Here is a 230,686-nt window from a genome sequence, read left to right on the forward strand (position 1 = left end):
TGATAACCCAGGTAAACAACCGGGTAGGCCTTGGCAATGCCATTGTTAACCACACCGATTATCAGGAAGTTTTCGGGTACCTTATTATAAAAAGCATTAGCAAATTTTATGGTTTGAGGCTCCTCAAACATGCTTTCGGCCTTGAACATAAAATCGGTGAGGTACAAGCTGCCCAGGCACAATGCCAACACGGTACCCTTAGTAAGTTTCCCGGCGAATGAATTTTTTGAAAAATACTTTATCAGGTACCAAATTATCAAAACCCCACCTGCAGCACGCAACGGAAGAACAATTTTTTCAAGATAGTAGGATACGGTTATGGCATTCAGTTCCTGGCTGCCCGGAAATGGCATCAGTAGGTAAGCATGTACCAAACCCGGAACAATTAATAAAATAATACTTATCCAGAAAAGCAGCGATTTAGTAGGGGGTTTTATCATACTTCGTTCAAGGTTGCATAACGGTTTGGTGACGGCAAATAGCCACTTGCTTTCAAAATACCTGCCAGTCTGTTATAAAAAGCTGGTTCTGTCGGTGTTACACTTGCCAGTCCGTCAACATATTTATTATATAAGCAAAATAATGAGGCTATTAATACAGTATCATGTATTTCCAGATCGGTAGCTCCGGCCTCTCGTGCTTTACCAACCAGCTCAGCGCTAACCTGCCGGGCATCCGCTTGAACCTTGCGGGCAATTTCGAGCAGATGTTTCATCTTTTCGCTTACCGGGGCATGCTCCGGATCATTCTTTACTTTTTCAGCAGTTTCTTGTTCGCCTAAAAATGCATCGGCTGCGGCTGTATGCGCGGCGGTGCAAAACTTGCACTGGTTACCATGTGACACTACTGTAGCAATCAACTCCCGTTCCCCTTCTGTCAGGGTCGACTCGCCGCGCAGTAGTATTTGGGTAAGCTGCCTTATAGGCAAAGCGGTATCTTGTCGGTAATTTAGCAGACCGGTAATTCCGGGCAGGCTTTCGTCTAACGGTATATGGGGCATAACAGTTCTATATCTTTATTCCTTCGAAAAAGAATTGGTTTAATCCGGTAAAAAAATTAAATAGGCTTATAACAAAGCTAAATCTATTAAAATTTTTAAATGAAAGCAAAAAGATTTACTTATTGTAAAGATTTAAAGAGCTTAATTGTTAGATAATTAGCGTTTGTATATTAAAATTTAATATCTTTATTATGTGTATCTAAAGCTTAATTTGTATAGATCAATTCCCCTGTAAATCATTGAAAAAGCTGGTAGCCGCATTAATACTCTTTTTACACCTGTTTAATATCGGTGGGCAATTTGTATTACATGAATACCTGGTTTACAAAACAGACAAGCTTTTTAATGAGCAGATGAGCAAAGGTTTTTACAATGTTGAAGATTTGACGGAGATAGCTATACCCGTTAATTTGCCGGGTATTAGCAATTGGCAGCATTTTGAAAATATAACAGGTCAAATTCAGTTTGGGGAAAATAGTTATAACTATGTGAAAATGAAGCTCACCAGGAATGCCATGTACCTGATGTGTATCCCTAACTATAAAACTACCCGACTATCTTCAGAAAATATCCTAAATGCCAAAGGGATGAAAGATGTCCCTGTTCCGCAAAGAGATCATGTTCCCTATAGTAAAACTATCATACAGGATAGCATTGATTATTCATTTGTTCATTTTGAGTTTTATTGCCCGGTAAAAAATTTACCTCAAAATACAGAGCGTTCCTTTCAGCAATTAATTCATCCATATAAAGACATTCCAGAACAACCCCCTAAAGCTGTTTGTTAATTCACGTTTTGATTTTGCGGAAGCTGGTCTTGAGTTAGTAACTGCTTCATCGACACATCAAGTACAATAGTATTCACTTGTTACTTAAGGCCTGTGCTATTCAGCTAAGTCTGTCGGCACCTTTCGTTTAACGGAAATTAAAACACCTTTTAGTGAAATAAATCAATTATTGAATGCAGCTGTATCCGGGTTAAACTTTACGATCCGGGTACATTAAATTATATGTGATGATACGGATAAAAAATGCCTTAACATTTGTTTTATTAACGGGATTAACCATGTTGTCATCCCGCAGGTATTCGTCGCACGACGAAATGGTTAGTATCCTGGAAACGATAAAAAATAAAAACAATGATATTTCAAATCCTTTTAACCCCAATGTGCGAATTGACTTTTGCGATTCTGTGCTTAAAAAGGGAGTCACCAGTCAAAATGCATACCTTTTACCCTTAAAAGCATCACTCTTACTCAGAGCCGGCCAGGAAGAAGAATCGGTAAAAACCTACGAATATTTAATTAACCAAATGGATTTTATGTCGATAGATGATGTTTTGCCCAACGTTGGTATAGCATATATGCGCCTGGGCGAACGCAGCAATTGCATGCTTAATCATACAGGCTCTTCCTGCATTTTTCCAATAAAGGACGATGGGGTACATAAAATTAAAACGGGGTCAAGAAAAGCCATCGAAATTTATAAAACCATATTAAGTAGTCACCCCGATGATCTCGAATCAAGGTGGCTGCTCAATATCGCTTATATGACATTGGGTGAATATCCGCAAAAGGTGCCCAAAAAGTTACTTATTCCTCATTTAAATTCAGATACCGCCTATCGGGTAAAGCCTTTTCCCGACGTAGCCGGTGATTTAGGTCTGGATATACATGGACGTGCCGGCGGTGTTATAGTAGACGATTTTAACAATGATGGTTACCTGGATATCATTACATCTGGCTGGGATCTCAGCGACCCGATGCATTATTTTCAAAATAACAAGGATGGATCTTTTAGCAACGTTACTGCGAGCAGTGGTTTAAAAGGGATTAACGGCGGATTGAATATTCAGCAAACTGATTATAACAATGATGGTAACACCGATATTTTTGTTTTGAGAGGGGCTTGGCTTGGCAAAGGCTATGGAAACCAGCCAAGTTCATTGTTGCGAAATAATGGGGATGGTACTTTTACAGATGTCACCACAACCAGCGGCCTGCTGTTTTTTCATCCCACGCAGACAGCTACCTGGGCCGACTTTAATAATGATGGCTGGCTTGACGTATTTGTCGGTACAGAAAGTCCCATTGATATTAATGATGAAAATGCGTCAGTATGTGCATTATATATCAATAATCATGACGGAACCTTTACCAATACTTCAGTTGTATCTCATACTAACATTGTAGGGTTTGTAAAAGGCGTAACCTCTGCCGATTATGATAATGATGGTTGGCCGGATATTTTTATTTCAACCATGAACGGGAAAAAGTATTTGCTGAGGAACACAGGAAAATCCGGGCAGGGGGTTGACTTTGAAGATGTTACCGTGAAGGCGGGGCTCAATGCTAACAAAGAGCGATCATTTACAACCTGGTTTTATGATTATAACAACGATGGCTGGCAGGATATTATGGTTGCTGATTATCAGTTTGACCGTGCCTTAGGGTATTATAGTGCGGCTGAGGCTATAGGTTCGCCTGTACCTGGGGCCGGTAATATTTTTCTGTATAAAAATAACCAGGATGGTACATTTACAGATGTAACTAAAGAAGCAGGATTAAATAAGGTAGTTTACAGCATGGGCGGCAATTTTGGTGATATTGATAATGATGGGTATCCGGATATGTACTTTGGCACGGGCAACCCAGATTTTAAGTCATTAATACCCAACAAGCTATTCCGGAACATTGGCGGTAAAAAATTTGCTGATATCACCACGTCATCGCGTACCGGTAATTTGCAAAAAGGACATGGTGTGGCTTTCGCCGATCTGCGAAACACTGGCATGCAGGATATTTTTATAGAAATGGGAGGGGCCTATATCGGCGATTCCTATACCAGTTCGTTATACATGAACCCTGGTATAAGCAATAATAACTGGATAAGTTTAAAGTTAAACGGAGTTAAATCAAATAAAGCTGCTATAGGAAGCCATATTAAATTAACTTTTACCGAAAACGGTTTTAAAAGATGTGTTTATAAAGATGTAAACTCAGGTGGCAGCTTCGGATCGTCGCCTTTGCAACAGGAAATGGGCATAGGGCAGGCTAAGTTAATAGATGAGATTGAAATAAAATGGGCAGGCAGCAACGCTGTGCAGCGTTTTAAAAACGTAGTGCCAAATCAATTTCTGCATATTACCGAAGGGGATGATCAGTTTAAAGTTATTCCGTTAGCAAAATTAACTTTTAAAAGTAAACAAACAGCTCCCGTTTGTATGCCCATGACCGCTAAAATGAATTAAATATTATACAGGTAAAAAAACTAAGAATATTAACACTTTTATATTATAACAGAATAAGTTATCTTTAACTGAATCACAAAACCCAATAAACTATGAGAAATTTCTTATTAGCATGCTGTATGATCATTGGATTGACGACAGTAAGCCAGGCCCAGACTACCCCTGTTGTAAATAGTCCTGCCGAAAAAGCAAAAGGATTGCAAAAGCAATTAGGCCTAACAGATGCTCAAACAACAAAAATTGCGGCTATATATCAGGAATCGTCTCAAAAATTTGATAAAATTAAAGCAGACGCTCATGGCGACAACACGAAGATGCTGCCGGCCATAAAACCGCTTCGTACCACTACAATATCAAAAATAAAGGCTGTTTTAACCCCTCAACAGGCTGTAAAGTATGATAAGCTGGTAAAAGAATCAAAAAAAGCCGGAGGTAGCGGCTGGGGCGACGGTTGGAGCACTCCCAATTAAAATGAGCTAAACATAGCTACATAGTTAAAACAGAAAACCCGATTTAAAAGTCGGGTTTTCTGTTTTATTGAAAAAAATTTATCCTGCGCTCCTCCAAAGTTGTCACACTTTTTTAAAGCTGCGTCAAAGCATGCAAAAAGGAAAAACAATGACAACTCAATCATTTATCGGAAAAACTGCCTTAGTAATTGGCGGTACCAGCGGAATGGGAAAAGCAACAGCCCAGTTATTATTAATAAACGGTGCTAAAGTAATTATAGCCAGTAAATCGCAGGCGAGCGTTGATGCTGCGATAGGGGAATTAAAGGCATTCGGAAATGTAACCGGGCAACAGGTTAATTTAACTTCGCCGGAAAGCGTTAACGAATTTATAGTATTACTGGAAAAGGAAAACCGGATAGATTACCTGGTTAACTCTTCGGGCATTTTTGCACCCAAACCATTTTTAGAATCTACACCGGAAGATTACGACGCGTTTTTAAACATTAACCGAGGATTTTATTTTATTACCCAGGCCGTAGCAAAAAAAATGAAAGCCAATGGTGGCGGTGCGATTGTTAATGTTGGCTCATATTGGGCTAAGCAAGCTGTTAAAGGTACGCCGACCGCGGCCTACTCAATGGCAAAGGCAGCATTGCATTCATTTACTCAGCATGCCGCTATGGAATTATCTGATGACCATATACGTGTTAATGCCATTGCTCCGGGTGTAGTAGAAACAGGTGTTCTGGACGGAATTGCAGGCGCAAATGCCAAAGACGTATATAAAGGGTTAAACAGTATACATCCATTGGGCAGGAACGGACAGCCTGTGGACGTTGCCAACACCATTGTGTTTTTATTGTCTGATGAAGCCTCATGGGTAACTGGTGCCATCTGGGACATTGACGGCGGAATGGGTGCTGGCAGAAGCTAATTTTATTCTATAACTTTAGGATGGTAATAAGTTATTACCATCCTGCTCAAAAAACGATCCCAATGTATCCGTTTATTGAAAAGTACGACGAAAGCAAGGAGCAGCAATTGGTATTAGAAGCTTGCGAAGGTTCAATTACTGCTATGGAGAAGCTGATCAAGTTTCATCAGCGTTTTATTTACAATGTTGCTTTGAAACTTGTAAAGGATGCGGACGACGCGGCCGACCTTACACAGGAGATCCTTATTAAAATGGTGACCAAGCTGTCACAGTATCAACACAAGAGCAGTTTCAGAACATGGCTTTATCGTATGGTGATGAACCACTTTATCAGCAGTCGCCGGAAAAAGTCTGAAAAGCAGATCTATTACTTTGATGATTTGGGTGTTTATATTGATGAGGTACATAATGATGAGGATATGGACATGGAAGAACAGCTGGAGTATTCAGACTATATTACCAGCGTTCGCGACAATTGTATGTCGAGCATGTTGCTCTGCCTGGATAAACAGCAGCGGGTAATTTTTGTATTGGGCGGGGTATTTAACCTTAAATCTACCGTGGCGGCGCCATTGCTTGACATAACACCCGAAAACTTCCGCAAACAGCTCTCCAGGGCCAAGGCCGATCTGTTTCAGTTTATGGATAATAAATGCGGGTTAATGAACCCGGCAAACCCTTGCCGTTGCTATAAAAAAACAAAGGGTTTTATGAATGAAGGCAAGATTGATGTAAGTACCCATGTTTTTAAGCCAGAATATATCGAATCAATTAAATCGGTTTCGGAAACAAAAAACGAGGAGCTTGATGACTTGATGGAGCATAAGTATATGCAGTTTTTTACCGATCAGGTTTATGAAGATACCCGCGTTGGTGATAAGCTTATTGAAACCTTGCTATTTGATCCTGATATTAAAAAACTATTCCATCTGAATTAGCATTAATGCGGCGCCCTATTCACTCCAATGTATGGGCTTCTTCTGACTCCGTGTAATGGATTATCGCTTTAGGTTAATAATAATTTTTCAAAATAAATTTGCTAAATCGATTTATTTGATATTAATTTACTAAATCAATTTAGCTTAAATAAATAAACTTCTTTTTCAACCTAAATGCGAACCTATTATTATAGCTTTTTACTGTTGTGCGTTTTTATTTTACCCGCAGCAGCTCAAACAATTCAGCCTTTTAAACAGAGGGATAGGGTGGTGTTCACCGGGAACAGTATTACCGATGGCGGGCATTATCACTCTTATATATGGTTGTATTATATAACGCATTTTCCAAAGCGCAGGATAACCGTATTCAACGCCGGTATTGGTGGTGATGTAAGCCGGCAGATGCTGGAACGTTTTGACAGGGATGTATTTGCCAAAAAGCCCAGTGTTGTTACACTTACCTTCGGCATGAACGATACTGGTTATCAAAACCCTAAAGGGAACAAGGCAGATTCTACTTATGCCGCTAAAATAGCAGGATCATTAAAAAGTTTCAGACTGATAGAAGATAAGTTGAAACAACACCCGGAAATAAGAAAAATCATGATAGCGTCGCCACCCTATGATGAAACTGCTAAATTTAACAACACGCCGTTGATTGGCAAAAACACCGCGATGCTCAAAATAGCGGATGACCAGCAAAGCACCGCCATCAAAAATCATTGGGATTTTATTGATCTAAACCGGTCCATGACTGCTATTAATTTAAATCAGCAAAAAACTGATTCAGCTTTCACCATGGAAGGAGGCGATCGTATTCACCCCACCAATGATGGTCAAATGGTGATGGCCTACCTCTTCCTGAAAGCGCAAGGGTTGGCGGGCAAAAAGGTAGCTAACATAGTTATCAATGCAGATGTTAAAAAGGTTACCCTCACCGAAAACTGCGCGATTACTGCTCTGCAAATTAATAACGAGCATATTAAATTCAACTACCTTGCCAACTCACTGCCATATCCATTAGATACCGTTCCCAGTGGTTTTGGTCGCCCGGGCAAATCACAGGCACAGGCACTGAAGCTTATACCATTTACCGAGGAGTTTAACCAGGAGATAGTGCAGGTTAAAGGATTAAAACCAACAGCCCTATATACGCTGAAAATGGATAATCAATTAATAGAGACATGGAGTGGCGATGACTATGCTAAAGGCATCAACATGGCTTTGCTTAATAATACACCTCAATATCAGCAGGCAACGGCTCTTATGCACATTAACGAAGAGCGCTGGACAATAGAGCGCCGCCTGCGCGAGTATTATTGGATGCACTATTCTATTTTAAAACCAAAAGGGATGTTGTTTAATGATAGCCCCGCTACTTTAGATTCTCTGCAGAAATATGCCAAAAAGGATTTTTTTGTGGCGGTAACTTTACCTACCTATCAAAAAGCCCGCATCAAAAGCGTGCGTGATACCTGGCAAAAGGAAATAGATATGCTTACCAACGAACTCTACCGTATTAATAAACCAGTTAACCACGTCATTGAAATAGCGTTAGCCAAAAAGTAGCATGAAATTTAAATTTACCTTGATTGTTTTAATAACGGTGTGCTGGTTTGCGCTTAATGCATCAGCTCAAACCGCCTGGTATATAGATGGTTATCACGGAGGCGTATGGGGGCATTATCCCGACTGGAACACCCGCTTCATGGCTGATATGCTGAAAAAAAATCCCGACTGGAAGATCAATATCGAACTGGAGCCCGAAACCTGGGACAGGGTACAGGTGGTTGACCCTGCTGCGTATGCGGACTTTAAAGCCTTGTTTGCCGATCAAAGTCTGGCCGGTCGTATTGAATATGTTAACCCGGCTTATGCCCAAAGTTACAATTATAATATCTCTGGTGAGAGCATCATTAGGCAGTTTGGTTATGGTATAAAGAAAATCAGGGCACATTTTCCGGAAGCAGTGTTTACCTCCTATTCGTCAGAAGAACCCTGCTTTACCAGCGCCTTGCCACAAATATTAACCTCGTTTGGGTTTAAATATGCTTCGCTTAAAAATCCCAATACCTGTTTTGGCGGCTATACACGTGCACATGGCAGCGGATTGGTTAATTGGATCGGGCCGGATGGTACGGGTATTATTACATCGCCAAGGTATGCCGTTGAAAGGCTGTCCTCAAAATCAACCTGGCAAACGATTGCCTGGGATAATTCCGCCAACTACATCAAAGCTGCTTATGACAATAGCGTGAAACACCCTATTGGTATGACTTTACAGGACGCCGGCTGGAAGGGTGGCCCTTTTATTGGTAATGGCGAAAAGAATGGTATAAAAAGCACTTACACTACCTGGAGAAACTATTTTGCCAACGTTGCTAAAGATGATCCACACCCTGATTGGAAGGTATCGCAGGAAGATATGCTGGTAAACCTGGTTTGGGGATCGCAGGTTACACAACGTATAGCACAGCGCGTACGCGCTACCGAAAATAAGATCATCCAGAGCGAAAAGCTGGCTTCAATGGCAAAAGTATATGCAGGCAGCACCTATCCGCAAGCTGATTTTGACGCTGCTTGGCGAACACTTTTATTATCGCAGCATCACGATTGCTGGATAGTGCCCTACAACGGTAAGCCGGGAAACACCTGGGCCGATAAAGTTAACAACTGGACTACGTTTACCGATAACAAAAGTGATAGTATAATTCGGGCGGCGGGTACATTGTTAAGCAAAAACGATGAAGATTACATAACCGTTTATAATACAACGGGCATTAACCGTACAGAGGTAGTTTATACCAATCTTCCGTCAAAATTCAGTACAAAAAACATTGGTGTTTTTGATAGCGATGGCAGGCCGGTAGCCTCGCAATTAACTGCAGCTCATGATTCTACGCCAGCAAAAATTGCATTTAAGGCAGTAGCACCATCTATGGGATATGCTTTCTATCAGCTTAAGGAAGCTAACAAACCTGGAATATCAGGAGCTCATGTCAAATTACTTGCTAACGGCAATTATCAGTTGGATACTGATCTGTATAGCATTATTATAGATCCGGCTCATGGCGGTATTATTAAAAGCATTATAGCACGAAAGTTAGGTGATAAAGAGTTTGTAGATAAAAATAACGCACGAAGTTTTAACGAGCTGCGCGGAAACTTTTATAATGATGGCGGCTTTAAATCAACCAAAGATAATAGCGCAAAAGTGGACATTGTGGAGAATGGCCCCATCAGTGTAAAAGTAGCAATACGGGGAACCATCAACGGAACTAACTGCACCCAGTTTATAACCCTTAGCCAGGGCGAGCCGCGGATTGATATCCATCTTAACATCAATTGGAAAGAAAATGTCGGAATAGGAGAGGGTACTAAACCCGACACTTATAAATGGGAATTGCCTGCCAAGCCTTTTTATGACGACCGGAACAAGTTATTGACCATGTTCCCGCTTAACCTGAAACACCAGAAAGTTTATAAGAATGCTCCTTTTGATGTTACCGAGAGCAAGCTTGATAACACTTTTTATACCCGCTGGGACAGTATCAAAAATAACGTAATACATACCTGGGTTGATGTAACCGGCGATAACGAAAAGTATGGAATGGCTTTGCTTACCGATCATACAACCAGCTACGCGCACGGTAAAGATTTTCCTTTGGCATTGAATATTCAATATTCGGGCATGGGGTTATGGGGGAAGAATTATACCATTCAGGGCCCAACTGAAATTCATTACGCGCTGATACCGCATTCAGGTAAATGGGATAAAGCCGGAATATGGGCCGATGCTACCAAATGGAATGAGCCGCTGATAGTTAGCCAGGGACATCCGTCTGTTAAAAGTAACTCATTGATCAGTATCAACGACCCGGATATTGAGGTTACATCGGTGCAATTTGATCAGAACGATATGCTGATACGCTTATTTAATGCTGGAGTAACCCGGGAAATTACAACCGTGCTTAACTTTAATGCAGACACAGCTGAACTGGTTGAGCTTGAAGGCAGGGTTAAACAGGTTTTGCAAATCGACAAACAAAATAACGGTATGAATGCGCTCAAATTCAGCATTCCCAGGTTTGGAATACGAACCATCAGACTTATTAACGCGAGAAAATAATTATTGAACTAAATAAAGAATTGATTTTTATATATGATGAAGAAAGTTTTTTTAACAGTATTGAGCTTAGGCATTTTATTACATGCCAGCGCCCAAAAAATCGCCCCGTTCAAGGCCGGCGACAGGATAGCCTTTGTAGGTAACAGCATTACCGATGGAGGGCATTATCACTCGTACATCTGGCTGTATTATATGACGCATTTTCCCAACGCACGTATTACCTGTTTTAACGCAGGTATAGGTGGTGATGCCATTAACCAGATATATGACCGGTTTGATGACGATGTTTTTACCAAAAAACCTAATATTTTAACCCTTACCTGGGGTATGAACGATAGCGGCTATTTTGAATGGTACCGTGCAGATGCACAGGATTTTATGGATAAAAGAATTCAGGGCAGCTACAAATACTATGGTATGTTGGAAGAGAAACTAAATCAAAGACCCGACATTAAAAAGATTTTTATTTTAGGCTCGCCTTATGATATAACATCAAAATTTACAACAAAAAACATTTATCCGAAAAAGGATGTAGCATTTTCTAAAATTATTGATTTCCAGCAGGAGGCTGCAAAAAAGAATGGCTATGGTTATGTAGATTTTTATCACCCTATGGCGGCTATAAACGCGCGTGAACAGGTTAAAGACTCAACCTTTAGCTTAACGCCTAACGATAGGATACACCCCGATAATGACGGGCACTTGGTGATGGCTTACCTGTTTTTAAAAGCCCAGGATCTGGAAAACAAGCCGGTTGCCGAAGTTGACGTAAATGCGCAGAGCAAAAAAGTATTAAAGACAGTAAATTGCCGTATCACTAACATAACCGCCGGTGCCGATTCTTTAAGCTTTATGTATCTGGCCAATTCACTCCCTTATCCGTTAGATACTATTCCGCGTGGCTGGGGTAACCGCAAGAAACAGGCCGATGCGCTGAAGGTGGTTCCGTTTACAAAGGAATTTAACCAGGAAACTTTAAGGGTTAAGGCTTTAAAAGCGGGCGATTACAAAGTGCTTATCGATGGTGAGCAGATTGGCCACTGGTCGGCACAGCAATTAGCCGACGGGATAAATATGGCCGAAATTACAACCACTCCCCAATATCAGCAGGCCATCCAGATCAGGGAACTGAATGAAGAGCGCTGGGATATTGAGCGCCGCACAAGAATGTATGTTTGGATGCATTATGATTTTTTAAAGGGAAAAGGCCTGTTGCATAATGACAGCAACAACGCTATGGACACTGTAAAAAAATATGCGGTGAAAGACGTGTTTGTGAACGGCAACAAAGATAACTATACGCGTGCCCGTTATAAAAGCCTGCGGGATGCCTGGCAAAAGGAAATGGATGTATTAGTCAACCAGATCTACGCTATCAATAAACCGCAAAATCATCGCATAACCATTGTTGCATCAAAATAATACATCCCCGAATTATTGATATGAATACGTATAAAAAATCAGTTCTGTTGTTTATTATCTGTTTAATTGCTTTTATAAAAGCCAATGCGGCTGTCGTTGATACTGTAATAACTCATAGCACATCGATGCATAAGGATATTAAGACTGTAGTTATTAAACCGGCCGGGTACTCTACCGCAAAGAAATTTCCAGTACTGTACTTGCTGCATGGTTTCAGCGGCAACTATAGCGATTGGATTCTTAAAGTACCGGCCATTACCAAACTGGCCGACCAATACCAGGTTATTATTGTTTGTGCCGATGGAAATTTCGCCGGCTGGTATTACGACAGTCCGGTTAATAAGGATTGGCAATATGAAACTTACGTAGGCACCGAACTGGTTAATTATGTAGATAAACATTACTCTACCATAGCCAATAGGAGCGGCCGTGCCATTACCGGCTTAAGTATGGGAGGACATGGCGCTATGTACATTGCCTTTAAACATCAGGACACTTTCGGAGCGGTTGGCAGTATGAGCGGTGCCGTAGATATAAGGCCGTTTTCTGATGCCTTTGGAATAGAGCAGGTGCTGGGTAAATACAGCGAGCACCCCGAAATTTGGGAAAAAAACAGTGTGATCAATATGATATATCTCCTAAAACCAAATTCGCTGGCCATTACATTTGATTGTGGCTATGATGATTTTTTATACCAGGTTAATTTAGCTTTCCATAACGAACTTTTGATGCGTAAAATTCCGCATGATTTTACGGTAAGGCCCGGATCACATACCTGGGAATATTGGGGCAATTCTATAGTTTACCAAATGTTGTTTTTTAGCCGTTACTTTAATAAAATAAAGTAGGGGATAGTGTTTTGAAGGCTTCTTTACCGGGCTTATAATATTAAGCCTGGTTTTTAAGCATTTTTTAAAATTTTGTATAGGTTTTATGCCAAAAAAATAAATTTAAAAAAAAGCTAAAAAAAATTTGCTAAATCGTTTTTATGATTTAAATTAGCAATCAGATTAACATCTGTTATAAACCAATAATATTTATATATATATTTTTTGAGCAAATCTGTTAAAAATTATGGAAATGCGCTAAATCGATTTTTCATTTTTTTGAAAATGACTTGTAGTGTTTTAATATGCTATGTAACTAAACCTATAATATGAAAAAAATTTACTCTCAGATTGTTACTTTTTGGGTATGCGGATTATTGCTTTTGGGGATTGCTTCCTGTAAAAAAGGAGGAGGGTTTCTTGCGCAAACTTCCACAACAGACTTAAACCAAACCTCCGTATTTGCCGATAGTGCGCGTACCGCCGGGTTTCTTGCAAACATATACTCAAACGTAGGTTTTAGCGCGAGCGCAACCAGGTTTGTTTATGATCCCCTGGGTAAAAAGGTTATTTGCGGAGGTCTGGATGCCGCATGTGATGAGTCGGAACCATCCCATGCTTTTTCAACAACAGCGTCAGCATTTGCAACAGGAACCGTTAATGCCGGTATTGTTGATGACGGCCCATATAAAACCTGCTATAGCAACATACGCTCGGTAAACCAGTTTTTAAAAAACCTTCCTTCGTCGCCCATAAAAGCACCCAATAAGGCGCTTATGGTAGCTGAAGCAAGATTTCTCAGGGCCTGGTATTACGCCATTTTATTAAAGCATTATGCTGGTGTACCCCTGGTTGGCGATAGCTTATTTACCTACGAAACACCTATAAATGTTAAACGCAGTACCTATGCACAATGTGTAGACTACATTACCTCTGAATGCGATGCAGCGGCACAGGTATTACCATTGGTACAAACCGGTGCCGACTATGGAAGAGCATCAAAAGGAGCCTGTTTGGCGTTAAAAGCAAGGGTTTTGCTTTATGCGGCAAGTCCGTTATTTAATGGCACAACACTGGTACAAGATGCAGGGGGCAATGCCGATCCAGCTTTGGTAGGCTATCCTGTTCATGATAATGGCCTGTGGAAAAAGGCCGAGGATGCCGCTGCTGTACTTGTAAAAAGTGTATATTCTTTAAATACCCTGCCTCCCAAAAATGTGGATGCATCGGCGCCCGGAGCCGGTTTTCAGGGGTTGTTTCCACAGCGCGAGAACAGCGAGTATATTTTTGAGTTTATGAGACCGGGTAATTCTGATCTTGAAAACCTGTTTCTGCCACCTTCAAGGAATGGAGCGAATGGTGCTTTTCCTTATCAGGGGCTGGTTGATGCATTCCCGATGAGTAATGGTAAGCTCATAACCGACCCAACATCCGGTTACAACTCGAATGATCCGTATGCAAACCGCGATCCACGCTTAAATTATAGCATTACTCATGACCAATCTATTATGCTGGTACGCCTGGGCAATGGTACTGTAGATGGCGTGGGGCCGGTAAACATATTTATAGGCAGCTATAACGGCAATGTTACCGGACAGGACGCGGTGAGGCAGGGAACACCCACCGGCTATTATTGCAATAAAATGCTCGACCCTGCAGCCACCTCATCATCGCTTCAGTTTAATACCTCACGTGTAATACCGTTGATGCGCTATGCCGAAGTTTTACTGAACTATGCTGAGGCTGCCAATGAATATGAAGGGCCTACGAACAATGTGTATGATGTAATAAATAGTATAAGGAAACGCGCGGGTCTGAATCCTTTTCAATTGCCGTCTGGGCTTAGCAAAGATGAAATGCGTAAATATATTCAAAACGAAAGGCGTATTGAGCTGGCTTATGAAGAGCATCGCTTCTGGGATGTGAGGCGGTGGAAAATTGCCGGCGAGACAGAAAATATCCAGGCGCAGGGAATGGAAGTAAGGCGTAACGGCACAAGTGTAACTTATAATAAGTTTAACGTCACCAAGCACAACTTCAGAGCGGCAATGTATTTATGGCCTTTCCCGCTTAGCGAAACCGGTAAATCTCCTTCGCTTGTGCAAAACCCCGGTTACTGAGTGTCGCGAGCAAATCAGAGGTTCGCAGAACCACTGATTGCGAGCTGTATAAAAGATGAGGGACGGCCCCTCGGTATCGGCTTACAGGAGCGGGTACCAAACCGCCGCTAAGCTGCTTTGGTTAAGTGCCTTGGTAGTGAGCGTTAGCGGAAAAGGCATCATTAAAGGTGTCAGGTAAGTGTTAAGAAGGTGAACGCAAGTGAACCACTGATGAGGCATCGAAAGGATTAGACGATGTCAAAACCGGGTAACAGTAGCGACCCAGGGACAAGCAAGGCGGGAACCTGTTTACTGGCTTTGCGGCATCCGGTGTATAAGTGGCACGAGCTTAACACAGGCTTTTGTATGGAACGCGAGAACCTGTCGCCATCATGTTAAGGGAAAACCTCAAGTCGGTGCACCGGCAAGAGGGAAAGTACCGATGGATGGCACGGGGGCGGAACATCCCGTATTAGTAATGAAGTTCCTGTAATGGGAATGGAGCGAAGGGGATGTATTAACAGGCTTTCTATATCCGGCGCAAAACTGAGCGATCAGGAGGTAGCAAAGGATGAAAGCAAAACACGCGGAGTCAAGGACAGACCCCGGTGTATTAGTTAATAAGAGCCGTGTGATGGGAGACTATCAAGCACGGTTCTATGAGGGACTTGGGGTGAAATTCCCCAGGTCTACTCGACAAATTTTAAACGTGTCATTTTTATTGGATAATATGAAAAAGATTTTTAAACAAAAACAGCGCTGCCTGCTCATCGCACTAATAGCATTAATATGGACATCCTGTAAGGTTGATAGAGTGTTACCTGTTAACGAATCTGTTAAAGATATATCAGGTAGCTGGAAAGTGCTTAAGGCCAGCCGCAATGGAACCGACCTAACCCCCTTAGTTGATTTTTCCCAGTTCAGGGTAAAGTTTGATGCCGAGGGCAATTATACCTTGGTTAACGACCTGCCATTTGTGGTTAACAAAAACGGGAAATTTAAGCTTGACGACCCTAATTACCCTTTTAAAATAGTTTTTACGGCTACCGGGGCACAACCGTTAACCACTGCTTTTAATTACCCGGTAGTTGGCGGCGCAAGGCAGCTTAACCTCACGTTTAGCCCGGGCTGCAGCCTCAATACCTACGTTTACACATTAGTGAAAGAATAACAGACCAATACATTAAACCCCATATAAATGAGAACACGTTTACATATTAAAGGAAAATATTTGTGGAGTTCGGGCGCGCTTGTTTTGCTGGCACTTGTGTTTACCTTTTGCCATACCAAAATAACCAGCGTTACCCAGCCGGCAACCGCTGTAGTTGGCGATGTTATCAATATCGACGTAGCTGTTGATATTTCTACCAACTATTTCGACAGTGATGTAAAAAACGGCAATGTTATGGTAGCAGTGCTGATGCCCAAGGGCTGGAAAGGTAAAGATAATATGACTGCCACCTATACCAGTTCAAAGGGTAACGGTAAAATGGTTTTTACCCCGGCAGGCGCTATCGCGGCCAACACAAGCGGTTTAACCTGGGCAGCCGCGCTAAAAAGCAAATTCCAAACCGCAGGCAACCTTATTGATGATGTGGAATGGGTTATTATGCAAACAGATGTACCGCTTAAATGGCAAAATGGCGATAAAATAATTGGCCATTGCAATATAAAATTAAAAGTTGCTGCCGACGATAATCCAACACTTGTTAAGATGGCTTACCTGGTGGCCAACTCTCTTGATGGTTTAAAAGACGATCCGAGTGTGGCAGATGGGGCTCCATACGGGCCTAATGCGGTGTATTACAACGAGTTTATAGGCGATTGTTTTTCGGTAACCGGCGGCACCGGCGATCTGGTTGACTTTTGCAACCCGCAGCTTACAATCATTGATCCGCCAAAATCATTAGATAACGATTTTATAACACTTACCTACAACAATACCGTTATCACAACGGCTTTAAATGGTCAGCCTGCCGTGTATCTGTGTGCAACTGCAGTTACCAGCGACGGCAAAACGATATCTGTTTGCGAACAAACGGATAAAACAAAATTGAGCCAAACAAGCAGTACCAGCGGTTTGTACCAGCTTACCTTTTGGCCCCGCAAATTTTTTGGTGTTACTGATGCACAAACCATTGTAAGCATGACTTATTATATCACCAATCAGGCCGGTAATATAAAGGTTGGATATGGCAACACTGCCGATCCTTTTACTTACAAGTTTAAATGTACATAACTATCGATAAAAACTTATAAGTATTTAAAATGCAGATTGTTATATCTATTTCTTTTAAATGAGAAGACTGATATAGTTGCTCATACTATGTTTATTCTGTTAACAAATTAAACCTGATTCTATGCTTTATTGCTACTCAAAGAAATGCCTAACGGGAATCATTTTATTGCTGCTGATGGCGGCAAAAATTAACCGTGTGGCTGCCCAGGATACAACCGCGGTTAAAGGTCCTGTACATCCTGGTTGGATTAGAGGCGTGGTACTCGACGAATATAGCCAGCCTTTAAAAGGGGCAACCATAATGGTTAAAGGCAAAACCGATATTTTTAAATCTGAAGCAGGAGGCAGGTTCGAGGTGAATGCACCAGCAGGCTCGGTACTTGTTTTTACCTATCCAGATCACCTGGTGAACGAGGTACGCGTTACAGCCGGTAAAAGCCTCGTTGTAAAGCTCGATGAATCATATCTTAAAATGCCAAAACGGCTTGATGTTTTGTATGGCACTGCCGATAGGACCAATGTGTTAGGTTCCATATCAACAATTTATACCAATCAGTTAACCACTACACCGGCGTCGTTATATGTATACGCTTTGCCGGGTCAGTTACCTGGTTTGTATACCCAGCAGGTTAGCGGCTTTACTTCTTTTAATTTAACCCCCCTGTCATCGGCAGCTGTTATTGGTAAAACGCTGGTAAACGAAACGTCAAATAATAACACAAGCTCCGATAACTCTGAATTTAACATAACAGTAAGGGGACAGTCGCCTATCACTGTAATTGATGGAGTACAACGTGAAATTTCTTCTCTCGATCCGGAAAGTATTGAATCGATATCTGTATTAAAAGATGGATTGTCTACCATTTTATTAGGTATTAACAGCTCAAAGCCGGTTGTATTGGTTACCACCAAAAGTGGCGAAGTTGGTAAGCCGCGCATTACTTTTACTGCTGCTACAGGTGTACAACAATCATTAGGTTTACCAAAGCCATTACCAGCCTATCAGTATGCCTTCCTGCTAAACGAAAACCTATTATCTGATGGTAAAGTAGCTTTATATAACGATGCTGATTTTGCTGCCTTTAAAAATCATACCGATCCGTACAGGCATCCTGATGTAAATTGGTTTAAAACTATTTTGAATGATTACTCGCCGATGAGCACCTATAAGCTTAATGTAAACGGCGGTACAAATGTGGCGCGTTATTCGGTATCGCTTGGTTACTTTAACCAGGGTGGTATTTTTAAAACGGCCGACGAGGTTCCTTACAATACTAATACCGATTTGAGCCGCTACATTATCAACTCAGATGTTGGTGTACAGGTTACTAAGAACTTAAATGTTGATCTGCAGTTGTTCGGCAGAATTCAAACCACCAATGAGCCGGGTGCCAGTTACACCAACATTTTATCAGATCTGTACAATACACCCAACTTTGCCTATCCTGTACGCAATCCTAACGGTTCTTTTGGAGGTAATACTGTTTATACCAATAACTTGCTTTCTAAAACAGAATACTCTGGTTATACACAAAATAAAGCCGACGATATACTGGCCAACCTGGATATTAACTATGATCTGAGCAGTGTAACCAAAGGTTTAACAGCCAAATTAAAGGGTAACTTATCTTATCAATCTATATCAGCATTAAACCGCAGCTTAACAAATGCTGTTTATAGCTTTAATGCAGATAGCAGTTACAGCGTATTCGGCGGCGCTTTGGCTCAAAACAATAGTTTCGCTACGGTTTATACCTCAAGGCAATCATACGGTCAGCTCTCTTTAAATTACGACAGGCAATTTGGTAAAAGCAACATAAGCGGTACCGTGCTTTACGATACCAAGTCATTAGTAACCAATTATGACCTTGCCGAAGTGGTTAACAATTTAGCGTTTAAGGCGGCTTACAATTATGATGGTAAATATTTCCTGGAGGCAGCTGTAAACAGAAGTGGTGATAACCGCTATGCGCCTGGCAGGCAATATGGAACTTTTTACGCTGCGGGTGCCGGATGGCAAATGGGGAATGAAGGATTTATTAAAGACAATATTTCGTGGATAAATTCATGGAAATGGCGTGGCACTTATGCAAGAACAGGCAACGGTAATATTGGTTCACAAGCCCAGTTGTATTACACGTACCTGCAAACCTACGGGACCAATGCAGCGGCGCAGGGCAGATTTTTCCCGGTAGGGACCAACTATACTACAAAATACTATTATTTTGATAATACTTTGGCCAATCCGCTTATAACCTGGGAGAGCGCTGATAAAATTGATTTTGGAACAGACATAGCCCTGCTAAAAAATCATGTGATGATAACTGCCGATTATTATCATGATAAGTATTTTAACCAGTTAGGTAACCGCGGCAATACCATTGCACTTTTAGGGATACCTTATACCCTTGAAAATATCCGGAAAACACTTTACCAGGGTGGTGAACTTGCTGTAACCTATAAAAACAACGTTAATAACTTCAACTACTTTGTTACCGGTAATATTAACCTGCAGAAATCCAAAATACTTTTCATGGATGAACTGGCAACTCCTTACCCCTGGAACAGGCGTACGGGTTTACCGGCAAACGGAACTTTTTATGGTTATACAGCGCTTGGTTTTTATCAAACACTACAGGATGCAACCACAAGCGCGCATATTGCTGGCTATACTCCACAACCAGGCGATATCAAGTATAAAGACCTTAACAATGATGGAGTAATAGACCAGTTTGATCAGTCAACCATAGGAGGTACCAAACCGCTTATTTTTTACGGCCTCAATTTCGGATTTAATTATAAGGGCTTTAGCCTCTCCGTTATTTTTCAAGGTGTAAAAAACAGACAGATTAATAGCCAGAACCCAGCGGTTGATCATTTTGGAATTGATGGTTTATTTACCTCGACCAACCAGGTGTTTGAAAACGCAACCGGCCGCTGGACACCGGAAACCGCCAATACCGCTACTTTACCAAGATTGGCGCAAAGTGCATTTAATAACAATTCCCAGTTTTCTACCTTCTGGCTTAAATCGGGTGATTACCTGCGTTTAAAAAATGCCGAGATAGGTTACACTATACCTCATGCCGTTACAAAACGACTGCGCTTGTCGGGCTTAAGGGTGTTTGTTAATGGTGAAAACCTGTTTACCGTAGCCGGCTTTAAGGGACTTGACCCTGAGGTAACACCTTATAACTATCCTATTCAACGTGTGCTTAATGCCGGTATTAGTATTAAACTCTAATTGGTAATTATTAAAGATGAAAAAAATGAAAAATCATATAAGCAAGATATTACTAATAATGATTGCATTTATCGCACTGATCTGCGGGTGCAAAAAATCTGAACAATTTCCTGTTGATAAGGTTACCAGTTACTATGTTTTTAACCCGTTAGATTCGGCCGGGACTTCGGCTCAGGGTTATCTGTACCAGATTTATGCTATCGTAAAAAACGGCCATAACAGGGTGAGTGGTGATTATCTCGACGCGGCTTCTGACGACGCGGTATCATCAAAATCAGGCACTATTCCGGTTACATTGATTTCAACCAACGGTGTTAATTCACTGAGTTTCCCGGCAAATGAGAATTTCTGGGAGGAATCGAATGCCACGGGAATCCCATCCAACAGCGGTACGCCGTCTTCTTATTGGGCCGGTATCCGTGCGGCTAATGAATTTATTACCAAAATAGGCGTGGTGCCGGTAAAAGGGCAATCGCCAACCGGGGTACCAACCAGGTACGTATGGCAAAGTGAAGCCCGGTTTTTACGGGCCTATTTTTATTTTGAACTCGTAAAACGCTATGGCGGCGTGCCATTGCTGGGCGATAAGGTATTTACCTTGAATGATAACGTATCCTTACCCCGCAGTTCATTTGCCGATTGCATTAAATACATTGTTAGTGAATGTAACGCTATAAAGGATAGCCTGTTAACCTACCCGCTGGTTACGCCAGACGCTGATAACTACCGGCCAACTAAAGGTGCTGCTATGGCTCTCAAGGCGCGTGCACTATTATACGCGGCCAGTCCGTTGTTTAATGGTGGTAATATCGATCCGGCAAACCCACTTACCGGTTATACCGATTTTCAGGCCGACCGCTGGGCACAGGCCGCAACTGCCGCGCTGGATGTGATTAACCTTGGCACTTATAAATTAGATGTCGATTATAAGGACATATTTTTAACTCAAAACAACAGCGAAAGGATTTGGATACGCCCCAACTCTATCAGTACAGATGTTGAAGGAACCAATGGCCCGGTGGGTTTTGCAGTTGGTGGTACGGGAAATACCAGCCCTACACAAGAGTTGGTTAACTCCTTTCCTATGCAAAATGGCCTGCCTATTACTGATCCGGCCTCAGGTTATAACCCATCAGATCCGTATGCCACATTTACTACTCCCGCCCGCGACCCGCGCCTTACCGCGAATATTTTTTATAACGGTTCCCCCTGGTTAAATACCACAGTACAAACATATGAGGGCGGCCAGAGTAAACCCAATGCCAATCTGCAGCAAACCCATACGGGATATTACATGCGCAAGTTTATGGGCTTGTCAGAAAAGAGCGCAACGTTGGTAACCCACTCAACAGATTGGGTGGTGTTAAGGTACGCCGAAATACTTTTGAGCTTTGCCGAAGCAAGGAACGAGGTGGAAGGTTCGCCGCAAGCTGATGTGTATAAGCAATTAACCGATATAAGGGCAAGGGCCGGTATTGACCCTGGAGCTTCTGGTAACTATGGTTTAAAGCCAAACATGACGAAAGAAGAAATGCGGGCGGTAATACAAAACGAATGGCGCATTGAGTTTGCGTTTGAAGAGCACCGCTTTTTTGATATCAGGCGCTGGAAGATTGCCGAAGGGGTAATGAACCAGCCGCGTACCGGGGTTTCCATAGTTAAGATAGGCCCCACTTTAACCTTTAACCCTATCACGGTTTTAAGTACCGCCTTTACAAAAAAGCAGTATTTATACCCGATTCCTTATAACGAAGTGGCTAAAAATCCAAATATGAAACAAAATCCGGGTTGGTAATAAACCTATCACTTTAACTAATTAAACAAACAGTTATGAGAAAAATAATACTTTTCTTTCTTGTTACCATTACCATGCTGCCGGTTTTATCATATGGGCAAAGCAAAATTGTAACAGGTATAGTAAGAGACAACGGCGGTATTTTGCCTGGAGCTACAGTAGCGGAAAAGGGAGTAGCCGGCAATGGTGCCATTACAGACAGTAAAGGTAAATTCAGGTTGGTGTTAAAAGGTACATCAAATATACTTATAGTAAAGTTTGTGGGCTACTCAACCATTGAATATATTGTTGGCGGCAAAACTGATAATATTGATATAACGCTCACATCAAACAGCCAGGGTTTGGATGAAATTGTGGTAATCGGTTATGGCAAAACAACGCGTATAACAAGTACAGGTGCTGTAAGCTCGGTTTCGGCTGCCGATATCCGGACGGTTCCTACTGCCAACGTTCAAAATGCGCTCAGTGGTAAATTACCTGGCTTTTTCTCGCAACAAGGCTCGGGGCAGCCAGGTAAGGATGCTTCTGACTTTTTTATCAGGGGCGTAAGCTCGCTAAATTCCGATGGTAATAAACCACTTATAATTGTAGATGATATTGAGTACACCTATGACCAGCTTCAACAAATAAATGTTAACGAAATTGAAACCATTTCCATATTAAAAGATGCCTCAACTACCGCTATTTATGGTATCAAAGGTGCAAACGGTGTATTGGTGGTAACCACCCGCAGGGGTAAAGCCGGAAAGCCGCAGGTGAATTTACGTACCGAAGGCGGCTTACAGTCGCCCACTAAAACGCCTCGTTTTCTTGACTCATACCACTCTGCATTATTGATTAACCAGGCCCAGGCCAATGATGGGTTGGCACAGGACTTTACACCCCAGGATCTTGAGTTATTTAAAAACGGAAGTGATCCTTACGGCCATCCGAATGTTGACTGGTACAACAAAATATTCTCTAAGTACACATATCAGGTAAATACCAACCTTGATATATCAGGCGGTACCGATCAGCTTAAATATTTTATCTCCGGCGGCGCGTTGGATCAGAACGGTTTAGTCCGTGATTTCCCAGATCCCAGGGGGCAGGTAGATAATAACTACAATTTCAAACGCTACAATTTTCGCTCAAACCTTGATTTGAAAGCCAATAAAACATTGAGCATGCGTTTAGATGTTACCACCCGTTTCTCCAATATCAACTCGCCGAATGAAAGCGCGGCAAGCGCCCTGTCAGAGATTTATGATTTTACAAAGGAAACACCTTTTACAGCTCCTTTCCTCAACCCCGACGGAAGCTATGCCTATGCTTATTCTAAATATAACACCAGCCAATTGCCAACATTAAACGCGCGTATTGCAACCGGCGGTTATCAAAATTCAAAAAGAACAGATTATAACGTATTGTTTAACATTACTCAAAAGCTTGATGCGATTACCGAAGGTTTATCATTAACAGGCAGGGTAGCATACGCAAGTACCGAACAATTTACAAGGGGCACAGGTAATTATGATGATATCCCGTCTTACCATTATGATCCGCTCGCAAACACATATACAAAAAATCCTAAGGGTGGTTACGTTTTTCCAAACCAGTATTACTCCGGTAATATTGATATTTATACAACCAACGTAAACACGCAGTTATTTGCAAATTATGACCGCTCATTTGGTAGCAAAAATCACGTTTCGGGTCTCGTTTTATTAACGCAATCATCTCAAACTTTTGATGCCAATGCGTTTTTAGATCCTAAACTGGTGGGGGTTCCTTCAAAGTTCAGGGGGATATCGGTTAAGGGAAGTTATGAATATGCGGGTAAATACTTAATAGATATTAACGCAGCTTATAATGGAACTGACAGGTTTGCTGCTAATCACCGGTATGGGTGGTTCCCGGCCGTGGGTATAGGGTACAACATGACCAAAGAGAAATTTTTTCATGATGCATTCCCTATATTCGGCTTATTTAAACTGCGCGGTTCATTCGGTTTAGTAGGTTCTGATGTGGCGCCGGGTAACAAGTATATATTCGCTCAGGATTATATAAAAGGAGGCGGTTACAATTTCGGATCATCGTTAACGCCAATAGATACCTATTACGAAGGCGCCTTGCCAAATGCCAGTGTAGTTTGGGAAAAACAACGGGAAGCTGATATTGGCCTTGATATAAACATGCTGAAAGACAACAGTCTTTCGCTAACTGTAGACTACTTTCATAACATCCGTTATGACCAGCTGATCACACCAAATAATATCCCGGAAATATTGGGTGTTGACCTGCCGGCAATAAATTTGGGTAAAACCCGAAATCAGGGTTTTGACGGACAGATTGGCTATCACAGTAATATTGGAAATGTACAGTTTGGCACCAACCTGGTTTTCTCCTACGCCAAAAATAAGGTCTTATTCAAAAGCGAGGCTGCGCCGGCATACCCGTGGCTGGCCAGAACAGGGCAGCCTATTAATCAGCCTTTTGGCTACCACAGTTTAGGCTATTACACCGCTGCCGATGTAGCAGCAATTAATGCTTACAAAAATGCTCACGGCAGCAATGCTGGTAATAAAGCAGTAGCGGTGCCAGATAATAACGAGGTCATACAACCCGGCGACCTGAAATATCAGGATTTAAATGGTGATGGTTTTATAAATATATTTGACCAAACGGCCATTGGTAATCCAAACCTTCCAAATACAACATTGGGGTTAAATTTGCAGGCAAGTTATAAGGGCTTTAGCATAAGCGTGTTGTTCCAGGGATCATTTAATTATAGCTTTATAGTGACCGGTACCGGTATTGAACCATTTCAAAGCCAGTTTCAGCCAATTCATGAACAGGCCTGGACACCGGCTAACGCAAATAACGCGCAGTTTCCGCGCTTAACAACCTCAGGGTCATCTGTTAACAGTCCTACCTTTTTCCCATCAGACTATTGGCTGATCAATGCACGGTATGTGCGTTTAAAAACTGTTGATATAGGTTACCAGTTCCCGTCTAAAATGTTGCCGCTGCACTTAAATAACGCGCGTGTTTATTTGAGCGCTTATAATTTATTCACCTGGAACAACTACAATAAATATCAGCAGGATCCCGAAATTACCAGCAATACAGCCGGCGATGCTTACATTAACCAGCGTGTGGTTAACGTAGGTTTACAATTGGGATTTTAGTAATTTTATCTAAGGTATTTCGGGTGGGGGATTTTTGCAGATACCTGACCCGAAATACTTTTTTATAGATTAGGGTATGTTTCCAACTTTGTCGAGCCTTTTTGAGTATCTGTTTCATATTCATATACCTGTTCCCATTCAAACCTTTGGTTTTTTTGTTGCCCTTGCTTTCTTATTTCCATATTATGTGTTCAGGGCCGAGTTTAAACGAAAGGAAGAAGACGGTCTTATTTCAGCATTTACAGAGGAAGAACTTATAGGAACCACAGCTTCATGGCCAGAGCTAATCGTAAATGGCCTGCTTGGGTTTTTATTAGGGTTTAAAGCAATAGGGGCAATAATTGAGTATAAGGTATTTGCCTCCTCTCCAATGACATTTATATTTTCGGGTAATGGTAGTTGGCTTTGCGGAATTATCTGCGCCGCCATATTTGTAGCCTGGATCTATATCGACAGAAAAAAAGATAAATTGCCGCAACCTATTATTCAACAAAAGCTGGTACATCCTTATCAGCTGTGTACCTATCTGGTATTTATGCTGGCTTTTTTTGGGTTTATTGGGGCTAAATTATTTAATACTGTGGAGTATCTGCAGGAGTTTTTCTATCAGCCTGTCAGCGTTTTATTTTCATCAAACGGTTTTTCTTTTTACGGCGGCCTCATTTTTGGCGCGCTCACTTACCTGTACATTGGTCAAAAAAAAGGGATGAAACTGATTACATTGGCCGATATCGGCTCGCCCGGTATGATGCTGGCTTATGGTATCGGCCGCATTGGCTGCCAGCTTGCTGGTGATGGCGATTGGGGAATAGTGAACAATAATGCAAAGCCTGGGGGGATACCCGCGTGGATGTGGTCTTTCAAATACCCGCATAACGCCATTGACGCAGGTATTCCAATACCGGGCTGCATTGGTAATTATTGCCACCAATTGAGCAAAGGGGTTTACCCAACGCCGTTTTATGAGGCTGCTATCTGCATACTGTTTTTTACCCTGATGTGGTTGTTTCGCAAAAAGATCACTACCCCGGGTGTGATGTTTTTTTTATACCTGGTACTTAACGGCGGCGAACGCTTTTTGATTGAACAGATCAGGATTAACCCGCGGTACAACATTTTGGGTATGCAGTTTACCCAAGCAGGTTTCATTGGTTTATTAATGCTGCTGGGCGGAGTAGCTGGCTTTATTTTACTGGCTATTAAACAAAAGAATAAATTGGGAACACTGCACACCGTAGCTTAAATTTGTTTGACCGATTATTGATTTAACCATAAACATGAAAAAAATTGTAGCTATCTGTATAGCGCTTGGTGTTACTGTTTTAAAACTTGCGGCACAAAGTGCTTCAACAGCGGTAAACCTTACCGATCTTAAATTTACCGTTGAGGCAGCGCCGGATTGGAATGCTTTATTAAAGCGCGACCAAGGCTGGTTTGGCGGCGATGGTATTTACACCATACCCCTCAACGGTGTAGAAAACAAACAGGCTAAAGCCAATGATAAAATCCTGTTTATCTTCAGCGATAGCATGATTGGTAAAATAGAAAACGGCAAAATGGCGCCGGGCTACAAAATGCTGCATAACTCGGTGGCGTGGCTTACAGGTAATCAACCTGCCGATGCACAAATGAAGTTTTATTGGGATACCGATAAAAAAAGCCAGCCCGAAACCGTTTTTATCCCGCACACAGCTCAAACCGATAGCAGCGACTATTATTGGTTGGGAGATGGTTTTGTAAACCAGGAAATGAATAATGCCATCTACATTTTTGGCTATCGTGTACGCAACGTAAGTACCGGCGCATTTGGTTTTAAGGAAGTTGGCAATACCCTTATAAAAATTCCTGTGGGAGCGCAACCTCCCTATCGTGACGTAAAGCAGATGGATACGCCGTTTTATCTCACTGATAAAAACGGCGATATCGGTTCTTTTGGCGCAGGTATCTATGTAAATACCAAAAAAGCGGGCGCAGTTAAGCCCGATGGCTACATTTATGTATACGGTGTGCGCGGCATGGCAAAAAATTTGATGGTAGCCCGTGTATTGCCAAAAGATTTTGAAAACTTTGCCAACTGGACATTTTACGACGGACAAAACTGGGTAAAAGATATGAACAAGATAGCTGATGTTACCAACAGCGTATCGAACGAGTTAAGTCTTACTGCCCTGCCCGATGGCCGCTATGCCCTGATTTTTCAGGTAGGAGGTATGTCTGCCAATGTAGGTATGCGCATAGGCGCTACTCCTTATGGTCCGTTTGGACCGGTAATAAAGGTATGGGATTGCCAACCCGATCTGGAGGAAAAAACTTACGTGGTTTATAACGCCAAAGCACATCCCAGCTTATCTGCCCCCGGCGAACTGCTCATTAGCTATAATATTAATTCGGTCGAGTTTATTAAAGATCTGGGTAAGAATCCCAACCTATACAGACCGAGGTTTATACGGATGAAAATTAGTAGCAAGTAGTTAGCGTATAAAGATAAATGGAAAATATACCGCTCAACTTGATATTTATTGTTAAAAATTATACATTAGCTAAATCAATTTAGCAATCTGAAAATTATGAGAAAATTTCTATTGTTTGCAAGCATGATCATGCTATGCAGTTTTCAAACTAAAAAGCTCGTTAAAGTGGTGTTTTTTGGCGATTCAATTACTGAATTTGCAGTACAGCCAAATGGTTTTATCACCCTGATACAGCAACGTCTTAAAGCCGAACAAAAAGATAAGGATTATGAGGTTGTTGGCGCTGGTATTGGCGGTAACAAAATTTATGATCTGTACCTGCGCTATGAGGACGATGTTTTAACTAAAAACCCAGATGTGGTGGTGGTATGGGTAGGGGTGAACGATGTATGGCACAAACGCCTGTTTGGTACCGGTACCGATTGGGATAAGTTTGGTCGTTTTTACAGCGCGTTGATTAAAAAAATGCAGGCAAAAAATATCAAAGTAATAATCTGTACACCGGCCAGTGTGGGTGAGAAAACCGATTATAGTAACGAATTGGATGGCGACCTCAACAAATACTCCAACATCATTCGTGACCTGGCTAAACAGCACAACTGCGATCTGGTAGACTTCAGGACTTTATGTCACGACTATAACGTTAAAAATAACTCTTCAAATAAAAGCGAAGGCATTTTAACCAAAGATGGTGTACATCTAAATGATGAGGGTAATAAATTTGTGGCCGACCTATTTTATAAAACCTTATTTAAATAAAATAAGGTTTTATAAGCTAAATCGATTTATTATTTATATTTGTATATCAATGCCTTTGTCAATTATAGGCGTAAACCACATTATAACACTAAATGAAAACACGGTTATTTACTTGCGTTGCTACGCTTTTATGGGTAAACTGCCTTTTTGCGCAGGACGAAAACCTGGTTAAATATGTAAATACCCGGCAGGGTACCAATACCAAATACGAGTTTAGCTATGGCAATACCTACCCGGCCACAGCATTGCCATTTGGCATGAATACCTGGACTGCCCAAACCGGCAAAAACGGCGATGGCTGGAAATATCAATACTTTGAGCATACTATCCGGGGTTTTCAGCAATCGCATCAATGCAGTTCGTGGGTAAATGATTATGCTGTATTTTCGTTTATGCCCGTTACCGGCAAGCTCGTGGTTAATGAAAATGCCCGTGCCGCGGCCTTTAAGCACGAGAACGAAATAGCGCAACCCAGTTATTATAAGGTAAAACTGGATAACCATATCACCACCGAAATGACCCCCACCGAGCGCGGCGCACATTTGCGGTTTAACTTTCCAAAAAAACAAGGCTCCTATTTGGTATTAGATGGTTACACCAAAATGAGTATGGTGAAGATCATTCCGCAAGAGCGTAAAATTATCGGGTGGGTAAACAATTGTCGCTGGGCGCCGCAAGGTTTTAAAAACTATTTTGTGATCACCTTTGATAAAGCTTTTGCTGATTATGGTATATGGGATAATAAAAAGGACCAGCTATCGCCCAAAAGTTTAATCGGCGAGGGGGACGGCATAGGTGCGTACCTAAAGTTTAAAGACGGCGAAACGGTGCAGGTTAAAGTGGCGTCAAGCTACATCAGCCCGGAACAGGCCGAAACCACCTTACAAAACGAACTGGGCAAATATCGCGGCTTTGATGATACCCGCAAAGCTGCCGATCAGGTTTGGAACACGCTGCTGGGCCGCATGAAAATTGAAGGCGCTACAGAAGATCAAAAAGCTACTTTTTATAGCTGCATGTACCACGCCAACTTGTTTTCGCACCAGTTTTTTGAGTATGGTAAAGATGGCAAGCCTTATTACTACAGCCCTTATGACGGTAAGGTGCATGATGGCTTTATGTATACCGATAATGGTTTCTGGGATACCTTCCGCGCTCAGTTTCCACTTAATACTATCATACACCCCAAAATGCAGGGACAGTATGTGCAGGCGCTGTTAGATGCACAGCAACAATGCGGCTGGCTGCCTGCCTGGTCGTTCCCGGCAGAAACGGGGGGGATGCTGGGTAACCACGCTATTTCACTGCTAACAGATGCCTGGGTTAAGGGAATCCGTACGTTTGATCCTAAACGGGCACTGGCGGCATATTATCATGAGGCTACCAATAAAGGTCCCTGGGGCAGCGCTAATGGTCGCCCGGGTTGGAAAGAATATTTTGCCGATGGTTATGTACCTTATTCGCCCCAAACTTTGGGCTCAACTGCATGGACGCTGGAATTTGCCTATGATGATTTCTGTGGCTATCAATTAGCTAAGCAAACCGGCAACGCCTACTATGAAAATGTTTTTGGCAGGCAAATGTATAACTATAAAAACCTGTTCGATCCCAAAACTCGCTTTATGCGCGCAAAGGATGCTAAAGGCAACTGGATAGAACCCTTTGACCCGATGGACTGGGGCGGACCTTATACCGAGGGCAATGCCTGGCACTGGACCTGGTCGGTATTTCAGGATGTACAGGGCCTAATAAACCTAATGGGAGGCGATAAAAACTTTACCAATAAGATAGACTCTGTTTTCACCGAGCCGGGTACTATAAAAGTTGGCGGTTATGGGCAGGTAATTCATGAGATGACCGAAATGGCAGCTTTTAAAATGGGTCAGTATGCCCAGGGTAATGAGCCTATTCATCACCTGCTATATATGTACAACTATGCCGGTCAGCCCTGGAAAGCCCAGCAGCACCTGCGCGAGGTAATGGATAAGATGTATAACGCCGGTGAAAACGGCTATCCCGGTGACGAGGATGAGGGTCAGATGTCGTCCTGGTATGTGCTGAGCGCTGCGGGTATTTACAGTGTTTGTCCCGGTACCGATGAATATGTGATAGGCAGTCCGGCATTTAAGAAAATGACCATCACTTTAGAGAATGGCAGAAAGTTTATCATTGAAGCCAATAACAACAGCAAACAAAATGTATACATTCAATCGGCAACGTTAAATGGCAAACCATATACCCACAATTTTATCAAGCACAGCGATATTATGGCCGGTGGTATTCTGCACTTTGAGATGGGTGATAAACCCAATCTTACCCGCGGCCTCGCTGCCGATGACAAACCTTTTTCGCTCTCAAAAAATATATCAAACTAAACCTTATCCTATAATGCCTTTAAATTTTTCGTCTGTTTTAAAAAGAACAGTTTTAATGATCTGTGTTGCTGCCTGCAGTAAGGCATCGGCACAGAATATTGTTTACCTGAATAATGCTAACCCCCAAACCAATTGGAAAGTAAAAGCCCAGGCCGAAGTGGGCGCCGATAGTGTCAATACTTATAAATCCGGTTATAATGTCAGCAACTGGGTTAAAGGCATAGTGCCCGGTACGGTTTTTAATGCGTACGTAGTAGCCGGACTGGAAAAGGACCCCAATTTTGGTGACAATATCTACAAAGTTGATAAAGCTAAATACGATCGCAACTTTTGGTATCGTACAGAATTTAATATCCCGGCCAGCTATACCAAAGAAAAAATATGGCTCAACTTTAAAGGTATTAACCGTAAGGCTGATATCTTTCTTAATGGCAAGCAAATAGGTACACTTAATGGCTTTATGCAACGCGGTAATTTTGACGTCACGGGTTTAGTTAGCAAAAGCAGCTCAAACGTTTTAGCAGTGTTGGTATATTGCCCGCACAATCCGCTGGTGAACTATGAAAGTCCTACCTATATACCTGCCGCCAGCTGGGATTGGATGCCTTATGTACCTGGGTTAAACTCCGGCATAACAGATAACGTTTACCTGAGCAATACAGGCAGCATTACCCTGCAGGATCCCTGGATCCGTACCGATTTGCCAACCAATGCAAGGGCCGATGTATCAATTTCAGTTGGCGTGAAAAATAGTACCTCTAAGTTTCAAACAGGTGTTTTAAGTGGCGTTATCCAACCGGGAAACATTGAATTTTCGCAAAAAGTATTTGTAGGAGGGAACAGCACTGCTGAGGTAAGGCTTGATAAGAAAAGATTTGAAGCCTTGGCTATCAATAGCCCTAAACTATGGTGGCCAAACGGATATGGCGAACCTAATTTATACACCTGCAAGCTAAGCCTTAAATTAGGCGATGAGGTTTCAGACAGCCAGACCATCAAATTCGGTATCAAGAAATACAGTTATGATACTGTTGGCAACGTGTTGCATGTGTTTGTGAACGGCACCCGCATCTTTTTAAAAGGCGGTAACTGGGGCATGGCCGAATATATGCTGCGCTGCCGAGGTAACGAGTACGATACCAAACTGAGGTTGCATAAAGAAATGAATTTCAATATTGTACGCAACTGGATAGGGTCGACCACGGATGACGAATTTTACGATGCCTGTGATAAGTACGGTATGATGATATGGGACGATTTCTGGCTTAACTCTATTCCAAACCTGCCCAACGATGTCAATAACTTTAATGTTAACGCGATAGAAAAAATAAAGCGTTTCCGCAACCATCCTGCTATAGCCATTTGGTGCGGGGATAATGAAGGCACGCCCATGCCTCCGCTTAACGGGTGGCTGGCAGAAGATATCAGCAACTATGATGGCGGCGACAGGCGTTATCAGCCTAACTCACACGCCGGCAGCTTAACCGGCAGCGGTCCGTGGACAAACTTCGACCCACGCTGGTACTTCAGCCGGTTCCCAAACGGGTTTGGCGGTACGCCAGGCTGGGGGCTGCGCAGTGAGATAGGCACAGCGGTATTTACCAATTACGATAGTTTTAAAAAGTTTATCCCTAAAGACAAACAATGGCCCCGCAATGAAATGTGGAACCTGCATTTTTTTGGTCCGTCGGCAGGTAATGCTGGTCCCGATAGGTATGATGAAGGGATAAACAAACGATACGGCACAGCAACAGGCATACAGGATTATTGCCGCAAGGCGCAGCTGCTCAACATAGAGACTAATAAGGCTATGTACGAGGGTTGGGAAGATAACATGTGGGAAGATGCCTCGGGTATCATGACCTGGATGAGCCAATCGGCCTACCCGTCACTGGTATGGCAAACCTATGATTATTACTATGACCTCACCGGTGCTTATTGGGGAGCTAAAAAAGCCTGCGAACCGTTGCACATTCAATGGAACCCGGTAAACAATTCGGTTAAAGTAATCAATACCACCGGTAGCAATGTGAACGAGTTAATGGCCGATGCGGAAGTTTATAACAGCAACGGTAAACCAGTACCTGGTTATCATCAAACCAAACAAATAGACGCCATTGCCAACGCCGCTGTAAACTGTTTTACCATTAATTTTAAAGAAGAGCATAGCAATTTAGCGCTGAATAAGCCAACGGTGGCATCATCTTCAGAGAATATGGAGGCTACTTTGGCTACCGATGGTAACAGTGGCAGCCGTTGGGCCAGCAGGCAAAACGATAACGAGTGGATTTATGTGGATCTGGGCAGCGAACAAATAGTGAACGGGGTAAAACTCAACTGGGAAGAAGCCTACGGGAAAGCATTCAGGATACAGGTATCAAATGATGCCAAACAGTGGCGCGATGTTTACGATACCGAAGACGGCCACACAGGTGTACAGCAACTCACTTTTGACGAAACCAAAGCCAGGTATGTAAAGATGCAGGGTATTCACCGCGGCTCGGGCTGGGGCTATTCGCTTTGGGATTTTGAAGTGTACGGCGGTGAGCCCCATAGTAATGGGTTAAGCGATGTTCATTTTATAAAACTAAAGCTCACAGATAAAACCGGTAGGTTGATATCCGACAACTTTTACTGGCGCGGCAACAAGCGCACCGATTTTACCGCGCTAAACAGTTTGCCAAAAGTAAACCTGAAAGTATCTTCAAAGGTAACTAAGGCCGATGGTAAATATTATATCAATGCCACCATCATAAACCCTGCTTCATCGCCGGCAGTTGCTTTTGCAATACGTGCGCAGGCGGTAAGGAAAAGTAATGGCGAGCAAATACTGCCTGCTATAATGAACGATAACTACTTTTCACTCATGAGGGGCGAATCAAAAAATATCAAAATTGAATTTGATGCCGATGTATCAGGTAATGACAGCGCAGTATTGCTGGTTCAACCCTACAACGATCCTATAAAGGCAGAATAAAGCTGGATAATGATCAAAAAATAAATCGATTTACTGCTGTGTGTTTCAAACATTTCAATTATTTTACGGCCACCAACTGAAAATATATTAAACCTGCTTTATGAGTACCAAACCCCAATTTACCGAACGCAAGTATCTTCTTGTATTAATATTTGTAACCTTCTTGTTTTTAATGTGGGGGATATCAATGACATTGGGCGACACACTGAATAAACATTTTCAAAACGTACTGCATATTTCAAAATCACGGTCGGCCTATGTGCAGTTGTCCATATTCGGGGCTTACTTTTTTATGGGAATTCCAGCCGGCTTGTTTATGAAAAAGTTTGGTTACAAGGCCGGCGTTTTAATGGGGTTAGTCTTTTATGCTATTGGCGCTTTCCTGTTCATACCTGCCGCCGATGCCGAGTCGTTCACGTTTTTCAGGATAGCTTTATTTATACTGGCATGTGGAATGGCCACGCTTGAAACCGTAGCACACCCGTTTGTAGCATCATTGGGCGATCAGCGGACCAGCGACCAACGAATTAATTTTGCGCAGGCCTTTAATGGGGTAGGCGGTATTATTGGTCCGGCAGTGGGCAGCTACTTTGTTTTAAAAGCCGGTCAGGAACATTCTAATGATTTGGTATCAGTAAAGCATTTGTATATTATCATAGGTTTTGTAGTGGCCGGGGTGGCGCTGTTATTTTCATTTGTAAAAGTACCCAAGCTTACGGATCCGCATGTTGTAGCCAATGATTCATACGCTGTGGCCGGTGCGGAGGACGCAGATAAGAGCTTATTTAAGCACAAACATTTTGTTTTTGCCGCCATTGCGCAGTTGTTTAATGTAGGTGCGCAGGGCGGTACCTGGGCTTTTTTTATAAATTATGGCCGCGAAATCATGCATTTAACAGATGAACACGCTGGCTATTACTTTTCGTTCAGTATGGTAATGATGATGATAGGAAGGTTTGCGGGCACAGCTTTGATGCGCTATATCAAGCCTTATAAACTGCTCTCTATTTTCGCAGCCTGTAACATTGTGATGTGTATTATTGTGGCGCAGGGCTTCGGCTGGCCGTCGTTTATAGCATTGCTGTTTATAAACTTCTTTTTCAGTATTATGTTCCCTACAATTTTTAGCCTCGGCTTAAAAGATATGGGGGCCAAAACGCAACAGGCTTCCTCATTCATTGTGATGGGTGTTGTAGGTGGCGGGTTATTTCCGCTGGCTATGGGCCTTATCGCCAATTACAATGTGGCCACATCTTATTATTTGCCCATAATATGTTACCTTGTTATATTTAGTTTTGGTTTTAGCTACCCCCGACTAAATAAAAGATCAGCATAAAAAATGACGACTATTTTTCCGAAAACAATTTAGGTTAATCGATTTACCAATAAAATAAATCGATTAACTTAATGTGTTATAAATACAATCAACTATATTGCCTTATAATAAACCATAATATAAACGGGGATGAAGAAGAAATTATCTATTGTTGATATCGCGAATGCTTTAAATGTATCAAAAACTACTATATCATTCATTTTAAATGGCCGTGCCCAGGAAAAACGCATCAGTGCCGAACTGGTAGAAACAGTAATGAAATATGTTGAAGAAGTAGGGTATAAGCCAAATTCGTTGGCCAAAAGTTTACGTACAGGTAAATCAAATACCATCGGATTAATGGTAGAAGATATCTCCAACCCCTTTTTTGCAAGTATCGCACGCTTAATTGAAGAAAGAGCTTATAAGAACGGCTATAAGATCATTTATTGCAGTACTGATAATGATACGCAAAAAACTAAGGAACTGATTGACATGTTTCGGGACAGGCATGTAGATGGTTACATTATATCTCCGCCCGAAGGTATTGAGGAAGATATTGAATCACTTACCAAAGATGGCATGCCGGTAGTGTTATTTGACAGGCACCTGCCCAATGTAGATACCGATTTTATTGAAATAGATAATCTTTTTAGTACTTATAACGCTACGAGGCACCTGATAGACCAGGGTTTTAAAAACGTTGCATTTGTTACCTTCGCCTCAAACCAAACCCAAATGATTGATAGGGTAAAAGGATATCAGAATGCCATTGAAGCCGCAGGCTTGCCGGTGTTGATTAAAGAGATATTATTTAATCAGAAAGAAGAACTTATCATGAATCCGTTGCGTGAATTTATGATACAAAATACCAACATTGATGCCATCCTTTTTGGTACCAACCACATTGGTACCTGCGGACTAAAGATAATGCAGGAAATGGGCAAGAATACGCCTACTGATATTGCTATAATTTCTTTTGATGATTATGAAGTGTTTGAGCTTTATTCGCCTCCTGTAACAGCCATAGCTCAACCAATTGATGAAATAGCCGATAATGTAATTAGTGTTTTGCTGGAGAAACTCGATTACCACTCAGCATCAACCAAGTTGAAGGGAGTTATTTTGAAAACCAACTTGAAAATCCGGAAATCTTCGATTAAGGCCTCTGCTTAAATGATGGAGTAGCCAAAACCAGGATAAATCATATTACAAAATATCTTTATAATAAATGTTTCCGCAGATCGCCAACTATTTGGTTTTTAATCAAGATGATCTATTAGCTAAAACGATTTATTTTTTTACTGTTAATTTATATCGTTACCGGACCTAATTATATACCACAATGAAACCCTTTCTTTTTCGCATTTTGATCGTCTTTGGCTTAGTGCCGATAAAATATGTCTGTGCGCAATCATCAGCTACCAATGCTGTTACTCCCAGTCAATGGAATGCACAGTGGATAGCCGTGCCTTTTGTCAACGGAAATAGTTACGGTGTTTTTTATTTTCGTAAAAGTATTGATCTCGCTACCAAACCCAAGAATTTTATTGTGCATGTATCAGCAGATAACCGTTATAAATTGTATGTCAATAGTAAGCTAATATCTTTAGGGCCAGCGCGTGGCGATACCTATTATTGGAATTACGAAACGGTGGATCTTGCGCCATACCTATCTGCAGGAAAAAACACTATAGCTGCACTTGTTTGGAATGAAGCCCAATACAGTCCCGCAGCGCAGATCAGTGTACGCACGGGGTTTGTTTTACAGGGTAATTCGCCTGCTGAGGAAATATTAAACACCAACAATAGCTGGAAGTGCATTCGTGATGTCGGGCATAAGCCTATTCCTGGTTATTTTTTTGCTGCCAGTAAAGGCGAAATGGTAGATATGAACCAGGCAATTAAAGGCGATTGGACGGCTGCAAATTTTGATGATAGCGCCTGGCTCGGCGCAGCTAAGGTAGCTGACGGGAAACTTAAAGGAACGGCCTGGGGTATAGATTGGGCGCTGGTGCCATCATCGCTGCCTCCAAGAGAAATGACCTATCAGCGCCTTGGTAAATTGCGCACGGCAACTGGTATGAGCGTTTCGCCGACGTTTCCAGAAAAAAAGACTGCATTCACTATCCCTGCAAACACTACAGTTTCTTTATTACTCGATCAAACTTTTGAAACAAACGCTTATGTAACATTAAATTTTAGCGGAGGTAAGGATGCAGGGATCTCACTTGGTTATGCCGAATCACTTTACGAAAAAGGCAGCAATGGTGTTCGCAAAGGTAACCGGAATGAAGTAGAAGGGAAGGAGTTTGTAGGGAGAATAGACAGCCTGATAGCCGATGGCAGTCAGGGACAATCATTTACAACGCTAAACTTTCGTACTTATCGTTATATCAAACTGTTTGTGCAAACAAAAAATGAGCCGCTGGTTATTGACGACCTGTATGGCACTTTTACGGGTTATCCTTTTAAACGGAGCTCGGTGATTAATACAGACAACGCCGAAATAAAGCAAATGCTGGATATTGGCTGGCGTACAGTAAGACTTAACGCCTGGGAAACCTACATGGACTGCCCGTATTATGAGCAACTGCAATACATTGGCGACACCCGCGTACAGGCTATCATATCATACTATAATACCAGTGATAACCGGTTGGCGCGTAATGCACTCAATCAGATTGACCATTCGCGCTTACCCGAAGGCATAACTGCCAGCTGTTACCCGTCAAAGGGTACTCAGGTTATATCACCGTTCTCGTTATGGTATATTGGAATGTTGCATGATTACTGGATGTATCGTGGCGATGATGACTTTATCAGAAATAAACTACTTGGAGAAAGAGGAGTGCTGGATTTTTTCAGCAAATACCAGCAGCCCGATGGCTCATTAAAAGACACCCCATACTGGGCGTTTGTTGACTGGGCCGGCAATTTGTGGGGCGAGGTAAAAGGAAAGGACGGTAGCGCAGCTATTTATGATCTTCAGCTCCTGTGGGCATACCAGTGGGCAGCAGAAATGGAGGCCAAAATTGGTCTGCAGGACTATGCCAAAATATATAATCAAAAAGCCGCACAGCTAAAGGCTACCATACAGCGGAAGTATTGGAATCCTGTTAAAAAACTATATGCCGATACCAAGGAAAAGAACGGTTTCTCACAGCATGTTAATTCGCTGGCCATACTTACCGGAGTGGTGAGTGATGCAGAAATGCCAACCGTAGCTAAGCAAATGCTTAGCGACACAAGTTTAACCCAATGCTCAGTTTACTTTAAATATTATTTGAATCAGGCGCTGGTAAAAGCAGGTTTGGGCAATGATTATATGAACTGGCTTGACAAATGGCGCGAGAACATAAAAATGGGACTAAGCACCTGGGCCGAGTATTCTGATGTCAACACTTCCCGTTCTGATTGCCATGCATGGGGTGCCAGTCCTAATATTGAGTTTTTCAGAACAGTTTTAGGTATCGATAGCTATGCACCTGGTTTTAGCAAAATAAAAGTAGAACCTCATTTAGGAACGTTAACCGCGATTAGTGGTGAAATACCTCATCCAAATGGTAAGGTGGCAGTTGGATATAAATTTGAGAAAGGCAGGTGGCAAATAGATATCAATTTGCCGCGGGCAACTGCAGGCATGCTGATTTGGAAAGCAAAACAATATCCTCTGAAAGCGGGAAATAATTCTTTTAAAATTTAATGGAAAGGGCAAAGAGCTTCTGATTTAAAGCTTGCGCGGATTAGTCCTACATGGTTCTCCTAACTGAAAATCAACTGATACAAATGCAGTCAAAGCAGAATAGTACTATTAAGTGGAGATTTGATATTAACCATATTGCCTGAGAATAGTAAATTAATTTAGTTGCATAACTTCAATTTACAGCTTAAGATACTTTTTTGAAAGTGCTATCTAACTTGATCGCTTCTTTTAAAAGCTTGATTATTGGATTTTCATCAATCTCCTCCAAGGTTTGGTAGATTTTGTAAAAAATTTGTTTGTTAGTTCCATGCGATAGAAAGTAATCGTGATCAATTAATTTGTGGCCATACCAAAAACCTAAAAGAACTCCTTTTTTGATACCTCCCCTCGGAACGGTTGAGGGCCAAATAATACATATACCTTTGTTGCCATAAAAAAATGGAACGTTATATGATATTTTCTCTTTGCAGTATTCAGGAAGAGTTTCATTAATTATCTGTCGCAGCACATCTACAATTACTCTTTCGTCTTCAGGAAGAAGGGTATACAGATCAACAAGGTTTCTAATTTTCATTGGAATTGGTAAATTACAAATCTCAGCAAAAAGACCTTATTTAATTCAAGTATTTTTACTAACGAACTTAAGTCTATTTTTACTTATCGTTTCCCTGGGTTTTATTCCTACCGTAATTATCATTCCGGTGTCAGATAAAAAACTAAATTTTTTTCATTGAACAGTGTTCAATACTTTTGACATGAATTAAATATTAACAAATGAAAAAAGTATTGATCACAGGTGCAAGCGGCGGCATCGGGCTGGAAACAGCCAGGCAACTTGCAGCCCAAGGTTACCGGTTAACACTGGTAGCCCGCAACGAGGACAAATTAAATAAGGCAGTAAAAAGTTTAGCTGGTGCAGGCCACGGCATTTTGGTTGCTGACCTGACCAATAAAGAAGATCTGCAAAAATTGGTAAGTCATTTAAAAACGGAAGAATACGATATCCTGATCAATAATGCAGGTGCAGGTATTTACGGCAAATTTATTGAGGTTCCATTATCAGATCAATTGGCTGGTATGCAGCTTAATATGGATGCTTTGGTGACCCTATCTTATGGCTTTTTACAAAATGCCAAATCGGGAGATGCTTTGGTAAATATAGGCTCCCTGCTTGCTCATTCTTCCCTGCCGGGCGGGGCTGTTTATGCAGCCACCAAGAGTTTTGTTGCCAATTTCTCAGAATCCTTGTGGTACGAGTTTAAGCAGAAAGGTATCTTTGTGATGGGTTTTAACCCCGGTGCTGCGGCTTCAGACTTTCATGCAAATGCAGGCGGACATGTCAATGATTTTCCCAAATTTGTGATGTCCTCCGTTGAGGATGTTGCTGGTGAGCTGGTTAAAGCACTGGAAAAGAGGCGGAAACCAAGAGTTGTGCAAGGTTGGAAGAACAGGTTCATGCTGTTTGGATTGAAGCTATTGAACCGGAAATCTGCTGTAAATATTATGGGACAGATCAGTCCCGGAATGCAAAACTAAACAGCGAAACTGATGGACGACTTGGCCGACAGGCCAGCACTCCTATATTTGTATTTTATATTATTTGAAATGAGCATAGCAGAACGAAAACTGGAAGAGAAACAGGAAATGCATAAACGCATCTTAAATGGTGCACGTAAGGTTTTCCTTGAAAAAGGCTATGAGCAAGCCAGCATGCGCAATATTGCCAATGAGATCAACTACAGCCCCGGCTCGCTTTATTTTTACTTCAAAGATAAAAGCGAGATTTTCCAGGAACTACATAAAGAAGGGTTTCAATTATTGCTTAATCAGTTCAAGGTTTTGGACAAAGTGGGCGACCCTTTTGAGCGTTTGAAAGCCATGGGCCGCATATTTATTCAATTTGCGCAGGAAAACAAAGATTATTATAACCTGATGTTTCTTGTTGAGGAACCGGCAAAATCGTCGGAAGAGGGTGGCTTTAAGATAGCACAGGAAGCCATAGATAGCCTGGCCACCGTGGTAAAAGACTGCCAGCAGAAAGGAAAGTTCAAAGACATGGATACAGAGGATCTCACCTTTATGATCCTTTCGGCCATGCATGGCATCTGTGCACTTTTCTGTAAAGACCGGACTGTAGGTTTTGTCGGCAAAACGAATGAAGAATTAATGGAAAGAGGCTACGAGTGTTTTGTTGCGCTGTTAGAAAAAAGTTAACCCTTTTTTTGATCTATTGTTGAACAGTGTTTAAATTTATAACAATGTATAAAAATGAAAACTAAAAGCAAAAAAATATGTGGTTTTATCCTGGTGGCGGCAGCCTTATTGGCAGCCCCATCAGTAAAAGCCCAGAGCAAACTGGATGACTACATCCGCGAGGGCCTCAGCTCCAGTCAGAGCATTAGACAACAAAATTTTGTGCTCGAAAAAAACATGTATGCCCTCAAGGAAGCGAAAAGCATGTTCGGGCCGAATGTAACTTTTTCAACCACCTACACGAAAGCCGATGGCGGGCGTACCATAGATTTTCCAACCGGCGACCTGTTTAACGGAGTTTATTCCACATTGAATAAATTGACCGGTAGCAATGCCTTTCCGCAGTTGGAAAACCAGCACATCCTGCTCAACCCGGATAATTTTTATGATGCCAAGTTCCGTACAACCTTGCCCATTTTGAATGCAGAGTTGATCTATAATAAGCGGATCAAGGTGCAGCAGGTGGATATGCAAAAAACAGAAGTACTGCTTTATAAACGCGAACTGGTAAAAGAGATCAAAACGGCCTACTACAATTATTCAAAAGCCGTTTATGCGACCGAAATCTATGAATCCTCGCTCAGGCTGGTGGAAGAAGGCCAAAGGATCAATACTAAGCTATTTGACAACAGTAAAGTAAACCGGACTGTGGTGCTAAGAAGTCAGAACGAAGTGTCCAGGATCAACGCTTCGCTCACTGGTGCAAAGAAAACTGCGGAATCGGCACACTACTATTTTAACTTCCTGATCAATCGCCCGCTAACAGACAGCATACTTTTAGATGATATTACCACGCTACCGGTCAGTGAACAAAGCCTGGGGAATAGCATCAACGGTAGGGAGGAATTAACCAAGCTCAAGATAGCAAAAGACATTAACGGTAACCTGACAGGGATGGCTAAATCCTATCTTATCCCCAAGCTGGGCACCTTTATTGACCTGGGCTCGCAGGCGTTCGACTGGAAGTTCAACAGCCAAAGCCGCTATTATTTATTTGGTATTTCCCTGGAATGGAACCTGTTCTCCTCCGGGAAAAACAATTACCGGGTAAAACAAACGATTGCCGACCGCGAGGCCTTAGCATCCCAAACCGACTACGTACAGCAGCAACTGCTTACCGAGCTTAAAGTCCGGCAGGCCGCCATGCAAAGCGCTATTGCGCAATATGAAGCTGCACAATCCCAGTTGAAAACCAGCCAGACCTACTATAATGATATGGTGAAGTTATACAAACAAGGAATGGCTATTTACATCGAACTGCTGGATGCCCAAAACCAGTGGATAGATGCGCAGCTTAACGCCAACATTGCCCTTTACGACACCTGGATCGCTTATACGGCTATCGAACGAGCTAACGCCAGTTTTACTATTCAATAAAAAAATCATGAAAAATCCCGATGTGTTCTTGAATACCTTAAAAAAATATACAATAATGAAAAACTTTCAATTGCTCAGCATCGTCATAGCAGCTATATTCCTGCTGACTTCCTGCAAACAAAAACACCAGGAACAAAACGCAATGGGTGAACCGGATATCATCCCCATTAAAACAGCTTCGGTTTCCGTTTTAGGAGTTCCCGACCACATAAGTGCTACCGGCCTGGTCAGCACCGAAGATGAAGCCAAATATGCTTTCAAGATAGGCGGCGTGATCAATCGCATCTTAGTGCAGGAAGGCCAGTTCTTCAAAAAAGGCCAATTGCTGGCTACGCTCAATTCAACTGAGATTTCAGCAGGGCTGGCACAGTCAAGCCTGGGCGTGGAAAAGGCACAGCGCGATTATAGCCGTGCCGTTAATCTTTACAAAGACAGCGTATATACCCTGGAGCAATTGCAAAACACCAAAACTGCATTGGACGTTGCGCAAAAGGCCCGGGAAGCGGTGGCCTTTAATGATCGCTATTCCAAAATATATGCTGCATCCGACGGCTTTGTTAGCAAGAAGTTAGCCAACGAAGGCGAAGTGATTTCCGAAGGGATGCCGGTGCTGCTCATCAACTCTACCGAGCAGCACAACAGTTATTCGCTAAAGGTTGGGGTAACAGATCGCGAATGGGCCATTATTAAGGCGGGACAAACAGCCAAAGTAACACTTGATGGATACACCGGTCAAAAGTTTGATGCCGTGGTATTTCGTAAGTCGCAGGCGGCGGATCGTGAACTTGGCTCTTTCCAGGTAGAACTGAAGCTGAAATTAAATGAAGTTAAACCTGCGGTCGGCATGTTTGGCAAAGCGGAAATAGCCACCCATCAGGATGAAAGCGTGATGGTGATCCCCTACAGTTCATTAGTAGAGGCCGACGGCAATAAGGGCTTCGTGTTTACCACCATCGGCACCAACAGGGTAAAACGAGTACCGGTTACCATCCTGAAGTTCGATAACGACAATGTTTATCTCCAAGATAAACTGGACGGTATAGACCAGATCGTTGTTTCCAACAGCGCCTACCTCAACGAACAGTCCATTATTAAAATCATCAAGTAAGCTACAGTTATGAAAATCACAAATTTCGCAGTTAAGAACTACCAGTTCACACTGATCATATTTTTGCTTGTCGCTGTAGTCGGCGTATTAACACTGTTTACCATGCCGCGGTCGGAAGATCCGACCACCCATCCGCCGCAATACCTGATCACTGTGATCTATCCGGGCACGAGTCCGAAAGATATGGAAGAGCAAGTGGTGAAACCAATAGAGAACAAAATTTACGGATTGGAGAACATCGAAAAAATCCTTACCACTGTGGAAGATGGTGTTGCGGTTATCCAGCCGAAATTTAAATATGGCGTAGATGTAGATAATAAGTACCAGGAAATATCCACGGAAATCAATGCTTTGAAAAACAGCGAGCTTCCCAAGGATATCTATATGATCAAAACAGAAAAAATATCCTCATCTGATGTAAAGGTACTGCAAGTGGCATTGGTTTCCGATAACGCTTCCGGTAAGTTATTAAGGGATGAAGCAGATATTTTGAAAACGCGCCTGGAGAAGATCACCAACCTGAAGGATGTCAAATATTTTGGAATGCAGGAGCAGGAGATCCGTATCGACGTGCAACTGGATAAACTGGCACAGTTAAAAATACCCCTCAATGTGGTCATAGGCAGTTTGCAAAGCGAGGCAGCCGATATCCCCGGTGGAAGCATCAACCTGGACAGCAAGATCTTCAATGTGAAAACCAGCGGTAAGTTCAAGACCGTTGAAGACGTTGCCAATACCGTTATCTATAATGCTAACGGCAAGATTATTTATCTGAAAGATGTAGCCGATGTGAGCTACAAGGATGGCATTACCGATCACATTACCCGCTTGAACGGGCACCGTTGTATATTGGTTACGGCAGGGATGAAAGACAATGTGAATATAGCCAGCGTGCAGCAGGAGTTTTTACCTGTACTGGAAGAATTTGGTAAAAGCCTGCCGGAGAACATCCGGCTTGTCAAAAACTTTGATCAGGCTAACATGGTTTCCGAACGTTTGGGCCACTTGGGGTTTGATTTTGGATTAGCCATCGTTTTAGTGATCATTACCTTGCTGCCATTAGGATTCAGGGCATCCCTTATCGTGATGATCTCTATACCACTTTCTTTGGCGCTGGGTCTCATTGCCATGAATTTATTGGGGTATTCCTTAAATCAGCTCAGTATCGTAGGGCTTGTGGTAGCCCTGGGACTGCTGGTGGATGACAGTATCGTGGTGGTAGAGAATATTGAGCGCTGGCTTCGTGAGGGGCATTCCCGGAAGGATGCTATCCTGAAAGGCACGCAACAAATCGGCATAGCAGTTATAGGCTGTACGGCTACATTGGTTATTGCCTTCCTGCCGCTTGCCTTTTTGCCCGATATGGCCGGTGAATTCATCCGCAGCCTGCCTATGGCTGTTATGACCAGCGTACTGGCATCTATGATCGTGGCCTTAACGCTTGTTCCCTTCCTGGGGAGCAGGATGCTCAAAACCCATACACATGGCGAGGGTAACTTCTTTTTAAAGCACCTGCAACGTTTTCTGACCAGGTCTTATGCCCGCGTGATGCCGCTTGCCTTAAAGTGGCCCAAAACCACTATCGGGATCTCATTAGCCTTAAGCGGACTTGCTTTTTTCCTGTTTACGCAAACCGGGTTTAAGCTTTTCCCAACTTCTGAAAAGCCGATGTTTTTGATCAATATCAAACTGCCCCTGCAGGCGGATATTCCCGAAAGCGACCGCGTAACTAGGCTGGTAGAAGGTGAACTGAAGAAGCACAAAGAGATTGTTTATTACACGTCTAACGTGGGAAAAGGCAATCCGCAGATCTATTACAACGTGCATCAGCAGGATGTAAAGCCTGATTTTGCCCAGGTATTCGTGCAACTGGACGAAGAGGCAAGTCCAAAATCTAAAACCGATCTGATCAAACAACTCAGAAAAAAATTCAACGATTTTCCCTATGCAAGGATTGAAGTAAAAGATTTTGAACAAGGCACCCCGATTGAAGCCAACATCGTGGTGAGGGTATTTGGCGAAGACCAGGACACCTTACGGAAGCTTTCCTTTAAGGTAGAGGAGATCCTGAAAAAAAATCCGGGCACGTTTTATATCAATAACGAGCTGAATACCTATAAATCGGATGTCAAAATAAAAATTGATAAAGAGAAGGCCCGCACCTTAGGGGTGCTTACCAGCGACGTAGATAAAGTGGTCAGGATGGCTGTGGCGGGACTAAACGTGGGTGACTATATCGACGACAGGGGCGATTCGCGGAATGTTGTGATCACCCTTCCCAGGAATAAGTTCTCTAACCTGGATGCCCTGAAGAACCTGTACGTAAATAACATACAGGGCACGCCGGTACTGGTTAACCAGATTGCCGCCATCTCGTTTGAAACATCGCCTACAGCGATCAACCATTTCAATAAATCGCGATTTGCAAAGGTTACTTCGCTAACTAAAGAACATGTTTTGGCCAACGATGTCCTGAAAGAGGTGGTTCCTGAACTGAATAAATTAAAAATGCCGCCGGGCTATTATTACAAGTTATCCGGAGAAGCGGAATCGGAAGGTGATGCATTAGGCGGCAACTTTCTGTCTGTGATCATCCTGAGCACCTTTCTTTTCGTCGGCGTGCTGCTGTTACAATTCAAAACCTTTAAAGGGATCATTATCGTGCTGTCGATCATACCCCTGGGCATATTGGGCGGAGTGGTGCTGTTACTCATGACCGGCAACCCGATGTCATTGGTATCTATCATTGGTTTCATAGGCTTATCAGGCATACAGGTTAAAAACTCATTGTTGTTGGTTGATTTTACCAACCACCTGCGTGTGGAGGGCCATAGCATAGATGAAGCAATTGCGATGGCGGGCGAAACCCGCTTTCTACCGGTGGTATTGACTTCCATCACGGCAATTTGCGGCTTACTTCCTATCGCGCTTAACCCGAATCCGCTGATAGCACCATTGGCTATCGTTTTGATAGGCGGGCTGATCAGTTCAACCATATTGTCGCGGATTGTTACTCCTGTGATGTATAAATTAATTCCGCCACATTTAGAAAGCGACGAGGAACAGGATAATATATAATGTCAAATAAAATATTATTATGATACAATACCTCAATAAATTGGAAGAAGAAAGGAGGCTATTGCTGGAACGGACGAAAGAGCTGACGGTGGATCAATACAATATTATTCCCCCTGGCTTTAACAACAACATTATCTGGAATATGGGCCATATTCTGGTAGTGAGTGAAAGCCTGCTTTATCAAGATTCTCCTTATCAGCGTCCGGTGTATGAATTTATGAAATATCGTTTTGAAAAGGGTTCGATACCTGATGAAATCGTAGGCGAAGATGACATTTTTATTATCAGGTACTCGCTACAGCAAACGGTTCAATTTTATAAAATGTGTACGGGAATGGAGAGATCTGGACGTCAAATCCCTTCAGTAAGTAACTCCTGTTTGACCATAATCAGTAATAAACGTATGCAATTCCTGCTTTTTCATGAGGACATGCATTACCGCAGGATTGCGAAGTTGATGGAGATAGTAAGGAAGTAATCCGCTTATAGCACAATTAGTGATTGTGTTAATTGATGGGCTAATCAGTTCTGCTATACGATAGAGAATTGTAACGTCCGTAATGTACAAATTGATTCCGCCTACAATTGAAAATATGTAACTAAAGTACCGCGTAAATAAATCAGGCATAAAAAAATGAAAATTCTTTCAATACTGCTTTCGCTCATCGTATTTAACCTTCATTTAATAAAATTTGATAAAATCATGAAACGTAAAATAACATTTAAACGAGATGAGCTGACTCTGACAGGCGATCTTTTTACTCCGGAAAATTTTGATAAAAAGGGACAATACAAGGCTATTATCGTTGAAGGTTCACTCACTTCGGTTAAAGAACAAATGCCCGAAACGTATGCTAAAAAATTTGCAAATGAAGGCTTTGTTGTCCTCGCCTTTGACTATAGCCACTATGGTGAAAGTGACGGAAAGCCCCGCCAATTGGAAGCACCTGATGACAAGTTAAAAGATTTACAAGCAGCAGTTTCTTATCTGACAAGTCTCAGTTACGTAAAATCTGTGGGCATGGTAGGCGTATGTACCTCTGCCGGAAATGCTGCTTATTTAGCGTCGTCAGACCCTCGTATCAAGGCAATGGCCACTGTTGCAGGTTATTTGCCTGATCCATCTTTGTTGGAGAGTTTGTCCGGCAAGGAGAAAATAGCAAGCAGGCGTGAAGCCGCCGCCATAGCTAAAAGCAAATTTGAAAAGACCGGCGAAGAAACTATCATGACAGCCTATAGTGAGACGGACAAATCTGCCGCTAATTTCAACCCTACTGAGGGTTTTTATGATTATTACCTGAACAAAACACGTGGTGGTGTTTCTCAATGGAAAAACGAGCTTGCCGTTATGTCCTGGGAAACCTTTCAAGACTTTGACCCGATTAGTAAAGCATCAGCGATTACAGTTCCAACGATGGTTGTACATTCAGACGGATGTGCCTTTCCTAGCCAGGCTAGAAAATTCTATTCCCAGCTACAGGGAGAGAAAGAGCTTGTATGGGCTGATGGAAATCATTTTGATTATTATGATCAGCCGGCACAGGTAAATAATGCTGTCAAAAGCATTAGCCGTTTTTTTAAAAAACATTTGTGGTAGGTCACAGAACATTGTTGCCATGATCTTAAATACAAATTGCAGTCTCTTGTAATAACTGCTCCGGTCGATTTTAACTCCCATCTGCGTCTTTTGATACACAGCGCTACTTTATGACCACGGATGGGAAAATCCTGAAAGGCTGTCTCCGGTAAAAAACCTTTCGACTCAAGTTGCTGCTTGTCATAACCTGCAGGCGCAAGGTTCTTTTCCTCAAGGTAAATGTTCAATTGTCCGCTCTCACAGGGGCGGACAGCAATAAGTTCAAAGTATTCCAAAAGCCCTTCGGGCAAGATCAGGCGGACAAGAGTTTCGTATGCTGTTGAAAAGCGTTCGTGTATTAGTATTCACCTGCAAAGCAAATACTTTTTATCTTATCCTACAATTATTGGATCAAGCAGAATAATTGTGGGGGAATAAAAAAAATATTTGTTTTGTATACAGATACCAAACACGATACAATTTGTCAACAGCATACGAAACACTTGTCCGCCTGATCTTGCCCGAGGGGCTTTTGGAATACTTTGAACTTACTGATGTCCGCTCCTCTGAAAGCGGCCAATTGAACATTTACCTTGAGGAAAAGAATCTTGCGCCCGCAGGCTATGACAAGCAACAACTGGAGTCAAAAGGTTTCTTACCGGAGACAGCTATCCAGGATTTTCCTATCCGGGGCCACAAAGTAGCTCTTTGCATTAAAAGACGCAGATGGGAAGTTAAAGCAAGTGGTGAGATCATCACAAGGGACTGGAACTTAGTTAGAAAAGGAGCGCGAATGACAACGGAATTCGGCACTTTTTTAAAAGGTATATTTGGATAATAATCCGATTAGCTGTCATTTGTTAGGGCGGCTATATACAGTTGATGGCAAACAGCTACAGCAGCAATACAAAGACTTTCTGAGCGATTTTCATAGCTGGGATCAAAAAGAACATGCAGATGAATGGATGCTGTTTGAACAAAATATCGGGCCATCGCTAAGCATAGATGAAACAGCATTGAGCAATGGCGAGCTCTATACCATTATCACCAATAAAGAAGCTAAAGGTGGCAAGAAAGCAATTGTAGCTATGCTAAGGGGCACACAAACGGAGCAGATCATAAAAGTTATCGAACGCATACCGCTACGTAAAAGGAACAAGGTGAAAGAAGTGACGATGGATATGGCGGCAAACATGATCAAAGCCATCCGCAGGTGTTTTAGCAATGCCAGTCGTGTGATCGACAGATTCCATGTACAAAAGTTAGCCTATGATGCCGTGCAGGAAGCTCGTATAAAATATCGTTGGGAAGCGCTGGATGCAGAAAGCAATGCTATTGAACAAGCCAGGCAAAACAAGCAATCTTATCAGCCCGAAATATTCAGCAATGGCGATACGTTAAAACAATTGCTTGCCAGAAGCCGCTACCTGTTGTTTAAACATGAGTCCAGGTGGACCATCTCACAAAAAGAAAGAGCCGGTCTGCTTTTTCCAAGATACCCGGAACTGCTCAAAGCGTATAAACTGGCCATCGGGCTGGGCAATATATTCACCATCTGCAAAAGCAAGCAGATCGCCTTTAAAAGATTGGCGCTGTGGTATAATCATGTTGAGGAATCTGGGATTGACGCCTTTAAAACCGTGGCAAGGTCCGTTCATCAACATTATGAATCTATCCTGAACTTCTTTGACAATAGAAGCACAAATGCCTCTGCCGAATCTTTTAATGCCAAGATCAAAGCTTTCAGAGCGACTTCCAGAGGCGTTAGAGACACTACTTTCTTCTTATTCAGACTCGCTAAAATCTATGCTTGACTTCTACTCCCCCCAACTTTTCGTCATGATCCCAATTATTCCCCTTGATCCAGTATTTGCTTTGCAGGCCCTGTTTTACCTATGTTGTACCTGTAAAGAAAAATGCCTTGTAAGTATTTGACTTACAAGGCATTATCTTCATTTTTCGTGATCCCGCTGGGACTCGAACCAGTAGAGATAAAGCTCTTATTATCAGTGACTTGCAAAGTCAAATTTTAGTTGTATACCGCGAAGTATACCGAATGTTTTAGTTCAATTTAATGCTGCTTAGAGGCATTAACACCCAAATATACGAATTAATTCCCGAACATAAGGTATTTTATTGAAGAAACCACCTATAAAAGCGGCGACCGTTTTGAGCATTGACCTCCCTTAAATCTTTCGAATGCACAATTTTTCATTAATTTTAGGGATGTTCAAAAAAGGTTAAATATGTACGCGGGTATTAATCAAAAGGCTACGCCAATCAGATATTTTTTCCTGATTCAACCAGAAAGGCAGGATCGGTTTCAACGAGCGGTACAGATAGCTTTTTCTGTGTGGGGTGGCGTGAATGCACCTGTTTTTTCTTACTATGGAGAGTTGCCGCCTGCATATCGGTACGAATTTCAGATTGACCTCCCTACACTGGACTATTACAGAAATACGATTGAGAATTTTGATCCTGATACCATTATATACGATGAAGATATTACCGAAGCGGCGGTAAGCGCGATTGCTGGTGAAAGAAAATGTATCAGCATAGAATCTTATTTATCCGAGCTGGATAATAATCGATTCGAGCAGGCAATATCATTCCTGGAGATTGGTGCTTATTTGAAAGAGAAAGAGTTCAAGTTTGTTCGACACGATGATCTTGTTCTGTCCCTGCCCATTTTTCCGGAAAATGAGCTGCTGCTTCGGACTTTCATGGGTGAACTGCCAGAGTTCGTCCGCTCCGAAATGAAAAAGATCTTCAATGATTCCGATGTATTGGAGGAACCCGAAGTTTTCTGGGAGGTACTTGATGAGTACCGCAAAAAGTTAAACATTGATATCATTCAGCTGAACAATTACCGTCTAAGTTCGTGGGTCAATAAACACTATAAAAGAGGCTCAGCCATTTATATTCTGCGGCCGAACCGTCTTCAGGATATTCAGAACTTTTGGAATTTACGTGCTGCGGGCTGGCAGGTTTTGCCGCTTCCTATCGGGCGAACCGAATTGCCGGTCTTAAAAACAATGGTTCAGGCATACACAGAATGGCAAGCCCGGCAGCACAATGGCGACCACGCGATGGTTACCCTTTTAATCGGCTTTGGGTTGACCAGGGAGGCCGTTGACACGGCATGGGGGCATGTGACTCCGGATACAAATGAAATTGGTAAAAAAGTAATGTACGTCTACCAGAGCTTGTTCCCAAGATACTGGTCCACTTACAGGATACAGGATGCGGACATGATCAAAAGCCATATCCCATTTTTCGAAACAGATTATAAGCATTACGAACCTAACGAAGGGCGCATTGAATTTCAACCTTTGGAAGTCCCCTTTACGTCAAAACGCAATCTGTACAGGGAATCTGCTTACAAAATTATTTTTGAGCTGTCTGCTTATGATGAGCAAAGTAGCTTTGCGGAAGTATTGGACGGTATCACCACCCGACAGTTAAGGAATCTTACAGGTGCCTTGGACTTCCGAACCTGGCGGCTATCCAACGCCGGTATTCATAGGTTAATACGAGATGCCGACGATAAAATCCATATCTCTCTTCCTGAATCATTACCATTTTTCAGGTTTTATTTTGCTAATAAGGGTTTCCAGTTAAAGGAAACGGCTAACAGCAAACTCGCAAAGGAAGTGCTGAAAAATATAGGCGGCTTAACTTACGGCAAGTTCTTATTACAAACCGGGCCGTTAAAGATCATTGAATTGTTTGAGGGGGGCAGGGAAATTACGTATCCGCAATTGGTTGCTGAAATCAAACAGCAACTTGGCTTGAAGAAGAAAGAAGAAATAAAAGAATTTATTGAACGCCTGCTGGAACACCGTATCGTGGAAATGGGCGGTATCGTTCAATGCGCTGTTTGTGAGCAGCACGGTTTCTACTTGCCGGTACATATACGGGAAGAAATCACTTGTCCGATTTGCCGAAACGAATTCCCGCTTCCAATGGCCGAACCCAATTCCATTGCGTGGGCATACAGGGGTATCGGGCCATTCACCCGCACTAACAAAGCTGACGGAGTCATGGCAGTTTTTGCCACGCTGGGATTTTTTCACCGGGAATTTGCAGACACCAGCGGAAAGTTGTCGTCTCTGTTTGGTTTTGAACTTGGCCGGAAAAATGAGCCAGCGCCTGCCAAAGAGGTTGACCTTGCCCTTTTGTTGCGAAACAAATATGATGATGACCGCTCCTCCGATCTGTTGTTTTGCGAATGTAAAACCTACAAGCGCTTTACAGAAAAAGATGCGGAACGTATGAAGCTTTTGGGCCAGCAATTCCCAAACTCGGTACTTGTATTTGCCACCCTGAATAATGAGCTGGACGAGGAAGAACGCGTCCTGATCGCCGGACTCGCAAAATATTTCCAGCAGGGCTACGGTGAACGCCCGGTTAACCCGGTGTTGATCCTAACCGGCAGCGAAGTATTGTCGGAAGATTTTGACCAGCTAGCCGCTTATGATCAGCAGCTGAAGCCCTATAACCGATATAATGACCTGCTTGGTTCGTTGTGCGAATTTTCGGTCGCACGCCACCTGACGATTGAAAACTGGTGGGAAATAAAAGACAGAAAATGGCGGGAAGGTATTTTCAGGCGTGGCATGATCCAAAACATCATCCTCGGCCTGAAGGAAAAGGCTTCCATCAAAGCCGGCGCAACAAAATAAAAAAATCAAAATAGCTGCGCAGACCGGCCACCCTTGATTTAAAATAAGTTGTATACACGAAAAGTACACGGATTAAAAATGAAATTTTTTTTCAGCCAGGAAAATCAGCGTTAGCTGAGAAAGAAAACTATTCATCATATAATGTGAAAAATATACGCTCGAGACTTATATCGTAATTCGTTTTAAGATAGGCCGCCAACTTTAACCTGATCATTCTTTGTTTTTTAAACTGTTCGAAATAATACTTAGTACGGTAAACCTTTAACCAGGCGGGTTCAAAAAGCTCGTAATTGAAGCCCGAAAGGTTGGTAAGCCAGTCATAATAATTGTTTGCTCCCCTAAGCACATCAAATTCACCATTGGAAAGGTCGAATCCTTTTTTGAAACACAAATTGATGAACATATCGGTATAGGTGGAACGGTTTTGATTTTGTCCGAATAGCCCACTCACACGAGGATCGGGAAATTTAGGAACGGCAAGCTGCTTAAACTGCTCATAAAAGTCACCTGCAAAAGGCAGGATGTCCATAATTGCTGCCATATAATAATCCTGTATTACAAATTGTTTTTGCAATGACTTTTCGATGGCAGCCTTTACTTTGCGTTGTTCTGTCGTACTCAGAAATTTATAATAGTAGGTGATTACATTCTCCCTGCTTTGCCGCTGTTGATCTTCCGGTTGGAATGTGTCCGCATATAATTGCTTAAATAGAGGCTTTGGCAGTGTAAACCGCACATTGAACTTTTCTATACAACCTGTAAGCAAATAGATGAGGTCTTCTGATCTTAGATCCGGTATAGTGACCGTCATTTCCAGTAATTTCGAGAAGAAAGCGGCTTCAATCTGTGCGGATTTTCGGTCTATTAAGTATTGCAAAGCAGTTATTCCGTCGAAACCTAAGTGCTGGTCCCCGTCAAGGAACTCGATTACCCACTTCATGATTTGATTGACGTCGGCATCTGATAATTTCAGTTGAGCAGCCAAGACCAGCGCATTATTCTGGTAGCGATGGTATTTACGCGTGAAGTCCTGGATACGTCCGTCAGAGTAATTCTTAAAATCCGCTGGTAGCTGTTGGTTTAGCGTGAATAAATTGCCGAGCATTTGAACGAATGAAGTGGAACCGTCCAATTGCTGATAGTCGATTTCTTTCAGGTGGTAAAAGGAGAATCGCTCCCTGAGCGTTTCGGGTTTGGCGTTAAATAAGAGGCGATGAATCAACCAATCATTGAAATGAATGAGCCTTCCCGGCTGTTCCGAATTCATCGCATAGGAAAGATACATGGCATCAACAAACAGGATCGTAACATCCTCAAATTCCAGAAACTCGTCGTAAATGATATAGTTTCCAAACAGAAAGGTATCCAGTTCCGCGTATATGCTGATCATGTCCCTCGCTTGCTGGTTGCTTTGCCTGCCCCCTGACAGTTGACTATAATAATGGTTCCTGATCTTGTGCGCTACGTTCAGACCTTCTTCCGCTGCATTGGTGAAGAATTTATTTTCAGTTATCCAATTTAGTAAAGCTTGATTTTCCGGATTTTTAAAACGTTCGACCGTTTGTTTAAGGTCGAGTTTTTTGATCTTTTCCAGTATGTCGGTGTGTTCATTACCTTCCCAATAATGTTCTTTTATAAATTTCTTAAGCTTCATCAGGTTGAACACGCAGATAACGGCCGAAATACCTGATTTCTCTTTTAAGGCATCCTCGTAAGCGTCCAGAAAGAATTTTGCAGCATCGAGCATGTTGCGCAACTGATAGCTGAGGTAGCCCATTTTCAGCTTTTCCCGGACATTGGATGCCGGTTCTTTTAATGCTGCGATTGCACCGGATATGTCAAAGCGGCGGTAACGGCACATACAGCAATCGCAAACTTTTGAATGTGTGGCCTTTAACGCTACCTCTTTCCTTCGCGTGCGGATGACGTAAATGTAATTCCCGAATAACTGCTCATAAACCGTCTGGAATTTAATGGCGGCATCGGTTACGCCGGAGACTTTAGCAGGATCATTGAATATTACCGTACCATCTTCTGCTACATCGCCAGCCTGGAATAGTTCGACTAATTCTTCATGGTCAGTTTCGAGGTTAAAAGTATGATAATAGCAAAAATAAGTAGCCTGTTTTTTCAGGGGGTAGTTTTTAATCAGCAGATCAACCGGGTAAAACCTCACTTCCTTAAATAAGATCTGAATTAAGTCATATACCTGGTCCAGTAAGTGCTTGCTGCGGTCAATCACGGGCTGGCCGCTATCTAAGACCGGGTGGCGCAAGAACTGCTGATGGCGGTATTGCTGAACCTGCGTCGACGATTTGAGGTCGGACATAAAGCGGGCAAAGTTGGTTACCGTCAATTGGTTACAGGGATCAATATAAAGCGTGATGGATTTTTTCCCTTCCTTTTCAGCAGCTGCTGCCAGGTCGTCCAATCCATCGTCCAGTTGAACCGAATGCCAAAAAATTGATTTGGAGTTATTTTCGACAACGATCAATAACAAGCCGATGTTGATCTGCCTGCGGTAATACCAAACATGGCGTACCTGTATCGGAAAACTAATGAAGCCTTTATTTGCGGTGCTTACCAACCTTTTTACTTTATTGTCAGTACCCTTATTCTGTGTCTTAAATATAAGCAATGAATCACCAGTCGGGCGGTCTTCTAATTCGTGCTCATAATCTATCCCCTTATCGTCCTGGTCTTCGCCGGGGCGGAACCGCCAATACAGATCAGGATTGCTGCGGCTGATCTCCGAAATCATCTCGCCAAAAATCCTGTTCCCGGTTCTTTGGGCTTCTTTCTTTTTATATTCCTCTGCCGAGGGGGTACCTTTTTTGCTTTTCATGAAATATTGTTATCATTTAATAGTTCGGCAAAAAGCTTTGCCTGGATGACTGCGACTAGATGAGGCTTTTCCTCTAAAGGAGCTGCCATTGATGCGATAGCCATCAGATATCCCGGATCATTCCCGCACACATATAATTCCGCCTGTAAAAAGGTCAGCAGGTCAATAGTAATCATCATTTTTGGCTGTATCTGGTTAAGACGCGAACCAGGCAAATGTTGCACACTATGGTTACTGCTTAAAGGCATGATCAGATGTTCCTTGAAAATATTACCTAAACCGCCATTTAATAAAATCAGCGGGTTATCGCCGATCAATGATTTGCCCTGACCGTTTGCCGACTGACTGATGTGCCAACTACCGGGGTCGAACTTCTCGGCTGCCCGTAGCATATCCATTAACGGGCGTCCCATTCGGTACGCTTCTATAAATGCGGGCTCATTTTTGATCTGTTGACTGACATCAGCTGGCGCTGCTGCCCCGGTGCTTTTATCGCAGATCTTTATCCTTAATTTTTCAAGATCACTGGATTTCACATATTCGGCATTTTCCGCATCGGTATTGGGGACGCGCCAATACAATAGTCCGGTGAACATACCCAACTGTATCATATCTTCCGTCGAGGGGTTCCGAAAACCATCGCCGGAAGTGAGCCTTTGATAAACGGTGGCGAAATTATCATCCACATACTGATAAAGGCCCTCAATGAAGTCCGTCGTATTGCCTTTAATGTCGAAGGTGTTCCGGCCGTATTCAAAGAATACCTGCTTAGTGCTTGCCGGGTTTTTCCAAAGCCGTTTTGTTTTGCGGTCATAAACGGCCAGCTTTCCATCACTATTGGCAAAGCCTTTAAGTATGAATTGGGGAATATAATGATGACGGTTAGATAAAGGCATGGCGAACGTGTAAATCATAAAGGTAATTATAATTTTAGTCAATATTTTAAAGCTGCCTGTCAGAACAGGCTAAGCTGTACCATTCCTACCAATGCCTTATCTATATCACGCAAAGTTGCCAGGATAACAGGCTGTTTATCATTCGTAGTGTCAAGTACTGCCTATCCTAGAAACCATTTTTGCTTTTAAGTCGCTTAGTGCAACTGCAAGGGCATCCATGCGATTTTTGAATTGTTTACCATAAACAGACAGCCCATAGCCGCCACCTGCTACTCCGTAGCTGTAGGATATGGCGTATGTCCAGACACCATTTGAACCTTTCCCTAATTTGATGTTGCTGTAATTACCGTAGCGGCAGGTATCACCAAAAGTCAGTTCTTCCTGATCTAAAAATGCGGGGCGTTGAAACCAGCCGTACCTATCAAAGGCAATCTCCATAAAACCGAATTGTAACCCCATGCGGTAAGCATGAACATTCATGGTGATCGCCCTAAATGAGTCGCCGAAACTGCGGAACCAATCTAATTGCTGTTGATCTTTCGCCTGAATGGCAGCGATCATTTCCTGAAAGATTTCGCTTTCATAATGGACCATGTGATTTTCCTTTATGTATGCGGTGATTTGATTTTTTGATTGAAGATTTAATACCAGGCTTTCCATAACATTACATTTTAGTTTTTTAATGCAAGGGTTATAAAAGCACGGTGCGCAGTTGTCAAGGGCCCGGCCTGCGCTGGGTTTCATAAACCCTTGACGGCGGCGCAGGGGGCTTTACCTTTGCGGTTAAGAAACTGAAATGGTTGGAAAGCCTATTAAACGAAAAATAAAGCCACCGTTTATGAAGGAAAAAAAAGCAAAGGCCAGCCAGCCGGTGGGCGCGTAAAATCGGCTGGTAAAGCGCAGCGATACGGACCGATTTGGGTCGCGGGTGGCTAACCGGCGGGCTGGCGTTTGCTGCGCGGCCTGCGGTTTGGTCGGTAAAAGCAGACCTGACCGCAGGTATGGCCGCATTAGCGATGGCAGTGGCATCCTTTTTTAGGAAAAAAAGATATAGCGGACAGCGCGGGCCGAAGGCAATGCCCGACAATAACGAAATAAGCGAATAAAGATGGAAATGTTATATTTACTCCTTATCAACGACCGTAATAACTTTATCCATTATGTATTTTAAATCTACAACTGTTTCGGGGCTATTTGACAGCACGCAAAGGCATTTTATTATCCCGGTTTACCAGCGCGCTTATTCATGGGAAACAGAACAGCTTGATGTTTTTCTGAACGACTTAAAGGAGCAAATCCAGGGCGGCAATAATTATTTCCTGGGCAATATTCTATTGGAGACAATAATTAAAGATGTGGAATATGAAGTGATCGACGGGCAGCAGCGGTTAACCACTTTAATGATCTTTTTCAGGGCCATGATCAGCGTTTTGGCAAGCCGTCAAAAGACGGAGGAAGTTGATATTGATCTTCAAATAAAGGCTTACATTTATTTAAAGGCAGGTGGAAATATCAAACTGCGGCCTGTTGAGTATGACAGGGCCTGTTTTGATGCAGTAATTATTGATGGTAAAAGCGGCTTCGAACCAGCCACACCATCACAGGTAAGGATAAAAAAGGCAAAAGGCCATTTTATAAAAGAACTGGTCAAACTGCCGACTGATACCTTGTTGAAACTTTTTGATAAACTGGAAAGAACGGATATCACAGCAATAGAATTGCAGAATAAAAAGGATTCTGCATTGATGTTTGAGCTTCAAAATAACCGGGGCAAGGACCTGACGAACATGGAAAGGTTAAAATCTTATTTTATGTACCAGATGTATGTTTACAGTCCCGAGGAAGAGACCAACATCAATATTGAATATGTTTCCAACGTTTTCAAAATGATCTACCTGATCATTAATGACCTGAACACCTTAACCGAGGATAATGTGCTAAACTACCATTGCCAGGCCTATGTAAAGGGTTACAGCTATCGTAAGATTGAAGACATCAAGGAAGTACTGCTTGCCTCAAAAGACAAGATCAAATGGATCAAAGACTTTATCAATGAACTGCATACCTCGTTTACCAATATCAAAAAGATGGAGCGATCAAACCTATCCTATCTGAAAGATCTCCGTAAGCTAACGATACCAGGGTTTGTTTATCCGTTTGTTATCAAGGGGTATAAATACCTGGGTAGCGATGAAGAATCGCTTAATCAACTTTACCACATACTTGAAATTGTTGTTTTCCGCTACCGGCTGATCAATTCACGGGCGGACCTCATCAGCAGGCTCAATGAGATTTTGGGTGCGTTTAAAGGCGACCTGGAAAAATTGAGGATGAACTTTAAAAATAAATTTAACGATGCCTGGTACTGGGGTGATTTCAGAATCAAGCAGTATCTTGACGGCTATATGTATAACAGCCGCGTTTTATCTTATCTGCTGTGGAAATACGAAAACTCCATTCAGAACCGAGGTTATCATATTGGCAGCGTCAAGATAACAGATGAGCAAATTGAACATATTTCGCCGCAGACACCTACCAACGGCGATGCGATAGAGAGCGGTTACGATACCAATGCAGACCGCAAATATGAGCAGCCATTTTTAGACGAATATTTGAATTGCCTGGGCAACCTGATGCTGATCTCGCCATCACATAATGCCTCTATTGGAAACGATCCCTTTTCAGATAAAGTAGAATCATATAACGACAACCCCTTATTAAAACAGCAGGCGGAGATAAAAACTTTTGTTGATCCTTCGACGCCTTTTAAGTGGGATATGGCCGCCATTGATCGTAGACATGTTCGCATTGTAGATGGTTTTGCGGTAAAAAAATGGGATTTTGACAGCATCAATATCGGAGAACCTGTGTTAAATTAAACAATGGAATGGAGCAGGCAACTGATAAAATCAAGCTGTCGGAACTGGATGGCCTTTATGGGAGTATTCGAAAAATCAGGGAAAATGTTTTTAAACATGTCCCTATCAGTCAGCTATTAGGATATAACATTACCAATATTGTTTATTATACGCTAAAGCAATTTAATTTTCGAAAGCCGATTCCCCGGGGCGATGTTCCAGCAATTGAAAAAGCCTGTGTTACCATTCTTACCAAGACCACCTATTATATTAAGGGGAAAATCGATCCTGAATTTGAAAGAGAGGGGCCGCCTTATGACCCTATTCAACATTACTTTAAAGAGATATTGGGGTTTAATAAACTTCCGGGGCGGGTATTTGATGAACTGGATGCCTTAGTCCGTGCTGACCTAAAAGAAGTTATGGCGCTTATTGAACGCTATGAGGCAGAGCCGGTCATCAAAACCTACCTGGAAACCGGAGAAAGAAGAAGTCAGCATGAGGGGAAAATCCGGCTGGACTTTTATGAGCGCTGCCTGGCGGAGCGCGACCGGATCGTTAAATACCTGACGAGTGATCTGGAATATCGTGCGCTTTTCAAAGCCACTGAACAAAGTGACCGGCTTTCGAACTCATTAATGATGTTTGATGGTTTCCGCGACAGGCCTTACCGTTGGAGCCAGCCATATCACCTGGAATATTTTGACTATAAAAAAATAAACACATGTCGGCACCGGCTGGACGAAGTTGTTATCCGAAAAATCCCGGCTTTGGAAAAACTATACCAAATCGGCAAAAAAACAACCTTTTACAGCGAACTGCAAAAGCTTTTTCCGATACCTTACCTGTTTGAACAGATATTTAATTTTTACATTCCCCGGAATCCGAAAGTTGCCGAACGCCTGCCTGTATTTAAAGAATTACGTTTGTTGTTTAAAGCAAGACGCTGGTACGGTTTTACTGCTTTGGCCTTAACACAGGTTGAAGGCGTATTTTCTGATATGACTGCCATTATCAATCCCGAAAAGCCATTGAGTTCCCTTTCAAATAAAGTACTTGCGGTGCGGCCCTATTACGAATATCATGAAAGGGTCTTTGATTACTTTGAGTATATACTTCCGCGGATCAGGAACCGTTTTCTTCATTCTGGCAGTATTGGAGACTGGGATTTTAAGATCATCGCTTATGACCTGATCTATGACCTGCACTATATCCTGCGGGTTTTCCTGGAATTGAAAGACAATCAGGTCAAATTAACCAATATGCTGAATGGCGACCTCGTAGATTCAATTTCCAGCCTCGGTGCATTTAACGATCTTTTTGAAATCTTAAAAGAACTGCGGGCAAGGCAAAAAAGCCATCCAAAAAACATGGAACTTAATGAGTTGATGATGCGTTGGGACGACTTTGAAAAAAACACACTGAAAGATTCGGGTACACTGGAATACTTTGCCGATCAGGTATTAACAACCCTAAATGAGCTAACGACTAAATTCTTTGAGACCGTCTATTTTAATACCGGCTGGACAGAAAAACAGATTGACCTGGCGGGCATGAAATCTAAAGAAGTGAAAGAGCAGCTACCGGAAATAAAGGCTGTACTGACAGAATATAGCTGGCATTTTCAGGAACAGGTTAAACAGATCATGGATATGTATGCGTTTTTAAAAGCTTATAAAACTTATTTACCCAGTTTTCCTGCTACTGCAGCTGCCAAACTTAACGAGTTGATTAAACAAGAGAAGGAAAATGAACATACGCCAAAAATGCACCAGATTGCACCCCTCTTTATTGCCAATGCGAAATAACACCTAATTCTATCCGGCAAATCTTAATTTAAAGTTTTATTAACCGCAGCAAATAATTAACGTCGTTATTGCAAAAAAGCAGGTTTTCCCATTGGATATAGATCAGATATTTATTTTCCGGAAGTGTTTATTGAGTTCCCTGACTACGGTATCGAAATCCGGCAGGTCTTTGATCTGGTTTGCCAAGGAACTATTCCAGCGCCCTTTAAAGGAATTGAGTTTAGATTGAACTTTTGCTACAAAATTAGCCGGATCGTGGCCCTTATTTTTGGCTTTTCGCTCAAATTCCTGCCAGACGGCTTTGATATCCAGCTTTTCATATTCAAAGAGATACCAAAGGTCATATAAGTCCCTGGGCTGTGTTCTGCCCATTAATGCGCACATCTTTTCGATGACCACTTCCTCCAGAGGATAACAAAGTATAGAGAAATCGTCACCATCCGAATAATCGATAAACACCGGTTTTTCCACGGGTTCAAATTCCAATATTTCTTTCCTGGTGATATCGACCTTGACCTGCTTGCTGCCTATGCTGCCTCCCAAAGGGCCGGTGTAAACAATATAAAAATTGATGCTGCCGCTTTCGTGTTCTGCGTCCGCTCCAAGTTGAAGGGTGATGTTCGCTTCTTCGGCGATGAAATCAAAAGCTTCCTCAAAGTCGCTGAACAACTGCTCATTCGTTAGGTCGTCATTCAGTAAAGTGAAGTCAAGATCTTCCGAAAACCGGTATTCCGGAAAGTAAACTTTTTTCAGCACGGTACCGCCTTTAAATACCAATATTTTTGATAGCCGCTCGTGACCGGCAATCCCGTATAGTATCCAAGTTAGAATATAATCCTTTTCAATCTGCGTATCACGGACGCCATATTTAAAAGCCCGTTTATGTATTTCAGCCGGTTTTATCATGTCAGTATTGCTCCTTTAATAGTTTCAGCATCCAGATTTTCCTTTATACTCCAGGTGCCTGAATATTTGCCTTCATTGGGAAGTTCAGTATCTAAGGAAACTACCGAGCTGGTTTTAATCTTTAGCAGTTCTTCGCGTATGGGATTTTGAATATCCAATATGTCATGAATATAGCCCAGACGTTTCAATACCGCCTGTGAATCGAACTGTATACAGTATTTGAGCAGCTTTTTATAATCCAGTTTGTTTTGAGCTGCGTGTAACGCCTTGGCGATCTCCACGATACCACCGCTGTATTCCAGTTTGAACAGGCAGTCTATAAATGTTTTTTCGAGGTCCGAACATAAAACTTTATGATAAGAATCGATCCAGGTTTTCTTAGCCCCGAAAAAATGTTTCTGGTTATGATAAATGAACTGAAAATCCACATTTTTAACCTTCATGGTTGATGGCCTTATTTGCTTGTTTACTACGATCATTTCATGGAGTGAAGGCTGGGTGATCAGGCCGTGAATTTGCAGGGCAGAATAATAACCTATGTAGTGGCTCGTATCCCCGCTGAGACACGAGGCCAGTAAGTGCCAGTTTGGAATAAACTGATCCGCATCCTGTTCATAAGGAATAATATAATACGTACCTTTCTTTACCCGCATCAATAATCCGCGTTTAGTCATATCACTAAGCAGCTCCCTTACGGAGGTAGCAGACCCATGCTGTAAAGCGGTCATTGCTTCATCGAAAGTAAAGCATTGCTTATCTTTTTCGATAAACTTTTTAAGCAATAATCCAGACCTGTAGGAAATGATTTTCATCGTTTTGTAGTTCTTACATCAGGTTGAGCCTGATTTTTTTACTACAAAACAAAAGAAAATTACTCAAACTTCAAAATTATTATTCGTTTCATAGTGTTTAAATCAGGTTTAACCTGATTATGTTACTATATAACATCGAAATGTGAAGAAATTCAAAGGTCAAACTTTGGCAAATTTTACCTTTTTTGCCAAGATTTGACTTTTTACAAATAGTTAGATTCTTCCTTTGCTCCATTTGTTCATCTATCTGTTTGATTTGTTCTTTGGACAGCTAAGCTTCATTTGCCCTTATGATCAAGCATTTGTCCAGCTTCTTCTCTAAAGTTGCCTTGTCTGCTGGTAAAGCACGGCAGCGAAGTCCGATAATCATCAGGGGAAATGATACCGATCTGTTTATAACATGAAGATACAGCGTTAGGCCGTTACCATTTCGCCAACGATTTCCGGTCTCTTAAAGCCGGTTTGCAATAGCTATATTATTAGCTATCTTTGCCATCGAATGAGATACATCGCTTTCATATTCAGCGTATACTTTATCCTGCTGGCCGTCCTGCCCTGCCAGGACAGGGAAGATATGATCGCGAATGTCATGCATGTCACCATTCAAAAAAGCCATGCGCCGAATGATGAGCGCGGCCAGGAAACCTGCCCGCCTTTTTGCACTTGTTCCTGCTGTTCCACGGCAAGACATCTTACGACAAAACAAAACATAACTGTATTTTCAAAAACAGTTACCCGTGATTATCCTGAGTTTGCAATTCCCGCTGTTCAGGAACAGCCGATCAATATCTGGCAACCGCCGCAAATAAGTTAATGCGATTTTTTTAGCTGTTTCCGCCTGCAATAAACTTTGCATGGCTTTTCCGTATTCGTATTAATTTTTACCATTATGTTTGATAAAATTATCGCGTTCTCTATCCGGAACAAGGTAACTATCGGGATCATGACACTGGTTTTAGTACTGGTGGGCGTTTACTCCGCGTACAACCTGCCGGTCGATGCGCAGCCCGATATTACCAATAACCAGGTACAGATCATTACACAAGCGCCCAGCCTGGGCGCTCAGGAAGTAGAGCAGTTTATTACTGCGCCCATCGAACTATCCATGGCCAATATCGCCGGGATTATTGAAAAACGTTCCATTTCCCGTTCCGGGATCTCTGTGATCACCATCGTCTTTAAAGACAACGTAGACATCTATTGGGCCAGGCAACAGGTCAATGCCCAGTTAAAAGAAGCAGAGAGCAGCATCCCGGCCGGCTTAGGCGAACCTGTACTGGCCCCGATTACCACAGGTTTGGGCGAGATCTATCAATATGTGCTTCATACCAAAAAAGGCTATGAAAACAAATACAGTGCTACCGACCTGCGCACCTTGCAGGACTGGCTGGTGCGCACCCAGTTAGCGGGCACTGTTGGGGTCGCCGAGGTCAGCGGCTGGGGCGGCTACGTCAAGCAATATGAGATCGCGTTGGACAATGACAAGCTGAATTCCTTGGGCATCACCATACCGCAGGTTTATGAAGCCCTGCAAAAGAACAACGAAAATACCGGCGGCTCCTATATCGAGCAGCAAAGCAATGCTTATTTTATCCGCGGCTTGGGACAAGTCCAAAACCTGGATGACATCCGCCGGATCGTCGTAAAGAACAGTAAAGGCTCGCCGATCCTGATCAGGGATATTGCGACCGTACAATTCGGCAGCGCCACCCGTTATGGCGCGGTCACCCGCAACGGTGAAGGTGAAGTGGTGGCCGGTGTCACCCTGATGCTGAAAGGCGAGAACTTCAGCCAGGTGATCCGGAACGTGAAAGAACGGATGGTACAGATCCAAAAGTCACTGCCGGAAGGGGTGGTGATCGAGCCTTTTATTGACCGGACTGAACTGGTTGGCCGGGCTATCGGGACAGTGGAACGTAACTTGTTAGAAGGTGCGCTTATCGTCGTATTTGTCCTGGTTTTGCTGTTGGGTAACCTGCGGGCAGGTTTAGTGGTCGCTTCGGTGATCCCTTTAGCGATGCTCTTCGCCTTTTCCATGATGCGGCTGTTTGGCGTATCCGGTAACCTGATGAGCTTAGGCGCGATAGATTTCGGCCTGATCGTGGACGGTGCGGTAATTATCGTGGAAAGCGTGGTGCATCATATCACGACCGGCAGTTACCGTCAGCAAGGGGTCGAAAAGCTCAGTGCCGGACAAATGGATGGGGAAGTCCGCGACAGTGCCAGCAAACTGATGAAATCAGCGGCATTCGGCCAGATCATTATCCTGATCGTTTACCTGCCCCTGTTGTCGCTGGTTGGCATTGAAGGCAAAATGTTTCGCCCGATGGCAGAAACGGTGGCTTTTGCGATCTTAGGCGCGTTTATCCTATCACTGACCTATGTACCCATGGCCAGCGCTTTGTTCCTCAGTAAAAAGACGCAGCACAAACCCAATATTTCAGACCGTATTATCGGCTTCCTGCAGCGGATCTATCAGCGGGCGTTGATCGTGGTGCTAAGAGCCAAAGTGTTAACGGTGGTTATTGTCTTCGTTTTCTTTGGTATCGCCATCTGGGCATTCAGCAAAATGGGCGGCGAGTTTATCCCTACCCTGGAGGAAGGCGACCTTACTGTTGAAATATCCATGATGCAGGGTACCTCGCTGACCGAGGTGGTCAAAACCTTTGGTAAAGCCGAAAAGGTGCTGAAAGACCAATTCCCCGAGATCAAACAGGTGGTGACCCGTATAGGCAGCTCGGAAATACCGACCGACCCGATGCCGATGGAGAAAGGCGATATGATGCTGGCCATGAAACCCAAGGAGGAATGGAAAAGCGCCAAAACACGCGAGGAAATGACGGAAAAAATGGAGGAAGCACTGGCGGTCATTCCCGGCATCAACGTCGAGATCTCCCAGCCCATGCAAATGCGCTTTAATGAACTGATGACCGGTATCCGGCAGGATGTGGCCATCAAGATCTATGGCGATGACCTGGATGTTCTGGCCACCCAAGCGAATAAAATTGCTAAACTCATCGCGCCGGTTAAAGGCGTCAGCGAACCTTATATCGAAAAAGTGAGCGGCCTGCCGCAGATACAGGTAGCTTATAACCGCGATAAAATGGCGCAATATGGCTTGAATATCAGCGATGTCAATATGATCCTGAAAACCGCTTTTGCCGGTAGTGTGGCGGGCGTGGTATTCGAGGGCGAAAAAAGGTTTGATATGGTGGTGCGGCTGAACCGGGACCTGCGGGAAAACATATCCGGTGTAGAAAATCTATTGGTACCGCTGCCTTCAGGCAACAAAGTGCCTCTAAGCCAGGTAGCAGACATCGCCTTTAAGGATGCACCGGCGCAGGTTTCGCGCGAAGATGGCAAGCGCCGCATCTATGTCGGCTTTAACGTGAAAGACCGGGACGTAGAAACCACCGTCAAAGAGATCCAGGCCAAACTTAATAGCAGCTTTAAACTGCCATCGGGCTATTATATAACGTATGGCGGGCAGTTTCAGAACTTACAGGCAGCCAAAGCGCGTTTGTCTGTCGCCGTTCCGGCGGCGCTGTTGTTCATCCTGATCTTATTATATGTGACCTTCCGTTCGGTCAAGGAGAGCCTGCTGATCTTTACCGCAGTGCCGCTGGCGTCGATGGGCGGCGTAGCGGCTTTACTGTTGCGCGGGATGCCTTTCAGCATTTCAGCGGGTGTCGGCTTTATCGCCCTGTTTGGTGTGGCCGTGCTCAATGGCATCGTTTTGATCGGTTACTTTAACCAGCTGAAAGAGGAAGGTATGGCCAATATCTACGACCGCGTGCTGGAGGGCACCAAAACCCGGTTGCGCCCCGTGCTGATGACCGCTTCGGTTGCCTCGTTGGGCTTTCTGCCGATGGCTTTGTCAACCAGTGCCGGGGCGGAAGTACAGAAACCACTGGCAACCGTGGTGATCGGTGGATTAATAACGGCAACGTTTCTAACGCTGTTTGTGCTGCCTTGTTTATACCTCCTGTTCAACCGCAAGGAAACGGTTAAAGTCAAAGTACCGAAAGCTTTATTGGTGTTTATATTAGTTGGAGGTGCGCTGTTATTCCAAACCAATCTATCACAAGCGCAAAGTAACCCGCCGCTGACGCTGGACAGTGCCATTGCCAAAGCTTTGCGCAATAATTTGCAGCTACGTTCTGCCGGATTATCGGTTGAACAAAGCCGCGCTTTACAAAAGTCAGGCACGGATATCCCCAAAACGGAGTTAATGCTTACGCAAGACCCGACGAGCGGCGGGAATATGGATAATGCCATCGGCGTCACGCAAAACATTGCCTGGCCAGGCTTATACAAGAATCAGCGCAAGTTGCTTAACCAGCAAACTATACTGGCTGAAAGAACGGGTCAGGTGACCCGAGCGGAGATCACCCGCCAGGTACGCAACGCTTACTATGCGTATTTGCTCAACCGGGAAACGCTGCGCATTTTGCATTACCAGGACAGCATTTACAGCGGTTTTGTGAAACGGGCCGAGGTCAGGTTAAAGACCGGGGAAACTTCTAACCTCGAACTATTCAGCGCCAAAAACAAATACCAGGAAGTACAGGCTTTGCAGCTCGGTGTGCAAGCTGATCTGAAAAGCAATGAACTGGCCTTGAAACAACTGCTGAATACGGGCGAACCGATCGTCGTCGCGGAAAGCGGGCTGCCCTTATGGTTGGCCGCACCTGTAGATTCGCTGAATACCGGCCGTAATGCGCAGGTCAATGCCGAGCTGCAGAATATCGAAGTGGCTAACGCTCGCATTGCGGTGGAAAAGTCCAAAGGGATGCCGGACCTGACCCTTGGCTATAACCAGCAACTGGTGATCTCCGGCTTTAACCCGGCGGGTATTGACCGGGGCTATTCGCCCGGTACCCGCATTGCGGGTATCCAGTTGGGCGTGGCCTTGCCGATCTTCAACGGGGCGAACCGCGCCAGGGTGAAAGCCGAAAAGCTGTCCGCACAGATCGCGCAAACCAACTATCAAAACGCCCAAAGCCAGGTGCGCCTGCAATACGACCAGGAAATGCAGCAATACCAAAAATACCGGCAGGCAGTAGATTATTATACCGCAGGCGGCTTGAAACAGGCAGACGAGCAATTACGTATCGCACAGGTTTCTTTTAACCTGGGCGAGATCGGTTATGTCGAATATATCCAAAACGTTTCAGCCGCTGTTCAGATCAAATTAGCCTATATCGAAGCGGTGAGCCATTTGAACCAGTCTGCTATTCAATTACAATTTTTAAGAGGAGAATAACATGAAAATATATATCACCACCTTATTACTTGCAGGCACACTGCTGGCTTCCTGTTCAGGTGAAAAGACTAAGGATACAGACAAAGACAGCAGCAAAACCGAACACAAAGAAAAAGAGAACGCGCTGGAATTAAGCGCGGAACAAATGAGGTCGGTCGGCATTGAAACCGGCCCTATCGAGCAAAAGAACTTGGATGCCGTAGTTAAAGCCAACGGACAGTTAGCCGTACCGCCGCAGAACAAAGCGGATGTCAGTATCCTCTCCGGCGGCATCATAGGTAACATCAATGTATTGGAAGGCCAGCAGGTGCGAAAAGGCCAGGTATTAGCTACCATCAGGAATCAGGATCTGCTGAAACTGCAACAGGATTATTTAGCGGCTAAAAACAATTTCACGTATGTGCAAGCCGAATACGACCGCCAGACGCAATTGAAAGCGGCGGGTGCCGGAACCGGCAAATCTTTTCAGGCGTCGGAGGCGACCTATAATGCAGAACGCTCCAAGCTTACGGCTTATGAAAGCCAGTTACAGCAATTCGGTATTTCGCCGGGCAGAATCACTAACGGCCATATCGTTAGCCAGTTCCCGGTGCTGTCGCCGATCAGCGGCACAGTTGGCACCATTACCGCGAATACCGGCGCTTTTGTGCAGCCGGGCACATCCATTATGGAAGTGGTGGATAATTCCAAAATCCATTGCGACCTGACCGTATTTGAGAAAGATCTGATGGCAGTAAAGGTCGGCCAAAAGGTGAACTTTCAGTTAACCAACCAGGATAACCAGGTCATCACGGGCGTGATCAACGGCGTCAATAAATCCTTTGAGAATGAAAGCAAGGGGGTGATCGTTCACGCGGTTATCAATAATAAAGCGCACCAAAACCTGATCCCCGGTATGTATGTCACCGCGCTGATCAGTACCGGCAACAAACTAACGTCTGCTGTACCTGTTGATGCAGTGATCCGTTCCGAAGGCAAGCAGTACATTTTTGTGACCACTACCCATAATAAAGACGGTAAAACTATCTTCACGAAAACGGAAGTTGCTACCGGTGTAACGGAGCTCGGCTATATTCAGATCACACCATTAAGCCAGTTGCCGCCCGATGTGCGGATAGCCACCAAAGGGGCGTTTTATTTACAGTCCAAAGCGGCTGGCAGTACCGACGAAGAATAAGCTATGAAAGAATTGGAGCATCAATTACTGAAAAAACAGATCAATCCAACCGCATAGCGGTTGGTAGGACTTACCTGCTTAAATTTGAAGGAGTTAATTATGAAAGAAGAAAAATTTGAGGCTTTTGATGAGCAGTTAAAAGATCTGCGGCCCGAAGTAAAAGTAAAGGCATTGGAGCTGGCAGCGGGCTATCATAATGAAGGACTGGAGGCGGCCTTTGCTTTGAAAAAAGCTATTGCTGAGGCTGAACTCTGGTTTTTGGATTCAGAAGGATAAACGACTAATCAACACAAAATGAAAGAAGAAACAAACGGGCAGGCTGCTATAAATTTGCTTGGAGCAGATACTGCCCCTGGTGAAGACCGCGTTCATATTAATATTATAAAAGATGCCGACCGTGAACCCAAAAAAGATGATGAGGAAGACGACGGGGAAAGCCTCGATCTGAATAAGCCTGCCGAAGAGGCAGGCTGGCAAAGCCATTGGCCGCTGCTTACGGCGCTGGCCATATTGCTGGTCATGCTGACCCTGGAATTTGGATTTAAGTACCAGCCGGCTTTCCCGGTCAATCTGATCATATTCTCAGCAGCATTCCTGCTGGCCGGATATAACGTATTAGGTATGGCCTGGCGCAAAGCCAGACATTTTGATTTTTTTAACGAATTTTTTTTAATGAGCGTCGCCACACTGGGTGCTTTTAGTATCGGGTCATACAGCGAAGGTGTAGCGGTGATGGTGTTTTATTCCATTGGCGAATGGTTCCAGGATGCGGCAGTTAACAAAGCGAAGAAAAGCATCAAGGCACTGCTGGACATCAGGCCGGATAAAGTAACCGTTATCAGGAATGGTCAAACATCTGTCACTGACCCGAAGGAGGTCCAAATTAACGAGATCATTCAGGTAAAATCCGGCGAGAAGGTCGCGCTTGACGGGGAACTGTATTCAGATACCGCTACATTTAATACCGCCGCATTGACTGGAGAAAGCAAGCCGGACACCAAAAGAAAGGGCGAAAAGGTATTGGCCGGTATGATCAATCTGGATAAAGTATCGGAGGTTCAGGTCAAATCATTGTTTAAAGACAGCAAACTGAGCAAGATCCTGGAAATGGTACAAGATGCTACTGCCCGGAAGTCGCAAACACAGCTTTTTATCAGCCGTTTTGCCAAGATCTATACACCTATTGTCTTTGCTCTTGCCCTGCTCGTTTGTTTTGCGCCTTATTTTTTTACCGATCCGTATAACTTTCACCAGTGGTTTTATCGGGCATTGGTGTTTTTGGTCATCAGTTGCCCCTGTGCCCTGGTGGTATCAATTCCGTTGGGTTATTTCGGCGGCATAGGGCTGGCGTCCCGGAATGGCATCCTGTTTAAAGGCTCTAATTTTTTAGATGTGATGACGACCGTCAATATGGTTATCATGGATAAAACGGGCACATTGACCAAAGGCGTTTTTAATGTACAGGAAGTAATAACGGATGGTATTGATAAAAAAGAACTGGTGAGTATAGCCGCAACTATTGAAAGTAATTCTACGCATCCAATTGCCAAAGCGGTGGTTGCATACGCAGGAGATGCGTTGGGCGGATTAAAAGCAAAAGATGTCGAAGAAATATCTGGGCATGGATTAAAAGGCACAGTTGATGGTAAAGCTGTTTTGGCGGGGAATACCAAACTGCTTAAAAAATTCAATATCGCTTATCCGCAGGAAGTAGATCAGTTAGTTGATACCGTGGTCGTGATCGCGGTTAACAACAGATTTGCCGGGTACCTGACGATAGCTGACGAAATTAAAGAAGATGCTAAACAAGCTATTGACCGGATGCACAGTCTGAATATTCAAACCGTCATGCTTTCTGGTGATAAGCAGGCCGTAGTGGATCAGATGGCGAAAACATTAGGTATAGATAAAGCGTTCGGTAACCTGCTGCCTGAAGGGAAAGCGCAAAAAGTACAGGAATACAAAAACACGGGCAGCCGCATTGCCTTTGTAGGTGACGGCGTAAACGATGCGCCGGTAGTTGCGCTGGCTGATGCCGGTATAGCTATGGGCGGATTAGGCAGCGATGCTACCATTGAAACCGCAGATATTGTAATCCAAAACGACCAGCCTTCTAAAATTACGGCTGCGATCAGGATCGGAAAGATTACCAAACGAATTGTGTGGCAGAATATCATTATCGCAATGACGGTGAAAGTTATTGTCCTGCTTCTTGGCGCAGGCGGGGTAGCGAATTTATGGGAAGCCGTTATTGCTGATGTGGGTGTTGCCTTATTGGCGATCCTCAATGCGGTCAGGATACAAAAAATGAAACTGGAATAGTTCATGCACTTAAAAAGGTAAAACGATGTTAGCAGCAACAGATGATACAGCGTTATTAAGCTTATTTCAAAACAAGGCCACACGGGATCAGGGTTTTAAAGGTATATTGAATAAGTACGGTCAGCATATCTATTATTTTCTGCGGGGAATGGGTTTAGGGCATAATGATGCAGATGAATTATTGCAGGATGTCTTTATTCAACTTTGGAGAGTACCGGCTGGTGACGAACCTGGCAGTTCTGTAAAAAATTCCTTATATCACTTAGCTGTGACGAACTACCTGGCACTAAAAACAGAAGCACCTTTAAAAGGGTTGTCCATTGAACAATCGTTAATTATAGTTTTGAAGGAGCAGGAGCAGTTTGATTTTGCAGATATCGCACAAATTATATCGATTCCCGTTGAAGAGGTAAGGAGCTTGTTTAAAACGGGTATCAGCAAATTATCATAAATGCCTTACCATGATTGCTGTTGGCATGGCTGCTTCAGATGATGAAACCGGCCAGATAACATACAATAAAGCCGGGTTTAACCGGCTTTATTGTATGACAGGCAATTCTTATTTACAGGTACTTGTACATCCGCCTGATTCTTTACAGGTTTTGCTGCAATAATCCATGCAGGGTTTACTGCAACCCTTTGCACATTTGGAACAATGGTTCATTTTGCTGTTACAGCATGGGGTATTACGGGTATTAGCTGAAGTGAAAGTAAAAGAAGTAATGGAAAACAACATCACTATAGTGATGAAAATATAGCGTCTCATGATTCCTAAGTTTTAATATTTGATTAATAATAGGGCCAACGAATTGACCGACAAATACGGATCAATAATCAAACTTGCGGGGGATGCCAGCCGGAATCGGAATGATACAAGGAATCGCCCATTACGTAGGGAGCAACCGGTATTTGTTTGACATAACTGATCTTGGGCAGAACAAGAGTCGGCTGAACGATCAAAAAGCCACAAGTGCTGCAGGATGACATCATTCCGCATATTCCTTTATTGCAGCAATCTTCTGTGCCATGGCCGCAGGCACCCTGATGCGTCATTCCGGAACAGCAGTTTCCCCTTACGGGCTGATAGAGCCCTGAAAAAGAGGAAAGAAACAGCACACCTGCTGCCAGGAAAACAGCTATAGCTTTCATATATAAATATAACGTTTTTTCCCTTAAATAGTTTCCTGTTTACGTTTTATTTATACAGTTCCCTCATATCAAAATCCTGTAAAAATTTGACGGAATCCTGTAAGGCCATGAGCCCGGCGTGTTGGTAAATTTGTATGATAAAAAGAAGCAAAATGCAACCCAACATACAAATATTGACTTTCCCGGTTACCGGCATGAGCTGTGCTTCCTGCGCGGTCAGTGTAGAATCCATCCTAGGCGCACAAAAAGGCGTCGAGAAAGCCGAGATCAATTATGCCTCACAATTGGTTAAGGTGGCTTTTCATCCGGATGTAGTTCAGCCAGTTAACCTGCAGCAAGCCGTACAATCCATTGGTTATGACCTGATCGTTGACACCGAAAACGGGAAAGCCAGACAGGAAGCAGCGCAGCAAAATCAATATCAGGCATTAAAGAGAAAAATCACCTCGGCGGCAGTTTTAACTATCCCGGTAGTTTTGATCGGGATGGTATTTATGCATGTGCCCTACGCCAACTATATCATGTTGGCATTGACCGCGCCGGTATTATTTATCGCCGGGCAAAGTTTTTTTGCGGGTGCTTTTAAGCAAGCCAGACATGGTAAGGCCAATATGGATACGCTGGTAGCCCTAAGTACCGGCATTGCCTTCCTGTTCAGCGCCTTCAATACCATTGATCCGCAATTCTGGCTGAAGCAGGGTTTACAGCCGCATGTGTATTATGAAGCGGCTTCTGTGATCGTGGTTTTTATCCTGTTGGGTAAGCTGCTGGAGGAACGGGCAAAATCTAATACGTCTTCCGCCATCAAAAAACTGATCGGCCTGCAACCGAAAACGGTTGTCCGGATCACCCCGCAAGGAGAAATAGAAACGGCGATAGCCGATGTGCAGGCCGGGGACAGGTTACAGGTCCGTCCGGGAGAAAAAATCCCGGTAGATGGCGAGGTTTACGAGGGCCATTCCTATGTAGATGAAAGCATGATCAGCGGTGAACCCGTTGCCGTGGAGAAAACAACGGGGGCAAAAGTTTTCGCCGGAACCTTGAATCAAAAAGGAAGCTTTCGCTTTACGGCCGAAAAAGTGGGCGGAAACACCTTGCTGGCACAGATCATCCAACTGGTACAGGACGCACAAGGCTCCAAAGCGCCGGTGCAAAAACTGGTAGACAAGATCGCGGGTGTCTTCGTGCCTATCGTTATTTTGATCGCTTTATTAAGCCTGGGGGGCTGGCTGGTATTTGGCGGACAGCACGCTTTTACACAAGGTTTGCTGGCTTTGGTTACTGTTCTGGTCATTGCTTGCCCCTGCGCGCTGGGCCTGGCTACACCAACCGCCATTATGGTGGGTATTGGCAAAGGTGCAGAAAACGGCATCCTGATTAAAGATGCAGAGGCACTGGAATTAGGCCACCGGGTAAATGCTGTGGTACTGGATAAAACCGGAACGATAACCGAAGGAAAACCAATCGTTGCTAACTTGGTGTGGGCAAGCCATGTTAAAGACAACCAATATAAACTGCAAGCCGTCTTTTGCGCGATGGAACAACAATCGGAACATCCCCTGGCGGACGCCATAGTAACTTACTTAAAATCACCTGACATAAAACCTGCAAAAATTTCGTCCTTTAATAGCCTTACGGGCAAAGGTGTAGAAGCAGTATTTGAAGGTCGGCTATATATGGTCGGAAGCCATAAACTCATTGACGAAAAAAATATCGCTATTCCTGAAGACCTGAAAGAGCTAGTAGTTGCTTATTTAAACCAGGCAAAAACGGTTATCTATTTTGCAGATGACAGGCAGGTAATTGCTATAGCCGCTATTGCAGATCAGATCAAAGCAGGCTCAGCCAGCGCGGTTAAGGCTTTAAAGAAACAAGGCATCGAAGTATATATGCTCACAGGCGATAACGCGGAAACCGCGGCAGCGATTGCAAAACAGGCGGGTATCGATCATTTCGAGGCCGATACGCTGCCATCCGGTAAAGCTGATTTTATCAGGTCTTTACAGGCAAGCGGTAAAATTGTGGCCATGATTGGCGATGGTATCAATGACAGCCAGGCGCTGGCACAGGCCGATGTCAGTATTGCGATGGGTAAAGGCTCTGATATTGCGATGGACGTAGCCAAGATCACGCTGGTATCTTCCGACTTGCAGCAGGTGCCCAAAGCGTTAAGGTTGTCGAAATTAACGGTACGGGCCATCCGTCAAAACCTGTTCTGGGCATTTATTTATAACCTGATCGGTATTCCAATTGCTGCGGGTATCCTTTATCCGTTCAACGGCTTTTTGCTCAACCCGATGATCGCAGGGGCCGCAATGGCTTTAAGTTCGGTATCCGTAGTGAGCAACAGTTTAAGACTCAAATTTTCAAAACTTGATTTATAATTAATAATCCGATAAACATGGAAACTTTAAAATTCAAAACCAATATCAATTGCGGTGGTTGTATCGCTACAGTAACACCTGCTTTAGACGGGCTTAAAGACATTCAGCATTGGGAAGTGGATACTGCTAACCCCGATAAAATATTAACGGTAAAGGCCGATGCGAACTTAACGGCAGGCCAGATCATCGACACCTTGAAGCAAAAGGGTTATAAAGCTGAAAAAGTATAACGGCGGAATGCCTGTATATAATGTAACTTAGTAATCATGATACTACACATTAAAAATATGGTCTGCGACCGCTGCCTGATGATCGTCCGTCAGCAAATGGAAAGCCTTGGATTCGGGGTCAAGCAAATCTCTTTAGGGCATGTTGAAATCATGCCTGAGCCCGATGAGGAACAATTGCAGCTGATTACTTCGGCCTTGAAAGTTCCGGGCTTTGAGCTGATCAACAAGGAGGCGGACAAAACCGTGGAAGCGATCAAAAATATCGTCATCGAACTGGTTCATCACACAGACCAGTCAGAGCAGAAAACCTCTTACTCCGACCTGATCGCGAACCGGTTGGGAAAAGATTATACGTATCTGAGCCGGATGTTTTCCAATTCGCAGGACATGACCATTGAGCGTTTTATTATTGAGCAGAAAGTAGAAAAAATAAAAGAGTTGCTGGATTATGGTGAACTGAACCTCAATGAAATTGCTTATCGGATGGGTTACAGCAGCAGTGCCCATTTATCTACCCAATTTAAAAGCATAACCTGCCTAACGCCCAGCCAGTACCGGTCATCGGAACAGCAGCGGAAGCCTATTGATAAAATTTAACCGGGCTTTCATGAAACATAAACCTCAATCACATCAAATGGACATAGACAAAATGACTTCAGGGCACGGGACGATGGATCATACCAAGATGCAGCACGGCTCCGGACATTCGATGGATATGAGCGGGCCGGGCCATCACGCCATGATGATCGCTGATTTCAAAAAGCGGTTTTACGTGGTATTGGCGCTGACCGTTCCGGTCATGTTACTATCTATGCAAATCCAGCAATGGCTGCACCTGGCTATCAGCTTTGCCGGTTCGCCCTACCTGCTCTTTGCTCTGGCCTCTGTCGTATTTGTTTATGGCGGCTGGCCGTTTCTTACCGGCTGGCTGAGTGAAATGAAAGCTAAAAATCCCGGCATGATGACCCTGATCGGGTTTGCGGTTACGGTAGCCTACCTTTATAGTTCGGCTACCGTATTTGGTTTAAAGGGGATGGACTTCTTTTGGGAACTGGATACCCTGATCCTGATCATGCTCTTAGGGCATTGGATTGAAATGAAATCCGTTGCCGGGGCGTCAAAAGAACTGGAGCTATTGGTTCAGCTGATGCCCGATGAAGCGCACATGGTAATGCCGGATATGGTGCATGATGTCAAAACGGATACCCTGAAAGCAAACGATATTATCCTGGTCAAGCCCGGCGAAAAAGTGGCGGCCGACGGGATCATCCTGGAGGGTGAAAGTTATCTCAATGAAAGCATGCTGACGGGGGAATCCAAACCGGTACAAAAAGTCAAGGGCGACAAAGTAATTGCCGGATCTATCAACGGCAACGGCTCCTTTAAAGTAACGGTGTCCCATGCAGCCAAAGATTCTTATCTCTCCCAGGTAGTGAAACTGGTTGATGATGCGCAAAAATCCAAATCCAAAACCCAGTTGCTGGCTGACACGGCAGCCAAATGGTTAACCGTTATTGCTTTGCTTACCGGTATGACCGCCTTTTTATACTGGTATTTGACCGGGCAAACTTTGGCCTTCGCGATGGAAAGGATGGTTACCGTCATTGTTATTTGTTGCCCGCATGCGCTTGGGCTGGCTGTACCCCTGGTCGTTGCCAAATCCACTGCGTTATCGGCAAAACACGGTTTATTAATTAAGAACCGGACTGCTTTTGAGAACTCCCGGAAGATCACCACTATGGTATTTGATAAGACGGGCACACTTACCATAGGGAAGTTTGAAGTATCTAAAATTGTTTCCCTGCAAAAAGCCCTGAAAGAAAACGAGATCATTCGCCTGGCATCGGCATTGGAACAACAATCCGAACATCCGATTGCGACCGGTATCCTGCAAAAAGTTAAGGATTTAAAGATACCCGTTCCAAAGGCAGAAAACTTTAAGGCCATCTCCGGCCAGGGTATTGAAGCTACAGTTGAAGGTAAAAAGGTACTGGTTGTCAGTCCGGGCTATCTGAAAGAAAATAAGATTAGAACACCTGATGGTTTTACCGCGAATGTTACGGAAACGGTTGTGTTTTTAATTATTGACAAGGAACTGGCGGGATATATTGCGTTATCGGATGAGATACGGCCCGAATCAGCGGAAGCCATTACAACGCTGAAACAGGAAAATATCAAATCTGTCCTGCTAACGGGTGATAACAGTAAAGTAGCTGCAAGCGTCAGCAATACATTGGGTATGGATAGTTTTATTGCCGAAGTTTTGCCGCATCAGAAGTTAGAAAAGATCAAGGAACTGCAAAGCAAGGGCGGGTTTGTGGCCATGACAGGCGACGGCGTTAATGATGCCCCGGCATTGGCCCAGGCGGATATCGGCATCGCTGTTGGTTCAGGAAGCGATATAGCAGCCGAAACCGCTGGTATTGTTTTGGTGAACAGCAATCCCAAAGACATTGTGAGCCTGATCCTGTTTGGCAAAGCGACCTACCGGAAGATGGTGCAGAACCTGGCCTGGGCGACCTGTTATAACGTCATTGCTTTACCGCTGGCCGCCGGTGTGCTCTATAACCAGGGCATTGTATTGAGCCCGGCAGCAGGGGCCGTCTTAATGACGGTCAGCACGGTGGTTGTCGCGATCAATGCCAGTATGTTGAAGGTAAAAACTTAGTACAATAGGATATAAATTTTTATCGGAATTATATAAATGTTACCCGATGATTTGCCCTTACCTTAGCCTTATGTTAATTAAGCAGCCTTGCGTTGCAATATTTTACACAATAAGCGTTTTATAAGCACATGAAGTCTATCGCTGTTTTCCTCATCCTGAATGTATTGCTTTTATCCTCATTTACGGGTATGGCGAACATCTATCATGGAAAAGCAGCTTGCTGTATAGCGAAAATGTACAAGGATTGCTGTAAACATCAAAAGCAGAATCCTGATGACAATTGTGCAAAAGGTGCCTGTAATGCTATGGTGCCTTGCGGCACCTGTGGTTTTACGATTATTTCATCTGTTTCCCTTTCACCGGCAATCACTGATCTGAATGATCAGCCTGCCCATCCTTTTGCTATTGGTGAATTGTCGGATTACCAGGACAATGACTGGAACCCGCCGAAAGCTTAATAGTTAAACCCGAACCTGGTCGATCTCCGACCAGAAAGCCTTTTAATTATTAATCTTTAAATTCAAAATCATGAAAAAGTTTCTTTTCATCACCATGGTGATGCTATTATCTGTTATATCCATTACTTATGCCAATACCCCTTGCTGCAACAGCAAATTCACCTGTTCTAAATGCGCAAAGGGATGCGGGCCCAACTGCAAGGATTATTGCAGCAAGACCTGCAAGGCATCAGGGGAATGCAAGACTGTATGTAAGTTGTAAATAAAGAAGCCGCCCCTTCGTGGGGCGGCTCTCTTATCTTTAATTAAAGAAAATTTATTATTTTCGGTCAGTGAAACGTATCGCGCTCATATCATTAACAGCTATTTACCTGCTTTCCGCATTGGGAATCTCGGTGCGTAGTTTTTATTGCTGTGGTAAACTGGAATCTGCAAGCTTCTCTTTTAGCAGCGCGGAAAAGTCTTATTGCAAAATGGCAACGGGATTACCGGGTTGCTGCAAAACAAAAACGCAGCTCATCAAGGTAAAGGATCAGCATTTCGGTGCAAACGCACCGAATTTGGATGCCAATTTGTTCCACGTTCTTATCCCTGCAACGTTTACAGCAGACCTCAGCGCATATCATTCTAATTTTGAATGTACGGCTTTTAACAGCCATGCGCCACCCTACTGGCCTAAAGCACCTGTTTATATTCTTAACTGTACCTACAGAATCTGATCTGTATTCCCGTCCCTTTAGCCGTTACCGTGGTAACCGGCTCCTGTTTGTAATGCAATTAAATCATCTTAATTAATAATCAAGCATACGGCTTTGCCTTATGTTATCCATCCATTTTTAAAATTAAAAAATAATGAAAAAAGTAACCCTGATGGCTGCTGCCATCCTTTTCTCCGGTGCAACCCTATTTGCGGCAGGTCTGCCTGTCAAAGCTGTATCAGACACTACTAAAACAAAAAAGGTAAAGCCTGTCGCAAAACCTGAGAAAGTGCAGTATACCTGCGGTATGCACCCGGACGTATTGAGTGATAAACCTGGTAAATGCCCTAAATGCGGTATGGAACTGGTAAAAAAAGAACCGGCCAAAAAGAAAGCCGAATCCATGAAGATGTAATACATTTCAATACTCCGTCCGGAGAGTTATCCGGATGGAGTATTGATTAATACCATTAAGATGATCAACCAACTTATTACCCTGTCCTTAAAGAACAGGTATATCGTACTGCTGATAGCCGTTGCCCTTTTCGGATGGGGCGCTTATGCTGTGCGCGAAAATCCTATTGATGCCATTCCCGACCTGTCAGAGAACCAGGTTATCGTATTTACGGAATGGGAAGGGCGCAGCCCGCAGATCATGGAGGACCAGGTGACTTACCCGCTGGTGAGCAACCTGCAGGGCATCCCCAAAGTAAAGGCCGTCCGCGCCACCTCGATGTTTGGGATGAGCTTTGTCTATGTTGTTTTCCAGGACAATACAGATGTTTACTGGGCGCGGAGCCGTGTACTGGAACGGTTAAGTTACGCGCAGCGATTGCTGCCGGAAGGTATCACGCCGACCCTTGGGCCGGACGGAACCGGTGTGGGCCACATCCTATGGTACACGCTCGATGCCAAGGGTATTGACCTAGGTGAGCAAAGGGCCTTACAGGACTGGTATGTCAAGCTGGGGCTGCAAACCGTGCCGGGTGTAAGCGAAGTAGCTTCTTTCGGCGGCTTTGAAAAGCAATATCAGATCAATATTGATCCGCATAAGCTCAATTACTACAATATTCCCTTGTCCCAGGTACTCAAAGCGGTTAAAAGCAATAATAATGATGTGGGGGGACGTAAGTTTGAAATGAATGGTACGGGTTATATCGTCCGAGGCCTGGGTTATATTAAATCCCTGCAGGATGTAGAAAATATTACCATCGGAACCATCAAAACAGTACCGGTCAGGGTAAAAGATATTGCGACCGTTCAGATGGGAGGTGATCTGCGCCTGGGCATCTTTGACCAGAACGGCGAAGGAGAAGCGGTCGGCGGTATCGTCGTGATGCGCTATGGTGAAAACGCGGATAGGGTTATCCACGCCGTAAAAGATAAAATGGCCGATATACAAAAAGGTTTTCCGCCGGGCGTTAAATTTAAGATCGCCTATGACCGGAGTGAACTGATAGAAAGCGCTATCGGTTCGGTCAAACATACGCTGATCGAGGAAATGATTACGGTGTCAATCATTGTGATCCTGTTCTTATTGAGTTTAAAAAGTGCGCTCAGTATTATTATCCAGATCCCGATTACCATCGCGGCCAGCTTTATCCTGCTCAATGCCTTTGGAATATCCTCCAATATTATGTCCTTAACTGGTATCGCTTTGGCGATTGGAGTGATCGTCGATAACGGGATCGTGATGGTCGAAAACTCGCACCGGAATTTATCCGCTGCACAAGAAAAAGAAAAGTCATGATCACAGCAGAACGAATTAAAATCATAGAAGCATCCTGCAAGCAGGTTGGCCGTGGCGTGTTCTTTTCCACGCTGATCATCGTCGCTTCCTTTCTTCCTGTATTTCTATTGGAAGGACAGGAAGGTAAACTGTTTGGCCCATTGGCCTGGACCAAAACTTTTATCCTTGGAATTGATGCAATCCTCGCCGTTACGCTCGCCCCGGTACTGATCTCCTTTTTTCTGAAAGGTAAGCTGAGTTCAGATGACCGTAATCCGCTAAACCGTGGGCTTGAAAGGCTATACCGGCCTATACTCAACTGGTGCGTGACCTGGCGCAAAACGACCATCGGTATTAATATCATTGCGTTATTGATCAGTATACCCCTGTTATTAAGCTTAGGCAGTGAATTTATGCCGCCGCTTGATGAAGGCACGATCCTGTTTATGCCGGTTACCCAGCCGGACGTTTCCAATGCCGAAGCTAAACAGTTGCTGCAGGTGCAGGACAGGATCATTAAAAGCGTACCCGAGGTCGCAAATGTATTGGGCAAAGCCGGCCGCGCCAATACCGCTACGGATAATTCGCCCATCAGCATGACGGAAACGATTGTGCTGTTAAAGCCTAAAAGTGAATGGCGCGCGGGTATAAAAAAAGAAGATATTATCAACGAATTAAACGCCAAACTGCAGATACCCGGCGTGGTCAACGGCTGGACACAGCCCATTATTAACAGGATCAATATGCTCTCTACGGGCATTCGCACAGATGTGGGTTTAAAGGTATACGGGCAGAATCTGGATACGATCAATACACTCGCTAACCGGATGAAACAGGCTTTGCAGGGTATTAACGGGGTAAAGGATCTTTATGTTGACCCAATCACCGGCGGTAAATACCTGGATATCCAGGTCAACAAAGATGCTGTTGGAAGATATGGCCTAAGCGTGGATGATGTGAACGAAGTAGTAGAAAGCGCATTGGGCGGAATGAATATTACACCGACTATCGAAGGGCGCAGACGTTTCAGCGTGAATCTGCGCTTAGCCCAGGATTACCGCAGTAACCTGGATGAGATCAAGCGCACCCTGGTTCAAACGATGAATTATGGACCAATACCGCTGTCTTCCGTTGCAGATATTAAGATCAGCGACGGGCCAGCTATGATCCAGTCTGAAAATGCTTTATTGCGTGGAACGGTATTATTTAACGTTCGTGACCGTGACCTTGGAAGTACGGTAAAAGAAGCGCAGGACAGGCTGAACACGATGGTCAAAAGCTTGCCTAAAGGTTACTTTATTGAGTGGAGCGGCCAGTATGAGAACCTGATCCGGGCGGAACGAACCTTAAAACTCATTCTGCCGATTGTACTGGTCATCATTTTTGGCTGTCTGTATTTTGCATTCCACTCAATCCGGGAGGCATTTTTCAGCCTGATCAGCATTCCATTTGCACTGATCGGCGGGGCATACATGGTGTACTTCTTTGGGGTGCATTTATCCGTTGCAGTGGCAGTCGGCTTTATCGCCCTGTTTGGCATTGCCGTAGAAACGGGTATCGTGATGGTGATCTATCTCAATGATGCCATGCAGCAGCTGGTAGCTTTGAAAGGCAATTCCAAAGAAACGATCACGAGGGAAGATTTGAGGTTTTATGTGATGAACGGTGCAGTTAAACGCCTGCGCCCAAAACTGATGACGGTCTGTGTCGCCCTGTTTGGCCTGGTGCCGGTATTATGGTCCACTGGAACGGGCAGCGATGTGATGCTGCCCATCGTATTGCCGATGGTCGGCGGGGTATTAACTTCTTCCACCCATATTTTACTGGTTACCCCACTGATCTTTTTGATGGTTAAGGAATACGAACTCAAAAAACACGGCAAGCTCGAAGTGTTGGAGGTAAAGGAATAAGCTTATGAAAACGAAATATCAAATCATCTGTATGATGCTCGCTTGCTTTGCCGGTTTGACAGCAAAAGCACAGGTTCAGCTTTTGCCACTGGACAGTGTTCTCGCTCGTATTAATGCTAACCCATCGTTGCAGGCATACGATGCAAAGATCAGTGCGCAGGACGCGTACGCAAAAGGAGCTAAAAGTTTGGATGCGCCGAAGGTTAGTGCAGGCCAGTACCAAACCCCTTATCAAATCAACCCCAATACAGGTTCTTTTATGATCCAGGCGGAGCAGATGTTCACCAACCCGGCCAAACTGCGGGCCAAAGAAGATTATATGCGGGGGATGTCTAAAGTAACCGCCGAAGACAAGAACTATCTGAAAAATCAACTGATCGCCCAGGCCAAGCAATACTATTACGAACGGGTGGTGCTGGAAAAGAAACTGGCTTTATTGCAGCATACACAAAGCCTGCTGGAATATATGCTCAAGGATGCGAACATCCGGCTTACCTATGGCAAGGAAAAACTGCCCAGTATTTATAAGGCCAAAGCAGACTTGTATGAGCTGGATAATATACGGGAACAATTAAACAATGAGATCAGCCAGAAGAACATCATGCTCAATACGCTGATGAACCGGGATAAGCAAACCGTATTTACCGTTGATACCAATGTTGTGCTGAAAGATTATGAAACAGCCGTCACCGATACGGCAAGCCTTGCCAATACCCGCAGCGATATTAAAGGGATCAATCGGAATATTGATTTACAGCAATTAAACGCTAAAATGGAATACAGCAGGCGCAAGCCCGATTTCGGTATCCAGGCGGGGCATATGTTCAGCTATGGGGGAATGGCTAATCAGTATATTTTAATGGCTTCGGTAACTATACCTATCGTCCCCTGGGCTTCCAAAGAATACAAGGCCAACCTGAAAGGGATCCGGTATGAGGTTGCTGAACTGCAGCAAAAAAAGCTGGATATGCTGAACCAGGCCGAAGGGCAGATGGCCGGTTTAAGAACGGATATGGGCAGCAAAAAAAGACAGCTCAAAAACTACCATCAAAACATCATTCCTGCTTTGCAGAATACTTATAAAACATCCCTGCTGGCTTATGAGCAGAATACCGGCAATCTGCCATCGGTGTTGGACAGTATCAAAGCTTTGCAGTCGGCCCGGATGGATGCATTAGACCGTTTACAGGAACTTTTACAATTACAGGTAGCTTATGAAAAAGAGAATGAAACCCGTTAGGATCATATTGACCAGCCTCCTGTTAATAGTCATGGTCATCAGTGCCTGCTCCGATAAAAAGAAGAAATCCCCTATAACTGCTGCAACACAGGTAAAAAGCGATATCAAATATACCTGCCCGATGCACCCGCAGGTACTGGAAGATCATCCGGGCAATTGCCCGATCTGCGGTATGACCCTGGTCAAAAAATCAGGCCAGGCCAGCGAGGGGGCGGGCATCAGTCTGAACACGGTATTGCAGCCGGTTAATTCATCGGTAATTGCTGATATTAATGCCATTAGCCCTATAGAAAAGGCCGTTCCAACCCAAATCGTGGCTCAGGGATACCTTGATTTTGATACCCGCACATTTAATAACATTGCAGCCCGTTTTTCGGGACGCATCGAAAAGCTCTATATCAAATATGCTTTCCAGGAGATACATACCGGCCAGCGCATATTTGATATTTATAGTCCGGACATGGTTGCTGCCCAACAGGACTTAATTTATCTGACAAAGAATTCGGCACAGGAAACGGGTTTGATCAATGCAGCCAGACAAAAACTATTGTTACTGGGAATGACAACAGCTCAGGTGGAACAGGTCATCAAAAGCGGTAAATCTTTTTACAGTCTGCCAGTTTACAGTCCCTATGAAGGACACGTACATGATATGCCGCATGCTCAAATGGCAGGTGCAGCAAGTACAGAAGCTCCCGCTGATTTCGCTAATAATCTTCCCCTTTCCGTCAAAGAGGGAATGTATGTAGAAAAAGGGCAGAACATTTTTAACTTGGTCAATCCGCATCAGCTATGGGCGGTCGTTAAAATCGACCGCCCTGCCATTGCCGCCTTGAAATTAAACCAGACGGTAACGATAAACCTGCCGGATATGCCGGGCAGGACGATCAGGGGTAAAGTCGATTTCATAGAGCCTGTTTTACAGGATGGGGATAAAACCACAAGTATCCGGGTATATATTGACAATATGGATCATGCGCTGAAAGTAAACAGCCTGGTCAAAGCGACCATACAAAGCGGGGAAACAAAGGGTTTATGGATACCGAGGACAGCATTATTGAATTTGGGACGTACCCAGGTGGTGTGGCTAAAAAAAGGCGCATTATTTCAGGCTCATCAGGTAAATGCGGGAATTATAAACGGAAATGAAATACAAATTATAAAAGGCTTATCTGCTTCAGATAGCCTGGCTTCAGATGCTCAATATTTAGCAGACAGTGAAAGTTTTATTAAAACATCCGGCAATGAATAGAAGGAACAATCAACATATACGGCTGACAGCATTGCGGTTATTGGCTTTTACACTATTAATAACGGTGCTGTTCACCGCCTGTAAGCAAAAACCGCAGCAAGTGGCAAAGACGCAAAGCAAGGCTTATTACACTTGTTCCATGCACCCGCAGATACATGAGGATCATCCCGGCAATTGCCCGATTTGTGGAATGAAGCTAATCAAAGTGGAGCTTGCCGGGGACAATAACAGTACCGATATGAACATGATCACGTTAACTGCCTCGCAGATCCAGTTGGCAGGTATCCTGACAGACACGGTTCGGGAAGAAAATGTCGGGATGGAAAAGACATTGACCGGAACGGTAACGACCAATGAAAATACAACAGCCGAATTGAGTGCCCGGATCGCAGGCCGGATTCAGCAATTATTCGTTAAAACTACCGGAAAAAAAATATCGGTCGGTCAGCCTGTTTATTCCATTTATAGCGAGGACCTGCTCGAGGCAGAAAAAGAATACCTGTTGGCAAAACAGCAGCAAAGAGTGCTGCATAACCCGGATGTGGATTATCAGCAGCTGATCGGTGCTGCCGAAAACAAATTACAGCTTTGGGGTTTATCCCCGGCACAGATCAGAAGCCTGGCCGCTTCCGGAAAAGTATCAGCGACTACAACAGTTTTAAGCAAAATTAGTGGTACTGTTAGTGAAATAGGCGTTCAAGAGGGAGATTATGTAACCGAAGGGATGCCCATACTGAAAACACAAGCGTTAAACAGCTTATGGGTAGAAGCTCAATTGTATGCCGGTGAAGCGGGGGATTATAAGCTAAATGACCAGGTAAATATTTCATTTCCTGATCTGGGCGGACAGGTCATTACCGGTAAGGTTGAATTTATTAATCCTGAATTATCGGAATCCTCGAAAGTGGATCTGATCAGGATCAGTATTCCTAACCCGCAGGGCTTAATAAGACCCGGAATGCTGGCCTACATTTCTATCGCTACTGGCAAACAGCATTCAATAGCCGTGCCTACCGCTGCTATTTTAACAGATGGCAAGGGCAGCAAAGTATGGGTGAAAAATCCAAATGGCAGCTTTTCACCCAGGATGATTAAGACAGGGCCGGGAAACCCAAACTATGTGCCTATCCTTTCGGGTTTAAATAATGGTGATATTGTTGTAACGAGCGGCGCCTATTTATTGAATAGTGAAGCAATATTTAAGAATGGCGGAGATCAAAAAGATATGGGAAATATGAAAATGTAAAGATTTGATGCAATATGGATAAACCACACTCTGTTGGCGCCTCTCGGCCAATTTTGAAATGACCACTTTTAGTGCTTGCCTTCAAATCATCAGAGAAGGAAAACAAATTGGCCGAGAGGGGTCAATGCTTTTGGTCTTTCTACCTAGAAAGCAGTTTAAAATGAAACTGCTTTTGAAATTGTTTGATAAGTAGCTGAAACTGTCTGGCAGGTTTTCACCAAAGCAGTAAAATAAAGGGATGATCAAAGACCTGCATTACCTGACCGAAGGATTTGAACATCAACAGGAATTGAAAATGAGCACCGTCATTTCATTTTCGAAGCTACCCGGATCTATTGTGAATTAATCAGCGGTAAATTTAAAACAAGTTGAGTTGCACCATTCCAATTAAAGCTTTATCAATATCACGCAGGGTTGCCAGGACGACAGGCTGTTTATCGTTGGAGGTGTCTTTGCTGCCGATCTTTTTTGTCATCATGACTTTTAGTTCGTTTAGTGTATGACTGAGCGCATCCTGGCGGCTTTTGAATTGTTTACCATAAACGGACAGGCCGTAGCAACCACCTGCAACGCCGTAGCTGTAACTCATGCCGTAAGTCCAAACCTGATTCTCACCCCTGCCCAAATAGATCAGACTGTGGTTACCATAACGGCTGGTATCACCAAATGTTAATTCCTCCCTATCTAAAAATACAGGTCTTGTAAGCCAGTCGTATTTATCAAAGCTGATTTCGGTAAATCCGAATTCCAGGCCTTTACGATAAGCGTATACATTCATGGTGATTCCCCGGAAAGAATCACCAAAACTGCGGAACCAGTCTAGCTGAGTTTGATCCTTTGCTTCGATAGCTGCGATCATTTCCTGAAAGATACCTTTTTCATAAGAAACCATGTGGTTATCCGCGATGTAATCGATGATTTGATTTTTTGATTGAAGATTTAATACCAGGCTTTCCATAACATTACATTTTAGTTTTTTAATGCAAGGGTTTTATAAGCACGGTGTGCAGTTGTCAAGGGCCCTGCCGGTGCGGGGTTTCATAGACCCTTGACGGCGGCGCAAAGGGCTTTACCTTTGCGGTTAAAAAACTAAAATGGTTGGAAAGCCTGTTAAAACAGCAGATAAAAACAACCGATCAACAGGGGACTAAAGCAAGAGCCTGCCCGTTGGTGGGCGCGTAAAATCAGCTGGTAAAGCGCAGCGGTACGGACTGATTTGGGTGGCGCAGTGGCTAACCGGCGGGCGAGCGCTTCCTGTGTAGCCTGCGGTTGGGTCAGCGATAGCGGACCTGACCGGCAGGCATGGCCGCATTAGTGATGACAGCGACATCCTTTTTAGAAAAAAAGATACAGCGGACAGCGCGGGCCAAAGGCAAAGTCCGAAACATTAATTTTGAGTTTACGGAAACGCATGGCCTTCAAAAAAACGTAGTAGAATTTCAGGCGATTGTTTTCGTATTTTTTCTTCCAGTTCCGGCCCGCTCCATATCGTAACGGTGCCGAAACCTTTTGATAAACCGTAGGATTTGGTTTTTTGCCTTAGTCCATCAGTTACTTTACCACCACATACAATGGTCAAATGGCCAGGTACCGTTTCGTGTTGAGCCAATTTATCCATATCAGTAACAATTTTCGCAAAAGTCAGCTGTTGATAATTAGCGCATTGAAAGCAATGTGTGTCATTATCCTTTTCTGCCCAAATATCTTTCCCCTTGTCCTGCCCGGATTCTCCAATCCACTCGATTGATTTCCAGTCTCCGGTTTGCTGCAAAAAAGCAAAGACCAGGTGTTCAAAGCTGTTGCCACCAAGCAGGTGAAACTGTAATCGATGCACGGTAGCGGTTACGGCTGCGGAGGCAGCCTGTTTAGCATCCGGCTTAAATTTGATCCTTTTTAATAGGAATAATAAAGGCTTAGACGGAAATATTTCGTCAATCTCGAAAAACGCGGTTTTATCCAGCGTGACATAAATCTTCTTATTGGCGCGGTAATCGCTAAAGTAAGTGTAGGTTGTATCAATACTACAATGAAAGTTTTCCATTTTATCAATACGCCCGATCCATCCTTCCATCGTGTTTTCGTCCAACCTTCTTCTTAACCAGAAATAAGCATAAATAGAGTAACCCGGTGTGAATGGTATGCCATTTGCGGCATTACGCACATCAGTTTCAGTTACAAACCATAAATCAACGTTGCCGGGGGAATGATTATTCATCGGTTTAAAGATACGATTTGTAACCAAATCGGAGAGCTACCCTAAGTATAAGTGGGTTAATACAGCAAGGAAAAATTCCTTAATTTTACAATAACCAACATTTACGTCTATGGGATTTTTCTCGTTTATTAGCAAGTTGCTCGGGTTTGGACGGCGCTGGAGCGCCACGCCTGAACAATATTTGGCTATGGTGCAATACATGGCTAAAAAGAATAACCCGGAATACGGTAATGAGGAATTACTCCAATGGGGAGAGGTGATGCAAAAGGTGATGAAAGTCAACTTACAACCTTATTTGGATTTTAAAGACCTTGCGGAAAACGGTACACCCGATTACTCGATGGTGGAAAAGGTAGATGGCAAGGTAAAAGAGATCGAACGGCGGCGCGACCTGAAGCAAGCCATTTATGGTGTTGATGCCGATCTTGGGGACGATGATATCATGAAAAGCAATGAAGAAGGCGCAGTCTTCGCCCGAAAAATGGTGAAAGACTTATCGCAGCATGTTCAATTTTCGAGTGAGGAACAAAAAAAGTTGGATGAACTGTAGTCCTAACCGCAGTTGGTATTATGCCTGATTCTAAGGGAATCCCTGACCGGCATTTCGCACGTGAACCAGGGTTTTGTTAGGGAAATATCCGGGGGTAATCTGAAGCCAGGTATAAACAAGTATTACACAAGGTTTGTCTATCTTGCGTCGTGGAAACAGAAGAAAAAGAATGCTCAACAACCCTGCTTTAATCCAGATCACCAAAGATAACGGCCAAATGGAAACGGTCGATATCTTCCCGGTTTACCGGCAGGAAGGCGAATTGTAAGTAGCTACACAGGCTTTTCGTTTGTACGAGGGCTACCCTGCTGAAGAAAGCGAAGATATTGAAGAAAGACTGGAACGTTACCTCGAATACGTAGAATTGGAGGGTGAAGCCAATCCCGGCTTTTTGGGTGAACTGCATTTTCAGGGTATGACCGTCTACGAATGGATATATACAGGGCAGCGGCTGAGCGAGGCGGAAGTATTACAGGTGGTAGACCTGTTACAGGATAACCAGCCGGTCTTCGTGTCCGGCAATGATCCTGATACCGCGCTATCCTTTACCTATGACCGCTTCCATGAACGCAAATACATCCAGCTGATGGCTGATGAGGGCCGTTTCCTGGTATTTATTAATGGTGGCTTTTCCGCCGAGATCGAACTAATGGGAACCGAATGGGAAATTAGCGGCGGTGATATTTCAGACCATAGGCTGGAACGGGAGATCATGCGCCGGATCAGAGACTATACTGCGTAAACGGGGCTAACTTTTGTTTTTGAATAATTCCCCAATATCAAAATCAAGTTGCACCGCTGCTAAATTTTCGGTTGGGAATTCAAAATGCATACTATGATCATTTGACTTTTGTTCTGTTGATCGCAGATCCTCTACCTTACGTCCGCGAACAACCCCATCGTGAGGTTCTGCGGAGTTCAACTGGATATAGGGTGCGATGGCCATCCGGTAACCTTGAAGTGTAGTTCCGTGAAACTCACGGTGGCCGGGCAGCGCCAGCTGGAAAGCCAGATTGCCGACTGATAGGCAGAAAAGATGTTGAGGGAACCGCTCATCAGTTACACTTTCTAATTTTTTAAAGAGCTGGGCAAATGGCCTTGCAATAACTATATCGGTTTCGGTGAGCAGGGCGCGTTTAAAGCAGGTCAGTTCCGGGTAGTTTTCCATGTGTAGGAGGAACTTAAATCCGGCATTATAATCCGGCCGGTCTATTTCAGGCAATATACCCATAGCCATTTTTAGGAGTGCCTTATAGACATTTTCTGGCCGGAAAAGCTGAGTTTCCATTTTGATCGCAGCCTTGCCATTCTTAAGATCAATCTTTAAATCATCATGCCTGTCGCCTTTTTTCTCCAGCCAGATCAAATCGTTTTTCTTTTTGATCTTGATCTGGCCATTTGCGGATTCAAATCCGGGAGCGCTTGTCCCGGCGATCATGTGGTTAAAGACACGCGAGGTTCCGAGATAAGCGGCAAGATCATTTTCAAACAGCCGGAATTGCTGATTACAGGTATCACATTCGTCATGGGAATAGTACGTATTCTTCCCAAGCAGCTTTGAAATAAGATGAGTGTCCTGGCTGAAGGTCGTTTCAGCGCGGCTTTTCTTACAAAAACGACAGGCCATGGTTTCTTTCTTCAGCTTTCGTGATTCGCGCAAATTCCCTTCCAGTGTCCCCTGGTAGGCGTAAGGCTCATAAAATTCGCGAAACGTTTCTGCAAGCGTCCTGTCCTCTTTTCCGATATATACTGTGATTGTTTTCAATGTTCTTCTCTTTATGAAAGGTACATATTTCATTCAAGCAAAACCGTTATGAATCCATTTTGTCAGTAGTTTTACAAATGCTTAAAAGGATGCTGACACAGTTCGGGCAGGTAGCTTCGGTCAAGCTGTTGAACGGATAAGATAGGAAAAGAAAACGCGGGGATTTATAGAGATGCGGTTGAATGACCGGGAAAGAACCGCGATTGCGGCTTATAGCGAAAGGAAGTTTATGGGAAAGATCGCGCTGAAAACGGCGGAAGGAACAGCAAAAGAGCGGCGATGATTTTCAGCGCCAACGGCGGGGAATACCGAGATAATAACGGGGTGATCGACGAGAATAGGTGGTAGGAAATCAGCAATCAACGTTCAGGCTGCTGGCCCAGCAGCAGAGAGGCCTGTAGCTGCTTTAGTTCGAAGAACGCCGGGTTATTTCCTGGCCTTTCTGCGTATAGGTATCGATATTGACAAACTGCGTTTCCCCTGCGCTGCGTACCGCTTCACCATATAGCCCGGCCATCGGTTCGGCATACCAGGCGATATAATCAACCTCATAATGATCGGCGATGTCATTTATAAACCATCGGCTTATAGACTGTTTTGCCTGTCGTATATAGAAATTGTCAGCTGCAACAGGATGATCCTTGTTGTATAGGGGGACATTTTACAGTTCCATAACTGCAAAAAACACAGCAGTCACCGGCAAGTGGTTTTAAGTTTGTATGACACTTTTCACATTCATAAAAGTACTGGCAGGAATCTGTAGGCATTGTTTCTTCTTTATGGTGTCCGCAATTCGGGCAGGTAAGCACGGATTGTAATTGAATGTCCTTGAGCATGTTATTTGTTTGAGTTATTTAACGGAAGTAACCTGATAACCTATTTGTGTGATTTTGTTTTTCAGGCTGCCTGCCGACGTTTTTTTAGGATCGTAATTAACAGAAGTCTGCGCTTTTTCAAAAGAAGTAGACACTTTAACTACGCCAGGAACTTTGGATAGCACTCCATCGATATGTTTGGTACAATCTGCACAACCCATTCCCCTGACAGTAAGTTGTACCCATTTCAAATTATTTTGTTGAATTGTAATTGCAGAAGATTGTTTAGGAGCGCAATATAATACAGATGAGTAATAAGGGAAGGTTATCAATATCGCGGATAGCACGGTAACGATCAGTAAAAGCTTTTTTGATTGCCAAAAGGAAGTGGCCCTTACCTCACAACAATCATTAGTTTGTGTTTTTTTGTTCAGCCGCTGATACCAAGTAAATGCGAATACGAGTATTGTAAAACTAATTAGGTAGGGTCTTGCCGGTTCAATCCATGAAAAAGATGAAGCCATCCCGCTAACTCCGCCTAATAGAGCCACAACCGGTGTAATGCAGCATAGTGATGCAGTTAACGCAGCAAGTAAACCTGGTATCCAACTTTTATTGGCATTGGTGGTGATCATATTGATTCAGTTGTTAAAGGGGTTTGCAATAGGTTAAACAAAGGCAGCAATAGACTTGTATCACAAAGTGAGTAGAAGATTGTCTGCCCGCTCTTGCGTGACTTGATAATATTTCCATCCTTAAGTTTGCGAAGATGCTGAGAGATTGCAGGGATGGTCATACCTAATATATCACTTAGGTCACATGGGCAAAGTTCATTTTCCTGTTGTAAAAGGAAAAGTATTTTTAGCCGAACCTCATTCCCTGATAACGATATGACGTGAGCAAGTTCGGTAAAAACAGGCTGTTTTAGTTGAAGTAATTCTTTGCAATTATTAATCTGCGTTGTATCGGCAAAAATTCGGCTACACGTACTCATACTTTTAAATGAAAGTACAAATGTATGTATTTAAGCAATTACTTAAATAAGATTGTGCCTTTTTTATTTAAGGTATAATCTTATTTTAAGATGGTTTATTTTTAGAGGAACCTTATCACAAAACCGGCAAGGATGCCGGTCAATAATGTGCAAAAATACAAAAATGTCTTAAAAGCGGTGCTGGCGGTTCGTGCGCATAAACTCGCTGAATTGGCGCTCCATATCGCGGCGCTCATCATGTTTTTTCATACGGCGGAATACTCCCCACAGGAACAGCACCCAAATGCCGAAACCTACAGCATACAACAGCAAAGGGGTTTTGGAATACAGAGCGCCCATAAACGCGCCGGTGGAAATAAAACAGGTAAATACCAGATAAACAAACGTTTTCATTACAGTAAATGATCGGATTTTCTTGCTAAGCAACCTCGGGCAAATTGGTTAAAATACCCTCATGTTTTATACCTAAAGATACTAAATTTAATGGTTATTGGAAAGAATTTTAACAATAAAGTTTAATTGATCTCATAAATTTTATTGTTCAGCCGGGCTTGCTGCACATAGCCCCGCAGGGTATCCACCAGGTCGGATGCCGGTATGCCGCGCAGCCAGATGACGGGATTTTCAGGGTCGGTACTTTTCAGCGTGAGGTTCATCAGGCCGCAGACCTGCAATAAAAAGGGCTGCGTTAAAATGTAATCCTTCACTCTGTATAACTCTACCTGGTCGGTGCGTTTAAAGAAGATGCCGCGCCTTATGCGGATAATCTCCGGCGTGATGGTATAACAAACACTGCGGATAAACCAAAAGCGGTACAGGCCGAACGCGGCAGACAGTAAACTGATCCAGACCAGCCCCGGCCAATAGCGCCAGGCCAGTAACAAAAAGCCCAGGCTGCACAACATAAATGCCAGCACATGCACAAAGGCAAACACCGCTGCAGGCCGGATCGTGATCACCTGCGGCTCATCAACAATAAAGGATTCCATAAAAAATTAAGATTAAATCAGGTTAAAGCCCGGCTTCCGCCTTCAGCTCATCAAAAAAAGTAGGATATACTTTGGGTTTATCAGTGGCCACGCCAAACCGGACACCAGCTACCCGTTCAAAAGCCGCCAGGCTGAATTGTTCCCGCCTGAAAACAAAATGCCGGTTACGGAAATAAATTATAAGCTGATCGCGCTGGCCCAAATAAACCGACAACGGCCAGCCCTTTATTGCAGCCGCCAGCTTTAAGTCGGCTATCCTTCCCAGCAGATCCCGCCCAAACAAGAGCCGGACTTGTTTATTCGCGAAATTGGTCCCGATCCATAAAAGTTGCGCGTCGCTTATACCAGCCCCCAATGCCACAAACAACAAATTTTCGGTTTGCGGAAAGGCAGGCAGCTTTTTATTCAGCCAGGAAACAGCGTCAAGTGCCGAAGCGGACAGGATAACCAGGCGGACTTGTGAAAAAGCTAAATTACCCGCAAACCAAAACCCATCCGTTACGGGCACCTTATGAAAAGCAAAACCAAAATGTTCCGCCGCTTCACCATAAGCAAAGACCAGGTTTCCCAAAGCGTCAGAGGTATAAAAAGGCCGGAAGAAACGCTGTACTTCCGACCGGATGCCCAAACGGGTCAGGTAAGGGTGCATCAGCGGCTGATCGTTTCGGAAATTTCTTCATCGGTATCATTTTCCGGCTTTACTGCCGGTGCGACCTGTTTCGCTTCTGCTTCGGAGAGCTGCGCAAATGCTTTATGAAAGTTCCTGCCCGGTTCTTTATGCTGCGGCTTGTTAAACAAAGCATTCAAACCTTTAAACAACACGTAAGAAACACCTCCGTCGATCAGCACTGAAGCGATCAGGGCCAAACGGTCAGCGCGGATGGCCTGCTTGTCTTTAGCGGAATACTGGATGGTCGTACCGTCTTCGGTCTCGACTTCCTTACCCTTGCGGTAATTTTCCTTTTGCTTCTTCGTCAGCGGTATGCCGTTGATCTCTTCCGGCGGCTCAACTTTGCCGGTGTCTACGACAATAAACTCATTGGTTTCCTTATCAAATTCCACCAATACCTCACGTTTAGCCCCACCGTCTTCTGTAATGGTTTTGACCACGTTCACCGCATCGCCTTTTTCGAGGCTCTCTATCTCGGTATCCGTCAGGTATTCCGGCCCTTCAGCGTATTTATATATCGGATGTGCTAAAAGTTCAACCCCACCGTCTTCATTACGCCTTAAGGAAAGCTTCGCATCCAATGCCGGAATATGCAGGCCCTGCTGTTCGAGGTTTTCCAGGCGCAGCATATCTGTCCGGCGACCATTAAGCAAAGCCGCCAGGTCATCATCATCGATATGCAGTACATTCCAATTGGCTAGTCCTAATTGTTGAAGTTGCTCCATTGGGAGTTCCTCCCTTTTAAATTGTTGTCTTTGCATAACTTTTAGCGTTCTATCCGGTATTGTTCATCCAGGAATTGTTCAACGGCCTCTGTTTCATGATAAGCAGCTTCTTCGGCAGAAACATCCCTGCTGGCGGTAATCTCCTGCGAGGTATTTCGGGCGTCCAGCAATAAGCCGAACAGTTCATCTTTCGCGCTCATTTTAAATTTACGCTCGCTGCCTAAATCCTGCATCTGGTAAACATTGTTCTTCTGCGCCTTAATCACTTTGAATTCGGTGCCGTTGTGGGGTATGACTTCGCCTTCGGTGAGTTTGGTTGGATCGATCTTTGCCACATCGACCCCGGATTCGGCTGTCTTTCCGGCTTCGTTCCCATGTTCTTCCTGCGCGCTTTGGTCAGCTTCCTGTTTTTCTTCGATCTGCTGTTCAAACCCGAGGATATGATCCGCGATCTTTTGCGCGTCCGATGCGGCTTTAAATAATTCGGAAGGCTCATCCTTCATTATCTGTGCCCAGGAACTGACAAAGCCCTCGTGGTAATTCAGTTCATAGGGCAGGTTCAGTTCTTTGCTTAACAGCAAAGAGGCCAGGTTCGTCCGCAATTCCTCCCGGATCATCACAAATTCACCCGCCTCGCCTACAAGCGGACGGTTCAGCCGGTTCTCTGCTGCTGTCCAATGGGCCAGTTGGTGCAGCGCTTCGGCATAATACTGTTCCGGGCTGGCAAATTGTTCCATCTCCGGGATAATGATCGCATCTAACTGGCGGTCATAGAACATATCCTCGCCGCCATTTTCGATCACAGCTTTACTGTTATCCAGTATCGCCTGCGCACGTTCAGCGGGTGAAAGAATGTTTGGCTCTTTTTCCCATTTTTCGAGCTTGCGCATCTGCTCACCATTAAAGAGCCAGGCATCAACCTGTTTCGGTTCGTCCAGTTTGATGCGCTCGGTACGTTGCTTGCCGTTCTCTTTTAAAACGGGCTGACCTTCGTTGTCCACCATTTTCTGGTATTCATAATTGGACATAAACTGGATCAGTGTTCCGGTGCTGCCCTTGACCACCGCCGTATGGTTTCGGTTGGCCTGATTAGAGGTGCCCCAGCGCGGGTCGTCCCGCTTCTGCATTAGCAAAATTAAAGCCGATGGCCCGGCATAGCGGTGGCCGCTTTCGATGTTGAACGGCAATGCCGAGTTTAAACTGTTGTTTGGCCGTTGAAAGATGGAAGTTCCGGCTTTCAGGTCCGCGATCATTTTTCCTGTGATCTGTTCGGATAGGGGTTTAAACGGTGTACTCATGGTTTTTCCTTATTTATTTGTTAATTGATTATTCATTAGGCCCCGCAGAAAAAGCAGCGGGTTGACAGGAACCTGTCTGTAGCTGGCGCTGAAATGCAGATGTTCTCCCGTTACGCGGCCGGATGAACCGGTGATCCCCAGCGGCGTGCCGGAATTAACCGAATCTCCCGCCAGGACAAAGACCTGGGATAAATGACCATATAGCAGGGTAAAGTCACGGCTTGCGAGGCGGATATATACACCTGTCACACGGTCATAGCCGGTAAAAGCAATACGGCCGGGCATCACCGCGAAAACAGTATCATGCCTTGCGCGGAGATCAATGCCTGAATGAAAACAGAACCGCCCGGTGACAGGATGAACCCTGTAACCGTAGCCCGATGTCAATACCAGGTACCGCAGCGGCAAAGCCAGCAGGCAGCAGCAAAATAATTTCATTACCGTTCGTATTGGTTAAAAATGTCGCGGGAAATTTGGTCTTTTAAGATTTCGACGCACATGGGTTGAATGGCAGGGTGGTCACGGGCAGTCTGCATGGCTTTGATCTTTTCAGTCACATCACCATAGCGCACCAGCAACTCCACCTGCTGTAATGCCTTGAACTCACTTGACATTTTATTATGCAGCATGTTCACCAGGTTATCCTGCATATGATCCGAAGGCAGGAAAGTAAACAAGGCATCTGCGGAAAAAAGCCCGGTCTTATCTCTAAAATCTACATAGATATTATCAAGGGCGATGTCGGCTTCGCAGATCACACCGACCTGGTTGCGCTTTCCCAAAGGATCAGCTAACAACTCAGGATGGACAAATACCACCACGCCCCGCAGCTTGTCGTTTGCGCCGGATATTTTAAAGAAATCTAAATCATTCATGTCATTCAGCGGCTTACGCTATAATCCTGCTTCAATCCCAGTTCTTCTTCGAGTGAAGCCATGCTATATTCCAGAACTACCGGGTTATCACGGGAAATTTCAATCGCCTGCCTGTGATCCTTTGTCAGGTTTGAATTGGCGAGCATCCCCACCTTTAGCAGGTCTTTAAAATCCTGCGTATTCATTTTCAGGTGATCACGCAAAGTGTCAAAATGAATACTGCCGGGTTTTTTCAAGACCAGCAATGCATCGGCAGAAAATAATGCCTGCCCCTCGCTGCCAAAGCTGACGACGACGTTGTCGTTTTCGATCTCCGCTGAGGCAATGATTCCGATCTGGTTCTTTTTTTCGGCGGGATCGGTCAATAATTGGGGGTGTACCAGCACTAAGGTGCCGGACAGTTCGTCATGTTTGTTCATGGTAAAATGTTTTAAAAATGATCAGCGTTTTTATTTCGGTTGGGCGATCTGTTTCATACTGCCTTTGGGCAGCACCTGTACCTGCGGGATCGGTTTGCGGAAGGATTCGACAATGGTGTCGACCTCGCTGTTAATGCGCATAAAGTTTTCGCGCAGGATTTCTTCCTTGCGCCCCGCGAAATCATAATACACTGGCAGCTCGCGGTAGCCCGCTTCTTCTGCGCTTAATTCCGCGGCACTCAGGTTCACTTTGCAATTGATGGCTGAGGTTTCAAACTTTCCCGTATAAACCTCCTGTACATCGGCAGCGATCAGGCCGACCATCTCGCCTGTATTGAGCGAAGCCATTTTACCCGCAGGGATCAATGGCTCTAATTTTTCCTGTAACGATGTTGAGGTTTTATTACGGTCGATGGACAGGCTTTCACCGATCTGTTTATTCTTGCCAAACAGTCTTTCCAGCCAATCTAATGTTTCCTTGTTTCTGACGGAACCGGCCAGCACATTGCCTACGACTGCGGTTATCGTAGCAGCGGTATCTTTCCCGTAATGCTGATTGAACTGCGGCAGCTCCTGTAAACCCATCAATATGGCGACCTTATTACTCCTGGCCACTGCCAAAAGGTTTTCGATCTTGTAAGTATATAATGTCGGAATCTCGTCAATGATCAAAGCCGAGGGCAGATTGCCTTTGCTGTTGATCAGCTTGGTCAGACGGTTCATCACCACCGAATAACAGGCCGAGTTGATGTTTTGCGTATTGGGGTCGTTCGCCAGCACCACGATACCGGGCGTGGCCTTGTCCGATATCTTCAAATTGAAATCATCTCCCGAAAAGACCCAAAAGGTCTCTTTCGTGGCTAAGCGGCTGATAAATATCTTCAGGGTACCGATCTGCCCTTCCAATTGCGGAAAGGCTTTAGTGACGTAAGCGCTTTTGAAAGGTGATAATAATGAAACCAGTTCCGGCTCAGAAAAAAGCGTATTAAAAATATCCTCGTAGGAATGGTTCAAAAAGGACAACACATGCGGAAAGCTGGAATATTTGCCCCCCGCATGTTTGGAAAAAAAATAAATGCAAGCTGCTAAGAAGTTAATAGCCGATTGGGTGAAGAACTGGTCGCTGCCGCCCGATTTATCCCCCTTTTTCATCGCTTCCACTAACCCCTCGGCACCCTCGGAAGCATCAGCCAGTGAACGCAGGTAATCGGCCCGCCAGGGATTGGTACGGCGGCTGCGCTCCACATCGTTTAAGTTAATCACATGAAAATCATAGCCCTTGCACTTACCCTGCTGCTTGGCTAACAGGTAGTGGTAATAAGCGATCTTTCCGAGATCGGGATACTTATAATCGTAGACTACTGTACAAAATCCTTTACCGATCATCTGCCGGATGAAGGGGTTGACGATGCCAAAGGACTTGCCTGACCCCGGCGTACCGATCAGGATCGTGCCCCGAAAGGGATTGACGATATTGATCCAGCCCGAACGTACTTTGTTCTTGTAATAAAACTGCATGGGGATATTCACCGAATAAGGCGTAACCACCGGCTTGACTGGCTGCATAAAGCTTTCGCCCTCTACATTCCAGATATCCTTGCCCAAGCCGGAGCGGATCATCTTGGAAACATTATCCATCGAAACGCTGACGAGGATAGCCCCAAACAGCGAACAAAGCATATAACCTAAGTTCCACCAGGTGGTATAAACAAAGGCTAAGGAACCGGCACGGCCATATAAAAATGCCCCGCCAAAGAACAGAAGCAGCCCCAAAGCCAGAGGGTAAAGGATATGCAGTTTGGGATCAAGCTCCTGTTTCTTTTTGGCTAAGGTACCTATGCTGACCAGGCAGATCAGCAGCAGTGTTGCCAGCTTGCTGTACAGTAAATTACTGTAAATAAGCACATGGCTCAGTTTTTCTACCGGCCCATAAAAAAAGCCCCAGAATGGGGCTTTCAGATAAACAAATATAGCGGCCTCGAGTGCTATGGACACATAAATGAGGCATTGCATAAAGCCATGCAACTTGTGTTGCTCGTGGGTTTCTTCCATAAAATTGATTTTTAATGGCAGTCAGGAGGGCTAACGCCGTTCCTCCATAAGTGATTTGTTTTTTAATGGTTGGAGGGCTGCCTGCGGCGGTCTTCCATAATAAAACAATAGAAATCAAAGATTAAAGCGTTCAATTGAGGCAATTGTATCATGGATCGCCCCGCCATGGCTGAACAGAGCAATCCGTTCCAAAGAAAATTTTCTTCCGGCACCCATTACGATGGAATGGTAGCCAAATGTGATGACGATGCCACCCAGGGACAGGCAGCGGGGTATTTCGTCTTTCAGTTGCCGGAACGGGCTGCAAATATTGCCCTTGTACAGCTCCATACTTTTCCTGATCGCATAGGGTGGGTCAAGCAAAACGGTATTAAATGGTTCTCCAGACCAGTTGCTTAACAATTTCAGCGCATCCAGATGATAATGTGCAGCCATTTCCGGGTCAAGGTCGTTCCTGACCTCATCCACACCGAGCAAGGTCGGACCTGCAAACAAATTGAGCACCCGGCCCTCGCAGTGCTTTTCCACCCATTTTCTGACCGGCTTAACGGAAAAGGTATAGCGATGCAGCGGACAGCGGTAATGTTCAAACTGCACCATAAGTAAATAAATCAAAATGTAATTATCGCGTTAAATCTTCTGCTGAATAATCGATGCCCAAAAGGTGTGCACGGCGGATCATCAGCAAGTTTTCAGAATGATCAAGGGAAACAATGGTTGCCTTTTCTTCGGTTTGCTCTTCGGCCCGTTCTTCTTCAGGCGCAGTTTGCTTTTGGCTTGCCTTGATCTTAGCAGCAATTTCCTGTTCCAGCCTGCGCAGTTCAACCCGCAGTTCAACCAGTTCCTGTTCTTTTTCAAAGGTCTTCTGGCTGAGTTCTGTTAAGGTCGGAATCTCCGTAAGCAGTTCGTTCTGCTCTTTTTCATATTTTTCCCGCAAGCCGGTAACTTTATCAATCGCATTCAGGAAATAACGGGCAGCCATTTTGGGGTTATCGATGTTGGGGTTCCCGCCGTTGGTCTGATATTTGATGCCGCCCGGCCCTTCAGCAAACAGGTGGTTTTGCATACGATATTTGAATAAACCCTGGTCTTCATACCCCTCGCGCTGCTGGCGGATATAGAGGTCAAAGCCATATAAAGTGCCGATCTTTTTTTCTTCCAATTCACCTTTGCCCGGCTGCCAGCCCCTGTACTGTGCGATAATCTTATTGCCCAATGCTTCCGCATCCGCCGATGGAAAATCCGTCAATTGAATGGGATTCAATTTATTGCCCTCCTTGTTATGCTTCAATTGCGAAGTATACAGGGCTTCGTCCCGGAGCAGGCCCTCCATCGTGCCTTTGATCTCACTTAATCTTTTTTCGGCAGCTTCCAGGCTGTAGCGGTTACGGGCGACCTCGCGGAAGTGGGCCGATTTCCAGCCTTCTAACTGTGCGACTTTCTTTTCAACCTTTGCCTTTTCCAACAGGGTGGTGTCGCCCGAAAGGATGGCGATATATTCGGAAAAGTTCATACCGCTTTTTTCATCCAAAGCGCCTTCATCAAGTGTCCGTACATTCAGCTCACAGTTTTTCATCTGCGAGATAAAGGTCTGCTTGTTCTTTAACAGGTTGAACTTGTAAGCGTCCAGCGATTGTTCGACTCCATAAATAAAGTTAAACACCTTGTTGTCATAAAACTTTTTCGCCAGCCAGTTACCCTGCCTGGCACCGCGGCCGTCGCGCTGTTCCAGATCGCTTGGACGCCACGGTGTGTCAAAATGATGCATTGCTAATACCCTTGCCTGGACATTCAACCCTGTGCCCGCCTTGTCGGTACTACCCAACAAAAGCCGGATTTCACCGGCGTTCATTTTACGGAACAGTTCCGGCTTTTGCCGGTCTGTCCAGTCGTGAATATAGGTGATCTCATGTGCCGGGATGTCAAAATCGCGAACCAGTTTATCTTTTAATGCATCATAGATATTGAATACTCCAGGCTTCGGTGTGCCAATGTCGCTGAACACAATTTGCGTTCCCTTGTGCTGGTTGCTAAGGTTGTAAATTTCGGCGACCTTACGCGCGCATACGTTGACCTTGTTATCCGGGTGGTCGTCATAATCCGGGTCGATGAGCCGCATATCCGCCGACATTTTCTTGGCGTAATTGGTGGCGATCAGCATCCGGGCATTATCTTCCTCTGCAGTCAGGCGCGGACGGCCTAACAGGGTCGCGTCGCCCGTTTCGGCAAACTGCATTAGCTTTTTGATAAAGTCCTGCTGGTCGGGTGTCGGGTGAATGTTTACTAATGTTTCCGAAAGCTCAGGCTTATCCAGGTTGATGTGTTTGGCTGTCTTATAATCGGTGATCTCGTTATAAAAAAGCGCCAGTTCGGGTACCTTGATGAAATGACGGAAGCGTTCCTTCGCAGTAATCTGGTTAGTGACAGAAAACTCAAAGTCCGTTGTCTTCTTGGCAAATACTGCTGCCCAGGCATCAAAGTTGCTGATGCTTTGCCGTTCAAGTTCGTTTGGCCGCAGGTATTTGAAGATCAAATACATCTCCGTTAAGCTATTCGAGATCGGTGTGCCGGATAAAAAGGTCACGCATAGATCGGCATTAAACTTTTGCTGTAAGGTGCGTACTGCAAACAACATGTTGAGCGCCTTCATGCTGCCGTCCTGGTTACCCAAACCGGCTACGCGGTTGTGCCGGGTGGTAAACGTCAGGTTCTTGAACTTATGCGATTCGTCCACAAAAAGGTGGTCAATATTCATTTCGAGAAAATCGATACCGGAATCCTTTTTATTTTCGAGCGTATATAATATATCCTCTAATTTGGCTTCGAGGTTCTTTTTGCGTAGTTCCAGCCCTTTAAGGATCGAGCGCGAAACTTCACCGCCTAAAGATTTGAGCGTATCCAGGTCTGCCTGGATGTTATCCAGTTCAGCTTCAAGTATCTGTTGCTGCACTTCGGGTGATTGCGGTATCTTGCCGAACTGATCGTGCGTCAGGATGATACAGTCCCAATTGTTGTTCTTGATCTGGTGAAAAAGCGTTTGCCTTTTCACCGGCGTAAAATCATTTTCACCCGGTGCCAGTATTTTCGCATGCGGATAAGCCTTCCGATATGTATCGCTGATCTGCCCGACATTGGCCTTGAGTGCCAGGATCATGGGTTTTTGGACGATGCCCAACCGTTTCATTTCCTGTGCGGCAACGATCATGGTCAGGGTTTTACCGAGACCCACTTCATGATCGATCAAAGCGCCCCGGTTCTGAATGATCCGCCATGCGGCATTACGCTGCGAACTATACAAATCCTCGATGCCCAGTGCCTTGCGGTCAAGGCCTGGAAAAGCCAGATGGCTGCCGTCGTACTCGCGCAGGACATAGCAGTTAAAAGTCGTATTGTACAGGGCCTCAATGGCATTTTTCTCGCTGCCTGGCAATTCGCGCAGCCATTCCTCAAAGCGGCTGCGGATCGATTCGATCTTCTGGTGCCCCAGTTGGATAGCTTCGTTATCCGGCAACCTGACTGCCGTATCGCCCGTGCCAACCTTGTAGCTGAAATAAGGGCTTGTGTTTTCCAGCGCATGTTCCAAAAGGGCCGCGCCCTTCATTTTAATACCGGACTTCGGCATAATGGCAAATTCCTCGTCCGTTTTGGCGTTGCCGTTTTTATAAGTAACCTTAAAACTATCAGCCGATGAGAAATATTCGATATGGGTGTCCAGCCCAAAAAGGTCGCTGGCAAACTGCTGGTAATAGTTCACCGGCATCCAGCGTTCCCCCAGGTTAAAGTCCAGCAGCTCAAAAGGTATCTTTTCCGGCTGTACCCGCCTGATCGCCGCCAGGCTTCGCGCGATCTGCAAATCATCCGGATTAACTTCAGCAACCTGTTCGGCAAGTGATAGCTTTTGAACTACATTTCCTGAAAGGTAGCTATCGTTCGTTTCCCAGGTGCGGTTAACCGGGTTCATCAGGATTTTGCCATCCAGCTGGCGGATGATCGCATATTCATCCAGCCCGGTCATGGTACTCATATAACCGAGGTCAACAATACCCTTGTCATTCAAGCTCCGCGCCAATGCTTCGGCCGGATCATCGGTATGCAGGCCTTCCTGCTGTGAAAACACCGGGCCGAAGAAGATGTCAGATTTTGTCCAGGCCTCATTTTCCCGCCTTTCCAATGACGATAGCACCACGAACCCCAAAGCGGCATCCTGTAAAATGCGGTTACGGTTGCTGCCTTTGTTCAGGTCGCCAAATTTTCCAGTAAAGTTTTCATAATCCCGGTTGAGCAAAATCCGCAAATGAGGCTGAACCTGCAAAGCTTCTGCTTCCTTGGCAAACAGTTCCATGTAACTGTCCCGCAGCGCGATGTACTGCCTGAAAAACGACAGATCATTTTGACTATCGAAAGGTTTGAAGTCAGCCTGACCGTTTTCGATCAGCCCGGTCAAACCCGCCTTGCCTTCATGGATCACCAAAGTATCCCGCTTATAAAAGGGCTTTATACTAGTAAATGGGACCGGGCGGTCAGGCATTAATTCAAAGACAGATTCCAAACTGCGGTCGCCTTCATAGCGGTAATCATGCCCGAACTGTTTCAGCTTCGCTGACAAGGCCTTTAATTCATAGGTCAGCGTATTGCCGCTGACCCACTTACTGGAAAAGCTTAATTCCTGAACGTTGCTGAATAATTTATACAGATAGCGGCCGGATTGTTTGGCCTGCGCCGTAATGAGCACAATACTGTCATGATCTGGCCTCGCGGTCGTGCGAATGGTGCTGATCTGTCTGCCGGTTGCAGGCTCAACAAAGGCTTTATCCAGATCGGATAAATAGCCTTGCGCCTGGTCGTTATTAAGGGTCGGTGCGTCAAACAGGCCCAATTGACCCTGGCCGGAAATAGCTGAAGCCTGTACTTCGGGCTGTGGCAGAAAAGTAAAAAACCGCGCGATCGGCACGGTTTTACTTTCAGTTTTGCTGGCCGATCGTTCACCGGCCAGCCGCTGTTGTAAGGCTTTCCAGCGATCCAGGTCAAAATTGGCGGCTAAGCCTTTCGCGACCTGCTTCCTTAGCGGCTGCCGGATGTCTTCGAGCGGGCCTTTCTGCCAAATCCGTTGGCTGGGTTTGCCGTACTGGTTCTTTCCCTCGCCGATAGTATCGGCCAAAAACAACTCAGGGTGCCGTTCAATGTAGGCATTGATCGAAAATTTACCGTAGCTGTTTTCTTGTTCGACCGTTTCGATCAGCAGCAATTCGGCTGAAGTAAAAGCCTCTTTGTGATCGTTCTTCTGAACCAATAGCAAATGGCTCGGGGCTTCGGTATTGGCCGTGTCTTTCATCAGGTTATCCGGCAGAACCGACAGACTGATAAAATCCGCCGAAGTGAATACATGCTTGCGCCCCAGGGTATTGGAGGCCGTATTCAGAAAAGCATCCGTTACTAAAAAAGCCAGCAAACCGCCATCACCTAATTTATCCAGGCCCTTAGCAAAAAAATAGTCATGAATCTTGCTGGTTACCGCGCTGCCCTGGTAGGCCGGGTCGAATACCCTGAAATTACCAAAGGGGATATTGCTGGTTATCAAATCATATTTGCCTTTTTCGTCCGGGGCGGTTTCCTCAAAGCCGCGAACCTGAACAATACTATCTACCGGTAAGCTCATCATCAGCGCCATCAATACCTTGCCGGTCAGCTCATCCTTTTCCACCGCGTTGAACTCCTGCAAGTCCGGGAAGGCCTTAACAGCTTCGGTAACAAAGATACCCGCACCAGCGCTCGGCTCATAAAGGCGTTGGGGCAAGATGCCTTGATCCTTCATTGCAGCGTATAACGCGCCTGGCACCAGGTCGGGCGTATAAAATGCGGTGGAGATGCTGCTTTTCATCGCATCTATCGCCGACTTATAATCGGCAGGCGACAATTTTTCCTGTAACAATTCATACAATTGAACCACCATCGGATGCAGGCGAAGGTCATTGGCGGAAGCATTTTGCTGTACCCATTCTTCGACAGGACCGGCACCGAACAGAATGGCCTTCAAACCGCCGAACCCGGCATAATTTTTAAAAATTTCTACCTGTTCATCGGTGTAACTATCCTGCTCCGAAAAGGCAATGGTCAGCGCGGCGATATTGCCTGCCAGTTTTTTTGAACTGTTAAAAGCCATGATTTTCTTCTCCTTCCAGGTATTCGGCAATGGTGCCGGTTATGGCATATCGCAGCAGGCGGCTGTCCTCACTTTCGGGGAACCCAAACTCATCGAACAAAAATTTGCAGGCTGCCAGTAAATTCAGCAGCTCGTATACAAGGATGCCGCTGATATGAAAAGCCAGGTGCGTTTGCTCGAACTCATCCTCGAAGATTTCCTGCAAATAATCATAGCGTTCGCGTTCGTCCGGTTCCAGTAATTTTAAAGGGTTCATCAGATGGGGATGGTATCCGCATCGAGCACGTCCTGGTAAGTAATATTCAATGTGATCACCCGTCCCGAAAGCTGTTTTTCGCTTAATTCGATATGCAGGACTTTATTGCCGGGGAAGGTCATTTTTTTCAGGATGATGATGTTGCGGTAGGTCTTTTGAAAAAGCGGGTTGGTAAAAAGGATAAATTCGGGCTTGAGTTCTACCGACTGGATATTGGTCGCTTTGGTGATCTTTTTATCGTCAATATGAAACCGCAGATCGGCGATGTCATAAGTCAGGTTGGTACTGTTGCGGTAGCCAATGTCAATAAACACATAATCTCCGGCGGTATAGATATGGTGCAGTTCCGCCTTCAGACCAAAAGCCTTTGTTTTTTCAATCGCTTTTCCGGGCCGTTTACAAAAGAGGTTGAGCGAAAGCTGCCTGAGCTGGTTTTGCGAAAGCCCGATACCCGAAATATCGAGGGGCCGCGTATCGGCCGGGTCAATGGTGATCTCCGTTCGCGAATCCCTTGCCGTGATCGAATCTGCGCGGATAACATGGTATTGGGTGATAAATTTTTCACCGGCAATTGTGATCACCGCATCCGCCAGGTTGACAGAATCCTTCAGCCGGATGCGCAGTACATTTTTAAGCGGGAGGTCGCCAATAACCGACTTCGCCGAGATATCGACGTACTGGATCGGTTCCGGTGAAATGAACTGCACCGATACATTTTCGGGCAGGTAGACAATCGGCAAAGCGTTCTTTTTAATGCCTTCCGCGAACGGTGTTAATTGGGCATAGCTGCGCAGGCTTGCGGTAATGACGGCAAGGAAAAAAAGTAGTTTTTTCATTATTAATAGTGTTGCTGCGCTTTTTCGAGCGCTTCGTTATCGATTAAATAGAGGTAAGAATTGTATTTGATCTTCGCCTTATCCTTACGGATCAACCCGGCAATGGCAGATGAGGTGGACTCAAACATTTTGCTGGCGGTGCTCATAGCGAACTGGCTGGCAAGGGAACCGGTGCCGCTGCCATCAACGGTCACACCCTGAACCGTATTGGTGCCAAGGTCTTTGGTGAAATCGCGGAACGCCGATTCAGGCACATACAGCCCGGAAAGCCCGTCGAGGTCGTACACCTGCAACTTGACCGGCAGGATTTTGTTCTCATACAAAATGGATTTAACGGTCAGCTCAACCCGCTGGCCGGAAAAGCCGGTAATCAGCGCATAAAGGTAAGTGCCTTTGGCAATCCGGTAATTCCCGGCATCGATGTCATCTAAAAGCCGCAGGCGGATACGTGAACCGGCATAACCCGTCAAATTCTCATCAATCACCACTTTAATAAAGTCCGGGTGCTTTTCAGGCAGCACGGTATTAAATTCCGTTGACGGCGCATCCGCCAGCTTCACGGCTAATATGGGTTCGGCGGCTTTTTGTGCGGCAACTTTCGCCAATGCGTCGGACTTCTGCCGTTCGGCTTTCACTGCCGGATCATTGGCCTTGTTCATGCTGTCGAGGTAAGCCATCTGCTGCCGGAACGTTGCCATCGGGTCTTTAACCGCCGATTCGCTGGTGCCACTGTTGATTCCTGCATTATGCCTGTTCTTTAAACCATTTAATGCATTAATCATGGCCTGGTCGTCGTTGGCAGGATCATGGTTTTTTCGTTGTGGGTCAACCGGTGAGGATTGGCCATATCTGGCCTTCATTGCTTCATTGATAGAATCCAGCATTTTCTTTTCCTTGTCTGAATAGTTGCTTTGAAAGGCAGGGTTGCTGGTTTTCTCGGAGGGCAAAGGATTTACGGCAGTTGTGCCGTCGCCTTCTTTATAGGTGTTACGATAAGCATCCAGCTTATCTTCCAATTGTTTCTTTTGTACATCGCCAGAAACCTGGCCAACTGAAGTATTGATCCCGTTCACGGGCTTGTCTTCGGTCTTTTTGGTGGCAAATCCGCTATGGAAAACAAAAAAGAAAAGGCAAAGAAAAGGCAGCAGGATCAGCGGCAGGATGTATTTGGGTTGCTTTAAATTGATTTGCATAATGCTAATGGGGTAAAGTAAGACGGATATGCTGCAAACTGTCGAGATCGCGCACCAGGGTAATACTGTCGGATTTATTCAAAACCGTTTTTGCGGTAATACTGTCTACCTGCCGCCTTAAGCGGATAGTCTGACCGAGTGCAGCGCCTGCGGCCAGGATACGGTCAAAACCGCCGTTTAAAACGGCGCTTTGCGGCCTGGTGTTTGTTTTTTCGGGCGGCACCATTTTCGGGTGCAGCCATATGGCCAGTACCGCCGAAACGAGCAATAACGCGGTCATCAATCCAAACAGGAAGCGAGGATATTTGGCGGCCAAAACTTGACTGAACCTGCTGCCTTTATCCGTGTAGGCCGAAAACTCCTTTTTCAATTCCCTGTACAGCGTATCCCTGGGATCGCGGTTAGAATGTATTTTTCTGAACATTTTCGAGGTCTTTATTTTCGAGCGTTTTCCAGTTCATAATGAGCACACCGTGCGGATTATTGTCGCTCCGGGGAATATCCTTCAGGTAGCCCTCGGTTATCAGCGAACGGATTACCGTAGAACTGCGGCGGTCGATCTTCAGCTTGCCGTAGTAGCGGAAATAGCGTTTGGTCATGTCAAGCGAAATGGAATCCGTTTGCAGGGTAATGACAGAACTGGAGGACAGTACCGAGTTGAAAAAACCGTTCTCCTTCAGGTTGTTCACCTGGTCGGCACCAGATTCATCGACGAGGTACATCGCTTTTTTTAACTGGTATTCGATATACTTGTCATCCGGGGTCAGCGAAAAGAACAGGGCATGAAACAGGTCAATGTCGGCCCTGTACTCTGCAGGCCGGTTAACCTGCATATCGGTTTGATTAGCCTGCTGGGGAATACCATTGCTCAGGATGTAAATACTTTTGCGCGCATCCGAAACCTGCCGGTAGGCATACGAGCAGCAGATAGCCGACAAAATGATGGAGGTCAGAAAGCTGCCCATAGCCACCCAGGTCGCCAGCCGTATTTTGGCTTCGATATTTTTAACGATCATAAAATTGGGGTAAGAGGTTAGATGAAACTGCCGACGATGCGGGTGGCACCGGCCATTGTGCTGGCACCCCGGCCAAAATTGGAAGCGGCTGAGCTTATACCCGAAGTGGATATGATCCACGTAGAAATGCTGGGCACTGTAAACATACAGATCGCGCCGATCACAAATACGATAATGACCGTACCAAATGACAGGATACCGTTACCAGCAAATACCGCCAGTTTCGCCATATCCGCAGGCGCCCCGGTTTTACCCACGAGTTCCTGGTACTTGCTGATCTCTGAGGTCAGCGCGTATTGTTCCATCAGGCCGCAGAGGTACATGATCAGGTAAGCGATACCCGAATACAAATTGACCGAAACAAACCGTGCGACCCAGGTCGAAAAACTATCACGGAAAGCTGGCAGAATGCTCACCGCTACTGAGAACGGCCCCAGTATGATCAATATCGACGAATAGATAATCTGGATCATAAATATAATGTACGTCGCGATGCGCAGAATCCATATTCCCAATAACTCCAAAAGCTGGGTAAACAGCAATTGCATCCCCACCGTAAGCCTGTTCTTGAGTTCCAGGAGGGGCGATACCACATCGGCGATACCTTGTTTTACCGTGCTCGTCACGGTATTCCAGGCCTGCCCGTACCAGGTATCGCTTTCCTTTTCGGCAACATCGGCCTGTGCCTGGAAAGTATATAAGGAATTGGCGACTTGCAGCATTAAGTTTGCCCGTGTGAACCGCAGGCCGTCCACATCGCTTTGCACGCTGTCAAACATTTGCTCGGTCTGCTGCGCTACCAGGTCTGTCGGAAACGCCACCATTTTCACGAATCCGCCCCACCAGATAATGATCATGGCCAAACCGAATGGCCGTAACAGCGGCATGATTTCCATGCGCTTGTCGCCCACCATCATTTCATAGCTTTTGATGGCAAAAAATATGATCATAAATATAGCGGCCAATGCCTGCGCGTCGCCGATGAACATACTAAAATGGTTCCAGATCGAGCCCTTCAGCCCTTTTAAAAACACCATGACACCGCTTTCATAGACCGCGTCACCTTGCAGGTATTGCAGCGACTTGCGGCTAATGGCGGTATCAACGGTCGCGGTTTGGGCAAAGCCTGCCGTTCCCCATAAGGAAAATAGCAGGACCAAATAAAAGAGTCTTTTTCGCATACATTTAATATTTAGCATTCGTCAAAATCTTGTTGGCGATCTGCACATCACTATTCGGCGTCCAGTTAGGAATAGCCACCGTACCTTTTTGCAAGGCATGCTGGTGCGCGGCCATATCCAAAGTCATCTGCGAGGTGGAGGTACGGATCGCCCAGACAGAGGACAGGTTTTTATACTCATTCAGCATCCGGTAATAAGCCATGATGCGCGAACCGCGATCCATGTCAGCCGAACGCGCCCCGTTCAGCCTTTCCTTTAGTTTATCCAGTTCCTCCGTGTACCAGCTATAAAGCCCCTCGGAAACCAGTTTACCACTGACCTGCGGCGAAAGTCCCCCTAAAATAGAAACAGGCGTATAGTTTAGCAGCGGGTTGAATTGCTGCTTATAATACAGCAACCATAAGGGGTCGGTATCCGACAACAGCCCTGACTGCGAGGCGATTTGTGAAAGTGCCGTATTGCGGGCCGTATCTGATTGCAGCTTATAACGGTTATCAATACCATTCATGGTCGCTACCAAACCCAGCCGTTGTGTTTGCTGTCCACTGGCGCTCAAAGGCCGGATGTCTGTTTTATGGTAGTTCGGATCAAACAAACCCCAGACCAGCCAGTAATAAGGATTGAGGCTCAGGAAACCAGCCTTTGGATAAAACTTATTCTGATCCCATTGCTGGAAGACCATGCGCTGGCTTTGGTTATCGACCGCATCATCCTTAATGATGGATTGGGCCTCAGCGGCAAGGAGGCTAAAGCATAAAGTGAAAAACATTAGTATTTTTTTCATGATAAAAATTTTTTTCGATGGTATTCAGCTATCTGCAGATAGCTCATGGTTTTCATTGGTTTAAATATTTAGCGTTGGTAATAATTTGCTGCACGAAGTACTTGTCCTTATTGATAAAGTCCTGCCAAGGGTTAACGGAGGAAATGATGCCGCGCTGTTTGGCCCAATACATCGCACGCCACGCGCCGTAGGCCAGACCGTCTAATATCTGTAAACTAGTCGTGACCTTTTTTAGTAGCTGGTCACGCCCGTAATAATCGGCTAATATATTATCGCCGGATTTCAGTACATAAGCCGATACTTCGCTGACCAGCGCTACTGACCGCACTTTCATTTCATTCGCGATATTGGTCGCAAACAAGAATAAATAGGGGTCGGATTTGCCCAATGCCAGAGCCTGGTTCAGGTAACTGATCATATCGGCGGTAATTGTTGCCATGTACTTGACTTCCAAACCATCCTTTAGAGCAGAGTTCACATTGGACAAACCATTATAGATAATAGTTTGCGCCAGCACGACTGAACCTACATTGGTATTCAGATCTTCGATATTATTATTGATCTTGCCCAAATACTGGTTGTGGGTTTCCTCTGCGCTGCTGCGCACTGCCTGGTTAGCTTCAACGGAGGCAAAGTATTTCGGATCGAAAACGTATTGCTGCGCATGGGCTGAAAGCTTAAAGCAAAAAGCTAAAAGCAATATATAAAAGTGCTTTTTCATTGTTTGAGATACTTCGCATTTTGAATAATGCTTTCAGCTACGTTTTTATCCTGGTCGATATAATTCTGAAAGGGATTGATGGAACGAAGCAAAGAATTCAGGTTGGAATAAGTCAGCGTATTAACGAGGTTGCCGGAAAGCTCCTGTATCTCGGAGAGCTGCATCAGTACATAATCAAATAATAGTTTCCTGTCCGATGCTTTCATTTGGTTCACATCCCCAATGGATAAGGTCAGGCCGGTCACATAGCCGATCAGCGCCTGCGCTTTTTCGACAAATTCGATTTCAGTCTGGTAACCTAAAAAAGCAATCGCCGGGTTCTTTGCGACCAGACTAATAATCTGCGCCTGGTAGCTGACAATCTGTCTGACCTCGGGTGTTGCATGAATTCCGATGTCGGCAATATTGATAGCTGTTCCCAATGTATTGTACCTGTTTTGCAAGGTGCGGTACATATTCTTCATTTTGGTGAGCAGGGTCAGGTTGGCCTGTTCATTAGCTGTTACGGCAGCCTGGTTATTGCGGGCATCGACCTGTTTCGTATGCTCAGACTTGGACTGATCGATTAATTGATGAATACCGGCGATGTCGAGGGTGCTTTGCTGGGAGAAAGCGGAGAACTGAAAGCCAAAAGCACAAAGCAGGAAAAAGGTTAGTTTCTTCATTGCTTCAGGTATTTGGCATTGTTCAATACATCGTTGGCGATCTGCACATCCATGTTCTTCCATTCTTCCCAAGGGTTGAGCGATGCCCAAATGCCGCGCATTTTGGCCCAATACATCGCGCGGCCCATGCCGTAGGCGATACCTCGCAGGATCTGCATTTCAGATTCGATATGGTTTAGAAGCTTCCCGCGTTCCCCCGCATCCATTAAATTATTTCCACCCTTGAGCACAAAGGCGCTGACGTCGGCAGATAAAGTCACGGCCCGCGTTTCAAATTCCCGCGCTCCTTCCTCGGCAAAGAGTAAGAGTACCGGGTCAGACTTGGCGATGATTATCGCCTGGCCCACATCATTCACAATATCCGTCCCGCAACTGGCGATTTCCTTTATAGATGTCAGGTTATTGATCACCGAACCTACCTGACTCAGGCCGGTGTAAATCTTGTTTTGCAGGTCGTTGACAATGACCAGCTGCCCGGTAACCGCCAACTGGCCTTTTTGGATCAGGCTTAAATTATTATTAGTCGTATTTAACTGGCCGTTGATTACTGCGCTATTGACTGCAATGGCAGCCGAAGTAGCCGGGTCAACGACGAGCTCCTGCGCAAAAGCTGCCTTAAAAATTAATAAGGGCAGGAGCATAAGGAAAAGCATTATCGTTTTCATGGTTATCGTATAAAATAGGTTGACCGTTTTTGTTGATGTGGCTGACAAATTGCGCCAGCGTTAATTTGCTGTTATGGAAGTCATCCACAAAAAGATCGAGCGCGCGCTGGTAACCACCGAAATGTTCGATGTATACCTCCAGCGCCGATTTTTCGGGTTTCTCGGTGGAGAAAGTCAAATACTGGTGCAGGCTGACCTCTACACCATAAACTTCACCAACCGCACCCCTGCGGATATATACTTCTTTGAAGCGTCCGCGACCTTCGGTATTCTCCAACTGGTTAATAGAGAATATCTTTTTGCGCTCCGTTTCATTGATCGATAAGAGCGAGGCGATAGCACCGTAATTATCTTTGAACTTGGTTTGATCAAGCAGGCATACCGTATCTGAATTATTGATGATACTGTCTTTCACCACGGCGTTGCCGATAATATCTCCTAATTCCTGGGTCACGACTATGGCCTCACCCCAAAACTTTCTGACCGTTTTATAGAGGTATAAAAGGTACGAAGCCATCAATGGGCTTGCTATCGCTTTCCACGCTTCCTCCACCACAAGGGCCTTACGACGTGATGAACGAAAGCGCATCTTCTGAATGAATACGTCCATGATCGCCAGCGTCACTATTGGAAAGAGGACGCGATTTTCCTTTACGGCATCAATTTCATAGACTATGAAGCGTTCGGTAAACAGCGAAGAATCGGTCGCTTCGTTCAGGATCTGCGCGAATTCACCACCTCTATAGAACTTTTTGAGTACATAGCGGAACTCATCCACATCGAAAGGAATACTTTCTTCCCGTTTGATTTCCGGGATTTTCCAAAGCGCGAATTCATAAAAGCTATTGAAGTTTAACTGATCAATATGCGGCTTGCCTTCGGCTTTCAGTCGTCGCAATTGCTCTTCCTTAACAGCCTGGTGAAACTTTTCATCATAGGCTGCCCGGAACGGATTGGCTTCGTTTGGTGTCAGCGTGTCGCCGGAATGAGTCAGTGCATCGATCAATGCCTGATCATCCCGTGGCAGTTCTCCGGCAAGGTCATTATCCAAAACTTCAATTTCAAATTCCGCAAGGGGTGTAAAGCCGCTGCCGCCCTTCATTTCCTCTAATATCTTTTTGCGAATGGCGAACTGGTCCTTTTTGGAGATCGGCGGCAATTCACCCTGCTCAAAATATTGCAGGTAATATGCATTGATCACATTACTGATGACGTCGCGTTCAACCTGACTGAAAATCCCGTCGGCACCTTTCCAAAGCAGGCCTGCCAGCGTGATCAGGAAGTCCTTTTTCTCGATGTTGAATTCTTCCATGGTAATCTGGAAGGGGTTCATCGTGATCGGCTTTTTATCGGTATAAGTGATATATTTTCCCTTGTAATAGGCGCATAAGCCGGAATAGGAATGGCCGGTGTCCACAATGACCATATCCATATTGAACAACATATATTGCTCAATCAGGCTATTCATAAAGAAGGATTTACCCGAACCGCTTGGCCCCAAGACGAATTTATTGCGGTTGTTGATGCGGTTTGTGCGCATCGGCAGATCGGCTACGTCAATGCCTACCGGTACGCCCTGCCGATCCGTAAAGCGTACCAAAAAATCGGAGGGCTCGTCGAGCGGCATCGACTCTTTCAGAAAGAAACAAACAGCCGCATCACAGGTGGTCAGGAACCAGTCGTAATCTTTAAGTTCCACGGCATTCCCCGGCAAAGCGGACCGGTACAGCTCCAATTGGTTGTACCCGTTCTTGCTTGCCACGATGCCTAAGCTAAAAAGTGCGCTTTCAATAAAATTGGCAGCTTTCTGTATTTTATCCTGCTGTGCGGCAAGGACAATATTAAAATGGCAATTGACCAATAACTGGTTTTCCCGTGCGACATCGTTTAAGAGCAAGTCAATATCCTCGACACACAACGTATTGGCCGGGTCGGGAATACCGGAATGCCGTTTCTTTTTCAGTTCCAGTTTTTTCAGCGTCATAAACTGGCTGGGAATATCGATGACCTGGTTGAAGACAATTACCTCGAAATCGGGCACCCGGAACAAAAAGGAAAGGAAATCTATGGGAAAGCCGCGCAGCGTTTCCTTATCATTCATCTCAATGTGGGTGGAAACAGTGGAAGGTAAATCGACATTGTCGATATTTATCAGCGGGATATTACGAATGGCCCGGTCGCCCATTTTGATCTCGTTATCGTTCGGCGCGAAGTTGTTCAGCACGATATGTTCCGGCCTAAAATCCATCGCAAGGAACTGCATGATAAGCTGATTAAGCTGCTGTTCGGCCAGGATCATAGGTGCCGTCTTTGCGGCAACCAGGATGTCCATGACCTTATCCATTTGCTGACTGAAATCGCGCAGTGCCTTTTTATCAAAGACGTAAAAAGCCCCCTTGCGTACCTGTTTGGTCAGGGTGATGTAGGTACTAACCGAGATATAATCACGCCCTACGAAATGTTCATTGTATTTCTGCTGCAAATACTCGCCACCGTTTTTGAGCGGGTATTTTTCTTTGCTGATCACATCAGATTTTTGCAGCAAATAGCCATCACCCATAATTTTGACCACGTTGATCATCAGCGCATGAAATTCGTCGTAAGCTGCTGAGGCGGCTGAGTAGCGGGTAACCGGGTTAGTGATCTTAATCACCACTGAACATTCGCCGCCTGCGCCAACCAGAATATCGGTGCCGTTATAATGATCGATACCGATGTAGGGAATATTAAAGACTTGTTTTCCTGCCATAACGGGAGAGATTTTTGAAGTTGACCTGGTGAATGAAAATGCCCGTCGGGCGGGCTTTGATATGGAGTCCCTGTTTCTGTTTAGCGGCGATAAAAAAAAGCCCGCCTGCGACGGCAGCGATCAGGACGATCAGGCCAAGCCACATATTGACCAGGGCCATCGTCAATGCGCCCAATACGAGGCCGGCCAAGAGCGAGGCGACGCCCCAATAGATGTACTTGCCTTTAAAACCGCGGTACACAAGGGGTCTTTGCAGCCCCTTGTACACCTGGAATTGCCTGGCCATCAGGTTAAACCAAAGAAGGCTTTGATCACGACTGCGGAAACCACGAGAAACACGCAGCTGCCTCCCCAGCCCATTAATTCTTTATTAATATCCTGATCCCCCGAATTCCACTTGGAATACACGCGGATTGCGCCGACAATGCCGACGATGCCGCCAATCACCAGCGTGACGTTGGTAACCGGGGCGACATAAGTTTTAAGGGAGGATGTTGCGGAGTTTAATCCGGTAACACCATTCTGGGCAAAGGCGGATGCTGTGCCCATCGCAAGGGCCACGGCTGTGGCCCACGTTTTTTTGAGTTTGTTCATATAGGGGTATTAAAAATTGAATGAAATAAAAAAGGCGGCCCCCGAATGACCAGGGCACCGCCGGGGTTATGGAGGGGTATTAAAGAACTTACAAGCCAAACACGCCGCGCAGGAAGGCACCTGCCAGTACCATAAAAAAGGCGGCAAAGAACCAGGCAGCTACCTGCTCGTCGATGCGTGGGTGCCCCATCTGCCAGTTATGGTAAATGCGGACCGCACCGATAATGCCGAACACGGCTGCCAGCACCAGTGAACAGTCCATCGCGGAAAAGAAGGTCGACTGTAAATTTTGCTGAGCCTGCTGCATTTCCGAAATGCCAGGTTGGGCGCTTGCACTCAATGCCAGCAGGCAACAGCAAAAAATCAATAAGCATGCTTTCATATTAAAAGCTTACGGAACGTGTATAGATGATAGCTTCCTGTTTGGCCAGGCGAAAGAGGTCGGTGATCGGCACCCCACCGGAGCCGAGCACTTCATTTTTGTTTGTGGATTTAGCTGGCTGTACAGCTTGAGTCGCCGGCTGAACCGGCGTAACCTGTTCGGAAAAGGTCAGTTCGTGCGGATTTCCGCTAATAGCGCCCTGCCGTTTACTGCGCGCGAGGTCTGCCAGGATAACGATCAGATAATAAAGGCCGTAGCCGCCAGCCAGCCAGAGTAGAAAATGTGTCCAGTTCATGTTTTGAGTTGCTTTAAGAATTGGTCGATAGCCAGCCGCAGTTCCGGGTGTCGTTTTAAGAGTTCGCAGATGGCAAAGGCCATTACCTTGGTAATATCAATGCCAGTGGCCAGCTTAAGCTGGTTCAAGATCACCACTGTATATTCGTCGAGCCGGATGTGCACAAGGCTGTGGTGATCGCTGTTATCATAGGCCCTGATTTGATCCAATATCTCATTGAAGGCCGGGTCGCGCTGCTGGCGATGGATTTTTGGGTTCATAGCTCGAAGTTGGCTAAGTGTGCTTTAATTAGTGATTTGAGTTCGGGGTTCTGATCGAACAACTGCCTTATGGAAAAGCAGATCAGGCGTGTCACCTCTATGCCGGTGGCGATCTTCAGGTGATGGATCATCTGCGCAGTTTGCGCATCCACGCGGGCATGGATCAGTGTCTTGTTGGCGCTGACATCAAGATCACGCATCAACGAAACAATCTCAGGAATATCCGGCGGCTTGGCTGATCGGGGTTTAATCACCTTTACGGGTTTTTCGGGTATATCCGGTTTGGCCATTTTACTCCTTAACTGGTCGGCCAGCGTTTTGATCTCGCTCATAAATAGGGCTGAATAAAGTCTTTAAAAACCCGGTCGAATACCGGCAGCAAAAGCGCCTGCACGTTCACAGGCGTCTGAAAAGTATTGGTACGCTGGAAATCGATCCGGTCGGCAATCGCTTCGGTCACATGCCCTAACTGGTTTAGCTGTTCATTCACATCCGCCTTGATCTCGTACTTGACATTGGCCTTGATGCGGTTGGGAACGAATAATAAATGCACTTCCGGGTTGATCTTCTTTAGTACCAAAGCAAATGGTATCGTGGATTCAAAGCTGAACTCATCATAAGCAAAGGGGCAGATCGCAACCTGTGCTGCTTTAAATACACCGATCAAACCGTCGTCATCCAGCTTACCCGGAAGATCAATCAATACAATATCCTTCGGGTTGTCCCTGATGGTGTCTGCCATCATCGGAAAGTCGGCTAATCCAAAGGCCAATACTTCATACGGCTCGGCATTTTCCAGTATTTTCGCTTTCTCGAATTTTTGGGAAATCGACTGTTGGTAGTCCATGTCCAGCACGGTGACTTTGCATTTTTTGGTTTGCGTCAGGTAATTGGCCAGCAAAAGCGTGAGCGTGCTCTTTCCGGCACCGCCCTTCTGGTTCCCGATGATAATGACCATAAGAATTTGTTTAAGTGGTTTTTTGTGTAGCGATTGCGTTATTAAGGTCCTCAGGAAATCACTGCGCTAAGTCAGCGGAGATTGGTTCTTGCTTTTTTCTTTCGGCGGCGTTTCATCCCTAACACTGCATCATCATCAACGTCTGAAGCCAGATTGATACCGGGTATTGCCGGATGATTCCGTTGTAGATGTTCGCTGCCAAAGTGATTCGCCATTGCTTGCTGCTGGTTTTCGTTGAGCAATTCCGAAGTATTGATAAAAATCCCGCCTGCCGGATCATGCAGGGTAAAGCCATTTTCGTCTTTAATGATGACCAAACCCTGGTGCTGTAACCCCTGTGTCAGATCAGGGTAATTGTACATAGCCGCTTTCAATAATGACGCATAATAGTTCAGCTGATTCCCGTTGTTTTCGTACCGAACGCGTGGGTTTTCTTTTGCAGCGCTTTCTGAAACACGTATGGCTAATAATTCCTTTAAAGGCATGATCTCACCGCCCTTAAAAACATTTTTACCGGAATGATCGATCACGGAATAGCCATAAGGCAGTTTGTCGCCGGAAGCGTGAAATATCAGTTCAACGCCGAATTTGACTTTCATTATAGCAGCGAATTCGGACTGGTAGCCCTTGCGGCCTTTTTCTAAGGCGGTATTATGGACAGCTGCATATTTATGAAACCAGGCTTTTAACTGTATTTTGCGCTGCTGGTCGGCATCCTTAGTTAATCTGTCGATTATTAAAATCGACCCGATGGTTTCCTGTAACTTACCGAATTTGATCACCTCGTACAGCCGATCTCGCTCCCGCAAAATATAGCCCTTGCTTTCCAGGATCATGCGGAATTGTGCCTCTGTAGCAAACCGGAAGGCCAACGCATTTTCAATATCGCTTTTAGCGCTATGCCTGGCATCAATACCCAATACGCGGTTCAGCGTTTCCACCGCTCTGATCTTCTCAAATCGGTCGCTGATCTTTTTACCGGTATGGTCGATGCGCGCGGTCACCAAATGGATGTGGTTATTAGCGGTATCCTTATGAAAGATGATCAGGTAGGGTTGCTTTTCATAACCCATTTGCGCGAGCCATTCCTCGGCGATAGCGGTCAGTTGGTATTTGTCATAAGTGCGGCCTTCGGCTGAAATGACCACATGGAACTGCGGCCTTTTGACATGCTTATTCGTAGCCGATACCATTGCCAGATGGTTTTTATAATCCTCCGGCCGCACATTCATCAGACCCTGCAAAGCACCAAAGTTCGCAACCTTCATCAACTCGCCCTTATTGGTATCAACCTTATCGGTATTATAGCTAACGGCTGGAAAGCCATCCGCAGGCGGCAGAATATGAACGATCATAATTTGTTCTTTGTGAACTTGCGCATTCAGAACTTGTTCAGGAAGGACAAATTCAATGTGAACAAGTAGAGTAAAAACAAATTCAAACAGAACAAGTGCGGTGCGAACGAATTCGCTCCGAACAAATTCGATTTGAACCAGTTCGCTACAAACAAGTTCGCACTGAACTAAGCGCCGGTTATCCGAAAGACTTTACGCAGGCTGGTATTCAACGCCTGCTGATTTTTGAGGTATTGCTCAAATAAAACATTGAACCTCTCAATCACGACCGGCGATAACATCCCACGCTTTTTAAGAATGTTCGCATATTTTGCCAACTGGTTAATGTTATTGCCGCAGCGTCCCATCTCGGAGCCCACCTGATCCAGTAATACGATCAGTTCTTTTGCATTTACGACTAGTAAACCGGCATTACTTAACAGCCGCTGCCTGACGAGCTCTGTTTTCGTCAGGCCCAGTGTTTTCTCCAGTTCGCAAATGATCTGATATTCATCTTCGGTAAAGCGGGTATCAATCTTTTTGATCCTTTTACCGGCCAGCATTTGCCGCCTGCCCTTTGTCCTGCCTCTGCCATTCATAAGAGTAAACGAGTTGCGAGTTTACGATACTCCCTGGTCTTCGCGGAGGTACGGAGCGAAGTCCAGGGCAAGATTGCGACTGGCTGGCAAAAAACGAGCGGAGCGGTTTTTTGTCTGACAGGAGCACATCTTGCAAGGGGAAAAACCAAAAAGGAACTTGTTCGCTTTTCAGCGGTTGAGCTGATAATTGGTTTGTTCTGCTACGATCAGGTCGTTGTAGTCATTATAATTTGCATAGATGTCGCTACGGTCGGAGGCCCAGGGAATTTCAGCGGTAAATTGAGATGTGGCATTACGCCCCGAGGGATCGTTGTCGAAATATAAATTGACTTCCCTGAAGTTCTGCGCTTTTTCGATGCCTGCCTGAAGAAGGGAGAGCGAATTCAGTACGAGCACAGTGTCCGGTGCGAACTTGTTCTCTGTGAGCCAGCTTAAATAGTTGAAAAATCCTTCAAATACGGCCAGCCGCTTTTCAGAATTGGGAATAAAGCTGATCGCTTTGTGCCCAAGGCATCCTTTGAAATTCACATTGCGGATCTCCCAGGCTCCCTGTTCGTTTTGCCAGCCAGCCGCGAAGAACTTGCTCCGCTTTTCGGCGTCATCTTCTACATAATAGTAAATTTCCTTGAGGCGGCCTTCTGCGACACTACTGATGCCCCGGCTTTTTAAATATTGCAGGATGGCGGCATTGTTGCCAAGCTCCTTGATGTCGAGTATTTTGTAATGGGGTTCCTTTTCAGCCAAAGGTTGCCTTTTATAATTTCGTGCAGTGCCTGAAGCCGGGATCAGACCGCCGCAGGTCTGAACTATTTTTTCCAATACTTCGGGAAAAGACGCGCCTTTCCAATATTGCAAGGCAAAATCTATAATGTTGCCGCCTTTTCCTTCGCCGAAATCGAACCAGGTGCCCTGTTTGTCATTCACGGAGAAGGAGGGTACAGTATCCGAATCGCGCAGCATACTTAAATAGAGCTGTTCATTGCGTACACGCTTGACCGGCTCATATCCCAGGTGCGTTAACAGGTCAATAAGGGAATAATTTTCTTTGATCTCTCTGGCCGTCAGGTGTTGATTTTCCATAATTAAGGGCATAAAAAAAGGGGCACGAGGCCCCTTCAAATTAACTATATATGTTGTTCGGAACTACTCACGTCGTATTCTACAATACGGCCTCCCGGCTGCCAATGCGCGTTCGCTTTGTTGATACTATCTCAGCTTCGCAAAATTTCCATTTCTTAGGTGGATAATGCTTCGTTCCCCGATGTCAAAGACCGTAGAATCAGGAGAACTTGTTCTTGCCTGATCGACGGTACAAAGGTTCGGAGAGGACAGATTTTTACCGGGCTCCTTAAAGGGTTGGACCCTAAGATATTTTATAATTTATTGATTATAAATTGTTTGTATAAGCTATTCCTGGTTGGCGCTTTTCCTCATTGTAAGAATAGAGAAATCAGCCTCATGCCGGAACTTGACAGAAGAGCAGCGTTACTGAAATATATTGCGATTGATGATCGTCAAGTGTTCAAAATGAAAACGCAGAAAGTTGTTACAATTGCCTGGAACTAATGCAAGATGGATAAAGTCGATATTGCCGAGATATTAAATTATGTCGACGCCGATCATCGATAACAGATATTTATATTGTAAAAGGACTGGAGCATCGTTGATACGGTGCGAGGTGCTATACATTTTGGATTTTGTTTATTATATATTTTGCCAGGAAAATGAGAAAACGATAATGACAAATTCTGGCAAAAAACTGACGATGCATTGATGTCTTGCTGTGTCTTTGAATTAACTTTAAAGAAAATTTATGGGTGGGTAAAAATAGCCTAAGTTGCTGCCGCGACCGGTATTCTTTCGACTGGTAGTCCGGTTTTGCCCTCTGCGATTATGGCGCTTTGCGCCATAATCATATTGCCTGCCATAAAGTTTTAGCGTTTTTGTCGGTTTCCCGGCCTTGCACTTTTTAAGTGCGATAAAGAACGTTCAGGCCTCGTAAAGATAAGCGATAGTTTTTCATTTGCAAGGGCGTGTGTGTGGTTGGTTTTCCGGTCGGGGTTGGCCGGGTTGGTGGTGGATCATCTGTTACAGCGAAGGTAGCCTCCGAAGCCAGTGCAGTAAAGGGACTTTCGCGGCATAAACCCGCAGGCATTACCCGCAAGGCCTTTTATTCCAAGTTCCCTTGACTGCCCCGTCTTCTTCCGCTTTTGGTTGCTTAACAGAAGATCACCTGAACCCCTGATAATCAGGAAAGCTTAAGCGGGTGGAACTTTTTAAGCGCATCTTTCAGGTCCTCCAGGTTATTCGTTTTATAACGTTCGGTGCTGCTGATGTAGCGGTGGCCCGCCATGTATTGAACGGTCCGCAGGTTCTTTTCTTTCAGCCATTCCGTTATCACGCTTTGTCTGACCTGCATCCCATGCTTATACTTCGGGTTGATCTTGCGCAAAGCATAGTTCAGGTGTAAAAGGCTGTTTTTGATATCATCAAGGCTATTCATACTGATAAAAAGACGATGGATGTCTTCTGCAGCCTTGTAACTGTCGGGCTTTCTGCCTGGACGCTCGGCCATGCGTTCAGCCAATATGTTAGGGCGGATCACTAACAGGTATTCCTGCAAGTCCAATATCTGATGAGGTTCGAGGCTAAGCAAGCGGCTGTTCAGCCTGCCTGTTTGTGGAACGTGTATTTTGCCTTCCCGAAGCTTCAGGTGTTCGGCCCGCAGGGTTTGCAGTTCGTCCCTGGTCAATGCCTGGTAGACCATTAGGCCGATCATCACTTTATTGCGGTGAGTACGTTCATCGGTTATGGCATAGCTTTCATAAAGCGCATCCAGTTCGGGTTTGGTTAGCAGGTCATGGGGAACATGCCGGATCGTACCTTTCAGGATAATACCCGCCGCCGGGTTATGCGCAGCTTGTCCGGCCTGCGCAAGCCATGTGAAGTAATACCTGATCGCCAGCATCACCCGGTTGATGAGCCGTATGCTATAGCCGTTCTGTTTAAGTTGATCTGCAAACTCCAATACATCGGCATGGCTTACCTGCGTAACTGCCAGGCTTGCTTCTTCCACCCATTCCAGGAAGATGCCCGCATAGTTGCTGTTTTGCCGGATATAGTTTTTGGCGTATTGCTCCTGCTGTAAATAGGTTTGGTAACTATTTAATGCCGCCTGTACAGCTGGGGCAAACTTATATTTGATCATGTTTAAGGTGGGTATAGATCTGCGTGGTTTCCATGCTGCTGTGCCCTAAAAAGCGCTGGATCTGTTCTAAGGCCATACCGGAATGCAGCAGGTGGCTGGCAATGCTGTGGCGCAGCGTATGCAGCCCTGCGGGTTTCTTTATCCTGGCTATCGCCTTTAGCTTTTGCAGCCGTTCGTAAGCCATGTGCCCGCTTAACCGCGTGCCGTTAACGTTCAATAACAAGGCATTCTCTTTTTTATCAAGCGCCAATAGCGGTCGGCCATACAGCATATAGTTTTCCAGATCGGCTTTAGCAGCTCCTGCCAGTGGGACATACCGCTCTTTATAGCCCTTGCCTTTGCGCACATATACCAGTTCCTTATCTAACAGGATATCTTTAACATTGACATTCATACCCTCGTTTTTACGCAGGCCACAGCCGTAATACAAGGCAAGTATAGCCTTATCCCGCATACCCAGCGTATCATCTTTTGTGGCTTCGTATAAACTGCTGATCTCTGCCAGGCTAAGAACGCATTTCACGTTGGAGCTTTTACCTTTGATGCGCAGCTTTACCGTAAAGCTTTCCTGCCCGCTTTCTGTAAGGTAGCGGCTGAACTTGCGGATCACCTGCAAGTGCTTGCGGATATAGTTCAGGCTGATCGCTCCGGCTGCCGTTTTGCTTGGCCGCTCGTGCAGGTGTTCCATGTATCTTTTTAAGTGCTCCTGCTGTATATCATGAGGGCGGTGGCAGTTATTTTCTTGCAGCCAGATCAGGAACTCGGTCAAGATTTTAGGCATATCGCGCGGGCTGCTCGGTTCAAAGTTGAGGATGCGCAGCCATTGGGTAAAGCCTGCCTGCAGGCGGATATAGAGCGGATTATATAGTGTCCCTCGCATTTTCCGTTAGTCGTGGGTTACTGCATCCTTTGCGCTGATCTGCTGCATTTTATGTAACCCATTAAGGCTTTGGGTCACTGGTGGGATACGGGTTACTAACCGGATGTTTTCCAGGATCGATTTAACCATGCTTTGCGCGTCATTGGCTAAGTTCTCCAGGTCGTTCCAGCTTTGTATTTTATACTCAAAGCCCTTGTAGCGGTTGCCACGAGCGATTTTGATATAGCCCATGCGTTCCAGTTCATACAGGTACCGGCCTAAGCTGCTCGGGCTTAGCCGCATGGCCGACCGGACTTCCTTGCTGTAAAAGGTGTCGGTATCCTGTTCTTTGAGGTAGGTTTTTAACCTTTCAAAGAAAGATCGGCAGGCATCGTTCAGCTCGTCGCTCTTTTTTAGCAGGGTGGTTTCCAGTAAGCTGAAAGCGGCCTGTATATCTTCGATGGTCGTTTCAATGTACTGTTCTCCTGTGTCCTCGTCCGTTTTCAGTTCCCTTTGATACTGGTGATAATAGGTAATGGTTTCGGTGAATAACAAAAGCAACAACATGGTACGGCGCGGCTTAAAGACAGCTTCCGGCAATTGCAGGTATGGGGCATAAGGGTTTTTAACTGTGACTGGTTTTAACATGCGCTGCACGTTCTTCAATTGCTCCCTTACTTTCTTTTCTGCTAACTGGTCGATTAGCCCGGCGCTTATTTTACGCTGGTAATCCATGATCTTCATATCCTGTTCGGCGCTGCCGTCCATATACAGCAATATGCATCGGTTGGCGTTGTCTTCGTACATCTGCTCCCTTGTAGTGCAACCGCTGATGCAAACAGGCCCTTCCACATGCAGGGTGATGGTTTTCGGGTTGCCCTTACTGTCTTTGAGGGTTACCGTTTTGGATATTCTGCGCTTGCTTTGCAGTTCCCTGATCGGGTACAGCACGTCTTCTGCGCCATCCATATCTTCGAGCAACAGCAATTTGTATTTCAGTTCATCTTTGCCGAAGTAATAAAAGGCGTTTACGCTTAGCGTGGTGATTTCCAGCTTATCTTCTTCGGGGATCAGTTCGCCTACTTTTTCCTGCAACCAAGTCTTGCCGGTGCCGCTTGCGCCCAGGCATAGCAGGTGCAATGGCGTTTCACGGGTACGGGAGGTGTAGATCAGGTAAGCGATCAGGGCATTGGTTTCTTCGCCAACAATACCGCTTTGGCCGATGGCCTGCTTCGTCCGTTCCAGCAGATTAGGGCTTTTCAGGTAAGCCATGGCAGTTTTGCGCTCGGCTTCGGTTAGCAGTTTCTTTTCCGGCTGCTTGGGCTTCATGGCCTCTAAACGCTCTGCCCGGTATTGCTCTAAGGCGGTAGTTAGTCCGGTTATGGCCGTACTGATCTCACGGGTGCCGATGTCTAAGGCATCTGCTGATTTCTCGATCAGCTGCTCGGCCTGGATGCTGTTGTACAGGTCTAAGCTATGGCGAAAGACGTTTTGCTTATCATCGGTACACACCAGCTTCAGGGTTACCTTCAGCCGGTCAAAACCGGTTAGTTTAATGCCGCCCAATACCGTGATGTGCAATTTGCCATCAAGATAAAGCAGCAGCTCCGGATTATCTGTGATAAGTTTAGCCGTTTTTTGCATCGCAGATTAATGAGCATTTTTATTTTATAGGATGCAAATATATTTTATGAAACTATAATATACAATGTTTTAAGTTTTTTTTGAACTGTTTAAAGTTAATATTGATTTTCAATCATGCTTTTTAGATACACCAAAGGATTTTATTGTACTGTTTAAGGTGTGTATATTTGAGTACTGTTAAGAACGATATGAGCACATTTGGCAAACGATTAAGAGAATGCAGGGAAGCAAAAAAGCTTTCTCAGCAAGACTTGGCTAAGCTCATGAAGACCGTACATACCGTTATCGGCAAGTATGAACTCGATAAGATGAAGCCATCAATTGAAGTAGCAAGCAGATTGGCTAAAGTGCTTGACACAACCGTCGCCCACCTTATCGGAGAAGTTGATACTACCAACGTACTGAAAGACCCTGCGATGCTGAAACGATTAAATGATCTAAACGAACTTTCCGACCCGGATAAGGACGGTATTTTATATGCGCTCGATGGGCTGTTACGTGATGCAAAAGCTCGTAAAGCTTACGGTCGTTAAAAGCAAAAAGCCCCTTTCGGGGCTTTCTTTGATGTTTTAGTGAACTAATTCCCTTTTGTTTCAAAAGACACCAATTTCCAGATTCCTTTTCCACAATCATATTCAAACACTGCTTCCGAGCCACCACCATTACGGAAGCTATAGTTGTGTTTTTTGTACGTGATATAAAAATCAATAATAGTAATCTTTAACTTGTTTGTATTCAACGCAGTAAGTACTTTCCAAGCGTAGATACCATTCGAAAGAACTTTTCTATTTCGGTCATCATAAACGCTCATCGCTTTAAACTTACTGGACGATGGCAAGTAATCTAATGGCAGATTCTGTTCATTTAACAAATACAAGTTCTCAAGGTAATATGTATTAGTTTGATTTTTAGTGGCTTGCTTATATTGATTATACTTGATATTTATTGCTGAATCAATCATTGCCTTATATTCATCTTTACTTGTTTGTGCATGAACTGCCAAAGTGATGACTAATGCAATTATTACAAAAAGTGCTTTTTTCATGTTTATTGCTTAGGTGTTACGAAATATTTTTGAGGGATGGTCGCCATAACACCGGTATTGTTATAGATATAAACGGTTCCATTCCCCCTTGAAAATACATAATTAACTTTACTTCCGCTGTTCCCAACATCTCCCCCCACATTCGACGGCGCATGCAAGAATGAGCCCGAAGTAGTCGTACCACCTAATGTCGTGCCTCCAAAAGGACTGCTACCCGTTGATGACACTGTTTTCGTTCCGCTTGGATGTGAGTGAAAAGTTGACTGAAAGTCAAAACTGGCAATATCAATATGAGCATTAGGGTTAACCGTTGGGTCTGAAACAGGTCCGGGCGGCGATTGGCTTACGGTACCATCAGTCTTGATAACACCACCATACTCCCTGTTGTTCGCATCGGCAGTACCACCGTTACCGTTATCCTGATTCACCACATCAACCATTCCTTGCCGGGTAGATGCCTTTCCCTCAATTTCGACACTGTTTTTATAAGCGATGTCATTAGCCTCAAAAGCGGAAGTATTTCCATTATTGTCTTTAATAAACTTCTCGGTCGCTTTCTTATCATCCTTTGATATACCAGCGGACGGCGCGCCACTATCGAATTTTTTATCAGTAGTCTTGATCACATATACCTTTCCGTCATCCTTACCGTCGCTACCTACTTTTTTTCCATTCTCATCAAGGAAATCCCCAGGGATCATGCCATCCTTATCGATAAATCTTAATGGATTGTTATAAGAATAAGCGTATGTTGACCACCTTCGGGAAACTTCTGCCATTGGATCGACACTCGTAAACCTCCCAATTACCGGATCATAAAACCGCGCGCCATAATCGCAGAGGGCAAATCCGGACTACCAGTCGAAAGAATACCGGTCGCGGCAGCAACCAGGGCTATTTTTAGTAATGCATCCGGAATAACTATTAGTTAAAAAAACAATCTCTTTTACGCTCATAAAATTCTCTCTTTCAAGTGGCAAAAAGTTTACTGAAATTCTAAAACCAGCATTTTATTGAGCAATAATAATCAAATAATTGATCTACCACGAATTTCTGTCACGGTACCGTAAATAGAACGTATTGTAATCGATATTAATTTTATCACAAGTGATAAAATTATAAATTGGAAGTCTTTTTAAACCATCTTAACACTACTAATATGAAAACAAACATTAATTTCCAAAAAGCAAGCTTTAAAGACTTTGAAAACATACCCGACTTAAATGCATTCGAACGGGCCCAGGTATTCCATGAATTCACTAATTACATGGAGGAAAACGGACAAATGAATTTCCGATTCATGACCAGCAAAAACGGTTGCGGCCCGGAAATGTGGGTTACCTCCCCATTTAATAAGATTCCCAAAAAATGTGTAAGCCTGGTATCCAATGACTATCTGAACTTTACCCAACACCCAGCCGTAAAGTTAGCAGCAATTCAGGGGATCGAAAAATATGGAACTGGTGCCGGTGCATCCCCTCTGATTGGCGGGCATCACGATTACCATGAAATGCTGCAAACAAAAATTGCCTCTTTTTTTGGCAGAACGCCAGATTCGGCATTGGTATTCACAACCGGATACACAGCGAATAGCGCTGCGTTATTGGCAATTCTCAAAAAAGAGGATGTGGCAATTTTAGATATGGCAGTCCATGCAAGTGTTTATGAAGGATGTAAAGAAACCAATCTGAAAATGTTCCTTCACAACGATCTTGATTCGCTTGAACGAATCTTGAAAGAGTCTCAAGATAAATTCCGCACTAAGCTGGTGGTAATAGACGGCGTTTATTCTCAGGACGGCGATATCGCTAAAATGAAGGAAATACTCGAATTGACAAAGAAATACGGTGGATTCCTAATGGTTGATGATGCTCACGGGATAGGTGTCATTGGTGAAAATGGCCGGGGGGCAATTGAACTATTTAATTTACTGGATAAAGTGGACATTATATCAGGGACTTTAAGCAAGGCATTTGGGCATATTGGAGGTTTTGTTGTGTCAAATCGTGAGATGATAAACTTTTTAAAATTTCAATCAAGGCAGCAGGTATTTTCATCTACATCGACTCCCGCAGCAGCAGGTCTGCTAAAGGCCATTGATCTCATTGACGAAGAACCTGAATGGAGAACGAAGCTTTCCGAAAATATAAGGTATTTTAAAAAGGGACTTACAGATTTGGGGTTGAACATTGGTAACACCGAATCGGCAATAATCCCCGTAAAAATTGGTGATGCTCATAAAACAGGTGATGCAGGTCGACTACTACTGGAAGCAGGCATATATGCTAACACCATTGTTTATCCTGGCGTAGCAAGAAAAAATGCCCGAATAAGAACAAGCTTGATGGCAACACACACTCGTGAACATTTAGATAAAGCTCTTAATGCGTTTGAATATGTTAATCAAAAGTTGCATATTTCCAGTATTTAAATACTCGGCATGGCAAAGAAAACCTACAATGGGGCAAAGAACAGTAAAGAACGTTCCATGCAAAAGCTGATTGAAGCAGTTGGCTGTATCATAAGAACGAAAGGTTATACAGGCTTAAATGCCTTAAATATTGCAAAGGTTGCTGGACTCAACAGGTCATTGATTAATCTGTATTTCGGAAGTTTGGATAACCTGGTAGAAGCTTATGTGCGTAAAAAAGATTATTGGGTTGAGGCCTCCGGAAATGCTGGTGAATTAATGGCAGAAAATAAAACCCAGGACACGCGAAAAATATTGGAAACCCTCCTCATTAATCAGCTTGACTATTTTTCAAAAGAGGATGAAATGCAAAAAATCGTACTTTGGCAAATAAGTGAGCGAAGCAAAATAATGTTTGAAATTGCCGAAGAACGTGAAAAATTAGGTGAGGCGTTTTTTGATATGGCCGATCCGTACTTTGCAAATACAGACGTTGATTTACGGGCGGTCGCTGGTTTGTTGGTGGGTGGCATTTATTATATGGTTTTACATGCCAAATCAAATGACAGCCTTTTTTGCCAAATTGATGTTAATTCTGAGGATGGATTAAATAGGATGAAAAAAGCAATTAGCGAAATCTTAACTGATACATACCAAAGGGCAGAAAAATCAAAACAACATTCTTAATTGATCTAATTATGAAAATAATTGAATTATTTAATCAAATCAATTTAGGCAGAGAGGAAATTGATAAAATATCCAACGAAATTGAGGTTCACAATTCGAAACATACTGGAAAAAAGATTGCCAAATTAAGTTCTGAGGCAAATATTGATACAATAAATATACTGCAAATGCCCTTTATTGGCAGGGCGATAGGAATTGCAAATGGTACCAATTATTTGGATAATGGCAACCTCTATCCATTGTCAATCGATGAAAATGCTATGCGATATGCGATGGAAAATTTGGATAGATTTTTTAGGCGTAGGAAAGATAAAAGTATTAGGTAGTTATCCTTTGCTTTTATTAAGAAGTATTTCAACCTTATCACGCTCACTTCTAAGTAAGCTTTCATAGAGTTCTATTACCTTTTCAATCGGATTGTTAATTTGGGTGCAATCTCGAGGATTTATCCAGGCATTACCTGCAGTACTGCTATCGTGAAAATTGATGCTATAGAGGATTGAGTCATCATTAAAGTTTTTTAAACCGGCCGTGGTAACGCCCAAAACGTTAGCTATTTCCTCAACGCGACTATCATCTACCGACTCACTTTGTTCAATTTTGGAAACAGCTTGCTTTGTTATCTTCAAAGAATTCGCAACATATTCTTGAGTAAGACCACGTAGTTCCCGTACCCCGCGAATTTTTCTTCCAATGTGTGGTTTCTTTTCTTGAATTTCTTGTTCCATATATCAGGCCGGTTATTAGTGGTTATTTATCTTTGATTTTTTAAAAGTTCGTTTTTCTCCCTTTCACTGTTTAACAACCTTTCATAGAGTTCGGCTATTTTTTCAATAGGATTAAAAACAAAATTATTGGTTGCATTATCCTTAATCTCTGTGTTATAGAAATTGTATTGATTATTAATATGATAGGTTAAATTTTCCTCGTCAAAATTTTTAATAGTTTCCGGCGTAACGCCTAAAATTTCTGCAATTTGATTTAGAAGACTGTCTTCAATTTCATCCTGTTGCTCAATCTTAGAAACCTGTGGTTGCGATATACCCAACTTATTAGCAAGGAACTCTTGTTTGATTCCTCTGAAAACACGGATACGTTCAACTTTCTGTCCCATCGATAAGGGCTTTTTCGCAAATGTTTGATCTTCCATTAAGTAAGATTAGGCTTTAAAGTTATAAAAATCAACCAACATATAATAATAGTCAACCGATTAATTTTCTCACTGGTGATAAAATTGACCACCTTCGGTTAACTAAAAATATGCGCAATATAATCAATAGCCAGCACCAACAAGCAAGACTTTTTACAGACTTACTGCATCTTAATGTTGACATGATTATTTACTCAGGGATTTTAACGCCGGTTTTTTTCATAACGGCTAATGGGCAGCTGGCGTATGGCTTTGTGCAACACAAAGCCATTTCTTATCCCTTACAAAATCCCATAAAAAACATTATCTGCTACCCGGAATGAATACAGGGAAACGGCAGCCCAAGATCAGTTTTTAGTTAATTCGCGTTTGCCGGCTGCCGTTAATTTTTTGTTTTAGTCGCTCATCTCAATAATTGCCTTACTTCATGAAAAAATTAACGATTAACCTCGTAATGGCTGTCTTTTGCCCAAAATGGCCTTTACTGAAACCAAAAATACCTGGGGCGCTCATTTTGATATTCGGACTTTTGATTGTCCAACCAAGCTATTCCCAACAACTCAAAATTCGTTCAATATCCGGAAGAGTATACTCAGCTGATGACCATACACCGCTCCCCGGAGCAACGGTTGTGGATAGCAAAACAGCTAAACTAACTGTGACCGATGCTAACGGAAGATTCAAAATATCGAGTACCGATACCAGCGGCATTCTAAAGATTTCCTTTATAGGGTACAAATCTGTACAAGTCGGATTTGGGAATTCTAACCTAAACGATTTGACCATTTACATGATCTCCGATGCTTCAGTCCTCAAAGAGGTCATCGTTTCAACCGGCTTTCAAAAATTGCCTAAAGAAAGAGCGACAGGATCATTTGTACAAATTGACAGCGCTTTAATAAACCGGCGTGTAAGTACAGATATTTTAAGCAGACTTGAGGGCGTTGTACCAGGCTTGCTTTTTAACAGGAACTCAGTCAGTTCAGCAAACGGGTCAACCGATATTGGTATTCGCGGGCATAGTACGCTCTTCTCAAATGACCAGCCGCTGATCGTTTTGGATAATTTCCCCTACGATGGGGATTTGAATAATATCAATCCTAATGATGTAGCCAGCATAACAGTATTAAAGGATGCCGCTGCCGCGTCAATTTGGGGCGTCCGCTCCGGAAACGGGGTGATTGTGGTTACCAGCAAGAAAGGGAAAATGAACCAAAAGCTGGCTGTCGAATTCAATTCCAATTTAACCATTGGTCAGAAGCCAAATTTGTTTTATGACCCCAACTTTCTTAATGCCAATGATTTCATCAACATAGAACAAACGCTTTTTTCAAGTGGGTTTTACAACAGCGCACTGAGTTCAGGCTACCAGGTTGTTTCGCCCGTTGTTCAAATCCTGGCGAACCAGCGCGCAGGAACGATTTCCGCAGCAGACGCGACCGCTCAAATTAATGGATTAAGGGGGATCGATATCCGGGATCAGCTTCAACAATACTTTTACCGAGCATCGGCTGACCAGCAATACAACCTGAATTTTCGCGGCGGCGGCACGAACAGCGATTATTTCCTTTCGCTGGGGTATGATAATGATTTAAGTAACCAAGTGGGCAATTGGAATGACCGCATCACTATTAACAGCAGTTATAACTTTTACCCGATTAAAAATTTACAGCTATCTGCTGGACTCTTTTACACCAAAACCGATAGCAAGGAAAATAGCCCATTAATGGGTATAAAAAGTATTAATGGTAAAAGTCAGGTGTATCCTTATGCCCAGATTGTTGATGCCAGCGGAAATGCGTTGCCGATTGTACATGGCTATGCCCAAAGCTTTATTAACAGCCTCGCAAATGCAGCCTATCTTGACTGGAATTACCGGCCATTGGATGAGCTACATAGTGCAGATAACAGTTCCGGATCATTTGATAACCGGATCAATCTCGGATTAAAATATACGCTGCCTGCCGGATTGAGCGCCGAACTAAAATATGTTTTTGAGAACACGGAATCATCATACAATAATTATTATAGTCAGGACACCTATTACGCCAGAAACCTGATTAACCAGTTCACACAGAAGAATCCCGACGGTTCATTATCCTACCCCATACCTGTTGGCGGCGTATTACAGCAATCCAATGCTTCGCTTAACTCCCAGCATTTGCGCGGGCAGTTGAATTACTCCAAAGATTGGAACCAAAAAAGCTTTTTTACAGCAATCATCGGTTCCGAATGGAGTTCCACTGTGAATAAATTGAATGATCCGACAACTGCATACGGTTATAATAAAAACACCGCAGCTAATTATTCCAACATAGATTACCTCTCTTATTATAGCCTGTATCCGCGAGGAACAGGGTCGATGCAAATCCCGAACGGTCAAGGCTTTTCTCAGACCACGGATAATTTCATTTCTTATTTTTCAAATGCAGCTTATACGTATGATAAAAAATATACTTTATCAATTAGCGGGCGAATAGATAAATCCAACCTGTTTGGCGTTAACACCAATCAGAAGGCGATACCACTATATTCAGCAGGGCTTTCGTGGGATATCGGCAAGGAGAATTTTTATAGGGTATCATGGCTTCCCGATGCCAAATTCAGGCTGACTTTTGGATACAACGGCAATATCAATAGAACCGCGACAGCAGTCACCACTTTGAAGGAATTAAGCAACGCCTATTATACCGGTACTCCCTATAATATCATCGCCAATCCCGGAAATCCCAATTTGCAATGGGAAAAGGACCGGATAATAAATTTGGGCTTTGACTTTGGCTCGAAAAACCATGTGGTAAACGGGACGATTGAGTTTTACTTCAAACAAGGTGACAATCTATTTGGAAGTACCTCATTGCCTCCATCCACCGGATTCAGTTCATTTTTTGGAAATACCGCAAGCACGACCGGGCATGGTACGGACATTACCATCAATACACGGAATATTTACCATACTAATTTCAAATGGCTGACTACATTTTTGTATAGTTATGCTTTTGATAAGGTAACGAAGTATGGCGTCCAGTCAACACTTACATCATACCTGACACAAGGTGATGGCAATACCGGTGTAATTACACCATTGATCGGCGCACCGCTGTTTGCCATTTCCAGCTTTAAATCAGGGCCACTGACCCATAACACCGGCGATCCGCAGGGTTACCTCAATGGACAATTGAGCACAGATTATTCCAACATCATCAAGAATACATCCATTGGCGATCTGCTGTACAACGGCCCTTCAAGACCTACATCCTTCGGATCGCTCCGAAACAGCTTCATTTACGATGGCTGGTCACTTTCCTTTAACATGGTTTATAAGCTTGGATACGTTTTCAGGCGATCATCAATACAATATGGCGCGCTGTTCAACAACTGGCTGGGCAATAAGGATTTTACGAAACGCTGGCAAAAGCCAGGTGATGAACTGAATACCTCAGTACCTTCTATGGTACTACCACTGGTCAATGACAACCGCGACTTCTTTTATACTTTTTCTCAATCGTTGGTTGACAATGGCGGCCATATCAGGCTTCAGGATATCGCGCTGAGTTATGATCTCACAAAATCGCTTTGGAGGAACTCTCCATTTATCAATTTGAGCATTTATGGGTACGTAAATAACGTGGGTATTCTATGGAGAGCAAATCACGACGGCCTCGATCCGGATGTGTATTCCCTTGCAGGTGGCGGCATGACCAGCCTGCCTCTGCCGCGAACCTATTCAATTGGTCTCAAAACGAATTTTAAATAACCGGAAAGATGAAAACTCGAAATCAATTTTATTTATTGTCCCTTTTGGTTATTGGCGCAGCAATATTGTCCGGCTGTAAAAAGCAGGACGACCTATTAAATACAAAGCCCAACCAGGCGTTAAATGTTCCAACTACATTGAGCGATCTGCAATTGCTGATCAATAATCAAAACGTTTTTAACCGGAACTATCCATCGCTCGGGCTGGTATCGACTGACGATTATTTTGTTGACCCAGGCTTGTGGGCTGGCAGTTTCACAGCAAGCAAAAATGCCTATATATGGGCAAGAGAGCTGTATGCAGCCAACTCAAACGTCGCCGACTGGAACTTTCCCTACCAGGCAGTATATTATGCCAACACCATATTAAATGTCCTGCCATCAATAAAGACGTCGGGCAACCAACAGACACAATATAATACGATAAAGGGATCAGCCTTATTTCATAGGGCAATATCGTTTTATAACCTGGTGCAAGCTTTCGCTATGCCTTATGATTCAGTAACGGCTATTAAGGACTTAGGAATACCGCTGCCCTTAACGCCCGATCTAAACTTTAAGGCCCCCCGGTCAACCGAAAGTCAATGTTATGACCAGATAATAAATGATCTCATTGCGGCAGTTCCCTTATTGCCTGATCAGCCTACGGTTAAAACGATGCCATCAAAGGCGGCGGCCTTTGGTCTTTTGTCACGCATCTACCTGGTCATGGGCAATTATTCCAAATCACTTCAATATTCGACCAGTTGCCTCGGATTATACAGCCAGCTTCAGGACTTTAACAAACTCAACCCCTCAGCTTTCCCGGTATATCCAAATTTTTCACCGGAAGAAATATTTCATGCCAGCATGAACGGTTATGACGAAAACGGTTTTCAGGCCCAGGTTGACAGTAATGTTTACAAATCTTTTAATGATCCGAATGATTTGCGTCTGGCTATATTTTTTTACAACAATGGTGGTGAGATTGAATTCAACAGCCAGTTTGATTACAATAATGCACTTTCAGCACCCATTGCCACAAATGAAATCTTGTTGACAAAAGCAGAATGCGAGGCCAGACTCAATAATGTAGCAGGTGCCATGACCGATCTGAATGCTCTTTTGGTAACCCGGTGGGTTACCGGCACCTATCTTAATTTATCGGCAAGCTCAGCCGACGATGCGCTGCTTCAGATATTAAAAGAACGGCGAAAGGAATTACTATTTACGGGGCTTCGTTGGAGCGACTTAAGGAGGTTAAATAAAGATTCGCGATTTGCGATCACCTTGTACAGAAATATTAATGGAACGATTTATTCACTGCCACCCAATGATCCGCGGTACGCGCTTCCGATACCTGATAATGAAATCAATTTAAATCCCATCCCACAGAACCCACGCTGAAGTAAAGTTAACACGGATTATTATGAAAACGATAACATTGATTTGCCTGCTCATGACGAGCACTGCGATGGCTTTTTGCCAGCGGCAAAGGACAATTTTAACAGGTGATTTTCCGCACCTTAAGAACGGGGACACTGTAAGTTTATTGGTTTACAAGTTTGGGGAATTCCCTTTCAATGCCAAAGAATTACGCAATTCATATTCATCAGCCGTGTCAGATCATCATTTCACTATTAACGTTTCCTTACAAGACAATGGGCCCTATGAATGTCGTTTGATCATCCCGAAACTACGGATAACGCCCAATATATTTATCGTTGAAAAAGGCGACTCGCTTCACGTAACCGGCACAGACATTTCCTTAAATGATGTTACTGGTAAAGGAGCGCTAAAAACTAATGTGTTGCGACAAATGGATGGGATTTGGAATTCGTTGGCTCAGGAAGCTGCAACGAAAAGCCGGCATTTATCGGTTGCATCCGGATTTGAGTTAGTTATTGAAAATTCACAAAAAGCCATAACCCTTTGCAGAAACTATGTAATTAAGCAAAGGAAACTCAATCCTGTAGATCGGAACTTATTAATGGCTTATGCCCAAAACCCCATTTGGGACATTTATGACGTTATTTATTTTGGTGATTACAATTCTAAGCAAAAAGACACCATCCGGAAACAATTAAATGATGTATGGCTCCCTTTCAGAAATAAAAATTTAAAGTCGTCTGATCTAAAATCCATGATTCATGATTACCGTTATGCACAAAACATGATCAAGGACTATTCATTGCGCCAAATAGCTGAAAAACATGATTTTGGCGCATTGAGTGACAACACGGACCTTTGGAAAAAATATCAGTATTTCAAAAAACGCTATACTGGCCTCGTAAGAGAAAAATTGATCGCAGCGTTAATGTTATCCGCACCCAAGTCGAATGATATTGCCATTTGTTACGATGATGCAAAAAAGTTCCTCACCCAAAAGAACTTCAAAACCGCTCTTGATTTGTATTGCCAGTCACTTCCTGGTACTCCAGCTTACAATTTTACACTGCTCGACTCAAACAAAACTGCTCACCATTTGGCAGATTTTAAGGGTAAAGTGCTAATACTTGATTTTTGGTTTACTGGCTGTGGTAATTGCCGGGAACTTACTCCCAAATTAAGAACAGTTGAGGAGCAATTCAAAAATGATCCCAGGGTACTGTTTGTCAGCATAAGTTCAGATAAAAACTTTGAACTTTGGAAGAGCAGTTTGCGCGGAGGCCTTTACACGACGTCCCCGTCAGAATTTAATCTTTATACCGGAGGAAATGGTATGTCTGACCCCTTATATAAAAAAACCAATACCTATAGTGCCCCGACGTTAAAGTTAATTGATGCAAGGGGAAACTGGTGTGAAAACCCAATAGATTGCCGCTTCGACGATGGAAAAGACCTGATTGCAAAGGTCAAAAAAGCGTTAGGTGATTAAGCTGTATTAATTATATTTGAAATAAACATTCCCCTTAATTTATAACGCCCTCTGCCAAAGTGCAAAGGGCGTTATTGCTTTTCGGCCTACCTGTAAACCTGGTTGGTCACAGTTTGATTTGCTGGCATTTGCCCGTTGGTGGGTGGAGTTGCGGTCACAATTGTACAGGCAACATTCTGAACCGTCGACTGACAGCTTTTGTGTGCAGGCGGCGTGGTTTGCCAGATAAAGCTGCTTCCCGACTGTACAGCGTAATAAGTAGTTAAGTTTTTCTTACCTGCATGGTTAAATGCAAATGCGCTGCCAATACTGCCTACTGCAGCCAGTGCCATAAAGGCCATTTTTACACGTTTCATAATGGTATTTATTTAAGTTAAAAATTACCGGTTTTAAAACTCAGGACCAGCTTTAACCTGATTTCGCGCGTGAAATATTTTTTATTTACTGTGAACTTCTAATCTGATAGCTTTTATTAGGCTGATTTTCAACCGTAATTTTTAAAGCAATAATGGCAATGGCAATAAAAAACAGGTTGAACAATAAATGCTGAGGCCAGCTCATCAGCCTGATAATTCCGCCGCAGGTGCACGGCACCATTGGAAATAGGTGCAATAAGATCGCAACGATGTATAAAGTAAATGCCGTCATTAGCCCGACTGTTGCTTTCAGGCCAGTGACCTTGGTCTTGTCTATTGCAAGTAAAATAGCGACTATGATTTCCATTGGCGGTAAAACGAAAACCAGGGCATCGCTAAACCATGAAGGGAATGGCTGGTTGTGCATGGCTCTTTGATAGCCCGCGAAATCAACGTATTTACTAAAACTGGCATAAAGGAGCATCATGAAAATGAGTGCAACCATAATATCTGCAATGAATTCCTTTTTCATGTGAGTCTAATCAAATGGATAATAATGGGAACCCTATTTTATCGGGATTATTGAATCTGAGCAAAAAATGAAGTATACCTGAGTTACCGGTCATAAAGCCCGCCGTCGGTAAATTATCACTGCCTTCCAGCCAATACGGGCTACCATCATTTTGCACCTTTGCGCAGTGGCAAATGAAAGAAGCGATGTGTGTGGCCCTATCCAGCCATTGCGTGTCTTTAAACACCCGGTATGCGTCCAGGTATATTTCCCCCAAACCAGCCAGACCCGTAGATTGACATAGATAGTTGCTTTCAATATGATATGGGTGGCTCAACAATGCGGATACCGCTGCATCCTTGTAGTTGTCATCCTTCAAATGTTCAAATGCCTTAATAAACAGCCAGGCAATACCGCTGAACCCAAACGACATCCAGGGATCAACCGATGGATTTTTTGAGTTAACAGGCCAGACGTGCTGTCCGTTTATTATGCGGCGTTGGTTCAATAGCCAATTCAGGCCTTTTAATGCAGAGCACTTAGCGCTTTCACTATAAGATTTTAGGCCATATTCTAATAGGAAGTAAGTTATTCCTGCGATGCCATAGAAAAGTCCTGAATGTTTCACGCCCTTTTTAGATCCGCTATCCTTTTTAATTAACCATGAGCCATCTTTATTTTGATCAGCAATTAGTCGGTTCGCAATCTCGTCTGCTTTTTTGTTAAATGCCGGGAATTCTAATATTTCGGCACAGACCATTGATGCAAGGCCCTGACCGGCAATACCATCTCCAAGATTCAGCATTTCGTTATTTAAGTCAAGCAGTCGGGCGATAAAATCAAAATTGTTGATATTCTTTTCAACGATGCCATAACGGATGAGCGACGCATAACTGACACAAAATCCTGCTGCACCATTCAACAGACCTGGATCAATATTAATGGTACTTTGTTCGAAATAGCCTATTGCCTTATTTAGGTTTTGGTAAAATATTTCCCGCCCTTTATCCAAATCATAACATTGCTGATCCGCAAGCCCCAGGCAATAAGCTATACCACTGGTTCCGGAATGGAATCCCGGATACCAGGAGTAGCTTTTATATTCATTTGCAATTACCCGGTCTGCAGTTTCTGTTTGCGCATACCAGAGATCATCCTTTCCCAATAACGGATATTTGTAGTATTCGTCCATTGCATTGCTTAGGATAGCTCTGACGGATGCCTTATCCAATTCATTTTCAATTTTCCCTGGCAATAGGTTATTTTCGGTAAGTACTATGGAATAATATACCTCCAGACTGTGCTTAATGGATTCAAGCGAGGGCCTGTTGTCCGGATTTGTTTCCAAACAGGAGCAGATCAAGGCAGCTATTCGCTGATTACCAATATGAAAAATGAAGTCTTGGTAGAATTTCTCATCGCGATTTGTGCCGAACTTGGTCGGTGATAGGCCGGTAAATGAGCGGATAAGCAGCCCGCCGATGCCATAGATGTCATCTGCAATACATGGCACTGCCAGGCGGCTTTGAGCCGGGGACATGTATCCCGGTGTGCCGAGCGTAAAAGCAGGATCAGGTTGCCCTGTATTTAGATCATAACATAGTTCAATGTCGATAGCATACAAAGTGCCACTATCGGAAACCATAAAATTTACGGGACTTAGATCACGATGAACGAATCCGTTACTATGGAATGCGCCAATGATTTCCAGCGTTTTTAGCAGGTAGTTTAAAATTGATATTTTGTTTTCTTTCCGGAGAGCAAACCAAGTAGTTCCTTCCTGTAGGATGTTAAAAATATCATATAGCGAAACGCCGTCAATAAACTCCGTAACAAGGTAGGTGTCTGAACCATCATGAAATAAATCTAAGGCTTTAGGTAAAGGAATATGTGGTGCAAGTTGCTGTTGGGTAGTAAACTGCCATTCCAGCCTGTCTTTGATGGTTCTTCCTACGTCATCAAAACATTGGTTTATCTTTCCTTGCTTTACTAAACACCACTGAATATCAAACCACCTTTTAAAGTATAGGCCTCGGTAAACATTCCCCTTAACATCTCCTTTTAACAGGTTTGCTAAAAAATATTTTTTACGCAGCCATTTTCTATTATACTGCTGAGGTTCAGGATTTATTTTGCCGAAAGGCCATTGGCCAGCTTCTTTCGACTTGGATACGCCTGGATTTTTTTCTGGTATAAATTCACTATAAACGCAACCGCCGACCAGCTTGGCAGTCGGTATGGCAGGCCCCTGAAATTGGTTGGTGATCTGTATCAATTGTTTGGCTACTTCAACCAATTTATTTCCGTCGGCTACCCAAAGGGTAATTATCTTACCAATCTCTTCCTGACCCAATGCGCCATAAAGGATCATGCTATGAACTGCGCTATTCTCAGGAATCATAAATGAAATACCAGGAGCGTCTATTGCAGGTAAGATTGATTCCAGTAACGGTTTCATCTGCTGCCTTACAACAGATATGTATAACAGCCAACCCGGATAATTGAATTCTTCTCCAACATGTAGGTACGGACTCTTATCGCCGTAGGCTATTCCGTAACCATTCAATATTGACCTATAATCAAAAGGCATTATATTGCCAGGCAAAGTTTCCATTTCCACACCAGCAGCAATTTCAGGTACAACTCCTGGATTCTCTTTTAGATGGCTGTTCATAAGCAGGACATTTAACAAGGTTAAAGCTACTGCTCATGCGTATTTAAGATGTATGAAATACCGTATCAAATATTTTTAATACCGTATAAAATATTTAGAGGCCGATCAACGAGTTAGTTGCTAAAAATCAATAAATTTATCATCTGTGATAAATTTGATTCAAAAAGCGCAAACCAGTAAAATTAAAAATCACAGGTCTAATCGAAGTTGACATGCATTTCTTTTTAAAGTGGATTAAGTATTGATTTTTGTAAGAAATCTCAATCGGTCAGTTGAGGTAAATCAATAAGCCAAGCCCTTGTGGAGGCGGCTGAATGTTTCTTTAGTAACGTTCAAATAGGATGCGATTAGATAATGAGGTACACGTTTCAGGATGAAGTTTTCGTGTGTTGCTAAAAAATTGTAGCGGTCTTTTGCTGCCGGGATTCGTAACAGTTTTTCCCGGTACCTGCCTTCAGTATGGCTTTCCAATATCAGCGATATGGCTAATCCCATCATCTCGGGGCTGTTTTCCATGATCTTCTGAATGTGTTTGATTGGAATTGCCAATACCGTCGTCTTTGCGATGGCACTGATATATTCCTCGCTTGCCTGCTGATTAAATACGTTTTGCGGGATAATCAGATCGCCTTCCTGTTTAAACCATGTGGTCATCCGTTCGGCTTCTCCTTCAATAGCACCTCTTACGATACCCGACTGTATAAAATAGATGGCCGCCGCATAATTACCTGGCGACAAAAACGTTTCCTGCGCTTCAAACCTGTTTACCCTGATGCCGTCTGTTAACGAACTGGAGAGCTTTAGCGATAAGGGTTTGAAACGGTTCAGGCGCTGTATAAATGCGGCAGAATCGATCATTTTTTTATAGTTTTTTTTAACAAATAAGCAAAATACCACTGTTCGGGTCAAGTGGCTTGGGGTGGCTACAAAAAAGCCATCCTAACGCAAAAGGCAGATTTTACATTATTTTAAAAATTGCGTCTCTCAATTTTATCACAAGTGATAAAATTAAACTGTAACTTTGCCTAATGGTTAAAATCGATCATACAGCCTTTTTTTGATCCAAAATGAACTGATACCTTTATTTACCAGGAAAACATTATGGCCGCATCTCTCTCAAAACTCAAAGGATTTGTTCAGACTTATTCGGGTTACAATTTTGAGAATGTAACCGCAGCAGAATTCGAAGATCTGAAGGTCTTCGTAACGGATGCGCTGAACACTATTCGCTGGGAAATCGAAACCGAGTTTGAATCCAGTTTGGATGAACGTTCAAAAACTTTGTACATCACGAGCATACAGTCACAGCTGGCTTACCTTGCCTCCGGTGTTAAAGGGTTTTCATCAGAAGATATGCAGGATCATGCCATATCGCCAGTCATGGAATGGTTTATCGACGAAATACACAAGCTGCTTGAACATATCAAAACCTATTTCTCCGCTCATTTTGATGTCAGTTCTGATTTGCCATCGGGATTTGCACATGGCTATAGGATGAGGCACAAACACTTCTTTGAGCAAATCGAGGCTAAGGTATCCCGTTTTGAATTTAGTATGGAACTAAAATCCCTGATAGGGAATTTTATAGAATCAAGCGGCAGCTCAGAAAAGTTTGCGTTAAGAACATGGCTTCAGTTAGATTATTTGATTCTTGCGCTTGGCGTTATTTCAAATTTCTTTGATGACCCACCCACAGCTGACTTGGACCTTGAATTATTAAAACTTTTTATCGGTATAGGCTTTAACAGTATCCAGGTATATGCCTTCTTTATCAAGTACATTGAAAGGATTACTATGGGCGAGGCATCGTTCCAGGAGCAGCAGGAGCAATTATTATATTTACTAAAGGTGTTTCGTCAGGTAAGACAGGAAGCAGTACCGTCCTTTGATCCAAAAGTGCAGCCGCTGAAACTGTCGGTTATTGAAAGTCTTGAGGCTGAGATCGCTTACCTTGAACAAAAAGAAAAGCTGTATTTGCAGAATTTTAAAAGTACCAATCCGGATTCTCCATCGAAATTTTATTTCACCGTGGCTGTTACATTGGCTGAACTGATGTTTTTCTTCAGGGTGATGCTGGAAGTAAAGATGATATTCACCAAGTTCAATTCATACCTCTATGAATTTATTTCAAACCATATCAGGACTGAAAGAGCGGAGAATATCTCTAAAAAGAGTATGCGAAATCACTTTAACAATAAACCTTTCCCGGATCGCGTGGTACAAAATGTAAAAGGCTGGCTGGAGAAAATGATCCATCATATCAACCTCTACTATGATATCTAATTGGCTTTAGTGGCCGGTATTATGAAGGTCTTTCCAATAAATGAATCAGATCGTGCTTTGTCAACAGTCTGACGACTTCATTAAATCTGATATAGTCGAAACCGTCCGTCTCCCTTAATCCCTGCCATCCCTTTTTTACCAGATCATGAAGATTGCTTATATGCATGCTTTGCAGGTTTTCAATACAGTCTGTGCTTAGCTCTAACTGATTTACGGGGATTAATAGCATTTCTTCCATTCCTGTACTTATAAAAAAATTAGCGTGGGTCACCAGTCTTCTGTTACAGGAGGTACGGCTAAGAACCTTCACACAGGGTAAACCAATGCCCACGCATTACGTGGACGATCAGTCTATTACCCCCTTGTGTGTTTATTGAATTTAGCCGATTCCCTGTAACAAGGTTAATAGTGTCGTTATATGTCGTTTTTCTGTCTCTCTTTATTTCATTCTTTATTCTATGACCCAAAGTTAAACATTCCCTCTGTAGTATTTCAACCGCTACAAATCCAAAAAAAGCAAAAATGTGAAACAATTAGGTGACACGTGAATATCCCCCGATTCAAGTACACGTTAATGAAAACCTTTTTCATGGCACTTTTTTCTGTAATCTTAGCCACTTTACATCCAAGGTCTTTTACCTCAAGTTTGTCGCATGTTTTAAAAAATGGTGTTAAAAAATAATTTGAAGTTATGATAATCGAAGAAGCAAAAGCACGCTTAGTGCAACTTGACGAAGACCTGGAATTATTTGATGAAATGGGAATTCCAGCAGGTCAGAGATTGAATGGTAAGCTCAACAGTATCAGGCAGGCAATTGCTGACCTCAAAGCATTGTTAAATCAGAAGCCCTTTTCTTCAACAGATGAGGAAATCGAATTCTTTAAACATGTAAAGCCTCAGTTCATCGCGCGGCATTTATTTGCTATGGATGTTTTTACCATCGAAGCAGGCAAACCGGTTGATACAGCCGAAGTGGTTAAAAGTTATTTTGAACAGGAATTAAAATATATCCGGAAATATTATGACCAGAATAAATTTATGCATCAGTATTACGTGCTTGACGGTACCGAATTGGATGGTTTGTTATTTGTCCGCAATGTTCAGCCGCCAAGCTCGCTGATCCCCGACGTGCAGGGCTTTGATCCTCAATTTTCTACCGCAGGCGATTATATTTTTGCAAGGTTTATAACCAACGAGCGGATACAGGACTTTTTAACGGATCGCTTGTATAGCCCGCAAGAAGCAGAAGCCTTATCCGGCATATCGAAGAGGAGAGTGACGTTAAAGTGGACGGGCGAAGCTATTAACCTGGCGGAAATGGCTTATGGAATCTGGCTGACTGGTCAGGTCAATAATGGCAACGCTGGAATTAGTGAAATTATGGGCTGGCTGGAGATAAACTTTCAGGTAACCATAGGGCGACCATTCAGGAGGTGGCAATCTATCTCCGGCAGGAAGCGAGTAAGCCACGTGAAATATATTGACCAGATGAAAGCCGCCATATTAAAACGTTTGGATGATGAGAACGCGTAAATAAAAGCCGGACTACCGGCTTTTATTTTTTAGTTTTTTTAGCCGTACCGTCCATGAGTTGCATAATGTCCTCATAATTGTAATAAATGATGTGCCCGATCCGCGTGAATTTTAAAGTGCCGTTTGCACGTAAAGTGTGTAAGGTTCCGCCTGATATCTTCAGCATGTTTTTTACCTGGTAACTTTTCAAATATTTCTGCGGTTCTTCGGTTCGTTTGGTTAAAAGCAATTTGAGATCCTGCAACATCGATTGCCGGAATTGTTCCAAATCGTCCTTTGTTATTAGCTCTACTGTCATGTGTTTTTAAATTAAATGAGGGCAAACCTATCTAAACGATTTGACCGTTATGGTGTCCTTTTGGGGTCGTGCCCTCATTTTTTTAGGCGGTTGCTGCTAGTTTCAGCGTACCATTAACTTCAAATAGTTTATCATGCAGTACTTTCATATTGTTGCTGATTTTCCTTTTGGTCATCTTAGCATAGATTTGGGTTGTTCGGATATCCTTATGACCCAGCATCTTGCTTACTGTTTCTATGGGCACGTCATTTTCTAAAGTAATTGTAGTCGCGAAGGTATGGCGGGCAGTGTGGGTGGTCAATAATTTGTTGATGTCGCAAATATCTGCCAGTTCCTTCAGATAAGAATTAAACCGCTGGTTGCTATTGACCGGCAACAATTTATTTTCGTTGACGCAGTAGGGGTGGCGTTTATATTTTTCGATGATCTCCAATGCAATGGGTAATAGGGGTACGGTTTCCTCCGTGCCTGACTTGGCCCGGTCTTTTGTGATCCACACGCCGCCATCGACACCAGTAAAGATATTTTCCGGTTCAAGCGCATACACTGTTTCAAAAGCATAGCCGGTAAAGCAGCAGAAAATATATACATCCCGGACTTCTGCAATCCGCTGGCAGCTGATCTTCTTACTGTACATTTTGATAATCTCGTCCATCTCCAGGTAGTCGCGATCCGGATCTTTGTATGTGCATTTAAAGTTATTGATGGCGCTTTGAGGGATCATGCCTTCGTTTACGGCCTTCGCCATTACTTGTTTTAAAGTTTTGACGTATTTCATGGACGTGTTTTCGTCAATATCCTCCATCAATAGATAATGATAAAAACCTGATGCGAAAGAATATTGGATTTGGTCAAGGTTAATGTCTGTGGCTTTGAACTTCTTTTTCAGGTAGGCTTCCACCTTTCGCTGTAAGCGCTCATAACGCCCCAGTGTTCCTTTTGTTCCCTTGCCTTTGCTTACCTTTTCTGCGAACTCGTCGTTATGCACTTTAAATGCCTGCAACAATGTTGGTTTAGGCTCTGGTTTGAACAGGTAGGTGTCTTTCAGCATCTTAGCGGTGACATCTTCATGTTCTTCACAAAGCAGGTTATAGCACTTTTCCAGCTCCCTGGTTGTATAAGTGATATAGGTGTTTATTGTTGCAGCGTCTTTACATGCTTTAATGGCGAACCCGGTTTCTTCATTCCAGTATTCTGCCCTGATTTTCTTGCCGGATGAGAACTGATCCCTTAATCCATTGAGGGTGATCCGTACATAGATGGGAACCATCCCATCTGAGGTTTGTTTAGCTTTCCAAAGCCAGAACAAGATTGAAAGTTCCTGATTTACTTTCATTTAGCCAGTATTTGAGGTTAAACCATGGCCCCACCACAACCCCAAACTGAACTAATGGCATAATTCGGTATACTAAATTCGGTTTTTTTGACAGTATACCGAATAGTATACCGAACGGCTTAAATCGTTTTGACCCTGACTGAATAAAAAAGTGCCTTAGAAGCCATTTAAAACGAGAAAAGCCATTCTTTTGAATGGCTTTATCTCTCCTTAAATCGGATTTTGTGATCCCGCTGGGATTCGAACCCAGGACCCCAACATTAAAAGTGTTATGCTCTACCAGCTGAGCTACGGAATCAAACTTTTAACTTTTTCGGTTTTGTTACCGTTTCCGTTTAAAGTGGTGCAAATATAGAAGTATTTGAAATAGGGTGCAAGCCTTTTTTGAATTAATTTTAAAGTATTTTTTAAGGTATTCATTGCCAATATACTATATTTTAAAAATTGCAATTTTGCCATCATTGCCTGCAAGCAAAACCAGTTTTCCGACCTTTGACTTACGGCAAACATTAAAACTTGTACCATCAATTTGCTTCCATGTTTTACCTCTATCCATAGTTAGATTGCTGCCGGAGGTGCCGGTTGAAAGAAATATATTATCATCAATGTGTTCTACACATGATTGAAATCCTCCAGGACTTTTAAGAGGGACAGTAAATTTCATATATGGATGAATAGTATACAATGCAGTAGTAGAATCAGTTTTAGTATCTATTGCATAATCGCCACCAACTATTATTCTTGTATTTTTTTCTATCGCTAAAGAAAAGGCGCCTTTGCTACTTTTACCATGAGGAATTGGTAAATCAGCATATTTCCATTTATTGTCATTCGGAGATAAAATAATCATCCTGCTACTTCTGCCACCTGAAACTATATATATTGTTCCATCTTTGCTTAATCGTAAACACGTTCCACTTGCTGCGAACGCAGCCTCACCAGGTAAAGCATTTGGAGCGTTTTTCATTTCTGTCCATGTTTCACCACCATTTTTAGTTTCCAATAACATGAACTTGTTGTTTATAGGATCTCCAAGAATATATCCGTGTCGGTCGTCCATAAAATCCATTGCATCAAAAAAATAAGCTGAATCGATTTTAATATACTTCTCCTGCCAGCTCTTACCTCCATCAACTGTTTTTAGTACTAACGCAGGAGTACCAGAACTCATGATCACAGCCTCTTTATCTGAAAATGCTTCTACATCTCTGAATTCTGATTTTTCATGGCCTTTTACCTGTTGCCACTCCCATGTTTTTCCGGCATTATGAGTTATTGCTATATAGCCATTACTGCCGCTTATCCATGCGGTTTTATCATTTACAACTGATAATCCTCTGATACTTGTTGATTTATTCTGCTGTAAAAGTATTATAGCTTGCGCATTTGTGATTGTCGGACTAAATGAAAAAATGAATAAGATGCTGAAAATGAGTTGACAATTGTTTTTCATTAGAATATGGGATAATTATACTGTTTATCGAAATTAATTTTAAATAAGTCAAGTATCAACAAGTATTCAAGTTTTGAATTATTTAATTACAATTTGACGGATTGACGGAAACAATTATATTTGCACGCTTATTACTTAAGTGGTGTTGGTATTTATATTTAAGAATTATTAGAAGCATTGATTCTTGATTTAAAGAAAACATTAAGAGTAAGCCCGGATGGCGAAATTGGTAAACGTTGCGGTCTCAGAAGCCGTTGAGAATTGTCTCTTGAGAGTTCGAGTCTCTCTTCGGGCACGCCGGATGTGAAGAAAAGGGTCATAAGTCAATTATTGACTTATGACCCTACTTTTGTAAGTAAAAAGCCCAGGTGGCGAAATTGGTAGACGCACCATCTTGAGGGGGTGGCACTCGTAAGGGTGTGGCAGTTCGAATCTGCTCCTGGGCACTTCAAAATTCTGTTTAGTTATTGGTTTTAAACTTCTGTTCATAATACCATTGCGATAAGTATACACCATCACTCCAGCTTAATTTACCATCTGCTGCCAATTGAGCAATTAGTATAGATAATTGATGAAGAATCCCTCCTTTTATATTCTCATCCATCGCTTTTATTGTTTCGATTGCTGCTTTTGCTATAGCATCGGGCTGAGTAACGTTTAAAGTGTTTTCAACCAGTTTTAATTCACATAATAAGATAGGGAGAGATTTTAAGTTTCTCCTTCATTATATCATCTAAGTCGCCGAGAATTAACATAGTCAGAAGGTCTGCTGCCGATGAATCAACAAAAGTTTTAATATTTTCGGTAATTAAAATGCCAATATGTAAAGCGACTTTGATTTCATTTGGCAGTCCAGCAAAAACATTTTCGATTTTATGCCATATTCTTTTTAAAAATGTTCTCAAACTCATGATTTCTTATTGTCTTTAAGTTTGTTTACCTCCTGCTGTAATATGGCTACCCGAGCCGTTATTAAATTCAAATATCCGGTCGGTTTTATTATAGGCTTTTATCATGTTTTGGAGCGCCGGCAAATTAGAATAAATGGTTAACGCGTCGCGCAGGGCTCCTGCCTTAAGGTTGGGAATATCCTGTGCAACCACAGTAATTACAAGTTTAGCGGTTTGGCAAGCCAGGCAATACAGTACCTGTTCAATGGCATAAGTTTTGCCCGAACTGGTGCCTCCCTGATTGACAACCACATGCGCTGCAGACATATAGTTTTGCCAAAAAAGGATGGAGCCACCAATGCCATTGAAAGGCGGGGCGTTGATATCGGTCATCATTATTATTATGAAATTTGTGACTCTAAATGAAGCCAGTTTATAAATTAACTATCAGCAGGTCTGCCTCAGATATAAGAGAAAGACCGAAGGCGAGTATTTATGATATAAATGCCATTTGGCATTTAAGAATACAAATATACTAAAATTGTTAGTTTTGTAAAGAATAAATTTATTATTTTGAGTTGCCATAATAATTAATACGAACCTTAAGCGGGGAGGGGGACAACTTAAGTAATATGGTTTAAAATGTAACCTCTTTTTCGCTGCCTGCGGGGAGCGGGTCGCTATTTACAATTTCAACTTTCAGTGTATTATCGGTTTTATCACTTGGTTTGCTTGTTGTCGGTTTATCGTTCCATCCCATGGTTTTAAGCGCAAATATAACTCCCGTTGGGGTTTGATAAAACCGAGCTTCGTAAGCCGCTTCTATGCGCAGGCGGGCCCTTTTTAGTATATTGGCGTGTTTCCCCGACTCTTCATAGGCTTCAAATTCCTGTTTGCTGGCAAAGCAGGAACAGTGCCATCCCCGCGATGGTTGCGGGCTCGCCATCCAATATTTTTTGTTCGCTTGCGATCTTTGCTTTTGTTTTAGCTGTTTTTTGTTCGGTAGGGTACTTGCCTTCAATATACAGAAAATACCTGTTGATATGTTTGGTCAGCACCGAAGCCGACTTCAAATAATATTGCTGAGCTTTCATTATGATTTAAATGACAATTGGAATAATTAGATCAAATATAGAGAATATATTTAATTATTGCTAATTTTTTTGGTAAAATATTTTTAATGAGTAATGCCATGTCTGGAGAATCCCTGATGACCGATAATTACAGTGTTTTGAAATAGGGGTATAGATTTATATAAAATAAGGGAGAATTATTTTCTATTTAAATAGAAAATAATTACATTTGTGTATGGATAAAGAAATTAAAAGCCATGGGTTAAGCAGTGCTAAGCGTGCTGCTTCCCGCCCTTATGTAATGCCCGAAACCGAAGCTATGCTAATGGCAAATGATCTTTTAATGCCTTATGAAACCTATTTTAAATCGCCACTGGCTAAGCTGGGTGCAATAAAGAAGGGATTGAGCTCTGATGCCATTACCGATTTACTGCGGGTTACCGGCGCCACACAAATTGATATAGCCAGGTGGCTTGATATTACCGAGCCAACCCTGCGTAAACACATACAGGGTTCACGAGAATTAAATCGTGGCCTAAGCGAACACATTATACAGCTTTTTGAGCTTTTTGATAAAGGGATTGATACTTTTGGCTCTCTTGATGAATTTAAAAGCTGGCTTAAGCATTATAACCCCGGTATTGATGCTATTCCTTTTGATTTGCTTGATACGCTTACCGGTATAAGCATTGTATTAAATCAACTTATCCGTATTGATTACGGTGTATTAGCTTAATTTGTTGTGAATGATGCGTTTTGAGTGACGGGTTTGAAATTTGCAAACTTATCACTTTTAATATTACTTACAACTCAATACCCATTACCGATTTGAATGTTTACCGAATAAGTCAAACCAAATATGCCCATGATCGGAAAGGATCAGGAATTGACGGGCGGTGGAATTCGATGGGGCAATATATAATTTACACAGGTGGTTCACTCGCGCTTTCTTGCCTTGAGAAACTGGCACATACTCCCGGTACGTCATTATATAGCGGCGATTTCTCAGTTGCTATAATAACTATACCAGATTCACTGCCTGTTTTTGAAATTACTACCACGCGGCTGGCAAAACTTAATGCCAACTGGTACAAGGTGATCAATTATCCCATAACCCAGCTTTTGGGCGATACCTGGCTGCGAAAAATGGAAACCGCCGTTTTAAAAGTACCCTCGGCTATTATAGATATGGAATATAATTATTTGCTTAACCAGGCCCATCCCGATTATGAAAAAATAAAGATTAGCAGTGTAAGTAAATTTACTTTTGATCCACGGTTAAAGGCCCGGTAACAGCATCACAAAAAACAGATCGATTATTAATTGGTTATTGATTGCAATTAATAACTCTTTGGTTATTTTAGCAATATTATAATGCGCATAAAAAAAATATTTGTTTTAGGTTTTGCTTTCACAGCTTTATTACTTAGTAATACAAAACTTTATGCGCAGGATAAACGATATATTCCGTTAGGGCATGCCAAGTTCAAAGATACGCTTGTAGTGGCCCATCCCGATACTACTTTTGAGAAAGACTTGTTTGATGTAATAAAGTCGGTATTTGATAAAAATTATAAGGAAAGCAAGGCCGATTCCATAACTACAAAACCGGTAATATCTATTGTGCCGGCGGTAGGGTACACTTTACAAACTGATTTGGCCGGAACTTTATCAGGTAACGTGGTTTTTCGAACGGCGCCGAACACACGCATATCCACCATTACTGCTAATCCGGCTTATACACAAAAAAAACAGGTGATTATTCCGTTACAGTCAAATATATGGACAAAAGATAACCAATATGATTTTATCGGCGATTTCAGGTTTTATAAGTACCCTCAAAGCAGTTTTGGTTTAGGCAGTAATTCCGACAGAGCCAATGAAAATCCGCTTGATTATAGTTTTTTCCGATTTTATGAAACCGTATTAAGACATATAACGGGTAATTTCTACGCCGGTTTGGGCTATATTTTTGATGACCGCTGGAACATGTCTGAAAAAGGGCAGGCGAATGGCGAAATTTCTGATTTTAAAAAGTATGGGCCGGTAAAGAAATCCATCTCTACAGGTATAACATTCAGCGCACTGTTTGATAGCAGGGACAATTCCATAAACGCGTCGCGAGGATTTTATACTTCGTTGCAGTACCGGGATAATTATACCTTTTTGGGTAGTACAACTGCCTGGCGCTCCCTGATTATTGATATACGCAAGTATTATAAATTCCCTGAACATTCAGATAATGTGCTGGCCTTTTGGTCGTACAACTGGTTAATACTCAATGGCCGGCCGGCCTATCTTGATTTGCCGGCAACAGGTCACGATCCGGGTAATACAACAGGCAGGGGATATATACAAGGCCGGTTCCGTGGCGCGCAGATGGTATATTTGGAAAGCGAGTACCGTTTTAAGATAACCCGTAACGGATTGTTGGGTGGTGTGGCATTTATAAACGCCCAGTCTTTTTCGGCTGCACCAGGTACACGGTTGCAAAATATTCAACCGGCTTTTGGTCCTGGCTTGCGTATAAAGCTTAACAAGGTATCAAAAACCAATATAGCTATTGATTACGGCTTTGGCCGCGAAGGTTCAAGAGGGCTGTTCATAAATGTTGGCGAAGTTTTTTAAACGATAATTTTATCTTAATTGTATTGTCGAAACACTGTACTCAATTATTAAGAGACCGAATTAATTTTAAGAGTAACACCTTGATTACTACAATTATTGGGCAATTGTAAAAAAGTGTTAAATATTTATTAATTTCCATGTGAGAGAAATTTTTTTAATTATTTATTATTAGCTTTAGCCATGTAATTGCCTATGAACAGTATTCGGTTTACTAAGTGGCTCATTTCCTTTGTTTTACTCTTCTCGGTAATGATATCATCATGCCAAAAAGATGAGAATGTAAAGGATATGGATGTTGTTAAACAAACAGCTATTACCGATAGTGTGTCTACACTGAGCATTATCAATACCCCGGGCAATTTTTTAGCTGGCAAAGGCACTCTGAAAGTTACTATAGAAGATTCTACCTATACTTTTGATGCAGCTACAGATTCGGTAGCATTTATCAATGTGAATAATGGCGACAATAAATATTTTGGAATTACAGCCATTAATAAAGCACACACTATGAGCTTTGGTATCAGCTCAATAGGCTTTGCATCATCTGATACTGAAAATAAAGTGGCTGGTAGTCAGTTCCTTTTTCATATGGATGATAAAAAGCCTGTACTTCAATACACATTAAGCAAATACACCGACCAAGACGATTCTGGCAAAATAAGCCTTGAGAAGTATAACGATGAAAACCTGATCGCTAAAGGTACTTTTACTACTTTTTTAGCTAAGGACGATAAGGTTAATTCACCATTTTATCCTGTTGAGGGTAGTTTTGAACTACAACTCAAATAACGTATTTGGTTTTATCCATAAGGGATCCTGATTTTTTAATAATCTTAGTTAGTCTGTACTGCGTAATTTTAAGGTAAAAAAGACTACTGTGTTCATCATTTGCCAAGGCATCCGCCAAAATGCGCTCATTTTTTTGTACCTTTATGCAAATTTTAAAGACATTGATGAAAGTATTTATTGCAGGGCTTCCTTTAGAAGTAGATGAGGCTGAATTAACAGCAGTTTTTGGTGATTTTGGGCCGGTTAAGTCGCTTAGAATTATTAAAGACCGCGAAACAAAAGAGAGTAAGGGTTTTGGGTTTGTGGAGATGGTTAATGATGACGAAGCGAAAGAAGCGATAAGGTGTATGAACGGAGCGAGTTATTATGGCCGTAGAATTACCGTTAACGTGGCCGAAGACAAAGGTCCAGGCTTTAACGGCGGCGGTAAAGGTGGTTTTAGACGTAACTAATAAATTAAAAAAATTATTCTTTTTTGAATATATAAGCCGGCTTTTGCCCGGCTTTTTTTGTGGTGTTATTTCTGTAAAGATTTAATGATTTAAACCATAAAGTTAATAGGCTTGCATTATACCGGAATTGTCTGTATTAAACATATTTAATAAATAATCAAGTCTTGAATTAAGTTCGTTTAGGGGAATTTCGCCATTGTTAAATGCCGTGGTGAGCCGATCAAGTTCCTGGGCGATATTTGGCATTTCTGTCCCTTCAATATGGTTGAATTTGTTAAGTTGGTGATTTTCCAAGGCGTTAATTTTGTATTCAGCAGTAGTGAGCTGGTACAGCTGTTGTACGTCATTGGTGTATAAGTGATCGCTAACTTTATCTTCCTGTTGCTTATTAAATGCAACTAAAAGTATGGCTACAATAATAGTAGCGATTATAAACATCATAATAGGTTCCATCATCTTAGTTATTATAATTTAGGGTTGCCTTAACACCGGGGGATGGTGTTTTTGGCGGTTTATTAAAATAAATATATAAGTATTATATTATATACGTAAGCATAGTGTTGATAAAATGGACAAATGTTGATAAATATTTAGTTTTGATACATTAAGCCGTAATGCAGTAACCTATTCGCAGCTTTTTTAGGTTTGCTGTATGTTAAATCATATTTTAAAACCTATAATATATGCAGTTAATTAATAAGCAGAATCTTAATGTTTAAAGCCTTTTTTCATAGCAGTAAAATCTTAAACCCTGCCTGAATCCAAGGTTAATTTCTCCCGCATAAATGTATCCCAGTTTTGGAAATAATTTTTGAGTAGCTTCATTGTTTGTATTGGTGTCAATACGCAGCGTTTTTATGTTTCGGTTCCGGGCTTCTTGTTCGGCTTGTTGTAGTAATGCCTTTGCTATGCCGAGGCCTCTATATTGAGGACTTACGGCAAGGCGATGAGTGACTATTGCAATTTCGGTAAGATCCCAGCCTACCTGCGCATATTCGATTTCCTGGTCGGTTGTAATGGCGCTGATGCCTGCAATGTGCCCCTCTACTTCGGCAACCCAAAGCTGGCCCTTGTTGATGTCATCGGTAAAAACAACTGCATTTGGGTAATTACTGTCCCACTGTAAATTGCCGGATGCTATCATAGCCGGCACAACCTCAGCAATGAGTAGCATAATCTGCGGAACATCTGTTAGGGTAGCTTGTTTGATGAGCATCATATAAATTGGAAACCCAAATGAAAAAAAAGCGGAGTTTTATGCTATTGTATTTTACAAGTATGTCTTTATTTCTTGCGATAAGCTGTTGATCAGGGTATTAATTCGTATGTTAAAGGCGAGTATGTTGATTTCAAGTCAAGTGTTTTTGATTCGCTTAGACACTTTATATGGCCTCATCTTTAATTGTACTATGATTACCCATATCATTAAAAGCAGGAGAGAATAAAATGCAATATTCTGCAGCATATTTCCAACGCTGAAATAGTCGCTTATAAAATGTAGTGCTTTAACCAGCATGCTATTTTAATGGGGTAAAGTATACAAATATACATAATAAACTGTTTTACAAACATTTGTGTATTAAATAATAAATATTGGTGTGTTTTAATGAAATAGTCCATATTATACAAGTTGTGTTACCTTGTAAAAAGGCCAACTTATCGTCTGATTAATAGTTAAGGGCGATAAATTAATGATTATGCTTCTTGTGGATGTCTTTTACAAGGCATAATTTTTTGATGTCGACAATCTTAATAATAAAAGGAGCGTATTTAAGCCGACTGCCAATCATTTCGGTGGTATTATCAGAGTGGGCAACTACTTCGTCGGCATTGTCGCCTGCCAGCAGCCGTTTGTACATGCGATATTCACCCCATTCTATGTAGTATACTTCGCCGGGCAGTATTTTTTTATCATGTATTACTTTAAGAGCCACCCAGCAGCCGTTTTCGAGATAAGGGTACATAGAATGCCCCCAAACAGGCAATGCAAAATCACAATCCTCAATTCCCGGAAAGTTCATACGGCCAACCGGCATAGAATCATTAATATCATTATATACTTCTACGCCAGAGGCAGTAGCTGAAATTTCATACATCGGAATACCAGCTTCTGCTTTATTTGTTGTAGTATTTTCTTGATTTATGCTTGTATTTTTGCCATCAATTAGATCGCTGTATTTTTCTTTAAATATTCTAAGTTTTTCCGGATCGATGTTTTGTCTGCTCTTTATAATTTCGGTAATTGAGCTTGGCGAATTAAAACCTAGTACCTCTGCCAGTTGTGCATTTCCGGTAAAGGCTTTTCCCTTCAGTTGATTGTAAAGTATAATAAATTCCAGTGTCTCGGGACGAATGATCTTGATTTTATTTGATTTCGGGGCTTCATTCATGATGAAATTTATTTAAAGTTTATTCTTGATTGCAATAAAGATATTTCTGTGTGCTTGTCTTGTTGATTTTACTAAAATAGCACTTATTTTGATAAGATCAAACTTTTTTAATACAGAATATAAAGAATATGTATTACAGAAATAAGCTAAATCATGTACATAGCTTACTCCGCTTTAAACGCACAACAATCTGCAAATGACGCTGATGATCATAACAGCAATACAATCCTGGCAAATCATGAACCGCTGCTGCGTTACCAGGCCTATCAGGCAACAGTTAGAAAGTATAGTAAAGAAATTGAAGCGATACAGAAATATCTGCCTGACTGGATGTCGGCTTTCAGATAGCACATGCTAAACACCTTAGTAGTAAACAAGGCTTACAACACTTAAAAATCAAATACAATGATAAAAATTGCACAAAAATTAAAAGATCAATTATGGTGGCTCATCATTTCTGTAGATTATGATTACAGCCGCATAGCCATTGCCGACCATGACCTTACTGATGAAACACTTACCCTTTGGCTGGAAGACAAGCATGATTTCAAAAACTCACTTGATGAATGCCTGCAGCTTGATATTAAAGCGCGGGAGTTTGCCAAAATAATAAAAGCGGAAAATTTTAACAGTTATGAGGGTAGTAAAATGCATCCTACCAAAAACTTCGTATATAAAGCCCGTATTGAAATAAATGCGCCTTTAAAGTGGTACCAGGAAGATGCCGTGGTAATTGAGCAGCAGTGGGCGAGGGAGGCAGTTTTAAAAACTATCCTTGCGCAACTGGTAGAAACGGAAGCTGCGTGTACTTATGAATAAGTTCTTTTTGTCGCTTGATGGTATGTCAAATGGCATATTATTCATTTATTTATCTTCAAGAAATCTGTGTCATTGTAAGCAATAAAGCAATGACACAGAGGCTTTTCAATAATTTAGTATTGTTATTTCACTTTTACCTGCTGCTTTTCTGGTTGTTCAATCTCAACAAGTTCCTCCACCTCGCTAACAGCCTCAGCAGGTTGGCTGGCATAGTTAAGCTTGCGGAAACGCCATTGTGCAAAAGCCGGTTCCTGGAAACGATTAATCAGTTTAAAAAATTTGGGAAAGTTATGTACCTCATCCAGCAATATACCGGGTACAATGCCATTGTTATCCAATATCTCGCGAATGGTATATTCCTTATCTTTAGTAATCCATATTTCGAAATCCCTTTTTATCTCTTCACTTTTTTCCGGATCTATCCTGTCATCAATGCAAATTACCTTGTCTCCTGGTTTCATAATAGTAAACGCTATAAGGGTTAAAAGCCGTAATACTTTACAAAGTACCGCTTTTTATACCGGAATTTAAAAATCATCCTCGTGAAATATTTTCTGATAATTGACCGGTATAGCATTATTAATTGTAAAACTTTAAAATGCAACAACATAGGTTATCTCTGATAATGTTGATTGATTCTGAAAAATTTAAAACCCTGGCGCAACTTCGGTGTTAAAAATGTCGTAATAACATATATACAAAACATTAGCAGCAGTCATGGATTATTTTTACTTGTTTTTAGCTATGGGATTGATAGTAGTATATCTGATTTTAAGATTTGATGAGCAGCAGCGTCGTAAGGTAAGTACTATGTTAAAACAAACCAGTGACGTGCAGCCGTTATTAATGATGCAAAGTTTAGGTCTTAAGCTGAATAGAATAAATGAAGCTTTGAAGAGTGCCCCGGAAGGAGACGAGATACAGAATAAGCTGAGTAGAATAACCACCGAGTACAATTCCGGCCATATTAACATGCAAACCTATAACAAGCAACTAAATGACTTATTGCAAATGGTAGAAGCAAGATGATCTTTTAAAAAGGAAATAAATATTTGCCAAATAAACAAATTGTTTATTATTGCAGTCATATATGTCTGACGAAGCTATAATAAAACGGTTAAAGGTAATTGTAAAGGAATACGGCGGTCAGCTGGGCCTTGCAGGGGCTATTGGCGTAGACCAGGGTTTCATCAGTAAAGTGATCAATCAGAAGCAGGATATTAGTTATTATTTAATCCGCAAACTCTGTTTCCAGCTTAAATATTCGCCTGAATGGCTCATTTTAGGAACAGGCGAGAAAAAAATAGATAAACCGGAATCGGCCAAATTGATTACTGAGATTCAAATGATGCGTACCGAAGTAGATATTTTGCACGCCCGTATGCGTGCCTACGAAATTGAGATCAAAGAGCTGCGCGATCAATTACATCTGGATAAAAAAGCCGGATAAGTTTTATTTACAATAACGGTCCGCCACCATAGGAGCGTTTTTTGATCCCAGTTCAATAGCCTTAGCAAAATCGGTACAAGCGCCATTTTTTTCATTTAGGGCTATTTTTGCAAGCCCGCGTTGCAGGTAGGCATCAGCGTATTTAGGGTTTAAATTCATGGCCGTGTTGCAATCACTAAGCGCATCCGCCGCATCATTAATGCTTGTTTTTAAAGCTGCCAAATCGGTATAAATATATACGCCTTCACCAAATTTAAGCGCGTTATCAAAATCATCAGTAGCTCCCTGTTCGTCGCCAAGCTTGGTTTTGGCAAAACTGCTGTGGGCATAAGCCCTGGCATTATTAGCGTTTATGTAAACTGCATTATGAAAATCATCGGCTGCTCCGGCATAATCTTTAAGCGCCAGTTTTACATCGCCCCTAAATAAAAAGGTTTCATCGTTAGAGAAAATAGAAACCGCCTTATCCAGGTCAGACATAGCGGCTTTATAATTTTTTAATCTTGCCTGAATGTGTCCGCGGTTTTGATAAAGTACCGCCGAGGTGTCAGATGCGGAATCAACTTTAATAGCCGCGTTAAAATCAGCGAGGGCTCCGGCGTTGTCTTCAAAGCCAGCTTTGCTTAAGCCACGTTTTAATAGCAGAGCTATATTTTTAGGGTCTTTGGAAATACCGGTATCATAATCGGCCATAGCTCCTTTGTTATCGCCCGTTGCCGCTTTTGCCTCACCTCTGAAAAGATAGAAGTTTGAATTTGCAGGGTCTAACGCAATGGCGCTAGTAAACAGTTGCACCCCTTTGCCGGTATATTTAAAAAAGTTAGAAACTTTTCCCAAACGCAAGTAAGCATCCTGGCGTTGCGGTGAGAGCTCTATCAGTTTTTCAAAGTCCTTCACCGCGCCGGCCGGGTCATTTATTTTATCTTTTTCGATTCCCCGGTTTAAATAAGCATAAGTGTAATGCGGATTTACCTGGATAGCTGTTGTATAGTCACGAATTGCTGCTTGCCTGTTGCCAAGGTTACGGTAAGCATCACCACGTACAAGGTAGGCTTCATCATTTTTATTATTAATATTAATGGCCAGTGTCAAATCGGCTATTACGCCTGCGGTATCTTTTAGCGCCATTTTCGCTTTACTTCGACTGATATAAGCCTTCAGACTCTTTGGGCTTAGCATTATAGCTGTGTCGGCATCAAGTTTGGCGCCCTGGCTATCATTCAATTCCAGTTTAACAGATGACCGGTTTTGATATGTTTCCGGATTTTTGGAGTCAAGCGCTATGGAGCGGTTCAGATCGTCTATTGCTCCAGTATAATCTTTCAGGTTGCTCTTTACAAGGCCTCGGTACAAATACAAATCGGCCTTTGCCGGAAGTTGGGCAATAGCCTTATTAAAATACTCAAGTGCCCCCTTACTGTCGCCTATTTTATTTTCAGCGTTGGCCAAATAAAAAAACAGGTTTTTTAGGTTAGGGTTTATTGCAGCAGCTTTTTTATAATCGTCAACGGCTCCTTTAAAATCGTTAAGGTTACCGCGGGTGTTCCCCCTGTAAAAATAAGCTTCTGCATTTTGTGGATCTAATGATAACGCGGTAGTGTAATCGGCCAAAGCTCCATGATCATCATTCAGGCTCCCTTTTGAACCGGCACGATATCTGTATAATTCACTCTCTTGAGGGTTAAGCTTAATTGCCGCATTGTAGTCGCTGATAGCCGCTGTAAAATCGCCCTTATTGTTTTGTGCCAACCCTCTGAATTCATATAACTCTGCATCTTTTGGAGTAAATTTTAAGGCAGTGGTAAAATCGACAATAGCGCCGGCATAATCTTCAATATTTGATTTTGCATTACCGCGGTATTGGTACATCTTAACATTTTGGGGTTCAAGCGCAATGGCTTTGTTAAAATCCTCAATGGCATTATGATAGTCACTTATGTTACTCTCAGCGTTCGCTTTATAATAATAAGCTGTGGCAAAATTAGGCTTTAGGCTTATTGTTTTGGCGTAATCGGCAATGGCTGCCTTGTTATCCTTAAGATTTCCATACGCATTTGCGCGGTAAAAATAAGCTTCACTACTTTTATCATCAAGCAGTATGGCCTGTGTGAAATCTTGTATGGCACCTTTATAATCTTTTGTATTGGACTTTGCATTCCCATTTTGAATATAAGTGCTTGCTGTTTGGGCAAATGTAGATAGGGGTAAAAAAATCAGGAATAAGAATTTTTTCATTTACAAATAACAGTTTACAAATTTCAGTAAAAGCATCAACAGGGTGTATAACAAAGGCTATACCGAAAATAAAAGTGATGCAATTTAGCTGAAAAACCAGTTTAAAGTTAAAGAAATGAAAAATTTGGGGCATAAAAACCCCAGGAGTATCCGGTTTAGATAAAAAATAGAACAGGTGTAATTTTCAACCTATAAGCGAAACTGTTTTAAGAAAAAGATGCCTCATTGGTTTCATTAGCATGGGCTTGATTGCGTTTTTTACCATAAGTAATGACGGCTGTGCAAATAAGGATGCAAAAAATCAGTGAAATTTCGATCGCTACATGAATCAGGGGAATGTGACCCTGGTTTTTTGAAAGTAGAATTCCTGCATCCGGCAAAAGCAGCCCAAAAAGTGGGAAACAAAAAAACATTCTTAATATTATTAATTTCTCCATAATTACTAACATTTAGTATGATAATGCTAAGGTACGCATTATATAATTACTATTTAAACAAAATAAATAAAATTTATCATAGTACAAATTGTATACAAAATTGTTTGCTGTTGGAACGAATATGTGAAATTTAAAAATAAATTTTTAAATGAATGAACATTCATTTATATTTGTATTGTAATGCGACCAAGAGACGAAAATAAAGAGTTATTAATACGCCAAAAGGCTATGGAAATTATAGTTAAGCATGGTCTTGACGGGTTTAGTATTAGTAAACTGGCTAAAGCAGCCAATGTATCACCGGCTACAATTTATATTTACTATAAAGATAAAGATGACTTGATCACCAAACTTTGCCTGGAAGTGGCTTGGCAGATGATAAATTGCAGTTTAAAAGATTTTTCGCCTGAAATGGATTTTGATATTGGTTTAAGAATACAATGGCAAAACCGGATGCAGTATTTTATAAATTTCCCAACCGAAATGGAATTTATTGAAATTATGCGATATACTAATTATTACGAAGAGGTAAGCAGGGCACTTACTACCAATTTTGGATCTGTGCTGGGACCATTTATGGAAAACTCCATTCAAAAAAAACAACTTATTTCCCTGCCGTTTGAGGTATACTGGTCTGTAGCATTTGCACCTTTATACCAGTTAATAAAATATCATTACCAGGGGAGCAGCCATGTAAACAGTACTTTTAAGCTTGATGATAAAATGATGATGCAAACACTGGAGCTTGTTTTAAAAGCACTGAAACCATAAAAAAATTTAACTGAATAATTAAACGAACATTCATTTATTGTAATCCAAGATGAAACTTAACCATATTAATCTGCCTGTAACCGATGTGATTGGCAGCATCAATTTTTTTGAACAATACTTTAACTTTAAATGTACAGATGTGAAAGGTGATAATGTACTTGCTGTTTTAGAGGGAAAGGACGGTTTTACACTAGTATTGATGGCTAATGATTTCAACAAGAATGGGAATATTACTTATCCGGATGCCTTTCATATCGGTTTTTTTGTTGATAGTCAGGAAGAAGTAACAAGTATCTATAACCGCCTTGTTGAAGGTGGCGTTGCAACAGAGCACCCACCTGGTAAAATGAGGGGCAGTTACGGCTTCTACTTTAATGCACCCGGCAATATACTTACTGAGGTTACTTGTCAGTCATAACTTTTTTTTAAATAAAATCAAAATATAAAAATCATTTCAATATGACGCAAACATCATCCTATAAAGAACCTCACCACGTAATGCTATTTTTTGAAGAGAAAGAAAGTAATAGTATTGAACAGCCTTGTATAAAGGAGCGTATTAATTATTATGAAAATCTTAAAAACAAAGGAAAAGTATTAATGAGCGGCAATTTTTGGAATCAGGCCCGTAATTTTATTATCCTATATGTATCATCTGATACCGAACTGGAGCAAATTATTGATAATGATCCGGCTATACTTCACAATATAGTTGAATTAGTTAGGGCGATGCCTTTTTAGTTTAGTATTATCTTAATAAATGCTAGCATGCTTTAAAACTGTATGACAAGTTTTCTGGACTCGGAATTTTAGGTTTCGACGAGACGGTCGTTGTATGTCATGGATTTAATATTTCCGAATATGCTATTAAATTAATCTATCAGAAATATTGTTTTACTTTTTAAGAAAATAAATTTGCTTGGTATTCCTAAAAGGTGTAATTTGTGCTTGTCAAATTGTTAGATATGGAAGAATTAGCAATTTTTAGGATATTTTCGAGTTTTCCTTTGTTTGGCTTGCTGTTACCCGATCTTTCGTCGTTATTTATTTATCCGCCAAGAGGGATTTCCGGTGCCCACATATATGTTGAGGGCTTTTTATTGTTAGGCGTAGTTATTTGCACGGCAGGTATATGGCGTTCACAAAGAAAAATAAAAAGCACCAATAGTATTCAGATAACACATGGGAGCTAATGCTATTTTTTCCGACTACTAGGTATATAAATCGCTTTAAGCATCATTCAAACCAATTATAAATCTATAATATTTAATACCCCTACGCCTGGTTTGTTAACCGGGATTTTTCTATCTGTAATTTTTATATTAGCTTCAAGTAAAGTTAAAAATATCAGTATGTTATAATATTTTCATGTGTAGCGTGGAATTAAGGTTTTTTTATATTTTTACTGCTAATGAACCTTAATCAATTTAACTCTTTCAAAACGGGCCATAATGCCTGCTTTTTCAAAACATTATCTTATTTAAAAACTGTATTTGCATTTGTTTTGATGCTGCTGTGCATGTTTGGTACAGCAAAGGCACAGCGCCGGTCACATGCCGCGCTAACTTATGGTGGTGGTGGTTCAGGCGACTCGGGGTATGGAATTATGTTTGGGGTGGGTTATGATGCGCCGCTTGGAGTTCTTAAAGATGCCTACAAATCTACCTTAGCCTATAATTTGGGTTTAACACGAGCTGTAAATAATTTCACATTCAGCGTAAGTTTGGGTTATCATTCGTATAAGCCGAGAGAAATTGATCTGAGCTTTTTAAACGATGAAAATACTGATAACAACTCGGTATCGGTTGCGCTCAGTAGCTTGGTTTTTAGTAATTATAAAATATACTCCGCGTATTTTGGGGCTGTCTATAATGTTGATGTAGCTGAAGGCGTAAAGGTTTATGGCGGGGCTAATTTGGGCTTTTATCAGGCACATTATGTTGTTATTGACCCTGAACTTGTTATTGATGAAAATACAGACGCTGGTGATATCGAAGCAAATTTAATAAAGCAGCGTGATCTTGACTTTTATGTTGCGCCGCGCCTTGGATTAACTTTTGCGCTGAATGAGAATATTGATTTAAGCCTGGAGACAAAATACAATTTTTTTGCACCAACTGGCCACTCTCAAGGGAGCGGAGCAGGTACATTTTTTACCTCGGCCACAGGATTGGCGGCTTTAACATTTAAATTTTAAAAGGCAATTACTACCTCGCGTTAGTTTTTATTTGAAAGGCTGTTCAAAAAAATCATTCACTTTTTTATTAAACTCATCGCTGTGCTCAATCAGGGTGCCGTGTCCGGAATTTGGAACAATCCATAAGTGTGCTTTTGGGATGTTTTGGGAAATGAGCACGGTATGTTGCGTAGGAATTAGATCATGATCACCTCCTATAATCAGCGCCGGGCATTTAATGGTTTTTAATTCCGAAAGCTTGATGTTAGGCTGAAACCAGTCGAGCAAAAAAACTTTCCAATCATTTTTTTCTTTTGCGGTTTTAAATATGGTATTCTTTTTAGCATTATAGTCCTGCTGTTCCTGTTTCCAGTATGAAGGGATTATACCGGTAGAATCGGGCCATAAATTAGCGCCGGTTGAGGCCAATTTAATTACTTTATCGGGATGCCGCATAGCTAATTCGAGCGCGTTGATGCCGCCATCACTCCAGCCAATAACATAGGCCGAATCAATATGCATAGTATCAAGCAGGGCGGCAAAATCATCGGCCATCATTTCAAAACTTAACGAGTCGCGATTATCCCGCGATTTGCCGTGTGCCCGGCTATCTACGGCAATAACTTTATATTTTTGTGCAAAATAGGGTATGTTGGCAGCAAAAGCATTCATGCTGCCACCGTTACCATGTATAAGTAAAAGTGGTTTACCCTTACCATAAACTTCGGTATATAATTTTATGCCACGTATGTTGTAATATTTGCCGGCTGCCGGATTATTGCCATAGGGTAATTGGTTTTTATCGCGGCATCCTATATTCACGAATTCGATGCATATAAATAAAACGAAGAGTGTTTTTTGAAATGACATAACGGATATATAAATTAATGTTAAATATATAGTATAGGGCGCAAAAAACAATAACCAGCTTTATAACAACCTGAATGTGAAAGTACCATGTTTATAAAACTTATGTTAACACGCTAACTAATATTACCTTTGCAATATTAATTTTAACACATTAAACCTTATAAGTAAAACAATATCCTATGTGGTATACTTTAAATAGAAATGTTTTGCCACCTGTACCAACATATTTTTCATGCCAGCAATTTGCCTTAAGAGTAATTATATAACTACCATTATTTTTTTTATAGTATGTATGTTTAGCGCTACTGTGTGCTTGGGGCAACAGGATGCAGCGGCTAAACCCAGTACCAGCAGGTTTAAATTTAAAACCGTGATTATTGATGCAGGACACGGCGGTAAAGATCCGGGCGCTCACGGTGCCTATTCAAAAGAAAAAAACATAGCGCTTGGTATAGCTAAAAAATTGCGTGACCTGGTTAACGATGAAATGGGCGATGTCAGGGTGATCATGACCCGAAGCACCGATGTTTTTGTGGAACTGCATAAACGTGCAGATATAGCCAATAATAACCAGGGTAACCTGTTTATATCCATACATTGTAATTCAACACCCCAGCGCCGAAGTACCGAGCACGGTCCTCTGCTGTTGGTATATGGTTTTCACCGAAGCCAGGAACAGCGCGAAGCTTTGCGGGAGAACGCCTCTATCTATATAGAAAAAGATTATAAGGATAAATATAATGGTTATGGCAGCGATGCGGTTGTAAATACTATTGTACTTAACGCGTTTCAGCAAAAATACCGTAAGCAAAGTATTCAGTTTGGCGATCTGGTGGATAAAGAATTTAAAAAAACAGATGGCCGCCGAACTCATGGGGTAAAAGAACAGGGTGTGTTAGTACTGGCGCAAAGTGGTATGCCTGCCGTACTGGTTGAAACAGGTTTTATTAATAATCCGGGTGATGAAAAATACCTGAACTCCAGTTCGGGCCAGAATGAAATTGCCCGGTCGATATTGAGGTCTCTAAAACAGTATCGCAATAACCTGGAGGGGAGATAAGGGCATTCGAAAGGACAATATACAATATTACCAAGGGAAGCATATAAAAAACATTCAAAAGTAAAGCCTGACATTAATGTCAGGCTTTACGGTAATTTATATTGAATAGATAATTGCCTAAATGGTTATTGTTTTACCTTAACAAATTTTAATGTACTACTCCCTGTAACTGTAAGCGTATCAGCAGTCGGGTTTATTTTATAGGGTACTTTATCAAAAAAAGTTTCATCAATAGGAGTACCGCTGCTGTTTGGATCTATAGAATTTAATTTCTCATTTAATTTCAAATATAACACAACCCCATTGGTATTATATACCCCTTTATAAAGTGTACTGGTAGGGGTGGTAGAACCAGGAGTATCGTAAACATCAACTTTTAAAGTAGAGAATATACCATCGTAAAACGCAACAGTTTCTACACTATCTCCAAGCGCGGGGCGCGGTATGGTCCTTTTCCAGGCGCCGATTAAGTTTTCATCATCTTTTGGCTGGTCTAACTCACCTTTTTTGGTACAAGATTGTATCGCCGCAATTAAACCTAAGGAAATAAACAACATTGCTGCTTTTGCATAATAATTTTTGATGAACATAGTAGAGTTTTAAGTTACAAATTGTATTTTTTATTAATAACGCAAACTTAACACTGCAGCGTACAAATAGTTTTATATAAACTTGATTTTTTATTGCGGCTTTGTTCAAAATATACAGTCCTATTAAGTAAAAAAAAAGAATCTTAGCAGGCAAACCTGCTGTAAATAGTTCTCGATGCTATTGTTGAAAAATAGCCCGCTTAAAATATATTTATTGTGGTTATTTGTTTAGCTTAGCTATAAAATTTGTTACTTGTGGAACCTTTTACCGTAACCATTGATGAAGTGAATTACCAGGTAAGCCTTCATTCTGCATTTCCTAAATTGTTTGATGTTTTTAATCAGCATATTAATTATATCATTGGTAAAACCGATGCGGGTAATTGGGTTTATATTAAACATGAGCCTGTATCTGCATTTATTCCGATTGAACAAATTGGTGAAGCTATTGATGAACATATAGCTGAATATTAACAGTTTATTTGTCCTGTATTCCCCCTGTTGCCCTAAAGCCTACTAAAACAGTCGATATTTGTCATGAGATTCTAATAAATAAATGTTTAAACATTTATATTGGAAAAGATATATACTTTTGACTCATAAACAAAGAAATTTAAAAAAATTAAACACAATGAAAAAGATCTTTATCCTGTTGGCATCTGCATTTTTTTACACGGCAGCATCTGCACAAACTACCTGGACTGTTGACAAAGCGCACTCAAACGTTAAATTTACTGCAACTCACTTAATGGTATCTGACGTTGATGGCATTTTTAAAAATTATGATGCTACCATTACTTCATCAAAACCTGATTTTAGTGATGCTAAATTCCAGATCTCTATACAGACTGCTTCTGTAACTACTGATAACGACCAACGTGACAAACATATTTCAAGCCCCGACTTCTTTGAAGTGGCAAAATACCCAACGCTTACCTTTACAAGCACAGGTATCACCAAAACTTCTGATAAACACTATAAACTTGCTGGTAACCTTACTTTACACGGTGTAACCAAACCGGTTACTTTTGATTTATGGTACCGCGGTACAATAGTTAATCCAATGAGTAAGGCAGATGATGCAGGCTTTCAGTTAACAGGTACTATTAACCGTTCTGATTTTGCATTTGGTCCTTCAATCCCGAATGCGGTAGTTAGCGACGAAATTGCTATTAAAGCTAACGGCGAATTTGGTAAAGCAAAATAATTCAAATAATATATATTAACACAAACGGCGTGCTCATGCAAATGAGTGCGCCGTTTGCTTTTACTGTACTTTGTATTGCCTGATGCGCCCGGCAAAATCCTTATCTTTGATCTGCATAACTATTTTTTTGTAATATTTATATATGGCTACAGAAGTTAAGTGCCCCAGTTGTGGTTTTGGTTTTCCGATAGAGGAGGTGATGGCTGAGGAGTATAAGAAAGAGCTCCGCATTAAAATGCAGGATTATACCCGCCAAAAGGAAGAGGAATACCGAAAAAAGGATGAGGAATTTTTATCAAAGGAACGGCAGCAAAAGGAAGCTTTTGAACAACGGTTAACCGATGAGAAAAAGCAATTGCAGCTGGCGATGGAGCAAAATCTGCGCAAATCTATAAGTCAGGATTATGAAAACCAGCTGCAGCTGCTTCAAACTTCAGCCCAAGAGAATGAAGAAAAGCTCAAATTGTCGCGACAAAAAGAACTGGAATTTTTACAGCGCGAAAAACAACTGAAGCAAAAAGAAGAAGAGATGGAACTCGCCCTGCAGCGTAAATTGCAGGAGCAGCGTAACGAGCTAAGCGAGCAAATCCGCAAACAAGAGGCCGAACGTCACAGCATAAAAGATACAGAATACCAGCTAAAGGTAAAAGAACTTGAAAAGCAGCTTGACGACCAGAAAAAGCTGGCCGATGAGATGAAACGCAAGGCCGAACAAGGCTCCATGCAATTGCAGGGCGAAGCACAGGAGCTGATATTGGAAGAGCTGTTACGCAATTATTTTCCTTTTGACGTAATAAGTGAAGTAGGGAAAGGTGTGCGTGGCGCCGACTGTGTACAAACCGTGCGTAACCAGTTTGGGCAGGAGTGCGGCCGTATCATATATGAAAGCAAACGTACCAACACTTTTGGCACCGACTGGATAGAGAAGCTTAAGAAGGATATGCGTAGCATTGGTGTTGATGTGGCAGTGATAGTTACCCAATGCTATCCTAAAGGCATGGATTGTTTTGGCGAAAAAGATGGTGTTTGGATCTGTAGTTTTGATGAGGTAAAAGCGGTATCATATATCCTACGCGATGGAGTTATCAAGCTGTCAAATCAGGCCCGTTCACAAGATAACAAGGGCGATAAAATGCACCTGCTATATGATTACTTAACCAGTAGCGAGTTCTCCGAACAATGGAAGGCCATTCGAGAGGGATATATGAGCATGCGCCTCTCTATACAAAAAGAGCGCGATGCCATGGAAAAGATGTGGAAATCGCGCGAAAAGCAATTGGATAAAGTACTATTAAACGCTGCCCATATTAAAGGCAGTGTTGAAGGTATTGCCGGTAGCGATTCGATACAGTTAAACTTAACCGACGATGAGGACGCCTTGCTGTTGGAGTAATTGTAAAAATTAAGATATAATTAATAAGTAAAGGCCGGTCAGCGTATGACCGGCCTTTTGTATTTGGAAATTTTACTACCTTAACATCCTGAACCTCTGCCATCCGGTAGATTTCAATTTATATATAAGCCCATTCATTTACACTGTTTTACGAGCTATGAAAAAGATAAATCTGCTTTATTTATGCCTGTTTTTATTGGTTGCAGGTACAAACTCGGTTTGGGCCCAACAAACTTCAGATAAACTTCCCCGGTTAATGATAAGACTTGATGATATAGGGATGAACCATTCTGTAAACATGGCCGCTCAGAAAGTAGCCGAAACAGGTATGCCGGTTTCTGTTTCGCTGCAGTTTGCCTGTCCCTGGTATCAGGAGGCGGTGGAGATACTCAAAAAATATCCTAACGTAAGTGTAGGAGTGCACTTAACGCTTACATCCGAGTGGAAAAACTATCGCTGGGGCCCAGTACTGGGGCGCACCGCAGTACCGAGCCTTGTTGATAAAGATGGCTACTTCCCACAATCAACCAGGGCATTTGCCAAAAGTGGGTATAAAATGGATGAAATTGAAAAGGAATTATCAGCACAAATTGAACGGGCGATGGCTTCCGGCTTAAAAATAAGCTATATAGATCCGCACATGGGTATTGCCCTGTCAACCCCGGAATTGCGTGCACTTACCGAAAAACTGGCACACAAATACAAACTGGGCATATCCATACTAAGCAAGGTTAATTACTTTGGTGAGACTTATAAGGAAATGTGGGGAGAACCCATCGCTACCAAAAAAGCAGCGTTTTTAGATTATCTGAACAACAAGCTCGATCCTAAACGGCCCAACCTTATGGTTTTGCACACCGCTACTCCGAGTCCCGAAATGGATGTTTTGGTTGATATGAACAGCAACATGATGAACTCAAAAGAGGGTAAACCTTTAACTAGTATTCACAGGCAAACCGAACTCAATGCACTGCTGTCGCCAGAATTTAAAAATATGATTGGCAGAAAGTTTAAATTGATTAATTATGATCAATTACTGGCTACGAAAGATGTAAGTGTACTTAAAGCCTTAGATAATTAACGGTTATTTTTTGAGGTAGCCACAATTACAATACCGCCAATAAGTAATATGCCGCCTAAATACGGTGGCCAATTTACGGTTTTTTGCCTGTCGGCTGATATTTGGATTGGGCCCGCATCTACAATCTTTTCTTTTTTGGTATAGGTGAAACCCGTCCATATAAGCATTATGGCTCCTATAATTATGAGTACTATTCCTATAGTTTTGTTCATAAGCTGTGGTTTTAAACTGTGTATATATAAGAATAGCTATTACATTAATTTGTTTGCCTGTAAGGTTAAATTATCATGACAGATACTTTTTTTGATAGTAAACTTTTTTATAGATTAGGTACTTGATTCATGGCAATGTACCCGCTGCCTGATGAAAGCTGATTAATAAATTACCTGCTTTAGAATGACTGATGATTTGATACTGGAAACCATATCGGTTACCAAAAACTTTTTTGGGGATAAGTCTTCCGGTGTTAATAACATAACCATATTTATACCTAAAGGAAAAATAACCGCTATAGTTGGCGAAAGTGGCAGCGGCAAAACCACCTTGCTCAATTTACTTTATGGCAACCTGCAGCCCGATCACGGCGAAGTGTTTTTTAAAGAAGAGCAAGTTTTAAGCAGAGATAGAGGATTGCAGCAGGCCCACAAGGTAATGCGTATGATAACGCAAAATGGCAGCGATATGGATCAGCATTTATCTGTTTGGGATAGCGTGAGCGCCGGTTTGCCCGATGAAGATAAAAGCCTTGCTATACAGAAAGTAACAGAGGCTTTGCACATGTTGCATATTTATCAACTTAAGGATCAATATTTCGCTAAACTTAGTGGTGGCGAAAAGCAACGCGTAACCATTGCTAAGGCACTTATTAGCCGGCCCGAAGTGCTGTTGCTTGATGAACCTTTTAACCAGGTAGATGCAACTTACCGCGAGGGGTTGCAGCATGATATCAGGGATATTGTGCAGGAATGGGGCGTTACCGTGGTACTGGTATCGCATGATCCGGCTGAGATACTGTCGATGGCCGATGAACTGATTGTGCTGAAAGAAGGGGAAATAGTAGAAAATGGCAGCCCCGAGGAACTTTACCATTCACCGAAATTGTTATACACTTCGCAAATACTGGCCAGCTGTAGCCAGCTCACATTTGCCCAGGCTAAAATTTGTAGTATAAAAAGCAGACGTGGGGTAGTTGTTATATATGCCGAACACATAAAAATTAGTGTTTTAGGCAGCAAATGGGTTGTGAAAAAAGTTTTGTTCAAAGGTTTTTATGAAGAGCTGATTATTGAGCGCGAAGAGGTTACCTTGCGTGTAATAAATTATAAAAGAGGTAAATACCCAAAAGGAAGTACAATCGGTATCAGGATTAGTAAATATTTTGAATTTGGGAAGTGGGAGAATTGAAACCAATTAGCTCCACCCAACCCTCCCCGGAAGGGAGGGCTTAAAACTAAAAGTCTCCCCTACCGGGGGAGATTTAGAGGGGGCCTCCTCGAAATCTTGCATTTTTTTAGCCTTTTACTTCGCCGCGGCCAGTTCTATTTTTGCTTGCTTTTCTTTTCGGTATTTGCTTAGATTAATCAACAACACACTGCCTAATATAATAACCAAGCCGCTTACTTGTAAAAGTGTGATATTTTCATTTGCGAATAATACACCCAGTATAACAGCTATAACCGGGTTTACGTACGCATAAGTACTCACCTGTGTTGCAGGACGTACCTGCAAGAGCCATACGTAAGCGCTAAAGGCTGCTATTGAACCAAAAACTATTAAGTACAATAGGGCGTACCAGCTGTGAGCCGGAATGTTTTGCCATTGTAGGTTTTGTACCTCATGGTGAAGAAAACTCGACGGTAAAAATATTAAACCGGCAGCCAGCATTTGCCAGGCTGTGTTTACCGAGGCAGAACCCGTTGTATTATGATATTTAGAATATAAAGACCCTGACGCCCATGACATTGCTCCCACAAGCAGCATTATCATCCCCGGTAGTTTGGTATTGGTTGTGGTATCAAACAGGCCATCTAACTGTTCGCTGAATAATAATATCACACCTGCAAACCCTACAAGCAAGCCAATAATGGTTGAGGTGCTTTTAAAATTTACGCTCCAGTTTTGCTTGTCGAACAATACAAACCATATAGGGGCCGATGATACCATGATGGCCACCATAGCGCTTGGAAGCGTTTGCTCAACCCAAATCACAGCACCATTACCTATCACCAGCAGTAAAAAACCAGTAACAACAGCATGCATGACGTTACGTTTAATAAAGATCTTTTCGCCTTTAATTATACACCAGATTAATAACAAAACACCTGCTGAGAAAAAGCGGAGTGCTCCCAGTAACAGTGGTGGAAACCCATCGACTGCCATTTTTATAAAAAAATAAGTTGAGCCCCAAACAATATAAACTATTGCAAAAGCTATAATAACCAATAGGGGAGATGCGGATTTTTGTGATACAGAAGCCATGGTAATATTTATTTTTCGGGTATAACCAATTGTTGTTGTTCTTTCACGGTTTCAAGCACAATGGTGGTACGTGTGCTTAAAATGTTGGGTATTTTGCTAAACTGGGTACGCATAATATGCATTAGCGATGCCGAGTCGTAAGTGCGTACTTTAACCAGGTAACAATCATCGCCTGCTACATGGTGTACTTCCTGTACTTCGGGTATTTTGGCTAACTCGAGCGTGGCATTGCTACTGCCTGGTCCATCAGATGCTTTCATGAATATAAAAGCCAGCAGTTTTTGCTGTAATGCTATAGGATTGACCCGAGCTGTATATTGCATGATAACATTTTTTTGTTCCAGCTTTTTCACCCGTTCCAATATACCAGACGGCGCCATCCCCAGCTCGCGCGCAAGGTCGGCGTTTGATATGCGGGCATTGCCCTGCATTAAGCGTAAAATGTGCAGGTCTGTTTTGTCTAAAAATATTTCTGTTTCGCCAATCATTCTGTAATATTATGTATTTATTGAATTAAATTCAATGAATATTAATAAAAATGAATTTAATTCAACAAAACTATCATGATAGTGTTTAAACATCAGTTGTATAACTGGAGGGGTATAGAGAGTTAGAGAACAAAAATGTTATCGAGAATGCTGATAAATAGCTATCCTAAATAACATGAATTAATTAAGTACGCTGTATGTTATCATGAATTTTGGGCAGGATAGGATCTTCTGTTTAGTGTTGTTTTTTAAGTTCCCAAACCCCATTAAAAAACAAACACCCATCAAAAAATATTGACAGGTGCAAGCAGATAAGGTATGGGTTTTCTTAAATTATTTTGTAGCCAAAAGGTTTAGTAATTTGTCGTATTTGGTTTCATCAAAAGCAGTTTTAACATATTTATAACCGTTTTTGGTCGTAGCGGTAAGTAGTTTGGCTTTATTACCTTCTTCATCTACAATGTAGGCTGTACCATTGTCATTTATCCAATCAAAAAGGACGTCTCTCGTAGTAATTCCGCGATTTTGTGTATGGTCATCAATCCATACTAACGAGTTGATGGCCAGGTACGGGTTATCATACTCACCATTGGTTCTGTTTACACCAGTTATTTGTATGGGCATGTTAATAGTTTCAGGGTTTTAAAGCCCTAAACTCAGAATTATATGTCAATCGGTCAATCCGTGAAAACACTGTATTTTTAAATGTTCAAACACCGTGTTTTCACGGGTTGGGCAATAGGTTTTGATATATGATTTATAGAGGCTTCCGACCGGGCTATATTTATATTTTGATGATCTTATTTTTATTGTCCTGCTTGTTTGGGCCGCCAGGCTTAGGTATATGTTTTATAATAGATATCAGCGTACCAGCTATTACACCGGTTGCCTTTATTCCAAAATGCACAAACGGTTTCATTACTTCCCACACATTGCTGTTCTGATGCTGTGCGTTTACATTGCTTTTTCCTATTTTCTTTATTTGAGAAGATGCCATAACCTTAGTTTTTAAGCTTATACGCATAAAAACCCTGCCATAATCAAATAAGATACAGCCAGCGCCACTGAATTATGGTTTTAAAACCAATATAGTAAGAGGATTATAACTGTTTTGAAGGAAATGGCCGATAAGTTTAAGCAGCTTTTTTCCTTAATTCAATTACGGTAACCTCGGGCCATATACCTAATCTGCCCGAAAAAGCCAGGAACCCAAAACCACGGTTTACGTACAGATACCTGTTTTTTTCGTTAGCCAGACCGGCCCAGTCAAGGTAGCGGTATTTTACCGGGCTCCATTTAAAGCCGGGTATTTCGATCCCGAATTGTGCGCCATGTGTGTGCCCCGAAAGCGTAAGGTGAATAGTTGTGGCATTGTAGCGTACCTGTTCTTCCCAATGGGTAGGATCATGTGAAAGCAGCACTTTAAAGGCATCCTTAGGTACACCCTGAAGTGCTTTGTTCAAATCACCTACTTGTATAAAGCCGCGCCCCCAGTTTTGTATACCAATCAGCGATATTTTTTGTCCGCCTTTTTCAATAGTTACGTTTTCATCAAGCAGCAACCGGTACCCTAATGTAGCATGATATTGTTTTAATTTTTCAAGATTGGCAGCTTTCTCTTGTTCACTGTTCCATTGTATGTAATCGCCATAATCATGATTGCCTAATATGGAGAATTGCCCATAAGGTGCTTTGATCTCACTAAACCTATCCATATAAGGCTCAATTTCTGAGGCTACGTTGTTTACCAGGTCGCCGGTGAAAACAAATAGGTCGCTTTTTTGAGCTTTTGCCATATCAATGCCCCTCTGCATGGCTTCGGTATTATCAAAGCTGCCCGAGTGTATATCTGATAACTGGGTGATGGTAAAGCCATCAAAGGCATCGGGCAGATCATCAAAATAAATAGTTTTACGATGCAGTTTGTAATCATATTTGCCCTTAAACATGGCATAAAACATTGATGTAAAAGGAACGGCCGCTACCAGTACGGCAATTTCGCTGATGAATTTACGGCGGCCCGGAAATGCCGGTTGGCTTCTGTTACCGCTGGCTAAGTTAAACAGTCCAACAAAAAAGCGTCCCAGGTCGCCAAGAGATAAAATAATAACAAAAAAGAGTTTGGTAATAAAAAAGGTAAGGAACAGGCTTAATACCCATTCGTGAAAAGGGCGCATACCGCTTGCCGTACTAAAGCTGCCAAAGCCTATCAGAAACAATGCGATAACACCAACAGATATAAATAAATAGCCAAACAGCATTACATTGCGCCACAGGTGCGATTGCCAGTCGGCGCTTAAAGTTTTCAATCCCGAAAAAATATACCAGTCTAATAATAAACTGATTGCCGATATAATTAAGAATACCCTGAAAAAGCCACTGTTGTGCATGTAATTACATATTAGCCTGCAATTTATAAAAGGAAAGGTAATTAAAGGGTAAAATTTGAGTATCAAAAGTCATCAACATAAATCCTTATTTTAGTTGTCAATTATAACCGCCATGAAATTATACTACCTTTTAATTGCCACGAGCCTTTTAATTGCTAAAGCCAATGCACAACAGCACAAGGCCGATACCGTGTTTTTTGAAGATTTTAATGAACCATCTCTCGATAGGAGTATGTGGAATGTAGAAGTTACTGGAAATACCGTTAATGATGAACAACAGGCGTATGTTGATTCGGCCAGTACTATATATATGGTAAAGGGCGATGATGCCGAGGGTGCTGAAAATGGCGCGTTAGTACTAAAAGCGATATATAAACCAGGGTTTACCAGCAAGGAACAGAAGAAATATGATTTTATATCGGGCAGAATAAACACCCGGCATAAAATGGAGTTTACCTACGGTACGGCTTCGGCACGTATGAAAATGACTGCAGGTGCTGGTTTATGGCCTGCATTTTGGGCATTGGGTAATGGTAAATGGCCCGATTGCGGCGAAATTGATGTGATGGAAACGGTAGGCGACTCGAGCTGGACAAGCCATGCCCTGCATGGTCCGAATTATTTTGGTGATACTCCACTTGCTTACAGAGTTCATTTTCCCGGAGGAACTGATGTTACCCAATGGCATATTTACTCGGTTGACTGGAGCCCTAAAAGTTTGATTTTTAAAATAGACGGTAAAACAACTTACACGGTAACCAAAGCCATGGTTGAAAAGTATGGTCGCTGGGCTTTTGATAATAAAAAATTCATCATTCTTAACTTTGCATTAGGGGGCGGTTATCCCGGTGGTTATAATAAAATTACCAAACCTTACTTTGGGATATCAGAAAGTACGGCAAACAAAATAAAGACAGGGCAGGCCAAAGTATTGGTTGACTGGGTTCTGGTTACCAAAAGCAATTAAGCAGTATGGTCTGTTAAAATTTGTTAAAGAAGTGTAACAAGTAAACAGGGGTAATAATACCTGCTGCAGGTATTACGTTAAATGTTTATAAAATGCAAAAAATGCAAAAATGTAATCAAAGAGTAAGCTGAATTTTACTTTTTTAAAACATTGCTGTAATAGCAATTGCATATTTTTGAATTATCAACTTTAAACATCTACTACTATGGCAATATTAACAATTCAAATACCCGACAGCGAAGTACATACTCTATCAAGCATAATTGAACAGGTAGCAGGCATTGTAATAAAGGTTAACGCAGACGAAGACATACATACTAATGAATGCCTGCAAAAAGAAGATTTCTTTATTAAAAATAAATTGGCTTCATCCGTGCACAGGGATCACTTGTGGAATGATTGAGCATAAATAATTAAGTTTTTAACTGTTAATATACCATAAACAAGCAAAGCCCTGCCTTTAAGCAGGGCTTTGCTTGTTTATGCCCTTCCGGATAAACGTTAGTTTCTATAGATTACACGTTCGTGAATAATCACCCTGTCGTCATGGCGGCGATGTCTTTTTCTTTCACGATATTCTGCCGAACAACTGGTGAGGCCGAAGATGGCAAGTATAAGTAATGCAACAGCACGTGATAGCGGAGTTTTCATATTGGTATATTGATAGATGCTTCAATAAAAGCAACAACCATTGTACCAACCGTGCTGAATACTAGTAATAATAGCAGGAATGTTACTTAGAGTAATTGCTTTTTGCAGTCATAGACCGTGATATGGCCACAAATAATAAGCCCAGGATTAAAAACGCACCAAGTATAAATAGCGAGTTTACGATCACCTGGCTGTAACCGAGTTTATCGGCATTAATAAAAGGATAGGGGTACCAATGGTTTACAGTCCCCCGGATAATGGTGTATAAAAAATAAAAAAACGGATACCACAACCAGTTTAATGTTTGCGTCCATTTCAATTTTTCCTTTGGTATAAAAAATAGCCAGTAAGCAACAAATAATATAGGGTTAATAAGGTGCATTAATTTATCAGCTACAAGGGCTAACCCGGTGAGGTGTACCAGGCCAAGCAGTACAGTATTAGAAACCAGACATACAATAGTAATATAAAGGGCTATACCTGCAATAACATATCCACGTGTAAAAAAAGCAAGTGTTGAAGGTTTTAATAACAAAGCCCCCATTGCTAAGCCCGCCAGCAGGTTAACCTGAATGGTGAAAAAGCTAAGTATCATTACAAGTGTGCCGGCTATGCTGCGCCCCTGGTTTAAGGAGGCAGGTATGGAAATGCAGAACTGTGCAATTAAACTAAACCAAATTAATAATACCGATAAGATTAAAATAAGCTGTGATAGTTTGGTTGAACTATTTACCGACTTGCCCTGCTGCATAAGTATTTTTTCTTATAAAAATAAGAATAACACTTATTAAATGAATAGAATGCTTTGGCTAAAAGCCACTTTTATGTTGTAAATTTCATTTACAGGTAACAACATTAAGATTTTATTCGTAAAAAATAATTTATGAATAGTTGTTTAGCGATACCCAAAACAATTTATTGCAAGTTTTGTAAAATTTGTGGAGCTCGCCCTGTAATCCAGGCAGATGCAGCTGGATTTTATATAGTTAAATGCCCTAATGATAATGGCCATTACCAAACCAGGCCAGGACTGATAGATATAGATGACTGGAACAGAAATAACACAGTTCATTTTATATCCGGACGTGATGTAAATACCCATATATCATACTGAGTATTCTCCTCTGATCCTCATTAATGATTCAGACAGACTTATATCTTTTAAAGATAAAATAACAGGAACTGATATTAATATTTCAGTTCCTGGCAACGGATCCCTGCTTTTTGTAAAAGTGTTTCAATGTATTGCGGCGACAAGCCAGTAGCCACTATACGCAATATGTTATCACAATCGTCCAGATCAAAGTTCCATTGGGCAATTGCCGGAACTTTGGTTAGCAGGGTACGTACCCTGCTAACCTGTCGCGGTTCCTTAACGCTTGTTGAAAATACCAGCACATCCATAATAGGCAGATTTTATATTTTATTGATCTTTATTTTCTTGTTCAGGTTCGTTCTTAAAATCGTTCCACTGACGGCCAAATCTGCCAAAGTCTGGGCCACGGCCTTCCCAGTTGCACATGCGGTCCCGCATTTTTGCTTTGAATTTTTCCTGTTCTTCGGGGCTCATATTCCTAAAGCGTTGTTCCATATGCCTGCGCATCCAGGGCGCGCCGCCACCCCATCCATGGCGCCCGCCTTTACCAAAGCCAAACAATATTTTGCATAAAACAAATATGCCCATGGCCTGCCAGAAGGTAATAACGCCCACATGTAAAATATCCGGCAGCAAATTATTCCACAGCTGCATCACTATAAAACTTACAAGCGACAATATGGCCGCCACGGCTAAGGGGATGAATATGAACCTGTATGGCCTTTCATAAAATACTTTTTTCATTTTCTTAATTTTTTAATCCCTGCTAAATAGGGTACTTCTTAATATTCTGTTATTTCTTTATACAATTGTTGTAATCTTTGACGCAGATGTAATACCGCGTATCTTTTGCGCGATACCAGTGTTTGAATCTTTTCTCCCGTGGTATCCGCTATTTCCTGGAAAGACAGATCATCCAGTTCATGCCATATAAACACGTCCTTTTGCTCACAGGGCAACTCATCAAGCGCCATAAATAATTGGTCCCAAAAAAGGTTGCGTAAATATTCGGTTTCGGGAGTGCTGGTTTCGGTAAATAATATGGCCTTCAAATCAACCGTGTCATCCTCATCTTCTCCGCCTGTAAGCATATCGTCAAGCAAAGTTTCTGTCTTTTTTTTATGCTTGTCGGTTATTTTATTGCGAGCTACCTTATAAAGCCAGGCGCTTGTTTGTTCAATGGGCTCCGAATTGATCACCGTACTAAACTGGTACCAGACATCCTGCAGTATGTCTTCGGCATCAGCATCGCTTTTCACCCTCCGGCGGATAAAACCCAGCAGGCTTTTACCATACGCTTTTATTGTATGTATGATATGGCTGTTTTTATCGTCGGACATTAGTGCGGTTGTCAATTTTTTTCTCCTTTAAAGATATAGACGATTAAGCATTGAAAACATTTTAAATTATTTTAAGAAAATAAAACAGACTAAAGGCATGACCGCTGCGTTAACCGATTGTTTAAATTGCAAATTGTACTTACTTTCAGCCCCGAATGAATAAGTCCCTCTTCGTTAATAAAACCTTGCAAAAGCTGCTGTTGCCGGCGTTGCTGGTGGCTGCCACTATAGCCAGGGCTCAGGAGTTTGGGGGCAATCCCCCGTCAATAAAATGGAAGCAGGTAAATACCCCGGCCGCACGGATCATTTTCCCCGCAGGGATGGATTCGGCAGGGGTAAGGGTGGCTAACATCGTGGGGCAAATGAACGGGCTTGTTAAACCAACCATCGGCTTTAAGCAAAAGCAGGTAAGCATCGTTTTGCAAAATCAAACCACTATTGCCAACGGGTATGTGGGTTTGGCCCCCTTCAGGAGTGAATTTTTTTTAACACCAGAGCAAAATAGCTTTGATATAGGCAGTTTACCCTGGCCGCAGCAACTGGCCATTCACGAGTTCAGGCATGTGCAGCAGTATAATAATTTTAATGTAGGTTTGTCGCATGTGCTGCATATTTTGTTTGGCGAGGGCGGGCAGGCGCTAGGTAATGATCTGTCGGTACCCGATTGGTTTTTTGAGGGGGATGCAGTGTTTAACGAAACCCATGTAAGTGAACAGGGCCGGGGCCGCCTTCCTTTTTTTTTTAACGGATATAGGGCATTATGGGTAGGCGAAAGGAATTACAGCTACATGAAACTGCGTAATGGTTCGTATGTAGATTACACGCCTAATCATTATCCGCTGGGTTATATGCTGGTAGCTTACGGCCGCCAGCAGTATGGCGATAATTTCTGGAAAAACGTAACCCATGATGCAGCGGCTTTTAAAGGGGGCTTTTATCCCTTTCAAAGGGCGGTGAAAAAATACGCGAGTACCGATTTTAAAACATTCACCAATAACAGTCTCGATCATTTTAAGGAGCAGTTTAGCGGTACAGACGCCAACACTAAGCCAAACCCAGACGCATCCCGGCATTTTGATGCCGACAGGGAATATCCGGCCTATATTAATGATAGTACGCTCATTTACATGAAAACGACGTACAATCATATACCTGCCTTCGTTATAAAAACAGGAGGTAAGGAAAGGTGTATCAGCACCCGTTCGTCCTCGCTCGATAATTATTTTAATTACCATGATGGTAAGGTGGTTTACGCCAGTTACCGGCCAGACGTACGCTGGGGATACCGTAATTATAGTGAGCTCATGCTGCTTGATGTAGCAACTGGCAAAGAGCATCGTATTACCCAAAAAACTAAATACTTTTCGCCGGCCTTTAGTGCCGATGGTAAGCGCATTGTGGTAGCGCAGGTAGCAACGTCAGGTGCGAGCGAACTGCATATATTGAATGCTGATGGCGGGCTGATCAGTGCACTGCCCAATCCAAACAAGTTATTTTATACTTATCCCCGCTTTTACGGAGATGGTAAACTAGTAGCCGCCGTAAGGGATCCGGAAGGTAAAATGAGCCTGGCAATGATCGATATTGCAACCGGAACCCCGAAGTATTTAATGCCATTTAGTTTCAGGCCTATAGGTTTTGTAGCCATAAAGAAGGATGCCGTTTATTACACCCAAACCGAAGATGTTAATGATAGGCTATTTGTGCTGAAGCTTGATAACAACCGCACTTATGAATTGCTGCCAACAGGGAGCGATACAGGTATAGGTCATTATCAGCCGGCTGTAAGCGAGGATAAACTGGCCTGGGTTGGCTTTACCGCTTTTGGTTATCAAATAAATGAGGTAAACAGAAAGGACCTGAAATGGATAGACGCGGGCAGCAACTATGTACATTACCTGCCAGATATGGGCATTACGGCGCTTAAACGCGATTCGTCGGCCAATATGCTGACCAGGGTGGTTGATAAGCCATTGCCGGTGGTCCCCTACTCCAAAGCGCATGGGCTGTTCAATTTTCACAGTATTATACCCGATATCAGCGACCCTAATTATTCCTTCGCCATAACCGGCGAAAACGTTCTGAACACTCTTCAGTCACAGTTGTCATTTGATTACAACCGCAACGAAGGTTATAAGCAGTTTGGCTTTGAGGCCGTGTACGGGGCATTGTTCCCTTATATATCCGGCGGCGTTGATTATACGCTTGATCGCCGACAGTTTTATAAAGGCAGTTATGTGTACTGGAACGAAACATCCATCCATGGCGGTTTACAAGTGCCCCTTAATTTTAGCGCAGGCAAGCATTCAACCGGCCTTACTTTTGGCAGCGACCTGTATTTTAACCAGACCAGCTTTCAGCAAAATAATGCACAGCGGTTTGCCGACAGGAGCTATGCTTATTTAAATAACTACCTGTCATTTAGCAACCAAACCCAAATAGCAAAACAAAACATATACCCACGGTTGGCGCAAAGCATCAGTGTTAATTATAAATCGGCGGTAACCGGAGCAGCGGCAACGCAATTGCTGGTATCGGGTACATTCTATTTTCCTGGATTGGTTAGCAATCATAGCCTTGTAATTAATGTGGCCCACCAGCAAAAGGGCAAGGACAATGTAATCGGGTTTTCCAATAATTTTCCGTTCAGTAAGGGATATACTGCCGAAAGCCTGGACGAGATGAATAAAGTGGGCATTAACTATCATTTTCCGTTTGCTTATCCCGATGCAGGCCTTGGCAACATTGTCTATCTGCTGCGTTTAAGGGGAGCTTTATTTTTTGACTATACCCGCGCAACAGCCGATAGCTTTTTTACCAATGGCAGCAGCTTTAAGCAAAATTTCAGGTCGACGGGGGCGACGGTGTATTTTGATACCAAATTTTTTAACCAGAACAGCGTATCCTTTGGTATACGGTACAGCCGCTTGCTTGATAACGACTTTTTTGGAGGCACCGGCCGTAACCGGATAGAGCTGGTATTGCCTGTTACGTTTTTTTAGGAGCCAATTAAAGCCCTGTCATGCTGAGTTTGTCGAAGCATGGTGTTGGGGCCTCTGCACGCAATCCTTCGACGAAGCTCAGGATGACAGCCCTATGCATTCTTGCAGGTGTTCGTTTTTTGAAAGTACGAACACAGCCAACGCCGCCGAACAGGTGCGAATACGACAAGTGAACCCCCTCTAAGTCTCCCCTGGAAGGGCAGGCTTTAAAATTCTTAGCTATTAGCCAGCCTCACCAGTTCACGTACCCTGTCAACATTGGTAACGTCAATGCTGTATTCATCGCCGGGTACGGTGCTCATTAAGATGTGATCATTTTGGTATTCCATTTTACTTTTTACGTTGCCGCGTGCTGATGAATGGACTTCGGTTACACCTGTAAAATGCACCAGGTCGGCTATGTTGGCTTCGCTCACGCCGCTGCCTGGCATAATGCTGATGCGGCCCGCCGCTTGTTCAACCAGGTGGTTAATGACGGTTGCTCCTTCCATGGCAGTGCTTTTGCCGCCAGAAGTAAGTACACGCTCGCAGCCCATTTCAATAATATCTTCAAGGGCTTGCAACTGGTCGGCGCACATATCAAACGCCCGGTGAAAGGTAACACCAAGTCCCCATTGTTTGGCAAGCCTTACCATCTCCAAACAGCGTTCTTTGTCAATAGTGCCGTTGGCGTTCAGCATACCTATTACTACACCATCGCAACCGGCCTCGATGCAATACCTGATATCGGCCAACATAATTTGGTACTCGACGTCGGTGTATAAAAAATCGCCTTCACGGGGGCGTATAAGTATATATAGTTTAATATGGAGTAGCTTGCGGGCAAGCAATATTTGCCCGGCAGATGGGGTAGTACCGCCTTCTTTTAAATTTTCACAAAGTTCAACCCGTGCAGCTCCGCCTTCCTGGGCTGCCAGTGCCGAGATAAGAGAGTTGGCGCAAACTTCAAGAGAAACAGATGAGGTCATGATTTTTAAAATGATTATAGTATAATTAACAGCCCGTTATTTATAAAAACTTTTTCCCTTGATTAACAGATCCTGTTGCTGCGCATTGCAAACCGCGAACGAGAAACCTGTTTGTATAGCATAAGCACCATATTCGCCTTTTTTGTTAATGGCCAAAAAGCCTACCTGTATCTGTTTAGCTGTTTCGGGTTTCTTTTTAATAATGCGGTGCACGGCCTCCTTGCAGGCATCTTCGGGCGATAAGCCCTGGCGCATCAGTTCAACCACCAGAAAACTGCCCACATTACGGATCACTTCTTCGCCTACACCGGTTGATGTAGCGCCGCCAACTTCATTATCAACATATAAGCCCGCGCCAATAATGGGGCTATCGCCAACACGGCCATGCAGTTTAAATGCCATACCGCTGGTTGTACATCCTCCAGATATATTGCCTTTGGCATCAATAGCCAGCATGCCAATGGTATCATGGTTATATTTGTCGCCTGGCTTTTTACCATTTTCAATATTCATTACCGGGCTGTATTTGGCTGTTTTAAGCCATTCTTTCCATATTTTTTCAGATTCGGGCGTCAGCAACTTTTCTTTCTTCATGCCTTGTTCTACCGCAAACTGGGTAGCGCCATCGCCAACCAGCATTACGTGAGGAGTTTTTTCCATCACCAGGCGGGCTACCGATATAGGATGCGCGATGTTCTCCATAGCTGCCACGGAGCCGCAATTGCCCAATTCGTCCATAATACACGAATCAAGGGTTACATGCCCATCGCGGTCGGGCAGGCCAGTGCGGCCAACGGTATGATTGGTAATATCTTCGGCCTCGGGTATTCGGGCCCCGGCCTCAATGGCATCAAGCGCCCGCCCCCCGGTTGAGAGGACTTTCCAGGCACCTTTATTGGCTATAATACCAAAGTCCCAGGTTGATATTACAATGGGTAAACTGGCATCGGGTGCCGCGGAAATAGTGTTTGCGATAGCTGAGCGAGATAAGGCTGCCAAGGAAGCCCCGGCGGCTGATATTTTAAGGAACTTACGACGGTTGTACATACCGCTAAGATAAAAAAAACAGCTAAAAAACGGTTGATGTAGTTGGGTTGATATTTGGAAAGCCTCACCCAACCCTCTCCAAAGGAGAGGGCTTAAAAAAAGTATTTTAATGTCTCCCTCAAGGGAAGATTTAGAGGAGGCTTTTTGCTTCATACCTGCAATGACGCGTTTTATTTGTTTTTTATTCCTAAACCCTCTTTGCGCCGCAGGTGCAGAGGGTGACCAAGCGTAGCGACGGTCGGGTGAGTCTGTACGCAAGCAGAGCTTCATAACCTTTCCAAAGGAGAAGGCTCTAAAACATTATTTGGGGGAGGTTTAGAGGGGCTTACTCAAAATCCTGCAGGCAATTAAAACAGTGCCACGCTTTGGTATTATAAAATGGAAAAACAGCCGACAGGAACGACGAGAATTTACCCGGATCGGCCGGACCTATATTGGTTGATGAACAGTAGGGACAAATGATCACGTTGTTCGATTCTTTGTCTATTTCTACATGGTCCTGATCATGCAGATCGCCTTCGGCGGCAAGTATTTCGCGGCATTTTTCAAGGTCGCGCTCAAATACTTTGAGTTTAACGCCCCCAACAGCATGGTTATATAAAGGGTTAACGGCAATCATATTTTCATCAGCAATAAAGCAGGGTATGCCATTATCCTCCAGTTTGGTGCGCATGATGTGTGCCAGCATAACATCGTAATAAGTTTCGAGTGTTACGATCTTCTCATTGGTTTCGTTGGCCATAGCGATAAATGAAATATTTAACCAAAGGTAGCTTGTTTTTTGCTTAATTTGATGTATGAACCGTATTGACCGTATTTCGGCTATTTTAATACAGCTGCAATCGCGCAGGGTAGTTAAAGCTTCTGACATTGCCGAACGCTTTAATATCAGTCTGCGTACGGTTTACCGAGATGTAAAAACACTGGAAGAGGCCGGCATCCCGCTCATGGGCGAGGCCGGTGTGGGTTATTCCATTATGGATGGTTACCGTTTGCCACCCGTAATGTTTACCCGCGAGGAAGCCACAGCCTTTTTAACCGCCGAAAAGTTTGTTGAAAAACTAACCGATTCAACAACCATGAAGCACCACCAGTCGGCCATGTATAAGGTACGGGCCATATTAAAAACGGCCGAAAAGGATGCTCTTGAAAACCTTGACGGCAGCATTGAAGTTTTAAAAAGCCATAGCCAGAAACGGGCCACCGGCAATACCGATCACATCCAGAGCATACTGGATAGTATTGTACAAAAGAGGCTTTTATGCCTCGATTACTTTGCCGGACACAGCCAGGAGTTTACCAAAAGGGATGTAGAACCGGTTGGTATTTTTTACCTCGACAGCTTTTGGCACTTGATTGCCTTTTGCAGGCTGCGCAATGATTACCGCGACTTTAGGATCGACCGTATCCGTAAGCTGGTAATTGCCGATACTACCTATAACATCGACAAACATCCCACTTTAAAAGCCTACATAGCTCAAACCGCTAAAGAGAAACAGCTGGAAACCGTTGTTATAAAAGTTGACAAGGAGATAGCTTGCTACCTTGACCATCAGAAATATTACAGCGGTTTTGTATCTGAAAAATCGGTAGGCAATAAAATTGAAATGACCTTTTTAACCACCTCCTTAGAGGGATTTTCGCGCTGGTTCATGATGTTTGGAGATCGTGCCGAGATCGTAAACCCCGACAGTTTGCGGGAGCAGGTAGGTGTAATTGCAAAAGCCATTACCGAAAGAAATAATTAATCCCCCTTTTTTCCTGCTGACATAGGGCTGTCAATACCCGTTATTTACTTTGTTGAACAATAGCAGGCTACATGTTGTTATACTAACGTGGCCTGTTCTTAACAACTAAGTATCATGAAATACTGGATAACTGTAGCTTCAAAAGATCATATTGCCCGCGGTGTTGCCGGTGGCTTTATGCAGGCAAACCATGGCAAACAGGCGGCCCTGAAACGTATGCATACCGGCGACTGGGTGCTGTTTTATTCGCCCAAACAAACTATGAATGGCACCGAGCCCTGCCAGGCGTTTACTGCCATTGGGCAGGTGGCCGATGAGGAGATTTACCAGCACAAAATGAGCGACGATTTTATACCCTGGCGGCGCAATATCGGCTTCTATCAAAACACAGAAACTCCCGTTGCTCCGCTGGTTGATAAACTTGATTTTATTACCAATAAAAAGAGCTGGGGATACCCTTTTAGGTTTGGGTTTCTGGAGATACCGGAGCATGATTTTGAGCGGATAAAAGCAAAAATGATCACGGGAAAACTAATCACTTTAAACAAATAAAAACTACATTATGGAAAAGCTGACATTAAACACAGAACTGAAATTTAAGGTCCCCGCATCAAAAGTTTGGCAAGGACTTACCGATCCGGAAATGGTAAAAGCCTACTTTTTTGGCACCAATTTAAAATCGACCTGGAGGGTAGGGGAGCCTATAGTATTCAGCGGCGAATGGGATGGCAAAAAGTATGAAGACCATGGCAAGATACTGGAAATTGATCCGGGTAAATTTTTAAAGTACACTTACTGGAGCAGCATGGGCGGTACCGAAGACAAACCAGAAAACTATGCCAATATTACCTATGCCCTTACCGAAAATAATGGCGAAACAACCCTGCACATTACCCAAGACAATATCAAAAATGAGGAAGCCAAACAACATTCAGAGCAAAACTGGCATGGTGTTTTTGATGGTTTGCGAAAAATGATTGAGTAATAATTTAATTGTATTAATTATTTATATAAACTTTATAATAAATTGGTATAAAATAATTTATAATTTGATATAACAAATAGTAATAGCTTAAATTATGGATAAAGTTGATATAAAAGGGTTCTTTTTGTTGGGAATATCAGTACGTACCACGAATGCTAACGGGCAGTCGGCAAAGGATATTGGCGAGTTGTGGGGCCGGTTTATGGAAAATGATATCATGCAGCAGATAACAAACAGGATAAACGATGAGGTGTATTGTGTTTATACTGATTACGAAAGCGACCAGGGCGGTTTTTATACTACCGTCTTGGGCTGTAGGGTAAAAAATCTTGATAACATACCTGTGGGTTTGATTGGGCGTATTGTTACGCCCGGAGGTTATTTAAAGTACACGGCAAAGGGCAGGCTCCCGGATTGTGTAGCCGAAACCTGGCAGCATATATGGAATAGCACTATCGATAGAAAATACACGGCCGATTTTGACCTGTACGGCGCCAAAGCTCAGGACCCCGAAGATGCCGAAGTAGAAGTTTATGTGGGGGTGAAGTAGTTGCCAGATTTGATTTGTCATCCTGAACGTAGTGAAGGATCTATTCTGCAATATGTATCGTTGCTAATAGATCCTTCGTTCCTCAGGATGACAGGTTTTTTTATGGGATTTTATCTACAGAAAATTCTGTATTTGAAAGAAATAAATTTTATTAACGGTTAAAATTCAAACGTTTACCAGATTTACCTTCAATAAAACTTCCATTACTATAAACGATGTTTCCTGATATCAGTGTGTGTGTAATTTGAGCGCGAAAGGTGGTGCCTTCAAATGGGCTCCAGCCGCAGTGGTACAAAATATTGCCCTTGTTTACGTTCCAGGGTTTGTTCAAATTCACCAGTACAAGATCGGCCCAGTAACCTTCACGGATGAAGCCACGCCTGTCAATCTGGAAACAGGTAGCCACGTTATGTGCCATCTTTTCGGCTATTTGTTCAAGCGTTATTTTACCATGATGATGCAGCTCCAGCATGGCGGGTAAAGCATGCTGAACCAGTGGTCCGCCCGATGGCGCCTGCAGGTAGGGTTGCTCTTTTTCTTGAAGGGTGTGCGGGGCATGGTCGGTAGCAATTACGTCGATATGACCATCGAGCACACCCTGTAAAATGGCGTCGCGGTCGGCCGCGGTTTTAACCGCGGGGTTCCATTTTATAGAGTTGCCTTTGGTCTCGTAATCGGCATCGCTAAACCAAAGGTGGTGCACACAGGCCTCGGCAGTAATGCGTTTATCTTTTAACGGTTTTACGTTGTCAAACAAGCCCACTTCCTTAGCGGTTGAAATGTGCAGGATGTGCAGGCGGGTATTATGTCTTTTGGCCAGCTCCACCGCCAGCGACGACGACAAGTAACAGGCCTCCTCGCTCCTGATCTTGGGGTGCATCATTACGGGTATATTTTGTCCCATCAGTTGCTTGTAATGGTTAAGGTTACTTTGGATGGTTGCCTCATCTTCGCAATGTACGGCTATGAGCATGGGCGACTGCGCGAAAAGGTTATCGAGTGTACGCGGATTATCAACCAGCATGTTCCCTGTTGACGATCCCATGAACACCTTAACCCCGCAAACATTGGCCGCATCGGTACGCAACACCTCGTCAAGATTATCGTTTGATGCGCCCATAAAAAACGAGTAGTTGGCCAGCGAGTTGCGCGACGCTATCTCATATTTATCTTCAAGCAGTTTTTGCGTTAAGGTATTGGGTACGGTATTGGGCATTTCCATAAAGGTGGTTATACCCCCGGCCACGGCCGCGCGCGATTCCGAATGGATATTCGCTTTGTGTGTTAGTCCCGGTTCGCGAAAGTGAACCTGGTCGTCAATGCAGCCGGGCAGCAGGTGCAGGCCTTCTGCATTGATCACCTCGTCGGCAGTTACATCAATATTTGCATCAATACGTTCAATAAAACCATCTTTTACCAGGATGTCAGCAACATATTGCCTGTTTTCGTTAACTACGGTTGCGGATTTAATGAGTATTGATGCCATATAGATATTTCGGATTTGAGAATTTAATTACGACAAATTTAACAATAAACGCCAAAGTGGGTTCTTTAGCTTTGATTGTTGATATGGGAGCCTGCAAATTCATGTTTTATTCATGAAATATTTATTGTGATTGTTTTCAGATCATGATGTAGCCGACTCACCCGATCTGCGCTTCGCTGGATCACCCTCTACACCTGCGGTGCAAAGAGGGATTTGAAATGCATAGGGATAAAAAACTCCTCAACCCTCTTTGCGGCGAAGCCGGAGAGAGATTCTGTGTTACTTATCAAATAATTTTTAATTTTGTTTACTTAAGGCGGCTTTATGTCAGCTTGCTTAGGGCGGTATGACTTCGTGTTTTATTCGCCCTAACTCTTTTAAGCTGTTGCTATATTTGTTTTTTGTAAATATTCTTTATCATAAGGTTTTTCTGTTGTCCAGATCGTATAAATCATTTCCAGTATTTTTCTTTGTACAGCCACTGCTGCTTTCATTTTAATGCCGTGTTTGGATACCAGTCTAACGAAAATCGCTTTAAAGCGCTCATCATTTCTGATCGCGTTTAAAGAAGGCATATGCATCGCTTTCCTAATATGCCGATTCCCTTTTTTTGAGATCCTGGGTTTCCCTTTTACTGATGTACCCGAATCTTTTCCGATAACATCCAACCCGGCAAAACTTATCAACTGTTTTTTGTTTCTGATCAACTCAAAGCCATTGGTTTCTGCTAATACTATTACCGCTGTAAGATCTCCTACTCCTGATATGGAAGTAATCAAGTCTATCTTTTTATGTAGTTCCTTATCTGTTTTTACAAATACAGCCAGCTCTTGTTTGATCTCTTTTTCCTGCTCATTGAGTAGCTTGATCCGCTGATTCGCCCTGTATATACTTCTGTCGTTAGGGAAAGCCTCTGCCTGTTCTGCATGCAATTGATTTTTAGCCATTGTACGGTCGGCTACGATCTGATCCCGTTCTCTTGTCAACTGCTTCAGATCCCTGAATATCTTTTTTGGCTGTTGCCAGAGATCAAGTGATCGTTCTAATCCGAACTGACATATAGCCTGCGATGCTGTTTTATCTGTGATCGTTTTTATCTCCAGCGTTTTCATGTAACTACTGATCTTATTAGGCAATACAACACTTACCTCAAAACCCTGATCCGATAAGTAATAAGCCAATTTTTCATGGTAAACACCGGTGGCTTCCATAGTATAACGAACAGATACCTGATTGTCCGTATGCTTATTTATCCATAGCTGTAGAGCAGCAAAACCTGATGGCTTGTTGGCAAATGTCTTATAGGAATAAATTTCTTTACAAAGAAATTCATCAACTCTTCCTAACGATACTACTAATTCGTTTTGAGCCACATCTATGCCGGCTACTTGCTTTAAAATTCTTGTCATCACCTGAATTAAATATATCAAAAGTGAATAACCCTTCTTCGTTTGCTCTCCTGGTTGGATATCCTGGATATATCGCTATGCAATATTCCTTACATTCTGTTCAAACTCTAAAGGATAAAAAGAAATGAGGCAGTATCTCTCTCTGAACATATCTTATGATTGTTTGGGTCGTCCTCTGCTCTCATTTCCTTCCACTTTTGTTATGCTAAGCTAATTTATCATTTGATAACAAACATAGGAGGGTCGCCCAGCGAAGCGCAGGCGGGGTGAGTCGGCAGGTTCACAATTCTCAAACCCATCTCTTTCAACAAAAAGCCTATCTTTGCGGCATGGCAGTAACTTTTGATGAATTTAACTTTAACCGGCAAATATTGAACGCGATAGCCGATGCCGGTTATACCGAAGCTACGCCTATACAGCAAAAAGCCATCCCCCCGATATTGAACGGGCAGGATGTAATGGGTATAGCGCAAACCGGCACCGGTAAAACGGCCGCCTATGTGCTGCCCATAATCATGAAGCTAAAATATGCCCAGGGAGATAACCCGCGTGCTTTGATCATTTCGCCAACGCGCGAACTGGCCATGCAAATTGAAGAGAACGTAAAAATATTTGCCGCAAATACCGATCTGCGGGTGGTGGTACTTTATGGTGGCCTGGGTCCTAAAACGCAAATTGAACAGATCAATCAAGGGGTTGATATTATTGTGGCCACCCCCGGCCGCTTTATGGATATTTACCTGGCAGGCCACATCGTTACCAAAACGCTGCAGGTATTGGTGTTAGACGAGGCAGATAAAATGATGGATATGGGCTTTATGCCCCAGATAAACCGCATACTGGAAGTGGTACCCGTTAAACGGCAAAACTTGCTATTTTCGGCCACCATGAGCGACAAGATACATGAGCTGTCGAACAATTTCCTGGAGTACCCAACGGTTATTGAGGTAACACCGCAGGCTACACCGGCGCAAACGGTAAACCAGCATTTGTACCATGTGCCCAACAATAAAACCAAAATAAACCTGCTCAAGAAACTGCTCGATCAGGAAGGCGATATCACCAAGCTTATTGTATTTTGTAAAACCCGTGTAGCGGCCGAGGATGTATTCAAGTTTTTGCAGCGCAAGTTTGGGGAAAATGAAGTGCGGGTGCTGCATGCCAACAAGGGGCAAAATACGCGCATCAACTCTATCAATTCTTTTAAGAATGATGAGGTGAAAATTCTGGTGGCAACCGACGTGGCCTCACGCGGTATTGATGTGAGCGATGTGAGCCACGTGATAAACTTTGATGTACCGGTTGTGATTGAGGATTATGTGCACCGTATTGGTCGCACAGGCAGGGCGCTGCAATCGGGCGAAGCTATCACCTTTTGCGGGCCGGCTGAGGAGTATTATCTGAAAAAGATCGAAAAGCTCATCAAGCAAAGCATCCCGGTTTCGGCCATTCCGGATGATGTATTTATAGAGGAAACCGGTTACGACGAACGGCAGGAGCAAAACAAAGAGATCGACATGCAAAAGCGCAAAGAAGATCCCGAGTTTAAGGGCGCTTTTCACGAAAAGAAAACTCTCAATCAGCGCAAAAAATTTGATGCTGCCAAAGAAAAAGCCCGGTATGGTAAGGCTGGCAAACCAGGTTCAAAAAGTAAATCACCCAGAAAAAAACGTTAGGCAGGCAAATAAATAATAAATGCGCAGATGCATATTTTAGATGTGCAAATAAAGCACACTAATTCAATAAATAACTAATTCAACAATTAAGCATACATGAAACTCCGTATTACCCCTTTAAATTTTGCCACTACTTTTTTTATTGTGGTAGCAGCTTATATTTGGATATATGGCGCTAAAATTGCCGGCCGGCCGCTCGAAAACTGGAGCGGTACCATAGGGTGGATATTCTTGCTGTTCGCTGCCGTGGTGTTTTTTCTTGACCTGATATTCCGTAATTTTTTTGCCGAACTCAAAAAATTGTGGATAATAGAGCTGTGCTTTATCGCCCTGGTGGTTATTATATTTTTAATGGTTAAATAAAGTTTTACTTGTACTTACTAAAGAGAAAAACCTTATAGTTAAAAATTACAAAAGTATTATAAGCCGGTCGTTTAAAAATAGCATACTTGCGGCCTGAAAAAATGATTATCATATAAAAAGAATATTACTAAATGAAAACTGCCGAAATAAAGCTGACCATCAGCCTTGACGATAATAACGTGCCGGAAAACATCATGTGGGAATCAACCGATTCGCAAAACAAGGAGGCACTGCCAGTAAAATCAATGATGCTGGCCCTTTGGGATCAGAGCTACAAAAATACCCTGCGTATTGACCTCTGGACTAAAGATATGCCGGTTGACGAAATGAAACGCTTTTTTTATGAAACCCTGCAAACCATGGGCGATAGCTTTTTGCGTGCTACCGGCGAAAAGAATATTGTAGAAGACCTGCGTGACTACTGCGCCCACTTTGCCGATAAAATGGAGATAAAACAATAAGTTGGTGAGCAGTGAGTAGTTAATGGTGAGTAGTTAATTTAAATACACCATTTACCACTCACCATTCACTACTCACTATAAAACCTAAACATGCGTATCAGTTCTATTTTATCATTTGTGGGTTTTGTGCTGCTTTTTGCAGGTACATATTGCCCATTACTGCGCCCTTTTCACATTGTAAGCTGGAATGTTTATCAGCTTAACCAGCCCTATGGTTTGGTAATGCTGCTGGCAGCCATAATAGGTATAGCGGCCTCATTTTTAAATCAGCCTAAAATTATCCGTGCAACTGCCTGGGTGTCGGCAGCGCTGGTGATTATGTTGTTTATTGCAGCGCTGTTAAAAATTCATTTTGCCTTTAGTTTTATCCCATTCCATAAATTTGAAGCCTTTTTGGCCAAACAAATTAAATTTAAATGGGGATGGTATGTGTTGCTGGCAGGAGCTTTATTTGCAGTTGCGGGTGCTTTAAGCATCAGAAAGCCGACAGTAAAAATACCGGAAACGAATAGCTAATAAACTATTCCTGAAATGTTTATTAACCTTTTTACATAGTAAAAAGGTTTTTTTTAAACATATTTGTAGCCTATAAATAACGCGTCTACATGTTAAAGTTTTCTTTCCGCCGGCAGGTATTAGCGGGCTTTGTTATATCCATTATACTTGTTTTGGTGGTTGGGGTATTAGCTTACACCAGCATCAGGCAGTTAGAAGATGATACCGATTGGGTTGATCATACACAAAAGGTTATTAAATCGTCAAATAATTTATTACAGCATCTTATTGATGCTGAAACGGGTATGCGTGGTTATGGCGCTACCGGTAATAAAACATTTCTTACTCCGTATAATGATGCCTTACCCCGTATCAGCGTTGATCTTCAATCGCTCCGTGATCTTACTAAGGATAATCTGCAGCAACAAAAAAGGATAGACTCATTGACCCTCATTGTTGCCGATCAGCGCAACTTGCTGAAATTAAATATTGATACCCGCGAGAGCAAGGGCCTTGAGTATATGGTTCAGAACGGGATGTTCCTGAATGGTAAACGAAATATGGATCAGATCAGGATGCATGTTACTCATATTATTGATTCAGAAAACAATGTTCTCGCAATACGCAAAGACAGTTCACAAAAGGCATCTGACCTGGCCATTATTATTATTATCGGGGGCTCGCTTATTTTCCTGTTCATTATCATGCTACTGTTCTTCTATATACAAAGCACTTTTGATAAACAGAAATTAATTGAGGACGAAATTAAGATAGCCAATATTGAGCTGGGTAAAGTGCTTGCGGAAAATGAAGCTAAAAATTGGCTGCTCACAGGCACCGGTTTGCTTAACGAAAAAATGCAGGGGCAACAGAGCGAAAAGGAGCTCTCCGGCAATATACTGGCGGAGGTTTGTACCTATACCAAAGCCGCTGCGGGTACCTTATACCTGTATAATGAAACACATCAGCGCCTGGAGCTATATGCGTCGTACGCTTTTCATAATCCCGATTTAATTAAAAAAACGGTTCAATTATCCGAAGGTTGGTTAGGGCAGGTTGCCCGGGATGAAAAAGCGGCTGTAGTTAAAGGTAAACTGAATGAGCGGTTCGCGCTTGAATCGTCTGTTGTAAAAGAAGCCTTAACCGAAAGCTTTATCATTCCTTTCTTTTTTGATAAAAAACTAAAGGGAGTAATGGAAATTGCTTATGCCAATGAGCTGCCGCCGGAAAGCCAGGATTATATCCTGGCAGTAGCTAATGATATAGGCATATCTGTTAATACGGCACAGGCGCGCACTATTATGCACGACCTGTTTGAGGAAACCCAGCAACAGGCCGAAGAACTGGAAGCACAGCAGGAAGAAATGCGCGTTACCAACGAAGAACTGATGAACAAAACAGAAATGTTGCAGGCATCAGAAGAAGAGTTGCGCGTACAGCAGGAAGAGCTGCGTACCATCAATGCCGAATTGGAAGAAAAAGCCAGTTTGCTGGAAGAAAAGAACCAGGCCATTGAGCAGGCCCGCGCGGCTATTAATCTTAAGGTTGATGAGCTGGAAACTACAGGCAAATATAAATCCGAGTTTTTGGCCAACATGAGCCATGAGCTGCGTACCCCGCTAAACAGTATCCTGGTGCTGGCCCGCATACTAAAAGATAATAAACCGGCAAACCTTTCAGAAGACCAGATAAAATATGCCAGCGTAATTTTTAATGCAGGTAACGATCTGCTTACGCTCATTAATGATATCCTTGACCTTTCTAAAATTGAATCGGGTAAACTCGATATGCAAAACGAAAACATCAAGGTATCCGAAATTTTGAGCGACATGGAGATGCTTTTTGCCGAGGTTGCCGGTAATAAAAGAATCAATTACACTACCAGTACGGCGAAAAACCTACCCAAAACCATATTTACCGATAAGGTGCGTGTTGAACAGGTTATTAAAAACCTGCTATCCAACGCCTTTAAGTTCACCTCCGAAAATGGTTCTATATCTATAAATGCCAAACCAGGCGAAAAAGAGAATACTATTAGTTTTGCCATAAAAGATTCGGGCATTGGCATACCTGCCGAAAAGCAGCTTCTCATATTTGAGGCATTTCAGCAGGCTGATGGTTCAACCAGTCGCAAATATGGCGGCACAGGTTTGGGTTTATCAATAAGCCGTGAATTGGCCACCCTGCTTGGTGGTAGCATAAGCCTGAGCAGCGAACAGGGTGTAGGCAGTGAGTTTGTGTTAACCATACCTTTTGAAGCCAAAGAGGTGGTACTGCTTGAAGACGAGATATTGCCAACCACCCAAACCCTTGCAGCAGAAAACACATTTTTAAAACCTGCAACCGTGCGCGGCGACCGTGATCCGCTGGTTGTAATTGTTGAAGATGATAAGAACTTTGCCAACATACTTCAGGATTATGCCCGCGAACATGGCTATAAATCGGTAATGGTACATGAAGGCACCAACGCTGTTGAAGCTGTAAAAGAAAATATGCCCGATGCCGTGATACTGGATATCATGCTGCCCGGTAAAGATGGCTGGCAAATTTTGAAAGAGCTGAAAAATGATGAAGAAACTATGCACATACCGGTGCACCTCATGTCGGCAGGTGAGGCGGCTGCTAACCGTGTTCGCCGCGAGGGAGCCATCAGTTTCCTTAAAAAGCCGATAAATACCGAAACGCTGGATAAGCTTTTTACCGATATCATGCTGCAAAGCGGTACCCGCTTTAAACAAATATTATTGGTTGAGGATCATAGGGCGCAAAGCCAGGCTTTAAAAGATATGATGCAGGGGCAGGATATTACTGTTGACCAGGCATTTGATGGGGAATCGGCTTTCAGGATGCTTCATGAAAATGAATACCAGTGTGTAATACTTGACCTTAATCTGCCAGATATATCAGGGCTTGACTTGTTAGACAAAATAAAGGAGGTTGATCGTTTTGCTTCGTTACCGGTAATTGTAAATACTGCCATGGAGCTCGACAAAACATCGGTTAACAGGCTCATGCAATATGCAAATGCCATGGTGGTAAAAACCAATAAATCTGCCGACAGGCTTATTGATGAGGTAAACCTGTTCCTGAATAAGATCAGCGAATCATCGGCTAACCTGCATGACCAGTCGCCGTCATTTACCAAAGCAAAAATGCCGACCAAGGGTAAAGAGGCCCTGAAAGGTAAAAAAGTGCTTATTGTTGATGATGATATGCGCAATATTTTTGCGCTCAGCAGCGCGCTGCAAAGCTATGACCTTGTTGTTGAAATAGCCAATGATGGCGAAGAAGCAATAGCCAAACTGGAGGAGATCCCTCATATTAACATTGTGCTGATGGATATCATGATGCCTAAAATGGATGGTTACGAAGCCACAAGGTATATACGTAAACAAAGCAAATGGGCTAAATTACCTGTAATAGCATTGACCGCGAAGGCAATGAAAGACGACCGTGAAAAATGTATTGCAGCCGGCGCCAATGATTATATAACCAAGCCGGTTGATATGGACAGGCTTATTTCATTGATGCAATTGTGGCTTGAAAGTTAGTATGAACGATACTTCAGTTATAACGGCCCCTCAAATAACTGAACTTATTGACCTGGTAAAAAGGGTACATGGGTTTGATTTTTCGGGTTATACCAAGGCTTCGTTAAAAAGGCGGATTATCAGGATAATGCAGCTTAAAAAACTGGAGTTTTATGATCTGAAACATATTTTGGTTAATGATCAGCATTTCTTCCAGGATTTTTTAGAAGAAATTACGGTAAACGTTACCGAGATGTTTCGTGATCCGTCTTTTTATAAGGCGTTAAATCTGCAGGTAATACCTTATCTGTCAACCTATCAGCATGCCAAAATATGGTGCGCCGGCTGTTCAACGGGCGAGGAGGTTTATTCGCTGGCTATATTACTGCGCGATGCAGGGCTTGGCAAAAAATCATTTATATACGGTACCGATATTAATACTGAGGTTCTTAAGGAGGCACGCAAAGGTATATACAGCCTTCGTAACATAAAAAATTATGCCGAAAACTATCAGTTCACAGGGTTAAAAGGCTCCATATCTGATAATTTTACAATTTTGTACGATGCCGCATCTGTACATAATGAGTTGAAACAGAATACCTTATTTTCGGTGCATAACCTGGTGTCTGACGATGTTTTTAACGAGTTTCAGCTTATAAGCTGCCGCAACGTTTTTATTTATTTTGAAACCGCGTTACAGGAACGTATACTGGAACTGTTTTATAAGAGCTTATGCCCGCTTGGTTATTTATGCCTGGGCAGTAAAGAAACCATACGGTCAGACTTTTTTAAGAAAAAGTTTAAGGTGATCAATCAGAAGGAAAATATTTATCAAAAAATTGGGGCCTGATAAAAATTTACTGGAGCGCTGGCGCACTACCGAAATCCTGCTGTTAGGCGGGTCGGCAGGGTCGTTTAAACTGTTGTTCCAGATAGTTAAATTATTACCGGCCAGTTTAAATAAGGTGGTGATCATAGTTATACACCGTAAGCGGAACTTTTTTAGCGAGATTGAGAAACTTTTTGCCGAAAATAGCAGTATACCCCTGCACGAAATTGAGGATAAGGACGTGCTGAAAAAGAATACCATATATATAGCGCCTGCAAATTATCATACGCTCATTGAAAAGGAAGGATATTTTAGTCTTGATGTATCGGAGGCTGTTTGGTATTCAAAACCATCAATTGATGTGACCTTTGAAAGTGCGGCCGAAATTTATGATAAACGCTGCATGGCAGTTTTATTGTCGGGAGCAAACCAGGATGGTGCTGAGGGGATGCTTAAGTTAAGGAATAGCGGCGCGGTTACCATAGCCCAGCATCCGGATGATGCAGAAATGGACGAGATGCCGGCTGCAGCTATTAACATAGGTGCCGCAACCTATATTTTGCGAACAGAAGAGATATTTGAACTTTTACAAATACAATGATTCACCGTACATTAATATAATGAATAAATGAACCCCGTTAATATTCTTATTGTTGATGATAAAGAAGAAAATATTATAGCACTTGAAGCGCTGTTAAAACGCGATGATATTCGCATGTTTTCTACAACATCACCAAATGAAGCCCTTAAAATAGCCTGGGAAACGCCTATGGCCATTGCTTTGGTTGATGTTCAAATGCCCGGAATAGATGGCTTTGAACTTGTTGAAATGCTTAAATCAAATCCACGCACGAAGGATATCATGGTGATATTTGTAACTGCTATATCAAAAGAAACCAAGTATGCTGTAAAGGGGCTTGGTACCGGCGCAGTTGATTATTTATATAAACCGCTTGATCCATATATCACATCGGCCAAGGTTGATTCATTTGTACACCTGGCCCGCACCCAGGCCGAAATTAAATTAAAGAACGAAGAGCTCCAGAATTTTGCCATTGTGGTAAAAAACTCGGCCGATATTATTTGCTCCGTTGATGCACAAAATCTTCGTATCAACAACATCAACCCAGCGGTTGAAACCATAATGGGCTTTAAAGCAGCCGAACTGCTGGGTAAAAGTATTGTAGACCTTTCAATTGAAGCACAGCAGCAATTGTTCCGCAAAAAGCTTGGCGAGATCATTAAAGACAACCTTAGCTTTTCGGTTTTCGAACTTCAGTTTATAACTTTTGATAAACGTGTTATTTGGGTGGAGTGCCGCGCATCGTATCATAATAAAACCATTTTTATAAACATCAGCGATATTTCCCCTCAAAAAAGTTACCAGGAGCAGCTTATCAAATCAAAGGAGAATGCGGAATACAGCAAAAAAGTAAAAGAAACCTTTTTAGCTAATATGAGTCATGAGTTACGCACACCGGTTAATGGTATTATAGGCATTACCAACCTGCTGCTTCGTACCAACCTGAACGAACAGCAAAAAGGTATGCTCGATTTACTCGAAACATCATCCAAATCATTACTTGGGGTAATAAATGATGTGCTCGATATTTCAAAAATTGAAGCCGGTAAATTTAACATTGTACGTGCGCCAAACAATATACGAGAGCTGGTTAAATCGGTATTTGACCTGCTTAAGTTCAGGGCCGATGAAGGCAATATTGAGTTTCTGCTCGAAATTGACAGCGAGGTACCTGATAACCTCATGGTTGATTCGCTTAGGTTAAACCAGATACTGATGAACCTTTTGAGCAATGCCATTAAATTTACCGAAAGGGGTTATGTAAAGCTCAGGGTATCTGTATTGCAAAAACACAATGATAAGGTTAAGCTCAAATACAGCGTTGAGGATTCGGGCATAGGCGTACCGGTTGACCGGCTGAATAAAATATTTGAATCATTTGAGCAGGCCGAAGAGGATACCGTGAGCAAATATGGCGGTACCGGCCTTGGTTTAACCATTGTTAAAAAACTGGCCGAGCTGAAAGGCGGCGAACTGGAAGTGACCAGCCAATTAGGTAAGGGAAGTATTTTTAATTTTATAAACTGGCATACTATAGCTGCTAAACCGGTAGAAAGAGTAACCAATAAGCCGGATAAGACACTTACCCCTTTTAATAATATAAGCGTATTGGTTGCCGAAGATAACATGGTGAACCAGTTTATGCTTTCGAAAATATTAAAAGACTGGAACGTGAATGTGGAGATGGTTGATAATGGCCGCAAAGCGATTGAAAAGCTGAGTGCGAAAAACTATGACCTGATACTGATGGATACGCACATGCCCGAAATGAACGGATATGAGGCAGCCAGAATTATACGTGTTGAATTTGCCGAACCCAAGAGAAGCATACCTATAATCTCGCTTTCTGCTTCGTCATTTGATCATGAGCAGGAAGAAGCGTTGTCGGCAGGTATGAATGATGTACTTGCCAAACCATTTCAGCCTTACCAGCTGCACGAAAAAATGAGCCGTTTATTGAAAGTAGAGGCATAGCGGTTAAAATTGCAGTTTGGTTTGGCCAATGCCCATAACACGGGCCTCGTGCTCCAATAGCCATTGCTTGCGCCAAAGGCCGCCGGCATATCCGGTTAAACTGCCATTGGAGCCAATAACCCGGTGGCAAGGTACTACTATCCACAAATTGTTTTTGCCATTTGCGGCGGCTATGGCCCTTATGGCCAACGGATCGTTCATTTTGTTTGATTGCTGCCCATAGCTGATGGTGTTGCCGTAATTGATCTGCAATAGTTGGTTCCACACTTTTTGCTGAAAAGAGGTGCCGGGTTGTTTAATAGGCAGATCAAACACTTTTCTTGTTCCTGCAAAGTATTCATCTAACTGATCTATTGCCGACTGAAGCAATGCGGTAGGGGCAGGCGTAACCTCACGCTCCTCATCCAGCGCAGATATAGCTGAAATAAAGCCATCATCTTCGGTTATGCGGGTTATACCAAGCGGGGTGCGGCAGTATGCTACAGGCATTTTGTTTTAGTTTTTACAGGTTGACAATATAAATGGTGACCTGGTTATATAATTAATCCAAAATTAAAGCAATAGCGGCAATCAAACAAATGAACAATTGAAGCAGTGAACTAATTACTACATTTGCAGGTATGAAGCTCGTTAATGAAACCTGGCACCTGTTTAAAAAGGAAGTTTTGCTGGAATGGCGCTCTAAATATGCTTTTAATGGTGTTTTGTTATATGTGGTATCAACCGTGTTTGTTTGCTACATATCGTTCAATTTAACAGCGGGTTTCAGCGGTAGCAGTGGGTATGCGGTGGTGTGGAATGTTTTGTTCTGGATCATTATGCTGTTTGCCTCAGTTAACGCCATTGCCAAAAGCTTTATGCAGGAGAGCAGGAACCGCCTGCTTTATTATTATTCTATAGCAAGCCCGCAGGCTATTATACTGTCAAAAACCCTTTATAATATACTGCTCATGTCGTTGTTAAGTGTGCTGGCGCTGGTAGTATATATGGTATTCTTCACCAATACACTTGGCGACCCTCTTTTTTACTTTTTAATAGTATTACTGGGCAGTTTAAGCTTTTCAACCGTGTTCACCATGATATCGGCCATAGCTTCAAAGGCCGGCAACAATGGTACGCTGATGGCTATATTAAGTTTCCCGGTTATTATACCGGTAATACTGGTACTTATACGTCTGAGCAAAAATGCTATGGACGGTATAGACCGGAGCCTGAGCCTGGGCGACATAGGTGTTTTATGTGCCATAAACGCCATTGTAATTACCACCGCGCTTCTGCTTTTCCCTTTTTTGTGGAGGGATTAAGCTACCTGTTAAGCATCTTTGAACTCGTTGTCAATATAATTTGTATTCTCCCCTTGTTACTTTGTAAAAATATTAACGTACTAAATAAATATCTTCACAATTCATTAAGCGTTCATAAAAAATGTGTTTTTTAGTAACTTGAAAAAAAATTGTATTCCTGATTGATGCGGCTTTACTGGATCATTGTCATTTTTATTTTATGCCCGTTTATTACGCTGGCTCAAAACACTTCTATTACCGGTAAAGTGGTAAATGCCAATGGCAAAAATCCTGTAGCTAAGGCCAGTGTGTTTTTAAGCAACGCTACTTACGGAACCGCAACGGCCGAAGATGGCTCATTTACGCTGGCGGGAGTTAAGCCCGGCCAATACGAACTGGTTGTTACTACGGTTGGCTATGAGGATTATTCGCAAATCATACAGGTGGGCCGCGACCCGGTAAAGCTGAACATTGAACTAACGCAAAAAGTATTGATGCTGCGCGAAGTGGTGATCAGCAGCGCGGCCGACTGGAAAAAGAACTATGAACTGTTCCGCCGCGATTTTATTGGCACTACCGAAAACTCCAAGCTTTGTCGGGTTGTAAACCCGCATATCCTCAACCTTATTTATCATCGCAATAAACAACAGCTGGAGGCATCTGGCGATGAGTTTCTGGTGGTAGAGAACCGGGCGTTGGGTTACCGTACTAAGTTTTTACTGAAGAGTTTTTTGAGTGATGCTATCGAACACACGATTCAATACTCGGGCAAGGCGCTTTTTGAAGAGCTGCCTGGTTCGGCCGAACAAAAGAAGGTTTGGAAGCAAAAGCGTGAAGAAGCATACTATGGCTCGCCCCAACATTTCTACCGGTCGTTGTATAAAGATAAGTTAAAGGAAGAAGGTTTTGAGGCGCATGATTTTACCCGACTGCCTAACCGCGAACGCCCTGACGAAGCATTGATCCTTCAAAAAATTAAAAGGTACAGGGATATTACGCCCAACCGCGATTCGCTGATCAACTGGTACAAAATATCAAACCTTACCAAGTGGAACAGGGAGAACCTGGTGCGCATACCCTATCAATCATTCGAGATATTGCGTAAAACACCGCAACAAGGCATATTTGCGCTTACCTGCCCGCACTTTTTGTATGTAGTATACACTAAAAAAGAAGAGATGACGGAGTTTAAGGATGTTTACCGTCCGCTTGATATGGGCAATTTTGAAACCAGTATTGTTACCTTATTCCAAGGCTATATTTTGTTTGATATGAATGGTATTGTGGTTTCAAACCCAAGTCCACAGTATGAGGGCACTTGGTCAAAAGCCAAGCTGGCCGATCTGCTGCCAGTTGATTACGAGCCGGGTGACTGAATTTTTGTTCATTAGTTCACATGTTCATTGGTCTTGTCTGGTTTTTATTGCGAACCAGCGAACTAAAACAAATGAATCAGTAAGCTAATAATTCACTACATTTGTCGCATCAATCAATATGAAATTTATTTATCAAACATGGTGGAAGGTCATAGCCGTTTTATTGGTGTTATCCACCTTTTACACAGGGTTGTTATTTAAGGCCCCCCGGCTGCCCATCATTCACGAAACTATACGTAACCTGTACTTTCATGTGCCCATGTGGATGGGAATGTTAACGGTGTTTGTGGTATCGGTATATTTCAGCATTAAATATTTACGTCATGGCAGGGAAGAAGATGACCTGGCATCGGTTGAATGTGTGAATACAGGTTTGCTGTTTTATTCGCTTGGGCTTTTAACCGGTATGCTGTGGGCAAAATACACCTGGGGCGAGTTTTGGAGCGGCGACCCTAAACAAAACAGCGCGGCTATAGCTTTTCTGTTGTACTGCGCTTACCTGGTGCTGCGTAACTCCATTGACGAGGAGCAAAAGAGAGCTAAAATATCGGCCATTTATAACATTTTCGCCTTCCCGGTAATGGTTGTGCTGATATTTGTTTTACCGCGGCTCACCGACTCATTGCACCCCGGTAGCGGCGGTAATCCCGCATTTGGAAAATATGACCTTGATAACGGTATGAAGATCGCTTTTTATCCGGCAATGCTGGGTTGGAGCTTTATTGCGCTATGGATAGCTACTATCCGTTACCGCATACGTTTAATTGAAAATAAAAGGAACGCTATAAATTAATATGAAAAAAATAATCTTTTTATTGTTTTTACTGGTGTGCTGTACTGCGGTTTTTGCTCAGCCTACCCAGCAGGTTGAAATGGCTGATACCATGCGCAGCTCGGGCAAAATATACGTAGTGATAGCTACCATTTGTATTATTTTCGCGGGCCTGGCCTTTTACCTGTTTTCTATCGATAGAAGATTAAAAAAAATCGAAAAGGAAAAGTAGTCTAAAAAATTTATCTATGTTGTTTAAACATAGATTTCGTGTTGTTGTTAAGATGTGTATAGCGCACACTAACTATAAAATATTTGCAATATTGATAAAAATAACGTCAAATTTGCGTACTTTTTTAAGAGTTTAATATTTATACAACAATTATGGCTACGAATATTTTAGTTGCTGACCAGGATACACACTTCTTTGGCGACGTATGTAAAAACTTTGATTACGCTGCACAATTTACCAAACATGACGCCGGTTTATTAGACCAGATTAAGTCATGTAACAGCGTTTACCGTTTCCGTTTCCCTATTCGCAAGGGCAACAGTTTTGAGGTAATTGACGCCTGGCGCGTTGAGCACTCTCACCACCAATCACCAACCAAAGGCGGTATCCGCTATAGCGAAATGGTAAATGAGGATGAGGTAATGGCGCTGGCCGCCCTCATGACCTACAAATGCGCCATTGTTAACGTACCTTTCGGGGGCGCTAAAGGTGGTATCAAAATCAACCCCAAAAACTATACTGTAGGCGAGCTGGAAAACATTACCCGCCGTTACACAGTAGAGCTGATCAAGAAGAACTTTATTGGTCCAAGCATCGATGTACCTGCACCTGATTATGGATCGGGCGAGCGTGAAATGAGCTGGATTGCCGATACTTATGCTACCATGAACCCGGGACAACTGGATGCCATGGGCGCGGTAACCGGTAAACCCATTGCCCTGCATGGTATAGCCGGCCGTCGTGAAGCTACTGGTCGTGGTGTGGCCATTGCCGTCCGCGAGTGCGTAAGCGTGGGCGAGGACATGCAGAAACTGGGTTTGCTGCCAGGTTTAGCGGGTAAACGCGTAATAGTACAGGGCCTGGGTAACGTGGGCTATTATTCGGCTAAGTTTTTAGCTGAATTTGGGGCCGTAATAGTTGGCCTTTGTGAGTTTGAAGGCGCCATATACAATGAAGACGGACTTGATGTTGAAGCCGTTTTTCAGCACCGTAAAGCAAGCGGATCTATTTTAGGTTATGCCGGTGCACAGCAGGAGTTCACCAATACTATGGAAGGCCTGGAGCAGCCATGTGATATCCTTGTACCTGCAGCTTTAGAAAACCAGATCACTGAGTATAATATCCGTAATATACAGGCTAAAATTATAGCCGAGGGTGCTAATGGTCCGACCTCGCCGGAGGCCGAGGCCATTTTTTACGCCAATGGCGGTATCATCATCCCCGATATGTATGCCAATGCAGGCGGTGTAACCGTATCATACTTTGAGTGGCTTAAAAACCTGAGCCATGTGGCATTCGGTCGTATGAACCGCAGGTTTGAAGAAAACTCTAACCTTAACCTGGTAAACATGGTTGAGGGTATTACCGGTGTGGCATTAACACCTATACAACGCTCCACCATTATTAAAGGTGCATCTGAGCTCGAACTGGTAAACTCCGGACTGGAAGATACCATGATCCGCTCGTACCATGAGCTCAGGGAGATTTATAAGAACAACGAGAAGATTGATACCCTACGCAGCGCAGCCATGGTAGGCGCTATCAACAAAATAGCCGTATCGTATCAGAACTTAGGTATCTGGCCGTAAATAGAAATTAGTAAGCTACATGTAGAAATTAGCAAAATACATGTCATTGCGAGGAACGACGCAATCGCGAACTATGCAGGGGCGATCTGCACGGAGAGATTGCCACGCGGGGCGGGTTTAACCCGCCCCGCTTTGTTTTATGATTACCGTATTCGCGCGTCATTGCGAGGAACGAAGCAATCGCGTACTATGCAGGTTTGCTCGATATGGGTGAGATTGCCACGCTATCGCTCGCAATGACAAAACTTTAATCCGAAATTCGAATTTACTTGTGCTTCTTTTTCTCCCGTTTATAAATACCTTTTCCGGGTAGCAAAGTGTTGTTGTCTACTTTGGGTTTGGCAGGAGCATCTCCATTGTGCTGATACGCTGATGGTACCCACTCCGGTCTGATTATCTTCTCGTTGCTCATTAGTAATCCGTTTAAATAAATATAAGAATTAAAAAGATGGGGCTGTCATGCTGAGCTTGTTGAAGGGCGAGCAGAGGCCGGTCCACCATGCTTCGACAAGCTCAGCATGACACCCATAAGCGTTTTGTATCTACTAAGAATGATTCTAAATAGCACTTATGTCTTGTAATAAACGTTATTAGCTCAACGTTTTGTATTTTTGCATACTATTTTATAATATATAAGCCGCAGAATGAAGAAAAGTGCAATTTTTGGTCTTGTTGTTATAGCTATAGCTATAGCGGTTATCATTAGTGTTTATTCAAATTCCAGCACTTATGGTACTTTTGGCGACGCTCAAAAAACTAAAAGTGAACTGCATATAGTTGGTCATCTGAACAAATCAAAAGAGTTGTTTTATGATGCCACCAAGGATGCTAATTATTTTTCATTTTACATGAAGGATAATAATGGAGATGAGCGCAAGGTTATATTTACCGGTACCAAACCCGAAGATTTTGAACGCTCTGAGCAATTGGTGCTTACAGGCACAATGGTAGGCCAGGAATTTCATGCCTCCAAAATCCTGATGAAATGCCCTTCGAAATACACCCAGGACAAATTAGAAGTTACAGAAGCCAAGGCCAAACAACAGGCCAGTATATAAATCATTTTGATGGATACAGTTTTTAAAGGTGAACACCTTTTACCGGGGCAAATAGGTCAGTTTTTTATTGTTCTTTCTTTTGGAGCCGCCCTGTTATCATTCATAAGTTATTATTTCGCGACAACCGACGATAAAGGCAAGGCCGATAGTTCATGGCAACGATTTGGCCGAATAGGCTTTTATATCAATTCCATTTCCATATTGGGCATGGGAACATGCCTGTTCTATGTAATTTATAATCACTATTTTGAGTATCATTATGCCTGGGCGTACACCTCGCGCTCTTTGCCTGTTTACTATATAGTATCGGGTTTCTGGAACGGACAGGAGGGAGGCTTCCTGCTATGGTCGTTTTGGCAGGCTGTATTAGGAAATATACTGATTTGGAGGGCCAAATCATGGGAACGCCCGGTAATGACAGTTGTAGCCTTCTCACAAGTGGCGCTGGCAACCATGGTACTTGGTGTGGAAATTTTAGGTCAACGGATAGGCAGCTCGCCTTTCTTGCTACTAAGAAATGCGCTTGAAGCTCCTATTTTTTCAAACCCGGATTATCTTGGGTTTATAAAAGACGGGCAAGGCATGAACCCATCCCTGCAAAACTATTGGATGATCATTCACCCACCAACACTTTTCCTGGGTTTCGCGTCGATGGTGGTACCTTTTGCTTATGCTATAGCGGGGCTGTGGCAAAAACGTTACAAAGAATGGATAGCTGCGGCTATACCTTATGCTTTGTTTGCGTGTATGATATTGGGTACAGGTGTTATCATGGGGGCCTTCTGGGCATATGAGTCGCTGAATTTTGGCGGTTTCTGGGCCTGGGACCCGGTAGAGAATGCTTCTATCTTCCCTTGGATTACGATGGTGGCTGCAGTGCACGTACTTGTAGTGTATAAAAATACCGGTCATTCTTATTTTACAGCTACTTTTTTGGTGCTTATCAGCTTTGTGCTGGTATGGTACTCTTCGTTCCTGTCACGCAGTGGCATTTTGGGCGATACTTCGGTTCACTCTTTTACAGATAATGGCATGTTCTGGCAATTGGTAATAGGCGTACTGGTATTCCTGATCCTATCGGTAGTATTGCTCGTAGCCAGGTGGAAGGAACTTCCCATTACAAAAAAAGACGAAGAAACCTACTCACGCGAGTTTTGGATGTTTGTAGGCGCTATATTTTTAGGCCTGTCATGCTTTCACCTGGTAGTAGTAACATCGGTACCGGTTTGGAACGCTATGTTCGGCACCAAGATAGCACCACCTTCTGATGTTGTTAAACATTATAATGTTATACAATCATCATTTGCATTTATAATAACGCTGCTTACCGGCATTGCTCAATTTTTAAAGTATAAAAAAACAGATGTTACCCGCTTTTTTATAACAACGGGTATTTATCTTCTTTTCGCCATGTTGGTAACCGCACTAATTGTTTATGCTACAGGTATTTCCAAACTAAACTTTGTATTTATACTGGTTATGTGGGGATCAGTGTACTCGGTTATTGCGAATGGTAAAATACTGACCGACGCATTTAAAGGTAAATTTAAACTGGCCGGCTCGGCCGTAGCGCACATTGGTTTTGGTTTTTTATTGATAGGCGCTTTAATTGCGGCAGGCACCAGTAGGGTTATTTCTATTAATAATACCGGCGAAGGTTTTTCGCCTGAGTTTGCCAAAGAACAAAACCCGCGCGAAAATATATTGGTATACCAGAATGAGCCAGTGAAAATGGGTGATTATATGGTAACCTATACCGGCGATTCTATTTCGTCGCCCAATCATTTTTTTAAGGTTGATTATAAACAAATAGGCTCTGATGGTAAAGTAGAGAACGAGTTTGTGCTTAAACCTAAAGCATTGATCAGCCGCGGACAGATGTCGGCTTCGCCTGATACCAAGCATTATTTGTTTCATGATATGTACACGCATATCACCATGTTTTATCCTGCACCGCTTGCTGATGGCGCCGACGCAAATGCTGCGGAAGGCCATGACGAAGCTAATGATGATAAGAACTACGATGCACCTGTAAGCCATGAGGTTGCCCCCGGCGATACCATCAGGTACCGCGACGGCTATATTTTATTAAAAGCCCTGAACAAAGAAGCCAAGGTGCAGAACATTCCGCTTACTGATAGCGATGTGGCTATCGGTGCTAAGCTCGAAATTGTATCGCACGGTAAAAAATATGAGGCTACTCCGGTTTACATGATAAAAAGCGGTAACGTGTTTGATTTTGCCCGCAAAGTTGAAGATGCCGGCTTAAAACTACGTTTCAGCAAGGTGATACCCGAGAACAAGAAGGTAGAGATCATGGTTTACCAGCAGCCTGAAAGTAAAAAGAAATTTATTGTGATGAAGGCTATCCAATTCCCTTATATCAATTTCTTCTGGGCAGGAACCATCATTATGGTAGTGGGTTTTGTGCTATCTATAAGCCGCAGAAAAAAGGAGCTGAAAACAGTTTAACTTAATACGCAATTGTGTAGCATCGTGGAGTTTATCATATTTATCCACGCGTCATTGCGAGGTACGAAGCAATCTATTCTATGGAGCATGCGATAGGAAATGTTATTATATATACCTTCAGCATTTTTTTTGGGTTAATACTTAGTCGCTACCTGTATTTAAAGGTAAAAAGAAAAGGCCTTTTTAAGACATTTAATAAGAATGTAGCTATCATTTTAAATGCACTTATTGCTATAGTCGGCTTTGTGATGGGTTTTATTATAATAGTAATAATATACACCATTTTGTACATCATCAAGGGTGGTCAATTTTGAGGCGGCGTGGTCTAACTCATATAATAGTCTCCTCTTTGAGCAACAGTGTATTGATCGGTAAATGTGCAATTATCAAACCATGATTTGTGCAGTTTTTCTAACCGTTGCAGTGCACCTAAGTTAACCGGCTTTAATAGGGTTAGTTTTACTATGCTTGAGTGTATCACTTTTATCGGTAATTTCAATCGATTTTGCATGACAACTCAAGTTTATTATTAGGAATAAGCAAGATAATATTTTGAATTTCATTTGATCAAGATAAGCAGCTATCAATATTTATTTCCAGCTCAGGTCAATTGTTCCGTGTTTTATGCCTGCGTCAATAAAGCATTTTTTTATCATACCAAACTTTTGCGTGCAATTGTCCCCAATAGTTAACCTTCCATATTTTGATCTGTATTCTTCACACTCAAAACATATTTCTAAATAATCTATCACCCTTCCTTTTTTATTGAGAAATACAAAAGCATTGCGTGGGTTATAACAGGAACTTCCTGGATCTGCGGTATTAGCTAAAATTTTCTTGTAAACCGCATTGTACATAATATTTGTCAAACGGATGATTTGATCCTGGTTTAGTGTTTTAACCTCATATAAGGTTGAATAATCTAAACTATCATTAATAATAGTAAAACCTTTATATAACTGTTGTTCTCTATAAGACATGGTGTCTTGTGGTTTTGGACGATCAATAATTATTTCGGGATTTGGTGGGGCACCTCCGTTAAAGGATACTGCCAAAATTTTAACTGCTTTTGAAAAAGGATATTTCTTTAGTCTTTGAGCAACGGTGTACTGATTAGTAAATGTGCAATTATCAAACCACGGTTTATAACCTTTGATAGATTCACGAAGATATGAAACATGGGGTGATATGTGCTTTACAACACGTTTTGGCTTATGCGCTTTAACGGTATCTGTACCAATAGCAAAGCACTCGGTACTTGTCCAGCAGCCTAAAAGGATTATAAAAAATAAGGAGTATAGAAGTTTAGGTTTCATTAACCTAATATCACAAATAATTATTTACCCTTCTTTCAAAAACGATAATATTTTGGTGTTCACCGTATCTGGTTTTTCAACGGATGGCAAGTGGGCCGCATCGGCAACCGGGAAAAAGTCGACTTTTAATACGCTGCGTATCGAATCACTAAAACGGATAGGTACGGTTTGGTCTTTTTTACCCCAGATTAGTAATACGGGCTTGTTAGCATTGTTAAGGCAGGTGTTGCTTTCTCGTCCATTTTGATCATAGTCATATAGCGTTGAAACAAGAGCATTCCTAAAACCCTGATACCGCATTTGCGGCAAATAACGTTTTACCCATTCCGGATGTTTTTGTGGGTAAAGGAAATCATCAAGCTGACCGGAGGCGCGCTCATTAGAGTTAACTGCCTCATTATACAGTGTAAAATATTTAGGTGCAACCGGTTTTTCGTTTTCGTATCCCGGGTCAATAAGTATAACTTTGTTTATAACATCGGGATGTGCACATGCAAAGTTTGTTATAACTTCGCCGCCGAACGAAATGCCGGCTAAATTAACATGCCCCTGCAGTTTCAGGTTGTTTATAGGCTCCAGTAACTGGGTGTTATATAGTTCTTTATCATACGCAACATCTGGCCTGTCTGAGTAACCCCTGCCATACATATCATACCGGAGCACCTTGTAGCCATTTTTAACCAGGAACTCATAAGTGCCATCCCATATATAATATGGAACGCTGAACCCGTGAACAAGTATTACCACTTCGCCATTTTCAGGCCCTTCCAGCTGATAATGGGTAATGCCTTTACTAAGTTTAATAAAGCTACCCTGAATACTTTTACGCTCGGCAGTTGTTAAGGCTTTTTTCTCTTTATTATTATATTCATAAAAGCCATATAATATTAAAGCAGAAGCACCGGCCAGGAATATTATAATTATTATGCTTACTTTAAGTATTTTCATAGCGTATTAGATGATGCTGACTAAAATACAGAAATATTTATACTACGCTTGTTTGATGAATACTTTAATTGAAAAAAATGTATGCGCGTAACAATAATCGGCTCAGGTAACGTAGCCACCCATTTTTCGGCAGCATTAAAAAACGCAGGTCATCGTATAATGCAGGTTTATAGTCCCAATTTTCAGAATGCATCTCTGCTGGCTTACCATGTAGGGGCAGAGGCCACGAGTGACTTGCAGGATATTACACCTGAAACCGACATTTTTATTATTTCGGTTAAAGACGATGCCATAGCTGAAATGGCCGAAGCCCTGGCTAAATATCAAAAGCTAATAGTGCATACCTCTGGCGCTACCAGCCTTGACGCAGTGCGGGCCTTTACAGACTATGCCGGGGTTTTATATCCGCTGCAAACCTTCAGCAAAAGCAAAGAGGTTGATTTTTTTACGGTTCCACTATGTGTAGAGGGGGCGGATGAAAGTATAACTGCCCGTTTAAAGGAACTGGCCGCTACCATTAGTAACAATGTTTATAGCGTTACTTCGGCCGATCGTAAAATACTGCATTTGGCGGCGGTATTTGCCTGTAATTTCCCCAATTATTTATACGGCGTGGCGCAGCAGCTACTGGCGGCCCATAACATGAAGTTTGATATGCTTAAACCTTTGATACTGGAAACTGCTCAAAAGGTACAGCAGCAATACCCTGCCAATGTGCAAACTGGTCCGGCGGTACGTAATGACCAGCTTACTATGAATGCACATTTGCAATTACTTAACCATCAGCCACAATTGCAGGAGATATATTACTTATTAAGTCAGGGTATTATCAAAAACAATAATGAAGGGCACGGGGACAAGTAATTTTGTTACTTTTGCTTAAATGAACATTTATAAAGTAAAGATAAATTTCGAGGAAAAAGGGCATGAAACCGTTGAATTGCCCATAGCCGAAGGAGAATCTGTATTGGATGTATGCCTGGAAAATGGCATTGAACTACAGCACAATTGCGGTGGCGTTTGCGGATGCAGTACCTGCCATGTATATGTAAACAAGGGGATGGACAACATCCAGGAAATATCTGATAAAGAAGAAGATTTTATAGACAGGGCTGTAAATCCACGTATAAATTCACGGTTGGGTTGCCAGTGTGTGATTGTTGACGGTGATATAGAGGTTACCTTGCCAGATCAATCACAGTTCCTGGGACATTAACTAAGGTTTTACGTTTAACGTGATACGTAAAGGAATAAATAGCTAAACAAGAACCGTACAACGTAAAACTTACTGCGTACAACTATACAAACATGACAGACAATAAATTTGCCTTACCAATTCACTGGAAAGATTATGAAGATATCGCTATTGAACTTTATGAAAAGTTTGGTGACGATTTTGATGAATCAAAAATATACCGTATCCGTTTCACCGAACTGTTGGAGTGGGTATTATCATTACCTAACTTTGAGGGTACAAGAGCGGAGTCAAACGAAGGCCACCTGGAGCAAATTCAATCGGCCTGGGTTTATGAGTGGCGCGATAATCAATAGTTGGCAGTAGCCAGTTAGCAGTTTTCGGCAGGCGCTTTGTATTTAAACCGGCTGATCCCAATAACTCACTAATTCATTAATTCAATAATTAGCTCGGTGGAATCATTTCTACATAAATTAAAAGATATTACCACATTTATATTTGATGTGGACGGCGTACTGACAGATGGTTCTGTTTTTGTAACAGATGCCGGTGAGCAAAGCCGTGCGTTTAATATTAAAGATGGTTATGCACTACAGCTGGCGGTTAAATGCGGTTATAATGTATGTGCCATATCGGGCAGCCGTTCAAAAAGCGCCATATACCGTTTAAATAGTCTGGGTGTTAAAGACGTTTACATGGGCACGCATACCAAATCACAGCGTTTTAAGATATACCTGGAAGAGAAGGCCATTATTGCTACCAACGTGTTATACATGGGCGATGATATACCCGACCTCGAAGTGATGAAGCTGGCTGGTCTGCCTGTTTGCCCGGCCGATGCGGTTGAAGAAATAAAAGCGGTAAGCGCCTATGTTTCGCCATACGGTGGTGGCAAAGGCTGCGCGCGCGATATTATTGAAAAAGTGCTTAAAGTTCAGGATAAGTGGATGAGTAAGCAGGCTTATAGCTGGTAGGCTGTTTAAGTCAAAATTCAAAAGTTAAAATTCAAAATCATCCCGCATGAATAACGTTCCTAAAATCATTCTTGCATCAAAATCGCCGCGACGGCAGGATTTGCTCAGGCTTATGGATATGGAGTTTGAGGTTATGCTCAAAGATGTGGATGAATCATACCCTGATGGCCTAACACCGCAGGAGGTAGCTGTATATATTGCCCGAAAAAAAGCCGAAGCATTTGATGGTACACTAAACGGTGAGGTTGTGCTCACTGCCGATACCATTGTTTGTGTTGATGGCCTCATATTAGGTAAACCCGAAACACCCGATCATGCTGTAGAAATGCTGCAAACATTATCGGGTAAGGTACACCAGGTTATTACCGGCGTTTGCTTGCTGTATAAAGGCCGTTATAATAACTTTTTTGATGTGTCTGAGGTGTTTTTTCGCAAGCTGAGCGATCAGGAAATAAAAAGTTATGTGGCTGAATATGAGCCTCTTGATAAGGCTGGTTCTTATGGTATACAGGAACGTATAGGCCTGATAGGTATTGAACGGATAAATGGCTCTTATACCAACGTAGTAGGCCTCCCGACAGAAAAGTTATATGCTCAATTAATTAATTTAAATAAATAATATTTAAATTAAACCTTTCTGTATTATAAAGTCTAATGCTTAAATATAAGGGAGTGAATATATCATGAAAAGAGCTATTTATACAGGGCTGGTAGTTATGCTGGTTTCAGCCCTGTCTGCTTGCAGCAGCTATAATTATTACACCGCAGCCCGAAACAAAACAGATCTTTCTTCTTACCGCACATTTGCCTGGTTACCACCCGAAACAAGTAACAGGGCTGGTGGAGTTGTGAAGAAAGAAATTGCGGATGAAAGGGTGAAGGAAACAGCGATTTCCGCTTTGCAAAAAAAAGGACTTAGGTTACAGGAAAACAATCCCGATCTGTTAGTAAGTTATTCTACCGTTACCGGCAGGGGCATGAAAACAGAATTTTATCCCGCTTACTATGGCGGCTTCGGTTGGGGCGGCTGGGGCTGGGGTTGGGGATACCGTCCGTTCTGGGGCGGCTACTATGGTGGCTGGGGATATCCCTACGGCGGCTTCGGTGGCGGAGGCTATGCCCGGGTTCCGTATAAAGAAGGCACCATTATTATTGATATCATAGACCGCAACACCCGCAAGTTAGTATGGCGCGGATTTGGCGTAGGCGAATTGCACAACCCAAAAAGAACGCTTGATGAATTACCAAAAGTGGTTGATGGTGTATTAAAACAACTGGAGTTGAACCAGGTAAATCAAATGCAAATCAGGAAAGCATAAGTTATTTAATATCGAAGCATTATATAATCCCTTTTGGCCTAAGCCTGAAGGGATTTTTGTTTGCGGTGTAAATGAATAGCGGTAAATATAACAGCAATAACCACCAGCACAATTACCCAGGTATCGAGCGGGCAACCATCGGGTCCGCCGTCATTCCCATCACACAACCCGTCACCGGGATCGGCAAAACAATTTGTTGATAGTAGTAAAAGGCATATACCCAGTAAAAACCTGTACTTATTTTTTACGAAGGTTTTAATTGTCATTTGTTATTGTTTAAAAAATTTCGTGCTTCCAATCCGTTTCCCTGTGGCTTCGTCGGTAGCTTCAACAATATAAAGCCCTTTGAGCAGGTTGCCAACATCCTGTTGAACCGAATCTGTATTGCTGGCCGTTATAGTTTTTACCAAACTTCCGGTTGCGCTGATAATACTTACTGATATTCGGTCGCTATATGTTTTACCAAAGTTAATATTAATATTTTGGGTAGCATTACTTGGGTAAACGATAAATTTAGGAATAAGGTTACTTAAAAAGTTAAAAACTAAGTTTTTTGAAATATCAGTTTTTCCGGTAACCAGATTTTGCTTTAGGCGATAAACAAGCTGTCCGTTTCCAGGGGCCTCGTCAACAATGGTGTACTTGCCCGCACCTGTAGATTGCAGGCTATCAATGGCGGTAAATGATTTACCGCCATCGCTGCTTTTTTCAATCATGAACCGGGTAAAATTGCTTTCGTTATCGGTTCTCCAGTTAAGCTGAAGGCCGGTAGTAACTTTAGCTCCGGTAAAATCCAATAATTTATACTCGTGTCCAGGTGCAATACCAATGCTTAAGTAGAAACGGTCATGTGCATAACTGGCCTTATTTGTAGTTACATTGAAGCTATATTGCGGGTTATGTACCACATCTAAAGAATCGTTAGTGAATTTGTCTTTTAAAAAGATGGTGTAACGCTCGTCGATGTTTTTCTTGTTAGGGGCTGTAAGTTTATATACCCCATAATTTGAGAAAGTAACAACAAGATTTATTTGTTTTAATTTCTCCAGATCGGATGTGTAATTTATAAAGCAGCCCACTGAATCGGCAGATTGCGAGTAAAAGAAATCTCCCTGTCCTGATGACGATATATAAGGTGCGTCTTCACCGATTTTGAATGTGCTGCCCGAGTTTTTATCAAAGTTAATATCGGTTGTATTCAGTATAAGTGAATCTTTCATTAGTTCCATCCTTAACCAAGGCATAGGAACGGGAGTTGTTTCTGATGGTGTAGCTGCAGCTAATGTACCCACTGCATTATTTTCATGTGGGTTAACTGCTAAAGTGGTCCGTGCTGAGCGTGGATTTGGAACAACATTAAATATAGGTTTTGTGGAGGGGCGGGCTAAATAAGCTGAATAAGCAACTTTCATGGTCTCAGTAAAGGTAATTGGTGTGGCTGCCGCCGTTTGGACGAAAAAACCTTGTCCTGATAATGCATATCTACTTGAGCCGGCTTGTGCTGTATCTGCAAGGGCGTCATAAACAGCAAATCTTGTTGATGAACTATTTGTTCCGGTATTAGCATCTTTTATCAGCATATAAAAGAACTTGTATCTATTTGAATTACCACTATAAACAAGTTTCAGATCAATAACCGACGCATAAGGGTTACCTATCATATTAAAACCTTTTTTAGAGCTAATGGTACTATTAAAAGATAAATTGGTGCCACCCGCCAGGGTTGAATAATAAGTTGGGATGGGTGAGTTTGAAAAATTAATGATTTTAGGACTAAAGGAACCATTAGTGCCCCCACCTTTAAACACAGCTCCAAAAAAATTAAGAGTAGCATCATTGGATGCCGGAAAAGGTGGACTAAAAGGGTTTGATACGCTCCTATCACCCCTGAAATAAAATAAGAATCCGTTACCAATGGGCACTGTTTCGCTCATAGTTGCAAATGGCTTATACTCATTGTTAATTACGGAGTTGGGGTTTTGGGTAAGAGGAGAGTTTTCATCATAAATAAATACAGAAGGGCTATTGCCGGTTTGGGGCGCGTTATCAAAATCATATCCTGTAGCCGATCCGTTTGGCCCAGTTATCCAGGTATTTACTTTAAGTGGTTTTAAATCATAAGTACTGGCTGAAGCATTGGCTAAAGGCGACGAAAGCAGCATATACCTACGTAAATTGCCTCTTACGAAGCGCTGCACATTAATATTACCGGTAATAGTACCATTGGTCATATCGGCTATACTGGCATCTCCAGCTAAAGTAGACTTTAAAGTTAACGCGGTAGTTGAAGAGGTGCTCCCGACAGCAAGCGTGGATGAGCTGTTAACGTTTAATGTGTATAGGGGAGCAACCGTAAATTTATTTCCCGATGCCATGCTTTTAGTACCGCCACCCGTAAAAGTTACATTGTAAAAATTAGTACCCGTGGCAGTAGCGTCAGTTAAAGCTTGTGTAGTGCCATCAAAGGTAATGGTAGGTGTAGCGTTGGGTGTGAAAGTACCTGTGTTTGTGTAATTTTTTGATATAGATAATGCGCCTATACCCATAGTCATTGTTCCGGAATTGCTAAGGCTGCCATTTATATCTATTGTTCCGGCACCACCTGTGACTGTTGCGGGTGAATTATTTGTCCAGGTGGCAGCCGTTGAACCTGTTGCACCTACCTTGGTAGCGGTATTGGTTGCATTGGAAAATGACACGTTTGAATTTGTAGTAAATGTGGAGTCAATATTTAAATAGCTGGTATTAGCAGGGGTTTGAACCTTACCAATGACGGCTGTACCAGTGCCTTGTATGATAAGATTGTCATAAATAGGATCAGTGGCAGCATTTGAGTTTACAACACCCCCGCCAGGGCCAAAACCCAGTTTAGAGGTTGTATAAATCAATGGGCTCGCTCCCCTATAAATTACCGTTGCTTTACCGCCGGGATTACGATCTCCGTAAAAATTAACAGATGCGTTAGGTGTTGGAATGGTATCTACGGCTGCTGAGCTATTAAGAATTAGTGTAGGATTTGTGAGAATGTTGGCTGAAGGATTTGTTTGAGATCTACGTGCATTAACAGTGAAATAGGTGGCATTTCCTGCGGTAATAGCTGAATTATCAATAAAGGTAATTTTATTCCCTATTGTCATAGTACCATTTTCCAACCTAAATCCCACTCCTGTTCCGACGTTAACATTGAGATTAAGTTTAACATCGGTTTTGACGCTAAGAGCTTTAATAAGTGAAATCAATATGGAAATCTTATTACTGCCTGATGAATTAGCAGCAGCACCCATCTGTATGTTATTGCACGAGATGGTACCTGAACCCATTAAAACATTAAAAATACTACCACCGCTGGTATTTACACTTTGGGTGATGTCCCCCGTTACAACTAATTTGCCTGTGTTTACTGTTAATACAGTTCCGGTTATGTCATATCCCGTTATGGCAGTTGTTGAAGAATATTGAATTGTTCCGAAAATTATTGATCCAACAACCAGGCTGTCAGTGCTTGCAACAGTTAAGCTTGGTTGAGTTGTATAGACTGAGCCCGCTACTCCAAATCTAACAATATCATCCGTTGCATCCCTTCCGGGATAATCCGAACTTTGGGTAACTCCACCTACTGCCCAATTTGAAGGAGTTATCCAGTTATTGCCGGTAGGAGTGCTGGTGCCTCCCTTCCAATCAAAAGTTGTAGCAAAAGCCCTGCTCTGCATAACAATTAAGCATATAACAAGCAGGCTGGTTTTTAATAAACGTGTTCGCAAATTCAGGAGTAACAAGGTGTTATCAATTAGTACTTTATGATAACGTTTATACGGATTGATTTTCTTTTAAGTTGCTTTTTTTTACCACGAGGATATGTTGGAAAAATGAACAAAAAGAATGCTGATGAACTCCTATTTTGGTTTTTTGATACTTTTTCATTGTAAATATCATACTATTAGCTAATTACAATTGGCAATGTATTATTGATGATACCAGAAGTGGGGAATTATTTTCTGTACCGGGAAAATATTGGCAATGAATTTGACGGTGATGTCAAATTAGTGATCGTCAATATTTTATTGTTTAAAAAACTTGGCGCTGCCGATGCGCTTACCGGTAGCTTCATCAATAGCATCAACAATATACATTCCTTTAATGAGGTTGCCTACATTTTGCTGTACAACATCGGTATTGCTGGTGGTGAGGGTTTTTACCACGCTTCCGACTGCGTTTATAATATTGATCTTTATATTGTTGCTGTACATTTTCCCGAGCCTGATATGGATGTCCTGCACGGTATTGCTCGGATATACCATAAACGATAGCAGCTCAGTACTGGCTGAAAAATCAAAGGTTAAGCTTTTAGATATTTGTGTATCACCACTTACTAAAACCTGTACCAGCCGGTAAGTGATCTGTCCGGTACCCGGGGCCGGATCGGTGAAGGTATAACTACCCGCGCCTGTAGATAGCAGACTGTCGATAGTTATGTATGATTTACCGCCATTGGTGCTTTTTTCAACCAGGAACCGGGTAAAAGTGCTTTCGTTATCGGTTTTCCAGGTAAGCTGTATACCGGCGGCAACCTTAGTTCCGCTAAATCCCAATAGTTTGTACTCATGTCCCGGCGCAATGCCAATACTTAAGTAAAAACGGTCATGTGCATAGCTGGCCGCGTTTTTATCTACATTAAAGGCATATTCGGAGTTATGCACCACGTCTAAAGAATCATTGGTGTATTTATCTTTTAAAAAGATGGTATAACGCTCGTCGATATTGGCTTTGGATGGGGCCGTAATCTTGTATAAACCGTAGTTGGAAAATTCCACACTCAGGTTTACACGCTTTAATTTTTCGAGCGTCGACATATAATTTACAAAGCAACCTATAGAATCGGTGGTGAAAGAGTAAAGCAAATCGCCCTGGCCCGATGACAAAAGATAAGGGGCATCCTCGCCTGGCCGAAAAGTATTATTGGCCTCATTAACAAAATTAATATCAGTAGTATTAAGTATAGATGTGTCTTTATTTAATTCTAAGCGCAATGATGGAATGGGAGGAACGCTGGCTGGTGTATTATCTGCTGTAGTCGAAGCTTCGTTCAGACTGGTTTGGCGGGGGCTTGATGCTAATTTTATGCTGGTTATATTGTTGAGGTTTTTGACGTTGAATACCGGTAATGTAGGGCTTGATCCGGTATATGACGAATAAGACACCTTCATAGTTTCATTAAAAACAATAGGATATGCCCCGGGTGCAGCTACAAAAAAGCCCTGACCAGATAAAGCATAACGGTTTGCCCCTGGCTGAATGGAGCCTGTTGACGCATCATAAACAGCAAATTTAGTTGAGTAACTATTGGGTCCGGTGCTGCCCCCCTTTACCAGCATGTAATAAAATTTATAGGCATAGCTCGAATTGATGGCCACATTAACCGAATAAACTTTTTGAAGATCAATCACCGATGCATAAGGGTTACCGAGCAGGTTAAGTCCCCGTTTTACAATGGGTGTTGCAGCGTTAAAGGATAAAGTGCCTGTTCCGGCTATCGACGTGTAGGTTGCTGGAGGCGTTGACGGGAAGTTAATAATATTGGCGGTAAACTGACCTGTAGTACCAGCAGGAGCGCCGGTGCCCTTAAAAACAGTCCCGAAAAAGTTAAGCGTGGTATTATCTGGCGCTGGGAAGGGGCGGATAAACGGGTTTACAATGCTCCGGCTGCCCCTGAAATAATACATCAAACCGTTTGCCAGCGGTACCGACTCATTTATGGTCGCAAAAGGCTTATATTCATTTCCGTTGGTGGAGTTTACATCTTGCGTTATGGGCGCGTTTTCGTCATAAACAAAAGCGGATGGACTATTTCCTGTAGCCGGAGCATCGTCAAAACCATTTCCTGCACCCGAAGGACCGGTTATAAACGTGGTAGCTTTAAGCGGTACCAAGCTATAAGTAGTTGCCGATGCATTATTAACAGGGGATGAAAGCAACATATATCTCCTTATTACGCCCGTAACATAACGCTGCACATTGATACTGCCTATTATGCTGCCAGTTGACATATTAGCTATACTCGCATCCCCAGCCGCGGTAGAAAGCATTGTTAATGCAGTTGTGCGGGCTGTACCATCGCTTGTAACACCCAATACAGCCTGTGCTGTAACGGTTAAAGTACTTTTGGGAGACACCGAAAAATTACCCCCGGTATTATAATTCATGGTTTTTGTTGATGCGCCGGTAAAAGTTACATTATTGAATTTGGTGCCCACAGTTGTAAAATCTCTAAGCGTTTGGTTAGCAGTGCCATTGAATATAGTAGTGCCGGTACTTTGCGTATAAATACCTCCAGTATTGTTGGTGTAATTTGTAGCTATCGATAAATCTGCTATACCCAAATTAAGCGTGCCCCCTGAGTTGTTGATTACCGAACCTGTAATGGTAATTTTACCGGAACCCTGATTTACAGTACATGAATTTGTCCAGTTACCCCCAACGGTAACAATTGGATTATTACTCGTGAGGTCAACTATGCCGCCGCTGCTTATCCAGTTCTTATCTACAGTGAGCGTACCTGCATTTACTTTTTTTGTAACACGGTTGCTCATGGTTAAATAATTGTACGTGGCCGGGTTGTTGTCAAGAATAGGGTCTGTTGATGCATAAACTGTTTGTGTTGTGCCGGCAGTGTTATCGTCATCGTTATACTCCACCGTACATGTGCCCGTACCGGTGCTTTTGTAAAAATCCAAAGAGTTTGCCAGGCTTGATTGGTCAATTGGTGCCGGACCCCCAAGTTTTAATGTCGCATTTCCTGATGATGGCTCGACATAAAATTTAACTGTGGCCTTTGAATTATTTAAGATGCCACCACTTGTATTTGTAGTTAGAATTTTTCCGCCAATTGAAGTTGTGCCACCCCTTAAAGAAAAAGTCGCATCAATTTCGCCCAGAATAAGACCTATGATTACTAAATTAATACCGAATGTAGTTCCATTGACAGATACGTTTTTAGCGATGTTTAAATTGGTAATTGTTGATGCAAATGTTAAAACGTTGGTTGTTGCGGTTAATATGTTATTTAAAAATATACCCTGATCGCCAATTTTTAAGTTGCCTAAACAATCAACCCTTCCACCTCCGGAAAGTATAACGGTGTAACTGCTAAGTAATGCCGGGGATTGATAAATATCTCCTGATACTGTCAGCGTCCCATCTACCGCAAAATTAATTACACTTGATAATAGCGAGGGTATTAAAGCCCCGAATGTGATGGAGGCACATGTTGCTGTAGTATTTACGAGAACAGCCGGTGGGTTGCTGAATGATAAAAGCCCAATATTAACAGGGTCACCAGATTGGGGTGGGGTTGATGGGGTAGTTGGGAGTCCTAATGCTCCGAGAACCTGCCAGTTTAAAATATTGTTCCAATCAGTTTTACTGCCCGTTGCGGCATTGCCAATCCAGTCATAAGTGGTTGCATTCACTACCCCCGCCTGCAGGCAAAACATCATCACAACCAATACCGAATAACGTAATAAGACTTTCATAAAACACACGTGTAAAACCGTTGAAATTCTTATGAGCTATTAAACTAATAAGTAATTTACGGCTTATTACGTGCGTTTTTTAATAAGGATGATGGGTTTGAATCAATGAATGAAATGAACGGAAAAATAGAAGCAGAACGAAATATATTATCTTGTTTGATAAAATTAAAATTAACTATAAAGAAAATTTAGGATTTAAAGAAAGACGGCTGATACCAGGTATATGGTACAGTTAGTTAACTACTTTTCCTTTATCTAAACGCAGCATCCTGTTAACACTGTTGGGTATTTCATGCTGGTAATGGGTTACATAAATAAGGGTCACGTTACTAAGGTTGCAAATGGTATCTACCAGGTTTTTAAAGTGCAGTTGCTGGTGATCATCCATGCCCTGGCAGGGTTCGTCAAAAATAAGCAGGGCGGGGTTTTTTATAAGCGCCCTTGCCAGCAGACATAAACGCTGGGCGCTTGCAGGTATATTTTTTAGTAGTACCCGGGCATATTTATCAATTTCAAGTGCCTTCATCCATCGCAGTGCAATTTCGGCCCGGTCTTTATTGCTTGGTCTGAACAAACCGAGCGTATCATAATAACCAGATTCAATTACCTGCAGGCAGCTGTTATCAGTAGGAAAATACTGGTGCAGCTCGGGCGACACAAAACCTATCTTCTTTTTTATATCCCAGATACTTTCGCCGGTACCCCTTTTTTTATCAAATAAAATAATGTTGTTGGCATAAGCCTGGGGGTTATCGCCATTAATTAAACTAAGCAGGGTTGATTTTCCCGCTCCATTATGCCCAAGCAACGCCCATCTTTGTCCGGTTTTTATATCCCAGTTCACATCCTCCAATATAACTTTGTCGCCATATTTAATGTGTACCTTATCCATTTTTACTATCCAGTTATAAGCAACCGGATTTTTATCAATGTTTAATAAACTGCTCAACTCGCTTGTGTCTATGCTGTCGGTATTATCGGCTTCAAAACGAGCAGGATTAAATTCAGCTTTGCTGGCTTCGTGAACTATTGCACCATTTTTTAATACCGCGATATGGCTTATAGCTCCCGGAATTTCATGTACAGAAGTTGCCATGATCAAGCTGATACCCGATGCGGTGATCTGTTCAATAATTCCGTTAAACTCTTCCCTTGTTTTTACATCCAAACCGGTTAACGGGTTATCCAATAACAGCAGCACCGGGTTTTTGAGCAGTGCGGCGGCCAGCATTAAGCGTTTAGTTTCGCCGTTTGATAGCTTTATTAATTGCTTATCACGTAAGCTATGCAGATTGAGTAGTGTAAGGGCTTTGTCAAGCGTCCAGGAGGTGCCGGGGCGCATGATGCTTTTGATAGATAATAAATAATCATCAACAGTTAAAGCATCCTCAGAGTCTGAAGAATTATAACGCTGCTGGTAATAAAAATCGGTAGTGTTAGAAAGGTTTCTGAAATGATGCCTCGGTTCAACAAGGGCTATCAGCTTATTATTAAGATTAACACCGTTGCTGTTTGCCTGAGAATTTGCAAGTTCCTCTCCGAAATAGTAGGTAATTGTACCGCCTGTTATGTTAAAGCGGCCGGCTATGGTTTGAAGCAGGGCGCTTTTTCCAGATCCGCTTTCGCCAATCAATGCCCAGTTTTCGCCCTTGTTTATTTTAAACGTAAGATCCTTGAACAGGGTGTTGGTCAAAAATCTTACAGTTGCATTATTAATTGAGAAAAGTGTATTAAACATAGCTTATCAGTAGCCGGTAAAAGTACTTATCTGCCCTAAAAGCTTCTACTAATTTTTGTAAAATTTTGAAGGGAATAGTACGTACCCTGAAAAGTTAAGCCGTCTTTTTAAGCGTTTGGTTATGACTCAAATTAGCGTTATTCTTATTTAACCGATTCCAGGCCTTGATATTAACAACCTCGTCTTTTACAAGATTTTTACAGCCTTTATTTGGGCAAGTCACAATCCAATATTTTCTTTGTTGCTCAATATGCGGCCGCGCGCCACATTTAATGCAATTTTCGCAATGAATGTTTGGTTGTATTTCTATAATCATATTGTCTGGTGTGTTGTATTGTAAAATAGGCAATGCAAAAGTAGTTATTTTTATTTAGTAACATGCAGGTTTAGTAAAAACCTGCACTATAAGTATGTAAACTTTAACTTAATGTAATATAAACGATTTGTTAAATAAATAATTTTAAGCTCAACAGTAAATGTTATTATTTCATCAATTGTCCTGTTTTTTAATCAGCTGATGTTTTGACCGAATTATTCTTATTAGGTTTAATTTAAAAATTGTTAAACTTACTTTGAAAATTCATCATGGTCTAATTATGCAAGCATAAATCATTCCAATATTTCAATAAGACGTATAATTTTTCTTTTTTTTTCACCATCATAACAAAGCGCATAATTGTATTTTAAAAGAGGTCTGATTATTGTATCATCTTTATCATCTGCTAAAAAATAACATTATGAAAAACGCGCATTTATTATTGATGGTTATGGCTATGGCCATGTTTACTATGAGTAGCTGCTCTGTAATTGAAGGTATATTTAAGGCCGGAGCCGTTGTTGGTATTATATCGGTTATTGTTGTAATACTGGTTATCATTTGGCTGATTTCCCTATTTCGGGGTAAATAACATTTAATAGGAATAATGCTAAATTATATTAAAAGTTAAACATTTTAACTAATCGTGTGTTTATCTAAAAAAATCTATAGTTATGGAAAACACACAAGCAACCACCGAAGTTTTAAATGATCTGGTACAGATTAACAACGATCGTATTGAAGGCTATCAACGGGCTTTGAAAGATTTAAAAGATAATGAGGCCGATCTTAAATCTCTTTTTACAACATTAATTGGCGATAGTCACCGCTATAAATTGGAGCTGGGGACAGAAATTGCGGCATTAGGGAAGGACATTGAAACAGGAACAACAACCAGCGGTAAAATACACCGTACCTGGCTTGATGTAAAGGCAGCTTTCACCGCGCATGATACTCATGATATATTAGAAGAATGCGAGTTTGGCGAGGATGCAATACTTAAGGCTTACAAGCAAGCCCTGGAAGAAGAATACCTGCCTGCCTATTTACGGCAGCTGATTACAAGGCAGCAAGATGAACTGCTTGATGCCCATGATGAAATAAAAGCGCTTCGTGACGGAGTTCAGTAAAATCAAGACATCAATAAAAAAGGAGCTATCTTACAGGAGGGCACTGAAAAAGTAGCTTAATAAGCTGAAGTATTTGAAGCGAGCAAGAGAAAAGGCAACTTTTACTTGGTCGCTTTTTTATTTTAGGGGATGGGGTGATTTGTTAGGGCTGATATGAGCCGATTAAAGGTGCAATTGATGACAAAGCAGCCGCTTTAACTTGGCACTTAGCTTATCAGCTTGATGATTCTCTTAAGATTTACTGTAAAGATGGTCAACGCACCCTGCATCTGCATATTTTCGATACCGTAAGCTATTGCCCGGTCATAACCATGAACGTTTTTTAGCTCACTGTTCTTCGCTTCGACCTTATATCTGTGTTTGATACTTTCTTTATACTCTGCCGTTTCCTGGAATGCCATCTGCTGCAGGTGCATGTCTGATTTAATGCTGACCGAATAGGTTTTAGCCTTCGCGCCGGGCTTATAGCAATGCTCTCTTAATGGGCATATCTTACATTTTTCAACATCAAAGTAATAGGTGTCTACCTGATTCTCGCCGATATTCTTTTTCCCGCCGCGTGCTTTTCGGATAGCCAGATGCCCTGCCGGGCAGACGAACATGCCTGCATCCTTATTATAGTCAAATCTGTCCTCATCCTTTCTGAAACCCTGAGTGATGGAAGGGTTTAGTTTGGCTACAATCTTTATCTCTTGAGCGCTCGTCAGTTCAAGATTGTCTTTTCCTGAATAAGCTGAATCCCCGATAATCTTTTCTACGTTGATCCCATTGTTTTGGCTGATTTCTAAAAGTTTGGGAAGCTCCGGACCATCACCTTTTTCACCCGATGTGATTACGGCAGCGGTAATGATGCGTTCCTCTGTCATCGCCAAATGGGTCTTATAACCAAAGAATGAGCTATCAGCTGATTTATGGCCGGTTTTGGCATCCTTATCTTTAGATACTATATAGTGCTCCTGAGTATCTGCTACTGTCTCTTTCAATAGATTCAGTTTTTCTTTTACCGCAGGTATCTGGCATAACGGTTGATCGGCTTCAATATACTTTTCCAATGCACTGCAATAAGCCAGTTCTTTTTCCAATTCGTCGGCTGTGTTCTTTTCGGGCATGCCTGCCTTCATATCTTCATCTATCGCATAAACAGCTTTGCGGAGTAACTTTGAACGTTCCCGCAATACTTCCAATGCTGAATACGGGTTGGATCTCGACAGGGAATGGGTAGCATCAACAATAATGGATTTTGAGCGGATGAGCCCTTTTTCAATAGCTATGGTCACCGTTTTACCAATAAGCAGGTTTAACAGATCATTATCCTTTAGCCGCAGCTTTCTGAACTTGGTCAATGAACTCGGATCGATAATTCCTTCTTCCGGTGACATATCCAGGAAATATTTGAACGACATATCATACTGCGAACGCTCAACAACATCTACATCTGAAACCGTATAGATCGTTTTTAACAACAGATATTTGAACATCCGCACGGGACTTTCCGCTGTCCTGCCATTCGTCATGCAATATTTGCTGACCAGTTCTTCATAGATAAATGTAAAATCTATCAGGTCGTTGATCTTCCGAAGAAGATTGTCTTTAGGAACGATCAGGTCATAAAGACCTGAAAACGCGCTAAACTGTATCTGTTGTTGTTGGGCAAGCATCCTGGTGGCTTTCTTTCGACGATTTAAGATACAAAAAAAGGAGTAGAAAACCCTCGTCTTCTACTCCTTTTGTCCATTTGGACTTTTTCAGTGCCCTCTCTTACAGTAGCTCCTTTTTTATTGATCTTGTTTCTGGTTTTTAATTTTCGGGCGATATGTTTACCGCGTCTGTTTGCCAGCTGCTTTTATCAGACCAGTCGCCACCTATATAATGCATATTAACTATCCAGTCAGATTTAACCATTTTTCCTGAAATATTTAAAGCTTTTACAACAGATTGTATCTGGTAATTATTTTTAGCAGTATCGATAGCTTGTTTAAAGGTATGATTGGGGAACACAGCGGTTGAGGGTTGTTTCAGGTGGTCTTTTACAAAAACCTTCGCTATATTAAAAGCTTCCTGTGCGGTGGGTTTGCGGTTAAGATGTACCGTACTGTTTTTGCTGATGCCAAAAATCACAATAACAAAAATGATGATAAAAGCGATAGTAAAAAGTGTTACCGTTTTAATACGCGGGTGACGGTGCCAGCCTAAACTTTTGCGCTCGGAATCATTCAATAACCTCCATTCTGAATATTTCATATTATATTGCCTATCAACATTAAGCAATATTGCAGTAAATTGTTTTGGTGTTAAATAATATCAAAAAAAAGCGTCCCGGTTTTTCCGGGACGCTTTTTTACTAATAAAAGCAAGATTACTTTTTAGCAGTGTCAGCAGCAGCTGAATCAGTTTTAGCTGAATCAGTAGCAGCACCCATTTTAGAAGCTGTATCCATTTTAGTTGAATCCATAGAAGCTGAGTCCATTTTAGCTGAATCGGTAGCTGAAGATGAACCAGAACCTTTACAAGCAGCAAATGAAGTAGCGATAGCTAAAGCAACTAAGCCTAATTTGAATGAATTTTTCATGATTAATTTTTAATAAGTGATTTAATAGTTTTCTTATTAATACTATAAACAACAAAAGGTAACCCATAATTTTTAAAAAAATTACAGGTTACCTTTTGTAAATTACTGAATTGCTAAAAATGTAGTAGAAATTTACATCCCTACCACGTTTTTATTATGCGAAGCAATTATTTTTTGGTTGAATCAGCTTTAGTAGAATCAACAGCAGCAGCACCAGCTTTAGCGGTAGAATCAACAGCAGTAGCTGAATCAGCTTTAGCAGAATCAACAGCAACAGTTGAATCAGCTTTAGTTGAATCAGCAGCTGAACCAGAACCAGAACCTTTACAAGCTGCAAATGAAGTAGCGATAGCTAAAGCAACTAAACCAAGTTTGAAAGAATTTTTCATTTTGTGAGTTTTTAATTTAAATGTTTGTGATCGTTTTCATGTCTTAATACAGTTTACATTAAAAGGTAACCCATGAAAATAAAAAAAAATAAATTTCCATAGATTTTGTAGTTTTTATGGCGATAAGGAATGTTTTTTGAAGCTGAATTTTTATTGCAGATTTGCCGCCTTATTAAAAATAAGAGGTTACCTTGCCCGGCCTGGTTGTATTAAAAGAACTAATTAATAATTATACTGTATAATTGTTATAGCAACAGATAATGCAAGGCTGGCACCGGTAATTTATTTTAGATAAATTATTTTTTTATTAATGGGTTACAATTTCGCATAAATAGTATTAAGAGTGAATAAAGAGTTAAAAGCTTCGGCACCAACAGATAGCGAGATAGTTCTTGGTATACTTAATAATTCGGAAACCGTACTTAAAAAATTGTACGTTACTTATTTTCCGATGATATTACAGTTAATTATCAACAACAACGGAGATGAGGATGATGCCAAGGATATTTATCAGGAGGCAATAATAGTTCTTTACAATAAGATCA

221 protein-coding genes, 3 tRNA genes and 1 pseudogene (2 of these 225 only partly in view) are annotated in these 230,686 nt (G+C 42.7%); 120 read left to right on the forward strand and 105 right to left on the reverse strand.

Annotated features, from left to right (window positions below; translation table 11 throughout):
- A protein-coding gene (locus SNE25_RS12680; protein ID WP_321565472.1) for a DUF3179 domain-containing (seleno)protein crosses the window boundary here: on the reverse strand, window positions 1-440 show its 5' end (the start). Its footprint begins 763 nt before the window's first position; the window shows 440 of its 1,203 coding nt (coding positions 1-440); it begins with the start codon at window positions 438-440; the stop codon falls past the left edge of the window.
- Window positions 437-1,000, reverse strand: a complete 564-nt coding sequence (locus SNE25_RS12685; RefSeq protein WP_321565473.1) for a carboxymuconolactone decarboxylase family protein — start codon at window positions 998-1,000, stop codon at window positions 437-439. The genes SNE25_RS12680 and SNE25_RS12685 overlap by 4 nt, the downstream gene beginning before the upstream one ends.
- Before the next feature lie 239 nt (window positions 1,001-1,239).
- Between SNE25_RS12685 and SNE25_RS12690 the strand changes: the two genes are divergently transcribed.
- From SNE25_RS12690 to SNE25_RS12810, 25 genes are all read left to right on the forward strand, one after another.
- Window positions 1,240-1,788, forward strand: coding sequence for a hypothetical protein (locus tag SNE25_RS12690; protein ID WP_321565474.1), 549 nt, complete (start codon window positions 1,240-1,242; stop codon window positions 1,786-1,788).
- A gap of 227 nt (window positions 1,789-2,015) precedes the next feature.
- The gene (locus SNE25_RS12695; protein WP_321565475.1) at window positions 2,016-4,250 is read left to right on the forward strand and encodes a CRTAC1 family protein; all 2,235 of its coding nucleotides are present in this window, start codon (window positions 2,016-2,018) and stop codon (window positions 4,248-4,250) included.
- 92 nt (window positions 4,251-4,342) lie between these two features.
- Window positions 4,343-4,720 carry a hypothetical protein gene (locus SNE25_RS12700; protein ID WP_321565476.1) on the forward strand — a complete coding sequence of 126 codons (378 nt, stop codon included), beginning with the start codon at window positions 4,343-4,345 and terminating at the stop codon, window positions 4,718-4,720.
- A 148-nt stretch (window positions 4,721-4,868) separates the two neighbouring features.
- On the forward strand, window positions 4,869-5,636 hold the full coding sequence (locus SNE25_RS12705) for an SDR family NAD(P)-dependent oxidoreductase (protein WP_321565477.1): 768 nt from the start codon (window positions 4,869-4,871) through the stop codon (window positions 5,634-5,636).
- A 62-nt stretch (window positions 5,637-5,698) separates the two neighbouring features.
- A complete protein-coding gene (locus SNE25_RS12710; RefSeq protein ID WP_321565478.1) occupies window positions 5,699-6,574 on the forward strand; it encodes an RNA polymerase sigma factor in 876 nt (291 codons plus the stop codon).
- Between the two features lie 174 nt (window positions 6,575-6,748).
- Window positions 6,749-8,143 (forward strand): SGNH/GDSL hydrolase family protein, encoded by a 1,395-nt coding sequence (locus SNE25_RS12715; RefSeq protein ID WP_321565479.1) that lies wholly within the window; start codon window positions 6,749-6,751, stop codon window positions 8,141-8,143.
- Between the two features lies 1 nt (window position 8,144).
- A complete protein-coding gene (locus SNE25_RS12720) occupies window positions 8,145-10,703 on the forward strand; it encodes a glycoside hydrolase family 38 C-terminal domain-containing protein (RefSeq protein ID WP_321565480.1) in 2,559 nt (852 codons plus the stop codon).
- Between the two features lie 33 nt (window positions 10,704-10,736).
- Window positions 10,737-12,125, forward strand: coding sequence for an SGNH/GDSL hydrolase family protein (locus SNE25_RS12725; protein WP_321565481.1), 1,389 nt, complete (start codon window positions 10,737-10,739; stop codon window positions 12,123-12,125).
- A 20-nt stretch (window positions 12,126-12,145) separates the two neighbouring features.
- Complete coding sequence (locus SNE25_RS12730) at window positions 12,146-12,973, forward strand: alpha/beta hydrolase (protein WP_321565482.1); 828 nt, start codon at window positions 12,146-12,148, stop codon at window positions 12,971-12,973.
- A gap of 308 nt (window positions 12,974-13,281) precedes the next feature.
- Window positions 13,282-15,072: a RagB/SusD family nutrient uptake outer membrane protein gene (locus tag SNE25_RS12735; protein ID WP_321565483.1), complete on the forward strand. Its 1,791-nt coding sequence runs from the start codon at window positions 13,282-13,284 to the stop codon at window positions 15,070-15,072.
- Window positions 15,073-15,127: 55 nt separating this feature from the next.
- Complete coding sequence (locus SNE25_RS12740) at window positions 15,128-15,250, forward strand: hypothetical protein (protein WP_321561241.1); 123 nt, start codon at window positions 15,128-15,130, stop codon at window positions 15,248-15,250.
- 56 nt (window positions 15,251-15,306) lie between these two features.
- The gene (locus SNE25_RS12745) at window positions 15,307-15,450 is read left to right on the forward strand and encodes a hypothetical protein (protein ID WP_321562136.1); all 144 of its coding nucleotides are present in this window, start codon (window positions 15,307-15,309) and stop codon (window positions 15,448-15,450) included.
- Between the two features lie 331 nt (window positions 15,451-15,781).
- Window positions 15,782-16,222: a DUF5004 domain-containing protein gene (locus tag SNE25_RS12750; protein WP_321565484.1), complete on the forward strand. Its 441-nt coding sequence runs from the start codon at window positions 15,782-15,784 to the stop codon at window positions 16,220-16,222.
- A gap of 27 nt (window positions 16,223-16,249) precedes the next feature.
- Window positions 16,250-17,290 carry a DUF4961 domain-containing protein gene (locus tag SNE25_RS12755; RefSeq protein WP_321565485.1) on the forward strand — a complete coding sequence of 347 codons (1,041 nt, stop codon included), beginning with the start codon at window positions 16,250-16,252 and terminating at the stop codon, window positions 17,288-17,290.
- Window positions 17,291-17,465: 175 nt separating this feature from the next.
- A complete protein-coding gene (locus SNE25_RS12760; RefSeq protein WP_321565486.1) occupies window positions 17,466-20,534 on the forward strand; it encodes a SusC/RagA family TonB-linked outer membrane protein in 3,069 nt (1,022 codons plus the stop codon).
- Between the two features lie 25 nt (window positions 20,535-20,559).
- Window positions 20,560-22,329, forward strand: a complete 1,770-nt coding sequence (locus tag SNE25_RS12765; protein ID WP_321565487.1) for a RagB/SusD family nutrient uptake outer membrane protein — start codon at window positions 20,560-20,562, stop codon at window positions 22,327-22,329.
- 35 nt (window positions 22,330-22,364) lie between these two features.
- Entirely contained in the window at window positions 22,365-25,499 is a 3,135-nt protein-coding gene (locus SNE25_RS12770) for a SusC/RagA family TonB-linked outer membrane protein (RefSeq protein ID WP_321565488.1), read from the forward strand.
- A 76-nt stretch (window positions 25,500-25,575) separates the two neighbouring features.
- Window positions 25,576-26,742 carry a prolipoprotein diacylglyceryl transferase gene (locus SNE25_RS12775; RefSeq protein ID WP_321565489.1) on the forward strand — a complete coding sequence of 389 codons (1,167 nt, stop codon included), beginning with the start codon at window positions 25,576-25,578 and terminating at the stop codon, window positions 26,740-26,742.
- A gap of 34 nt (window positions 26,743-26,776) precedes the next feature.
- Window positions 26,777-27,970, forward strand: coding sequence for a DUF4185 domain-containing protein (locus SNE25_RS12780; RefSeq protein WP_321565490.1), 1,194 nt, complete (start codon window positions 26,777-26,779; stop codon window positions 27,968-27,970).
- Window positions 27,971-28,066: 96 nt separating this feature from the next.
- The gene (locus SNE25_RS12785; protein ID WP_321565491.1) at window positions 28,067-28,729 is read left to right on the forward strand and encodes an SGNH/GDSL hydrolase family protein; all 663 of its coding nucleotides are present in this window, start codon (window positions 28,067-28,069) and stop codon (window positions 28,727-28,729) included.
- Window positions 28,730-28,821: 92 nt separating this feature from the next.
- Window positions 28,822-31,104, forward strand: a complete 2,283-nt coding sequence (locus SNE25_RS12790) for a GH92 family glycosyl hydrolase (RefSeq protein WP_321565492.1) — start codon at window positions 28,822-28,824, stop codon at window positions 31,102-31,104.
- Between the two features lie 13 nt (window positions 31,105-31,117).
- Complete coding sequence (locus SNE25_RS12795; protein WP_321565493.1) at window positions 31,118-34,081, forward strand: discoidin domain-containing protein; 2,964 nt, start codon at window positions 31,118-31,120, stop codon at window positions 34,079-34,081.
- 100 nt (window positions 34,082-34,181) lie between these two features.
- Window positions 34,182-35,417 carry an L-fucose:H+ symporter permease gene (gene fucP, locus SNE25_RS12800; RefSeq protein ID WP_321565494.1) on the forward strand — a complete coding sequence of 412 codons (1,236 nt, stop codon included), beginning with the start codon at window positions 34,182-34,184 and terminating at the stop codon, window positions 35,415-35,417.
- A gap of 129 nt (window positions 35,418-35,546) precedes the next feature.
- Window positions 35,547-36,572, forward strand: a complete 1,026-nt coding sequence (locus tag SNE25_RS12805) for a LacI family DNA-binding transcriptional regulator (protein ID WP_321565495.1) — start codon at window positions 35,547-35,549, stop codon at window positions 36,570-36,572.
- A 169-nt stretch (window positions 36,573-36,741) separates the two neighbouring features.
- Window positions 36,742-39,102: an alpha-L-rhamnosidase-related protein gene (locus tag SNE25_RS12810; RefSeq protein WP_321565496.1), complete on the forward strand. Its 2,361-nt coding sequence runs from the start codon at window positions 36,742-36,744 to the stop codon at window positions 39,100-39,102.
- A gap of 184 nt (window positions 39,103-39,286) precedes the next feature.
- Here SNE25_RS12810 and SNE25_RS12815 read toward each other — a convergent pair whose 3' ends face one another.
- Window positions 39,287-39,676, reverse strand: a complete 390-nt coding sequence (locus SNE25_RS12815; RefSeq protein ID WP_321565497.1) for a DUF1801 domain-containing protein — start codon at window positions 39,674-39,676, stop codon at window positions 39,287-39,289.
- 200 nt (window positions 39,677-39,876) lie between these two features.
- On the opposite strand from SNE25_RS12815, the gene SNE25_RS12820 reads away from it, so the two are divergent.
- From SNE25_RS12820 to SNE25_RS12850, 7 genes are all read left to right on the forward strand, one after another.
- Complete coding sequence (locus tag SNE25_RS12820; RefSeq protein WP_321565498.1) at window positions 39,877-40,638, forward strand: SDR family NAD(P)-dependent oxidoreductase; 762 nt, start codon at window positions 39,877-39,879, stop codon at window positions 40,636-40,638.
- 69 nt (window positions 40,639-40,707) lie between these two features.
- The gene (locus tag SNE25_RS12825) at window positions 40,708-41,316 is read left to right on the forward strand and encodes a TetR/AcrR family transcriptional regulator (protein WP_321565499.1); all 609 of its coding nucleotides are present in this window, start codon (window positions 40,708-40,710) and stop codon (window positions 41,314-41,316) included.
- Window positions 41,317-41,370: 54 nt separating this feature from the next.
- The gene (locus tag SNE25_RS12830) at window positions 41,371-42,732 is read left to right on the forward strand and encodes a TolC family protein (RefSeq protein WP_321565500.1); all 1,362 of its coding nucleotides are present in this window, start codon (window positions 41,371-41,373) and stop codon (window positions 42,730-42,732) included.
- Between the two features lie 55 nt (window positions 42,733-42,787).
- Window positions 42,788-43,840: an efflux RND transporter periplasmic adaptor subunit gene (locus SNE25_RS12835; protein ID WP_321565501.1), complete on the forward strand. Its 1,053-nt coding sequence runs from the start codon at window positions 42,788-42,790 to the stop codon at window positions 43,838-43,840.
- Window positions 43,841-43,849: 9 nt separating this feature from the next.
- Complete coding sequence (locus SNE25_RS12840) at window positions 43,850-46,918, forward strand: efflux RND transporter permease subunit (RefSeq protein ID WP_321565502.1); 3,069 nt, start codon at window positions 43,850-43,852, stop codon at window positions 46,916-46,918.
- 19 nt (window positions 46,919-46,937) lie between these two features.
- Window positions 46,938-47,396 carry a DinB family protein gene (locus SNE25_RS12845; protein WP_321565503.1) on the forward strand — a complete coding sequence of 153 codons (459 nt, stop codon included), beginning with the start codon at window positions 46,938-46,940 and terminating at the stop codon, window positions 47,394-47,396.
- A 156-nt stretch (window positions 47,397-47,552) separates the two neighbouring features.
- Window positions 47,553-48,515, forward strand: a complete 963-nt coding sequence (locus SNE25_RS12850) for an alpha/beta hydrolase (protein ID WP_321565504.1) — start codon at window positions 47,553-47,555, stop codon at window positions 48,513-48,515.
- On the opposite strand, the gene SNE25_RS31970 is transcribed toward SNE25_RS12850, so the two are convergent.
- The gene (locus SNE25_RS31970) at window positions 48,449-48,859 is read right to left on the reverse strand and encodes an ISAon1 family transposase N-terminal region protein (protein ID WP_456085501.1); all 411 of its coding nucleotides are present in this window, start codon (window positions 48,857-48,859) and stop codon (window positions 48,449-48,451) included. The two genes, SNE25_RS12850 and SNE25_RS31970, sit on opposite strands and share 67 nt — an antisense overlap.
- 116 nt (window positions 48,860-48,975) lie before the next feature.
- Between SNE25_RS31970 and SNE25_RS12855 the strand changes: the two genes are divergently transcribed.
- The 3 genes from SNE25_RS12855 (at window position 48,976) to SNE25_RS12865 (ending at window position 53,179) form a co-directional block, all read left to right on the forward strand.
- Window positions 48,976-49,332 (forward strand): ISAon1 family transposase N-terminal region protein, encoded by a 357-nt coding sequence (locus SNE25_RS12855; protein WP_321560325.1) that lies wholly within the window; start codon window positions 48,976-48,978, stop codon window positions 49,330-49,332.
- Window positions 49,325-50,308 carry an ISAon1 family transposase gene (locus tag SNE25_RS12860; protein ID WP_407667009.1) on the forward strand — a complete coding sequence of 328 codons (984 nt, stop codon included), beginning with the start codon at window positions 49,325-49,327 and terminating at the stop codon, window positions 50,306-50,308. The genes SNE25_RS12855 and SNE25_RS12860 overlap by 8 nt, the downstream gene beginning before the upstream one ends.
- 432 nt (window positions 50,309-50,740) lie before the next feature.
- Window positions 50,741-53,179: a hypothetical protein gene (locus SNE25_RS12865; RefSeq protein WP_321565505.1), complete on the forward strand. Its 2,439-nt coding sequence runs from the start codon at window positions 50,741-50,743 to the stop codon at window positions 53,177-53,179.
- A 127-nt stretch (window positions 53,180-53,306) separates the two neighbouring features.
- On the opposite strand, the gene SNE25_RS12870 is transcribed toward SNE25_RS12865, so the two are convergent.
- The 4 genes from SNE25_RS12870 to SNE25_RS12885 all read right to left on the reverse strand — a co-directional run bounded on the left by SNE25_RS12870 (window position 53,307) and on the right by SNE25_RS12885 (window position 57,949).
- A complete protein-coding gene (locus SNE25_RS12870) occupies window positions 53,307-56,024 on the reverse strand; it encodes a DUF4365 domain-containing protein (protein ID WP_321565506.1) in 2,718 nt (905 codons plus the stop codon).
- Window positions 56,021-56,938: a DUF4238 domain-containing protein gene (locus tag SNE25_RS12875; RefSeq protein WP_321565507.1), complete on the reverse strand. Its 918-nt coding sequence runs from the start codon at window positions 56,936-56,938 to the stop codon at window positions 56,021-56,023. Before SNE25_RS12875 ends, SNE25_RS12870 begins: the two co-directional genes overlap by 4 nt.
- A gap of 132 nt (window positions 56,939-57,070) precedes the next feature.
- Window positions 57,071-57,580 (reverse strand): hypothetical protein, encoded by a 510-nt coding sequence (locus tag SNE25_RS12880; protein ID WP_321565508.1) that lies wholly within the window; start codon window positions 57,578-57,580, stop codon window positions 57,071-57,073.
- Window positions 57,581-57,703: 123 nt separating this feature from the next.
- Complete coding sequence (locus SNE25_RS12885) at window positions 57,704-57,949, reverse strand: hypothetical protein (RefSeq protein WP_321565509.1); 246 nt, start codon at window positions 57,947-57,949, stop codon at window positions 57,704-57,706.
- Between the two features lie 131 nt (window positions 57,950-58,080).
- On the opposite strand from SNE25_RS12885, the gene SNE25_RS12890 reads away from it, so the two are divergent.
- On the forward strand, window positions 58,081-59,799 hold the full coding sequence (locus tag SNE25_RS12890; RefSeq protein WP_321565510.1) for a DUF262 domain-containing protein: 1,719 nt from the start codon (window positions 58,081-58,083) through the stop codon (window positions 59,797-59,799).
- Window positions 59,800-59,807: 8 nt separating this feature from the next.
- Window positions 59,808-61,586 carry a hypothetical protein gene (locus tag SNE25_RS12895; protein WP_321565511.1) on the forward strand — a complete coding sequence of 593 codons (1,779 nt, stop codon included), beginning with the start codon at window positions 59,808-59,810 and terminating at the stop codon, window positions 61,584-61,586.
- Between the two features lie 102 nt (window positions 61,587-61,688).
- Here SNE25_RS12895 and SNE25_RS12900 read toward each other — a convergent pair whose 3' ends face one another.
- Entirely contained in the window at window positions 61,689-62,492 is an 804-nt protein-coding gene (locus tag SNE25_RS12900) for a nucleotidyl transferase AbiEii/AbiGii toxin family protein (RefSeq protein ID WP_321565512.1), read from the reverse strand.
- Window positions 62,489-63,304, reverse strand: coding sequence for a type IV toxin-antitoxin system AbiEi family antitoxin domain-containing protein (locus SNE25_RS12905; RefSeq protein ID WP_321565513.1), 816 nt, complete (start codon window positions 63,302-63,304; stop codon window positions 62,489-62,491). Before SNE25_RS12905 ends, SNE25_RS12900 begins: the two co-directional genes overlap by 4 nt.
- 499 nt (window positions 63,305-63,803) lie before the next feature.
- Here SNE25_RS12905 and SNE25_RS31875 point away from each other — a divergent pair, with 499 nt between their 5' ends.
- The 7 genes from SNE25_RS31875 to SNE25_RS12940 all read left to right on the forward strand — a co-directional run bounded on the left by SNE25_RS31875 (window position 63,804) and on the right by SNE25_RS12940 (window position 72,683).
- Window positions 63,804-64,118 (forward strand): DUF6660 family protein, encoded by a 315-nt coding sequence (locus SNE25_RS31875; RefSeq protein WP_407667016.1) that lies wholly within the window; start codon window positions 63,804-63,806, stop codon window positions 64,116-64,118.
- A gap of 75 nt (window positions 64,119-64,193) precedes the next feature.
- The gene (locus tag SNE25_RS12915; RefSeq protein WP_321565515.1) at window positions 64,194-68,570 is read left to right on the forward strand and encodes a CusA/CzcA family heavy metal efflux RND transporter; all 4,377 of its coding nucleotides are present in this window, start codon (window positions 64,194-64,196) and stop codon (window positions 68,568-68,570) included.
- A gap of 1 nt (window position 68,571) precedes the next feature.
- A complete protein-coding gene (locus tag SNE25_RS12920; RefSeq protein WP_321565516.1) occupies window positions 68,572-69,747 on the forward strand; it encodes an efflux RND transporter periplasmic adaptor subunit in 1,176 nt (391 codons plus the stop codon).
- A 99-nt stretch (window positions 69,748-69,846) separates the two neighbouring features.
- Window positions 69,847-70,023, forward strand: a complete 177-nt coding sequence (locus SNE25_RS12925) for a hypothetical protein (RefSeq protein ID WP_321565517.1) — start codon at window positions 69,847-69,849, stop codon at window positions 70,021-70,023.
- Window positions 70,024-70,041: 18 nt separating this feature from the next.
- The gene (locus SNE25_RS12930) at window positions 70,042-72,069 is read left to right on the forward strand and encodes a heavy metal translocating P-type ATPase (protein WP_321565518.1); all 2,028 of its coding nucleotides are present in this window, start codon (window positions 70,042-70,044) and stop codon (window positions 72,067-72,069) included.
- A gap of 25 nt (window positions 72,070-72,094) precedes the next feature.
- Entirely contained in the window at window positions 72,095-72,520 is a 426-nt protein-coding gene (locus tag SNE25_RS12935; RefSeq protein ID WP_321565519.1) for an RNA polymerase sigma factor, read from the forward strand.
- A gap of 10 nt (window positions 72,521-72,530) precedes the next feature.
- On the forward strand, window positions 72,531-72,683 hold the full coding sequence (locus SNE25_RS12940) for a hypothetical protein (RefSeq protein WP_321565520.1): 153 nt from the start codon (window positions 72,531-72,533) through the stop codon (window positions 72,681-72,683).
- 220 nt (window positions 72,684-72,903) lie between these two features.
- On the opposite strand, the gene SNE25_RS12945 is transcribed toward SNE25_RS12940, so the two are convergent.
- Complete coding sequence (locus SNE25_RS12945) at window positions 72,904-73,218, reverse strand: hypothetical protein (RefSeq protein ID WP_321565521.1); 315 nt, start codon at window positions 73,216-73,218, stop codon at window positions 72,904-72,906.
- A 152-nt stretch (window positions 73,219-73,370) separates the two neighbouring features.
- Here SNE25_RS12945 and SNE25_RS12950 point away from each other — a divergent pair, with 152 nt between their 5' ends.
- The 12 genes from SNE25_RS12950 to SNE25_RS13005 all read left to right on the forward strand — a co-directional run bounded on the left by SNE25_RS12950 (window position 73,371) and on the right by SNE25_RS13005 (window position 87,033).
- Window positions 73,371-75,602, forward strand: coding sequence for a heavy metal translocating P-type ATPase (locus SNE25_RS12950; RefSeq protein WP_321565522.1), 2,232 nt, complete (start codon window positions 73,371-73,373; stop codon window positions 75,600-75,602).
- A gap of 17 nt (window positions 75,603-75,619) precedes the next feature.
- Window positions 75,620-75,832 carry a heavy-metal-associated domain-containing protein gene (locus SNE25_RS12955; RefSeq protein ID WP_321565523.1) on the forward strand — a complete coding sequence of 71 codons (213 nt, stop codon included), beginning with the start codon at window positions 75,620-75,622 and terminating at the stop codon, window positions 75,830-75,832.
- 36 nt (window positions 75,833-75,868) lie between these two features.
- Complete coding sequence (locus SNE25_RS12960; RefSeq protein WP_321565524.1) at window positions 75,869-76,429, forward strand: helix-turn-helix domain-containing protein; 561 nt, start codon at window positions 75,869-75,871, stop codon at window positions 76,427-76,429.
- A 37-nt stretch (window positions 76,430-76,466) separates the two neighbouring features.
- Window positions 76,467-78,500 carry a copper-translocating P-type ATPase gene (locus SNE25_RS12965; protein ID WP_321565525.1) on the forward strand — a complete coding sequence of 678 codons (2,034 nt, stop codon included), beginning with the start codon at window positions 76,467-76,469 and terminating at the stop codon, window positions 78,498-78,500.
- 128 nt (window positions 78,501-78,628) lie between these two features.
- Window positions 78,629-78,958, forward strand: coding sequence for a hypothetical protein (locus SNE25_RS12970; protein ID WP_321565526.1), 330 nt, complete (start codon window positions 78,629-78,631; stop codon window positions 78,956-78,958).
- 332 nt (window positions 78,959-79,290) lie between these two features.
- A complete protein-coding gene (locus SNE25_RS12975) occupies window positions 79,291-79,677 on the forward strand; it encodes an HYC_CC_PP family protein (protein WP_321565527.1) in 387 nt (128 codons plus the stop codon).
- 133 nt (window positions 79,678-79,810) lie between these two features.
- A complete protein-coding gene (locus SNE25_RS12980; protein WP_321565528.1) occupies window positions 79,811-80,071 on the forward strand; it encodes a heavy metal-binding domain-containing protein in 261 nt (86 codons plus the stop codon).
- Between the two features lie 60 nt (window positions 80,072-80,131).
- Window positions 80,132-81,406, forward strand: coding sequence for an efflux RND transporter permease subunit (locus SNE25_RS12985; protein ID WP_321565529.1), 1,275 nt, complete (start codon window positions 80,132-80,134; stop codon window positions 81,404-81,406).
- Window positions 81,403-83,295, forward strand: coding sequence for an efflux RND transporter permease subunit (locus SNE25_RS12990; protein ID WP_321565530.1), 1,893 nt, complete (start codon window positions 81,403-81,405; stop codon window positions 83,293-83,295). The genes SNE25_RS12985 and SNE25_RS12990 overlap by 4 nt, the downstream gene beginning before the upstream one ends.
- A gap of 4 nt (window positions 83,296-83,299) precedes the next feature.
- A complete protein-coding gene (locus SNE25_RS12995) occupies window positions 83,300-84,535 on the forward strand; it encodes a TolC family protein (protein WP_321565531.1) in 1,236 nt (411 codons plus the stop codon).
- A complete protein-coding gene (locus SNE25_RS13000; protein ID WP_321565532.1) occupies window positions 84,510-85,787 on the forward strand; it encodes an efflux RND transporter periplasmic adaptor subunit in 1,278 nt (425 codons plus the stop codon). Before SNE25_RS12995 ends, SNE25_RS13000 begins: the two co-directional genes overlap by 26 nt.
- Complete coding sequence (locus tag SNE25_RS13005) at window positions 85,780-87,033, forward strand: efflux RND transporter periplasmic adaptor subunit (RefSeq protein ID WP_321565533.1); 1,254 nt, start codon at window positions 85,780-85,782, stop codon at window positions 87,031-87,033. The genes SNE25_RS13000 and SNE25_RS13005 overlap by 8 nt, the downstream gene beginning before the upstream one ends.
- A 358-nt stretch (window positions 87,034-87,391) precedes the next feature.
- On the opposite strand, the gene SNE25_RS13010 is transcribed toward SNE25_RS13005, so the two are convergent.
- Window positions 87,392-87,991: a hypothetical protein gene (locus SNE25_RS13010; RefSeq protein WP_321565534.1), complete on the reverse strand. Its 600-nt coding sequence runs from the start codon at window positions 87,989-87,991 to the stop codon at window positions 87,392-87,394.
- 441 nt (window positions 87,992-88,432) lie between these two features.
- Window positions 88,433-89,248, reverse strand: a complete 816-nt coding sequence (locus tag SNE25_RS13015) for a restriction endonuclease (protein WP_321565535.1) — start codon at window positions 89,246-89,248, stop codon at window positions 88,433-88,435.
- Window positions 89,249-89,357: 109 nt separating this feature from the next.
- On the opposite strand from SNE25_RS13015, the gene SNE25_RS13020 reads away from it, so the two are divergent.
- On the forward strand, window positions 89,358-89,798 hold the full coding sequence (locus tag SNE25_RS13020) for a hypothetical protein (protein ID WP_321565536.1): 441 nt from the start codon (window positions 89,358-89,360) through the stop codon (window positions 89,796-89,798).
- A 289-nt stretch (window positions 89,799-90,087) separates the two neighbouring features.
- On the forward strand, window positions 90,088-90,540 hold the full coding sequence (locus tag SNE25_RS13025) for a hypothetical protein (RefSeq protein WP_321565537.1): 453 nt from the start codon (window positions 90,088-90,090) through the stop codon (window positions 90,538-90,540).
- 6 nt (window positions 90,541-90,546) lie between these two features.
- On the opposite strand, the gene SNE25_RS13030 is transcribed toward SNE25_RS13025, so the two are convergent.
- The 39 genes from SNE25_RS13030 to SNE25_RS13220 all read right to left on the reverse strand — a co-directional run bounded on the left by SNE25_RS13030 (window position 90,547) and on the right by SNE25_RS13220 (window position 126,759).
- Window positions 90,547-91,563, reverse strand: a complete 1,017-nt coding sequence (locus SNE25_RS13030) for a hypothetical protein (protein WP_321565538.1) — start codon at window positions 91,561-91,563, stop codon at window positions 90,547-90,549.
- Between the two features lie 620 nt (window positions 91,564-92,183).
- A complete protein-coding gene (locus tag SNE25_RS13035) occupies window positions 92,184-92,399 on the reverse strand; it encodes a GDCCVxC domain-containing (seleno)protein (RefSeq protein ID WP_321565539.1) in 216 nt (71 codons plus the stop codon).
- A gap of 14 nt (window positions 92,400-92,413) precedes the next feature.
- Window positions 92,414-93,013, reverse strand: coding sequence for a mercuric transport protein MerTP (gene merTP / locus SNE25_RS13040; RefSeq protein ID WP_321565540.1), 600 nt, complete (start codon window positions 93,011-93,013; stop codon window positions 92,414-92,416).
- The gene (locus SNE25_RS13045) at window positions 93,010-93,372 is read right to left on the reverse strand and encodes an ArsR/SmtB family transcription factor (RefSeq protein ID WP_321565541.1); all 363 of its coding nucleotides are present in this window, start codon (window positions 93,370-93,372) and stop codon (window positions 93,010-93,012) included. Before SNE25_RS13045 ends, merTP begins: the two co-directional genes overlap by 4 nt.
- A 168-nt stretch (window positions 93,373-93,540) precedes the next feature.
- On the reverse strand, window positions 93,541-93,765 hold the full coding sequence (locus SNE25_RS13050; RefSeq protein ID WP_321565542.1) for a hypothetical protein: 225 nt from the start codon (window positions 93,763-93,765) through the stop codon (window positions 93,541-93,543).
- A gap of 122 nt (window positions 93,766-93,887) precedes the next feature.
- Window positions 93,888-94,361: a PH domain-containing protein gene (locus tag SNE25_RS13055; protein WP_321565543.1), complete on the reverse strand. Its 474-nt coding sequence runs from the start codon at window positions 94,359-94,361 to the stop codon at window positions 93,888-93,890.
- 22 nt (window positions 94,362-94,383) lie between these two features.
- Complete coding sequence (locus SNE25_RS13060) at window positions 94,384-95,010, reverse strand: hypothetical protein (protein ID WP_321565544.1); 627 nt, start codon at window positions 95,008-95,010, stop codon at window positions 94,384-94,386.
- Window positions 95,010-95,792 carry a DUF4099 domain-containing protein gene (locus tag SNE25_RS13065; protein ID WP_321565545.1) on the reverse strand — a complete coding sequence of 261 codons (783 nt, stop codon included), beginning with the start codon at window positions 95,790-95,792 and terminating at the stop codon, window positions 95,010-95,012. Before SNE25_RS13065 ends, SNE25_RS13060 begins: the two co-directional genes overlap by 1 nt.
- A 5-nt stretch (window positions 95,793-95,797) precedes the next feature.
- A complete protein-coding gene (locus SNE25_RS13070; protein ID WP_321565546.1) occupies window positions 95,798-97,054 on the reverse strand; it encodes a zincin-like metallopeptidase domain-containing protein in 1,257 nt (418 codons plus the stop codon).
- A 9-nt stretch (window positions 97,055-97,063) separates the two neighbouring features.
- Entirely contained in the window at window positions 97,064-97,492 is a 429-nt protein-coding gene (locus tag SNE25_RS13075; protein WP_321565547.1) for a M23 family metallopeptidase, read from the reverse strand.
- On the reverse strand, window positions 97,492-97,929 hold the full coding sequence (locus SNE25_RS13080) for a hypothetical protein (RefSeq protein WP_321565548.1): 438 nt from the start codon (window positions 97,927-97,929) through the stop codon (window positions 97,492-97,494). Before SNE25_RS13080 ends, SNE25_RS13075 begins: the two co-directional genes overlap by 1 nt.
- 5 nt (window positions 97,930-97,934) lie before the next feature.
- Entirely contained in the window at window positions 97,935-98,348 is a 414-nt protein-coding gene (locus SNE25_RS13085; protein ID WP_321565549.1) for a hypothetical protein, read from the reverse strand.
- A gap of 30 nt (window positions 98,349-98,378) precedes the next feature.
- Window positions 98,379-100,343 carry a type IV secretion system DNA-binding domain-containing protein gene (locus SNE25_RS13090; RefSeq protein WP_407667019.1) on the reverse strand — a complete coding sequence of 655 codons (1,965 nt, stop codon included), beginning with the start codon at window positions 100,341-100,343 and terminating at the stop codon, window positions 98,379-98,381.
- Window positions 100,344-100,514: 171 nt separating this feature from the next.
- On the reverse strand, window positions 100,515-101,000 hold the full coding sequence (locus SNE25_RS13095; RefSeq protein WP_321565551.1) for a hypothetical protein: 486 nt from the start codon (window positions 100,998-101,000) through the stop codon (window positions 100,515-100,517).
- A gap of 22 nt (window positions 101,001-101,022) precedes the next feature.
- Window positions 101,023-106,560 (reverse strand): helicase-related protein, encoded by a 5,538-nt coding sequence (locus tag SNE25_RS13100; protein ID WP_321565552.1) that lies wholly within the window; start codon window positions 106,558-106,560, stop codon window positions 101,023-101,025.
- Complete coding sequence (locus SNE25_RS13105; protein ID WP_321565553.1) at window positions 106,550-106,816, reverse strand: hypothetical protein; 267 nt, start codon at window positions 106,814-106,816, stop codon at window positions 106,550-106,552. The genes SNE25_RS13100 and SNE25_RS13105 overlap by 11 nt, the downstream gene beginning before the upstream one ends.
- Window positions 106,816-107,652 carry a conjugative transposon protein TraN gene (gene traN / locus SNE25_RS13110; RefSeq protein WP_321565554.1) on the reverse strand — a complete coding sequence of 279 codons (837 nt, stop codon included), beginning with the start codon at window positions 107,650-107,652 and terminating at the stop codon, window positions 106,816-106,818. Before traN ends, SNE25_RS13105 begins: the two co-directional genes overlap by 1 nt.
- A 2-nt stretch (window positions 107,653-107,654) precedes the next feature.
- Entirely contained in the window at window positions 107,655-108,845 is a 1,191-nt protein-coding gene (gene traM, locus SNE25_RS13115) for a conjugative transposon protein TraM (protein ID WP_321565555.1), read from the reverse strand.
- A gap of 4 nt (window positions 108,846-108,849) precedes the next feature.
- The gene (locus SNE25_RS13120; RefSeq protein ID WP_321565556.1) at window positions 108,850-109,269 is read right to left on the reverse strand and encodes a hypothetical protein; all 420 of its coding nucleotides are present in this window, start codon (window positions 109,267-109,269) and stop codon (window positions 108,850-108,852) included.
- The gene (gene traK / locus SNE25_RS13125; protein WP_321565557.1) at window positions 109,247-109,861 is read right to left on the reverse strand and encodes a conjugative transposon protein TraK; all 615 of its coding nucleotides are present in this window, start codon (window positions 109,859-109,861) and stop codon (window positions 109,247-109,249) included. The genes SNE25_RS13120 and traK overlap by 23 nt, the downstream gene beginning before the upstream one ends.
- Window positions 109,862-109,878: 17 nt before the next feature.
- On the reverse strand, window positions 109,879-111,042 hold the full coding sequence (locus SNE25_RS13130) for a plasmid transfer protein (protein ID WP_321565558.1): 1,164 nt from the start codon (window positions 111,040-111,042) through the stop codon (window positions 109,879-109,881).
- Between the two features lie 4 nt (window positions 111,043-111,046).
- Complete coding sequence (locus tag SNE25_RS13135) at window positions 111,047-111,826, reverse strand: hypothetical protein (RefSeq protein WP_321565559.1); 780 nt, start codon at window positions 111,824-111,826, stop codon at window positions 111,047-111,049.
- Window positions 111,827-111,878: 52 nt separating this feature from the next.
- Window positions 111,879-112,547, reverse strand: coding sequence for a hypothetical protein (locus SNE25_RS13140; protein ID WP_321565560.1), 669 nt, complete (start codon window positions 112,545-112,547; stop codon window positions 111,879-111,881).
- Complete coding sequence (locus SNE25_RS13145) at window positions 112,544-113,212, reverse strand: hypothetical protein (RefSeq protein ID WP_321565561.1); 669 nt, start codon at window positions 113,210-113,212, stop codon at window positions 112,544-112,546. The genes SNE25_RS13140 and SNE25_RS13145 overlap by 4 nt, the downstream gene beginning before the upstream one ends.
- Window positions 113,209-113,877 carry a hypothetical protein gene (locus tag SNE25_RS13150; RefSeq protein WP_321565562.1) on the reverse strand — a complete coding sequence of 223 codons (669 nt, stop codon included), beginning with the start codon at window positions 113,875-113,877 and terminating at the stop codon, window positions 113,209-113,211. Before SNE25_RS13150 ends, SNE25_RS13145 begins: the two co-directional genes overlap by 4 nt.
- Window positions 113,828-116,626, reverse strand: a complete 2,799-nt coding sequence (locus SNE25_RS13155; protein WP_321565563.1) for a TraG/VirB4 family ATPase — start codon at window positions 116,624-116,626, stop codon at window positions 113,828-113,830. The genes SNE25_RS13150 and SNE25_RS13155 overlap by 50 nt, the downstream gene beginning before the upstream one ends.
- Window positions 116,604-116,912: a plasmid transfer protein gene (locus SNE25_RS13160; protein ID WP_321565564.1), complete on the reverse strand. Its 309-nt coding sequence runs from the start codon at window positions 116,910-116,912 to the stop codon at window positions 116,604-116,606. The genes SNE25_RS13155 and SNE25_RS13160 overlap by 23 nt, the downstream gene beginning before the upstream one ends.
- Window positions 116,912-117,220, reverse strand: a complete 309-nt coding sequence (locus tag SNE25_RS13165; protein ID WP_321565565.1) for a DUF4134 domain-containing protein — start codon at window positions 117,218-117,220, stop codon at window positions 116,912-116,914. Before SNE25_RS13165 ends, SNE25_RS13160 begins: the two co-directional genes overlap by 1 nt.
- Window positions 117,221-117,308: 88 nt before the next feature.
- Window positions 117,309-117,602, reverse strand: a complete 294-nt coding sequence (locus SNE25_RS13170; protein WP_321565566.1) for a DUF4134 family protein — start codon at window positions 117,600-117,602, stop codon at window positions 117,309-117,311.
- Window position 117,603: 1 nt separating this feature from the next.
- Window positions 117,604-117,897, reverse strand: a complete 294-nt coding sequence (locus tag SNE25_RS13175) for a hypothetical protein (RefSeq protein ID WP_321565567.1) — start codon at window positions 117,895-117,897, stop codon at window positions 117,604-117,606.
- Window positions 117,894-118,157 carry a hypothetical protein gene (locus SNE25_RS13180; protein WP_321565568.1) on the reverse strand — a complete coding sequence of 88 codons (264 nt, stop codon included), beginning with the start codon at window positions 118,155-118,157 and terminating at the stop codon, window positions 117,894-117,896. Before SNE25_RS13180 ends, SNE25_RS13175 begins: the two co-directional genes overlap by 4 nt.
- Window positions 118,154-118,489 carry a hypothetical protein gene (locus SNE25_RS13185; RefSeq protein ID WP_321565569.1) on the reverse strand — a complete coding sequence of 112 codons (336 nt, stop codon included), beginning with the start codon at window positions 118,487-118,489 and terminating at the stop codon, window positions 118,154-118,156. The genes SNE25_RS13180 and SNE25_RS13185 overlap by 4 nt, the downstream gene beginning before the upstream one ends.
- Entirely contained in the window at window positions 118,486-119,115 is a 630-nt protein-coding gene (locus tag SNE25_RS13190) for a ParA family protein (protein ID WP_321565570.1), read from the reverse strand. Before SNE25_RS13190 ends, SNE25_RS13185 begins: the two co-directional genes overlap by 4 nt.
- A 71-nt stretch (window positions 119,116-119,186) precedes the next feature.
- The gene (locus SNE25_RS13195) at window positions 119,187-120,470 is read right to left on the reverse strand and encodes a relaxase/mobilization nuclease domain-containing protein (protein ID WP_321565571.1); all 1,284 of its coding nucleotides are present in this window, start codon (window positions 120,468-120,470) and stop codon (window positions 119,187-119,189) included.
- A 167-nt stretch (window positions 120,471-120,637) separates the two neighbouring features.
- Window positions 120,638-121,048: a plasmid mobilization protein gene (locus SNE25_RS13200; RefSeq protein ID WP_321565572.1), complete on the reverse strand. Its 411-nt coding sequence runs from the start codon at window positions 121,046-121,048 to the stop codon at window positions 120,638-120,640.
- Between the two features lie 168 nt (window positions 121,049-121,216).
- The gene (locus SNE25_RS13205) at window positions 121,217-122,128 is read right to left on the reverse strand and encodes a toprim domain-containing protein (RefSeq protein WP_321565573.1); all 912 of its coding nucleotides are present in this window, start codon (window positions 122,126-122,128) and stop codon (window positions 121,217-121,219) included.
- Window positions 122,129-123,296: 1,168 nt separating this feature from the next.
- Window positions 123,297-124,256 carry a tyrosine-type recombinase/integrase gene (locus tag SNE25_RS13210; protein WP_321565574.1) on the reverse strand — a complete coding sequence of 320 codons (960 nt, stop codon included), beginning with the start codon at window positions 124,254-124,256 and terminating at the stop codon, window positions 123,297-123,299.
- Window positions 124,243-125,136: a tyrosine-type recombinase/integrase gene (locus SNE25_RS13215; protein ID WP_321565575.1), complete on the reverse strand. Its 894-nt coding sequence runs from the start codon at window positions 125,134-125,136 to the stop codon at window positions 124,243-124,245. The genes SNE25_RS13210 and SNE25_RS13215 overlap by 14 nt, the downstream gene beginning before the upstream one ends.
- Before the next feature lie 6 nt (window positions 125,137-125,142).
- Window positions 125,143-126,759 carry a hypothetical protein gene (locus SNE25_RS13220; RefSeq protein ID WP_321565576.1) on the reverse strand — a complete coding sequence of 539 codons (1,617 nt, stop codon included), beginning with the start codon at window positions 126,757-126,759 and terminating at the stop codon, window positions 125,143-125,145.
- A 167-nt stretch (window positions 126,760-126,926) separates the two neighbouring features.
- Between SNE25_RS13220 and SNE25_RS13225 the strand changes: the two genes are divergently transcribed.
- Window positions 126,927-127,292 carry a helix-turn-helix domain-containing protein gene (locus SNE25_RS13225; RefSeq protein ID WP_321565577.1) on the forward strand — a complete coding sequence of 122 codons (366 nt, stop codon included), beginning with the start codon at window positions 126,927-126,929 and terminating at the stop codon, window positions 127,290-127,292.
- Between the two features lie 44 nt (window positions 127,293-127,336).
- Here SNE25_RS13225 and SNE25_RS13230 read toward each other — a convergent pair whose 3' ends face one another.
- Window positions 127,337-127,804, reverse strand: a complete 468-nt coding sequence (locus tag SNE25_RS13230; protein ID WP_321565578.1) for a hypothetical protein — start codon at window positions 127,802-127,804, stop codon at window positions 127,337-127,339.
- A 2-nt stretch (window positions 127,805-127,806) separates the two neighbouring features.
- Window positions 127,807-128,634, reverse strand: a pseudogene (locus SNE25_RS13235) (RHS repeat-associated core domain-containing protein); the annotation flags it as partial.
- Window positions 128,635-128,963: 329 nt separating this feature from the next.
- Here SNE25_RS13235 and SNE25_RS13240 point away from each other — a divergent pair.
- The 3 genes from SNE25_RS13240 to SNE25_RS13250 are packed head-to-tail and all read left to right on the forward strand — an operon-like array spanning window position 128,964 to window position 131,227.
- Entirely contained in the window at window positions 128,964-130,235 is a 1,272-nt protein-coding gene (locus SNE25_RS13240; protein WP_321565579.1) for an aminotransferase class I/II-fold pyridoxal phosphate-dependent enzyme, read from the forward strand.
- A 9-nt stretch (window positions 130,236-130,244) separates the two neighbouring features.
- On the forward strand, window positions 130,245-130,901 hold the full coding sequence (locus SNE25_RS13245) for a TetR/AcrR family transcriptional regulator (RefSeq protein WP_321565580.1): 657 nt from the start codon (window positions 130,245-130,247) through the stop codon (window positions 130,899-130,901).
- Between the two features lie 11 nt (window positions 130,902-130,912).
- On the forward strand, window positions 130,913-131,227 hold the full coding sequence (locus SNE25_RS13250) for a hypothetical protein (protein ID WP_321565581.1): 315 nt from the start codon (window positions 130,913-130,915) through the stop codon (window positions 131,225-131,227).
- Here SNE25_RS13250 and SNE25_RS13255 read toward each other — a convergent pair whose 3' ends face one another.
- Together SNE25_RS13255 and SNE25_RS13260 are read right to left on the reverse strand one after the other, a co-directional pair.
- Window positions 131,228-131,629 carry a helix-turn-helix domain-containing protein gene (locus SNE25_RS13255; RefSeq protein WP_321565582.1) on the reverse strand — a complete coding sequence of 134 codons (402 nt, stop codon included), beginning with the start codon at window positions 131,627-131,629 and terminating at the stop codon, window positions 131,228-131,230.
- 26 nt (window positions 131,630-131,655) lie between these two features.
- Window positions 131,656-132,051, reverse strand: a complete 396-nt coding sequence (locus tag SNE25_RS13260; RefSeq protein WP_321565583.1) for a helix-turn-helix domain-containing protein — start codon at window positions 132,049-132,051, stop codon at window positions 131,656-131,658.
- Window positions 132,052-132,478: 427 nt separating this feature from the next.
- On the opposite strand from SNE25_RS13260, the gene SNE25_RS13265 reads away from it, so the two are divergent.
- Genes SNE25_RS13265 through SNE25_RS13275 form a run of 3 tightly spaced genes read left to right on the forward strand, consistent with a single transcriptional unit; the run spans window position 132,479 to window position 138,664 of the window.
- Window positions 132,479-135,808 carry a SusC/RagA family TonB-linked outer membrane protein gene (locus tag SNE25_RS13265; RefSeq protein WP_321565584.1) on the forward strand — a complete coding sequence of 1,110 codons (3,330 nt, stop codon included), beginning with the start codon at window positions 132,479-132,481 and terminating at the stop codon, window positions 135,806-135,808.
- An 8-nt stretch (window positions 135,809-135,816) separates the two neighbouring features.
- The gene (locus SNE25_RS13270; protein ID WP_321565585.1) at window positions 135,817-137,193 is read left to right on the forward strand and encodes a RagB/SusD family nutrient uptake outer membrane protein; all 1,377 of its coding nucleotides are present in this window, start codon (window positions 135,817-135,819) and stop codon (window positions 137,191-137,193) included.
- Between the two features lie 22 nt (window positions 137,194-137,215).
- Window positions 137,216-138,664 (forward strand): TlpA family protein disulfide reductase, encoded by a 1,449-nt coding sequence (locus tag SNE25_RS13275; protein ID WP_321565586.1) that lies wholly within the window; start codon window positions 137,216-137,218, stop codon window positions 138,662-138,664.
- Between the two features lie 86 nt (window positions 138,665-138,750).
- Here SNE25_RS13275 and SNE25_RS13280 read toward each other — a convergent pair whose 3' ends face one another.
- The 4 genes from SNE25_RS13280 to SNE25_RS13295 all read right to left on the reverse strand — a co-directional run bounded on the left by SNE25_RS13280 (window position 138,751) and on the right by SNE25_RS13295 (window position 143,063).
- Window positions 138,751-139,020: a DUF6520 family protein gene (locus SNE25_RS13280; protein ID WP_321565587.1), complete on the reverse strand. Its 270-nt coding sequence runs from the start codon at window positions 139,018-139,020 to the stop codon at window positions 138,751-138,753.
- Window positions 139,021-139,105: 85 nt separating this feature from the next.
- Window positions 139,106-139,552, reverse strand: coding sequence for a MauE/DoxX family redox-associated membrane protein (locus tag SNE25_RS13285; RefSeq protein WP_321565588.1), 447 nt, complete (start codon window positions 139,550-139,552; stop codon window positions 139,106-139,108).
- Window positions 139,553-139,562: 10 nt separating this feature from the next.
- The gene (locus SNE25_RS13290) at window positions 139,563-142,205 is read right to left on the reverse strand and encodes a lanthionine synthetase LanC family protein (RefSeq protein ID WP_321565589.1); all 2,643 of its coding nucleotides are present in this window, start codon (window positions 142,203-142,205) and stop codon (window positions 139,563-139,565) included.
- A gap of 282 nt (window positions 142,206-142,487) precedes the next feature.
- A complete protein-coding gene (locus SNE25_RS13295) occupies window positions 142,488-143,063 on the reverse strand; it encodes a Crp/Fnr family transcriptional regulator (RefSeq protein ID WP_321565590.1) in 576 nt (191 codons plus the stop codon).
- Window positions 143,064-143,306: 243 nt separating this feature from the next.
- On the opposite strand from SNE25_RS13295, the gene SNE25_RS13300 reads away from it, so the two are divergent.
- A complete protein-coding gene (locus SNE25_RS13300) occupies window positions 143,307-144,488 on the forward strand; it encodes a hypothetical protein (protein WP_321565591.1) in 1,182 nt (393 codons plus the stop codon).
- Window positions 144,489-144,507: 19 nt separating this feature from the next.
- Here the strand turns inward: SNE25_RS13300 and SNE25_RS13305 are convergent, their stop codons facing one another.
- Window positions 144,508-144,726 (reverse strand): DNA-directed RNA polymerase subunit alpha C-terminal domain-containing protein, encoded by a 219-nt coding sequence (locus tag SNE25_RS13305; RefSeq protein ID WP_321565592.1) that lies wholly within the window; start codon window positions 144,724-144,726, stop codon window positions 144,508-144,510.
- Between the two features lie 453 nt (window positions 144,727-145,179).
- On the opposite strand from SNE25_RS13305, the gene SNE25_RS13310 reads away from it, so the two are divergent.
- Entirely contained in the window at window positions 145,180-146,022 is an 843-nt protein-coding gene (locus SNE25_RS13310; RefSeq protein WP_321565593.1) for an RteC domain-containing protein, read from the forward strand.
- Between the two features lie 22 nt (window positions 146,023-146,044).
- On the opposite strand, the gene SNE25_RS13315 is transcribed toward SNE25_RS13310, so the two are convergent.
- The 4 genes from SNE25_RS13315 to SNE25_RS13330 all read right to left on the reverse strand — a co-directional run bounded on the left by SNE25_RS13315 (window position 146,045) and on the right by SNE25_RS13330 (window position 149,109).
- Complete coding sequence (locus tag SNE25_RS13315; protein WP_321565594.1) at window positions 146,045-146,320, reverse strand: DNA-binding protein; 276 nt, start codon at window positions 146,318-146,320, stop codon at window positions 146,045-146,047.
- 82 nt (window positions 146,321-146,402) lie between these two features.
- On the reverse strand, window positions 146,403-147,656 hold the full coding sequence (locus SNE25_RS13320) for a site-specific integrase (RefSeq protein ID WP_321565595.1): 1,254 nt from the start codon (window positions 147,654-147,656) through the stop codon (window positions 146,403-146,405).
- A gap of 225 nt (window positions 147,657-147,881) precedes the next feature.
- Window positions 147,882-147,954, reverse strand: a tRNA-Lys gene (locus SNE25_RS13325).
- A 132-nt stretch (window positions 147,955-148,086) separates the two neighbouring features.
- A complete protein-coding gene (locus SNE25_RS13330) occupies window positions 148,087-149,109 on the reverse strand; it encodes a WD40/YVTN/BNR-like repeat-containing protein (protein ID WP_321565596.1) in 1,023 nt (340 codons plus the stop codon).
- A gap of 211 nt (window positions 149,110-149,320) precedes the next feature.
- Here SNE25_RS13330 and SNE25_RS13335 point away from each other — a divergent pair.
- A tRNA-Leu gene (locus SNE25_RS13335) sits at window positions 149,321-149,404 on the forward strand.
- Between the two features lie 67 nt (window positions 149,405-149,471).
- Window positions 149,472-149,555 (forward strand) — tRNA-Leu (locus tag SNE25_RS13340).
- Between the two features lie 14 nt (window positions 149,556-149,569).
- Here the strand turns inward: SNE25_RS13340 and SNE25_RS13345 are convergent.
- The 5 genes from SNE25_RS13345 to SNE25_RS13365 form a co-directional block, all read right to left on the reverse strand.
- Window positions 149,570-149,713: a hypothetical protein gene (locus tag SNE25_RS13345; protein WP_321565597.1), complete on the reverse strand. Its 144-nt coding sequence runs from the start codon at window positions 149,711-149,713 to the stop codon at window positions 149,570-149,572.
- Window positions 149,714-149,792: 79 nt separating this feature from the next.
- Window positions 149,793-150,020 (reverse strand): hypothetical protein, encoded by a 228-nt coding sequence (locus tag SNE25_RS13350; protein ID WP_321565598.1) that lies wholly within the window; start codon window positions 150,018-150,020, stop codon window positions 149,793-149,795.
- Between the two features lie 15 nt (window positions 150,021-150,035).
- Complete coding sequence (locus tag SNE25_RS13355) at window positions 150,036-150,395, reverse strand: hypothetical protein (RefSeq protein ID WP_321565599.1); 360 nt, start codon at window positions 150,393-150,395, stop codon at window positions 150,036-150,038.
- A gap of 241 nt (window positions 150,396-150,636) precedes the next feature.
- Window positions 150,637-150,945: a hypothetical protein gene (locus SNE25_RS13360; protein ID WP_321565600.1), complete on the reverse strand. Its 309-nt coding sequence runs from the start codon at window positions 150,943-150,945 to the stop codon at window positions 150,637-150,639.
- The gene (locus SNE25_RS13365; protein WP_321565601.1) at window positions 150,881-151,093 is read right to left on the reverse strand and encodes a hypothetical protein; all 213 of its coding nucleotides are present in this window, start codon (window positions 151,091-151,093) and stop codon (window positions 150,881-150,883) included. Before SNE25_RS13365 ends, SNE25_RS13360 begins: the two co-directional genes overlap by 65 nt.
- A gap of 214 nt (window positions 151,094-151,307) precedes the next feature.
- Here SNE25_RS13365 and SNE25_RS13370 point away from each other — a divergent pair, with 214 nt between their 5' ends.
- The 5 genes from SNE25_RS13370 (at window position 151,308) to SNE25_RS13390 (ending at window position 154,941) form a co-directional block, all read left to right on the forward strand.
- Complete coding sequence (locus tag SNE25_RS13370; RefSeq protein ID WP_321565602.1) at window positions 151,308-151,808, forward strand: antitoxin Xre/MbcA/ParS toxin-binding domain-containing protein; 501 nt, start codon at window positions 151,308-151,310, stop codon at window positions 151,806-151,808.
- A 92-nt stretch (window positions 151,809-151,900) separates the two neighbouring features.
- On the forward strand, window positions 151,901-152,365 hold the full coding sequence (locus tag SNE25_RS13375; RefSeq protein ID WP_321565603.1) for an RES family NAD+ phosphorylase: 465 nt from the start codon (window positions 151,901-151,903) through the stop codon (window positions 152,363-152,365).
- 81 nt (window positions 152,366-152,446) lie between these two features.
- A complete protein-coding gene (locus tag SNE25_RS13380; RefSeq protein ID WP_321565604.1) occupies window positions 152,447-153,700 on the forward strand; it encodes a BamA/TamA family outer membrane protein in 1,254 nt (417 codons plus the stop codon).
- 192 nt (window positions 153,701-153,892) lie between these two features.
- A complete protein-coding gene (locus SNE25_RS13385; RefSeq protein ID WP_321565605.1) occupies window positions 153,893-154,489 on the forward strand; it encodes a hypothetical protein in 597 nt (198 codons plus the stop codon).
- A gap of 164 nt (window positions 154,490-154,653) precedes the next feature.
- Entirely contained in the window at window positions 154,654-154,941 is a 288-nt protein-coding gene (locus tag SNE25_RS13390) for an RNA recognition motif domain-containing protein (protein ID WP_321565606.1), read from the forward strand.
- Between the two features lie 102 nt (window positions 154,942-155,043).
- Here SNE25_RS13390 and SNE25_RS13395 read toward each other — a convergent pair whose 3' ends face one another.
- The 3 genes from SNE25_RS13395 to SNE25_RS13405 all read right to left on the reverse strand — a co-directional run bounded on the left by SNE25_RS13395 (window position 155,044) and on the right by SNE25_RS13405 (window position 157,331).
- Window positions 155,044-155,397 carry a hypothetical protein gene (locus tag SNE25_RS13395; protein ID WP_321565607.1) on the reverse strand — a complete coding sequence of 118 codons (354 nt, stop codon included), beginning with the start codon at window positions 155,395-155,397 and terminating at the stop codon, window positions 155,044-155,046.
- 259 nt (window positions 155,398-155,656) lie between these two features.
- Window positions 155,657-156,160, reverse strand: coding sequence for a GNAT family N-acetyltransferase (locus SNE25_RS13400; protein WP_321565608.1), 504 nt, complete (start codon window positions 156,158-156,160; stop codon window positions 155,657-155,659).
- Window positions 156,161-156,629: 469 nt separating this feature from the next.
- Window positions 156,630-157,331, reverse strand: coding sequence for a S24 family peptidase (locus tag SNE25_RS13405; protein ID WP_321565609.1), 702 nt, complete (start codon window positions 157,329-157,331; stop codon window positions 156,630-156,632).
- 153 nt (window positions 157,332-157,484) lie between these two features.
- Between SNE25_RS13405 and SNE25_RS13410 the strand changes: the two genes are divergently transcribed.
- Both SNE25_RS13410 and SNE25_RS13415 read left to right on the forward strand, forming a co-directional pair.
- The gene (locus tag SNE25_RS13410; RefSeq protein ID WP_321565610.1) at window positions 157,485-157,679 is read left to right on the forward strand and encodes a hypothetical protein; all 195 of its coding nucleotides are present in this window, start codon (window positions 157,485-157,487) and stop codon (window positions 157,677-157,679) included.
- Between the two features lie 57 nt (window positions 157,680-157,736).
- Complete coding sequence (locus SNE25_RS13415; RefSeq protein ID WP_321565611.1) at window positions 157,737-158,150, forward strand: hypothetical protein; 414 nt, start codon at window positions 157,737-157,739, stop codon at window positions 158,148-158,150.
- A gap of 122 nt (window positions 158,151-158,272) precedes the next feature.
- On the opposite strand, the gene SNE25_RS13420 is transcribed toward SNE25_RS13415, so the two are convergent.
- The gene (locus SNE25_RS13420) at window positions 158,273-158,611 is read right to left on the reverse strand and encodes a hypothetical protein (protein WP_321565612.1); all 339 of its coding nucleotides are present in this window, start codon (window positions 158,609-158,611) and stop codon (window positions 158,273-158,275) included.
- Window positions 158,612-158,867: 256 nt separating this feature from the next.
- Here SNE25_RS13420 and SNE25_RS13425 point away from each other — a divergent pair, with 256 nt between their 5' ends.
- On the forward strand, window positions 158,868-159,179 hold the full coding sequence (locus SNE25_RS13425; protein WP_321565613.1) for a hypothetical protein: 312 nt from the start codon (window positions 158,868-158,870) through the stop codon (window positions 159,177-159,179).
- A 61-nt stretch (window positions 159,180-159,240) separates the two neighbouring features.
- On the forward strand, window positions 159,241-159,600 hold the full coding sequence (locus SNE25_RS13430) for a hypothetical protein (protein WP_321565614.1): 360 nt from the start codon (window positions 159,241-159,243) through the stop codon (window positions 159,598-159,600).
- A gap of 3 nt (window positions 159,601-159,603) precedes the next feature.
- Here SNE25_RS13430 and SNE25_RS13435 read toward each other — a convergent pair whose 3' ends face one another.
- Complete coding sequence (locus tag SNE25_RS13435; RefSeq protein ID WP_321565615.1) at window positions 159,604-161,835, reverse strand: tetratricopeptide repeat protein; 2,232 nt, start codon at window positions 161,833-161,835, stop codon at window positions 159,604-159,606.
- Between the two features lie 206 nt (window positions 161,836-162,041).
- Complete coding sequence (locus SNE25_RS13440) at window positions 162,042-162,272, reverse strand: hypothetical protein (RefSeq protein WP_321565616.1); 231 nt, start codon at window positions 162,270-162,272, stop codon at window positions 162,042-162,044.
- A 180-nt stretch (window positions 162,273-162,452) separates the two neighbouring features.
- Between SNE25_RS13440 and SNE25_RS13445 the strand changes: the two genes are divergently transcribed.
- From SNE25_RS13445 to SNE25_RS13465, 5 genes are all read left to right on the forward strand, one after another.
- A complete protein-coding gene (locus SNE25_RS13445) occupies window positions 162,453-163,043 on the forward strand; it encodes a TetR/AcrR family transcriptional regulator (protein ID WP_321565617.1) in 591 nt (196 codons plus the stop codon).
- A 49-nt stretch (window positions 163,044-163,092) separates the two neighbouring features.
- Entirely contained in the window at window positions 163,093-163,461 is a 369-nt protein-coding gene (locus SNE25_RS13450) for a VOC family protein (protein ID WP_321565618.1), read from the forward strand.
- A gap of 41 nt (window positions 163,462-163,502) precedes the next feature.
- On the forward strand, window positions 163,503-163,784 hold the full coding sequence (locus SNE25_RS13455) for a YciI family protein (protein ID WP_321565619.1): 282 nt from the start codon (window positions 163,503-163,505) through the stop codon (window positions 163,782-163,784).
- Window positions 163,785-164,008: 224 nt separating this feature from the next.
- The gene (locus tag SNE25_RS13460; protein WP_321565620.1) at window positions 164,009-164,236 is read left to right on the forward strand and encodes a hypothetical protein; all 228 of its coding nucleotides are present in this window, start codon (window positions 164,009-164,011) and stop codon (window positions 164,234-164,236) included.
- Window positions 164,237-164,454: 218 nt separating this feature from the next.
- Complete coding sequence (locus SNE25_RS13465; protein WP_321565621.1) at window positions 164,455-165,240, forward strand: outer membrane beta-barrel protein; 786 nt, start codon at window positions 164,455-164,457, stop codon at window positions 165,238-165,240.
- A 27-nt stretch (window positions 165,241-165,267) separates the two neighbouring features.
- Here SNE25_RS13465 and SNE25_RS13470 read toward each other — a convergent pair whose 3' ends face one another.
- Window positions 165,268-166,089 carry an alpha/beta fold hydrolase gene (locus SNE25_RS13470; protein ID WP_321565622.1) on the reverse strand — a complete coding sequence of 274 codons (822 nt, stop codon included), beginning with the start codon at window positions 166,087-166,089 and terminating at the stop codon, window positions 165,268-165,270.
- Window positions 166,090-166,321: 232 nt separating this feature from the next.
- Here SNE25_RS13470 and SNE25_RS13475 point away from each other — a divergent pair, with 232 nt between their 5' ends.
- Window positions 166,322-167,149, forward strand: a complete 828-nt coding sequence (locus SNE25_RS13475; RefSeq protein ID WP_321565623.1) for an N-acetylmuramoyl-L-alanine amidase family protein — start codon at window positions 166,322-166,324, stop codon at window positions 167,147-167,149.
- A 125-nt stretch (window positions 167,150-167,274) separates the two neighbouring features.
- Here the strand turns inward: SNE25_RS13475 and SNE25_RS13480 are convergent, their stop codons facing one another.
- Window positions 167,275-167,739, reverse strand: coding sequence for a hypothetical protein (locus SNE25_RS13480; protein ID WP_321565624.1), 465 nt, complete (start codon window positions 167,737-167,739; stop codon window positions 167,275-167,277).
- A gap of 255 nt (window positions 167,740-167,994) precedes the next feature.
- On the opposite strand from SNE25_RS13480, the gene SNE25_RS13485 reads away from it, so the two are divergent.
- The 4 genes from SNE25_RS13485 (at window position 167,995) to SNE25_RS13500 (ending at window position 171,420) form a co-directional block, all read left to right on the forward strand.
- Entirely contained in the window at window positions 167,995-168,213 is a 219-nt protein-coding gene (locus tag SNE25_RS13485) for a hypothetical protein (RefSeq protein ID WP_321565625.1), read from the forward strand.
- Window positions 168,214-168,370: 157 nt separating this feature from the next.
- Window positions 168,371-168,946 (forward strand): YceI family protein, encoded by a 576-nt coding sequence (locus SNE25_RS13490; protein WP_321565626.1) that lies wholly within the window; start codon window positions 168,371-168,373, stop codon window positions 168,944-168,946.
- A gap of 142 nt (window positions 168,947-169,088) precedes the next feature.
- Window positions 169,089-170,339, forward strand: a complete 1,251-nt coding sequence (locus SNE25_RS13495; RefSeq protein ID WP_321565627.1) for a DUF2130 domain-containing protein — start codon at window positions 169,089-169,091, stop codon at window positions 170,337-170,339.
- Window positions 170,340-170,496: 157 nt separating this feature from the next.
- The gene (locus SNE25_RS13500; RefSeq protein WP_321565628.1) at window positions 170,497-171,420 is read left to right on the forward strand and encodes a ChbG/HpnK family deacetylase; all 924 of its coding nucleotides are present in this window, start codon (window positions 170,497-170,499) and stop codon (window positions 171,418-171,420) included.
- Here the strand turns inward: SNE25_RS13500 and SNE25_RS13505 are convergent.
- On the reverse strand, window positions 171,417-171,632 hold the full coding sequence (locus SNE25_RS13505; protein WP_321565629.1) for a hypothetical protein: 216 nt from the start codon (window positions 171,630-171,632) through the stop codon (window positions 171,417-171,419). The two genes, SNE25_RS13500 and SNE25_RS13505, sit on opposite strands and share 4 nt — an antisense overlap.
- A 184-nt stretch (window positions 171,633-171,816) precedes the next feature.
- Between SNE25_RS13505 and SNE25_RS13510 the strand changes: the two genes are divergently transcribed.
- Window positions 171,817-172,824, forward strand: a complete 1,008-nt coding sequence (locus tag SNE25_RS13510; RefSeq protein WP_321565630.1) for an ABC transporter ATP-binding protein — start codon at window positions 171,817-171,819, stop codon at window positions 172,822-172,824.
- Between the two features lie 114 nt (window positions 172,825-172,938).
- Here SNE25_RS13510 and SNE25_RS13515 read toward each other — a convergent pair whose 3' ends face one another.
- From SNE25_RS13515 to SNE25_RS13535, 5 genes are all read right to left on the reverse strand, one after another.
- Complete coding sequence (locus SNE25_RS13515) at window positions 172,939-173,898, reverse strand: EamA family transporter (RefSeq protein ID WP_321565631.1); 960 nt, start codon at window positions 173,896-173,898, stop codon at window positions 172,939-172,941.
- A gap of 8 nt (window positions 173,899-173,906) precedes the next feature.
- Window positions 173,907-174,386, reverse strand: a complete 480-nt coding sequence (locus SNE25_RS13520) for an Lrp/AsnC family transcriptional regulator (RefSeq protein ID WP_321565632.1) — start codon at window positions 174,384-174,386, stop codon at window positions 173,907-173,909.
- A 333-nt stretch (window positions 174,387-174,719) separates the two neighbouring features.
- Window positions 174,720-175,010, reverse strand: a complete 291-nt coding sequence (locus tag SNE25_RS13525) for a DUF3892 domain-containing protein (protein ID WP_321565633.1) — start codon at window positions 175,008-175,010, stop codon at window positions 174,720-174,722.
- Window positions 175,011-175,170: 160 nt separating this feature from the next.
- A complete protein-coding gene (locus SNE25_RS13530) occupies window positions 175,171-175,383 on the reverse strand; it encodes a hypothetical protein (RefSeq protein WP_321565634.1) in 213 nt (70 codons plus the stop codon).
- A gap of 136 nt (window positions 175,384-175,519) precedes the next feature.
- The gene (locus SNE25_RS13535) at window positions 175,520-176,776 is read right to left on the reverse strand and encodes a metallophosphoesterase (RefSeq protein ID WP_321565635.1); all 1,257 of its coding nucleotides are present in this window, start codon (window positions 176,774-176,776) and stop codon (window positions 175,520-175,522) included.
- A gap of 112 nt (window positions 176,777-176,888) precedes the next feature.
- Here SNE25_RS13535 and SNE25_RS13540 point away from each other — a divergent pair, with 112 nt between their 5' ends.
- Window positions 176,889-177,743, forward strand: coding sequence for a glycoside hydrolase family 16 protein (locus tag SNE25_RS13540; RefSeq protein ID WP_321565636.1), 855 nt, complete (start codon window positions 176,889-176,891; stop codon window positions 177,741-177,743).
- Between the two features lie 205 nt (window positions 177,744-177,948).
- Window positions 177,949-178,146, forward strand: coding sequence for a hypothetical protein (locus tag SNE25_RS13545; RefSeq protein ID WP_321565637.1), 198 nt, complete (start codon window positions 177,949-177,951; stop codon window positions 178,144-178,146).
- A 330-nt stretch (window positions 178,147-178,476) separates the two neighbouring features.
- Here the strand turns inward: SNE25_RS13545 and SNE25_RS13550 are convergent, their stop codons facing one another.
- The 4 genes from SNE25_RS13550 to SNE25_RS13565 form a co-directional block, all read right to left on the reverse strand.
- A complete protein-coding gene (locus tag SNE25_RS13550; RefSeq protein WP_321565638.1) occupies window positions 178,477-179,145 on the reverse strand; it encodes a Pr6Pr family membrane protein in 669 nt (222 codons plus the stop codon).
- A 437-nt stretch (window positions 179,146-179,582) separates the two neighbouring features.
- A complete protein-coding gene (locus tag SNE25_RS13555) occupies window positions 179,583-179,798 on the reverse strand; it encodes a hypothetical protein (RefSeq protein ID WP_321565639.1) in 216 nt (71 codons plus the stop codon).
- Window positions 179,799-179,817: 19 nt separating this feature from the next.
- Window positions 179,818-180,234 carry a hypothetical protein gene (locus tag SNE25_RS13560; protein ID WP_321565640.1) on the reverse strand — a complete coding sequence of 139 codons (417 nt, stop codon included), beginning with the start codon at window positions 180,232-180,234 and terminating at the stop codon, window positions 179,818-179,820.
- Between the two features lie 38 nt (window positions 180,235-180,272).
- Window positions 180,273-180,845 carry an RNA polymerase sigma factor gene (locus SNE25_RS13565; protein WP_321565641.1) on the reverse strand — a complete coding sequence of 191 codons (573 nt, stop codon included), beginning with the start codon at window positions 180,843-180,845 and terminating at the stop codon, window positions 180,273-180,275.
- Window positions 180,846-180,985: 140 nt separating this feature from the next.
- On the opposite strand from SNE25_RS13565, the gene SNE25_RS13570 reads away from it, so the two are divergent.
- Window positions 180,986-183,832 carry a hypothetical protein gene (locus SNE25_RS13570; RefSeq protein WP_321565642.1) on the forward strand — a complete coding sequence of 949 codons (2,847 nt, stop codon included), beginning with the start codon at window positions 180,986-180,988 and terminating at the stop codon, window positions 183,830-183,832.
- A 215-nt stretch (window positions 183,833-184,047) separates the two neighbouring features.
- Here the strand turns inward: SNE25_RS13570 and SNE25_RS13575 are convergent, their stop codons facing one another.
- The 3 genes from SNE25_RS13575 to SNE25_RS13585 all read right to left on the reverse strand — a co-directional run bounded on the left by SNE25_RS13575 (window position 184,048) and on the right by SNE25_RS13585 (window position 186,589).
- A complete protein-coding gene (locus SNE25_RS13575; protein ID WP_321565643.1) occupies window positions 184,048-184,800 on the reverse strand; it encodes a copper homeostasis protein CutC in 753 nt (250 codons plus the stop codon).
- 36 nt (window positions 184,801-184,836) lie between these two features.
- Window positions 184,837-185,847, reverse strand: coding sequence for a N(4)-(beta-N-acetylglucosaminyl)-L-asparaginase (locus tag SNE25_RS13580; RefSeq protein WP_321565644.1), 1,011 nt, complete (start codon window positions 185,845-185,847; stop codon window positions 184,837-184,839).
- A gap of 325 nt (window positions 185,848-186,172) precedes the next feature.
- Window positions 186,173-186,589 carry a putative signal transducing protein gene (locus SNE25_RS13585; RefSeq protein WP_321565645.1) on the reverse strand — a complete coding sequence of 139 codons (417 nt, stop codon included), beginning with the start codon at window positions 186,587-186,589 and terminating at the stop codon, window positions 186,173-186,175.
- 55 nt (window positions 186,590-186,644) lie between these two features.
- On the opposite strand from SNE25_RS13585, the gene SNE25_RS13590 reads away from it, so the two are divergent.
- From SNE25_RS13590 to SNE25_RS13605, 4 genes are all read left to right on the forward strand, one after another.
- The gene (locus SNE25_RS13590; RefSeq protein WP_321565646.1) at window positions 186,645-187,595 is read left to right on the forward strand and encodes a helix-turn-helix transcriptional regulator; all 951 of its coding nucleotides are present in this window, start codon (window positions 186,645-186,647) and stop codon (window positions 187,593-187,595) included.
- A 114-nt stretch (window positions 187,596-187,709) separates the two neighbouring features.
- Complete coding sequence (locus tag SNE25_RS13595; protein WP_321565647.1) at window positions 187,710-188,147, forward strand: EVE domain-containing protein; 438 nt, start codon at window positions 187,710-187,712, stop codon at window positions 188,145-188,147.
- Window positions 188,148-188,157: 10 nt separating this feature from the next.
- Entirely contained in the window at window positions 188,158-188,580 is a 423-nt protein-coding gene (locus SNE25_RS13600) for an SRPBCC family protein (RefSeq protein ID WP_321565648.1), read from the forward strand.
- A 94-nt stretch (window positions 188,581-188,674) separates the two neighbouring features.
- On the forward strand, window positions 188,675-189,130 hold the full coding sequence (locus tag SNE25_RS13605) for a GyrI-like domain-containing protein (RefSeq protein WP_321565649.1): 456 nt from the start codon (window positions 188,675-188,677) through the stop codon (window positions 189,128-189,130).
- A gap of 151 nt (window positions 189,131-189,281) precedes the next feature.
- Here the strand turns inward: SNE25_RS13605 and SNE25_RS13610 are convergent, their stop codons facing one another.
- Window positions 189,282-190,616, reverse strand: coding sequence for a dihydroorotase (locus SNE25_RS13610; protein ID WP_321565650.1), 1,335 nt, complete (start codon window positions 190,614-190,616; stop codon window positions 189,282-189,284).
- A 377-nt stretch (window positions 190,617-190,993) separates the two neighbouring features.
- A complete protein-coding gene (locus SNE25_RS13615) occupies window positions 190,994-192,025 on the reverse strand; it encodes an IS110 family RNA-guided transposase (protein WP_321565310.1) in 1,032 nt (343 codons plus the stop codon).
- A gap of 329 nt (window positions 192,026-192,354) precedes the next feature.
- Here SNE25_RS13615 and SNE25_RS13620 point away from each other — a divergent pair, with 329 nt between their 5' ends.
- The 8 genes from SNE25_RS13620 (at window position 192,355) to SNE25_RS13655 (ending at window position 201,936) form a co-directional block, all read left to right on the forward strand.
- Window positions 192,355-193,701, forward strand: coding sequence for a DEAD/DEAH box helicase (locus tag SNE25_RS13620; RefSeq protein ID WP_321565651.1), 1,347 nt, complete (start codon window positions 192,355-192,357; stop codon window positions 193,699-193,701).
- Window positions 193,702-193,797: 96 nt separating this feature from the next.
- Window positions 193,798-194,064: a hypothetical protein gene (locus SNE25_RS13625; RefSeq protein WP_321565652.1), complete on the forward strand. Its 267-nt coding sequence runs from the start codon at window positions 193,798-193,800 to the stop codon at window positions 194,062-194,064.
- A 131-nt stretch (window positions 194,065-194,195) separates the two neighbouring features.
- Window positions 194,196-194,525 (forward strand): gliding motility protein GldC, encoded by a 330-nt coding sequence (gene gldC, locus SNE25_RS13630; RefSeq protein ID WP_321565653.1) that lies wholly within the window; start codon window positions 194,196-194,198, stop codon window positions 194,523-194,525.
- Window positions 194,526-194,615: 90 nt separating this feature from the next.
- Window positions 194,616-195,041, forward strand: coding sequence for a hypothetical protein (locus tag SNE25_RS13635; protein WP_321565654.1), 426 nt, complete (start codon window positions 194,616-194,618; stop codon window positions 195,039-195,041).
- A gap of 89 nt (window positions 195,042-195,130) precedes the next feature.
- Window positions 195,131-198,571 (forward strand): response regulator, encoded by a 3,441-nt coding sequence (locus tag SNE25_RS13640; protein WP_321565655.1) that lies wholly within the window; start codon window positions 195,131-195,133, stop codon window positions 198,569-198,571.
- Window position 198,572: 1 nt separating this feature from the next.
- On the forward strand, window positions 198,573-199,400 hold the full coding sequence (locus tag SNE25_RS13645) for a CheR family methyltransferase (RefSeq protein ID WP_321565656.1): 828 nt from the start codon (window positions 198,573-198,575) through the stop codon (window positions 199,398-199,400).
- Entirely contained in the window at window positions 199,390-199,980 is a 591-nt protein-coding gene (locus tag SNE25_RS13650) for a chemotaxis protein CheB (protein ID WP_321565657.1), read from the forward strand. The genes SNE25_RS13645 and SNE25_RS13650 overlap by 11 nt, the downstream gene beginning before the upstream one ends.
- A 27-nt stretch (window positions 199,981-200,007) precedes the next feature.
- Window positions 200,008-201,936 carry a hybrid sensor histidine kinase/response regulator gene (locus tag SNE25_RS13655; RefSeq protein WP_321565658.1) on the forward strand — a complete coding sequence of 643 codons (1,929 nt, stop codon included), beginning with the start codon at window positions 200,008-200,010 and terminating at the stop codon, window positions 201,934-201,936.
- Window positions 201,937-201,939: 3 nt separating this feature from the next.
- On the opposite strand, the gene SNE25_RS13660 is transcribed toward SNE25_RS13655, so the two are convergent.
- Entirely contained in the window at window positions 201,940-202,425 is a 486-nt protein-coding gene (locus SNE25_RS13660) for a methylated-DNA--[protein]-cysteine S-methyltransferase (protein WP_321565659.1), read from the reverse strand.
- A 131-nt stretch (window positions 202,426-202,556) separates the two neighbouring features.
- On the opposite strand from SNE25_RS13660, the gene SNE25_RS13665 reads away from it, so the two are divergent.
- The 5 genes from SNE25_RS13665 (at window position 202,557) to SNE25_RS13685 (ending at window position 207,188) form a co-directional block, all read left to right on the forward strand.
- On the forward strand, window positions 202,557-203,240 hold the full coding sequence (locus SNE25_RS13665; protein WP_321565660.1) for a heme exporter protein CcmB: 684 nt from the start codon (window positions 202,557-202,559) through the stop codon (window positions 203,238-203,240).
- Between the two features lie 164 nt (window positions 203,241-203,404).
- Entirely contained in the window at window positions 203,405-204,595 is a 1,191-nt protein-coding gene (locus tag SNE25_RS13670; RefSeq protein WP_321565661.1) for a carboxypeptidase-like regulatory domain-containing protein, read from the forward strand.
- Window positions 204,596-204,713: 118 nt separating this feature from the next.
- Complete coding sequence (ccsA, locus tag SNE25_RS13675) at window positions 204,714-205,388, forward strand: cytochrome c biogenesis protein CcsA (protein WP_407667025.1); 675 nt, start codon at window positions 204,714-204,716, stop codon at window positions 205,386-205,388.
- A gap of 1 nt (window position 205,389) precedes the next feature.
- Window positions 205,390-205,599, forward strand: coding sequence for a CcmD family protein (locus SNE25_RS13680; RefSeq protein ID WP_321565662.1), 210 nt, complete (start codon window positions 205,390-205,392; stop codon window positions 205,597-205,599).
- 152 nt (window positions 205,600-205,751) lie between these two features.
- Complete coding sequence (locus SNE25_RS13685) at window positions 205,752-207,188, forward strand: Glu/Leu/Phe/Val family dehydrogenase (RefSeq protein ID WP_321565663.1); 1,437 nt, start codon at window positions 205,752-205,754, stop codon at window positions 207,186-207,188.
- 265 nt (window positions 207,189-207,453) lie between these two features.
- Here the strand turns inward: SNE25_RS13685 and SNE25_RS13690 are convergent, their stop codons facing one another.
- On the reverse strand, window positions 207,454-207,600 hold the full coding sequence (locus SNE25_RS13690; RefSeq protein ID WP_321565664.1) for a hypothetical protein: 147 nt from the start codon (window positions 207,598-207,600) through the stop codon (window positions 207,454-207,456).
- A gap of 232 nt (window positions 207,601-207,832) precedes the next feature.
- Here SNE25_RS13690 and SNE25_RS13695 point away from each other — a divergent pair, with 232 nt between their 5' ends.
- Entirely contained in the window at window positions 207,833-208,246 is a 414-nt protein-coding gene (locus SNE25_RS13695; RefSeq protein ID WP_321565665.1) for a cytochrome c maturation protein CcmE domain-containing protein, read from the forward strand.
- A 9-nt stretch (window positions 208,247-208,255) separates the two neighbouring features.
- A complete protein-coding gene (gene ccsA, locus SNE25_RS13700; protein ID WP_321565666.1) occupies window positions 208,256-210,718 on the forward strand; it encodes a cytochrome c biogenesis protein CcsA in 2,463 nt (820 codons plus the stop codon).
- Between the two features lie 590 nt (window positions 210,719-211,308).
- Here ccsA (SNE25_RS13700) and SNE25_RS13705 read toward each other — a convergent pair.
- Window positions 211,309-212,034, reverse strand: a complete 726-nt coding sequence (locus tag SNE25_RS13705; RefSeq protein ID WP_321565667.1) for a hypothetical protein — start codon at window positions 212,032-212,034, stop codon at window positions 211,309-211,311.
- A 24-nt stretch (window positions 212,035-212,058) separates the two neighbouring features.
- Window positions 212,059-212,982 carry an alpha/beta fold hydrolase gene (locus SNE25_RS13710; RefSeq protein ID WP_321565668.1) on the reverse strand — a complete coding sequence of 308 codons (924 nt, stop codon included), beginning with the start codon at window positions 212,980-212,982 and terminating at the stop codon, window positions 212,059-212,061.
- A gap of 81 nt (window positions 212,983-213,063) precedes the next feature.
- On the opposite strand from SNE25_RS13710, the gene SNE25_RS13715 reads away from it, so the two are divergent.
- The 6 genes from SNE25_RS13715 (at window position 213,064) to SNE25_RS13740 (ending at window position 216,470) form a co-directional block, all read left to right on the forward strand.
- Complete coding sequence (locus SNE25_RS13715; protein ID WP_321565669.1) at window positions 213,064-213,846, forward strand: Rossmann-like and DUF2520 domain-containing protein; 783 nt, start codon at window positions 213,064-213,066, stop codon at window positions 213,844-213,846.
- Between the two features lie 19 nt (window positions 213,847-213,865).
- On the forward strand, window positions 213,866-214,198 hold the full coding sequence (locus SNE25_RS13720) for a 2Fe-2S iron-sulfur cluster-binding protein (protein WP_321565670.1): 333 nt from the start codon (window positions 213,866-213,868) through the stop codon (window positions 214,196-214,198).
- 92 nt (window positions 214,199-214,290) lie between these two features.
- Entirely contained in the window at window positions 214,291-214,533 is a 243-nt protein-coding gene (iscX, locus tag SNE25_RS13725; protein ID WP_321565671.1) for a Fe-S cluster assembly protein IscX, read from the forward strand.
- Between the two features lie 96 nt (window positions 214,534-214,629).
- Window positions 214,630-215,151, forward strand: coding sequence for a KdsC family phosphatase (locus SNE25_RS13730; RefSeq protein ID WP_321565672.1), 522 nt, complete (start codon window positions 214,630-214,632; stop codon window positions 215,149-215,151).
- A gap of 46 nt (window positions 215,152-215,197) precedes the next feature.
- The gene (locus SNE25_RS13735; RefSeq protein WP_321565673.1) at window positions 215,198-215,770 is read left to right on the forward strand and encodes a Maf family nucleotide pyrophosphatase; all 573 of its coding nucleotides are present in this window, start codon (window positions 215,198-215,200) and stop codon (window positions 215,768-215,770) included.
- Window positions 215,771-215,834: 64 nt separating this feature from the next.
- A complete protein-coding gene (locus tag SNE25_RS13740) occupies window positions 215,835-216,470 on the forward strand; it encodes a DUF4136 domain-containing protein (protein ID WP_321565674.1) in 636 nt (211 codons plus the stop codon).
- 38 nt (window positions 216,471-216,508) lie between these two features.
- Here the strand turns inward: SNE25_RS13740 and SNE25_RS13745 are convergent, their stop codons facing one another.
- The 4 genes from SNE25_RS13745 to SNE25_RS13760 all read right to left on the reverse strand — a co-directional run bounded on the left by SNE25_RS13745 (window position 216,509) and on the right by SNE25_RS13760 (window position 225,737).
- Window positions 216,509-216,736, reverse strand: a complete 228-nt coding sequence (locus SNE25_RS13745; RefSeq protein ID WP_321565675.1) for a hypothetical protein — start codon at window positions 216,734-216,736, stop codon at window positions 216,509-216,511.
- Window positions 216,737-216,739: 3 nt separating this feature from the next.
- Window positions 216,740-220,180 carry a T9SS type A sorting domain-containing protein gene (locus tag SNE25_RS13750; RefSeq protein ID WP_321565676.1) on the reverse strand — a complete coding sequence of 1,147 codons (3,441 nt, stop codon included), beginning with the start codon at window positions 220,178-220,180 and terminating at the stop codon, window positions 216,740-216,742.
- Between the two features lie 348 nt (window positions 220,181-220,528).
- Entirely contained in the window at window positions 220,529-223,999 is a 3,471-nt protein-coding gene (locus SNE25_RS13755) for a beta strand repeat-containing protein (RefSeq protein ID WP_321565677.1), read from the reverse strand.
- A 232-nt stretch (window positions 224,000-224,231) separates the two neighbouring features.
- Window positions 224,232-225,737: an ATP-binding cassette domain-containing protein gene (locus tag SNE25_RS13760; protein ID WP_321565678.1), complete on the reverse strand. Its 1,506-nt coding sequence runs from the start codon at window positions 225,735-225,737 to the stop codon at window positions 224,232-224,234.
- Between the two features lie 737 nt (window positions 225,738-226,474).
- Between SNE25_RS13760 and SNE25_RS13765 the strand changes: the two genes are divergently transcribed.
- Both SNE25_RS13765 and SNE25_RS13770 read left to right on the forward strand, forming a co-directional pair.
- Window positions 226,475-226,645, forward strand: a complete 171-nt coding sequence (locus SNE25_RS13765; RefSeq protein WP_321565679.1) for a hypothetical protein — start codon at window positions 226,475-226,477, stop codon at window positions 226,643-226,645.
- 82 nt (window positions 226,646-226,727) lie between these two features.
- On the forward strand, window positions 226,728-227,183 hold the full coding sequence (locus SNE25_RS13770) for a PA2169 family four-helix-bundle protein (RefSeq protein WP_321565680.1): 456 nt from the start codon (window positions 226,728-226,730) through the stop codon (window positions 227,181-227,183).
- A 206-nt stretch (window positions 227,184-227,389) separates the two neighbouring features.
- On the opposite strand, the gene SNE25_RS13775 is transcribed toward SNE25_RS13770, so the two are convergent.
- The 4 genes from SNE25_RS13775 to SNE25_RS13790 all read right to left on the reverse strand — a co-directional run bounded on the left by SNE25_RS13775 (window position 227,390) and on the right by SNE25_RS13790 (window position 230,141).
- Window positions 227,390-228,841, reverse strand: coding sequence for an IS1182 family transposase (locus tag SNE25_RS13775; RefSeq protein WP_321565681.1), 1,452 nt, complete (start codon window positions 228,839-228,841; stop codon window positions 227,390-227,392).
- Window positions 228,842-228,980: 139 nt separating this feature from the next.
- Window positions 228,981-229,424, reverse strand: coding sequence for a hypothetical protein (locus tag SNE25_RS13780; protein ID WP_321565682.1), 444 nt, complete (start codon window positions 229,422-229,424; stop codon window positions 228,981-228,983).
- A gap of 115 nt (window positions 229,425-229,539) precedes the next feature.
- Complete coding sequence (locus SNE25_RS13785; RefSeq protein ID WP_321565683.1) at window positions 229,540-229,752, reverse strand: hypothetical protein; 213 nt, start codon at window positions 229,750-229,752, stop codon at window positions 229,540-229,542.
- Window positions 229,753-229,919: 167 nt separating this feature from the next.
- Entirely contained in the window at window positions 229,920-230,141 is a 222-nt protein-coding gene (locus tag SNE25_RS13790; protein WP_321565684.1) for a hypothetical protein, read from the reverse strand.
- Between the two features lie 343 nt (window positions 230,142-230,484).
- Between SNE25_RS13790 and SNE25_RS13795 the strand changes: the two genes are divergently transcribed.
- Window positions 230,485-230,686 carry the start of an RNA polymerase sigma factor gene (locus tag SNE25_RS13795; protein WP_321565685.1) on the forward strand. 368 nt of this gene lie beyond the right edge of the window, so the window shows 202 of its 570 coding nt (coding positions 1-202); the start codon lies at window positions 230,485-230,487; its stop codon lies beyond the right edge, outside the window.

The organism is Mucilaginibacter sabulilitoris (assembly GCF_034262375.1).
GTDB classification, from domain to species: Bacteria; Bacteroidota; Bacteroidia; order Sphingobacteriales; family Sphingobacteriaceae; genus Mucilaginibacter; species Mucilaginibacter sabulilitoris.

Bases quoted from the DNA above. Each gene is read 5' to 3' on its own strand.
- SNE25_RS12685 (WP_321565473.1), bottom strand. From the start codon at position 1,000: ATGCCCCATATACCGTTAGACGAAAGCCTGCCCGGAATTACCGGTCTG.
- SNE25_RS12695 (WP_321565475.1), top strand. From the start codon at position 2,016: ATGATACGGATAAAAAATGCCTTAACATTTGTTTTATTAACGGGATTA.
- SNE25_RS12700 (WP_321565476.1), top strand. From the start codon at position 4,343: ATGAGAAATTTCTTATTAGCATGCTGTATGATCATTGGATTGACGACA.
- SNE25_RS12705 (WP_321565477.1), top strand. From the start codon at position 4,869: ATGACAACTCAATCATTTATCGGAAAAACTGCCTTAGTAATTGGCGGT.
- SNE25_RS12710 (WP_321565478.1), top strand. From the start codon at position 5,699: ATGTATCCGTTTATTGAAAAGTACGACGAAAGCAAGGAGCAGCAATTG.
- SNE25_RS12715 (WP_321565479.1), top strand. From the start codon at position 6,749: ATGCGAACCTATTATTATAGCTTTTTACTGTTGTGCGTTTTTATTTTA.
- SNE25_RS12720 (WP_321565480.1), top strand. From the start codon at position 8,145: ATGAAATTTAAATTTACCTTGATTGTTTTAATAACGGTGTGCTGGTTT.
- SNE25_RS12725 (WP_321565481.1), top strand. From the start codon at position 10,737: ATGATGAAGAAAGTTTTTTTAACAGTATTGAGCTTAGGCATTTTATTA.
- SNE25_RS12730 (WP_321565482.1), top strand. From the start codon at position 12,146: ATGAATACGTATAAAAAATCAGTTCTGTTGTTTATTATCTGTTTAATT.
- SNE25_RS12735 (WP_321565483.1), top strand. From the start codon at position 13,282: ATGAAAAAAATTTACTCTCAGATTGTTACTTTTTGGGTATGCGGATTA.
- SNE25_RS12740 (WP_321561241.1), top strand. From the start codon at position 15,128: ATGAGGGACGGCCCCTCGGTATCGGCTTACAGGAGCGGGTACCAAACC.
- SNE25_RS12745 (WP_321562136.1), top strand. From the start codon at position 15,307: ATGTCAAAACCGGGTAACAGTAGCGACCCAGGGACAAGCAAGGCGGGA.
- SNE25_RS12750 (WP_321565484.1), top strand. From the start codon at position 15,782: ATGAAAAAGATTTTTAAACAAAAACAGCGCTGCCTGCTCATCGCACTA.
- SNE25_RS12755 (WP_321565485.1), top strand. From the start codon at position 16,250: ATGAGAACACGTTTACATATTAAAGGAAAATATTTGTGGAGTTCGGGC.
- SNE25_RS12760 (WP_321565486.1), top strand. From the start codon at position 17,466: ATGGCGGCAAAAATTAACCGTGTGGCTGCCCAGGATACAACCGCGGTT.
- SNE25_RS12765 (WP_321565487.1), top strand. From the start codon at position 20,560: ATGAAAAATCATATAAGCAAGATATTACTAATAATGATTGCATTTATC.
- SNE25_RS12770 (WP_321565488.1), top strand. From the start codon at position 22,365: ATGAGAAAAATAATACTTTTCTTTCTTGTTACCATTACCATGCTGCCG.
- SNE25_RS12775 (WP_321565489.1), top strand. From the start codon at position 25,576: ATGTTTCCAACTTTGTCGAGCCTTTTTGAGTATCTGTTTCATATTCAT.
- SNE25_RS12780 (WP_321565490.1), top strand. From the start codon at position 26,777: ATGAAAAAAATTGTAGCTATCTGTATAGCGCTTGGTGTTACTGTTTTA.
- SNE25_RS12785 (WP_321565491.1), top strand. From the start codon at position 28,067: ATGAGAAAATTTCTATTGTTTGCAAGCATGATCATGCTATGCAGTTTT.
- SNE25_RS12790 (WP_321565492.1), top strand. From the start codon at position 28,822: ATGAAAACACGGTTATTTACTTGCGTTGCTACGCTTTTATGGGTAAAC.
- SNE25_RS12795 (WP_321565493.1), top strand. From the start codon at position 31,118: ATGCCTTTAAATTTTTCGTCTGTTTTAAAAAGAACAGTTTTAATGATC.
- fucP (WP_321565494.1), top strand. From the start codon at position 34,182: ATGAGTACCAAACCCCAATTTACCGAACGCAAGTATCTTCTTGTATTA.
- SNE25_RS12805 (WP_321565495.1), top strand. From the start codon at position 35,547: ATGAAGAAGAAATTATCTATTGTTGATATCGCGAATGCTTTAAATGTA.
- SNE25_RS12810 (WP_321565496.1), top strand. From the start codon at position 36,742: ATGAAACCCTTTCTTTTTCGCATTTTGATCGTCTTTGGCTTAGTGCCG.
- SNE25_RS12815 (WP_321565497.1), bottom strand. From the start codon at position 39,676: ATGAAAATTAGAAACCTTGTTGATCTGTATACCCTTCTTCCTGAAGAC.
- SNE25_RS12820 (WP_321565498.1), top strand. From the start codon at position 39,877: ATGAAAAAAGTATTGATCACAGGTGCAAGCGGCGGCATCGGGCTGGAA.
- SNE25_RS12825 (WP_321565499.1), top strand. From the start codon at position 40,708: ATGAGCATAGCAGAACGAAAACTGGAAGAGAAACAGGAAATGCATAAA.
- SNE25_RS12830 (WP_321565500.1), top strand. From the start codon at position 41,371: ATGAAAACTAAAAGCAAAAAAATATGTGGTTTTATCCTGGTGGCGGCA.
- SNE25_RS12835 (WP_321565501.1), top strand. From the start codon at position 42,788: ATGAAAAACTTTCAATTGCTCAGCATCGTCATAGCAGCTATATTCCTG.
- SNE25_RS12840 (WP_321565502.1), top strand. From the start codon at position 43,850: ATGAAAATCACAAATTTCGCAGTTAAGAACTACCAGTTCACACTGATC.
- SNE25_RS12845 (WP_321565503.1), top strand. From the start codon at position 46,938: ATGATACAATACCTCAATAAATTGGAAGAAGAAAGGAGGCTATTGCTG.
- SNE25_RS12850 (WP_321565504.1), top strand. From the start codon at position 47,553: ATGAAAATTCTTTCAATACTGCTTTCGCTCATCGTATTTAACCTTCAT.
- SNE25_RS12865 (WP_321565505.1), top strand. From the start codon at position 50,741: ATGTACGCGGGTATTAATCAAAAGGCTACGCCAATCAGATATTTTTTC.
- SNE25_RS12870 (WP_321565506.1), bottom strand. From the start codon at position 56,024: ATGAAAAGCAAAAAAGGTACCCCCTCGGCAGAGGAATATAAAAAGAAA.
- SNE25_RS12875 (WP_321565507.1), bottom strand. From the start codon at position 56,938: ATGATTTACACGTTCGCCATGCCTTTATCTAACCGTCATCATTATATT.
- SNE25_RS12880 (WP_321565508.1), bottom strand. From the start codon at position 57,580: ATGGAAAGCCTGGTATTAAATCTTCAATCAAAAAATCAAATCACCGCA.
- SNE25_RS12885 (WP_321565509.1), bottom strand. From the start codon at position 57,949: ATGCCACTGCCATCGCTAATGCGGCCATACCTGCGGTCAGGTCTGCTT.
- SNE25_RS12890 (WP_321565510.1), top strand. From the start codon at position 58,081: ATGTATTTTAAATCTACAACTGTTTCGGGGCTATTTGACAGCACGCAA.
- SNE25_RS12895 (WP_321565511.1), top strand. From the start codon at position 59,808: ATGGAGCAGGCAACTGATAAAATCAAGCTGTCGGAACTGGATGGCCTT.
- SNE25_RS12900 (WP_321565512.1), bottom strand. From the start codon at position 62,492: ATGATAAAACCGGCTGAAATACATAAACGGGCTTTTAAATATGGCGTC.
- SNE25_RS12905 (WP_321565513.1), bottom strand. From the start codon at position 63,304: ATGAAAATCATTTCCTACAGGTCTGGATTATTGCTTAAAAAGTTTATC.
- SNE25_RS31875 (WP_407667016.1), top strand. From the start codon at position 63,804: ATGAGATACATCGCTTTCATATTCAGCGTATACTTTATCCTGCTGGCC.
- SNE25_RS12915 (WP_321565515.1), top strand. From the start codon at position 64,194: ATGTTTGATAAAATTATCGCGTTCTCTATCCGGAACAAGGTAACTATC.
- SNE25_RS12920 (WP_321565516.1), top strand. From the start codon at position 68,572: ATGAAAATATATATCACCACCTTATTACTTGCAGGCACACTGCTGGCT.
- SNE25_RS12925 (WP_321565517.1), top strand. From the start codon at position 69,847: ATGAAAGAAGAAAAATTTGAGGCTTTTGATGAGCAGTTAAAAGATCTG.
- SNE25_RS12930 (WP_321565518.1), top strand. From the start codon at position 70,042: ATGAAAGAAGAAACAAACGGGCAGGCTGCTATAAATTTGCTTGGAGCA.
- SNE25_RS12935 (WP_321565519.1), top strand. From the start codon at position 72,095: ATGTTAGCAGCAACAGATGATACAGCGTTATTAAGCTTATTTCAAAAC.
- SNE25_RS12940 (WP_321565520.1), top strand. From the start codon at position 72,531: ATGATTGCTGTTGGCATGGCTGCTTCAGATGATGAAACCGGCCAGATA.
- SNE25_RS12945 (WP_321565521.1), bottom strand. From the start codon at position 73,218: ATGAAAGCTATAGCTGTTTTCCTGGCAGCAGGTGTGCTGTTTCTTTCC.
- SNE25_RS12950 (WP_321565522.1), top strand. From the start codon at position 73,371: ATGCAACCCAACATACAAATATTGACTTTCCCGGTTACCGGCATGAGC.
- SNE25_RS12955 (WP_321565523.1), top strand. From the start codon at position 75,620: ATGGAAACTTTAAAATTCAAAACCAATATCAATTGCGGTGGTTGTATC.
- SNE25_RS12960 (WP_321565524.1), top strand. From the start codon at position 75,869: ATGATACTACACATTAAAAATATGGTCTGCGACCGCTGCCTGATGATC.
- SNE25_RS12965 (WP_321565525.1), top strand. From the start codon at position 76,467: ATGGACATAGACAAAATGACTTCAGGGCACGGGACGATGGATCATACC.
- SNE25_RS12970 (WP_321565526.1), top strand. From the start codon at position 78,629: ATGAAGTCTATCGCTGTTTTCCTCATCCTGAATGTATTGCTTTTATCC.
- SNE25_RS12980 (WP_321565528.1), top strand. From the start codon at position 79,811: ATGAAAAAAGTAACCCTGATGGCTGCTGCCATCCTTTTCTCCGGTGCA.
- SNE25_RS12985 (WP_321565529.1), top strand. From the start codon at position 80,132: ATGATCAACCAACTTATTACCCTGTCCTTAAAGAACAGGTATATCGTA.
- SNE25_RS12990 (WP_321565530.1), top strand. From the start codon at position 81,403: ATGATCACAGCAGAACGAATTAAAATCATAGAAGCATCCTGCAAGCAG.
- SNE25_RS12995 (WP_321565531.1), top strand. From the start codon at position 83,300: ATGAAAACGAAATATCAAATCATCTGTATGATGCTCGCTTGCTTTGCC.
- SNE25_RS13000 (WP_321565532.1), top strand. From the start codon at position 84,510: ATGAAAAAGAGAATGAAACCCGTTAGGATCATATTGACCAGCCTCCTG.
- SNE25_RS13005 (WP_321565533.1), top strand. From the start codon at position 85,780: ATGAATAGAAGGAACAATCAACATATACGGCTGACAGCATTGCGGTTA.
- SNE25_RS13010 (WP_321565534.1), bottom strand. From the start codon at position 87,991: ATGGAAAGCCTGGTATTAAATCTTCAATCAAAAAATCAAATCATCGAT.
- SNE25_RS13015 (WP_321565535.1), bottom strand. From the start codon at position 89,248: ATGAATAATCATTCCCCCGGCAACGTTGATTTATGGTTTGTAACTGAA.
- SNE25_RS13020 (WP_321565536.1), top strand. From the start codon at position 89,358: ATGGGATTTTTCTCGTTTATTAGCAAGTTGCTCGGGTTTGGACGGCGC.
- SNE25_RS13035 (WP_321565539.1), bottom strand. From the start codon at position 92,399: ATGCTCAAGGACATTCAATTACAATCCGTGCTTACCTGCCCGAATTGC.
- merTP (WP_321565540.1), bottom strand. From the start codon at position 93,013: ATGATCACCACCAATGCCAATAAAAGTTGGATACCAGGTTTACTTGCT.
- SNE25_RS13045 (WP_321565541.1), bottom strand. From the start codon at position 93,372: ATGAGTACGTGTAGCCGAATTTTTGCCGATACAACGCAGATTAATAAT.
- SNE25_RS13050 (WP_321565542.1), bottom strand. From the start codon at position 93,765: ATGAAAACGTTTGTTTATCTGGTATTTACCTGTTTTATTTCCACCGGC.
- SNE25_RS13055 (WP_321565543.1), bottom strand. From the start codon at position 94,361: ATGGAATCCTTTATTGTTGATGAGCCGCAGGTGATCACGATCCGGCCT.
- SNE25_RS13060 (WP_321565544.1), bottom strand. From the start codon at position 95,010: ATGCACCCTTACCTGACCCGTTTGGGCATCCGGTCGGAAGTACAGCGT.
- SNE25_RS13065 (WP_321565545.1), bottom strand. From the start codon at position 95,792: ATGCAAAGACAACAATTTAAAAGGGAGGAACTCCCAATGGAGCAACTT.
- SNE25_RS13070 (WP_321565546.1), bottom strand. From the start codon at position 97,054: ATGAGTACACCGTTTAAACCCCTATCCGAACAGATCACAGGAAAAATG.
- SNE25_RS13075 (WP_321565547.1), bottom strand. From the start codon at position 97,492: ATGAAATTATTTTGCTGCTGCCTGCTGGCTTTGCCGCTGCGGTACCTG.
- SNE25_RS13080 (WP_321565548.1), bottom strand. From the start codon at position 97,929: ATGAATGATTTAGATTTCTTTAAAATATCCGGCGCAAACGACAAGCTG.
- SNE25_RS13085 (WP_321565549.1), bottom strand. From the start codon at position 98,348: ATGAACAAACATGACGAACTGTCCGGCACCTTAGTGCTGGTACACCCC.
- SNE25_RS13095 (WP_321565551.1), bottom strand. From the start codon at position 101,000: ATGGTGCAGTTTGAACATTACCGCTGTCCGCTGCATCGCTATACCTTT.
- SNE25_RS13100 (WP_321565552.1), bottom strand. From the start codon at position 106,560: ATGGCTTTTAACAGTTCAAAAAAACTGGCAGGCAATATCGCCGCGCTG.
- SNE25_RS13105 (WP_321565553.1), bottom strand. From the start codon at position 106,816: ATGAACCCTTTAAAATTACTGGAACCGGACGAACGCGAACGCTATGAT.
- traN (WP_321565554.1), bottom strand. From the start codon at position 107,652: ATGAAAAAACTACTTTTTTTCCTTGCCGTCATTACCGCAAGCCTGCGC.
- traM (WP_321565555.1), bottom strand. From the start codon at position 108,845: ATGCAAATCAATTTAAAGCAACCCAAATACATCCTGCCGCTGATCCTG.
- SNE25_RS13120 (WP_321565556.1), bottom strand. From the start codon at position 109,269: ATGTTCAGAAAAATACATTCTAACCGCGATCCCAGGGATACGCTGTAC.
- traK (WP_321565557.1), bottom strand. From the start codon at position 109,861: ATGATCGTTAAAAATATCGAAGCCAAAATACGGCTGGCGACCTGGGTG.
- SNE25_RS13130 (WP_321565558.1), bottom strand. From the start codon at position 111,042: ATGCGAAAAAGACTCTTTTATTTGGTCCTGCTATTTTCCTTATGGGGA.
- SNE25_RS13135 (WP_321565559.1), bottom strand. From the start codon at position 111,826: ATGAAAAAAATACTAATGTTTTTCACTTTATGCTTTAGCCTCCTTGCC.
- SNE25_RS13140 (WP_321565560.1), bottom strand. From the start codon at position 112,547: ATGAAAAAGCACTTTTATATATTGCTTTTAGCTTTTTGCTTTAAGCTT.
- SNE25_RS13145 (WP_321565561.1), bottom strand. From the start codon at position 113,212: ATGAAGAAACTAACCTTTTTCCTGCTTTGTGCTTTTGGCTTTCAGTTC.
- SNE25_RS13150 (WP_321565562.1), bottom strand. From the start codon at position 113,877: ATGAAAACGATAATGCTTTTCCTTATGCTCCTGCCCTTATTAATTTTT.
- SNE25_RS13155 (WP_321565563.1), bottom strand. From the start codon at position 116,626: ATGGCAGGAAAACAAGTCTTTAATATTCCCTACATCGGTATCGATCAT.
- SNE25_RS13160 (WP_321565564.1), bottom strand. From the start codon at position 116,912: ATGGCCAGGCAATTCCAGGTGTACAAGGGGCTGCAAAGACCCCTTGTG.
- SNE25_RS13165 (WP_321565565.1), bottom strand. From the start codon at position 117,220: ATGAACAAACTCAAAAAAACGTGGGCCACAGCCGTGGCCCTTGCGATG.
- SNE25_RS13170 (WP_321565566.1), bottom strand. From the start codon at position 117,602: ATGAAAGCATGCTTATTGATTTTTTGCTGTTGCCTGCTGGCATTGAGT.
- SNE25_RS13175 (WP_321565567.1), bottom strand. From the start codon at position 117,897: ATGAACTGGACACATTTTCTACTCTGGCTGGCTGGCGGCTACGGCCTT.
- SNE25_RS13180 (WP_321565568.1), bottom strand. From the start codon at position 118,157: ATGAACCCAAAAATCCATCGCCAGCAGCGCGACCCGGCCTTCAATGAG.
- SNE25_RS13185 (WP_321565569.1), bottom strand. From the start codon at position 118,489: ATGAGCGAGATCAAAACGCTGGCCGACCAGTTAAGGAGTAAAATGGCC.
- SNE25_RS13190 (WP_321565570.1), bottom strand. From the start codon at position 119,115: ATGGTCATTATCATCGGGAACCAGAAGGGCGGTGCCGGAAAGAGCACG.
- SNE25_RS13195 (WP_321565571.1), bottom strand. From the start codon at position 120,470: ATGATCGTTCATATTCTGCCGCCTGCGGATGGCTTTCCAGCCGTTAGC.
- SNE25_RS13200 (WP_321565572.1), bottom strand. From the start codon at position 121,048: ATGAATGGCAGAGGCAGGACAAAGGGCAGGCGGCAAATGCTGGCCGGT.
- SNE25_RS13205 (WP_321565573.1), bottom strand. From the start codon at position 122,128: ATGGAAAATCAACACCTGACGGCCAGAGAGATCAAAGAAAATTATTCC.
- SNE25_RS13210 (WP_321565574.1), bottom strand. From the start codon at position 124,256: ATGATCAAATATAAGTTTGCCCCAGCTGTACAGGCGGCATTAAATAGT.
- SNE25_RS13215 (WP_321565575.1), bottom strand. From the start codon at position 125,136: ATGCGAGGGACACTATATAATCCGCTCTATATCCGCCTGCAGGCAGGC.
- SNE25_RS13220 (WP_321565576.1), bottom strand. From the start codon at position 126,759: ATGCAAAAAACGGCTAAACTTATCACAGATAATCCGGAGCTGCTGCTT.
- SNE25_RS13230 (WP_321565578.1), bottom strand. From the start codon at position 127,804: ATGAAAAAAGCACTTTTTGTAATAATTGCATTAGTCATCACTTTGGCA.
- SNE25_RS13240 (WP_321565579.1), top strand. From the start codon at position 128,964: ATGAAAACAAACATTAATTTCCAAAAAGCAAGCTTTAAAGACTTTGAA.
- SNE25_RS13245 (WP_321565580.1), top strand. From the start codon at position 130,245: ATGGCAAAGAAAACCTACAATGGGGCAAAGAACAGTAAAGAACGTTCC.
- SNE25_RS13250 (WP_321565581.1), top strand. From the start codon at position 130,913: ATGAAAATAATTGAATTATTTAATCAAATCAATTTAGGCAGAGAGGAA.
- SNE25_RS13255 (WP_321565582.1), bottom strand. From the start codon at position 131,629: ATGGAACAAGAAATTCAAGAAAAGAAACCACACATTGGAAGAAAAATT.
- SNE25_RS13260 (WP_321565583.1), bottom strand. From the start codon at position 132,051: ATGGAAGATCAAACATTTGCGAAAAAGCCCTTATCGATGGGACAGAAA.
- SNE25_RS13265 (WP_321565584.1), top strand. From the start codon at position 132,479: ATGAAAAAATTAACGATTAACCTCGTAATGGCTGTCTTTTGCCCAAAA.
- SNE25_RS13270 (WP_321565585.1), top strand. From the start codon at position 135,817: ATGAAAACTCGAAATCAATTTTATTTATTGTCCCTTTTGGTTATTGGC.
- SNE25_RS13275 (WP_321565586.1), top strand. From the start codon at position 137,216: ATGAAAACGATAACATTGATTTGCCTGCTCATGACGAGCACTGCGATG.
- SNE25_RS13280 (WP_321565587.1), bottom strand. From the start codon at position 139,020: ATGAAACGTGTAAAAATGGCCTTTATGGCACTGGCTGCAGTAGGCAGT.
- SNE25_RS13285 (WP_321565588.1), bottom strand. From the start codon at position 139,552: ATGAAAAAGGAATTCATTGCAGATATTATGGTTGCACTCATTTTCATG.
- SNE25_RS13290 (WP_321565589.1), bottom strand. From the start codon at position 142,205: ATGAACAGCCATCTAAAAGAGAATCCAGGAGTTGTACCTGAAATTGCT.
- SNE25_RS13295 (WP_321565590.1), bottom strand. From the start codon at position 143,063: ATGATCGATTCTGCCGCATTTATACAGCGCCTGAACCGTTTCAAACCC.
- SNE25_RS13300 (WP_321565591.1), top strand. From the start codon at position 143,307: ATGGCCGCATCTCTCTCAAAACTCAAAGGATTTGTTCAGACTTATTCG.
- SNE25_RS13305 (WP_321565592.1), bottom strand. From the start codon at position 144,726: ATGGAAGAAATGCTATTAATCCCCGTAAATCAGTTAGAGCTAAGCACA.
- SNE25_RS13310 (WP_321565593.1), top strand. From the start codon at position 145,180: ATGATAATCGAAGAAGCAAAAGCACGCTTAGTGCAACTTGACGAAGAC.
- SNE25_RS13315 (WP_321565594.1), bottom strand. From the start codon at position 146,320: ATGACAGTAGAGCTAATAACAAAGGACGATTTGGAACAATTCCGGCAA.
- SNE25_RS13320 (WP_321565595.1), bottom strand. From the start codon at position 147,656: ATGAAAGTAAATCAGGAACTTTCAATCTTGTTCTGGCTTTGGAAAGCT.
- SNE25_RS13330 (WP_321565596.1), bottom strand. From the start codon at position 149,109: ATGAAAAACAATTGTCAACTCATTTTCAGCATCTTATTCATTTTTTCA.
- SNE25_RS13345 (WP_321565597.1), bottom strand. From the start codon at position 149,713: ATGGATGAGAATATAAAAGGAGGGATTCTTCATCAATTATCTATACTA.
- SNE25_RS13350 (WP_321565598.1), bottom strand. From the start codon at position 150,020: ATGAGTTTGAGAACATTTTTAAAAAGAATATGGCATAAAATCGAAAAT.
- SNE25_RS13355 (WP_321565599.1), bottom strand. From the start codon at position 150,395: ATGATGACCGATATCAACGCCCCGCCTTTCAATGGCATTGGTGGCTCC.
- SNE25_RS13360 (WP_321565600.1), bottom strand. From the start codon at position 150,945: ATGGCGAGCCCGCAACCATCGCGGGGATGGCACTGTTCCTGCTTTGCC.
- SNE25_RS13365 (WP_321565601.1), bottom strand. From the start codon at position 151,093: ATGAAAGCTCAGCAATATTATTTGAAGTCGGCTTCGGTGCTGACCAAA.
- SNE25_RS13370 (WP_321565602.1), top strand. From the start codon at position 151,308: ATGGATAAAGAAATTAAAAGCCATGGGTTAAGCAGTGCTAAGCGTGCT.
- SNE25_RS13380 (WP_321565604.1), top strand. From the start codon at position 152,447: ATGCGCATAAAAAAAATATTTGTTTTAGGTTTTGCTTTCACAGCTTTA.
- SNE25_RS13385 (WP_321565605.1), top strand. From the start codon at position 153,893: ATGAACAGTATTCGGTTTACTAAGTGGCTCATTTCCTTTGTTTTACTC.
- SNE25_RS13390 (WP_321565606.1), top strand. From the start codon at position 154,654: ATGAAAGTATTTATTGCAGGGCTTCCTTTAGAAGTAGATGAGGCTGAA.
- SNE25_RS13395 (WP_321565607.1), bottom strand. From the start codon at position 155,397: ATGATGGAACCTATTATGATGTTTATAATCGCTACTATTATTGTAGCC.
- SNE25_RS13400 (WP_321565608.1), bottom strand. From the start codon at position 156,160: ATGATGCTCATCAAACAAGCTACCCTAACAGATGTTCCGCAGATTATG.
- SNE25_RS13405 (WP_321565609.1), bottom strand. From the start codon at position 157,331: ATGAATGAAGCCCCGAAATCAAATAAAATCAAGATCATTCGTCCCGAG.
- SNE25_RS13410 (WP_321565610.1), top strand. From the start codon at position 157,485: ATGTACATAGCTTACTCCGCTTTAAACGCACAACAATCTGCAAATGAC.
- SNE25_RS13415 (WP_321565611.1), top strand. From the start codon at position 157,737: ATGATAAAAATTGCACAAAAATTAAAAGATCAATTATGGTGGCTCATC.
- SNE25_RS13420 (WP_321565612.1), bottom strand. From the start codon at position 158,611: ATGAAACCAGGAGACAAGGTAATTTGCATTGATGACAGGATAGATCCG.
- SNE25_RS13425 (WP_321565613.1), top strand. From the start codon at position 158,868: ATGGATTATTTTTACTTGTTTTTAGCTATGGGATTGATAGTAGTATAT.
- SNE25_RS13430 (WP_321565614.1), top strand. From the start codon at position 159,241: ATGTCTGACGAAGCTATAATAAAACGGTTAAAGGTAATTGTAAAGGAA.
- SNE25_RS13435 (WP_321565615.1), bottom strand. From the start codon at position 161,835: ATGAAAAAATTCTTATTCCTGATTTTTTTACCCCTATCTACATTTGCC.
- SNE25_RS13440 (WP_321565616.1), bottom strand. From the start codon at position 162,272: ATGGAGAAATTAATAATATTAAGAATGTTTTTTTGTTTCCCACTTTTT.
- SNE25_RS13445 (WP_321565617.1), top strand. From the start codon at position 162,453: ATGCGACCAAGAGACGAAAATAAAGAGTTATTAATACGCCAAAAGGCT.
- SNE25_RS13450 (WP_321565618.1), top strand. From the start codon at position 163,093: ATGAAACTTAACCATATTAATCTGCCTGTAACCGATGTGATTGGCAGC.
- SNE25_RS13455 (WP_321565619.1), top strand. From the start codon at position 163,503: ATGACGCAAACATCATCCTATAAAGAACCTCACCACGTAATGCTATTT.
- SNE25_RS13460 (WP_321565620.1), top strand. From the start codon at position 164,009: ATGGAAGAATTAGCAATTTTTAGGATATTTTCGAGTTTTCCTTTGTTT.
- SNE25_RS13465 (WP_321565621.1), top strand. From the start codon at position 164,455: ATGAACCTTAATCAATTTAACTCTTTCAAAACGGGCCATAATGCCTGC.
- SNE25_RS13470 (WP_321565622.1), bottom strand. From the start codon at position 166,089: ATGTCATTTCAAAAAACACTCTTCGTTTTATTTATATGCATCGAATTC.
- SNE25_RS13475 (WP_321565623.1), top strand. From the start codon at position 166,322: ATGCCAGCAATTTGCCTTAAGAGTAATTATATAACTACCATTATTTTT.
- SNE25_RS13480 (WP_321565624.1), bottom strand. From the start codon at position 167,739: ATGTTCATCAAAAATTATTATGCAAAAGCAGCAATGTTGTTTATTTCC.
- SNE25_RS13490 (WP_321565626.1), top strand. From the start codon at position 168,371: ATGAAAAAGATCTTTATCCTGTTGGCATCTGCATTTTTTTACACGGCA.
- SNE25_RS13495 (WP_321565627.1), top strand. From the start codon at position 169,089: ATGGCTACAGAAGTTAAGTGCCCCAGTTGTGGTTTTGGTTTTCCGATA.
- SNE25_RS13500 (WP_321565628.1), top strand. From the start codon at position 170,497: ATGAAAAAGATAAATCTGCTTTATTTATGCCTGTTTTTATTGGTTGCA.
- SNE25_RS13505 (WP_321565629.1), bottom strand. From the start codon at position 171,632: ATGAACAAAACTATAGGAATAGTACTCATAATTATAGGAGCCATAATG.
- SNE25_RS13510 (WP_321565630.1), top strand. From the start codon at position 171,817: ATGACTGATGATTTGATACTGGAAACCATATCGGTTACCAAAAACTTT.
- SNE25_RS13515 (WP_321565631.1), bottom strand. From the start codon at position 173,898: ATGGCTTCTGTATCACAAAAATCCGCATCTCCCCTATTGGTTATTATA.
- SNE25_RS13520 (WP_321565632.1), bottom strand. From the start codon at position 174,386: ATGATTGGCGAAACAGAAATATTTTTAGACAAAACAGACCTGCACATT.
- SNE25_RS13525 (WP_321565633.1), bottom strand. From the start codon at position 175,010: ATGCCCATACAAATAACTGGTGTAAACAGAACCAATGGTGAGTATGAT.
- SNE25_RS13530 (WP_321565634.1), bottom strand. From the start codon at position 175,383: ATGGCATCTTCTCAAATAAAGAAAATAGGAAAAAGCAATGTAAACGCA.
- SNE25_RS13535 (WP_321565635.1), bottom strand. From the start codon at position 176,776: ATGCACAACAGTGGCTTTTTCAGGGTATTCTTAATTATATCGGCAATC.
- SNE25_RS13540 (WP_321565636.1), top strand. From the start codon at position 176,889: ATGAAATTATACTACCTTTTAATTGCCACGAGCCTTTTAATTGCTAAA.
- SNE25_RS13545 (WP_321565637.1), top strand. From the start codon at position 177,949: ATGGCAATATTAACAATTCAAATACCCGACAGCGAAGTACATACTCTA.
- SNE25_RS13550 (WP_321565638.1), bottom strand. From the start codon at position 179,145: ATGCAGCAGGGCAAGTCGGTAAATAGTTCAACCAAACTATCACAGCTT.
- SNE25_RS13555 (WP_321565639.1), bottom strand. From the start codon at position 179,798: ATGGATGTGCTGGTATTTTCAACAAGCGTTAAGGAACCGCGACAGGTT.
- SNE25_RS13560 (WP_321565640.1), bottom strand. From the start codon at position 180,234: ATGAAAAAAGTATTTTATGAAAGGCCATACAGGTTCATATTCATCCCC.
- SNE25_RS13570 (WP_321565642.1), top strand. From the start codon at position 180,986: ATGAATAAGTCCCTCTTCGTTAATAAAACCTTGCAAAAGCTGCTGTTG.
- SNE25_RS13575 (WP_321565643.1), bottom strand. From the start codon at position 184,800: ATGACCTCATCTGTTTCTCTTGAAGTTTGCGCCAACTCTCTTATCTCG.
- SNE25_RS13580 (WP_321565644.1), bottom strand. From the start codon at position 185,847: ATGTACAACCGTCGTAAGTTCCTTAAAATATCAGCCGCCGGGGCTTCC.
- SNE25_RS13585 (WP_321565645.1), bottom strand. From the start codon at position 186,589: ATGGCCAACGAAACCAATGAGAAGATCGTAACACTCGAAACTTATTAC.
- SNE25_RS13590 (WP_321565646.1), top strand. From the start codon at position 186,645: ATGAACCGTATTGACCGTATTTCGGCTATTTTAATACAGCTGCAATCG.
- SNE25_RS13595 (WP_321565647.1), top strand. From the start codon at position 187,710: ATGAAATACTGGATAACTGTAGCTTCAAAAGATCATATTGCCCGCGGT.
- SNE25_RS13600 (WP_321565648.1), top strand. From the start codon at position 188,158: ATGGAAAAGCTGACATTAAACACAGAACTGAAATTTAAGGTCCCCGCA.
- SNE25_RS13605 (WP_321565649.1), top strand. From the start codon at position 188,675: ATGGATAAAGTTGATATAAAAGGGTTCTTTTTGTTGGGAATATCAGTA.
- SNE25_RS13610 (WP_321565650.1), bottom strand. From the start codon at position 190,616: ATGGCATCAATACTCATTAAATCCGCAACCGTAGTTAACGAAAACAGG.
- SNE25_RS13615 (WP_321565310.1), bottom strand. From the start codon at position 192,025: ATGACAAGAATTTTAAAGCAAGTAGCCGGCATAGATGTGGCTCAAAAC.
- SNE25_RS13620 (WP_321565651.1), top strand. From the start codon at position 192,355: ATGGCAGTAACTTTTGATGAATTTAACTTTAACCGGCAAATATTGAAC.
- SNE25_RS13625 (WP_321565652.1), top strand. From the start codon at position 193,798: ATGAAACTCCGTATTACCCCTTTAAATTTTGCCACTACTTTTTTTATT.
- gldC (WP_321565653.1), top strand. From the start codon at position 194,196: ATGAAAACTGCCGAAATAAAGCTGACCATCAGCCTTGACGATAATAAC.
- SNE25_RS13635 (WP_321565654.1), top strand. From the start codon at position 194,616: ATGCGTATCAGTTCTATTTTATCATTTGTGGGTTTTGTGCTGCTTTTT.
- SNE25_RS13640 (WP_321565655.1), top strand. From the start codon at position 195,131: ATGTTAAAGTTTTCTTTCCGCCGGCAGGTATTAGCGGGCTTTGTTATA.
- SNE25_RS13645 (WP_321565656.1), top strand. From the start codon at position 198,573: ATGAACGATACTTCAGTTATAACGGCCCCTCAAATAACTGAACTTATT.
- SNE25_RS13655 (WP_321565658.1), top strand. From the start codon at position 200,008: ATGAACCCCGTTAATATTCTTATTGTTGATGATAAAGAAGAAAATATT.
- SNE25_RS13660 (WP_321565659.1), bottom strand. From the start codon at position 202,425: ATGCCTGTAGCATACTGCCGCACCCCGCTTGGTATAACCCGCATAACC.
- SNE25_RS13665 (WP_321565660.1), top strand. From the start codon at position 202,557: ATGAAGCTCGTTAATGAAACCTGGCACCTGTTTAAAAAGGAAGTTTTG.
- SNE25_RS13670 (WP_321565661.1), top strand. From the start codon at position 203,405: ATGCGGCTTTACTGGATCATTGTCATTTTTATTTTATGCCCGTTTATT.
- ccsA (WP_407667025.1), top strand. From the start codon at position 204,714: ATGAAATTTATTTATCAAACATGGTGGAAGGTCATAGCCGTTTTATTG.
- SNE25_RS13680 (WP_321565662.1), top strand. From the start codon at position 205,390: ATGAAAAAAATAATCTTTTTATTGTTTTTACTGGTGTGCTGTACTGCG.
- SNE25_RS13685 (WP_321565663.1), top strand. From the start codon at position 205,752: ATGGCTACGAATATTTTAGTTGCTGACCAGGATACACACTTCTTTGGC.
- SNE25_RS13690 (WP_321565664.1), bottom strand. From the start codon at position 207,600: ATGAGCAACGAGAAGATAATCAGACCGGAGTGGGTACCATCAGCGTAT.
- SNE25_RS13695 (WP_321565665.1), top strand. From the start codon at position 207,833: ATGAAGAAAAGTGCAATTTTTGGTCTTGTTGTTATAGCTATAGCTATA.
- ccsA (WP_321565666.1), top strand. From the start codon at position 208,256: ATGGATACAGTTTTTAAAGGTGAACACCTTTTACCGGGGCAAATAGGT.
- SNE25_RS13705 (WP_321565667.1), bottom strand. From the start codon at position 212,034: ATGAAACCTAAACTTCTATACTCCTTATTTTTTATAATCCTTTTAGGC.
- SNE25_RS13710 (WP_321565668.1), bottom strand. From the start codon at position 212,982: ATGAAAATACTTAAAGTAAGCATAATAATTATAATATTCCTGGCCGGT.
- SNE25_RS13715 (WP_321565669.1), top strand. From the start codon at position 213,064: ATGCGCGTAACAATAATCGGCTCAGGTAACGTAGCCACCCATTTTTCG.
- SNE25_RS13720 (WP_321565670.1), top strand. From the start codon at position 213,866: ATGAACATTTATAAAGTAAAGATAAATTTCGAGGAAAAAGGGCATGAA.
- iscX (WP_321565671.1), top strand. From the start codon at position 214,291: ATGACAGACAATAAATTTGCCTTACCAATTCACTGGAAAGATTATGAA.
- SNE25_RS13735 (WP_321565673.1), top strand. From the start codon at position 215,198: ATGAATAACGTTCCTAAAATCATTCTTGCATCAAAATCGCCGCGACGG.
- SNE25_RS13740 (WP_321565674.1), top strand. From the start codon at position 215,835: ATGAAAAGAGCTATTTATACAGGGCTGGTAGTTATGCTGGTTTCAGCC.
- SNE25_RS13745 (WP_321565675.1), bottom strand. From the start codon at position 216,736: ATGACAATTAAAACCTTCGTAAAAAATAAGTACAGGTTTTTACTGGGT.
- SNE25_RS13750 (WP_321565676.1), bottom strand. From the start codon at position 220,180: ATGCAGAGCAGGGCTTTTGCTACAACTTTTGATTGGAAGGGAGGCACC.
- SNE25_RS13755 (WP_321565677.1), bottom strand. From the start codon at position 223,999: ATGAAAGTCTTATTACGTTATTCGGTATTGGTTGTGATGATGTTTTGC.
- SNE25_RS13760 (WP_321565678.1), bottom strand. From the start codon at position 225,737: ATGTTTAATACACTTTTCTCAATTAATAATGCAACTGTAAGATTTTTG.
- SNE25_RS13765 (WP_321565679.1), top strand. From the start codon at position 226,475: ATGAAAAACGCGCATTTATTATTGATGGTTATGGCTATGGCCATGTTT.
- SNE25_RS13770 (WP_321565680.1), top strand. From the start codon at position 226,728: ATGGAAAACACACAAGCAACCACCGAAGTTTTAAATGATCTGGTACAG.
- SNE25_RS13775 (WP_321565681.1), bottom strand. From the start codon at position 228,841: ATGCTTGCCCAACAACAACAGATACAGTTTAGCGCGTTTTCAGGTCTT.
- SNE25_RS13780 (WP_321565682.1), bottom strand. From the start codon at position 229,424: ATGAAATATTCAGAATGGAGGTTATTGAATGATTCCGAGCGCAAAAGT.
- SNE25_RS13785 (WP_321565683.1), bottom strand. From the start codon at position 229,752: ATGAAAAATTCATTCAAATTAGGCTTAGTTGCTTTAGCTATCGCTACT.
- SNE25_RS13790 (WP_321565684.1), bottom strand. From the start codon at position 230,141: ATGAAAAATTCTTTCAAACTTGGTTTAGTTGCTTTAGCTATCGCTACT.